This is a genomic window from Pantoea sp. X-Soil-ISGK-421, from assembly GCF_059730785.1.
Genome location: NZ_AP035979.1, coordinates 2,181,417 through 2,411,559, shown reverse-complemented (window position 1 = coordinate 2,411,559; position 230,143 = coordinate 2,181,417). Strand labels below are relative to the sequence as shown.

Annotated in this window: 221 protein-coding genes, 3 tRNA genes, 2 other RNA genes, 1 pseudogene and 1 other annotated feature (2 of these 228 only partly in view); of the genes and pseudogenes, 116 read left to right on the top strand and 111 right to left on the bottom strand. The window is 54.0% G+C overall.

Going from position 1 to position 230,143, the window contains the following annotated elements; genetic code table 11:
• Positions 1-526 carry the 3' portion of a Gfo/Idh/MocA family protein gene (locus AC6I8K_RS11270; RefSeq protein WP_497826734.1) on the top strand. Its footprint begins 626 nt before the window's first position, so the window shows 526 of its 1,152 coding nt (coding positions 627-1,152); the start codon falls outside the window, past its left edge; it ends in the stop codon at positions 524-526.
• A 295-nt stretch (positions 527-821) separates the two neighbouring features.
• Here AC6I8K_RS11270 and AC6I8K_RS11265 read toward each other — a convergent pair.
• A non-coding RNA gene (locus AC6I8K_RS11265) (RtT sRNA) lies at positions 822-949 on the bottom strand.
• A gap of 45 nt (positions 950-994) precedes the next feature.
• Positions 995-1,082, bottom strand: a tRNA-Ser gene (locus AC6I8K_RS11260).
• A gap of 244 nt (positions 1,083-1,326) precedes the next feature.
• Between AC6I8K_RS11260 and phoA the strand changes: the two genes are divergently transcribed.
• Positions 1,327-2,733, top strand: a complete 1,407-nt coding sequence (phoA, locus tag AC6I8K_RS11255) for an alkaline phosphatase (protein WP_483817620.1) — start codon at positions 1,327-1,329, stop codon at positions 2,731-2,733.
• A 47-nt stretch (positions 2,734-2,780) separates the two neighbouring features.
• On the opposite strand, the gene gap is transcribed toward phoA, so the two are convergent.
• The 3 genes from gap to AC6I8K_RS11240 all read right to left on the bottom strand — a co-directional run bounded on the left by gap (position 2,781) and on the right by AC6I8K_RS11240 (position 6,203).
• Positions 2,781-3,791 carry a type I glyceraldehyde-3-phosphate dehydrogenase gene (gap, locus tag AC6I8K_RS11250; protein WP_497826733.1) on the bottom strand — a complete coding sequence of 337 codons (1,011 nt, stop codon included), beginning with the start codon at positions 3,789-3,791 and terminating at the stop codon, positions 2,781-2,783.
• 78 nt (positions 3,792-3,869) lie between these two features.
• Entirely contained in the window at positions 3,870-4,850 is a 981-nt protein-coding gene (locus tag AC6I8K_RS11245; RefSeq protein WP_497826732.1) for a GlxA family transcriptional regulator, read from the bottom strand.
• A gap of 117 nt (positions 4,851-4,967) precedes the next feature.
• On the bottom strand, positions 4,968-6,203 hold the full coding sequence (locus tag AC6I8K_RS11240) for an acyl-CoA dehydrogenase family protein (protein ID WP_483817617.1): 1,236 nt from the start codon (positions 6,201-6,203) through the stop codon (positions 4,968-4,970).
• A gap of 302 nt (positions 6,204-6,505) precedes the next feature.
• Here AC6I8K_RS11240 and AC6I8K_RS11235 point away from each other — a divergent pair, with 302 nt between their 5' ends.
• From AC6I8K_RS11235 to AC6I8K_RS11210, 6 genes are all read left to right on the top strand, one after another.
• Complete coding sequence (locus AC6I8K_RS11235; protein ID WP_497826731.1) at positions 6,506-8,116, top strand: ABC transporter substrate-binding protein; 1,611 nt, start codon at positions 6,506-6,508, stop codon at positions 8,114-8,116.
• The gene (locus tag AC6I8K_RS11230) at positions 8,113-9,132 is read left to right on the top strand and encodes an ABC transporter permease (RefSeq protein ID WP_497826730.1); all 1,020 of its coding nucleotides are present in this window, start codon (positions 8,113-8,115) and stop codon (positions 9,130-9,132) included. The genes AC6I8K_RS11235 and AC6I8K_RS11230 overlap by 4 nt, the downstream gene beginning before the upstream one ends.
• Complete coding sequence (locus tag AC6I8K_RS11225) at positions 9,129-9,986, top strand: ABC transporter permease (protein ID WP_497826729.1); 858 nt, start codon at positions 9,129-9,131, stop codon at positions 9,984-9,986. The genes AC6I8K_RS11230 and AC6I8K_RS11225 overlap by 4 nt, the downstream gene beginning before the upstream one ends.
• Positions 9,986-11,608 (top strand): dipeptide ABC transporter ATP-binding protein, encoded by a 1,623-nt coding sequence (locus AC6I8K_RS11220; protein ID WP_497826728.1) that lies wholly within the window; start codon positions 9,986-9,988, stop codon positions 11,606-11,608. The genes AC6I8K_RS11225 and AC6I8K_RS11220 overlap by 1 nt, the downstream gene beginning before the upstream one ends.
• A gap of 19 nt (positions 11,609-11,627) precedes the next feature.
• Positions 11,628-13,010 carry an NtaA/DmoA family FMN-dependent monooxygenase gene (locus tag AC6I8K_RS11215; RefSeq protein ID WP_483817612.1) on the top strand — a complete coding sequence of 461 codons (1,383 nt, stop codon included), beginning with the start codon at positions 11,628-11,630 and terminating at the stop codon, positions 13,008-13,010.
• A gap of 170 nt (positions 13,011-13,180) precedes the next feature.
• Complete coding sequence (locus AC6I8K_RS11210; RefSeq protein WP_483817611.1) at positions 13,181-14,392, top strand: multidrug effflux MFS transporter; 1,212 nt, start codon at positions 13,181-13,183, stop codon at positions 14,390-14,392.
• Here AC6I8K_RS11210 and AC6I8K_RS11205 read toward each other — a convergent pair.
• Positions 14,389-15,432, bottom strand: coding sequence for an alpha/beta hydrolase (locus AC6I8K_RS11205; protein WP_483817610.1), 1,044 nt, complete (start codon positions 15,430-15,432; stop codon positions 14,389-14,391). The two genes, AC6I8K_RS11210 and AC6I8K_RS11205, sit on opposite strands and share 4 nt — an antisense overlap.
• 223 nt (positions 15,433-15,655) lie before the next feature.
• Here AC6I8K_RS11205 and AC6I8K_RS11200 point away from each other — a divergent pair, with 223 nt between their 5' ends.
• The 9 genes from AC6I8K_RS11200 to AC6I8K_RS11160 all read left to right on the top strand — a co-directional run bounded on the left by AC6I8K_RS11200 (position 15,656) and on the right by AC6I8K_RS11160 (position 23,360).
• The gene (locus AC6I8K_RS11200; RefSeq protein ID WP_064738993.1) at positions 15,656-16,345 is read left to right on the top strand and encodes a heavy metal response regulator transcription factor; all 690 of its coding nucleotides are present in this window, start codon (positions 15,656-15,658) and stop codon (positions 16,343-16,345) included.
• Positions 16,338-17,792 (top strand): heavy metal sensor histidine kinase, encoded by a 1,455-nt coding sequence (locus AC6I8K_RS11195; RefSeq protein ID WP_497826727.1) that lies wholly within the window; start codon positions 16,338-16,340, stop codon positions 17,790-17,792. Before AC6I8K_RS11200 ends, AC6I8K_RS11195 begins: the two co-directional genes overlap by 8 nt.
• 68 nt (positions 17,793-17,860) lie before the next feature.
• Complete coding sequence (locus tag AC6I8K_RS11190; protein ID WP_497826726.1) at positions 17,861-18,331, top strand: (R)-mandelonitrile lyase; 471 nt, start codon at positions 17,861-17,863, stop codon at positions 18,329-18,331.
• Entirely contained in the window at positions 18,309-19,070 is a 762-nt protein-coding gene (locus AC6I8K_RS11185; protein ID WP_497826725.1) for a carboxymuconolactone decarboxylase family protein, read from the top strand. The genes AC6I8K_RS11190 and AC6I8K_RS11185 overlap by 23 nt, the downstream gene beginning before the upstream one ends.
• 24 nt (positions 19,071-19,094) lie before the next feature.
• The gene (locus AC6I8K_RS11180) at positions 19,095-19,685 is read left to right on the top strand and encodes a flavodoxin (protein WP_497826724.1); all 591 of its coding nucleotides are present in this window, start codon (positions 19,095-19,097) and stop codon (positions 19,683-19,685) included.
• 45 nt (positions 19,686-19,730) lie between these two features.
• Positions 19,731-20,774, top strand: coding sequence for an alpha/beta hydrolase (locus AC6I8K_RS11175; protein ID WP_497827243.1), 1,044 nt, complete (start codon positions 19,731-19,733; stop codon positions 20,772-20,774).
• A gap of 118 nt (positions 20,775-20,892) precedes the next feature.
• Positions 20,893-21,744: an aldo/keto reductase gene (locus AC6I8K_RS11170; protein ID WP_483817605.1), complete on the top strand. Its 852-nt coding sequence runs from the start codon at positions 20,893-20,895 to the stop codon at positions 21,742-21,744.
• Between the two features lie 32 nt (positions 21,745-21,776).
• A complete protein-coding gene (locus tag AC6I8K_RS11165; protein WP_497826723.1) occupies positions 21,777-22,766 on the top strand; it encodes an aldo/keto reductase in 990 nt (329 codons plus the stop codon).
• Between the two features lie 315 nt (positions 22,767-23,081).
• Positions 23,082-23,360, top strand: coding sequence for a hypothetical protein (locus AC6I8K_RS11160; RefSeq protein WP_483817603.1), 279 nt, complete (start codon positions 23,082-23,084; stop codon positions 23,358-23,360).
• 42 nt (positions 23,361-23,402) lie between these two features.
• On the opposite strand, the gene AC6I8K_RS11155 is transcribed toward AC6I8K_RS11160, so the two are convergent.
• Entirely contained in the window at positions 23,403-23,612 is a 210-nt protein-coding gene (locus AC6I8K_RS11155) for a CsbD family protein (RefSeq protein WP_064738984.1), read from the bottom strand.
• A 302-nt stretch (positions 23,613-23,914) separates the two neighbouring features.
• Here AC6I8K_RS11155 and AC6I8K_RS11150 point away from each other — a divergent pair, with 302 nt between their 5' ends.
• Together AC6I8K_RS11150 and AC6I8K_RS11145 are read left to right on the top strand one after the other, a co-directional pair.
• Positions 23,915-24,532, top strand: coding sequence for a TetR/AcrR family transcriptional regulator (locus AC6I8K_RS11150; protein ID WP_483817602.1), 618 nt, complete (start codon positions 23,915-23,917; stop codon positions 24,530-24,532).
• A 61-nt stretch (positions 24,533-24,593) separates the two neighbouring features.
• Positions 24,594-24,797, top strand: a complete 204-nt coding sequence (locus AC6I8K_RS11145) for a hypothetical protein (protein WP_064738982.1) — start codon at positions 24,594-24,596, stop codon at positions 24,795-24,797.
• Between the two features lie 80 nt (positions 24,798-24,877).
• Here AC6I8K_RS11145 and AC6I8K_RS11140 read toward each other — a convergent pair whose 3' ends face one another.
• Genes AC6I8K_RS11140 through AC6I8K_RS11125 form a run of 4 tightly spaced genes read right to left on the bottom strand, consistent with a single transcriptional unit; the run spans position 24,878 to position 28,854 of the window.
• Positions 24,878-26,191: an MFS transporter gene (locus AC6I8K_RS11140; protein WP_064738981.1), complete on the bottom strand. Its 1,314-nt coding sequence runs from the start codon at positions 26,189-26,191 to the stop codon at positions 24,878-24,880.
• On the bottom strand, positions 26,184-26,819 hold the full coding sequence (locus AC6I8K_RS11135) for a hypothetical protein (protein WP_497826722.1): 636 nt from the start codon (positions 26,817-26,819) through the stop codon (positions 26,184-26,186). Before AC6I8K_RS11135 ends, AC6I8K_RS11140 begins: the two co-directional genes overlap by 8 nt.
• A 2-nt stretch (positions 26,820-26,821) precedes the next feature.
• Positions 26,822-28,165: an amidase gene (locus AC6I8K_RS11130; RefSeq protein WP_497826721.1), complete on the bottom strand. Its 1,344-nt coding sequence runs from the start codon at positions 28,163-28,165 to the stop codon at positions 26,822-26,824.
• An 8-nt stretch (positions 28,166-28,173) separates the two neighbouring features.
• Entirely contained in the window at positions 28,174-28,854 is a 681-nt protein-coding gene (locus AC6I8K_RS11125) for a DUF2848 domain-containing protein (protein ID WP_497826720.1), read from the bottom strand.
• A gap of 115 nt (positions 28,855-28,969) precedes the next feature.
• Between AC6I8K_RS11125 and AC6I8K_RS11120 the strand changes: the two genes are divergently transcribed.
• On the top strand, positions 28,970-29,644 hold the full coding sequence (locus AC6I8K_RS11120; RefSeq protein ID WP_064738977.1) for a GntR family transcriptional regulator: 675 nt from the start codon (positions 28,970-28,972) through the stop codon (positions 29,642-29,644).
• A gap of 210 nt (positions 29,645-29,854) precedes the next feature.
• Positions 29,855-30,835 carry a LacI family DNA-binding transcriptional regulator gene (locus AC6I8K_RS11115; RefSeq protein WP_483817599.1) on the top strand — a complete coding sequence of 327 codons (981 nt, stop codon included), beginning with the start codon at positions 29,855-29,857 and terminating at the stop codon, positions 30,833-30,835.
• A 13-nt stretch (positions 30,836-30,848) separates the two neighbouring features.
• Here AC6I8K_RS11115 and AC6I8K_RS11110 read toward each other — a convergent pair whose 3' ends face one another.
• From AC6I8K_RS11110 to AC6I8K_RS11100, 3 genes are all read right to left on the bottom strand, one after another.
• Positions 30,849-31,697: a sugar phosphate isomerase/epimerase family protein gene (locus tag AC6I8K_RS11110; protein WP_497826719.1), complete on the bottom strand. Its 849-nt coding sequence runs from the start codon at positions 31,695-31,697 to the stop codon at positions 30,849-30,851.
• A 219-nt stretch (positions 31,698-31,916) separates the two neighbouring features.
• Positions 31,917-32,849 (bottom strand): ribokinase, encoded by a 933-nt coding sequence (locus AC6I8K_RS11105; RefSeq protein ID WP_483817898.1) that lies wholly within the window; start codon positions 32,847-32,849, stop codon positions 31,917-31,919.
• 11 nt (positions 32,850-32,860) lie between these two features.
• A complete protein-coding gene (locus AC6I8K_RS11100) occupies positions 32,861-33,742 on the bottom strand; it encodes an SIS domain-containing protein (protein ID WP_483817597.1) in 882 nt (293 codons plus the stop codon).
• A gap of 320 nt (positions 33,743-34,062) precedes the next feature.
• Between AC6I8K_RS11100 and AC6I8K_RS11095 the strand changes: the two genes are divergently transcribed.
• Entirely contained in the window at positions 34,063-35,016 is a 954-nt protein-coding gene (locus tag AC6I8K_RS11095; protein ID WP_497826718.1) for a sugar phosphate isomerase/epimerase family protein, read from the top strand.
• Positions 35,017-35,079: 63 nt separating this feature from the next.
• The gene (locus tag AC6I8K_RS11090; protein WP_064738971.1) at positions 35,080-36,315 is read left to right on the top strand and encodes an MFS transporter; all 1,236 of its coding nucleotides are present in this window, start codon (positions 35,080-35,082) and stop codon (positions 36,313-36,315) included.
• A gap of 68 nt (positions 36,316-36,383) precedes the next feature.
• Here the strand turns inward: AC6I8K_RS11090 and ychF are convergent, their stop codons facing one another.
• Positions 36,384-37,475 carry a redox-regulated ATPase YchF gene (gene ychF, locus AC6I8K_RS11085; RefSeq protein ID WP_061718538.1) on the bottom strand — a complete coding sequence of 364 codons (1,092 nt, stop codon included), beginning with the start codon at positions 37,473-37,475 and terminating at the stop codon, positions 36,384-36,386.
• A gap of 111 nt (positions 37,476-37,586) precedes the next feature.
• Positions 37,587-38,174, bottom strand: coding sequence for an aminoacyl-tRNA hydrolase (gene pth, locus AC6I8K_RS11080; RefSeq protein ID WP_064738970.1), 588 nt, complete (start codon positions 38,172-38,174; stop codon positions 37,587-37,589).
• Between the two features lie 259 nt (positions 38,175-38,433).
• On the opposite strand from pth, the gene ychH reads away from it, so the two are divergent.
• Positions 38,434-38,709 (top strand): stress-induced protein YchH, encoded by a 276-nt coding sequence (gene ychH, locus AC6I8K_RS11075; protein WP_064738969.1) that lies wholly within the window; start codon positions 38,434-38,436, stop codon positions 38,707-38,709.
• Here ychH and AC6I8K_RS11070 read toward each other — a convergent pair.
• The 4 genes from AC6I8K_RS11070 to lolB form a co-directional block, all read right to left on the bottom strand.
• Positions 38,706-39,881: a GGDEF domain-containing protein gene (locus tag AC6I8K_RS11070; protein WP_497826717.1), complete on the bottom strand. Its 1,176-nt coding sequence runs from the start codon at positions 39,879-39,881 to the stop codon at positions 38,706-38,708. The two genes, ychH and AC6I8K_RS11070, sit on opposite strands and share 4 nt — an antisense overlap.
• Before the next feature lie 227 nt (positions 39,882-40,108).
• Entirely contained in the window at positions 40,109-41,056 is a 948-nt protein-coding gene (prs, locus tag AC6I8K_RS11065; RefSeq protein ID WP_006118899.1) for a ribose-phosphate diphosphokinase, read from the bottom strand.
• 136 nt (positions 41,057-41,192) lie between these two features.
• The gene (gene ispE / locus AC6I8K_RS11060) at positions 41,193-42,050 is read right to left on the bottom strand and encodes a 4-(cytidine 5'-diphospho)-2-C-methyl-D-erythritol kinase (RefSeq protein ID WP_497826716.1); all 858 of its coding nucleotides are present in this window, start codon (positions 42,048-42,050) and stop codon (positions 41,193-41,195) included.
• On the bottom strand, positions 42,047-42,670 hold the full coding sequence (gene lolB, locus AC6I8K_RS11055; protein ID WP_064738966.1) for a lipoprotein insertase outer membrane protein LolB: 624 nt from the start codon (positions 42,668-42,670) through the stop codon (positions 42,047-42,049). Before lolB ends, ispE begins: the two co-directional genes overlap by 4 nt.
• 216 nt (positions 42,671-42,886) lie before the next feature.
• Here lolB and hemA point away from each other — a divergent pair, with 216 nt between their 5' ends.
• From hemA to kdsA, 6 genes are read left to right on the top strand one after another with little or no spacing between them, the layout of a single operon-like run.
• Entirely contained in the window at positions 42,887-44,143 is a 1,257-nt protein-coding gene (hemA, locus tag AC6I8K_RS11050; protein ID WP_064738965.1) for a glutamyl-tRNA reductase, read from the top strand.
• A gap of 41 nt (positions 44,144-44,184) precedes the next feature.
• Complete coding sequence (prfA, locus tag AC6I8K_RS11045; RefSeq protein ID WP_064738964.1) at positions 44,185-45,267, top strand: peptide chain release factor 1; 1,083 nt, start codon at positions 44,185-44,187, stop codon at positions 45,265-45,267.
• A complete protein-coding gene (gene prmC, locus AC6I8K_RS11040; protein ID WP_497826715.1) occupies positions 45,267-46,106 on the top strand; it encodes a peptide chain release factor N(5)-glutamine methyltransferase in 840 nt (279 codons plus the stop codon). Before prfA ends, prmC begins: the two co-directional genes overlap by 1 nt.
• Before the next feature lie 2 nt (positions 46,107-46,108).
• The gene (locus AC6I8K_RS11035) at positions 46,109-46,507 is read left to right on the top strand and encodes a SirB2 family protein (RefSeq protein WP_064738962.1); all 399 of its coding nucleotides are present in this window, start codon (positions 46,109-46,111) and stop codon (positions 46,505-46,507) included.
• Positions 46,504-47,313: an invasion regulator SirB1 gene (gene sirB1 / locus AC6I8K_RS11030; protein WP_064738961.1), complete on the top strand. Its 810-nt coding sequence runs from the start codon at positions 46,504-46,506 to the stop codon at positions 47,311-47,313. Before AC6I8K_RS11035 ends, sirB1 begins: the two co-directional genes overlap by 4 nt.
• Positions 47,314-47,338: 25 nt before the next feature.
• The gene (kdsA, locus tag AC6I8K_RS11025; protein ID WP_497826714.1) at positions 47,339-48,193 is read left to right on the top strand and encodes a 3-deoxy-8-phosphooctulonate synthase; all 855 of its coding nucleotides are present in this window, start codon (positions 47,339-47,341) and stop codon (positions 48,191-48,193) included.
• Positions 48,194-48,331: 138 nt separating this feature from the next.
• On the opposite strand, the gene chaA is transcribed toward kdsA, so the two are convergent.
• Positions 48,332-49,417: a sodium-potassium/proton antiporter ChaA gene (gene chaA / locus AC6I8K_RS11020; RefSeq protein WP_497826713.1), complete on the bottom strand. Its 1,086-nt coding sequence runs from the start codon at positions 49,415-49,417 to the stop codon at positions 48,332-48,334.
• Between the two features lie 367 nt (positions 49,418-49,784).
• Here chaA and chaB point away from each other — a divergent pair, with 367 nt between their 5' ends.
• Positions 49,785-50,015 carry a putative cation transport regulator ChaB gene (chaB, locus tag AC6I8K_RS11015; RefSeq protein WP_064738958.1) on the top strand — a complete coding sequence of 77 codons (231 nt, stop codon included), beginning with the start codon at positions 49,785-49,787 and terminating at the stop codon, positions 50,013-50,015.
• A 237-nt stretch (positions 50,016-50,252) separates the two neighbouring features.
• Positions 50,253-50,924: a gamma-glutamylcyclotransferase gene (locus tag AC6I8K_RS11010; RefSeq protein ID WP_196762331.1), complete on the top strand. Its 672-nt coding sequence runs from the start codon at positions 50,253-50,255 to the stop codon at positions 50,922-50,924.
• Positions 50,925-50,930: 6 nt separating this feature from the next.
• On the opposite strand, the gene AC6I8K_RS11005 is transcribed toward AC6I8K_RS11010, so the two are convergent.
• The 9 genes from AC6I8K_RS11005 to AC6I8K_RS10965 form a co-directional block, all read right to left on the bottom strand.
• On the bottom strand, positions 50,931-52,346 hold the full coding sequence (locus tag AC6I8K_RS11005) for a serine/threonine protein kinase (RefSeq protein ID WP_497826712.1): 1,416 nt from the start codon (positions 52,344-52,346) through the stop codon (positions 50,931-50,933).
• Between the two features lie 66 nt (positions 52,347-52,412).
• Positions 52,413-53,363 (bottom strand): hypothetical protein, encoded by a 951-nt coding sequence (locus tag AC6I8K_RS11000; protein WP_483817588.1) that lies wholly within the window; start codon positions 53,361-53,363, stop codon positions 52,413-52,415.
• A gap of 13 nt (positions 53,364-53,376) precedes the next feature.
• Positions 53,377-54,153, bottom strand: a complete 777-nt coding sequence (locus tag AC6I8K_RS10995) for a PP2C family protein-serine/threonine phosphatase (protein ID WP_497826711.1) — start codon at positions 54,151-54,153, stop codon at positions 53,377-53,379.
• Entirely contained in the window at positions 54,150-55,262 is a 1,113-nt protein-coding gene (gene tagH / locus AC6I8K_RS10990; protein WP_497826710.1) for a type VI secretion system-associated FHA domain protein TagH, read from the bottom strand. Before tagH ends, AC6I8K_RS10995 begins: the two co-directional genes overlap by 4 nt.
• A 33-nt stretch (positions 55,263-55,295) precedes the next feature.
• Complete coding sequence (tagF, locus tag AC6I8K_RS10985; protein ID WP_064738952.1) at positions 55,296-55,994, bottom strand: type VI secretion system-associated protein TagF; 699 nt, start codon at positions 55,992-55,994, stop codon at positions 55,296-55,298.
• 13 nt (positions 55,995-56,007) lie between these two features.
• Positions 56,008-58,122 carry a type VI secretion system membrane subunit TssM gene (tssM, locus tag AC6I8K_RS10980; RefSeq protein WP_497827242.1) on the bottom strand — a complete coding sequence of 705 codons (2,115 nt, stop codon included), beginning with the start codon at positions 58,120-58,122 and terminating at the stop codon, positions 56,008-56,010.
• Positions 58,122-59,336: a type IVB secretion system protein IcmH/DotU gene (gene icmH / locus AC6I8K_RS10975; RefSeq protein ID WP_064738951.1), complete on the bottom strand. Its 1,215-nt coding sequence runs from the start codon at positions 59,334-59,336 to the stop codon at positions 58,122-58,124. Before icmH ends, tssM begins: the two co-directional genes overlap by 1 nt.
• Positions 59,337-59,420: 84 nt before the next feature.
• On the bottom strand, positions 59,421-59,915 hold the full coding sequence (locus tag AC6I8K_RS10970) for an SH3 domain-containing protein (RefSeq protein WP_196762330.1): 495 nt from the start codon (positions 59,913-59,915) through the stop codon (positions 59,421-59,423).
• On the bottom strand, positions 59,905-60,081 hold the full coding sequence (locus AC6I8K_RS10965; RefSeq protein WP_196762329.1) for a hypothetical protein: 177 nt from the start codon (positions 60,079-60,081) through the stop codon (positions 59,905-59,907). The genes AC6I8K_RS10970 and AC6I8K_RS10965 overlap by 11 nt, the downstream gene beginning before the upstream one ends.
• Positions 60,082-60,399: 318 nt before the next feature.
• On the opposite strand from AC6I8K_RS10965, the gene AC6I8K_RS10960 reads away from it, so the two are divergent.
• The 10 genes from AC6I8K_RS10960 to flhE all read left to right on the top strand — a co-directional run bounded on the left by AC6I8K_RS10960 (position 60,400) and on the right by flhE (position 76,068).
• Positions 60,400-61,620 carry a nitrate- and nitrite sensing domain-containing protein gene (locus AC6I8K_RS10960; RefSeq protein ID WP_483817585.1) on the top strand — a complete coding sequence of 407 codons (1,221 nt, stop codon included), beginning with the start codon at positions 60,400-60,402 and terminating at the stop codon, positions 61,618-61,620.
• A gap of 260 nt (positions 61,621-61,880) precedes the next feature.
• Positions 61,881-63,137 carry a CmpA/NrtA family ABC transporter substrate-binding protein gene (locus AC6I8K_RS10955; protein WP_483817584.1) on the top strand — a complete coding sequence of 419 codons (1,257 nt, stop codon included), beginning with the start codon at positions 61,881-61,883 and terminating at the stop codon, positions 63,135-63,137.
• An 11-nt stretch (positions 63,138-63,148) separates the two neighbouring features.
• The gene (ntrB, locus tag AC6I8K_RS10950; protein WP_064738948.1) at positions 63,149-64,021 is read left to right on the top strand and encodes a nitrate ABC transporter permease; all 873 of its coding nucleotides are present in this window, start codon (positions 63,149-63,151) and stop codon (positions 64,019-64,021) included.
• A 10-nt stretch (positions 64,022-64,031) separates the two neighbouring features.
• Positions 64,032-64,820, top strand: a complete 789-nt coding sequence (locus AC6I8K_RS10945; protein WP_064738947.1) for an ABC transporter ATP-binding protein — start codon at positions 64,032-64,034, stop codon at positions 64,818-64,820.
• A gap of 9 nt (positions 64,821-64,829) precedes the next feature.
• The gene (nirB, locus tag AC6I8K_RS10940) at positions 64,830-68,897 is read left to right on the top strand and encodes a nitrite reductase large subunit NirB (RefSeq protein WP_483817582.1); all 4,068 of its coding nucleotides are present in this window, start codon (positions 64,830-64,832) and stop codon (positions 68,895-68,897) included.
• Complete coding sequence (locus tag AC6I8K_RS10935) at positions 68,894-71,497, top strand: nitrate reductase (RefSeq protein WP_497826709.1); 2,604 nt, start codon at positions 68,894-68,896, stop codon at positions 71,495-71,497. Before nirB ends, AC6I8K_RS10935 begins: the two co-directional genes overlap by 4 nt.
• A gap of 11 nt (positions 71,498-71,508) precedes the next feature.
• The gene (gene cobA, locus AC6I8K_RS10930) at positions 71,509-72,342 is read left to right on the top strand and encodes a uroporphyrinogen-III C-methyltransferase (RefSeq protein WP_064738945.1); all 834 of its coding nucleotides are present in this window, start codon (positions 71,509-71,511) and stop codon (positions 72,340-72,342) included.
• A gap of 87 nt (positions 72,343-72,429) precedes the next feature.
• Complete coding sequence (flhB, locus tag AC6I8K_RS10925; RefSeq protein ID WP_064738944.1) at positions 72,430-73,581, top strand: flagellar biosynthesis protein FlhB; 1,152 nt, start codon at positions 72,430-72,432, stop codon at positions 73,579-73,581.
• Complete coding sequence (flhA, locus tag AC6I8K_RS10920; protein ID WP_064738943.1) at positions 73,574-75,661, top strand: flagellar biosynthesis protein FlhA; 2,088 nt, start codon at positions 73,574-73,576, stop codon at positions 75,659-75,661. The genes flhB and flhA overlap by 8 nt, the downstream gene beginning before the upstream one ends.
• Entirely contained in the window at positions 75,661-76,068 is a 408-nt protein-coding gene (flhE, locus tag AC6I8K_RS10915) for a flagellar protein FlhE (RefSeq protein ID WP_064738942.1), read from the top strand. Before flhA ends, flhE begins: the two co-directional genes overlap by 1 nt.
• Before the next feature lie 45 nt (positions 76,069-76,113).
• Here the strand turns inward: flhE and AC6I8K_RS10910 are convergent, their stop codons facing one another.
• The 8 genes from AC6I8K_RS10910 to galB form a co-directional block, all read right to left on the bottom strand.
• Positions 76,114-77,427, bottom strand: a complete 1,314-nt coding sequence (locus AC6I8K_RS10910; RefSeq protein WP_497826708.1) for a c-type cytochrome — start codon at positions 77,425-77,427, stop codon at positions 76,114-76,116.
• Between the two features lie 9 nt (positions 77,428-77,436).
• On the bottom strand, positions 77,437-79,038 hold the full coding sequence (locus AC6I8K_RS10905; protein ID WP_483817580.1) for a GMC family oxidoreductase: 1,602 nt from the start codon (positions 79,036-79,038) through the stop codon (positions 77,437-77,439).
• Positions 79,031-79,558, bottom strand: a complete 528-nt coding sequence (locus tag AC6I8K_RS10900; RefSeq protein ID WP_497826707.1) for a sugar dehydrogenase complex small subunit — start codon at positions 79,556-79,558, stop codon at positions 79,031-79,033. Before AC6I8K_RS10900 ends, AC6I8K_RS10905 begins: the two co-directional genes overlap by 8 nt.
• Positions 79,559-79,573: 15 nt before the next feature.
• Positions 79,574-80,029: a GlcG/HbpS family heme-binding protein gene (locus AC6I8K_RS10895; protein WP_483817578.1), complete on the bottom strand. Its 456-nt coding sequence runs from the start codon at positions 80,027-80,029 to the stop codon at positions 79,574-79,576.
• Positions 80,030-80,145: 116 nt separating this feature from the next.
• Complete coding sequence (locus AC6I8K_RS10890; protein ID WP_497826706.1) at positions 80,146-81,030, bottom strand: NAD(P)-dependent oxidoreductase; 885 nt, start codon at positions 81,028-81,030, stop codon at positions 80,146-80,148.
• Between the two features lie 3 nt (positions 81,031-81,033).
• Entirely contained in the window at positions 81,034-82,122 is a 1,089-nt protein-coding gene (locus AC6I8K_RS10885; RefSeq protein WP_497826705.1) for a 4-oxalomesaconate tautomerase, read from the bottom strand.
• Positions 82,123-82,125: 3 nt separating this feature from the next.
• Positions 82,126-82,839: a 4-carboxy-4-hydroxy-2-oxoadipate aldolase/oxaloacetate decarboxylase gene (locus AC6I8K_RS10880; protein ID WP_497826704.1), complete on the bottom strand. Its 714-nt coding sequence runs from the start codon at positions 82,837-82,839 to the stop codon at positions 82,126-82,128.
• Entirely contained in the window at positions 82,836-83,576 is a 741-nt protein-coding gene (galB, locus tag AC6I8K_RS10875; protein WP_497826703.1) for a 4-oxalmesaconate hydratase, read from the bottom strand. Before galB ends, AC6I8K_RS10880 begins: the two co-directional genes overlap by 4 nt.
• Before the next feature lie 129 nt (positions 83,577-83,705).
• On the opposite strand from galB, the gene AC6I8K_RS10870 reads away from it, so the two are divergent.
• Positions 83,706-84,932: a LysR family transcriptional regulator gene (locus AC6I8K_RS10870; RefSeq protein ID WP_483817895.1), complete on the top strand. Its 1,227-nt coding sequence runs from the start codon at positions 83,706-83,708 to the stop codon at positions 84,930-84,932.
• Here the strand turns inward: AC6I8K_RS10870 and aroQ are convergent, their stop codons facing one another.
• From aroQ to AC6I8K_RS10840, 6 genes are all read right to left on the bottom strand, one after another.
• Entirely contained in the window at positions 84,933-85,364 is a 432-nt protein-coding gene (gene aroQ / locus AC6I8K_RS10865; protein ID WP_483817573.1) for a type II 3-dehydroquinate dehydratase, read from the bottom strand.
• Positions 85,361-86,200, bottom strand: coding sequence for an amidohydrolase family protein (locus tag AC6I8K_RS10860; protein ID WP_483817572.1), 840 nt, complete (start codon positions 86,198-86,200; stop codon positions 85,361-85,363). Before AC6I8K_RS10860 ends, aroQ begins: the two co-directional genes overlap by 4 nt.
• Positions 86,200-87,459: a gallate dioxygenase gene (locus AC6I8K_RS10855; RefSeq protein ID WP_483817571.1), complete on the bottom strand. Its 1,260-nt coding sequence runs from the start codon at positions 87,457-87,459 to the stop codon at positions 86,200-86,202. The genes AC6I8K_RS10860 and AC6I8K_RS10855 overlap by 1 nt, the downstream gene beginning before the upstream one ends.
• Positions 87,460-87,477: 18 nt before the next feature.
• Positions 87,478-88,857: an MFS transporter gene (locus AC6I8K_RS10850; RefSeq protein ID WP_064738931.1), complete on the bottom strand. Its 1,380-nt coding sequence runs from the start codon at positions 88,855-88,857 to the stop codon at positions 87,478-87,480.
• Between the two features lie 410 nt (positions 88,858-89,267).
• Entirely contained in the window at positions 89,268-90,998 is a 1,731-nt protein-coding gene (gene argS, locus AC6I8K_RS10845) for an arginine--tRNA ligase (RefSeq protein ID WP_497826702.1), read from the bottom strand.
• 170 nt (positions 90,999-91,168) lie between these two features.
• A complete protein-coding gene (locus AC6I8K_RS10840; RefSeq protein WP_007889544.1) occupies positions 91,169-91,291 on the bottom strand; it encodes a hypothetical protein in 123 nt (40 codons plus the stop codon).
• 311 nt (positions 91,292-91,602) lie between these two features.
• Here AC6I8K_RS10840 and AC6I8K_RS10835 point away from each other — a divergent pair, with 311 nt between their 5' ends.
• Positions 91,603-92,163, top strand: coding sequence for a VOC family protein (locus AC6I8K_RS10835; protein ID WP_483817568.1), 561 nt, complete (start codon positions 91,603-91,605; stop codon positions 92,161-92,163).
• Here the strand turns inward: AC6I8K_RS10835 and AC6I8K_RS10830 are convergent.
• The gene (locus AC6I8K_RS10830) at positions 92,160-93,299 is read right to left on the bottom strand and encodes a MalY/PatB family protein (RefSeq protein ID WP_497826701.1); all 1,140 of its coding nucleotides are present in this window, start codon (positions 93,297-93,299) and stop codon (positions 92,160-92,162) included. The two genes, AC6I8K_RS10835 and AC6I8K_RS10830, sit on opposite strands and share 4 nt — an antisense overlap.
• A gap of 85 nt (positions 93,300-93,384) precedes the next feature.
• Between AC6I8K_RS10830 and cutC the strand changes: the two genes are divergently transcribed.
• The 3 genes from cutC (at position 93,385) to AC6I8K_RS10815 (ending at position 95,929) form a co-directional block, all read left to right on the top strand.
• Positions 93,385-94,137, top strand: a complete 753-nt coding sequence (gene cutC, locus AC6I8K_RS10825; protein ID WP_064738927.1) for a copper homeostasis protein CutC — start codon at positions 93,385-93,387, stop codon at positions 94,135-94,137.
• Positions 94,138-94,307: 170 nt separating this feature from the next.
• On the top strand, positions 94,308-95,162 hold the full coding sequence (locus AC6I8K_RS10820; RefSeq protein ID WP_497826700.1) for a hypothetical protein: 855 nt from the start codon (positions 94,308-94,310) through the stop codon (positions 95,160-95,162).
• Positions 95,163-95,308: 146 nt separating this feature from the next.
• A complete protein-coding gene (locus AC6I8K_RS10815) occupies positions 95,309-95,929 on the top strand; it encodes a LysE family translocator (RefSeq protein ID WP_497826699.1) in 621 nt (206 codons plus the stop codon).
• 3 nt (positions 95,930-95,932) lie between these two features.
• Here the strand turns inward: AC6I8K_RS10815 and cmoB are convergent, their stop codons facing one another.
• The 3 genes from cmoB to AC6I8K_RS10800 form a co-directional block, all read right to left on the bottom strand.
• The gene (gene cmoB, locus AC6I8K_RS10810; RefSeq protein ID WP_497826698.1) at positions 95,933-96,901 is read right to left on the bottom strand and encodes a tRNA 5-methoxyuridine(34)/uridine 5-oxyacetic acid(34) synthase CmoB; all 969 of its coding nucleotides are present in this window, start codon (positions 96,899-96,901) and stop codon (positions 95,933-95,935) included.
• Positions 96,898-97,626, bottom strand: coding sequence for a carboxy-S-adenosyl-L-methionine synthase CmoA (gene cmoA, locus AC6I8K_RS10805; protein ID WP_497826697.1), 729 nt, complete (start codon positions 97,624-97,626; stop codon positions 96,898-96,900). Before cmoA ends, cmoB begins: the two co-directional genes overlap by 4 nt.
• 79 nt (positions 97,627-97,705) lie before the next feature.
• A complete protein-coding gene (locus AC6I8K_RS10800) occupies positions 97,706-98,527 on the bottom strand; it encodes a DUF72 domain-containing protein (RefSeq protein ID WP_483817561.1) in 822 nt (273 codons plus the stop codon).
• Between the two features lie 233 nt (positions 98,528-98,760).
• Here AC6I8K_RS10800 and aspS point away from each other — a divergent pair, with 233 nt between their 5' ends.
• The 6 genes from aspS (at position 98,761) to ruvB (ending at position 104,274) form a co-directional block, all read left to right on the top strand.
• Complete coding sequence (aspS, locus tag AC6I8K_RS10795; protein ID WP_483817560.1) at positions 98,761-100,542, top strand: aspartate--tRNA ligase; 1,782 nt, start codon at positions 98,761-98,763, stop codon at positions 100,540-100,542.
• The gene (gene nudB, locus AC6I8K_RS10790) at positions 100,542-100,973 is read left to right on the top strand and encodes a dihydroneopterin triphosphate diphosphatase (protein WP_483817559.1); all 432 of its coding nucleotides are present in this window, start codon (positions 100,542-100,544) and stop codon (positions 100,971-100,973) included. Before aspS ends, nudB begins: the two co-directional genes overlap by 1 nt.
• Before the next feature lie 272 nt (positions 100,974-101,245).
• Positions 101,246-101,989, top strand: a complete 744-nt coding sequence (locus AC6I8K_RS10785) for a YebC/PmpR family DNA-binding transcriptional regulator (RefSeq protein ID WP_483817558.1) — start codon at positions 101,246-101,248, stop codon at positions 101,987-101,989.
• 37 nt (positions 101,990-102,026) lie between these two features.
• Positions 102,027-102,554, top strand: a complete 528-nt coding sequence (ruvC, locus tag AC6I8K_RS10780; RefSeq protein ID WP_497826696.1) for a crossover junction endodeoxyribonuclease RuvC — start codon at positions 102,027-102,029, stop codon at positions 102,552-102,554.
• Between the two features lie 92 nt (positions 102,555-102,646).
• Positions 102,647-103,261, top strand: coding sequence for a Holliday junction branch migration protein RuvA (gene ruvA / locus AC6I8K_RS10775; RefSeq protein ID WP_007889559.1), 615 nt, complete (start codon positions 102,647-102,649; stop codon positions 103,259-103,261).
• A gap of 8 nt (positions 103,262-103,269) precedes the next feature.
• Positions 103,270-104,274 carry a Holliday junction branch migration DNA helicase RuvB gene (gene ruvB / locus AC6I8K_RS10770; RefSeq protein WP_007889560.1) on the top strand — a complete coding sequence of 335 codons (1,005 nt, stop codon included), beginning with the start codon at positions 103,270-103,272 and terminating at the stop codon, positions 104,272-104,274.
• 7 nt (positions 104,275-104,281) lie between these two features.
• Here the strand turns inward: ruvB and znuB are convergent, their stop codons facing one another.
• Positions 104,282-105,067 carry a zinc ABC transporter permease subunit ZnuB gene (gene znuB, locus AC6I8K_RS10765; RefSeq protein ID WP_064738919.1) on the bottom strand — a complete coding sequence of 262 codons (786 nt, stop codon included), beginning with the start codon at positions 105,065-105,067 and terminating at the stop codon, positions 104,282-104,284.
• Positions 105,064-105,819 (bottom strand): zinc ABC transporter ATP-binding protein ZnuC, encoded by a 756-nt coding sequence (znuC, locus tag AC6I8K_RS10760; protein WP_483817557.1) that lies wholly within the window; start codon positions 105,817-105,819, stop codon positions 105,064-105,066. The genes znuB and znuC overlap by 4 nt, the downstream gene beginning before the upstream one ends.
• Before the next feature lie 77 nt (positions 105,820-105,896).
• Between znuC and znuA the strand changes: the two genes are divergently transcribed.
• The 3 genes from znuA to lpxM all read left to right on the top strand — a co-directional run bounded on the left by znuA (position 105,897) and on the right by lpxM (position 109,314).
• A complete protein-coding gene (znuA, locus tag AC6I8K_RS10755; RefSeq protein ID WP_064738918.1) occupies positions 105,897-106,868 on the top strand; it encodes a zinc ABC transporter substrate-binding protein ZnuA in 972 nt (323 codons plus the stop codon).
• Positions 106,869-106,881: 13 nt separating this feature from the next.
• Positions 106,882-108,210 carry a murein DD-endopeptidase MepM gene (gene mepM / locus AC6I8K_RS10750; RefSeq protein WP_064738917.1) on the top strand — a complete coding sequence of 443 codons (1,329 nt, stop codon included), beginning with the start codon at positions 106,882-106,884 and terminating at the stop codon, positions 108,208-108,210.
• Positions 108,211-108,336: 126 nt separating this feature from the next.
• A complete protein-coding gene (gene lpxM / locus AC6I8K_RS10745) occupies positions 108,337-109,314 on the top strand; it encodes a lauroyl-Kdo(2)-lipid IV(A) myristoyltransferase (protein ID WP_064738916.1) in 978 nt (325 codons plus the stop codon).
• 24 nt (positions 109,315-109,338) lie between these two features.
• Here the strand turns inward: lpxM and AC6I8K_RS10740 are convergent, their stop codons facing one another.
• The 3 genes from AC6I8K_RS10740 to AC6I8K_RS10730 all read right to left on the bottom strand — a co-directional run bounded on the left by AC6I8K_RS10740 (position 109,339) and on the right by AC6I8K_RS10730 (position 113,065).
• The gene (locus AC6I8K_RS10740) at positions 109,339-110,574 is read right to left on the bottom strand and encodes an MFS transporter (RefSeq protein ID WP_064738915.1); all 1,236 of its coding nucleotides are present in this window, start codon (positions 110,572-110,574) and stop codon (positions 109,339-109,341) included.
• A gap of 86 nt (positions 110,575-110,660) precedes the next feature.
• Positions 110,661-112,103 carry a pyruvate kinase gene (pyk, locus tag AC6I8K_RS10735; RefSeq protein ID WP_497826695.1) on the bottom strand — a complete coding sequence of 481 codons (1,443 nt, stop codon included), beginning with the start codon at positions 112,101-112,103 and terminating at the stop codon, positions 110,661-110,663.
• A gap of 107 nt (positions 112,104-112,210) precedes the next feature.
• Positions 112,211-113,065 carry a MurR/RpiR family transcriptional regulator gene (locus tag AC6I8K_RS10730; RefSeq protein WP_483817556.1) on the bottom strand — a complete coding sequence of 285 codons (855 nt, stop codon included), beginning with the start codon at positions 113,063-113,065 and terminating at the stop codon, positions 112,211-112,213.
• 371 nt (positions 113,066-113,436) lie between these two features.
• On the opposite strand from AC6I8K_RS10730, the gene zwf reads away from it, so the two are divergent.
• Together zwf and AC6I8K_RS10720 are read left to right on the top strand one after the other, a co-directional pair.
• On the top strand, positions 113,437-114,912 hold the full coding sequence (gene zwf, locus AC6I8K_RS10725; RefSeq protein WP_036650196.1) for a glucose-6-phosphate dehydrogenase: 1,476 nt from the start codon (positions 113,437-113,439) through the stop codon (positions 114,910-114,912).
• A 188-nt stretch (positions 114,913-115,100) separates the two neighbouring features.
• Positions 115,101-115,742 carry a bifunctional 4-hydroxy-2-oxoglutarate aldolase/2-dehydro-3-deoxy-phosphogluconate aldolase gene (locus tag AC6I8K_RS10720; RefSeq protein ID WP_007889572.1) on the top strand — a complete coding sequence of 214 codons (642 nt, stop codon included), beginning with the start codon at positions 115,101-115,103 and terminating at the stop codon, positions 115,740-115,742.
• A 78-nt stretch (positions 115,743-115,820) separates the two neighbouring features.
• Here the strand turns inward: AC6I8K_RS10720 and purT are convergent, their stop codons facing one another.
• Entirely contained in the window at positions 115,821-116,999 is a 1,179-nt protein-coding gene (purT, locus tag AC6I8K_RS10715) for a formate-dependent phosphoribosylglycinamide formyltransferase (RefSeq protein ID WP_497826694.1), read from the bottom strand.
• Positions 117,000-117,160: 161 nt separating this feature from the next.
• Here purT and AC6I8K_RS10710 point away from each other — a divergent pair, with 161 nt between their 5' ends.
• Both AC6I8K_RS10710 and AC6I8K_RS10705 read left to right on the top strand, forming a co-directional pair.
• Entirely contained in the window at positions 117,161-117,802 is a 642-nt protein-coding gene (locus AC6I8K_RS10710) for a tellurite resistance TerB family protein (protein ID WP_483817554.1), read from the top strand.
• Positions 117,803-117,941: 139 nt separating this feature from the next.
• Positions 117,942-120,005, top strand: coding sequence for a prolyl oligopeptidase family serine peptidase (locus AC6I8K_RS10705; protein ID WP_483817553.1), 2,064 nt, complete (start codon positions 117,942-117,944; stop codon positions 120,003-120,005).
• Here the strand turns inward: AC6I8K_RS10705 and exoX are convergent.
• Both exoX and AC6I8K_RS10695 read right to left on the bottom strand, forming a co-directional pair.
• Positions 119,999-120,667: an exodeoxyribonuclease X gene (exoX, locus tag AC6I8K_RS10700; RefSeq protein ID WP_497826693.1), complete on the bottom strand. Its 669-nt coding sequence runs from the start codon at positions 120,665-120,667 to the stop codon at positions 119,999-120,001. The two genes, AC6I8K_RS10705 and exoX, sit on opposite strands and share 7 nt — an antisense overlap.
• Positions 120,668-120,670: 3 nt before the next feature.
• A complete protein-coding gene (locus AC6I8K_RS10695) occupies positions 120,671-120,901 on the bottom strand; it encodes a DNA polymerase III subunit theta (RefSeq protein ID WP_008110458.1) in 231 nt (76 codons plus the stop codon).
• A 153-nt stretch (positions 120,902-121,054) separates the two neighbouring features.
• On the opposite strand from AC6I8K_RS10695, the gene copC reads away from it, so the two are divergent.
• The 7 genes from copC (at position 121,055) to AC6I8K_RS10660 (ending at position 125,178) form a co-directional block, all read left to right on the top strand.
• Complete coding sequence (gene copC / locus AC6I8K_RS10690) at positions 121,055-121,432, top strand: copper homeostasis periplasmic binding protein CopC (protein ID WP_483817552.1); 378 nt, start codon at positions 121,055-121,057, stop codon at positions 121,430-121,432.
• A gap of 3 nt (positions 121,433-121,435) precedes the next feature.
• Positions 121,436-122,317, top strand: a complete 882-nt coding sequence (gene copD, locus AC6I8K_RS10685; RefSeq protein ID WP_483817551.1) for a copper homeostasis membrane protein CopD — start codon at positions 121,436-121,438, stop codon at positions 122,315-122,317.
• A gap of 33 nt (positions 122,318-122,350) precedes the next feature.
• Complete coding sequence (locus AC6I8K_RS10680; RefSeq protein ID WP_497827241.1) at positions 122,351-122,698, top strand: YebY family protein; 348 nt, start codon at positions 122,351-122,353, stop codon at positions 122,696-122,698.
• Positions 122,699-124,005: 1,307 nt separating this feature from the next.
• The gene (gene cspE, locus AC6I8K_RS10675) at positions 124,006-124,218 is read left to right on the top strand and encodes a transcription antiterminator/RNA stability regulator CspE (RefSeq protein WP_007889586.1); all 213 of its coding nucleotides are present in this window, start codon (positions 124,006-124,008) and stop codon (positions 124,216-124,218) included.
• Between the two features lie 2 nt (positions 124,219-124,220).
• On the top strand, positions 124,221-124,364 hold the full coding sequence (gene ymcF, locus AC6I8K_RS10670; RefSeq protein WP_101764610.1) for a cold shock small protein YmcF: 144 nt from the start codon (positions 124,221-124,223) through the stop codon (positions 124,362-124,364).
• Between the two features lie 202 nt (positions 124,365-124,566).
• A complete protein-coding gene (locus AC6I8K_RS10665) occupies positions 124,567-124,893 on the top strand; it encodes a hypothetical protein (RefSeq protein ID WP_483817550.1) in 327 nt (108 codons plus the stop codon).
• A 117-nt stretch (positions 124,894-125,010) separates the two neighbouring features.
• Positions 125,011-125,178, top strand: a complete 168-nt coding sequence (locus tag AC6I8K_RS10660) for a hypothetical protein (protein WP_196762328.1) — start codon at positions 125,011-125,013, stop codon at positions 125,176-125,178.
• Positions 125,179-125,214: 36 nt separating this feature from the next.
• On the opposite strand, the gene AC6I8K_RS10655 is transcribed toward AC6I8K_RS10660, so the two are convergent.
• Both AC6I8K_RS10655 and AC6I8K_RS10650 read right to left on the bottom strand, forming a co-directional pair.
• A complete protein-coding gene (locus AC6I8K_RS10655; protein ID WP_483817549.1) occupies positions 125,215-125,409 on the bottom strand; it encodes a hypothetical protein in 195 nt (64 codons plus the stop codon).
• A 539-nt stretch (positions 125,410-125,948) separates the two neighbouring features.
• Positions 125,949-126,680, bottom strand: a complete 732-nt coding sequence (locus tag AC6I8K_RS10650) for a class I SAM-dependent methyltransferase (protein WP_497826692.1) — start codon at positions 126,678-126,680, stop codon at positions 125,949-125,951.
• 255 nt (positions 126,681-126,935) lie between these two features.
• Between AC6I8K_RS10650 and AC6I8K_RS10645 the strand changes: the two genes are divergently transcribed.
• Positions 126,936-127,583 carry a metallophosphoesterase gene (locus AC6I8K_RS10645; protein WP_497826691.1) on the top strand — a complete coding sequence of 216 codons (648 nt, stop codon included), beginning with the start codon at positions 126,936-126,938 and terminating at the stop codon, positions 127,581-127,583.
• Positions 127,584-127,586: 3 nt separating this feature from the next.
• Here AC6I8K_RS10645 and rsmF read toward each other — a convergent pair whose 3' ends face one another.
• The 3 genes from rsmF to yebS all read right to left on the bottom strand — a co-directional run bounded on the left by rsmF (position 127,587) and on the right by yebS (position 132,936).
• A complete protein-coding gene (rsmF, locus tag AC6I8K_RS10640) occupies positions 127,587-129,011 on the bottom strand; it encodes a 16S rRNA (cytosine(1407)-C(5))-methyltransferase RsmF (RefSeq protein WP_497826690.1) in 1,425 nt (474 codons plus the stop codon).
• Positions 129,012-129,083: 72 nt separating this feature from the next.
• Positions 129,084-131,723, bottom strand: a complete 2,640-nt coding sequence (locus AC6I8K_RS10635; protein ID WP_497826689.1) for a PqiB family protein — start codon at positions 131,721-131,723, stop codon at positions 129,084-129,086.
• Positions 131,692-132,936 (bottom strand): membrane integrity lipid transport subunit YebS, encoded by a 1,245-nt coding sequence (gene yebS, locus AC6I8K_RS10630; RefSeq protein WP_497826688.1) that lies wholly within the window; start codon positions 132,934-132,936, stop codon positions 131,692-131,694. Before yebS ends, AC6I8K_RS10635 begins: the two co-directional genes overlap by 32 nt.
• A gap of 217 nt (positions 132,937-133,153) precedes the next feature.
• On the opposite strand from yebS, the gene AC6I8K_RS10625 reads away from it, so the two are divergent.
• The 4 genes from AC6I8K_RS10625 (at position 133,154) to htpX (ending at position 137,593) form a co-directional block, all read left to right on the top strand.
• Positions 133,154-133,654 carry a GAF domain-containing protein gene (locus AC6I8K_RS10625; protein WP_064738899.1) on the top strand — a complete coding sequence of 167 codons (501 nt, stop codon included), beginning with the start codon at positions 133,154-133,156 and terminating at the stop codon, positions 133,652-133,654.
• A 96-nt stretch (positions 133,655-133,750) separates the two neighbouring features.
• The gene (proQ, locus tag AC6I8K_RS10620) at positions 133,751-134,431 is read left to right on the top strand and encodes an RNA chaperone ProQ (protein WP_483817543.1); all 681 of its coding nucleotides are present in this window, start codon (positions 133,751-133,753) and stop codon (positions 134,429-134,431) included.
• A 19-nt stretch (positions 134,432-134,450) separates the two neighbouring features.
• Positions 134,451-136,490 (top strand): carboxy terminal-processing peptidase, encoded by a 2,040-nt coding sequence (gene prc / locus AC6I8K_RS10615; protein WP_064738897.1) that lies wholly within the window; start codon positions 134,451-134,453, stop codon positions 136,488-136,490.
• A 221-nt stretch (positions 136,491-136,711) separates the two neighbouring features.
• Complete coding sequence (gene htpX, locus AC6I8K_RS10610) at positions 136,712-137,593, top strand: protease HtpX (protein WP_483817542.1); 882 nt, start codon at positions 136,712-136,714, stop codon at positions 137,591-137,593.
• Positions 137,594-137,647: 54 nt separating this feature from the next.
• Here htpX and AC6I8K_RS10605 read toward each other — a convergent pair whose 3' ends face one another.
• Positions 137,648-139,030 carry an MFS transporter gene (locus tag AC6I8K_RS10605; protein ID WP_483817541.1) on the bottom strand — a complete coding sequence of 461 codons (1,383 nt, stop codon included), beginning with the start codon at positions 139,028-139,030 and terminating at the stop codon, positions 137,648-137,650.
• A gap of 193 nt (positions 139,031-139,223) precedes the next feature.
• Between AC6I8K_RS10605 and kdgR the strand changes: the two genes are divergently transcribed.
• Entirely contained in the window at positions 139,224-140,015 is a 792-nt protein-coding gene (kdgR, locus tag AC6I8K_RS10600) for a DNA-binding transcriptional regulator KdgR (RefSeq protein WP_064738894.1), read from the top strand.
• A 37-nt stretch (positions 140,016-140,052) separates the two neighbouring features.
• On the opposite strand, the gene AC6I8K_RS10595 is transcribed toward kdgR, so the two are convergent.
• A complete protein-coding gene (locus AC6I8K_RS10595) occupies positions 140,053-140,289 on the bottom strand; it encodes a YobH family protein (protein WP_064738893.1) in 237 nt (78 codons plus the stop codon).
• 215 nt (positions 140,290-140,504) lie between these two features.
• Here AC6I8K_RS10595 and AC6I8K_RS10590 point away from each other — a divergent pair, with 215 nt between their 5' ends.
• The 4 genes from AC6I8K_RS10590 (at position 140,505) to rlmA (ending at position 142,780) form a co-directional block, all read left to right on the top strand.
• The gene (locus AC6I8K_RS10590; protein WP_064738892.1) at positions 140,505-140,780 is read left to right on the top strand and encodes a YebO family protein; all 276 of its coding nucleotides are present in this window, start codon (positions 140,505-140,507) and stop codon (positions 140,778-140,780) included.
• Between the two features lie 684 nt (positions 140,781-141,464).
• Positions 141,465-141,539, top strand: coding sequence for a DUF2627 domain-containing protein (locus tag AC6I8K_RS10585; protein WP_110866451.1), 75 nt, complete (start codon positions 141,465-141,467; stop codon positions 141,537-141,539).
• Positions 141,540-141,622: 83 nt separating this feature from the next.
• On the top strand, positions 141,623-141,832 hold the full coding sequence (gene cspE, locus AC6I8K_RS10580; RefSeq protein WP_008110414.1) for a transcription antiterminator/RNA stability regulator CspE: 210 nt from the start codon (positions 141,623-141,625) through the stop codon (positions 141,830-141,832).
• Positions 141,833-141,973: 141 nt separating this feature from the next.
• Entirely contained in the window at positions 141,974-142,780 is an 807-nt protein-coding gene (gene rlmA, locus AC6I8K_RS10575; protein WP_497826687.1) for a 23S rRNA (guanine(745)-N(1))-methyltransferase, read from the top strand.
• Here rlmA and AC6I8K_RS10570 read toward each other — a convergent pair.
• The 4 genes from AC6I8K_RS10570 to manX form a co-directional block, all read right to left on the bottom strand.
• Positions 142,777-143,235 carry a DUF986 family protein gene (locus tag AC6I8K_RS10570; RefSeq protein WP_497826686.1) on the bottom strand — a complete coding sequence of 153 codons (459 nt, stop codon included), beginning with the start codon at positions 143,233-143,235 and terminating at the stop codon, positions 142,777-142,779. The two genes, rlmA and AC6I8K_RS10570, sit on opposite strands and share 4 nt — an antisense overlap.
• Positions 143,236-143,327: 92 nt before the next feature.
• Positions 143,328-144,173, bottom strand: a complete 846-nt coding sequence (locus AC6I8K_RS10565) for a PTS mannose transporter subunit IID (RefSeq protein ID WP_008110411.1) — start codon at positions 144,171-144,173, stop codon at positions 143,328-143,330.
• Positions 144,174-144,187: 14 nt separating this feature from the next.
• Positions 144,188-144,988: a PTS mannose/fructose/sorbose transporter subunit IIC gene (locus AC6I8K_RS10560; RefSeq protein ID WP_064738889.1), complete on the bottom strand. Its 801-nt coding sequence runs from the start codon at positions 144,986-144,988 to the stop codon at positions 144,188-144,190.
• A 58-nt stretch (positions 144,989-145,046) separates the two neighbouring features.
• Positions 145,047-146,018, bottom strand: coding sequence for a PTS mannose transporter subunit IIAB (gene manX, locus AC6I8K_RS10555; protein WP_483817539.1), 972 nt, complete (start codon positions 146,016-146,018; stop codon positions 145,047-145,049).
• Positions 146,019-146,528: 510 nt separating this feature from the next.
• Between manX and AC6I8K_RS10550 the strand changes: the two genes are divergently transcribed.
• Positions 146,529-148,094, top strand: a complete 1,566-nt coding sequence (locus AC6I8K_RS10550) for a TerC family protein (RefSeq protein ID WP_064738887.1) — start codon at positions 146,529-146,531, stop codon at positions 148,092-148,094.
• 54 nt (positions 148,095-148,148) lie between these two features.
• Here the strand turns inward: AC6I8K_RS10550 and pdeD are convergent, their stop codons facing one another.
• From pdeD to pabB, 4 genes are all read right to left on the bottom strand, one after another.
• Positions 148,149-149,711, bottom strand: coding sequence for a cyclic di-3',5'-guanosine monophosphate phosphodiesterase PdeD (pdeD, locus tag AC6I8K_RS10545; RefSeq protein WP_064738886.1), 1,563 nt, complete (start codon positions 149,709-149,711; stop codon positions 148,149-148,151).
• Positions 149,712-149,940: 229 nt separating this feature from the next.
• On the bottom strand, positions 149,941-151,305 hold the full coding sequence (locus tag AC6I8K_RS10540; protein WP_483817538.1) for an L-serine ammonia-lyase: 1,365 nt from the start codon (positions 151,303-151,305) through the stop codon (positions 149,941-149,943).
• A 192-nt stretch (positions 151,306-151,497) separates the two neighbouring features.
• Positions 151,498-152,067 carry a CoA pyrophosphatase gene (locus AC6I8K_RS10535; RefSeq protein WP_497826685.1) on the bottom strand — a complete coding sequence of 190 codons (570 nt, stop codon included), beginning with the start codon at positions 152,065-152,067 and terminating at the stop codon, positions 151,498-151,500.
• Position 152,068: 1 nt separating this feature from the next.
• Complete coding sequence (pabB, locus tag AC6I8K_RS10530) at positions 152,069-153,427, bottom strand: aminodeoxychorismate synthase component 1 (protein ID WP_497826684.1); 1,359 nt, start codon at positions 153,425-153,427, stop codon at positions 152,069-152,071.
• Positions 153,428-153,537: 110 nt separating this feature from the next.
• Between pabB and AC6I8K_RS10525 the strand changes: the two genes are divergently transcribed.
• Positions 153,538-153,735 carry a YoaH family protein gene (locus tag AC6I8K_RS10525; protein ID WP_064738882.1) on the top strand — a complete coding sequence of 66 codons (198 nt, stop codon included), beginning with the start codon at positions 153,538-153,540 and terminating at the stop codon, positions 153,733-153,735.
• 13 nt (positions 153,736-153,748) lie between these two features.
• Here the strand turns inward: AC6I8K_RS10525 and AC6I8K_RS10520 are convergent, their stop codons facing one another.
• Complete coding sequence (locus tag AC6I8K_RS10520; protein ID WP_064738881.1) at positions 153,749-154,093, bottom strand: RidA family protein; 345 nt, start codon at positions 154,091-154,093, stop codon at positions 153,749-153,751.
• Positions 154,094-154,217: 124 nt separating this feature from the next.
• On the opposite strand from AC6I8K_RS10520, the gene yoaA reads away from it, so the two are divergent.
• The 5 genes from yoaA to rnd all read left to right on the top strand — a co-directional run bounded on the left by yoaA (position 154,218) and on the right by rnd (position 160,641).
• Positions 154,218-156,128: a DNA repair helicase YoaA gene (gene yoaA / locus AC6I8K_RS10515; protein ID WP_483817535.1), complete on the top strand. Its 1,911-nt coding sequence runs from the start codon at positions 154,218-154,220 to the stop codon at positions 156,126-156,128.
• Between the two features lie 54 nt (positions 156,129-156,182).
• Positions 156,183-156,881, top strand: a complete 699-nt coding sequence (gene tsaB / locus AC6I8K_RS10510; protein ID WP_064738879.1) for a tRNA (adenosine(37)-N6)-threonylcarbamoyltransferase complex dimerization subunit type 1 TsaB — start codon at positions 156,183-156,185, stop codon at positions 156,879-156,881.
• Positions 156,882-156,941: 60 nt separating this feature from the next.
• Positions 156,942-157,535 (top strand): Slp family lipoprotein, encoded by a 594-nt coding sequence (locus tag AC6I8K_RS10505; protein WP_064738878.1) that lies wholly within the window; start codon positions 156,942-156,944, stop codon positions 157,533-157,535.
• A gap of 209 nt (positions 157,536-157,744) precedes the next feature.
• Entirely contained in the window at positions 157,745-159,421 is a 1,677-nt protein-coding gene (gene fadD, locus AC6I8K_RS10500) for a long-chain-fatty-acid--CoA ligase FadD (RefSeq protein WP_497826683.1), read from the top strand.
• 98 nt (positions 159,422-159,519) lie between these two features.
• The gene (rnd, locus tag AC6I8K_RS10495; protein WP_064738876.1) at positions 159,520-160,641 is read left to right on the top strand and encodes a ribonuclease D; all 1,122 of its coding nucleotides are present in this window, start codon (positions 159,520-159,522) and stop codon (positions 160,639-160,641) included.
• 55 nt (positions 160,642-160,696) lie between these two features.
• On the opposite strand, the gene minE is transcribed toward rnd, so the two are convergent.
• The 3 genes from minE to minC are packed head-to-tail and all read right to left on the bottom strand — an operon-like array spanning position 160,697 to position 162,526.
• Complete coding sequence (minE, locus tag AC6I8K_RS10490) at positions 160,697-160,966, bottom strand: cell division topological specificity factor MinE (RefSeq protein WP_007889661.1); 270 nt, start codon at positions 160,964-160,966, stop codon at positions 160,697-160,699.
• 3 nt (positions 160,967-160,969) lie between these two features.
• Complete coding sequence (gene minD, locus AC6I8K_RS10485) at positions 160,970-161,782, bottom strand: septum site-determining protein MinD (protein WP_007889662.1); 813 nt, start codon at positions 161,780-161,782, stop codon at positions 160,970-160,972.
• A gap of 33 nt (positions 161,783-161,815) precedes the next feature.
• On the bottom strand, positions 161,816-162,526 hold the full coding sequence (gene minC / locus AC6I8K_RS10480; protein ID WP_483817533.1) for a septum site-determining protein MinC: 711 nt from the start codon (positions 162,524-162,526) through the stop codon (positions 161,816-161,818).
• 153 nt (positions 162,527-162,679) lie between these two features.
• Between minC and AC6I8K_RS10475 the strand changes: the two genes are divergently transcribed.
• The 3 genes from AC6I8K_RS10475 to ycgN all read left to right on the top strand — a co-directional run bounded on the left by AC6I8K_RS10475 (position 162,680) and on the right by ycgN (position 164,404).
• Entirely contained in the window at positions 162,680-162,955 is a 276-nt protein-coding gene (locus AC6I8K_RS10475) for a YcgL domain-containing protein (protein WP_007889664.1), read from the top strand.
• Positions 162,956-163,233: 278 nt separating this feature from the next.
• Positions 163,234-163,893 carry a fumarylacetoacetate hydrolase family protein gene (locus tag AC6I8K_RS10470; RefSeq protein WP_064738874.1) on the top strand — a complete coding sequence of 220 codons (660 nt, stop codon included), beginning with the start codon at positions 163,234-163,236 and terminating at the stop codon, positions 163,891-163,893.
• Between the two features lie 64 nt (positions 163,894-163,957).
• A complete protein-coding gene (ycgN, locus tag AC6I8K_RS10465; RefSeq protein WP_064738873.1) occupies positions 163,958-164,404 on the top strand; it encodes a cysteine cluster protein YcgN in 447 nt (148 codons plus the stop codon).
• A gap of 40 nt (positions 164,405-164,444) precedes the next feature.
• On the opposite strand, the gene dsbB is transcribed toward ycgN, so the two are convergent.
• Complete coding sequence (gene dsbB, locus AC6I8K_RS10460; RefSeq protein ID WP_497826682.1) at positions 164,445-164,975, bottom strand: disulfide bond formation protein DsbB; 531 nt, start codon at positions 164,973-164,975, stop codon at positions 164,445-164,447.
• Positions 164,976-165,295: 320 nt separating this feature from the next.
• On the opposite strand from dsbB, the gene fadR reads away from it, so the two are divergent.
• A complete protein-coding gene (gene fadR / locus AC6I8K_RS10455; protein WP_008110376.1) occupies positions 165,296-166,015 on the top strand; it encodes a fatty acid metabolism transcriptional regulator FadR in 720 nt (239 codons plus the stop codon).
• 39 nt (positions 166,016-166,054) lie between these two features.
• Here the strand turns inward: fadR and AC6I8K_RS10450 are convergent, their stop codons facing one another.
• Positions 166,055-167,590 (bottom strand): SpoVR family protein, encoded by a 1,536-nt coding sequence (locus AC6I8K_RS10450; RefSeq protein ID WP_483817532.1) that lies wholly within the window; start codon positions 167,588-167,590, stop codon positions 166,055-166,057.
• Positions 167,591-168,084: 494 nt separating this feature from the next.
• Here AC6I8K_RS10450 and AC6I8K_RS10445 point away from each other — a divergent pair, with 494 nt between their 5' ends.
• Both AC6I8K_RS10445 and dadX read left to right on the top strand, forming a co-directional pair.
• On the top strand, positions 168,085-169,386 hold the full coding sequence (locus AC6I8K_RS10445) for a D-amino acid dehydrogenase (protein WP_497826681.1): 1,302 nt from the start codon (positions 168,085-168,087) through the stop codon (positions 169,384-169,386).
• Positions 169,387-169,407: 21 nt separating this feature from the next.
• Positions 169,408-170,478 carry a catabolic alanine racemase DadX gene (gene dadX, locus AC6I8K_RS10440; RefSeq protein ID WP_064738869.1) on the top strand — a complete coding sequence of 357 codons (1,071 nt, stop codon included), beginning with the start codon at positions 169,408-169,410 and terminating at the stop codon, positions 170,476-170,478.
• On the opposite strand, the gene AC6I8K_RS10435 is transcribed toward dadX, so the two are convergent.
• The 6 genes from AC6I8K_RS10435 to yeaG all read right to left on the bottom strand — a co-directional run bounded on the left by AC6I8K_RS10435 (position 170,471) and on the right by yeaG (position 179,195).
• Positions 170,471-171,664 carry a multidrug effflux MFS transporter gene (locus tag AC6I8K_RS10435; RefSeq protein ID WP_497826680.1) on the bottom strand — a complete coding sequence of 398 codons (1,194 nt, stop codon included), beginning with the start codon at positions 171,662-171,664 and terminating at the stop codon, positions 170,471-170,473. The two genes, dadX and AC6I8K_RS10435, sit on opposite strands and share 8 nt — an antisense overlap.
• A 114-nt stretch (positions 171,665-171,778) precedes the next feature.
• Entirely contained in the window at positions 171,779-173,245 is a 1,467-nt protein-coding gene (gene wbaP, locus AC6I8K_RS10430; RefSeq protein WP_064738867.1) for an undecaprenyl-phosphate galactose phosphotransferase WbaP, read from the bottom strand.
• Positions 173,246-173,622: 377 nt separating this feature from the next.
• On the bottom strand, positions 173,623-173,856 hold the full coding sequence (locus tag AC6I8K_RS10425; protein WP_007889678.1) for a DUF1480 family protein: 234 nt from the start codon (positions 173,854-173,856) through the stop codon (positions 173,623-173,625).
• 77 nt (positions 173,857-173,933) lie between these two features.
• Positions 173,934-175,661, bottom strand: a complete 1,728-nt coding sequence (locus AC6I8K_RS10420) for a potassium/proton antiporter (RefSeq protein WP_497826679.1) — start codon at positions 175,659-175,661, stop codon at positions 173,934-173,936.
• A 230-nt stretch (positions 175,662-175,891) separates the two neighbouring features.
• A complete protein-coding gene (locus tag AC6I8K_RS10415) occupies positions 175,892-177,169 on the bottom strand; it encodes a YeaH/YhbH family protein (RefSeq protein ID WP_064738864.1) in 1,278 nt (425 codons plus the stop codon).
• 91 nt (positions 177,170-177,260) lie between these two features.
• Positions 177,261-179,195, bottom strand: a complete 1,935-nt coding sequence (gene yeaG / locus AC6I8K_RS10410; RefSeq protein WP_008110364.1) for a protein kinase YeaG — start codon at positions 179,193-179,195, stop codon at positions 177,261-177,263.
• 407 nt (positions 179,196-179,602) lie between these two features.
• On the opposite strand from yeaG, the gene AC6I8K_RS10405 reads away from it, so the two are divergent.
• Both AC6I8K_RS10405 and AC6I8K_RS10400 read left to right on the top strand, forming a co-directional pair.
• Positions 179,603-180,352: a MipA/OmpV family protein gene (locus AC6I8K_RS10405; protein ID WP_497826678.1), complete on the top strand. Its 750-nt coding sequence runs from the start codon at positions 179,603-179,605 to the stop codon at positions 180,350-180,352.
• An 83-nt stretch (positions 180,353-180,435) separates the two neighbouring features.
• Entirely contained in the window at positions 180,436-181,284 is an 849-nt protein-coding gene (locus AC6I8K_RS10400) for an aldo/keto reductase (RefSeq protein WP_483817526.1), read from the top strand.
• Between the two features lie 23 nt (positions 181,285-181,307).
• On the opposite strand, the gene AC6I8K_RS10395 is transcribed toward AC6I8K_RS10400, so the two are convergent.
• Complete coding sequence (locus AC6I8K_RS10395; RefSeq protein WP_497826677.1) at positions 181,308-182,180, bottom strand: D-hexose-6-phosphate mutarotase; 873 nt, start codon at positions 182,178-182,180, stop codon at positions 181,308-181,310.
• Between the two features lie 74 nt (positions 182,181-182,254).
• Positions 182,255-183,253: a glyceraldehyde-3-phosphate dehydrogenase gene (gene gapA, locus AC6I8K_RS10390; protein ID WP_007889697.1), complete on the bottom strand. Its 999-nt coding sequence runs from the start codon at positions 183,251-183,253 to the stop codon at positions 182,255-182,257.
• Between the two features lie 338 nt (positions 183,254-183,591).
• On the opposite strand from gapA, the gene msrB reads away from it, so the two are divergent.
• A complete protein-coding gene (msrB, locus tag AC6I8K_RS10385) occupies positions 183,592-184,002 on the top strand; it encodes a peptide-methionine (R)-S-oxide reductase MsrB (protein WP_064738860.1) in 411 nt (136 codons plus the stop codon).
• Positions 184,003-184,004: 2 nt separating this feature from the next.
• Entirely contained in the window at positions 184,005-184,286 is a 282-nt protein-coding gene (locus AC6I8K_RS10380) for a YeaC family protein (RefSeq protein ID WP_497826676.1), read from the top strand.
• 36 nt (positions 184,287-184,322) lie between these two features.
• Here the strand turns inward: AC6I8K_RS10380 and pncA are convergent, their stop codons facing one another.
• The 3 genes from pncA to sppA form a co-directional block, all read right to left on the bottom strand.
• Positions 184,323-184,931 carry a bifunctional nicotinamidase/pyrazinamidase gene (gene pncA, locus AC6I8K_RS10375; protein WP_064738857.1) on the bottom strand — a complete coding sequence of 203 codons (609 nt, stop codon included), beginning with the start codon at positions 184,929-184,931 and terminating at the stop codon, positions 184,323-184,325.
• Between the two features lie 15 nt (positions 184,932-184,946).
• Positions 184,947-185,960: an asparaginase gene (ansA, locus tag AC6I8K_RS10370; RefSeq protein ID WP_064738856.1), complete on the bottom strand. Its 1,014-nt coding sequence runs from the start codon at positions 185,958-185,960 to the stop codon at positions 184,947-184,949.
• Between the two features lie 85 nt (positions 185,961-186,045).
• Positions 186,046-187,905, bottom strand: a complete 1,860-nt coding sequence (gene sppA, locus AC6I8K_RS10365; RefSeq protein WP_483817523.1) for a signal peptide peptidase SppA — start codon at positions 187,903-187,905, stop codon at positions 186,046-186,048.
• A 169-nt stretch (positions 187,906-188,074) separates the two neighbouring features.
• On the opposite strand from sppA, the gene AC6I8K_RS10360 reads away from it, so the two are divergent.
• The 4 genes from AC6I8K_RS10360 (at position 188,075) to AC6I8K_RS10345 (ending at position 192,063) form a co-directional block, all read left to right on the top strand.
• Positions 188,075-188,626, top strand: coding sequence for an NAD(P)H nitroreductase (locus AC6I8K_RS10360; RefSeq protein WP_483817522.1), 552 nt, complete (start codon positions 188,075-188,077; stop codon positions 188,624-188,626).
• Positions 188,627-188,779: 153 nt separating this feature from the next.
• Positions 188,780-189,823 (top strand): selenide, water dikinase SelD, encoded by a 1,044-nt coding sequence (gene selD, locus AC6I8K_RS10355; RefSeq protein ID WP_483817521.1) that lies wholly within the window; start codon positions 188,780-188,782, stop codon positions 189,821-189,823.
• 21 nt (positions 189,824-189,844) lie between these two features.
• Positions 189,845-191,767 carry a DNA topoisomerase III gene (locus tag AC6I8K_RS10350; RefSeq protein ID WP_064738852.1) on the top strand — a complete coding sequence of 641 codons (1,923 nt, stop codon included), beginning with the start codon at positions 189,845-189,847 and terminating at the stop codon, positions 191,765-191,767.
• A complete protein-coding gene (locus AC6I8K_RS10345) occupies positions 191,767-192,063 on the top strand; it encodes a YnjH family protein (RefSeq protein WP_064738851.1) in 297 nt (98 codons plus the stop codon). Before AC6I8K_RS10350 ends, AC6I8K_RS10345 begins: the two co-directional genes overlap by 1 nt.
• A 44-nt stretch (positions 192,064-192,107) precedes the next feature.
• Here the strand turns inward: AC6I8K_RS10345 and xthA are convergent, their stop codons facing one another.
• The 6 genes from xthA to AC6I8K_RS10315 form a co-directional block, all read right to left on the bottom strand.
• Positions 192,108-192,914 (bottom strand): exodeoxyribonuclease III, encoded by an 807-nt coding sequence (gene xthA, locus AC6I8K_RS10340; RefSeq protein ID WP_483817520.1) that lies wholly within the window; start codon positions 192,912-192,914, stop codon positions 192,108-192,110.
• Between the two features lie 125 nt (positions 192,915-193,039).
• Positions 193,040-193,168, bottom strand: a non-coding RNA gene (locus AC6I8K_RS10335) — RtT sRNA.
• A 39-nt stretch (positions 193,169-193,207) separates the two neighbouring features.
• A tRNA-Tyr gene (locus tag AC6I8K_RS10330) sits at positions 193,208-193,292 on the bottom strand.
• Between the two features lie 42 nt (positions 193,293-193,334).
• Positions 193,335-193,419: transfer RNA gene (locus AC6I8K_RS10325), tRNA-Tyr, on the bottom strand.
• Positions 193,420-193,563: 144 nt separating this feature from the next.
• Positions 193,564-194,412: a formyltetrahydrofolate deformylase gene (gene purU, locus AC6I8K_RS10320; RefSeq protein WP_064738849.1), complete on the bottom strand. Its 849-nt coding sequence runs from the start codon at positions 194,410-194,412 to the stop codon at positions 193,564-193,566.
• Between the two features lie 57 nt (positions 194,413-194,469).
• Positions 194,470-194,925 (bottom strand): YchJ family protein, encoded by a 456-nt coding sequence (locus AC6I8K_RS10315; RefSeq protein ID WP_064738848.1) that lies wholly within the window; start codon positions 194,923-194,925, stop codon positions 194,470-194,472.
• A gap of 96 nt (positions 194,926-195,021) precedes the next feature.
• On the opposite strand from AC6I8K_RS10315, the gene rssA reads away from it, so the two are divergent.
• The 5 genes from rssA (at position 195,022) to AC6I8K_RS10290 (ending at position 200,532) form a co-directional block, all read left to right on the top strand.
• The gene (rssA, locus tag AC6I8K_RS10310) at positions 195,022-195,927 is read left to right on the top strand and encodes a patatin-like phospholipase RssA (protein WP_064738847.1); all 906 of its coding nucleotides are present in this window, start codon (positions 195,022-195,024) and stop codon (positions 195,925-195,927) included.
• A 102-nt stretch (positions 195,928-196,029) separates the two neighbouring features.
• Positions 196,030-197,046: a two-component system response regulator RssB gene (rssB, locus tag AC6I8K_RS10305; protein ID WP_064738846.1), complete on the top strand. Its 1,017-nt coding sequence runs from the start codon at positions 196,030-196,032 to the stop codon at positions 197,044-197,046.
• 192 nt (positions 197,047-197,238) lie between these two features.
• Positions 197,239-198,147 carry a UTP--glucose-1-phosphate uridylyltransferase GalU gene (gene galU / locus AC6I8K_RS10300; RefSeq protein WP_064738845.1) on the top strand — a complete coding sequence of 303 codons (909 nt, stop codon included), beginning with the start codon at positions 197,239-197,241 and terminating at the stop codon, positions 198,145-198,147.
• 23 nt (positions 198,148-198,170) lie between these two features.
• On the top strand, positions 198,171-199,514 hold the full coding sequence (locus tag AC6I8K_RS10295) for a UDP-glucose dehydrogenase family protein (RefSeq protein ID WP_455843672.1): 1,344 nt from the start codon (positions 198,171-198,173) through the stop codon (positions 199,512-199,514).
• Between the two features lie 10 nt (positions 199,515-199,524).
• Positions 199,525-200,532 (top strand): NAD-dependent epimerase, encoded by a 1,008-nt coding sequence (locus AC6I8K_RS10290; RefSeq protein WP_497826675.1) that lies wholly within the window; start codon positions 199,525-199,527, stop codon positions 200,530-200,532.
• 95 nt (positions 200,533-200,627) lie between these two features.
• Here AC6I8K_RS10290 and hns read toward each other — a convergent pair whose 3' ends face one another.
• On the bottom strand, positions 200,628-201,035 hold the full coding sequence (gene hns / locus AC6I8K_RS10285; RefSeq protein ID WP_064738842.1) for a histone-like nucleoid-structuring protein H-NS: 408 nt from the start codon (positions 201,033-201,035) through the stop codon (positions 200,628-200,630).
• 415 nt (positions 201,036-201,450) lie between these two features.
• Here hns and tdk point away from each other — a divergent pair, with 415 nt between their 5' ends.
• Positions 201,451-202,071, top strand: coding sequence for a thymidine kinase (gene tdk, locus AC6I8K_RS10280; RefSeq protein ID WP_483817517.1), 621 nt, complete (start codon positions 201,451-201,453; stop codon positions 202,069-202,071).
• A 56-nt stretch (positions 202,072-202,127) separates the two neighbouring features.
• On the opposite strand, the gene adhE is transcribed toward tdk, so the two are convergent.
• Positions 202,128-204,803: a bifunctional acetaldehyde-CoA/alcohol dehydrogenase gene (gene adhE, locus AC6I8K_RS10275; protein WP_497826674.1), complete on the bottom strand. Its 2,676-nt coding sequence runs from the start codon at positions 204,801-204,803 to the stop codon at positions 202,128-202,130.
• A gap of 445 nt (positions 204,804-205,248) precedes the next feature.
• Here adhE and AC6I8K_RS10270 point away from each other — a divergent pair, with 445 nt between their 5' ends.
• The 7 genes from AC6I8K_RS10270 (at position 205,249) to oppF (ending at position 213,861) form a co-directional block, all read left to right on the top strand.
• The gene (locus AC6I8K_RS10270; protein ID WP_064738839.1) at positions 205,249-205,896 is read left to right on the top strand and encodes a YchE family NAAT transporter; all 648 of its coding nucleotides are present in this window, start codon (positions 205,249-205,251) and stop codon (positions 205,894-205,896) included.
• Positions 205,897-206,469: 573 nt separating this feature from the next.
• On the top strand, positions 206,470-208,104 hold the full coding sequence (locus AC6I8K_RS10265; RefSeq protein WP_497826673.1) for an ABC transporter substrate-binding protein: 1,635 nt from the start codon (positions 206,470-206,472) through the stop codon (positions 208,102-208,104).
• Positions 208,105-208,263: 159 nt separating this feature from the next.
• The gene (gene oppA, locus AC6I8K_RS10260; RefSeq protein ID WP_497826672.1) at positions 208,264-209,904 is read left to right on the top strand and encodes an oligopeptide ABC transporter substrate-binding protein OppA; all 1,641 of its coding nucleotides are present in this window, start codon (positions 208,264-208,266) and stop codon (positions 209,902-209,904) included.
• An 80-nt stretch (positions 209,905-209,984) separates the two neighbouring features.
• Positions 209,985-210,905: an oligopeptide ABC transporter permease OppB gene (gene oppB / locus AC6I8K_RS10255; protein WP_064738836.1), complete on the top strand. Its 921-nt coding sequence runs from the start codon at positions 209,985-209,987 to the stop codon at positions 210,903-210,905.
• Between the two features lie 15 nt (positions 210,906-210,920).
• Entirely contained in the window at positions 210,921-211,829 is a 909-nt protein-coding gene (gene oppC, locus AC6I8K_RS10250) for an oligopeptide ABC transporter permease OppC (protein ID WP_064738835.1), read from the top strand.
• A gap of 11 nt (positions 211,830-211,840) precedes the next feature.
• Positions 211,841-212,860, top strand: coding sequence for an ABC transporter ATP-binding protein (locus AC6I8K_RS10245; protein WP_064738834.1), 1,020 nt, complete (start codon positions 211,841-211,843; stop codon positions 212,858-212,860).
• Entirely contained in the window at positions 212,857-213,861 is a 1,005-nt protein-coding gene (oppF, locus tag AC6I8K_RS10240; protein WP_258143413.1) for a murein tripeptide/oligopeptide ABC transporter ATP binding protein OppF, read from the top strand. Before AC6I8K_RS10245 ends, oppF begins: the two co-directional genes overlap by 4 nt.
• 43 nt (positions 213,862-213,904) lie before the next feature.
• Here oppF and AC6I8K_RS10235 read toward each other — a convergent pair whose 3' ends face one another.
• Both AC6I8K_RS10235 and cls read right to left on the bottom strand, forming a co-directional pair.
• Positions 213,905-214,234: an HI1450 family dsDNA-mimic protein gene (locus AC6I8K_RS10235; RefSeq protein WP_196761379.1), complete on the bottom strand. Its 330-nt coding sequence runs from the start codon at positions 214,232-214,234 to the stop codon at positions 213,905-213,907.
• 37 nt (positions 214,235-214,271) lie between these two features.
• Positions 214,272-215,732 carry a cardiolipin synthase gene (gene cls, locus AC6I8K_RS10230; protein WP_483817514.1) on the bottom strand — a complete coding sequence of 487 codons (1,461 nt, stop codon included), beginning with the start codon at positions 215,730-215,732 and terminating at the stop codon, positions 214,272-214,274.
• 162 nt (positions 215,733-215,894) lie between these two features.
• On the opposite strand from cls, the gene AC6I8K_RS10225 reads away from it, so the two are divergent.
• Positions 215,895-216,068: a YciY family protein gene (locus tag AC6I8K_RS10225; RefSeq protein WP_155726381.1), complete on the top strand. Its 174-nt coding sequence runs from the start codon at positions 215,895-215,897 to the stop codon at positions 216,066-216,068.
• A 15-nt stretch (positions 216,069-216,083) separates the two neighbouring features.
• On the opposite strand, the gene AC6I8K_RS10220 is transcribed toward AC6I8K_RS10225, so the two are convergent.
• Together AC6I8K_RS10220 and AC6I8K_RS10215 are read right to left on the bottom strand one after the other, a co-directional pair.
• Complete coding sequence (locus tag AC6I8K_RS10220) at positions 216,084-216,254, bottom strand: hypothetical protein (RefSeq protein ID WP_196762327.1); 171 nt, start codon at positions 216,252-216,254, stop codon at positions 216,084-216,086.
• Between the two features lie 3 nt (positions 216,255-216,257).
• Positions 216,258-216,554, bottom strand: a complete 297-nt coding sequence (locus AC6I8K_RS10215; RefSeq protein WP_007892393.1) for a YciI family protein — start codon at positions 216,552-216,554, stop codon at positions 216,258-216,260.
• A gap of 204 nt (positions 216,555-216,758) precedes the next feature.
• Here AC6I8K_RS10215 and tonB point away from each other — a divergent pair, with 204 nt between their 5' ends.
• Positions 216,759-217,487: a TonB system transport protein TonB gene (tonB, locus tag AC6I8K_RS10210; RefSeq protein WP_497826671.1), complete on the top strand. Its 729-nt coding sequence runs from the start codon at positions 216,759-216,761 to the stop codon at positions 217,485-217,487.
• 50 nt (positions 217,488-217,537) lie between these two features.
• On the opposite strand, the gene yciA is transcribed toward tonB, so the two are convergent.
• From yciA to AC6I8K_RS10190, 4 genes are read right to left on the bottom strand one after another with little or no spacing between them, the layout of a single operon-like run.
• Positions 217,538-217,957 (bottom strand): acyl-CoA thioester hydrolase YciA, encoded by a 420-nt coding sequence (gene yciA / locus AC6I8K_RS10205; protein ID WP_007892397.1) that lies wholly within the window; start codon positions 217,955-217,957, stop codon positions 217,538-217,540.
• A gap of 54 nt (positions 217,958-218,011) precedes the next feature.
• Positions 218,012-218,551 (bottom strand): septation protein A, encoded by a 540-nt coding sequence (locus tag AC6I8K_RS10200; RefSeq protein ID WP_008106564.1) that lies wholly within the window; start codon positions 218,549-218,551, stop codon positions 218,012-218,014.
• A 59-nt stretch (positions 218,552-218,610) separates the two neighbouring features.
• On the bottom strand, positions 218,611-219,345 hold the full coding sequence (locus AC6I8K_RS10195; RefSeq protein ID WP_497826670.1) for a YciC family protein: 735 nt from the start codon (positions 219,343-219,345) through the stop codon (positions 218,611-218,613).
• 27 nt (positions 219,346-219,372) lie between these two features.
• Entirely contained in the window at positions 219,373-219,789 is a 417-nt protein-coding gene (locus tag AC6I8K_RS10190; protein WP_483817512.1) for a YkgJ family cysteine cluster protein, read from the bottom strand.
• Positions 219,790-220,035: 246 nt separating this feature from the next.
• On the opposite strand from AC6I8K_RS10190, the gene ompW reads away from it, so the two are divergent.
• Positions 220,036-220,668: an outer membrane protein OmpW gene (gene ompW / locus AC6I8K_RS10185; RefSeq protein ID WP_497826669.1), complete on the top strand. Its 633-nt coding sequence runs from the start codon at positions 220,036-220,038 to the stop codon at positions 220,666-220,668.
• 46 nt (positions 220,669-220,714) lie between these two features.
• On the opposite strand, the gene AC6I8K_RS10180 is transcribed toward ompW, so the two are convergent.
• From AC6I8K_RS10180 to AC6I8K_RS10155, 6 genes and pseudogenes are all read right to left on the bottom strand, one after another.
• Complete coding sequence (locus AC6I8K_RS10180) at positions 220,715-221,029, bottom strand: BON domain-containing protein (RefSeq protein ID WP_064738827.1); 315 nt, start codon at positions 221,027-221,029, stop codon at positions 220,715-220,717.
• 248 nt (positions 221,030-221,277) lie between these two features.
• A complete protein-coding gene (gene trpA, locus AC6I8K_RS10175) occupies positions 221,278-222,081 on the bottom strand; it encodes a tryptophan synthase subunit alpha (protein ID WP_497826668.1) in 804 nt (267 codons plus the stop codon).
• A complete protein-coding gene (gene trpB, locus AC6I8K_RS10170; protein WP_497826667.1) occupies positions 222,081-223,274 on the bottom strand; it encodes a tryptophan synthase subunit beta in 1,194 nt (397 codons plus the stop codon). Before trpB ends, trpA begins: the two co-directional genes overlap by 1 nt.
• A gap of 46 nt (positions 223,275-223,320) precedes the next feature.
• Positions 223,321-224,682 (bottom strand): bifunctional indole-3-glycerol-phosphate synthase TrpC/phosphoribosylanthranilate isomerase TrpF, encoded by a 1,362-nt coding sequence (gene trpCF / locus AC6I8K_RS10165; RefSeq protein WP_497827240.1) that lies wholly within the window; start codon positions 224,680-224,682, stop codon positions 223,321-223,323.
• A 7-nt stretch (positions 224,683-224,689) separates the two neighbouring features.
• A pseudogene (gene trpD / locus AC6I8K_RS10160) lies at positions 224,690-226,283 on the bottom strand (bifunctional anthranilate synthase glutamate amidotransferase component TrpG/anthranilate phosphoribosyltransferase TrpD).
• Positions 226,283-227,845, bottom strand: a complete 1,563-nt coding sequence (locus tag AC6I8K_RS10155) for an anthranilate synthase component 1 (protein WP_483817509.1) — start codon at positions 227,843-227,845, stop codon at positions 226,283-226,285. The pseudogene trpD and the gene AC6I8K_RS10155 overlap by 1 nt, the downstream one beginning before the upstream one ends.
• A gap of 23 nt (positions 227,846-227,868) precedes the next feature.
• Positions 227,869-227,977, bottom strand: a sequence feature (Trp leader region).
• A 154-nt stretch (positions 227,978-228,131) separates the two neighbouring features.
• Between AC6I8K_RS10155 and rnm the strand changes: the two genes are divergently transcribed.
• Both rnm and AC6I8K_RS10145 read left to right on the top strand, forming a co-directional pair.
• A complete protein-coding gene (gene rnm / locus AC6I8K_RS10150) occupies positions 228,132-229,016 on the top strand; it encodes an RNase RNM (protein ID WP_497826666.1) in 885 nt (294 codons plus the stop codon).
• Positions 229,017-229,028: 12 nt separating this feature from the next.
• Entirely contained in the window at positions 229,029-229,649 is a 621-nt protein-coding gene (locus tag AC6I8K_RS10145; RefSeq protein ID WP_007892417.1) for an L-threonylcarbamoyladenylate synthase, read from the top strand.
• Here AC6I8K_RS10145 and AC6I8K_RS10140 read toward each other — a convergent pair whose 3' ends face one another.
• A protein-coding gene (locus AC6I8K_RS10140; protein ID WP_196762325.1) for a serine protease crosses the window boundary here: on the bottom strand, positions 229,650-230,143 show its 3' portion. The gene runs 163 nt beyond the window's last position; the window shows 494 of its 657 coding nt (coding positions 164-657); its start codon lies beyond the right edge, outside the window — the gene reads right to left on this strand; its stop codon occupies positions 229,650-229,652.

Below are 230,143 nucleotides of genomic sequence, written 5' to 3'. Positions count from 1 at the left end.
GCGCAAGGCCAGCCTTGCTGGTGCTGCCACCTTCGGCGCGCAGGAAGACGAAACGCAATATGAATCGCGCACGGTGACAACCGAGGACATGGGCTTTGTGCTGTTCCGTTTTGACGACGGCAGCAAAGGCAGTTTCAGCGTGTCGCAGGTGTCCGCCGGGCGTAAAAATCGCCTCAGTCTGGAAGTCAACGGTAGCCTCGGTGCGCTAGCGTGGGATCAGGAAACGCCGCAGCAACTATGGCTAGGGCATCGGCACAAGGCAAATCAGCTATTGTCGGACGATCCCTCGCTGATGAATCCGGATGTAGCAGGCCGTGCGCGTTTTCCCGGTGGGCACATTGAAGGCTGGCCGGATGCGTTCCGCGCGATGATGCAGCAGTTTTATCAGGCGGTAGAGCAGGGCAAACCGCCCGTTCCGCAGGCGGCTGGGTTTGCCACTTTCCACGATGGCGCGCAGGTGATGGCGATTGTTGATGCCATTGTACAAAGCCATCAGCAGCAGCGCTGGGTGCGCGTCAACGCCTGAGGCAGAGCCCGAACCGCTTCGTGCGGGTCGGGCTAAGGTAGGGTTCACGCAGATTCATGACAGCCTGCGTGTCATCTGATTTCGTATGCGTGGCTGCCTTATCCACGCAACGTCCGGCTTAATGTGGCGGTGAGAGGGGATTGATTCGCTGCGCTCACCCTGCGGGCAGCGTCGCAGGCTCCGCTGTCCAACGGGCTGCGCCAGTTGTCGAACCCCGTCGGGGTTTCTCACCCCTCTCTTTGCAGAATATGCAAAAAAAAAGTCTGAACTTGCGTTCAGACTCTTCTTTAGAATGTGGCGGTGAGAGGGGGATTGATTCGCTGCGCTCACCCTGCGGGCAGCGTCGCAGGCTCCGCTGTCCAACTGGCTGCGCCAGTTGTCGAACCCCGTCGGGGCTTCTCACCCCCTCTCTCTGCAGAATATGCAAAAAAAAAGTCTGAACTTGCGTTCAGACTCTTCTTTAGAATGTGGCGGTGAGAGGGGGATTCGAACCCCCGATACGTTGCCGTATACACACTTTCCAGGCGTGCTCCTTCAGCCACTCGGACACCTCACCACATTTTTTTGTTAACCGCGCTGGGTCAACGGGGCGCTACTATAGGGAGATCGCTGAAAAGGGTCAAGTGCTATTTTCTCCTTTTGTTCTATCCGCTTAAGCTCTGAGCGTAATGCCGCAAGCCTGCTCAATATGCCTGTTCTGTCATCAAATCATTCCCATTCCGTCACAAAACTGTCACCGCACTGTCGCAGACTTGTCCACGGAAATATTTGGTTATATCTATGGCTAAGGATGCTTATAAATGAAACAGATACCTCTCTTTACGGTTACGCTGCTGGCTTCTCTGATCGCGACTTCAGCCGTGGCAGAAGACGCAAATTATTCACGCGCAGCCACTGGCGACGTGACCGAACACGGCGGGGCGCGTCGCCTCAGCGGGGACCAAACTGAAGCGCTTAAAGCTTCATTAATCAATAGCACCGCAAAAAACGTGATTCTGCTGATTGGTGACGGCATGGGCGATTCGGAAATCACCGCTGCGCGTAACCAGGCGCGCGGTGCCGGCGGTTTCTTCCCTGGCCTTGATGCGTTGCCGCTTACCGGCCAATACACCCACTATTCGCTCGACAAGAAAACCCATAAGCCGAATTACGTGACGGATTCCGCCGCGTCGGCCACCGCGTGGGCGACCGGCACCAAATCCTATAACGGCGCGATTGGTGTTGATGTGAACGGCAAAGATCAGGTGACGATTCTTGAGCTGGCGAAAGCCGCCGGGAAAGCCACCGGTAACGTTTCGACCGCTGAGCTGCAGGATGCCACGCCAGCCGCGTTAATGGCGCACGTGACCTCGCGTAAATGCTATGGCCCGGAGAAAACCAGTGAGCTGTGCCCGGGCAACGCGCTGGAGCAGGGTGGAAAAGGATCGATTACTGAACAGATGCTGAAAACCCGCGCGGACGTCACGTTGGGCGGCGGCGCGAAATCCTTTGGCGAAACCGCCAAAGCCGGCGAGTATCAGGGCAAAACCCTGCGTGAACAGGCGCAGGCGCTGGGCTATCAGTGGATTGATAATCTGGATGGCTTGAACGCCATTCAACAGGCCGATCAGCGCAAACCGGTATTGGGTCTGTTCGCCGATGGCAATATGCCGGTACGCTGGCAGGGACCAAAAGCCAGCTATCACGGCAACATCGATAAACCGGTGGTGACCTGTGAAGTGAACAAAGATCGTCCGGCTTCCGTGCCGACGCTGGCGCAGATGACTAAAAAAGCCATCAATCTGCTGAGCACCAACGACAAAGGTTTCTTCCTGCAGGTGGAAGGCGCGTCGATTGATAAACAGGACCATGCGGCTAATCCGTGCGGTCAGATTGGTGAAACCGTCGATCTGGATGAAGCGGTGCAGGAAGCGCTGGCGTTTGCCCGCGAGCACGGCGATACGCTGGTGGTGGTGACCGCCGATCACGCACACAGCAGCCAGATTGTGGAAAACGGCACCAAAGCACCGGGCCTGACGCAAGCGGTGAATACCAAAGATGGCGCGGTGATGACCATCAGCTACGGCAATTCAGAAGAGGATTCGCAGGAGCATACCGGCACACAAGTCCGCATTGCGGCGTACGGTCCGCATGCGGCGAATGTGGTGGGTTTGACCGATCAGACCGATCTGTTCTTTACCCTGAAGGATGCGATGGGACTCAAATAAGGTGTTAAAACGGTCGCCATAAATGGCGACCCTACTGATAGCTGATGTTACAACCCGCGTTTCGCCATCAAGCGTGCTAAATCCACTAAACGATTCGAGAAGCCCCATTCGTTATCATACCAGGCAAGGATCTTCACCAGATTGCCGCCAATCACCAGCGTGGAAAGCCCATCAATAATCGATGAACGGGCATCGCCCTGATAATCGCTGGATACCAGCGGCTCGTCACTGTAACCAAGAATCCCTTTCAGTGGACCTTCTGCCGCGGCAGTTTTAAACGCGTCATTCACTTCTTCAGCCGTCACATCGCGTTTCAGCGTTACGGTCAGATCGACAATCGATACTACCGGCACCGGCACGCGCAGAGAATAACCGGTCAAACGACCATCCAGCTCCGGAATCACCCGACCCAGCGCCTTCGCGGCACCGCTTGAGTAAGGCACAATCGACAGCGCCGCCGCTCGCGCACCGCGCAGATCTTTTTCCGGCTGATCGTGCAGTACCTGGCTATTGGTATAAGCATGCGTGGTGTTCATTAAACCGTGCTCGATACCAAATGCCTGATGCAGTACCGCAGCAGCAGGTGCTAAGCCGTTGGTGGTGCAGCTGCCGTTACTCACCACTAAATGCTGCTGCGGATCGTAACGCTGATCGTTGACGCCCAACACTATCGTCAGATCATCGTTCTTGCCTGGCGCGGAGATAATCACGCGTTTAGCGCCGCCGCTGGTGATGTGTACGGCGGCTTTGTCGCGTTCGGTGAAGAAGCCGGTGGCCTCAATCACGATATCCACGCCAACGTCGCGCCAGCGGATATTGGCCGGATCGCGTTCGCTGAATACGCGCACCGCTTTGCCATCAATGCGTAATTCGCCTTCCCCGGCTTCCACTTCCGCCGGTAGCCTGCCAAGCAGGGAATCGTGTTTAAGGAGATGAGCCAGCGTTTTACTGTCGGTGAGGTCATTGATGGCAACGATTTCAATATCGTCGCTGCCGAGCGCTGCACGAAAAACGTTACGCCCGATACGGCCAAAGCCGTTGATGCCGATCTTAGTCATGATTGACTCCTTTTCCGAAGATGCTGGAGTCACTGTAGGCCGATGGCGCTGTGGCGTAAACGCCAAAAAAGGATCACTTTACGCCAACTTCTTGCAGTGGAAGCGTTGGCGATATTCGCCCGGCGTAAGATGCAGCTGGCGCTCAAAGCAGCGACGTAAATTGATGCTACTGCCAAAGCCGGTATGCTGCGCGATGCGATCCAGCGTGTCGTTGCTTTGCTCTAACTGCTCACGCGCCGCGGCGAGGCGCGCTTCGGCGACATAACGTGCGGGCGGCGCACCGGTTTCGCGGGTGAACACGCGGGTGAAATTGCGCGGGCTCATGGCGACGCGCGCTGCCAGCTTCTCCACCGACAGATCGCCGGCAAGATTGGCGCGGATCCAGCGTTGTAACTCGCTAATCGGGCCAACGCCGCTCGGCGCTTGCAGATTGAAACGGCTGAACTGCATCTGCCCACCGGGACGGCGCAGATACATCACCATGTCCTGCGCAATATCGCGCGCCACGCTGAAGCCGAAATCCTCTTCCACCAGCGCCAGCGTCAGATCAAAACCCGAGCTGACGCCGCCGGAAGTCCAGATCGGGCCATCCTGAATAAACAGCGGGCCACCTGCCACCTGAATCTGCGGATAGCGCGTTTGCAGGGTATCGAGCAAGCGCCAGTGCGTGGTGGCGCGGCGGCCATCCAGCAGGCCGGCTTCGGCCAGCAACAGCGCGCCGCCACACACCGAAACTACGCGGCGCGCTTGGGGTGCCGCCAGCTTGATGAAATCGACCACCATATTGCCTTCATCGGCGCTGTCGCCACGGCCGGTAATCATAATGGTGTCCCAGGCGGTGCGCGGATCGAGGTCTGCCAGTTTGATATCGGCCAACAAGTTAAGGCCGGATTGGCCGTGGATCACCTGATGCGATTGGGTGGTGGCGAGGCTAACGCGATAGCGTTGCTGTTCTGTGCCAACCGGCAGATGCTGATTGGCGCGCATCAGAATATCGGCGATACCCGCTGATTCAAACAGCATGCCGCCGTCGGGCACAATAATAAGAAAGTTTTTCATGGCGTAAAAAAGACACTTTAGCGAAATAAGCCAAAGTGTCGCATGCGTGAGCAGCATGTACAACCTGTAGGGTGCGCATTAATGCGCACCAGGTCGCCATAAATGGCGACCTTACGCTTAGGTAGCCGATTTATCCGCCACACCAATGCGCCACTGCTCGGGCGGCAAGGTGCCGTTCACCGCGAAATCGCCAACGATGCGATCTTTGTAGATGCGCGGATTATGCGAAGAAAGGGTGCGCACGTTACGCCAGAAGCGATCCAGCGCCAATGGCTTCAGCGTGGCCGATGCACCTAACGCATCAAACAGCGTTGAGCTGGCATTGAGCAGCAGATCGCTCACCACATTCAGCGACTGCGACACCTCCAGCTCGGCCATCGCCACCGCCTGATGTTCCTGTTCCTGATTGCCGCTCAGGTGCGCATCAAACGCGCGTTGCACCGCGCTGGCGGCGTGCAGCACTATAGCGCCGCTGCTGTAGGCTGCACCGCGCAGGCGTCCCACCACCTGTAAAATCTGCGCGTCCTGCGCGGCACGCGGCGCATTACCGTTGCTGTAAGTACGCGTACGTGCGGCGACCTGCTGTGCCACTTCACCGCTTTGCGCGCGGCCAATGCCGGCCAGCGTCGCCAGATGAATCAGCTGATAAAACGCGGGTGAATATCTGAAATGAATCTCTTCATTGATGTCATCGGCGGCGATCGCCACGTTGGCAAACATCGCCGTGCCGCTGGCGGTCAGGATTTGGCCAAAGCCGTTCCAGTCATCCAGCACCGTCACGCCCTCCGCGGTGCGCGAAACCGTTACTGAGACGCCTTTGCCATTTTCATCGGAGATGCCGATATCAATCCAGTCGGAATAGAGCGAACCGGTGGTATAAAACTTGCGGCCATTGAGCCGCCAGGATTCGCCGCTGCGCTCAATGCGCGTGGAGAATTCAGACTGGCGCGCATCACCGGTCTCACTCCATGCGGGGCCCACGATGTCACCGCGTCCAAGCCGCGTCAGCCACTGATCACGAAAATGGCTGCTGCCGCTGTTGAGTACGTTTTCCACAAAGCCGAGATGGCCGCGAATCGACTGCACCAGATTGGAATCCGCCTCACCGAGCTCAATCAGCAGCGCAAACAATTCAGGCAGCGTTGCCCCCAGGCCGCCATGGCTCTCCGGCACGCGCAGCGCGGTAAAACCGCTCTGTTTTAACCACGCAATTTGCTCCAGCGGCAGTTGACGCTGCAGCTCACGCGCAATCGCACCTGTACGTATTTTCTGGAACACAGGGCGGAAACGCTCCGCCAGCTGTTCATAACGGGATGAGGGGCCAGCGCCCCAGCCTGATTCGATGTGCGACATGACGCGTCTCTCCAGCATAGTAATTTGTTCATTACTATGTCATCGCCATTGGGCGCGATTTAATGCTTTTTCTGCGTAAGCTATTTCGTCAAATAACTAATCAGCGGTTATTTCACTATATGGAACAAATAATTCAGTTCTGCATATTGACTGCCACAATTGTTATTTGCCGCGCTTTATATCTGTGCTCTATTCAAACGCTACTCCGAAAATTACCCATTAATTTCCAGAAAATATAATTTCAAGCGGAATAGATTCACGCGAAATCTGTTATTGGCCTTTAGCCGGGGAAATGTAGCGAAATGAAATATCAGCCTCTTCAGCGGTTATTTATACCGATATTGGCGACAATAGGTTGTGCGTTGCCCTTAAGCGTCAGCGCGCAAACCGCGTCGCCCCGTTATAGCGACGGCACACTGGTTTATCTGCATGAACAGGAACCGCCGTGCTTGTGGGGCGGCTGGGTGCAGCAAGCCTATTTATCGCGTCAGGTTTTTGATTATCTGGTGAGTTATGACAACGGACAGATTCGTCCGTGGCTGGCTGCCAGCTGGCGTGAATCCGCCGATCGTAAAACCATTACTTTTCATTTACGTCACGACGTTAAATTTACCGATGGCGATATGTTTAATGCCGATGCGGTTATTGCTAATTATCCGGCGTGGCAAAAAGGCATAGGCTGGCACGGTTTTACTTATATGACGGGATTTACCAAGGTCGATGAATATACCGTGGCGCTGCATTTATCGGAGCCGAATCCTGAAATCTATAACGTGCTGGCAAATGGTCATTACGGATTTCAGTCACCCGATTCGCTGGCGCATAACAGCAGCGAGCAGAAGTGCTTACGCCCGGTCGGCACCGGACCGTGGAAAGTGGCGCGTTGGGTACGCGGCGATGGCATCAGCTTTGTGCGCAACGACGATTATCGCTGGGCACCGCCAAACGCGCACCACAACGGCCCGGCGTATATTAAGCATCTGGAGTGGAAGTTCGTACCGGATGCTACCACGCGCTGGGGCGCGCTGGTCAGCGGCGGTGCGGATGTCATTTATCAACCGCCGTCGGCGCAGTGGCAGGCGCTGCAACAGCACTATCAAACGCTTTCTTATGTCGCCACCGGGCGGCCGCAGGCGTTCTCCTTTAACGTGCAGCGCGGGCCGTTTACCGACCAGCGAGTACGCCAGGCGTTTGCTTACGCGCTGGATCGCAAGCAGATCGTCAAAACCGTGTTCAAAGGCGCGGTGCCGTATGAGGGCAACGGTTCGCTGAGTAAAAGTACGCCGCTTTATCTCAATGTTGATGACCGCTATTCACTCAATATCGCCAAAGCCAATCAGTTGCTGGATGACGCGGGCTGGACCGGGCGTGATGCGCAAGGCTATCGCACTAAAGACGGCAAAACGCTGGATGCGCGCTTGCCGTTTATCCAGGCGATTATCGACCAGGAAGGCGCGCTGATGCTGCAGGCGGTGCAGGATCAGGTCAAACGCGTCGGCATCAAGCTGGAACTGATCCCGCTGACGCAAACCGAAGGTTTTGCCGGGGCGCGTTCGCGTCCGGCGGACAAAGAAATCAGCTTTGGTTACTGGGTGTGGCCGTCGCCCAACATCCTCGACATCGTCTACAACCACGCGCTGAACGGCGCCTTCAACGGCAACAACACCAGCTTTTTCAATCATCCCGAAGTGGAAGCGCAAATCCTTGATGCACAGCGCGAGCCCGATCCCCAGCGGCGCCAGCAGAAGTTCGACGTGCTGCAAAAGTGGTTTGACGATCAGGCGATTGCCATCGGCGGCTACAACTTCACCTACAACATCGCCATCGCCCATAACATCCGCGGGCTTTGGCAGGATCAGGGCAATGGATTGCTGAACTTTAACGATGCGTACTTCGTGCAGGAGAAGCCATGAGTGAATTAACGTCCGCGCCGCAGAGCCGCGCCAGCCGGGTTGAGGCGCGGGCCGCACCGCGCAGCCGCAGCGTGACGCTGTTACGCTGCGGCTGCGTCCGCCTCGCCTCCGCGCTGTTTGTATTGTGGGGCAGCATCACCGTGACCTTTTTGGTGTTGTCGGTGCTGCCCGGCGATCGCGCCACCATCCTGCTGAACATCACGTCGGGGCAGGTGATTGAACGCACGCCGGCAGAACTGGCGCCCATCAATGCGCAATACGGTTTCGATAAGCCGATCGCCGAACAGTATCTGCACTACCTCTGGCAGCTGCTGCACGCTGATTTTGGCTTCTCATTTGAGTTGCAGCGCCCGGTGGTGCACATCATCGCCGAGCAGCTGCTGCCGACCTTTACGCTGGCGATAGCCGCTCTGCTGCTGGCGTGGATCATCGCCATTCCCTGGACGCTGCTTACCGCCGGGCGCAATCGTCGTCTGGCGGCGTTTGGCTCGGCGGTGGAAACCATCATGGCCGGATTGCCGCAGTACTGGATTGGCATTCTGCTGTTGATCGTTTTCGCCATCGGCCTGCGCTGGTTCCCGGTGGTCGGCGGCACCAGCGTACTCGGCACTGTGCTGCCCGCCATCACGCTGGCGATTCCGCTGGCCGGCTTTCTTGGTCACGCGATTCGCGGAGAATTCGAACGCAGTATGCAGCAGCCGTTTGTGCTGTCGGCGCGGGCGCGCGGCATGAGTTTAGCCGGTGTGCGACTGCGCCATGTGTTACGCCATGCCTTGATTCCCGCCATCACGCTGAGCGGCTGGGCGATGGGCAATTTGCTGTCCGGCGCGGTGTTGGTAGAAGCGGTGTTCGCCCGACCGGGGCTCGGCAATGTGCTGGTCAATGCCGTGAGCAACAAGGACTTTGCCTTGGTTTCCGGCATCGTGATTCTGATTAGTTTCCTCTACATCGTTATTAACCTGGTGGTTGACCTGATTTATCTGATCGTCGATCCCCGCCTGCGAGGTCGCGCATGACAACTCATCTCACGGAGTACGCCGGTCCGCAAGCAACGCGCGCCCGCTGGCAATGGCCACTTTCGGTGCTGCTCTCCGGCATTGTGGCGCTGTTCTTTATTATCGCGGCGATCGCGCCTGGCGTACTGGCGACCCACGATCCCTTCAGCACCGATCTCTATCGCGCCCTGCAAGCGCCATCGTGGACCAACTGGCTCGGCACCGATGACATCGGACGCGATCTGTACAGCCGCATTATCTGGGGCACGCGTCAGTCGTTGCTGATTGGTATCGGTGCGATGGCGATCGCGCTGTTGGGTGCGATTGTACTCGGCTTTAGCGCCGCGCTCGGGCCGCGCTGGCTGGCGGAACCGGTCAATCGCCTGCTGGAAATCCTGCTGGCGTTTCCCACCTTGCTGCTAGCGCTGCTGTTTGTTGCCTTACTCGGGCCGTCCGCCAGCAGTTTGCTGATCTCGGTCGGCATTGGTACCGCGCCGGGCTATGCGCGGCTGGTGCGCGCGCAGGCGTTGCAGGTGAAGCAATCCGGTTATGTCGAAGCGGCGCGCGCGCTGGGTCATCCGTGGCAGCGGCTGTTTACCCAGCACATCGCGCCCAACGTGTTCCGGCCGCTGTTCTCGCTGGTGGCGTTAGGTATCGGGCAATCGGTGGTGTGGGCGTCGGGTCTGTCGTTTCTTGGATTAGGCGTGGTGCCGCCGTCGCCGGAGTGGGGCGCGCTGCTTGAAGCGGGAAAAATTAACGTCACCGTTGCATGGTGGCTGGAAGTGCTGCCGGGTATTGCAATTGTGTTGGTGGCGCTGTCGTTTACGCAAATTGGCCGCTACCTCCAGCAGCGAGCAGAAGGAGAGAAGCGCTAATGAGCAGCAATGTAATTGATGTGTGCGGCCTGAATATCTGGGCCAGCAGCGAAAGTGGGCAACCACGCCATATTGTGAAAAATGTCAGCTTTACGCTGCCTCGCGGCCAATGTCTGGCGCTGGTGGGCGAATCGGGATCGGGAAAAAGCGTGACCGCCCGTTCGCTGGTGGGATTAGCCGGTGACGGATTACACGTACAGGCTGAAACGCTGAGCCTGCACGGCGAGACGCTGCTCGGGCGCAGCGACGGCTGGTGGCGACGCGTACGCGGCAGCAAAGTGGGGTTCATTTTGCAGGATGCGCTGGTGTCGCTCGATCCACTGCGTCCGGTAGGAAAAGAGATCGCTGAAGCGCTGGCGCTGCATGGCTGGGGTAACGCGGCCAGCCGCCAGCAGAAAGTGCATGCGCTGCTAGAAGAAGTCGGCGTGCCACAGGCGGCCTATCGCGCCCGCCAGCGACCGGGCGAGTTATCTGGCGGCCTGCGCCAGCGCGCATTGATTGCCTCGGCAATTGCGCTGCATCCGGATGTGCTGATCGCCGATGAGCCGACCACCGCGCTGGATGTGACGGTACAGGCGCAGGTGCTGGAGGTGTTGCGGCAGATGCTGGATCGCGGCACCAGCGTGATTCTGATTAGCCACGATCTGGCGGTGGTGGCGAAAATTGCCGATCAGATTCTGGTAATGCAGGGTGGCGTAATTGTAGAAGCGGGCACGGCACAACAGGTGCTGCAGCAACCGAAACATCCTTACACCCAAGGATTGATCAACGCGATTCCCAGCGAGCACACCAAAGGACAACGGCTTTCCGGGAACGCGTCCGGTGAACCTGCGCCAGCGGCGGCGAAATCAACGGAAGTGCTGCTGGAAGCGCGGCATATTGTGAAGCGTTTTCGTGGGCACAGCGCCGTTGATGACGTTTCCTTTACCTTGAAACGCGGCGAAACGCTGGGGATTGTCGGCGAGTCCGGTTCGGGTAAAACCACCTTGTCACGTATCGCGCTGGCGCTGGAATCACCGGACAGTGGCGAGGTGCTATTTGCTGGTCAGCCGTGGAGCCGGGCGTCCGCTGCCCATCAACGCGCGATCCGCCGCCAGATTGCCGTGGTGTATCAGGATCCGCTTTCCTCGTTCGATCCACGCTGGCGGGTGGCCGATCTCCTGCTGGATGCGATTGCGCTGGATCGGCATGCGCCTACGCAGACACCGCGAGAGCGCGCCATTAGCCTGCTGCAATCGGTCGGACTTGGCGCGGAACATCTCAATCAATGGCCGGCGCGCATGTCGGGCGGCCAGCGCCAGCGCGTGGCGATTGCCCGCGCCATCGCCACCCATCCGCAAATAATTGTGCTTGATGAAGCCGTCTCGGCGCTGGATGTCACTATTCAGGCGCAAATTCTTGATCTGCTTAGCGATCTGCAGGCGCAGCTTGGCGTCAGCTACCTGTTTATCTCGCACGACCTTGGCGTTATCCATCACATGAGCGATCGCGTGCTGGTGATGCAAAACGGCCAGGCGGTTGAGCAGGGCACCGCCGATGAGGTGTTCTACCGCCCGCGCCACCCCTATACCCAAACGTTACTTGCCGCGTTGCCACGCCTGGCCGCGCTGGAAACTGCCTAACTTTGCTATTGGAGCGAACATGTCACGCGAACTGATTTATAACGGATTTTTGCATCTCACCCCCAATCATCACAGCCACGGTTACTGGCGCACGCCGGAAGGTCAGGTGCAGTACAACTACAACCAGCTTGATGCCTATGTGAAAACGGTGAAAACCCTCGAAAAAGGGCTGTTTGATACTTTGTTCATCGCCGATGTGGTGGGCGTGTATGACATTGAATATGGCGATGGCAAAACCACCATCAGCGCCGGTACGCAGTTCCCTGAGCCCGATCCGATCACCATTCTCTCGGCGCTGGGACTGGCCACGGAGAATCTGGGACTGGTGGTGACCAGCAACGTGATTCAGGCGCATCCGTTCTCGTTTGCGCGCCAGATCTCCTCGTTGGATGAGTTCACCCGCGGCCGCATTGGCTGGAACATCGTCACCTCGTATCTCTCCAACGGTTTCCGCAATTACGGTTATCAGGACATTGTGCCGCACGACGAGCGCTACGAATGGGCGCAGGAGTACCTCGATGTGGCGTACAAACTGTGGGAACTGTCATGGGAAGAGGGCGCGGTGCTGCACGATCCCGCCACCAATCGCTTCTTTGATGCCGATAAAATCCACAAGATTAATCACGTCGGTAAGCGCTATCGGGTAGAAGGGCCGCACATTGTAGAGCCGTCGCCGCAGCGCAGCCCGGTATTCTTCCAGGCGGGGAACTCGGATGCCGGCCGCCGCTTTGCCGCCCGCAATGCCGAGGTCACTTTCCTGCCGTCACAAACGCCGGACACCGCGCGTAAAGATATCGCCATTCTCAATCAGGATGTGGTGGATTTTGGGCGCCAGCCGGAGGATTTGAAGAAGCTGGTGATGCTCTCCACCGTAATCGGGTCGACGGAAGAGGAGGCGAAACGTAAGCAGCAATATCTGTTCGACAATATCGATATCAACGCGCTGCAAGGGTTCTACAGCGGCGGTTCCGGCATCGATCTGGCCAATATCGATCCCGACACGCCGCTGACTGAGCTCAGCCGTCGCGAGGAGTTCAGCCAGCATATGCGCTCCAAATTCCGTATTGCGGTAGATGCGGATTACGGCCAGGGCCGCGTGCTGACGTGGCGTGAATACCTGATCCAGCACGCGTTGCTGCCGGGCCGTTTTGCCGGTACACCCGAGCAGATTGCCGATCGCGTGCAGCAATTTGCAGATGCCGGTGTTGATGGCTTTAACGTGGTGCCGGTCACCACGCTCGGCTGGTGGGATGAATGGGTCGAGCACGTGGTGCCGGTGTTGCAGAAGCGCGGTCTGGCGCAAAAGGCCTATAAAGACGGCACGCTGCGCGAGAAGATTTTCGGCAAAGAGAGCCGGTTGCCCGCGTCGCATCCGCAAAGGAAGTTGACGTTGGGTTCCTGATACGATTCACCCAGGTGCGCATGAATGCGCACCCTACAACATCGTAGGGTCGCCATTCATGGCGACCGCTAATTAATGAATCCTATTCATAGAGCCAATCCTCTTTCAGGCCATTATCTTCACCATCCCTTCCGCTACTATGACCGTATTCGATCTCTCTGGAATTCAACATGGATCACGCCTCAACGCGTTCTCAATCCTTCACCGTCAAATCGAGCGGTTTGCCGTTTATCCTCATTCTCAGTGCGTTGATGGCGATCACCTCGTTATCCACCGATATCTATCTGCCCGCCATGCCGATTATGGCGCGCGAGCTGCACGGCGATGCGGAACTCACCATTACCGGATTTCTCATCGGCTTCTGTATTGCCCAGCTCATCTGGGGACCGATCAGCGACCATTTTGGCCGCAAAGTGCCGCTGTTTATCGGATTGGTGCTGTTTGTGATCGGCTCTGTCGGCTGTGCCCTTTCCAGCGATATCACGCAGATTGTGTTCTGGCGGGTGTTTCAGGCGCTGGGTGCCTGTACTGGGCCGATGCTGGCGCGCGCGATGATCCGCGATCTCTTTGCCCGCACCCGCGCTGCGCAGATGCTCTCCACGCTGATGGTGGTTATGGCGATTGCACCGATTGCCGGGCCGCTGCTGGGCGGTCAGATGATCCGCGTGACATCCTGGCACGCCGTCTTCTGGCTGCTGGCGGTTATCGGCGGCGTGATGCTTATTTTGATGTGCTGGTTGCCCGAAACCTTACCGGCAGACAAGCGGATAAAAGCGTCGCTAGCCGGTGCGTTTAGCAACTATCTTGCTCTGCTGAAAAATCGCCATTTCATGCGCTTTACGCTGTGCGTGGCGTTCTACTACGTGGCGGCTTACGCCTTCATTACCGGCTCGCCTTTCGTCTATATCTCTTATTTCGGCATCGATGCGCAACATTATGGCTGGCTGTTTGCGGTGAACGTGGTGGGTTTGATGGCGGTCAGCATGGTGAACCGACGTTTGGTGCACCGCTATCCGCTGGAATCCCTGCTCAAAGTAGCGGTGATCACGGCCACCTTCGCCGCGTTAATAGTGGCGCTGAGCGCCAAACTGGCCTTCGGTGGCATCCTGATGATTATTCTACCGGTGTTTGTGTTCTTCTCGATGAACGGCATTATCGCCGCAACCTCCACGGCCGCCGCCATGGATACCGTGCCCAATATGGCGGGTTCCGCCTCAGCGCTCATCGGCTCGCTGCAATATGGCAGCGGCATTATTTCATCGTTGTTGCTGGCGCTACTCAGCGATGGCACGCCCTGGACCATGGCGTGGATTATCGCGCTGTTTACCGTGGCAAGCGCGGTGATGGCGCTCAGCGCCGCCACGGTAAAATCTCACGGTTAAATGTTTTGGTCGAAGAACGGATCGAGCTGGCCCATCGCCTGATCGACATAACGCGGTACCCAGTACGTCTCGATATGCGTTGCGCCTTCAATCAGATACAGCTTTTTGTTGGTGGTGCCGGTGGCTTTACTAAACGCACTTTGCGTCATGTAGAGCGAATCCGCTTTGCTGCCCGCCATCATCAGCACCGGCTGATTAATCAGGTCCATGTTGCTTTGAGCGTCAAAGCGCATCAAATCCAGCAGGCTGCTGGTGGTGTAGCGGAAGGTTGAATTTGGATGTGCATGGGTTTTCCAATAGTACTCGTAGCCCTGGCGATAGAGATCGAACGGCAGTTTAGCAATCTGCTCATCTGTCAGATTGGCATCGCCGGAATAGGTGACTTCACCGGTGGTGGCTTCTTTACTGCGTGCCTCGGTTGCTGCCCGCAGGCGATCCTGAATCGTCGCGAGCTGTGAATCCTGATAGCCGTTACGTCGCACCAGGCCGGAATCAAACATGCTCAGTGTGGCCAACGCTTTAAAACGTTTATCGGTCTGCGCGGCTTTGAGGGCATAACCGCCGCCACCGCAGATACCCAGTAAACCGATGCGTTTCGCATCAACGCCGGGATAGCGACTAAGGTAATCCGCCATGCCGTGAATATCTTCGATACGGTTAGCCGGTTTATCTACGCTGCGCGGCATGCCGCCACTGGCACCTTGATAGGCGGCATCGGCAGTGATGGTGATGTAACCGTGCTCGGCAAGACGCTGCGCGTAGAGGCCGGCAACTTGCTCTTTCACACCGCCGTTAGGATGAGCGACCACGATGGCCGGATAGTGCTTCGCCGGGTCGTAATTGGCGGGCGTATAGACGTTGGCGGCAATTTGTAGCCCGTGCAAATCATACTTCACCGGATGGATGTTGACTTTGCCCGCTACGTTTTGCGTGATGGCGCCGTGATAAACCAGCGTGAAAGGGTTCTGCTGGTGGTTAGCGGCCTGAACGCTTACGGACATTGCCGCGATCAGCAGGGCATGGATAGCAGTGAGTTTCATCTTCGCTCCCGGAGAAAAGTCGCGGCCTGCAAAGTGGGCTCGCGAGAGTGATATCGTCGGGTGAGCTTAAGGCGCCCGGGCTGTCAGCATCATGACCACAAGATAACAACCCTGTCAGTTTCACCGGGGCGTTGGCTGACAGCGCTGTCAGCAAATTGTCAGCTTACTGTTGGTGAGCTGCCGGCAAAATACCGTTTAAAGGTTGACATAAGGAAGCCCCGCGATGCGCTTATTGTTGGTTGAAGACGAAGAGAAGACCTCCACTTACCTGAGCCGGGCGTTGGGTGAATCGGGTTTTACCGTTGATGTCTCAGCTGACGGCGCAGAAGGCCTGCACTTTGCGCTGGAGTTCGATTATGACGCGGTGATTCTTGATGTGATGCTGCCAGGCATTGACGGTTACCGCGTGCTTGAAGGGATTCGTAGCAGTAAACAGACGCCGGTGCTGATGCTCTCGGCGCGCGGCTCGGTGGATGAGCGGGTAAAAGGGCTGCGCCTGGGGGCGGATGATTATCTGCCCAAACCCTTTTCGCTAATTGAGCTGGTGGCGCGCATTCAGGCGCTGGTGCGCCGTCGCATCAGCGATGGTGCCGACATCACGCAACTGCAAATCCATGATTTGCATCTCGATCTGCTGGCCCGTCGGGTGTTTCGCCACGGTATTCGGCTTGAGCTGACGGCTAAAGAGTTCGCACTGCTCAGCCTGCTGGCGCGGCATCAGGGGGAAATATTGTCGAAGATGATGATCGCCGAGCAGGTGTGGGACATGAATTTCGACAGCGATGCTAACGTGGTTGAGGTGGCCATCAAACGGTTACGCGCCAAGATTGATGCACCTTTTACGATTAAGCTGCTGCACACTGTGCGCGGCATGGGTTACGTGCTGGAAGTGCGGGAGCCTCACCATGATTAAACGTTCCATTTCCATACGTCTCGCACTGATGTTCGTGCTGAGTATTGTGCTGATCGTTTCGACCATCGGCTTGCTTCTGCGCGCTTCACTGCATGACTCGTTGCAAAAGCAGATGCATAACGAACTGCTGTTTCGGGAATCCTTAATGAGTCCGTGGATCACGGCGCGCACCTCAGACGATGGCTGGGCGACGTTGGCCCGTAAATTTACCGATTTAACCAGCGCCGAAGGCGAACGCGTGCGTTACTGGATTTTGAGCGATGATGCGCGTTTTAGCCTCGGTGGCGCGCCGCCGTTGGGCGTGAATTGGGCTTCCTTGCAGGAAGGGTTTAATAAAGTGCCAGGCGCAACGGATGCCGCCTGCTCACTGTTCTTGCTGGTCAAAACCCTTGCGGCTCGCGGTGAGCGACCCGCGTTGCGCTACGTGGTGGCCATCGACTCAACGCCCTATATGGGTACGCTTGATGCTTTCACGCGTACCTTACTGATCGTTTCGTCCATCGGCGTATTTATCGTGGCGCTACTGGGCTATGCCGTATCCCGTATTGGTTTGCGTCCGGTTGGTGCACTGAGCCAGCAGGCGCATCAGCTGGCACCGGGCGATCATACTCAGCGACTGGACACCTGCAGGTTACCGGATGAGCTGCAGCCGCTGGCTGCTGCCTTTAATGGTGTGCTAGAGCGGCAGGCGATTGCCTGGCGGCAGCTGGAGAGTTTCAATGCTGATGTCGCACATGAATTGCGCACGCCGCTCACCAATTTGATTGGTCAGACGCAGCTCGGGCTGGCGCGCCGCCGCTCGCCGGCGGAGTTGGAGGATCTACTCGGTTCCAACCTCGAAGAGCTGGAACGCATGACCTCTATCGTCAACGACATGCTCTTCCTGTCGCATGCGCATGCCGGGGAACATGCTTCACAGCTGACGCGCGTTTCCCTGCGCGCCGAGACAGTGAAAACCGCCGAATATGTTGAACCCTCATTCGCCGAAAAACAGTTGAAATTGCAGATCGACGGCGACGTGTGGGTGCATATCGACCGTCGCTTATTCCACCGTTCGCTGGCGAATCTGCTGGAGAACAGTGCGCGACATGCGGCACCGCACAGCACCATTAGCGTTAACTTCAGTGAAAACGCCGGTCAGGCAGTGGTTGCGGTCACAAATCCCGGCGCCGCCATCGCGCCCGAACATCTGCATCGACTGTTTGAACGTTTTTACCGGGTTGATTCTGCGCGCGCCAAAAGTACCACCCATCACGGGCTGGGGTTATCGATTGTGCGCGCGGTCGCCATCATGCATCGCGGTGATGTGTTCGCGCGCAGTGAAGGTGGAATGAATACCTTTGGGCTGACCTTTGCCTTAACGCCTGAACGTAAATCGCTGTCAGCTGCCGCTCGCGATGTCGCAGCGATCAAAACTGACAACATTGTCAGCAACCCGTCAGCATGACGACATCTGCGCCTCGTTAGAATCGATGCCTCGCAGCATCCACGTTCAATAAATAAAGGACGCATTGCATGACAGCAAAATCGGGCTTTCTGGGGCTATTGCTGCCCCTTGCTTTCTCATCTTTTGCTGCCGAGCCGGTAGTAAAGATTACACCGGCCGGCAGCCAACCGGCACTTTCGGGTCCGGCGCAAAATTTTACCGGCCAGGTACGCGTTGATCCGCTGTTTGTGGCGGATGAACAGATCAATGCTTCGGCTGCTTATGTCACCTTCGAACCGGGTGCGCGATCGGCCTGGCACACCCATCCCGCCGGACAGCGCCTGATTGTCACCTCCGGCGTAGGGTTAACCCAGCAGGAGGGGCAGCCGGTGCGCACTATTCGCGTTGGCGATGTGGTGTCGTGCCCGCCGGGCGTCAAGCACTGGCACGGCGCGAGTGCCAACAGTGCCATGACGCACCTTGCGGTGACCGGCAGAGTGGATGGCAAAAGTGTGACCTGGCTGGAGAAAGTGACTGATGAACAATACCGTGCCGATTAAGTCCTTCACCTTCGCCCTACTCATGCTTTTTGCCGGTAACCTGACTACCTATGCTGCAACTCACCAGGGAGTAACACCTGCAATGAACGAGTCATCGAATCAGTCCGAAACCCTCTCCGCACGACAACAAGCCATTCCTCTGATGGCGGTATTTATGGCAACCAGCAATATGGAAAAACTGGATGCCGCGCTGAATCAGGGGCTGGATGCTGGCTTGACGGTCAGTGAAGCCAAAGAAATTCTGGTGCAGCTGTATGCCTATACCGGATTTCCGCGCAGTCTCAATGCGCTGAGCGCGTTGATGAAAGTGACAGAAGCGCGTAAGCAGCGCGGCATTAAGGATCAACCGGGCAAAGAGCCTGTGCAGCCCATTCCGGTGGGGGATGCGCTGCGTCAGCTCGGCACCGCTAACCAAACCAAAATTTCTGGCGCGCCAGTACAAGGACCGCTGTTTGATTTTGCGCCGGTGATCAACCAGTTCCTGCAAAGCCACCTGTTTGGCGATATTTTTGCCCGTGACAACCTTGACTGGCAAAGCCGCGAACTGGCGACGGTAGGTGCCTTAGCCGCCACGCCGGGTATTGAAGCGCAGCTGCTATCGCATACCCGTGCCAGTTTGCGGGTAGGGTTGACGCGCGGGCAGCTGCAGCATCTGGTGCAAATTTTACGTGCCAGCGGGGAAGAGCAGGCCGCTGCGCGCGCGGAAGCCGCACTGCACGCGGCGCAAGATACGCCATAGATTTCATGTCAGAGGAGCGAAGTCATGTCAGATGCGCATGATGCTAACCGCAGAGTACTACTCAGCGCGCTGGCGGGCGCGGCGTTTTCCGCTGCCGTGCTTAAGCCGGCGTTGGCTAACACCGTGCCTGGGCAAAATAACCGCGCGACGCTGGTGGTGTATTTCTCCCGCAGTGGCAATACGCGGGTACTGGCAGGTGTTATTCATCGTCAACTCAACAGCGATATTTTTGCAATTGAACCGGCAGTGGCCTATCCCGATGACTATTTTCAAACGGTTGAGCTGGCGAAAAATCAGCGCGATCGGCAGGTGAAACCGGCGTTAAAAAACAGCGTTGCGGACTTTGAACGCTACCAGACGATTTATCTGGGCTTTCCGGTTTGGGGCACCACGGTGCCGCCGGTGGTGCAATCGTTTCTCAGCAGCCATGATTGCCGTAATAAACGCATCATTCCGTTTATTACCCACGGTGGTTACGGCATCGGCGACAGTGAAGCGATTCTCGCTACGCTGGCCGCGGCGGCGCAACGAGAAAAACCGCTGGTGCTGGAGTGCGATCAGGAGAGAAGAACCACCGAGACCGTCACCCAATGGTTAGCGACGGTTGACAGCTAATACACAAACATAAAAGAGGGAAAGCGTGTGAAGAGATCGGTAAAAATCTGGGGTGTAGGTTTGCTGGTGGCGGGGTTTATCGCTACCAGCCACGCCGAACCGTTAGTGATTCAGGCACAAGGCAGCTTCGCTGCGGGCGGTACGGTGGTGACAGCGCCGGGACAATTTGATGCCAAAAAACCGCTGGATGCAGCGGGCCAAACCTATCATGGCGACCACGCGGCGGTGTTTTATCAGATTCCGCAACATCCGCATAAATATCCCATCGTGATGCTGCATGGTGCCGGACAGTTCTCGCGCACCTGGGAAAGTACCCCGGATGGGCGCGAAGGTTTTCAAAATATTTTCCTGCGTCGCGGATTTGCCACCTATCTGGTTGATCAACCGCGCCGGGGTGCGGCTGGTCGTAGCACGGTAGCAACCACTGTCACGCCGAAACCGGATGAACAGATGTGGTTTAACCAATTCCGCCTTGGCGTATGGCCCACCTTCTTTAAAGGCGTACAGTTCTCTCAGGATAAAGACGCGCTGAACCAATATTTCCGCCAAATGACGCCCAATACCGGGCCGTTTGACGTCAACGTCATCTCCGATGCGATGTCCGCCGTTATCGACAAAAGCGGTCCCGCCATTCTGTTTACCCATTCACAGGGCGGCGGGCCTGGCTGGTATACCGCGATGAAAAACAGCAAGGTTAAAGCCATTGTCGCCTTTGAACCGGGCAGCGGCTTTGTGTTTCCCGAAAACGAATTGCCGGCACCGATGCCCAGCGCGTTCGATACGCTAAAAGGCGAGCCGGTGGCGCTGGACAAGTTCATGGCGCTGACCAAAATTCCGATTCTGATTTTCTATGGCGACAACATTCCGGATAAAGCGAGCAGCATGCCAGCGCAGGACAGTTGGCGGGTAAGGCTGGCGATGGCGCGCCAGTGGCGAGATGTGGTCAATAAACACGGTGGCGATGTGCAAGTGATCCATCTGCCGGAGATTGGCATTAAAGGAAATACGCACTTCCCATTCTCCGATCTGAATAATGTGCAAATCGCCGACCAGGTTAGCGCATTTTTCCAACAGAAGAATCTGCAGTAGCCGGCCAGCAGGGGGGATTAATTCATGAATTGAGTTAATAAACCCTAGCTAATTACCGGGTCTAATCAAAACAATCCTCAGGCGTTATGCTTTCGGAAACTAACGAAAGGATAACGCCATGCAAACTGTAAAACTGAATAACGGTCTCGAGATGCCGCTGCTGGGCTTTGGTGTGTTTCAGATGACCGATGCCGCTGAGTGTGAGCGCGCAGTGATTGATGCCATCGAAACCGGCTATCGGCTGATTGATACCGCCGCCTCATATCAAAATGAAACTCAGGTTGGTAATGCCATTAAGCAGAGTGGGGTGGCACGTGACGCGCTGTTTGTCACCACCAAGCTGTGGCTGCAGGACACCAGCTACGAGGGCGCTAAAGCGCAGTTTGAGCGTTCGCTTAATCGCCTGCAGATGGACTATGTCGATCTCTACTTGATTCACCAACCTTACGGCGATGTGCATGGCGCCTGGCGTGCCATGGAAGAGCTGCAGGCAACAGGCAAAATCAAAGCCATTGGCGTCAGTAACTTCCAGCCCGATCGTCTGGCCGATCTCATCGCGTTTAATAAAGTGGTGCCGGCGGTGAATCAGGTTGAAGTTAACCCCTTCAATCAGCAACTGCATGCGGTGCCGTGGATGAAGAGCCGCAACATTCAACCTGAAGCCTGGGCACCGTTTGCTGAAGGCAGAAACGGCTTGTTCCAGCATCCTGTCCTGACGGCGATTGGCGAGAAATATGGCAAAAGCGTCGGTCAGGTAGTGCTGCGCTGGATCTTCCAGCGCGGCATTGTTTCGCTGGCCAAATCGGTACGCAAAGCGCGTATGGCAGAAAACATCAATGTGCTGGACTTTGAATTGAGCGATGCAGAAATGCTGCAAATCACCGCGCTGGATAGCGCGACCAGCGCCTTCTTCTCGCACCGCGATCCGGCGATGGTGGAGTGGCTGACAGGCCGTAAACTCGACGTTTAATCATGACCGACGCAAATCTGAGGGACAAATCAATGCAAAAACGTTATCTGGGAAATGCCGGATTAGAAGTTTCAGCGCTTGGTCTGGGATGCATGGGGCTAAGTCATGGCTACGGTCCGGCAACTGATACCCAGCAGGCCATGACGTTAATTCACGCAGCGGTAGAGCGCGGAGTCACTTTTTTCGACACCGCTGAAGTGTATGGGCCGTATCTGAATGAAGAAGTGGTCGGCGCGGCTTTGCAGCCTTACCGTGACAAAGTGGTTATCGCCACCAAATTTGGCTTTACCTTTGGCGATGACAATAAGCAGCAGATCCTCAATAGCCGACCGGAGCATATTCGTGCAGCCGTTGAAGGCTCGCTGCGTCGGCTGAAAACCGATGTGATTGATCTGTTGTATCAGCATCGCGTCGATCCGAATGTGCCAATTGAAGAGGTTGCCGGCACGGTTAAGGATCTGATTAATGAAGGCAAGGTCAAACATTTCGGTTTATCGGAAGCGGGCGCTAACACCATTCGGCGTGCGCATGCCGTGCAACCGGTCACGGCGCTGCAAAGCGAATACTCAATGTGGTGGCGTGAACCGGAACAGGAAATTCTGCCGCTGCTAAACGAATTGGGTATTGGTTTCGTGCCGTTTAGCCCGTTAGGTAAAGGCTTTTTAACCGGTGCAATTAAATCGGGAGCGACCTTTGGCGAGGATGATTTCCGCAGCAAAGTGCCACGCTTTGCCGCCGAAGCGCTGGCCGCCAATGAACAACTGGTAACCTTAGTGGCGCAGCTAGCGGCGGAGAAAGGCGTGACGTCGGCGCAAATCGCGCTGGCCTGGCTGCTGGCGCAGGCGCCGTGGATTGTGCCGATTCCAGGCACCACCAAGCTGCATCGTCTGGAAGAAAATCTCGGCGCCGCTGACCTCGCGCTCTCCTCTGCCGAGTTACTCAAACTGACGCAGGCATTGGAAACCATCAAGGTGATCGGTGAACGCTATCCCGCAGCATTACAGGCGCGGGTAGGCGGTTAATCACAAGCACCTTTAGCGTAATGCTTGTCAGTAAGAGATGAAAACCCAAATTACTGAACGCTCGCAGTGTAGCGGCGCAATCCAATGCGCGATAAATCGCGTCGCTACGGAATGTGCGGTGATTGGATGCGGTGTTTACCTGTGCTGTATTACAACCACTTTGCGGCGTGTTCCTCGCGCCGCAAGCCATTCCTTATGATGTATTTTTCGATTGTATCGACGCTTTTTTATATTTGACGTTTTTTACTCATTGGGTATGCTCTGCGCAATCAGGATCCTCCGGCCAGGGTTGGTTTAGACGGTGACAGAGAGCCCATGAAAAACAGTAATGACAAACAGTTATGCGACATCATGATTGGTGATGCAGTGATTGAATTATTTGATGCAGACGCGGCCATTTCGCACACCACCTTGATTGCGCAATTAGAGAAGATGATTTATGCGGGTGGCTCGGCGGACGACATTCGGGTCGCCAGAGTGGCATTAGAGGTGGTGAAGCGTGACAGCACAGCCGGTAACGTTGAGGCCTCAGAAGAGAACATGATGAGCTTTATGGCTAAAAACAGCGGGGCGGATGATTCCACTCAGCATTAATCAGTGAATGCCGGACAAAGGGTGTCCGGCAGAACTGCAGGGTTACCAGTGGTACTTATTCGAATCTTCCCACTCTTTCACTTCTTTCTCCGCACGGTCTTTTTCATAACCGTAGCGCTCCTGAATTTTACCGACGAGTTGATCGCGTTTGCCTTCAACCACGGTCATATCATCATCAGTCAGGTCGCCCCATTTTTCCTTCACTTTTCCCTTGAACTGCTTCCAGTTGCCGCTAATACGATCTTCGTTCATGTCGATCTCCCTATTTAGTCGTTACCGGTTACTGAAGGATCATTAGGGTTGGCCGAATGCCAACCGCTGCATTAATCCTGGCACAGGATTTGCGCTTTGCTTCGCTGGCGTGTGAGCTAACTCATAAATTTGCTATCAGGTTAAATTTGCAGGTTAAATGTGCAGCTAACAGCATTAAAAACTATACAATTTAAGGGGTTATCCGAGGAAGGCTATACAGGCTCTCACCAGTTAGGCTATAGTGACCAACGAAATATTTTTTAGTCAACTTCTGGAAACCTGCATTAATCGATGTGTCAGCCATGAGCAAACCGCCAACCGCAGAATCGAAAAACAGAGATCGAGGCCGCCCGAGAGAGTTCGATATCGAACAGGCTCTGGACAAAGCCATGATTGTTTTTCGCCAAAAGGGTTTTCATGCTGCTTCATTGAACGATTTGGGCGAAGCGATGGGGCTGACAGCGGGCAGCATTTACAAAGCATTCAAAGATAAGCGCAACCTGTTTCTGCTGGTGTTTGAACGCTATCTTTCGGTGCGCAATGCCGACTTGCGCCAGCGTCTGGCGCAGTTCACTACCGGCCGCGAGAAGCTCAGCGAGCTGCTGCAGTTTTACCTCGATTCGGCGCGGGCAGTGGAAGGCCGCACCGGCTGTTTGGTGGTGGGCAGCGCAGTAGAGTTGCAGGTGCTGGATGACGATCTATCGCAGTTGGTGAGTGAAGCGGTAATCCGCAATAAAAACTTTCTCGCCTCGTTGCTGCGACTTGGCCAGGAAGATGGATCGGTGACGCAGAGTCTGGATACCGAAACAGCGGCGGGGTTGATTCTGTGCATCGCCTTTGGCATGCGCGTTGTGGGCAAGATCACGGATGTAGCAGACGAACCCGAGACCATCAAGTTAGTAATGAAGCTGCTGGACTAAAATTTGGCTAATTAGGAGGTGGATACTTCCTAAATAAGCGAAGCGTAAAGCCGGAGGGCGAGTGAAAGACGAAGATTCAGACATTACGGAAGATATTCGCGCATTGGTGGGAAGGGTGGTGACACGCATTCTTCGTCCTGATGAGGCGCTTACCGTTCAGGAACTTATTGGCGCGTTGTATCGCCTGAGTTTGCGTTCCACCGACAGCAAGACGAAAGTCGCCTGCGAGAAAGCCATTCGTATTCTGGCTAAAAAACTGCACTAACTGGGTCGCGCGTGCCGCGCCTTGTTGTTCTCCTCTGCTAAAGTCTGGCAATCCCTCGCCAAACACCAACATCATGCTGATTAAAGCGGGTGGTGCGCGGTCTCTTTCGCTTTCCACAGCGCAAACAGCGTGATCAGTAACGCCAGGCTGACATACCCCGACACCCACAGCGTGCTGCCCATCTCTTTATACAGTGATGTAATAATCAATGGCGCAAAGCCACCGCCGATAATGCCCGCCAGCGTGTAAGCCAGCGACGATCCAGCGTAGCGCACGTGGCTGGGGAACTGCTCGGTGACAAATGCCGCCTGCGGTCCGTACATCACCGCATGAATCAACAGCCCGCCAATCACTGCCAGTACGATCAGGGTCGGCTGTGAGCTATCCAGCAGCACAAAGAACACAAACGACCAGACGATGGCCAGCAGCGCACCGGCGATGTAGACCGGGCGACGACCGAGCTTATCGGAGAGCGCGCCAAACATCGGAACCGTAATCGCATTGCCGATGGCACCCAGCATGGTAGCCATCAACGCCAGCGGACGCGGTAACTGCAGCACCGTGGTGACATAGGTGAGGGTGAAAACCACCACCAGCGCATACAACACGTCTGAGCCGATACGTGAACCGCCGGCAATCAGCAGCTCACGCGGATAACGCACAAACACTTCTTTCAGCGGGGTATGCGTGGTTTTCTCCGCCTGTTGCATCGCTACAAACGTTGGTGTCTCTTCCACGCCGCGACGCAGCCATAAACCAAACATCACCAGCAGCAGACTCAGCAGGAACGGAATGCGCCATCCCCACGCCTGGAACTGCTCACCGCTTAATGCCACCGTCACCAGCGTGATAAATCCGGTGCCAATCAACGTGCCGCATGATGGACCCACTTGGGCAAACGAGGCGTTACGGCCGCGTTTGTTCGCATCGCCGTGCTCCATTGACAGCAATACCGCACCGGCCCATTCACCGCCGAGCGCAATGCCCTGAATAAAGCGCAAGGCCACCAATAATACCGGGCTCCAGATGCCCCACGCCGCATAGCCCGGCAGCAAGCCCATCAACGCGGTGGTGACACCCATAATCACCAGCGTGGTGATAAGCACGGCTTTACGCCCGGCGACATCGCCCAGATGACCAAAAATAAAGCCGCCGACCGGACGGGAAATGTAACCCACCGCATAGGTGGAAAATGCCAGAATGGTACCGACCAGCGGATCAAAGCTGGGGAAAAATACGTGGTTGAATACCAGCGCCGCCATGATGTTATAGACCGTGAAGTCATACCATTCCAACGCGGTGCCGATCGAGCTGGCCGCCGCGAGGCGACCGGTTTTGGTGTGGCTGGCGCGCGCGCCTGAAGCGTGCGGCAACGTTGAATCGGTATTAGCCATGAGCCATCTCCTGTTTGGTTAACTGCCAGCTGAGGGAGTAAAGCTGAACGTCCGCGTTGAGTGCCTGCGCGGCATCCGCGGCGAGGGTTTTACACACCTGCGCATCACGGCAGAACAGCAGCAGCATCGGATGCATCGGTCGCGTCGCGCGGGTTTCCCGTGGCAGCGGCGAACTCAGCGTGGTGTCAGGCGTCAGCAAACGTGAGGCGATATAGCCCGGTTTTTGCTGCACGCGGCTTTGCCAGTCGCCCAGCGATGCAACATCTGTACCGGTTTTTAAGGTCAGTACCGCCAGCTGGCTGCCGGTTCCCTGGCCATGCTGATGGGAGATGGCGCAGACGCGGCGCATCGGGTTGACCATTTTGTTGAGATTTTTCACCGACCATTCTGTCTGGCGTGTGAAGGCGGCGTGATAATCCGCACTGGTGAAGGCTTCCAGCGATGCGGTTTCATACAGGCCGAGGTATTTGCGTTCAGCATCCACCGCTTGATAACGCGTGCCGCTGAGAAATCCGCTGATCGCCACGCGCTCTTCTACGTGCTCGTGGTCATACCATTGGTTGAAATCCGCTTCATCTGCAGCATCGATATTGGTGGCGACAAACAGCATGCCGTGGGATTGAGTCATGTTCAGCTACTCCGTTTCAGGGTGGTTTCAATCGCGGCAGCCCAGCTGAGTAATGCAGCATCGTTGCCATGGGTGGAAGAGAGCATCAGGCCAACCGGCGCAGCGCCAGGCTGATGACAAGGCAGAGAAATTGCACAGCCATCCAGCATGTTGATCACGCTGGTGTTGCGCAGCATCAACAGGTTGACCTGCATATAGCGCGCAGGATCCTCAAGCTCGGCGAGCGTGGGGGCAATCAGCGGCACTGTTGGCATCAATATGCCGTCGAAAGGCGCCACTGCTGCTTCCACTCGCGTTTTCCAGTCGGCGCGCAGCTGATACAGCGCGGCGGCATCGTCGGCATTCAGCAGGCTGCCGCGTTTAATGCGCGTCAAAACCTGCGGATCGTAGGCTTCAGGCTGGGATTGGGCGTAATGCTGATGCCATTGCCAGGCTTCCCACGCGGTAATACCGCCGCGCGCGTTGAGGGTTTCAAGTTCGGCCAGCTCCTGCAGCGGCAGCTCGGTGATTTTCACGCCCTGCGCGCGCAGCAGTTCGAGCGCGCGCTCCCATGCGGCGCTGACGTGTGCGTCAAGCCCATCCAGCACCCGCGTTTGTGGGAAAACGAAATGTGCATCAGACAAATTGCGCGCATCCCTCTCCAGCGGCCGATCGGCAATCACACTGTCGAGCAGCCAGCAGCTCTGTACGTCGTGAGCAATCACGCCGATGCTGTCGAGCGAGGCCGCCAGCGGTAACGTTCCGCGTTGGTTGATACGGCTGGCGCTCGGTTTAAAACCGGTTAAGCCGCACAATGCCGCTGGAATGCGCACCGAGCCACCGGTATCGGTGCCCACCGCCGCCAGGCACATGCCATCACTCACCGCGACCGCCGCACCCGAGGACGATCCGCCGGGAATGCGCTGCTGCGCCCGCTGCCAGGGATTGGCGGGCGTGCCGTAATGCGGATTGATGCCGAGGCCAGTGAAAGCGAACTCTGTCATATTGGTTTTGCCCACGATGGTGGCACCGGCCTGCAGCAGCCGATCAACCATACTGGCATTCGCCGTGGCTTCGCTGGCGTTGCTGAGTAAACGCGAACCGGCCAGTGTCACTTCTCCAGCGACATCAAACAGATCTTTGATGCTAATGGGCAGGCCATCAATCGCGCTACGCGGCTGTTGCTGTTGCCAGCGCATGTTGGCTTGTGCAGCCTGCTGCTGGGCACCCGCGGCGTACACGCGAGTGAATACGCGCTTGCCTTCACCGGCTTCCGCCGCAATAGCGCTCAGCGCATCCTGCGTCAGCGTTTCAGGGCTGATTTGCCCGGCGAGCAGTTGCTGGCTCGCTTGCCATAACGTTGTCATAGGGATCCTCAGGCGATAACCGGCAGCGAGCCAGTGATGTAGGTGTGTTCCAGCGTGCGGTTCAGCACGGGATCGTGCAGGGCCATGCGAAATTCACTCGCAGGACGAATACCGCCGATGGCGCTAAGCGTGCCGCACGACATGGCGAAGCCTTCCTCGACCTGTCCGCCAGCGAAATAACGGCTTAACAGGTCGAGCGGCGTCAACAGCGAGGAGAGGGCGCCTTGTTGATAGGTGACCCAGTCGCCGTTCACTTTAATCCAGGCGCTGAGCTCCAGCTGATCCCAATGCGCGTTGAGTTCCGCCATGCGCCATGCGTGACCCGCAACCGGTTTGATGCACGCCTGTTTCGATAGCGCAACGCTAAAGGTTTCCAGATGACGATCGGTATGATCGGAAATCAGCGAAACCCAGTATTCGCCGCGATGGAAAAATACAAAGGGTTCGGCTTCACCGGATGTTTGATCGCCAACCACTTCCAGCTGCATCTGCTGACTTAATTGATTGGTCGCGACGCGGTAAAACAGCGGCACTGCACCAGGAGCGGGCACGCCAAGCGCTTCCAGCTCCCTGATATGGTGCAACACCGCTTGCTGGTCACGTCCGACCCAGCCCGCGATAACCAGCTGATTAACCTCAACATTAAGTACTGCCGCATCTGCATAATCTGTCGTAAACCGTAATTTCATGGGATAGATCTCCATCTGAGAAATGCGTGTGAAATTTCACTGTGATTTCAATCTAGCCATTTTCATGCCAGGTTTTTGTGTAATATGTCTCAGTTACCTAATAAGGATTTGCGCGATGAGTAATCTGATGGCTGAAAATGTGAGCTCGCCAACTACCCCGAAGAGCATTTCGCTTAACGAGCGAGCCTATCTGGCGTTTAAGCACCGGCTGATCACGCTGCGCTATAAACCGGGCGAATATCTCAATATCGCGCAGGTGATGGATGACCTTGAGATGGGCAGGACGCCGGTGAATCAGGCGGTGCATCGGCTGGAAACAGAAGGGTTGCTACAAATCATTCCACGTAAAGGCGTGATGGTGTCGCCGCTGTCGATTGATGATGCGCTGGAGTTAATTGAGGTGCGTCTGGTGAATGAGGCGCTGTGTTTACGTTTGGCGACGCAGCGCGTCAATGCGGCGCAGATTGTCTATTTGCGCGAAATGAATCAGCGCATTGCCACCGCCAGCGCGTCACGCGATCGTGAACAGATGATGCTGCTGGACCGAGAATTTCATCAGGTGCTGGCGGATATCGCCGCCAATGGTCGTCTTGCCGATATTCTCAGCATCATCCATGCGCAAGCACAGCGCTTTTGGGCAACCACGTTATCGAGCGCGGCGCATATGAACGAAGTGATCGCCGAACACGAAGCGATCATTGCGGCACTGGAGCAGGGGAATGCTGAGCTGGCGGAAGAGGCGGCGCGGGTGCATATCTATTCGTTTAAACAGGCACTGTTGAATAATTGATCAGTTATTGATATGCGGCTTCTTCCCCGGGCAGTGGAATACAGCGATCCATGCTCGCTATCAGAATCGTGCAGTTACTCTATGGCAACCGCGTTGGGTGCGAAGCAAAAATAACGCATAACAGAGTGCGCTAGCTGAAGCCGGCAAACTTATTGTTGGTCCGGATTTATGGTAGCCTGCGTAGTATCTGACTGAGCAAGAGTTGCAAGCATGTCCATCCAAAAAATCGCCCGCTTAGCGGGCGTTTCTGTGGCAACGGTTTCACGGGTTCTGAATAACAGCGATACGGTTAAAGACAAGAATCGTGAGAAGGTCCTGCAAGCCATTAAAGTGAGTAATTACCAGCCAAATTTGTTAGCGCGTCAGTTGCGTACTGCGCGTAGCTCAATGATTCTCGTCATGGTGTCGGATATCTCCAATCCTTTTTGTGCCGAGTTGGTGAAAGGCATTGAGGAACAGGCGGAGAAGAACAGCTATCGTATTTTGCTGTGTAACTCTGGCTCGGACATTGAGCGGTCTCGATCGAGTTTGCAATTACTGGCCGGGAAGATGGTTGACGGTATTATCACCATGGATGCGTTCAGTAAATTGCCAGAACTGGCACAGCTGATTGGCGAAACCCCGTGGGTTCAATGTGCGGAATACGCCGATGCCGGTGATATCTCCTGCGTTGGCATAGATGATGTGCAGGCGGCGGCACATGTGGTCGCTTATCTGGCGGGCATGGGGCGGCAGCGTATTGCGCTAATCAATCACGATCTCAGCTATAAATATGCGCAGTTGCGTCAGGCTGGCTATCAGCAGCAACTTAAGCAGGAAAAATGCAGTTGGCAGGCCATCACTTACGCCACCGAGTTGAGTTTCACTGCCGGCAAGCAGGCGATGGAAACCTTGCTGGCGGCACCCGAGCGTCCTGACGCCGTGTTTGCCGTGTCGGATACCTTAGCGGCGGGGGCGCTCTCGGCCATTCACGCCGCCGGACTGCGCGTGCCGCAGGATATTGCGGTGACCGGATTTGATGGCACCGACCTCGCCGAAATGGTCACGCCGCCGCTGAGTACGCTGGCACAGCCTTCGCGCGAAATGGGACGTCGGGCGTTCGGCTTACTGCTGAAAAAGATCGATCAACCTGATTCGCCCGCTGAACGCATTATGATGGACTGGCACTTTGTGGAGCGTGCCAGTACTTAACAGGCACTTATGGCTATTGTGCTGATAGCGTTAATTGCTGACGAAGATTACGGTATGACGTCGTAATGATGCTCCACGGATCTTTAGGGGCGTCATGTTCAACGATAAACCATCGAACGCCACTCGCTTTAGCTGCGGGCACGATATGCTGCCAATCCAGTAAGCCTTCTCCCAGTGGCGCGAAATTCATCTCATCATCGCGAACGCCAATCGCGGCGTTATCTTTGGCGTGGATGGCGTACACCCTTTTCGGATAGGTTTGCAAAATCTGCACCGGATCCTGACCGCCGCGTGATACCCATGCCGCATCCATTTCCAGTTTTAAATTCTGCGGCTGAGTGTGATTAAGGATGATCTCCAGTGCGGTCACACCGTCATATTTCTTCATCTCAAAATTATGATTGTGATAACCAAGCTGCAGCCCGTCTTTATGTAGTTTTGCGCCCAGTTTGTCCAGGCGCTGAGCGTAGTCAATCCAACCTTGGGTTGAGTCAGGACGGTCGGCAGGTTCAATCCATGGCACGATCACCACCGGGTTGCCGATGGCTTTATTGAAGGCAACGGTTTTTTGATAATTGTTCTCTAACTCATGCAATTGAATGTGCGCCGACGTAACCTGAAGATGGTTTTTGCTCAGTAGCGTTTTCATCTGCGCGCTATCCAGCCCTTGATTCCCGACTAACTCCACATTCTGAAACCCCGCGCTTTGTGCCATCGCAAATTGCTGCGCAACGGTACCTGCATTCCGTAATGTGTACATTTGCAGTGCGATTTCATTATTGAAATTCTCTGCTTGCGCCGACACAGCAGACAGCGCCATTACGGTGATTAATCCAGCCTGAAAAAGGGTTCTTACCGCCATTACTGATCTCCTGTTAAAAGTAATCGATTACAATATTCACTATAAAAGTAATCGATTACAAAAAACATTAAGGATTAGTGCGGCATCTCACAAAACAGGGAATTTCCGGCTGGCGACCTGACAAGGCTACACCCTTAACGCGGCTGTTTTGAGCAAGCGGCTATAACGGTAGCAGCTTGCTCAAATAGCTGAATTGTTCACGCACTGAGGCGCGCAGATTTAACCAAACAGCCGTTGGCGATTTTGCGTCAGCGCATGCGCAACATCAGGCAGCATCGGGAAAGAACTTTGACCGCCATATTTCTGGATAGAGCAGGAACTGATTTCAGCAGCGAAAGGAATCGCTTCTTCCAGGGCGATGTTATTCACGAGGCAATAGGCGATGCCACCAATAAATGAGTCGCCCGCGCCAGTGGTATCAACCACATCCGGACAGAACACGGCGGGGTAGTGTCTGGCACCTTGATCACTGGATAACACCGCGCCTTTCTCTCCCAGCGTAATAATCACCCGGCCATTAACCTTTTGCTGTAAGTCAGCCGCACAGGCTAGCGCCTCTTTCACTGTGGTAACGGAGGTGTTGCTCATAAAACTGGCCTCGGTCTCATTCACCACCAGCAGATCAACCTGGCTGAGCGCTTGCGAGGAAATTTCGCGTGCCGGCGCGTTGTTCAGTAAAATCTGGCAATCGTGACGTCGTGCGCTACTGATAGCACGTTCCACCACATGGTCGGGAATCTCTGACTGAAGGATCAAAAGTGGCCGATCGCTGAATAACGTATCGTTAATGTCTGACTCGGTAATCAGGTAATTGGCGCCTTTAATAATGGTGCTGCAGTAATCGCCAGATTCCAGAATCTGAACGATGCCAATGCCTGAGGTTTTTCCGCGTTGGGTAATGTTATCTACCGCTACACCGTTTTCATTCAGTGATTTAATCAGCTCGGTGCCATAAATATCATTTCCTACGCAGCCCACCATATTAACGTTCAGCCCCAGCTTAGCGCACTGAACCGCCTGATTTGCCCCTTTTCCCCCTGGCATCAGCATTAATTCGTTACCGGTAAACGTCTCCCCAATTTCCGGCAAGCGATCCTGCTGGACAAGAATGTCGTAGTTAAGACTGCCAATAACAACAATATTATGTTTCATCATTTCGGCCCTTAATTGGCGGTGCGTTTAGACGCAACCGCATTTCTGGTGTTGTGTAAACTGGTCTGACTTTCTTCGCTGGTCTTGCTGGCAATAATGGTAAAAATGGCATCGAGAATATTCAGATGCACAATGCGTGTGGTGGCGTTTTCCCCGGTAATCGGGTTGTTTTTAACCGAAGAGATGATCGAATGTCGGGCAATCAAACTCAGTGGGCTGTTGGGATAGTTGGTCAGGCAGATGGTTTCTGCGCCATTCTCATTGGCCGCTTTTACCATTTGGATGATGTCTGTGGTTTGGCCGGAATGGGAAATCGCCAGCAGGATATCGCCAGGTTGCATTAACGAGGCGGTCATCAACTGTTTGTGGCTGTCACTGAATACTGAAGAGAAGATGCCAATCTTTAGCAACTTATGATTGAAGTCATCACAGATGGAACCTGATCCACCGCAACCGGCGATAAAGATGCGCGCACTTTCCGGCTTATTAATAAACAGATAGGCCACAGCCTTGATGACCGCACTGTTAATCACACTCAGTGAATCCTGCAGTGCCAGTACCGAATTCAAAAAGGTACTCTCGATAACCTGTTCAACGTATTTTTCAGAATCCGGAATGACAGGAATATCGATAATATCTTCCTGGGTGCTGACCTGCTGGGCGATATTAATTTTCAGATCATGAAAACCGGTAAAACCGAGTTTCTTTGAAACTTTTGTAATGCTCGACACGCTGACATTAAGATAATTCGCAATATCCGTGATGCACATTTTAGATAATGACTGTGGATTGTCGTCAATAAAACGCGCAATAGAGCGTTCCTTTTTTCCCAGTTCAGGTGCAAGCGTGCGAGCCAGCAGGAATATCTCATTGCCTTTAAGTCGGTTATGCATTTTGAGTGCTCATTAAAAACGTTATGGTTAAGCTAGCATGGCGATTAGGTGAAAAGTGTTAAGTCGATCACATGCTGTAAAACGTTTTACTGATGCATTTTACTGATAGTAAAATAAAACAGGCTTAATCGAGGTTTTTATTTTACTAACACGAAAATGAATATTTAACGCCTTGTATTTTAATGATTTTACTCATAGTAAAATTTTACTATTATAAAGCGCGCGTTGATTTTATTAGCAGTAGTATTTGTCCATTTGCATTTACGTGATGAGAAAACTCATTTATAAAAAAATGGAAATCACATCAAAGGTAATTAAAAATGAAATTCTCATCACGTATAAATTCATTTCGATCCAGAACCGATCTGTTTACGGCCAGGAACAACATGGATACTTGCGATCTAATTACGCGAATGGGTACCGTTGACGGCTTGACGCATATTGAACTGAATTATCCAGAACATTTTATTGGCCAGGATAAAGAGCTGATCAAGCAGACTATCGCGAAGAACAATCTGCAGGTCGGCGGTATCGCACTGCGCTATAACAAAGAGTTTATTGATGGCGAATTCACCAATCCTGACGCAGCACTGCGTAATAAAGCGATTGAAATCACCCTCGAGGCCGCAGAAATGTGTAAATACCTCGGCGGAAATACTGTCACGCTGTGGTTTGGCTACGACGGCTACGATTATCCGTTCCAGCAGGATTACTTCCGCGCCTATGAGTGGCTGGTCAGTGCGCTACAGACCGTGACGCAGGCGCATGCGGATATGCAATTCAGTTTTGAATACAAGCCCTATGAACCGCGCACTTTCTCCTTTATTGGTGACGTCTCATCAACGTTAATGCTGATTGATGATGTTGGCTCCGACAATCTAGGTATTACTCTCGATTTCTGCCACATGATCATGAAAAAAGAGAATCCCGCATTTTCATTATTCCAGTCCGCACGCAAAAACCGTTTGATTGGCTTCCACCTGAATGATGGGTATGGGCATTTTGATGATGGTTTGATGCTGGGTTCCGTGCATTTGATGCAGACGCTCGAATACATCTATTACGCAAAACGCGTGAACTTCAGCGGCCTGATCTATTTCGATACCTTCCCAAGCCGTGAAGATCCGGTTGCCGAGTGCGCACAGAACATCCGCATGTATAAAGCACTTTCCAGCTTTATTGATCGCCTGAGCATTGACGAAATCGATCAGCTGATCAAAAGCCAGGATGCACTTAAAGTGCAGGGCATGCTGATGAAAATGATCGCTGAATAAAAACAAAATCAAAACTTACCTCTATTAACTACGACCAGTCAGTGTCTGGCACTGGGGAAAACTATGTTCGATAAAATAGGTTTGCCAAAAAACTTGCTTTGGGGCTATATCGGTCTCGCGATATTCATGATCGGCGATGGCGTAGAACAAGCGTGGATCGCCCTCTGGCTGGTGGATAAAGGGCTGTCCGTCGCGCAAGCCTCTTATCTGATCACCGCCTACGGTGTCACGGTAACGCTGGCAGCCTGGGTGACCGGCGTATTGGTGCAAACCCTCGGCCCGCGCAAAGTGATGGTGTATGGCCTGATTACCTTCGTCATCGGCAGCATCGGGTTTATTGGCATAGGGTTGAAGACCATGCACATGGCCTGGATGCTGCCGTTTTATGCGATTCGCGGCATCGGTTATCCGCTGTTTGCCTACTCGTTTTTAATCTGGATTAACTACAGTACCCCGGTGGAACGGCGTTCTACCGCGGTGGGCTGGTTCTGGTTCACCTTCTCGCTGGGATTAAGCGTCATTGGTCCGTTCTTCTCCTCGCTGGCACTGCCGGTTATGGGCGAAATTCATGTGCTGTGGGTCGGAATGGCATTTGTGGTGGTGGGCTCAGTGTTAGGCATTTGGGTGAACCGCGACGTGGTGCCTGCTTCTGAAATTCATCCCTTTAGCGCGGCAGAGTTGATCAAAGGCATCACCATTTTGCAGCGGCCGGTGATTGCCATGGGATTGGTGGTGAAGTCGGTGAATGGCATCGCCCAATATGGCTTAGCGACCTTCCTGCCGCTGTACCTGATCAGTTTTGGCTACAGCAAAACCGAGTGGCTGCATATGTGGTCGGCGGTCTTCCTGGTGGCCATTTTCGCCAACCTGTTTTTTGGCTTCTTCGGCGATAAGTTTGGCTGGCGTACCACCATCATGTGGGTCGGCGGCTTTGGCTATGCCGCTGTGTTGATTCTGGTATGGGCTGTACCGCAGGTGTTGGGCCACAACTTCTATGTGATGGCGTTCGTGCTGTGCCTGTGTGGTATCACCATGGCGGGATATGTTCCGCTGTCGGCATTGTTCCCGTTACTGGCTCCAGACAGCAAGGGTGCGGCCATGTCGGTGCTGAATCTCGGGGCAGGTCTGGGCGCATTTATTGCACCCGCAATCACCGCATTGTTCTACTCATCGCTCGGGGCGGGCGGCGTATTAGGGATTTATGCCGGGCTGTACGTTCTGAGCGGCGTGCTGACGCCATTCCTGAAAACACCAGAAGAACTGGATGAAAGGGTCGCGATGACGGATAAAACGGCCTGACAGACGTGAGAATTTGGTTATAAAAAAAGCCCAGTTAATAAACTGGGCTTTTTATTGGTGTTTACAGGTTAGACGTTGAACAGGAAGTTCATCACGTCGCCATCTTTAACGATGTACTCTTTACCTTCTGAACGCATTTTGCCGGCTTCTTTCGCACCTTGTTCACCTTTAAACGCCACGAAATCATCAAACGCGATGGTCTGTGCACGGATAAAGCCTTTCTCGAAGTCGGTGTGAATTTTGCCCGCCGCCTGTGGCGCTGTTGCACCGACAGGGATGGTCCAGGCGCGCACTTCTTTCACGCCAGCGGTGAAGTAGGTTTGCAAGTTCAGCAGTGCATAACCGGCGCGGATCACGCGGTTTAGGCCCGGCTCTTCCAGACCCAGTTCAGCCATAAACTCGTCGCGCTCGTCATCTTCCAGCTCAGCGATATCAGACTCAACGGCAGCACACACCGGCACCACGACTGAACCTTCGGCTTCAGCAATCGCTCGCACCTGATCAAGATACGGATTGTTTTCGAAACCGTCTTCGTTGACGTTAGCGATGTACATGGTTGGCTTCAGCGTCAGGAAGCTGAGGTAGCGGATGGCCGCTTTCTCGTCCGCATCCAGATTGAGTGCGCGCAACATACCCGCTTCTGACAGGTGTGGCAGGCATTTCTCCAGCGCAGCCAGTTCGGCTTTGGCATCTTTGTCGCCGCCTTTGGCTTTCTTCTGGCAACGCTGAATGGCACGTTCACAGGTGTCGAGATCTGACAGCGCCAGCTCGGTGTTGATCACGTCAATATCTTCCGCCGGGTTAACTTTACCCGCAACGTGGATGATGTTGTCGTTCTCGAAGCAGCGCACTACGTGGCCAATGGCTTCAGTTTCACGGATGTTGGTCAGGAACTGGTTGCCCAGGCCTTCACCTTTGGATGCGCCTTTCACCAGACCGGCGATATCCACGAATTCCATGGTGGTTGGCACCACACGCTGTGGCTTAACAATTTCGCTCAGCTGATCGAGGCGCAGATCGGGCATTGGCACCACACCGGTGTTTGGCTCGATGGTGCAGAACGGAAAGTTGGCTGCTTCGATACCCGCTTTGGTCAGCGCGTTGAACAGGGTGGATTTACCGACGTTCGGCAGGCCCACAATACCGCATTTAAATCCCATGGTCTGATTACCTTTCTCACTGAGTGCGCAGTGCTGTTGAACAGCACCGACAGATTCAAAAAATTTCGCGCATTATACACAGAATTGCCTTCTGCGGCGCGGGAATTGGCCTTAGCCAGCCTTGAACGCGTGCAGACGGTTCATTGCCTTAATTTTGTCTTCTTTCAGCCACAATTCGGTGCAGCGGACCGCTTCGTCTACGGCATCGTCTATCAGTTTTTGTTCGCTGGCTGGCGGTTTGCCCAGCACGAAACCGGTGACTTTATTGCGGTCACCGGGATGGCCGATACCGACGCGTAAACGGTGAAAATTATTGTTGTTGCCCAGTTTGCTGATGATGTCTTTCAGCCCGTTATGGCCGCCATGGCCGCCACCTTGCTTGAACTTCGCCACGCCTGGCGGCAAATCCAGCTCATCGTGCGCCACTAAAATCTCTTCCGGCGTAATCCGGTAGAAGGTCGCCATCGCCGCCACTGCTTTTCCGCTCAGGTTCATAAAAGTGGTGGGTACCAGCAGGCGCACATCCTCTCCCGCCAGCGACAGGCGCGCGGTGTAGCCATAAAATTTTGGCTCGTCTTTTAACGACTGATTGTTGCGGCTCGCCAGTAAATCGACATACCAGGCGCCAGCGTTATGGCGCGTTGCGGCGTATTCAGCGCCGGGATTAGCCAGCCCCACAATCAGTTTAATGCTGCTCACGATGTTTATCCTGTCTTGCTGCGGAAAGGGCGATAGTTTACTGCCTGGCGCCACGGATGACAAAGGTCGTTAACGGCAGATAATATCTCTTCGTGACTAATCATTTTCTATCGAAATCAAGGTGCTGGCGGTAAAGATTTGTCAAAGGTTGTGAAGGAACTGTGATCCTGTACGCAACTTAAGCGGCAGGTATTGCCTAAGCTTATGGCTAGTTAACCATACGTGCTGTTTTGCTTTTTTATAAGGATGGAGGTGGATCATGAAACGTCAAAAATGCCGCGTTGTAGGTAATAGTTTGATGTGTCTGGGTTTACTGACGATGGTACTGGGCGTCGGGTATTCTATTATTAATCAGCTTCCTTCACTCAATCTGCCACAGTTTCTCGCGCACGGTGCAATGTTCAGCATCTTTGTTGGCGCTTTACTGTGGCTGGTAGGTGCGCGCGTCAGTGGACGTGAGCGCGTTGAAGATCGTTATTACTGGTTGCGTCATTACGGCGACAAGCGTTGCCGCCGCAACCACTCATCACATTAAGTCAACACCGCTTTCTGCACCGGCTGTAACGGCGTGAAATAACGTTCAATGCGGTTACGGCCGCTGGCTTTAGCGCGATATAAGGCTTCATCGGCCAGCGCCAGCAGCGGCGGAAAAGGTTGACCGGCTTGCAGGGCGGTGGCAAAGCCAATACTCACGGTATAGCGTACGTCGTTGGGTTGCGACACCTGTGTCGCCAAACGAATACGTTCACACACTACTTGCGCCTGCTCAGCATCGCCCGGGATAATCGCCGCAAACTCTTCGCCGCCCAAACGGGCAAAGTGCGCTTCTTCAGGCAATAACCCCTGCACCACCTGACAAAAATCCACCAAAACCTGGTCACCTTGCTGATGACCAAAGCGATCATTGATGCTTTTAAAATGGTCCAAATCGAACAGAACCGCACTGTAGACAAAAGTCTGCGTCTGGCGCGCGCTGCGCTGCGCTATTTTTTCCGCCTGCTCGAACAGCGCACGGCGATTCCACACGCTGGTGAGCGGATCGTGCATGGAGGCCAGCTTATGAGCGATTTGCGTGCGTTCATTGACCATTGCCAGAATCGTGAAGGTTAGGCCGATGACAAACAGAATCGATTCGAGAATGACATACACCGAGAAGCTGGAACCGCCAATCGATCCACGTACCGGTGACGCCACTGCATCATCCAGAAAGAGGCGCGCCACGTGAAACAACAAATGAATCCACAGCAGGATTTGCGCTGGCCAGAAGGTCACGGTCAAAGAGGCATGCACACGCCACAACAGGCGAATTAGCGCACCGGTAAAAATGATGCACAGCAGGCAAATCACCAGCACACGCTTCGGCTGGCTGTAGTAAAACTCGGGGAACAGACACAGGATTGCCCACAGCAAACCACCTGCTAACCAACTGAATCCAATGGGTTTACCACAAAAAATCCGGAAAGCATTGAGCAGATTGCCATAGGCCAAAAGCAACATCACATTGCCGACCGCGACGGGTAAAAAATGGAATCCCGCGCTGCGCAAGCTACTGAGGAAGACGGCGCCTAAGGTCAACACCAGCGCCAGTGTGGTGCAGCCCAACACGCGGTCATATTGCGCGCCGACCCAGGCAAACACCAAAATGATGCTTAAAAACCCCAACACATAGAGCTCGCAAACAAACAGCGTGTAAATGTCGAGAGTCATAGTGGTCGGAGCTCTTAGCAAAAGTGTGGAGAAAAATACCATTAATCATTGGAACGCTAAAGGACGGCAATGCGAGTTGGCATAAAAGAGTGAATGGCAGCGAGAATAGCGGGTTTTAACGGAATTTATCGCGGAAATATCAGTGGTGAAAGTGGCTTAATCGGTGAGTAAGGTTTAAAGCAGAGGCAAAGAAAAACCGGGCACGGGGCCCGGTTTCACGCGATGAATTAATGCTCAAACATCGCGGAGATAGATTCTTCGTTGCTGATACGACGAATCGCTTCGGCCAACATGCCAGACAGCGTTAAAGTACGCACGTTTGGCAGAGATTTCATCTCTTCAGACAGCGGAATGGTATCGCAGACAATCACCTGGTCGATCACCGACTTACGCAGGTTTTCCACCGCGTTGCCAGAGAAGATAGGGTGAGTGGCGTAGGCGAAGACACGTTTCGCGCCGCGCTCTTTCAACGCTTCAGCCGCTTTGCACAGCGTACCGCCGGTGTCGATCATATCGTCGACCAGTACACAGTCACGACCCGCAACGTCACCAATAATGTGCATCACCTGAGAAACGTTCGCGCGCGGGCGACGTTTGTCGATGATAGCCATATCGGTATCGTTGAGCAGTTTGGCGATAGCGCGAGCGCGCACCACGCCACCGATGTCTGGGGAAACCACAATCGGGTTTTCCAGTCCAATTTGCAGCATATCTTCCAGCAGAATTGGGCTGCCAAAGACGTTATCCACCGGGACATCAAAGAAGCCCTGGATCTGTTCAGCATGCAGGTCAACGGTGAGAACACGGTCAACACCCACGCTGGAAAGGAAATCGGCAACTACCTTGGCGGTGATGGGGACACGAGCAGAACGCACACGGCGGTCCTGACGCGCATAGCCAAAGTAAGGAATAACAGCAGTAATACGACCAGCAGAAGCCCGACGCAAGGCGTCGACCATCACAACCAGCTCCATCAGATTATCGTTGGTGGGGGCACAGGTGGACTGGATGATGAAAATATCACCACCGCGTACATTTTCGTTGATCTGTACACTTACTTCACCATCACTGAAACGGCCAACAGCGGCGTCTCCGAGGCTAGTGTAAAGGCGGTTGGCAATACGTTGTGCTAGTTCCGGGGTGGCGTTACCAGCAAATAGCTTCATATCAGGCACGAGAAGAACCTCAGGCTTGGCGTCCAGAGAATGAACGGCTCTAGAGTAACCGGCGAATACCAAAGAGCATGTTCATACGGGTGTGTTAATGCGCAACGTGCAGTGTCTGGAACGGGTGACACTGTCACGTAAACGCTTATAGCCCAGAAACTGTGCGCTGCAACGGCGAGAGATTAAGCCCGCGCGCCACAAATCCGCAAATCCATTTCGGGGCAAGCTCCAGCACCTGACGTGCGTCGGATTCGGTGTCAAATTCAGCAAACACACAAGCTCCGGTCCCAGTCAGGCGCGACGGCGCGTATTCTAGCAGCCAGGAAAGCAGCTCATCAACCTTACGAAAACGTTTTCTTGCCACAGCCTCGCAATCATTGTGAAAAGGACGCTGTAACAGTTCATCTAATGTGCGGATTGGCGAATCACGCGTCAACTCGGGATCGCGGAACAGAACGGGCGTGGCGATGCTCACGCCAGGATGCGCAACCAAATACCACTTTTCCGCAGGATTGGCTGGCTGCAACTGCTCGCCAACGCCTTCAGCAAAAGCCGCATGACCACGAATAAACACCGGCACATCGGCGCCCAGTTGGATGCCAATCTCAGCCAGGTCATCCACGCTTAGCCCGGTTTGCCACAGATGGTTGAGTGCCACTAACACTGTAGCCGCATCCGATGAACCGCCTCCCAATCCTCCGCCCATCGGCAAAACCTTCTCCAGCGCAATGGTTGCACCGGCCTGCGCGGGCAAGGTGCCACGTGCGGCGGCGAACGCTTTTAATGCCTGCGCGGCACGCACAATCAGGTTCTCGTCATCCGGCACGCCCGCCAGCGGCGTTAGCAGCGTAATCTCGCCGCTACTATTCGGGGTGATCTCCAGCGTGTCACCGTAATCAAGAAACTGAAACAGGGTTTGCAGATTGTGGTAGCCGTCAGGACGACGGCCCGTGATATACAGAAAAAGATTCAGTTTAGCTGGCGCGGGCCACGTGGTGATCATTGGGTGGTCCAGCTATCCATGCGTAATTTGATGCGTTGACCGCCTTCAGACAACTCCAGATTGGCCGGCAGCGGCGGATTCACTTTGCTGTCGTAATCAGAAATATTTACCTTCCACTGCTGACCGTCACGGCTGTAGTTCAGGCTCTGCAGCTGGTAATTGTTGTTCAGCTGATAATCGCTGGCATCGCCCGGCAAGCCCATCATCCACTGACGCAGATTGGCGAGCGGGATATCCATACCGGTAAGCTGTGAAATCATCTTCTCAGCATCGTTGCTGACGTAGCGCTTGCCTTTGTTATCCACGATCTGCACCACAGAACCTTGCGCATCCAGCTGCAGTTCAGTGCTGCCCAGCGGATTGGTTAACAGCAGGCGATAACGATCGGCAGCGGTTTGCTGCCAGTTAAAGCGCGCATACACTTTTTGCTTATCCGACAGGTAAGCGAACGCGCCGCGCGTCTGATACTGGCTGATTTTCGCCACGGCTTGCTGATGCTGCTGCCATTGCGGTGATGTGGTGCTTGGGCCCGGACCTTGTGGTTTGTTAACGCTACATGCAGCCAGTAACACGCTGGCAAGGGGTAAAAGGCGCAGTAACTTGCGCGGGGGCAATTGCATCACGTGGTCATCTCCTCAGACACGTTTTTACTTCGTAACCGGTAACGCTAACCATCCGCATGTAAGCCGTCAATGCTGTAATGGCAATAATTGCGCACGATCAGTTTAATCTTATTACTGTCATAGGCTTTGTATGGCTTTTCTTGACCTGTGGCATCTTGTAGAATGCGCTGCACAAAACCCTGACAACTATTGGGATATCCCAACCCGAATCACATGACGCTGCTTGCACTCGGAATCAACCACAAAACTGCACCTGTTGCGCTACGCGAACGCGTTGCGTTTACACCAGACACGCTGGAACTGGCGCTGAATAGCCTGCTGTCCCAGCCGATGGTGCAGAGCGGCGTGGTCCTCTCGACCTGCAACCGTACGGAACTCTACCTCAGTGTAGAGCAGCAAGCCGACCTGCAGGAGAAGCTGGTGCGTTGGCTGTGTGACTATCACGATCTGCGTGAAGAGGATGTGCGTAACAGCCTCTACTGGCATCAGGATAACGCGGCAGTCAGCCATCTGATGCGTGTCGCCAGTGGGCTGGATTCACTGGTGTTGGGTGAACCACAAATTTTAGGTCAGGTTAAAAAAGCGTTTGTTGATTCGTCACGCGACCACGCGCTGAGCAGTGAACTGGAGCGCATGTTCCAGAAAACCTTCTCGGTGGCTAAACGCGTGCGTACCGAAACCGAAATTGGCGCCAGCGCGGTGTCGGTCGCCTTCGCCGCCTGTTCACTGGCGCGTCAAATCTTTGAATCGCTCAGTACTGTTAACGTGTTGCTGGTGGGCGCGGGTGAAACTATCGAGCTGGTAGCGCGTCATCTGCGCGAACACAACGTTAAAAAGTTGATGATCGCCAACCGCACCCGCGAACGCGCGCAGCTGCTGGCCGACGAAGTCGGGGCAGAAGTGATTGGTTTAGGCGATATCGAAACCCGTCTGGCCGATGCTGACATTATTATCTCTTCCACCGCCAGCCCGCTGCCGATTATCGGGAAAGGGATGGTGGAGCGCGCGCTGAAAGCGCGTCGCAATCAGCCCATGCTGCTGGTCGATATCGCCGTACCGCGCGATGTTGAGCCAGAGGTGGGCAAACTGGCGAACGCCTACCTCTACAGCGTTGATGACCTGCAAGCGATCATTGAGCAGAACATGGCGCAGCGTAAAGCCGCTGCCGTGCAGGCTGAAAGCATTGTGGTGCAGGAAAGCGGTGAATTTATGTCCTGGCTGCGCGCGCAAAGCGCCGTCGAGACCATCCGCGAATACCGCTCGCAGGCCGATCAGGTGCGCGCCGAACTGCATGAACGTGCTGTCATGGCGTTGCGTCAGGGCGCTGACGCCGAGAAAGTACTGCAGGAACTGGCCCACAAGCTGACCAATCGTTTAATTCATGCACCAACCAAATCACTGCAGCAGGCCGCGCGCGACGGCGACAGCGAACGCCTGCAGATCTTACGTGACAGCCTCGGTTTAGAGTAATCTGGTCAGTCACGATCTATCACTGGGATACCCGCTATTACATGAAGAGCTCTATTGTTGCCAAGCTGGAAGCGCTCCAGGAACGCCACGAGGAAGTGGAAGCGTTGCTGGGCGATGCCGGCGTGATTGCCGATCAGGATCGTTTCCGTGCGTTATCACGCGAATATGCCCAGCTTAGCGACGTCACCCGTTGTTTCCGCGAGTGGCAGCAGGTGCAGGAAGATGTTGAAACTGCCGAAATGATGCTGGAAGACCCGGAAATGCGCGAGATGGCGCAGGAAGAATTAAAACTGTCACGCGAGAAGCGTGAAGTGCTGGAACAACAGCTGCAAGTGCTGCTGCTGCCGAAAGATCCCGATGATGAACGTTCGTGCTTTGTCGAAGTGCGTGCCGGTACCGGCGGTGACGAAGCCGCGATTTTTGCTGGCGATCTGTTCCGCATGTACAGCCGTTACGCCGAAGCGCGTCGCTGGCAGGTCGAGATCATCAGCGCTAACGAAGGCGAGCACGGCGGCTATAAAGAAGTGATCGCCCGCATCAGCGGCGACGGTGCTTATGGGCGCTTTAAGTTTGAATCGGGCGGTCATCGCGTACAGCGCGTGCCAGAAACCGAATCACAAGGGCGTATTCACACCTCAGCCTGCACCGTTGCGGTGATGCCGGAACTGCCAGAAGCAGAAATGCCGGAAATCAACGCGGGCGATTTGAAAATCGACACCTTCCGTTCCTCCGGTGCGGGTGGCCAGCACGTTAACACCACCGATTCCGCCATTCGTATCACCCACTTGCCAACCGGCATTGTCGTGGAGTGTCAGGATGAACGTTCACAGCACAAAAACAAAGCTAAAGCCTTAGCGGTGCTGGGTGCGCGTATTCACGCTGCGGAAACCGCCAAGCGTAATGCCGCTGAAGCCTCAACGCGTCGTAACCTGCTCGGCAGCGGCGACCGTTCGGATCGTAACCGCACCTATAACTTCCCACAGGGTCGCGTGACCGATCACCGCATCAACCTTACCGTCTACCGTCTTGATGAGGTGATGGAAGGCAAGCTGGATGCGCTGATTGAGCCGATTGTGCAGGAGTATCAAGCCGATCAGCTGGCCGCACTGGCTGGACAGGATTAATGCTCATCCGTCGCTGGCTTCAACAGGCTGTCGTCGCGCTCTGTGGCGGCGACAGCCCGAAGCGTGACGCGGAAATTTTGCTGGGTTTTGTGACGGGCAAACCTCGCAGTTGGCTGATTGCGTTTGACGACGCGGAACTGGACGCGCAGCAACTGGAACAGCTGAATGCGCTGCTGGCACGCCGCGTCAAGGGTGAGCCAATTGCGCATCTGGTTGGCGAGCGAGAATTCTGGTCGCTGCCGTTGCGCGTGAGCGATGCCACGCTGATTCCGCGTCCAGATACCGAAGTGCTGGTGGAGCAAGCGCTGGCACATTTGCCGGCAACGGCAACCTCACTGTTGGATTTGGGCACCGGCACTGGCGCGATTGCATTGGCACTCGCCAGCGAACGGCCTGGCTGTCAGGTTGTCGGCTGCGATCGCATTGCGGCGGCGGTAGAACTGGCGCAGGACAACGCACAACGTCTCCACATTGATAACGCCCGTTTTATCCTCAGCAACTGGTTTCACGATCTTCCCGCCCAACGTTTTGATCTCATTGTGAGTAATCCGCCCTATATTGATGCCGCCGATGAACATCTGCAGCAGGGTGACGTGCGCTTTGAGCCGCTCAGTGCGCTGGTGGCGGACGATCAGGGTTTGGCCGATTTACGTTTCATCATTCACACCGCACCGCACTGGTTGCAGTCTGGCGGCTGGTTGCTGCTGGAACATGGCTGGCAGCAGGGCGAAGCCGTGCGCGCCATCATGACGCAGCACGGTTATCAGGCGGTAAGCACCGTTGACGATTACGGCGGTAATCCGCGCGTCACACTAGGACAATTTTTTAATAAGGAATAACGATGGCGAGCTGGTATCCCCTGATCAAACATTTTCACTTGCTGACTGTCGCCCTGACCATCAGTCTGTTTTTGCTGCGTTTCTACTGGCAGAGCACTGGCTCAGCCATGCTACAGCGCCGCTGGGTGCGCATTGCGCCGCACATCAACGACACCTTTTTGCTGTTAAGCGGTGCGCTGTTAGTGATGATCACGCACTTTTATCCGTTCACACCGCAAGGAAGCTGGCTGACGGAGAAGCTGTTAGGGGTTATTATCTACATCGCCTTAGGTTCCGTGGCATTGAGCCGTCGCCCACGTAAAATGGGGACACGTTGGATCGCCTTCCTGATTGCAATCGTAGCTTTACTGTTTGTGATTAAGCTGGCGATGACCAAAATGCCGTTATTGGGGATTGTATGACCTCGCCAGAGCAACTCGATTACAGTGATACACCGTTGAGTGAAGCGGTGATTGGCGCCACATGCGCCATACGCAATGATTTCTCCGCGCCGTCTGTGCAACAACAGCTGGCGGCACTGGTAGATGAAGCCCGTGAGTTCGTAAGCAGTGAACAGGACGCCGATTTGCAGCTGGGTAAGCTGCTGGAGCTGTTCTATCGTCAGTGGGGATTTGGCGGCGCCAGTGGCGTTTACAATCTTTCTGACGCGCTGTGGATCGACAAAGTGTTAAAGAGTCGTCAGGGTACCGCGGTGTCGCTGGGGGTGATTCTGCTGCACATCGCCGATGAGCTGGAATTGCCGCTGATGCCGGTGATTTTCCCGACGCAGCTGATTTTGCGTGCCGACTGGCTGGATGGCGAAATGTGGCTGATCAACCCGTTCAACGGCGAGACGCTGGACACGCACACGCTGGAAGTGTGGCTCAAAGGCAATATCAGCCCAACCGCCAAGCTGTATAACGACGATCTCGACGAAGCCAAGACCATCAATGTGATGCGCAAGATGCTCGACACCTTGAAATCCGCGCTGATGGAAGAGAAGCAGATGGAGCTAGCGCTGAACGTGAGCAAGGTGTTGCTGCAGATCGATCCGGACGATCCTTATGAAATTCGCGATCGCGGTTTGATCTACGCGCAATTAGAGTGCGAACACATCGCGCTGACTGATTTGACCTATTTCGTTGAACAGTGTCCTGAAGATCCGGTCAGCGAAATGATTAAAGTGCAGATTCACGCAATTGAACAGAAACAGGTGACGCTGCACTAAGCGTACCGAAATAAAAGGAAAGGGCATGACACAGAAAGTAGTGAGTATTGGCGATATTAAGGTCGCAAACGATCTGCCATTCGTTCTCTTCGGCGGCATGAACGTGCTGGAATCGCGCGATCTCGCCATGCGCATCTGCGAACACTACGTTAAGGTCACCGACAAACTCGGCATCCCTTACGTATTTAAAGCCTCTTTTGATAAAGCGAACCGTTCTTCGATCAAATCCTATCGTGGTCCAGGTCTGGAAGCGGGCATGAAGATTTTCCAGGAGCTGAAGCAAGCTTTCGGCGTGAAAATCATCACTGACGTGCATGAGGCGTCGCAGGCGCAGCCGGTGGCGGATGTGGTGGATGTGATCCAGTTGCCGGCATTCCTCGCACGTCAGACCGATCTGGTGGAAGCGATGGCAAAAACCGGCGCAGTTATCAACGTGAAGAAGCCTCAGTTTGTTAGCCCAGGCCAAATGGGTAACATCTATGACAAATTCGTCGAAGGCGGCAACGACCAGGTTATCCTGTGCGATCGCGGTAGCAATTTCGGTTATGACAACCTGGTTGTCGATATGCTCGGTTTCAACGTGATGAAGAATGTCACCCAAAATAGCCCAGTGATCTTCGACGTAACCCACGCGCTGCAAACCCGCGATCCGTTCGGCGCGGCGTCTGGTGGCCGTCGTGCGCAGGTCGCTGAACTGGCGCGTGCCGGTATGGCGGTTGGCATTGCTGGTCTGTTCATCGAAGCCCACCCAGAGCCAAACAGCGCCAAGTGTGATGGTCCATCCGCGCTGCCGCTGGATAAGCTTGAGCCATTCCTGGCGCAGATGAAAGCGATTGACGATCTGGTGAAGAGTTTCCCAGAGCTGGATACCAGCAACTGATGATTTTCAGATGTGAAAAAGGCGCCGATGGCGCCTTTTTTATGTTTGTAATGCGCAAATTATAAATATGCTAACGGCGCAATGTATTGCGCGATAAATCACGCCGCTACAGAGTGTGTGCTCATGCTGACCTGCAACTCACAGCATAATCGTCAACAAATATCCCGCAAACAGCGCCAGATGCGCGGCACCGTTCAACACGTTGGTACGACCGGTTGAGAACGAGATATGACACAGAATGAGTGCGGCGCTCATCATCACCATTTGCGGTGGCTCAAGGCCGAACACCAATTGCTGGTCGGTTAAGGTCGCAATGATTGTCACCGCAGGCACGGTGAGTGAAATGGTTGCCAGCACTGAACCGAAGAACAAATTCATCGCGCGCTGCACCTGATTCATCAGCACCGCTCTAATTGCCCCCAAACCTTCCGGCGATAAAATCAACAGCGCTACCAGGAAGCCCGTGAACTGCGCTGGGGCGTTCAACTCCGTCAGCAAACTTTCCAGCGGGTTAGCATTCATCTTGGTCACGGTGATGACAGCAATCAGATGCACAATCAGCCACGCGGTGTGCCACAACGAACTGTGCGCCGAGGGTTTACCGTGATGGGGATCATCGCCATCATCTTCATGTTCATAAACGAACAAGCTTTGGTGCGTCTTGGTTTGAATCAGCAGGAATACGCCATACATCGCCGCGGAAATTGCCGCAATTATCAGTGCCTGGGTGGTAGTGAAGTTGCCGCCGGGTAATGCATTGGGAAATACCAGCACCAGAATCGCCAACGGAAAGATGGCGATCATGTATTGCTTAACGCCCGCCAGATTGACGTACTGTGTCGCAAATTTGCGTCCGCCTAGCAGCAGGGCAAAACCCACCAAACCGGCGGTCACGATCATGATGATGGAGTAGAGCGTATCGCGCATCAGCGCGGGCGCGGCATCGCCGGTGGCCATTAGCGCGGAGATCAGGCTCACCTCGAGAATCACCACCGAAAGGCTCAGAATCAATGAGCCATAAGGTTCGCCTAAACGGTGTGCCAGAACGTCGGCGTGACGCACCACGCTGAAAGCGCTAAAGAGAATGGCGACTAAGGCGAGCAAGTTGATGCCGATAACCGGCAGAAGCGCTGTCTGGTTGCCGAAGAAACTCAGCACCGCCAGCGCAGCAACGGGGAAAATCAGTGAGTACTCGGTATGGCGGGTTTTCTCTTGTCCAGGCATTTACCATCCTCTCCGGAAAAAGTACAAAGCAGGCAATCATTGCCTGATAAATATAATGAGTTTTCTGACGCAACGCAGTGTAACTTTTCATCAGCTATGCTGCTGTGACTTTACGCGATTTTACCAAAGGCCGTTATTATATATAACACGGTAAAAGAGCGTGTTATCGCTGGATTAGCGCCTATATTCATTATGTTGCAATAGATGACTAACAGATTAAAGGTGGAATTGTTCGCAATAATCTCCCTTTATACTATGATTTATGCTCGTTTAACCCTGCTTTCATCGTTCTGTCACTGAAAGTGAGGGTTTGCATTTTAACGCAGATGATCCAGGCTTAAGACCGGTGCATGAAACAGGAGGAAATATGCCGTATTCATCTCATAAAGAACTGCCAGATAGCGTGCGTCATGTGTTACCCAGTCACGCACAAACTATTTATCAAAAGGCGTTTAACAGTGCCTGGGATCAGTACAAAGATCCGGACGACAGACGCGGCGACGAATCGCGAGAAGAGGTCGCGCACAAGGTCGCCTGGTCAGCCGTCAAGCAAGAGTATGCTAAAGGCGATGACGACAAGTGGCATCCTAAACACTAGCTTGTCATGCGGGCCATTGCGGCCCGCTTCGCACTTTTTCCATCGCTATTCAAGTTCCCCGCCAGGCAGCCGATGCTATTTACACAGAATTTCCCTTTTGTGATCGGGGTCAATCTTGAAATTTTTGTTAAAAATGAATTAATGTCTTCTCTTAAGACGATGCCATGAGCGTCGCCTGTAGACATCAGTTTTAAGGAACCACACCGGCAAGATGTCAGCGCAGTAGAGGAGACAACAGTGTTAACGCGGGAATTTTTATTAAAAGCAGATTGTAAAACATCGTTTGGCGACATTGATGAAGCGCTGTTCTGGAGCTGTGAAAAGCGCGCGGCATCACTGTCAGCGACGCTTGCCTGCCGCCCTGATCAAAGTCCTGTATGGATCTTTGGCTATGGTTCGCTGATGTGGAATCCGATTTTTGAAGCGGCCGAAGTGGCACCAGGCCGATTAGAAGGCTGGCACCGCGCCTTTTGCCTGCGTCTGATCGCGGGTCGCGGCACCGTTACCGCACCTGGCCGTATGCTGGCGCTGAAAGAGGGCGGCTCAACCAGCGGACTGGCGTTCCGGTTACCGGAATCGCGCTTGCATGATGAGCTGGAGCTGCTGTGGAAGCGTGAGATGATCACCGGTTGCTATCTGCCGACCTGGTGTGAACTGGCGCTGGAGGATGGGCGCAAAGTGACCGCGCTGGTGTTCATCATGGATCCGCGTCATCCGCTGTATGAAACTGACTCCTGCCGTAGCACCATCGCGCCATTGATTGCTCAGGCCAGCGGTCCGCTCGGCACCAACGCACAGTATCTGTATGCGCTGGAGCAAGAACTGGGTAAACGAGGGATGCAGGAAGCGGCGCTCACGCGCCTCGCGGCAGAAGTCAGAGCGCTGCAGAGTCATGCGGCAGCGCGCTAAAGTGGATTACTGACCCGGGTTAATCAGCCAGGTTCCCGGCTTATCAATGGTCAGCGATTGGCTATGCACCTGGTTGCCGTTACGCACTTCAATGCGATAATTACCGGCCGCCAGATTCAGCGAGGCAAACCCGCTGGTGGAAGGCTTCACATCCCGGGCTTCCCCATTCAGCATCACATTCTCACCCGCCTGCAAACGCAGATAAACTGTCGCTACCGTGGGTGCGCTGCTCACGGCATTACTACTTTGCGCAGCCGGCGCGGCTGGCGTGGTGCTCGCAGCCACCGGCGGCACTTCGCTGTGACGATTCGCCTTCCATACCACCACCACAACCGCCAAAACGGCAATCGCGGCGGCTGCCACTAAACCTGGCGACAAGCGACGCACGTTGCGCGGCGTTAAGGGTTCAACCGCGGCGGCGCCATGGTTCACCGCTAAAATCTGCGGTTCCGGCGCGGTGGTGATCGGTTCCGCCGCTAAAGCAGGTTCCGCCACCACCGGAAGGGTGGTTGAGAGTGCTTCAACATCGCTCACCGGCAGATCAATCAAGCTGGCGAAAGCATCAATGCTTTGCGGACGATCGGCGGGCTTCATCGCTAACGCGCAGTCAATGGCGCTCAGCAGCGGCAGCGAATAGCCTTCCGGCTTGCGCTCCACCAGCGGCTGATAGTTATCTTCGATACAGCGCACCACGCTCACCGGCGGTGCATGGCCGGTGATCAGGTTGTGCAGCACCGCACCCAGCGCATAGATATCGGTCCACGGACCTTGCTCGATTTCACCCTCTTCGCTGTATTGCTCAATCGGCGCAAAGCCGGGTTTAAGCATGATCTCGGTTTCATCAGAGAGGTTACCGATCTCTTTGCGCGCGGAACCAAAATCGAGCAGCACCGGCAGCTGGTTTTCCTGAATCTGAATGTTATCCAGCGAGATATCACGATGCAGATAACCGGCGGCGTGAATGGTATCAATGGCACCAAACAGCGGCGGCAGCAGACGTCGAATCCAGCTTTCATCAATGCTGTTCGGACTGGTGATCTGCCACTCTTTCAACGTCATGCCGCTGTAATAGAGCGTCCCCATGTAGGCGGTGCCGTTCTCTTCCCAGAAGCGCAAGACGTGCAGCAGGCCGGGATGATTAAAGCGTGCCAGCAGGCGCGCCTCCTGAATAAAGCTGTTGCGACCGGCGGTGAACAGCTTATGGAAACGCTCACCGCGCAATTCCAGCGACATATCTGCCGCACGCACCGCCAGCGAAACCGGCATGTACTCTTTGATGGCGATGGTGCGTTCCAGCTGATGATCCCAGGCACGATAAACAATGCCGAAGCCGCCGCCGCCAATCACTTCCTTGATTTCAAATTCATTAAACCGGTAGCCCGCAGGGAGGGCGTTAGGTGTATGGTTTTCGTTTGCCGACATAGTGAACTCTCTGAACACGTCCTGTAGCGCCCCGTCATCACGATGACGGCAGGCAACGACCGCTAATTAATTAATGTTACGCCAGGCACCAATCGCCGGATCGGCGAGATCCGCATGCAGGGTGTCAATCAGTAACACAGTCACTTTTTGCTGTGGCATAAATTGCGGCGACCAAACGCCGCGTAACGTTTCAACCCGCTTTTTCAGAGCATCGCTGTCCTGATCGGCGGTTTTGTCCATCTTCATCAGGAGTGTGCCGCTGAAGCGCCACACATGCTGTTGTGCATCAAAGGGCAGCACTAACCAGCTATCATCGGCATCCGGACGCGTAACAATCATGCGTTGGTTATTGACCGAGACCACTTCAAGCGGCGGACCGCTGAGTTTCAAATCTGCAATCGGGTAGCCTTGATAAAAGTTCAGCGCCACATTGCGCGTGTTACCCTGGCTCATCAGCGTCATTTCGCTTGGGCCTTCCAGCCAACCTTCGGTGGAGCAGTGCTGCTTCGGATTATCCGGGATAAACAGCGATTCGCCTTTGTCGTCCCACCAGGTGCGGAAATGACAGCCGCCGGGCAGCGCAAAATGTTGCAGCGGCGTGTTATCCGCCGGGCGCGACAGATCGAGCGGCGCCGCATTGCTGCTGGTGGCGCTGGCGGTCGCATCATTGATGACGATCGGGCGCCAGTTTTGTAATTTGGCTGCGCTGCCGTTAGCCAACACGCTGCCGTCTTTATTCGTCATCTGCCACGGCAACTCATCCAGCAAGCCACACTGATTTGCCAGCAATGTACCGACGCGCGGCAGAAAGCTGGTCAGAATGCTGGAATCGGTGCTTTTGCCCGAAACGATACGCAGCGGCAGCGTCTCTTTACACCAGTCGTTGGGCGCCTTACTGGCCACGTCATCAATGTAGACTTCCAATGACAGGCTCGGTGAATACACCACACGATAATCTTCAGCCTGCGCATTTAAGGCCAGCAACAGCGTTGCAAAGCCCGTCAACCACACTTTCATAAGAATCCTTGGATCAATAACGTGACGGCAGAAAACGTGCCGCATCAGCCTGGGAGTAAAGCAGCGTCGCTTCCTGTGGTTCGCCAATCCAGACTGCCAAAGCACTGAGATTGTCGCTTTTCACACTGCGGTTAACGGCTTGTTCCATCAAAGTTAGCCACTCTTCGCAGGCATTCACCATACGCAGGGCAAGTTCCATTTCGTGGGTGGTGAGATTGAGCCAGAATCCATCGCTGCAAACCAAAAAGGCATCGCCATCGGCCAGCGAAATCACCTCGCTAAAGGTCGCCGGACGTGCAGGCTCAACACCGAGCGCATTATAGAGTAAATTACTGTTAATGCCGGTATTTTCATAGCCCGCCTCACGCAACTGCTGGGCCAAACTGTGGTCACGCGTGACCTGATTTAGCACCCCATGACGGAAGTGATAAACCCGGCTGTCACCTGCGTGCGCCCACCATGCGAGCTGTTTTTCACGGTCAATAAACAGCGCGGCAAGGGTGGTGCTCATACGTGAAAAATTCGGATTGTTTCCCTGTGCCTCGATCAGCACTTGCTGGCAGTGTTCGATGGCGGCGCGCGTGCTTTCCGGGGTAAAAATATCGCTATGCTGCAACTGCGTCAGGAGCGTATCGCGCACCAGCTGCGCTGCGATATCCCCGCCAGGCAAACCCGCCACGCCATCACACACCAGAAAACAGGCTTTACGCTCGTCCAGTTCGGCCCCGGTGCGATCCTGATTTTCGTCGCGCATGCCTTGCTGGCAGCGACTGGCAAACATCATCTTCATGCGTCTTCGGTCCGCGTCTGGGAGTCTTTGTACTGATTCACTTCCATATCATAGGCATGCAGGAAGGCTTCACCGAACAGCGTATGAAAGTCATCTTCAATTTCGCCCGCGGTGCGCTGATAGTGGCGCGAGAAGTAGTCCCACAGCGCCGCTTTGCGTCCGGTACTGAACCCCATTTTTGGCAGCACGCCATCTTTGCGGGCTTCTTCTTCCAGGCGCAGTGGGCTAAACGATTGCAGCATGGCGGCGATAATGGCGCGGATGCCGGCAATCATGCCAAGCTGATGCGCTTGTAAATCCACCAGCGCATCGCGCACCGCCGGTTCCGGCGGCATAAAGCCGGGCATCTGGCTTTGATACATCTGCATTAGCACGGTTTTACCGGACGGCAGGATTTTGAACGGGTTATTCGCCTCATTGAGGATCATCGTCATATCGGCTTTCACGCCGCGCTTGAGGATCGAGCGCGAGGAGAGCAGGGCGACGGTGCCTTGCGAAAACAGACTCAGCATACGTCCGGTCACGCGCATCTGTTCTTCCGTGATGGTGGTTTGATGGCCGTTATTCAGCCCCATGCCTTCCAGCAACGCGGCGATCAGTTTGTCCTGATCGGCACCGGGCAACAAGGCAGGCCGCGTCGGCACGTCGCTTTGCGGGTCAATGGCCAGACGCGGATCGTTGCGGCGTTCCTGACGTGCGATTGGTTCGGGAATAATTTCGGGTTCCTGCAGCATGCCGAGCGGATCGTCACTGCTGTCGGCAAAGAACGCCAGCGGGTCGTCCTGCTGAGTTTTGAGGGTATTAGGATCGCGCACTTCGAGCCCGTACTCACCAATTTGTAACGTGTCGCCATCCTGCAACGCCACTTGAGAACCGCGTTGCAACGCTACGCCGTTCAGTACCACCGACGTCACGCTGCCCTGATTGGTCAGGCGGCACTCGCCTTCTGGCGAAAGGTGCACCAGCGCCTGCAGACGCGATATGGCGCGCGATTCGTCGGGCAGCACCAGATCGTTATCCTGACTGCGGCCGATGGTGCCGCCGGGCGGTTTGAAGGCTACCGTCTTGGCGGGCACATCCGTATTGCACTGCACAATGGTAAATTGCATGAGTCATCCCGTTAACAAGGCAATCGCCACGGCCTATTCAAACATCGGTGGATAGAGGCCGTTGCGGCCCGGCTGTGCACCTGACGCCGGGTTAAACAATAATGAAAAAAGTTGCGCAGTCAGCGGGCCACTGTGTTTATGGGTGGCATGGCTAAAACCGTCACTGCGATTACTCCACCAGTAGCTCATGTGCTGCTGCGGATCGAACTTGTCGGCCACTTCACGCCAGCTCAGCGTGCAGGGCAAATCATCAAAACCAATGACATCCATGATGTCACTGCGCTGCGTGTCCGGCACCAGCAACGGCGACAAGCGCTGCATCTGCTGCTCCAGCGCATCGGGACTGAGCCGATCGCGTACCGCGTGCAGCAACAGCGCGCCGAGCTCCTGGAACCAATCGCCGGACATCGCCAGCTGTGCGCTGTGCCAGTTGCTCAGCGGAAAGCTGCGCAGCGCCAGCAGCGGCCAGGTGCGTCCAACGCGATCGCTGGACGGCAGCAGGCAGCCCATCTGCACCTGCTGACGCAGCGGCGAAAGCGGCAACACAAAATTCCACACGGGCGCGCGCAGAAACTGTGCGGTGCTGGCATCCGGCTGCTGATGCCAGTGCATCAATCCTTGTTGAAACCAGTGGCTCCAGGGCGTCACGGTATTCTCGCTTAGACGCTGGCGCAAAAAATCGCCGGTGGCCGGTAACTTTCCGTACCAGCCTGGCGCAGTGTGTGTCGGCATCGTTACCTCACCATTACTCACTGTGTCTGGTCAATCGCTGCGAAACGACATGCGGCGTAATCGCCAGCGTGTTGCTGCTGTCACCGGCATTTTTCAGATTCTCCGCCAGCTTGCGCATCATTAACGCGTTGTCACGCGCATACGGTGAAGATTGAATTTGCTGATCCAGCAGCTGGCTCAGATGCCAGTCGAGCTGCTGCAAATCGCGCGCGCTGACATCACTTGGCAGCGTGCGCTGCAGGTTTTGCATCAGCCAGCCACGCAGAAACTCGCCGTCATAATTGCGCGGCTGATACAGCATCTGATAGGCACGCAGCGCATTGCGGCTGTAGTCGTTATCGGTGCCCGGATCGTCACGCAGCAAGTTAGTGATCTGCTGAGCCACCCGCGGTAACAGTAAAGACTTAAGCGCATTTTGATAAAGCGCCCACGCCGCATCGCTGACCTGGGTGCCGCGATACAAGCCAACGCGCATGGTAAGCGGAGGATTGTCGAGGGAAAAACGCTCGGAGAGCGGCAGTTTCACCAGGTTATTTAAGAAGGGTAGCAGATCAAAAATATTATCGGCGGGCTGATGGGTCACCTGCTGGCTTTGCGTGGTGATCGGCCCGATGCGCTCTGCAACCTGGTCCAGATAACGCTGGTTCTGAATATAGCTGGTGAGCCACAAACAGGAGAGCAGCAGCAGCGCACCGGTCAGCACGCCATAACCAATCCAGTGGAACAGACGGTTGCGATATTCCCAATGGCGATTGCTGCCCGCCAGGCCGCTTTCGCGGAACACCAGATCGCTCAGCAAATCACGGATAAAGTAGCTCTGCCCTTTGTTGCCAGGGATTGGGCTGCTGCGATTGACGCTATCCCAGGCCGCCAGGCTGCTCTCGCCGGTATGCGGCAGCTGCAATTTGCGGTTCAGCTCACCCATGATGCGGTCAAACGGTAACCCTTCCTGGGTGCCGCTGGTGAAGAACAGACCGCGCGCCGACCAGGCAATCGGATCCTGATGACTCGAGAACACCACGTCGAGATACTCATTCAACAACGGACGCAGCGAGCTGAACTCTTGCGGGAACAGGAAACAATCGGCGCGCTGGGTAAGATCGCGCTCGCCTGCCATCACGTCGGCCAACTGCTGCTGCAACCGCTGCTCTAAGTGCTGATACTGCTGACTGAAGCTGCGATGCCAGTCATCTTTATGCGGTTTGCCCGGTTCCCACGGGAAGGTGAAGCCCCAAATCGCATCGCGCTGCTGCTTGCTTAGGGTACCGTAGAAACTCATAAAACCTTTCAGCAGATCGGTTTTTGTCACCATCACATAAACAGGGAAGTGAATGCCGGTGTGCTGATGCAGCTCCGCCATGCGCTCACGCAGGGCGCTAGCCTGCGCATGGCGCGCCTCTGCCGAATCAGTCAACAGATCGGAGACGCTGATGGTCATGATCACGCCGTTAATCGGTTGGCGGGTGCGATAGCGCTTCAGCAGATTGATAAAACTCTGCCACTCAGCGCCATCGCGTGCGCGCTGACTCTCCTGCAAGGCGTAACGCCCGGCCGTATCAATCAGTACCGCGCTGTCGGTGAACCACCAGTCGCAATGCCGCGTGCCGCCAACGCCGCGAATCGCCGCTTTGCCGAGACTGTCGGTCAGCGGGAATTCCAGACCAGCATTGAGTAACGCGGTGGTTTTGCCGGCCCCCGGCGCGCCAATCATGACGTACCAGGGTAATTGATAAAGGTAATGGCTTTGAAAACGTGCCAGCCAGCTCTGCTGATGACGGCGGCCAAACTGGGTGCGCTTCAGGCGCAGCGCCGCTTCACTGAAGCGCTGGGCCAGCAGGGTTTCGGTGGCCTGACGATCGGACAACTCTTCCTGGCTCATCTGCTGCAGGCGGTTGAGCAGTTTGCTGTTAAACCAACCGCGCCACAGTGCCGGAATAAACTGGAACAGTAGCCAGAGGAAATAGAGCAGGCCGACTGCGATCTGGCGCGGGAATACGGGCTCAAGCGGGCGCGTATCGCCCCAGCTCCACAAGGGGCCGAGCATCCACAGCACGCAGCTCAACGCCGTGACGCCAATCAGGCTCCACAGCAAGCGGTGGGTTAACAGATGTTGCAGTGATGCGCGCATCATTGGCCTCCCTGATGATTGCCGAGGGTTTCCGGTGTCACAAACAGGGTGATTTCCACCCGACGGTTGCGGGCGCGGTTTTCATTACTGTCATTCGGCAGCAGCGGATTGCTGTCGCCGCGACCTTCCGCTTTCACGCTGTGGCCTTCGGCGAGCTGCGGATTAAGCAGCTGCGTGATGGCGCGTGCGCGGGCAAAGGAGAATTCATAGCTGGAGGCGAAACGGCCATCGACCGGGCTGTTATCGGTATACACCGACACCAGCACCGTGCCTTTGACGGTTTTCATCGCGCTGGCCACATGCGTCAGCAGCGCGCGGCCCACCTGATTGACGACGGTACCGTCGCTGGAAAACAGTTTATCAGCGGGGATGATCACTTTACTGCCGAACGCGCCGTCGCTCACTTCCAGCTGTCCGGCGGCAATCACATCATTCAGGCGTTGATGTAAATCGAGCAGCGCCTGGGGTGAGGTGGGACGACGTCCGGGGGTGATCTGTGGCAATGGCGTTTGGTAAATGGTGCGTAACAGTGGTTCAGCAGCGTTGCCGAGCCGCCAGTTCAGGCCGCTGTAAATCAGGCTCGCCACCAGCGTCGCTAAGGTGACGCAGGCCCACAGCGGCACCATCGGACGCGTTAAGGTGCTGACCAGCGGATGCACTTCCACCAGTGGCACCGCCGGGTGGGCGCTCGGCGAGCGATGCTCGGCAATCAGTTGCGCCAGACGTTTACGAATGGCTTCACACTGCGCGCGACCGCTGTCACTGCCGCGATAGCGACCTTCGTAACCGAGCAACAGGCAATAGTGGATCAGTTCCAGCAGCCAAAGATGCTGCTGCGGGCTTTGCGATACGCGTGATAACAGCTGGAAGACCTTTTCGCCGCCCCAGCTCTCATTATGAAACGTGACCAACATACCGTTACCGGACCACACACCGCGCGTGCCCCACGGCGTTTGCGCTGCAGCTTCATCCAGTACGCTGCACAGGCAGTAACGCGCACCAATAATCATCTCAAAGGCTAAACCCGCTTGTTTACAGCGTTGTTCGAAATGGCGGATCTCTTCGATGAGTAACTGGCGCAATCCGGCTGGATCGTCATGCGTCGCGGCCTGCCGTATACGTACCACGGCATTCAGGATCGGTGCTGCGGCATTAAGCAAAAGGTTATCATTGCCCACGACAATGCCATCGTGAGCAAGGGAATCCTGAGTCATTAAATCTTGGTTATCCAGGCAAGGGCGAAAATCACAGCCCGCAGAACGAAACTCTCTGCGGGCACGGTGCGCCGGATTGCATTATCAGTCTAAAATCCAGGTCGCGGTATCGTTAGTGCGACAAGCTTTACTGGCGCCTCCAACGGCCACGCAGACCTGTTTGCTATTGCGGCGGGGGCGCGGACGATCGCTACGAAGGGTAGCGTCATAACGGCTGCTCTCCACACCGGCTTTTGGCGGAATGTAGCCAATTAATGGGCCGTTAGGCTCATCGGCTATCGCCAGCCAGCTGTGTTCAACACGGCCGAGCACTTCAAACGGTTTAGCGTTATCAAGATAGCGTACCACCTTGCCGCCATAATCAGGCGTGGTCATCACAGAGGCTGCATACAGCGCGCGATAACTCTCATTGACCGGCGTGAATTCGCCAGGTGCTGCCACCGCATGACGATGAACCAGTTGGACGCCATTCACTTCACTGGTTACCAGCGTGTCATCAGTAACGGGTGGCGGTGGCGCTTTACAAGCAGCCAAACTTAGTACCGCCAGCAACACAAGCACGAGACTCTTATTCACCATGATCCTCAAATTTCATCAGATTAGCTGCAGAGTAATCTGCGGCACGAGCCTTTAAGGCAGGCAGATTAGGCAGCGAGAAAGCCATCAAAAAAACAGACAGATTACAGAAAGATAGTGCTGAACTAAGTCTACCTAAGACTTTTGAGAATTCAAACCATTGCGCCATGAGAAATCCCGTGCTAGCGGGCGAAAAAGCAGCGCAGGCCGATGATATAAAACACATAGTCACGGTGATAGATAAGCTTATTTTATTTATTTGTTGCCGTTAGCAAAGCGCGGGTGCGTAGAGGCATTTAATCACTGTTAGTTCCAAACAAAAATGGTAAATAAGATTAATCTATTTATGTGAAACAAAAAAGATTGCCCAGCGAAACAATTTTATTAATTTCGGAATTTCCGGGCCACATTCTGACCATTTCAGGCCCAGCACGGCATGGCTTTTGCTTAATTTATTGTTTACGTCGGTAATCAGCAGGAGAAAGCAATGAATCGGGCTTTGAAGTACCTGCGTGCCAGCCGAGCCAGCGAGATTGCCAGTTTGCAGCGGCTGCTAAGCACCGGCGAGCAAATCACTGCCATTAGTGAATTGATCCATGTGCTGCAGCGTGAACGTGGTGCCAGCAATATCTGGCTGTGCTCCGCAGGTCGGCTTTTTGGTGAAGAACTCGCGCAGCGCGCGGTGGAGGTGGCTCTGCAGGAGCGTCGTGCCATGGCTGCGCTGCCTGAAGCGGTGGCACAGCCAGGTTACAGCCGTTTCTGCATGCTCATTGCCACCGCGCTGCAGGCTCTGGACGGTCTTCCGGTGTTGCGTCAGCAAGTACAAAGCCGCAGCGTGACCCAGGCGCAGGCGATGGATGGCTTTAATCACATCATCTGCACGTTACTTAACCTGGTATTCGAAGCGGCGGATACCGCCAGTGAGCCGGACATTTCACGCGCCTTGATTGCGTTGTTCAGTTTTATGCAGGGCAAAGAGTTGGCGGGGCAGGAGCGCGCCACAGGTTCGGCCGGCTATGCCGCCGGTGCATTTACTGAGGCGCAGCGTCAGCGGATCCAGGTGCTGATTGATGCGCAGGAGCAGAGTTTTGCCACCTTCAGTCAATTTGCTGATGCAGAGAATCTGCAGCGCTGGCGCGCGATGGCCGATGCCGGCAGCCAAATTGAGCGGCTGCGACGCATCGCCTGCACCGGAGCGCAGTGTGGCGAAAATGGCGTGTTGCAATGGTTTACGCTGCTTAGCACGCGGCTCGATCAGATGAAGCAAATCGAAGATGCGCTCTGTGCCGCACTGATGCGCTGTTGCCATCGCGCGCTTGCCGCCACCCAGCACAGCGATCATCCACCGGTTGCCATCGCTGAAGAGGCCAGTTTCTCGCTCTATATTGCGGGAGCCAGCTGGCTGTCAGGCGCTGAGACCACTCTAGACAGCAATGGTCTTGCACCTCAGCTTGGTCGCTCAGTATTAACGCTGATTGGCGAACAGTCGCAGCGTTTACAGCTACAGGCCGATGAATTGGCCAGCATGCGTGCTTCATTGGATGAGCGCAAAATCATCGATCAGGCCAAAAGCTGGCTAATGCAGCAGCATGGATTCAGTGAACAAGATGCCTGGCAAGCTCTGCGTAAAAGCGCCATGAATCAAAATAAACGCGTGCTGGAAATTGCCCAAGCGGTGCTGGCGGTTGCCGCGACCCTGAAGGCGTAACCCGAACGGGGTAGCTGCACAAAGCCTGTGCATATTGTGCGTCAGCACAGTGCAATATGGGCGCGCTCACTGCGCAAATTTGCCGCCGGGCTTGATAGAACCGCATCCTGTTTTTTGGCACAGGCTTTGCAATACCCTATAGACATTGCGCATTTGTTTCGCCAACGGCGGTGAAGCGAGTGCTTTGGATAAAGGCGTCCGGCCCTCTGTTTTTACAGGTGGGAGGGCGCCTTTTTTTATTCCTTTTTTTCAGGATGCGCATGATGAGCAAAACACGGTTCACGGTGTCACGACGTCAGTTTCTCTTAGGTAGCGCGGTGGTAGGTGGCAGCTATTTACTGCCAGGTTTACGCAATGCGGTGTGGGCCGTCGGTTCCGATGCGCCTGAGAAAAGTAGCATTCGCGTCGGCTTTATACCGCTCACCGACTGTGCGCCGGTGGTCATGGCGTCTGTAAAAGGCTTCGATAAAAAATACGGTCTGACGCTGCAACCAAGTAAAGAAGCCAGCTGGGCGGCTGTACGCGACAAGCTCACCGCAGGCGAGTTAGATGCCGCGCACGCGTTGTACGGCATGATTTATGGTTTGCAGTTGGGCATTGCCGGGCCACAGCATGAGATGGCCAACCTGATGACGCTCAACAACAACGGGCAGGCCATCACGTTGGCGAATCAGCTGAAAAAACAGAAGGTCACCGATGCGGCCAGTCTGCAAAAACTGATCGCCAGTGAGGCTAAAGGCACTTACACCTTCGCCCACACCTTTCCAACCAGTACGCACGCCATGTGGCTCTATTACTGGCTGGCCAACGCCGGGATTGACCCCTTTGAAGATGTACGCACCGTGGTGGTCCCGCCGCCGCAGATGGTGATGAATATGAAGATGGGCAACATGAGCGGCTTCTGCGTTGGCGAGCCGTGGAATCAGCGCGCCATCAGCGACAACATCGGCTTTACCGCCACGACCACGCAGCAAATCTGGCCGGATCATCCGGAAAAAATTCTCGCCACGCGCGCCGCCTGGGTGCAAGAAAATCCGAACACAGCGCGTGCGCTCACCGCCGCCGTGCTGGAAGCTGCACGCTGGATCGATGCGTCCGACGACAATCGCAAAGAGACCGCGCAGGTGCTGGCAGGTCGTGCGTGGATCAACACCAAAGTGGAAACGCTGGAAGGACGCATGCTCGGTCACTATGAAAACGGCCTTGGTCAACGCTGGCAGGACGCTCACGGTATGCGCTTCTTCCGCGACGGGGAAGTGAGTTTCCCTTGGATCTCTGACGGTATGTGGTTTCTGACGCAAATGAAGCGCTGGGGCATGGTGAAAACTGCCCCGGATTACGCGGCAGTAGCGCGCCAGATCAACCGTATTGACGTTTACAAACAGGCTGCCAGCGTGGTGGGTGGCATCACCGTGCCCGCCAGCGAGATGCGCAGCAGCACGCTATTCGACGGCAAAGTGTGGGACGGCAGTCATCCCGCAGCCTATGCCGACAGTTTTGCCATCAAACGCAGTTAAGCGAGGTCATCATGAAATCAGAAGCACGCACGCTCAATGCTGCGCCGATTGCCGCACCACCCGCGCAGGTGATTGCGCTAAAGGTGGCACCCGCAACGCGCCGGCGTCAACGTAGGTTACGTCCGTTGCTGCAGCGGCTGATTCCGGCCAGTTGCGGCATCATTCTGCTGTTGTTTATCTGGCAGCTGGCGTCAATGTCGAGCCAGGGTTTTCCCACGCCTTATGCCACCTGGCAAGCTGCCGTCACGTTGTTCGCCGATCCGTTCTACAACAACGGTCCCAACGATCAGGGCATTGGCTGGAACGTGGTGGCCTCTCTACAGCGGGTGGCGATTGGCTTTGGTCTGGCGGCGCTGGTGGGGATTCCCGCCGGGTTTCTGATTGGTCGCTTCAGCTTCGTCGCACACATGCTCAATCCAATCATCGCGCTGCTGCGCCCGGTCAGCCCGCTGGCGTGGCTGCCGATTGGCTTGCTGCTGTTCCAGCGTGCCGAACCGGCCTCAAGCTGGACCATTTTTATCTGCTCAATTTGGCCGATGGTGATTAACACCGCTGAAGGGGTGCAGCGCATTCCACAGGATTACCTCAACGTGGCGCGCGTGCTGCGGCTCAATGAGTGGACGGTGATGCGCCGCATTCTGTTCCCGGCAGTATTACCGGCGGTGCTAACCGGCATGCGTTTATCGATGGGCATCGCGTGGCTGGTGATTGTCGCCGCCGAAATGCTTACCGGTGGCCTTGGTATTGGTTTCTGGATCTGGAACGAGTGGAACAACCTCAACGTGGAAAACATTCTGATCGCCATTGTGGTGATTGGCGTGGTTGGGCTGCTACTCGAACAAGCGCTGATGCTGCTGGCGCGCCGTTTTAGCTGGGATAAATAAGGAAACGATAATGAATCCAATTATTCGCGTACAGCAGGTCAGCCAGCGCTTCAATACTGCCGGCGGTGAGTTCCTCGCACTCGATAATGTCAGTTTTGATATCCACGAAGGTGAAACGCTCAGTTTGATCGGTCACTCCGGCTGCGGAAAATCCACGCTGCTGAATCTGGTCGCCGGGCTGACGCAGCCGAGCAGCGGTGTATTGCTGTGTGAAAACCGAGAAATAAGCGGCCCCGGACCGGAGCGCGCCGTGGTGTTTCAGAACCATTCGCTGCTGCCGTGGCTGACGGCTTATCAAAACGTTGAGCTGGCGGTGCAGCAAGTATTCAAAGGCCAAATGAGTAAAGGCGAGATGCGTGAGTGGATTGAACACAACCTCAATCGTGTGCAGATGGGGCATGCGCTACACAAACGTCCATCAGAGATATCCGGCGGCATGAAACAACGCGTGGGCATTGCGCGGGCGCTGGCAATGAAGCCGCGCGTGCTACTGCTTGATGAGCCATTCGGTGCGCTGGACGCGCTAACGCGAGCGCATCTGCAGGACAGCGTGATGCGTATTCAGCAGGAGCTCAATACCACCATTGTGCTGATCACGCACGATGTAGATGAAGCTGTATTGCTATCCGATCGCGTGTTGATGATGACCAACGGACCGGCCGCGCAGGTGGGAGACATCCTTGCCATCAATCTGCCGCGTCCGCGTTCACGCGTGGCGCTCGCCGACGAACCACGCTATCACCAATTGCGCCAGCAGATCCTGCACTTTCTGTATGAAAAACAAACGGCTGTAGCGTAAGGAGCAACTATGGTGCAGCGACTGGTGGTGATCGGGAACGGTATGGCGGCGATGCGCATGGTAGAGACCCTGCTGCAACGTGCAGCAGATCGTTACACTGTCACGGTAATTGGCCGTGAACACCACGGTAACTATAACCGTGTCCAGCTGTCGCCGGTGCTGGCGGGTGAACAAGCCTTTAACGAGACGCTGATTCATACACCCGAGTGGTACGCCGCACATCAGGTTCTGCTCTTGATGGGAGAAGAGGCGCTGCAGGTGAATATTGACGCCCGCACGGTGCAGACGGATCGGCGCACGTTGTATTGGGACAAGCTGGTATTTGCCTGCGGATCGCAGCCGCGTATGCCCGATTTACCTGGTATTCATCGCCCTCATGTACAGGGTTTTCGTACCGTGCGCGATGTGGAAACGTTGCTGGCCTCTCTCGGTCCGGTGGTGGTGCTCGGCGGCGGATTTGTCGGCGTCGAAGCGGCGGCGGCGCTGCGTCAGCGTGGGCGTGACGTTACGCTATTGCATCACCGCCCATGGCTGCTCGATCGCCAACTGGATGCCAAAGCAGGTGCGCTGTTGCAGCAGCATCTCACGCAGCGCGGTATTACCTGTCGGCTCGGCGTGTCATTGCAGTCGATTGGCGCTGATAGCGTCACGCTGAGCGAGGGTGATGATATTGCCGCGCAACAGGTGGTGATCGCCATTGGTGTGCTGCCGGAGATTGCGCTGGCACAGGCGGCAGGCGTGCCCTGTCAGCGCGGCATTATCGTCAATCGCCAATTGCAAAGCGCGCTGCCGGATGTCTATGCCCTCGGCGAATGCTGCGAAATCAGCGGTGAAACCTTCGGCTTAATTGCACCTTGCCTGGCGCAAGCGACGGTACTGGCGGCGCATCTTGCCGGTGAACCGCTGGCTGACTTTTATTACCAGGAAAACGGCACACGACTGAAAGTCAGCGGCATTGAGATGTTCAGTGCGGGTGACATCGGCGAAGGCGAATCCATTAGCAGTTTTGATTCTGTTAACCGGCACTATCGCCGGCTGTTTTTGCGCGATGGCGCACTGCGCGGCGTGCTGCTGTTTGGCGACAGCCAGGCGTCCGGTACGTTGCTGCCCTCACTTCAGCAGGCCGCACGCGTGGGAATCAACGCGCTGTTCGGTCTTGACGACAACATAACGCAGCCGAGCGCTGCAGGAAGCCCGATGATGAGCAAACCACTTCTCGCCGTGATTGGTCACGGTATGGTCAGCCACCATTTTCTCGAGCACATGGTGAGTCGCGAACTGCATCAGCACTATCACATTGTGGTATACGGCGATGAGCCGCAAATGGCCTACGACCGCGTGCATCTGACCGACTATTTCAACGGGAAAAGCGCCGACGATTTGTCACTGGTGAGCGATAACTTCTTTCAGCAACACGGCATCGAACTGCGCAGCGGTTGTGAAGTGGTGGCGATTGATACGGAAAAACGCAGTTTGCGTGATGCCAGTGGTGCGGAACTGGCGTGGGACAAGCTGGTGCTGGCAACCGGTTCAGTGCCGTTTGTGCCACCGGTGCCGGGTCATGATGATGCGCGCTGCTTTGTCTATCGCACGCTGGCCGATCTGGATGCGATTGCCGACTGCGCCAAACGAGCGACGCGTGGCGTGGTGATTGGCGGTGGGCTGCTGGGTCTTGAAGCCGCCAATGCGCTAAAGCAACTCGGGCTGGAAACGCATGTGGTGGAGTTTGCTCCGCGCCTGATGGCGGTCCAGCTGGATGAGGGCGGTGCGCAGATGCTGCGCGGCAAAATCAGTGCGCTTGGCGTACAGGTGCATACCAGCAAACAAACCGAAGCGATTGAGCGTTTGCCGGATGGTAGCCTACAGCTGCGCTTTGCCGATGGCAGCGTGCTGGAAACCGATTTACTGGTGTTCTCAGCCGGTATTCGCCCGCGTGATGCGCTGGCGCGGGCGGCGGGCATCCAACTGGGCGAGCGTGGCGGCATTCAGATTGATGACGCGTGCACCACCAGCGCTGCAGGAGTGTATGCAATTGGTGAATGTGCGCTGTGGCAAGGGCAGATTTTTGGCTTGGTTGCGCCCGGCTATCAGATGGCGCGCGTGCTGGCGGCGCAGCTGGCGCAGGAAGATCTGGTGTTCGGCGGCGCCGACATGAGCACCAAACTCAAGTTGCTAGGCGTGGAAGTGGCGTCGTTTGGCGATGCGCATGGCCGCACCGCCGACAGCCAAAGTTATCAATGGATCGACAATCCCAAAGGCATCTACAAAAAACTAGTGGTGTGCAAAGATCGTAAAACCCTGCTCGGCGGTGTGCTGGTGGGTGACAGTGGTGATTACGCCAGCCTGCTGCAAATGATGCTCAATCAGCTGCCGTTGCCGGAAGCACCTGAAAGCCTGATTCTGCCAGCGCTCGACGGTGCGCCAGCCAAAGCGCTGGGTGTTGCGGCCCTGCCGGACAGCGCGCAAATCTGTTCATGCCATAACGTCAGCAAGGCAGACATTTGCAGCGCGGTGCAGAGCGGCTGCCGTGATATGACAGCGATCAAAAGCTGCACCAAAGCGGCAACGGGCTGCGGCGGTTGTAGCGCGTTGGTGAAACAGGTGATGGAGTGCCAGCTCGCCAGCCAGGGCGTGGAAGTGAAGAAGGACATTTGCGAGCATTTTGCTTACTCACGCCAGCAGTTGTATCACCTGATCCGTGTGGGCAACATCACCACCTTTGAGCAACTGTTGCAGCTCCACGGACGTGGGCACGGCTGTGAAGTGTGCAAACCGCTGGTCGGATCGTTGCTGGCGTCGTGCTGGAACGATTACCTGCTGAAGCCGGAGCATCTGCCACTGCAGGATACCAACGATCGCTACTTCGCCAATATTCAGAAAGATGGCACCTATTCGGTGGTACCGCGGGTGCCAGCGGGTGAGATCACGCCACAAGGATTGATTGCTATTGGTGAAGTGGCGGCGCGTTATGATCTTTACACCAAAATTACCGGTGGTCAGCGCATCGATCTGTTTGGTGCGCGACTTGATCAACTGCCGGATATCTGGGAACAGCTAATTGCGGCGGGATTCGAAACCGGCCACGCCTACGGTAAATCACTGCGCACGGTAAAATCCTGCGTCGGATCCACCTGGTGTCGCTATGGCGTGCAAGATTCCACCGCTTTCGCCATCGCGTTGGAGAATCGCTATAAAGGATTGCGCGCACCGCACAAAATCAAAATGGCGGTTTCCGGCTGCACGCGTGAATGCGCCGAAGCACAGAGCAAAGATATTGGCGTGATTGCTACGGATAAAGGCTGGAACCTGTACGTGTGTGGCAACGGTGGGATGAAGCCGCGCCATGCCGATCTGTTCGCCAGCGATCTGGATGACGAAACCTTGCTGCGCTATGTTGACCGCATTTTGATGTTCTATGTGCGCACCGCGGATCGTCTGCAACGAACCAGCGTGTGGATGGATAACATGGCGGGCGGGCTGGCGTATCTGCGGCAGGTGGTGATCGAGGATTCGCTCGGTATTGCTGGGCTACTGGAGCTGGAGATGCAGCGAGTGGTCGATCGTTACCAATGCGAGTGGCACTGCACGCTACAGGATCCCTCGCGTCGCGCGCTGTTTACCACCACCATCAACAGCGAACAGCCGGACGAAACCCTCAATTATGTGCAGGCACGCGGCCAGCGCCAGCCGGCGTCGTTGGAGACCATCCCCATCACCACCTTGCCCGCTGAACCCTGGAGCGCAATTTGTGATGCCGATGCGATTCCACCTTCTGCCGGGATTGGCGCGCGACTCGGCAGTCAGCGCGTCGCGTTGTTCCGCTTCGGCGAGGCGATTTACGCGCTGGAAGATATTGAACCCGGCACCTCAGCCAGCGTGCTGTCACGCGGTATTCTCGGTGATGTAGCGGGTGAGCCGGTGGTGATTTCTCCGCTCTACAAACAGCGTGTGCGACTGCGCGACGGGCAAAGCCTTGATAATGCTGAGCATCAGCTGCGCTGCTGGCCGGTACGCGTGGAGGGCGGCAAAGTATGGCTCGGTCATCAGCCCATTCTCGCGCTGGCGGCGGCATCATGAAAACCACCTGTCCCTACTGTGGCGTGGGCTGCGGCGTGGAGGTTAACGCGTTGGATGCGCCGGTCAGCGGCGATCGCCAGCATCCGGCTAATTTTGGTCGACTGTGTGTGAAAGGTTCGGCGCTGGGCGACACCCTGACGCACGAAGGGCGTTTGCTGTGGCCGCAGATCAACGGTCAACGCGTCAGCATGGATGCCGCGCTGGATCATGTGGCGGCAGGATTTCGGCGCATCATCAATCAGTACGGCCCGCAGGCAGTGGCCTTTTACGGCTCGGGTCAGTTGCTGACGGAAGATTATTACACGGCCAATAAGCTGATGAAGGGCTTTATTGGCGCGGCCAATATTGATACCAATTCGCGGCTCTGTATGGCCTCAGCGGTGGTCGGCTATAAACGTGCTTTTGGCGCCGATGCCGTGCCGTGCTGCTATGACGATTTCGAACAGGCCGATCTGGTGGTGCTGGTGGGCTCTAACGCGGCGTGGGCGCATCCGGTGGCGTGGCAGCGCCTGGTGCAGGCAAAAGCCGATCGCCCGGAAATGCAGCTGATCGTGATCGATCCACGTCGCACCGCCAGTTGTGATATTGCCGACCTGCATTTGGCGCTGCAACCGGGATCCGATAGCGCGCTATTTGCCGGGTTGCTGAACTGGCTGGCGCATCATGACGGCGTGGATGCCAGCATGTTGCCGCATCTGACGAATGTGGAAAGCACCTTAGCCGCCTGTGAAGCCTGGGATGTGGCAACGGTGGCAGAAGCTTGCCAGCTGAGCGAGCGCGACATCCTCGCTTTTTGGCAGCAGTTCACCTTTCAGTCGCGCGTCCTGACGCTGTGGTGCATGGGTATCAATCAGTCGCAAACCGGCAGCGATAACAACAATGCCATCATCAATGCGCATTTGCTGACGGGCAAAATGGGTCGGGCAGGCTGCGGTCCGTTTTCGCTGACCGGACAGCCGAACGCCATGGGCGGACGTGAGGTGGGCGGCTTAGCCAATCAGCTGGCGGCGCATATGGGTTTTGGTGAGGAAGACGTTGATCGGCTAGAGCGTTTCTGGGGGACCAAACGCGTTGCGCGCCAGCCCGGATTCTCTGCGGTCAATCTGTTCAATGCCATCGAACGTGGCGACGTCAAAGCGGTATGGATCATGGGCACCAATCCCGCGGTTTCCATGCCAGAAGGCAATCGCGTGGCACAGGCGTTGGCGAAATGCGATCTGGTGGTGGTATCAGAAGTCAGTGCCCACAGCGATACCGCGCAGTTTGCCGACGTGCTATTGCCAGCGCAGGCGTGGGGCGAGAAAAACGGTACGGTGAGCAACTCCGAACGGCGTATTTCACGCCAGCGCAGTGTTATCGCGCCGGCAGGTGAGGCCAAAGCCGATTGGTGGCTGCTAACGCAGGTAGCAAAACGACTCGGCTTTGGCGCGGCGTTTACGTGGCAGCATCCCGCTGAAATTTTCGCCGAGCACGCCGCGCTATCGGGCTTTGAGAATCACGGCACACGCGCCTTCGATATCAGCGGGCTGGCACAGATGACACGCGAAGAGTATGACCAGCTAGCGCCGGTGCAGTGGCCGCTCAACGCCCGGGCACCCAGCGGTACCGCGCGGTTATTTGCCGATCGCCGTTTCTTTTATGCCGACAGCAAAGCACGTCTGCTGCCGCCAGCCATCCCTATCAAAACTCACACGGATACCCATTATCCCCTGCTAATGAATACCGGGCGCATTCGCGATCAGTGGCATACCATGACGCGCACTGGCAACGTGCCGCGTCTGATGCAGCATTACGATGAGCCCTTTGTCGCGTTGCATCCGCTGGACGCGGCAGCGAAGGGATTGAGTCAGGGCGATGTGACGCGCGTGCAGTCAAAGCTGGGCTGGTGGAGCGGACGCGTACTGATTGATAACGGACTTCAGCGTGGACACGTATTTATACCGATGCACTGGACGCGGCAGTTTAGCGGGCAGGCCAATGTGGATGGATTAGTTGCCGCCAACTGTTGTCCTGCTTCGGGTCAGCCAGCATTAAAGCAAACCGCGGTGCGCCTGCAGCCGCTGCGACCGAGCTGGCAGGGCTGGTTGTGGCTGCCGCAGATCATCGCGCCGCCGCATCTGCTGTATTGGTCGCGTGCGCCACAGCCCGGGGTGCAGCGCTACGTGCTGGCGGGTGATACCCAAGCTAGCGCGTGGCTGATGCAGATCCCGGGCATGTCTGAATTGCAATGGCAACAGGCGCAGGCAGGGCAGCAGTTGCATTGGCTCGGCTGGCGGGACGGCAAGCTGGCATGTGCTTTTTATGCTGGGCCGTGGTTACCGGAGATTGACCATGCCTATGTCGCCCAGGCTTTCAGCCAGACGCCAGCGTCACCGCAGCAGAGACACGTGTTGCTGGGCGGCCGCCCGGCGCAGGGTGCCAGCCAGGGGCGCACGCTTTGCAGCTGCTTTGGCGTGGGAGAAGTGGCGATCCGCCGGGCTATTGAACAGGGCTGCGGCTCTCCGGCAGCGCTCGGCGCCGTACTGAAGTGCGGCACCAACTGTGGCTCCTGCATCCCGGAGCTAAAACAACTGCTCTCATCTCTGCGCGTGGCGCAGTAACGGAGAACCTCATGACGCAAGCCAGTGACTCCCTTGATAAGCTGTTTAATCCATCAGGCCGTGAGCATCCTCCAGGCACTGTCTGGTTGGTTGGTGCAGGCCCGGGTGATGTGGAACTGCTCACGCTAAAAGCCTGGCGGCTCATCAACAGCGCCGATGTTGTGGTGTATGACCGGTTAGTGAGCGAGGCGATTATGGCCGAAGTGCCACCTGCGACGCTGGCGATAGATGTCGGCAAAAAGCCCGGCAGCCACGGCTTAAAGCAGGCGCAGATCAATCAACTGCTGGTGGATTTAGCCCGCAGCGGGCGGCAAGTGGTACGGCTGAAAGGCGGCGATCCCTTTATCTTCGGACGCGGTGGCGAAGAGATGGTGTTTCTTCAGCAGGCGGGGATTACGTGTCAGGTGGTGCCGGGCATTACCGCCGCCGCCGGATGTGCAGCAGCCAGCGGAATTCCCTTGACGCACCGCGATTGCGCACAGTCGCTGCGGTTAATCACCGGTCACGGCAAAAGCGGTGAACCGCATCTGGCCGATGCCAGCCTTTCCACAGACAACCAGACGCTGGTGTTTTATATGGGGCTGAAGTGGAGCGCTAGCATCAGCGCCCAGCTACTGGCGCAGGGACGCAGCGCCGAGACGCCCGTTGGCATTATCGAAAACGGGACCCGCGTGGATCAGCGAGTGATAATCACCACCCTTGCTGAACTGCCGCAGACGGTGGCGCGTGAACAGCCGCAGTCGCCCGCGCTGTTACTGGTGGGCGAGGTGGTGCGCTTTTATCGCCTGCCGCACACCCAGCAAACAGCGCCGCAGCAGAACACAATTTCACTTATGGCTAAATAAACTCACATTTCCCCCCTCTAATCCTCGCTTTAGCCTGACAGGGTTTTGGCATTCTATGCTCAGAATTCCTGCCAGCTGAGGTGCGTTGTGGCTGAAGAGAGTAACGAGGACAAAACAGAATCGCCCACACCCCACCGACTTGAGAAAGCGCGTGAGGAAGGGCAGATTCCGCGTTCGCGCGAGCTGACTTCAGTGATGATGCTGTTGATTGGATTGCTGATCTTGTGGGTCGGCGGTAACAGCATGGCGGAGCGTCTGGCCAGCATGGTCGCGACCGGTTTTCGTTTTGATCACGGCATGGTGAACGACGACAAAGTCATTATTGGTCACATCGGCAGCCTGATTAAGCAGGCGGTCATCGCACTGCTGCCGCTCATGGGCGGCTTAGTGGTGGTGGCGATTGCCGGACCGATGGCGCTGGGCGGCCTCAACTTCAGCGGTAAATCCATCAAATTCGACCTCAAAAAGCTCAACCCACTCACGGGCATCGGCCGTATGTTCTCCGGGCAAACCGCGGCTGAGTTGGTGAAATCCATTATGAAAGCGGTGCTGGTGGGGGTGGTGGCCGGTTGGTACATCTGGAGCCACTGGGAAGAGATGCTACGCCTGATGAGCGAATCGCCGGTCAATGCGCTGCATCACGGGTTGTCGATGATTGCCGCCTGCTGCGGGCTGGTCATGCTGGGATTGTTCCCGATGGTGGGCTTTGACGTGTTCTGGCAGCTCTACAGTTACTTCAAAAAGCTGAAGATGACGCGCCAGGAAATCCGCGACGAACATAAGCAGAACGAAGGCGATCCCCATGTTAAAGGGCGTATTCGTCAGGCGATGCGCGCCGCCGCGCGCCGCCGCATGATGGCCGATGTGCCGAAAGCCGATGTCATCGTCACCAACCCGACGCACTACTCGGTGGCGCTGAAGTATCAGGAAGGCAAGATGAGCGCGCCGAAAGTGGTGGCCAAAGGTGCAGGCGATATCGCCTTGAAAATTCGTGAATTAGCCAAAGAGCACCGTATCCCGATTCTTGAAGCACCGCCGCTCGCGCGTGCCTTGTATCGACACACAGAAATTGGTCAGTTCATCCCCGGCGCGCTGTATGGCGCGGTGGCCGAAGTACTGGCGTGGGTTTGGCAGCTGCGACGCTGGAAGCGTGAAGGCGGCCTGATTCCAAACAAACCAAAAAACCTGCCGGTTCCGGCAGATATGGACTTTGCAGGAGAGAACAGAAACGATGGCTAATTTAGCCGAGAAGCTGCGTTTACCGGGCAACTTTAAAGACACGCAATGGCAGGTGCTGGCTGGCCCGGTACTGATCATGTTGATCCTGTCGATGATGGTGCTGCCGTTACCCGCATTCATTCTTGACCTGCTGTTCACCTTTAACATTGCGCTGTCAATCATGGTGCTGCTGGTGGCGATGTTCACCCAGCGCACGCTGGAGTTCGCCGCGTTCCCGACCATTCTGCTGTTCTCGACGCTGCTGCGTCTGGCGCTGAACGTCGCCTCCACCCGTATCATTTTGCTGGAAGGCCATACCGGCGCCGACGCCGCCGGACGCGTGGTGGAAGCCTTTGGTCACTTCCTGGTGGGGGGCAACTTCGCCATCGGTATCGTGGTGTTCATCATCCTCGTTATCATCAACTTCATGGTCATCACCAAAGGTGCCGGACGTATCGCCGAAGTCGGTGCACGTTTCGTACTGGATGGAATGCCCGGCAAACAGATGGCGATCGATGCCGACCTCAACGCCGGCTTAATTGGTGAGCAAGAAGCCAAGCAACGCCGTACCGAAGTGACGCAGGAAGCTGATTTCTACGGCTCAATGGACGGTGCGAGTAAGTTCGTTCGCGGTGATGCCATCGCCGGTATCCTGATCATGGTGATTAACATCATCGGCGGCCTGTTGGTCGGCGTGGTGCAGCACGGTATGGATCTCGGTCACGCTGGCGAAACCTACACGCTGTTAACCATCGGTGATGGCCTGGTGGCGCAGATCCCGGCGCTGGTGATCTCCACTGCCGCCGGTGTCATCGTTACCCGCGTGGGCACCGATCAGGATGTCGGCGAGCAGATGGTGACCCAGCTGTTCAAGAATCCGCGTGTGCTGATGCTGAGTGGCGGCGTGATTGGTTTGCTGGGCCTGGTGCCGGGCATGCCCAATCTGGTCTTCCTGCTGTTTACCGCCGCGCTGTTGGGCCTGGCCTGGTGGCTGCGCGGCCGCGAAATGCAGCCGAAGAAACCCGCAGAAGCCTCAGGTTTGGTGAAACCTCAGGAAACGCCCGCCACCGTGGAAGCGTCATGGACCGATGTGCAGCTGGAGGATTCGCTCGGCATGGAAGTGGGTTATCGCCTGATTCCGATGGTCGATCACCTGCAAAACGGCGAACTGCTGGGACGCATCCGCAGTATTCGTAAGAAGGTCGCGCAGGAGGTGGGCTTCCTGCCGCCGGTGGTTCATATCCGTGACAACATGGAACTGCCGCCCGCACGTTACCGCATCCTGATGAAAGGCGTGGAGATTGGCAGCGGTGATGCCTATCCGGGCCGCTGGATGGCGATCAATCCTGGCACCGCCGCCGGTTCGCTGCCGGGTGAGCCGACCGTCGATCCGGCCTTTGGTCTGGCGGCGATCTGGATCGACAGCGCCCTGAAAGAGCAGGCGCAGATTCAGGGCTTTACCGTGGTAGAAGCCAGCACCGTGGTGGCAACGCATCTCAATCACCTGATTGGACAATACGCCAGCGAGCTGTTTGGCCGTCAGGAAGCGCAGCAGCTGTTAGATCGCGTCACGCAGGAGATGCCAAAGCTGACCGAAGATCTGGTGCCGGGCGTCATTACCCTGACCACGCTGCACAAAGTACTGCAAAACCTGCTGACCGAGCGGGTGTCAATTCGCGATATGCGCACCATTATCGAAACGCTGGCGGAACATGCGCCAGTGCAAAACGATCCGCAAGAGCTGACCAGCGTGGTACGCGTGGCGCTGGGACGTGCAATCACCCAACAGTGGTTCCCAGGCAACGGCGAAGTGCAGGTGATTGGCCTCGACGCCACCCTGGAACGTTTGCTGCTGCAAGCACTGCAGGGCGGCGGCGGACTCGAACCCGGTCTGGCGGATCGCTTACTGGTGCAGGCGCAAGGCGCACTGCAGCAGCAAGAGATGGTGGGCGCGCCACCGGTGCTGCTGGTGAATCATCCGCTGCGTGCGCTGCTGGCGCGCTTCCTGCGCCGCAATCTGCCGCAGCTGATTGTGTTGTCGAATATGGAGCTGACCGATAACCGTCAGATCCGCATGACCGCTACCATTGGAGGCAAGTAATGCGTCGCTGGTGCTGGGCATTAATGATGTTGCCGATGATGGCGTTGCCGCTCGCTGCCAACGCGGCCAGCGGTGCCTGGACCGCCAACGCCAGCGGCCCCAGCCTCGGCGTGCGCGGTAACTGGCTGATAACACCCGCGCTGCGTGCGCCGTCAAGCGCGCCGGGCACTATTTCGGTGGTGAACTGGCGTTATCAGCTTAGCCGTCCTGCGCCGTCGGGATTGGTGGTGCGTTTGTGTGCGGCCGATCGCTGTGTCGAAATCGAAGGGGCCAGCGGCAGTACGCGCGGCTTAGCCAATGTGGCAGCGGAAGAGACGCTGCATCTGGCGTTTGGATTTCAGGGGAAGGGCGCATTGCCGCCGGGCTTGCGCGTGGTGAGCAGTGAAGTGACGGTGAATTATCAGTAACCGTTAATACATCGGCGACGCGCCATGCGCCGCCGATAGCGTTGATTAAGGCTTATCCCCCTGACTGAAGGTGGGTGGTGAAGCCAATTTTGCATCCTGCCTTAACGCTTTCACCTGCTTCGCACTGACGTTGGCTGCAGCCGGATTACCAAACTGCTGAGTGACAAAGTTACTGACGTCCGCCACCTGCTGGTCGCTGAGCTCTGGCGCAAAGGCCGGCATAAAGACTTCGCCTTCGGTCATGTGGCGATGTACGCCGTTGAGGATTACCGACACCACATTGAGCGCATCTGCCGCGCCGGTGCTGGTGTGATGATATAACGACGGATAAGCATGGAAACCGCTACCCGATCCCGCACCTTCCGCCCCGTGGCAGCTGGCACAGTTACCGGCAAACAGCACGGCACCGGGCTGGGCGTTGCGCGTCGCGTCATCGGTGCCACGCAGTGCAATCAGCGCAGTGGAAGGTTGTCCCCAGCAGTCGCGTGGATGGGTTTGCTGCTGGTCCGGCTGGGGCTTGACGCTGCGCAGATAAGTGGCGATATCCTGCAAGTCACTGTCCGGCAGATGCTGCAGACTGTGCTCAATCGCTTCGGCCATCGGGCCGGAGGCGCTGGCTTTATGGGCAACAAATCCGGTTTTCAGGTAGGTCACCAACTGCTGCTGACTCCAGTCACCGATGCCAGCCTGTTTATCCGGCGTGATGTTGTACGCCATCCAGCCGCCGAGATCGCCGCCGGCCAGCGCTTTATCGTTGTCCATGCCCATGGTCAGATTACGCGGCGTATGACAGGTGCCGCAGTGTGCAAGCGCTTCGACCAGATAGCGACCGTTATTCCACTGCGCGCTCTGCTGCGCATCGTTCTGTAATTCGCCCTTATCAAAGTTAAACCACTTCCAGAAGCGCATCCCCCAACGTTGGTTGAACGGGAACGGCAGGTCGGTTTGCGGTGAGGCCTGATGTACCGGCGGCATCGACAGCAAATAGGCTTTGATCGCCAGCACATCGTCGCGCTTCATTTTGGTGAAGGAGTCATACGGCATCGCCGGATAGAGCTGCTCGCCGTTTTTGCCAATGCCGTCGCGCACCGCAGCAACGAACTGATCGTCGCTCCAGTTGCCGATACCGTACTGCTTATCGGACGAGATATTGCTGCCCCAAATCTGGCCGAAAGGCGTACTCACCGCAAAGCCGCCGCCAAACAGCGGGCCGTTGGTCGCGGTATGGCAAGCGGTACAGTCACCGGCACGCGCCAGATATTCGCCGCGCTTAATCTGGGCGGCATTGTCAGCCGCTTGCGCCACGGCGCACTGCATCAGGACCACCGCGATAGCGGCCTGAATAAATACAGGTTTCATCGGGGCTCCTTATAAGCTTGCCAGAACGCTGTCGGCCATACGCAGCGCCAGCGCGGTTCCGGTCAGCGTTGAATTGACCGTTGAGGCCGACGGCATAATGCCGGTACCGGCGATAAACAGGTTCGGGTGATCGTGGGTACGGCAGTGACCGTCCACTACCGAATCCTGCGGATTACTGCCCATGATCATGGTGCCGGTAATGTGCTGGTTGTTGTCATAAACGCCGCGCTTGCTGTAGACCGCCTCCGTTCCACCCATCTGTTTCACCATGCGCTGGAAGTCGATCATCGACTGGTCATAGCCGCGATGCACATATTCCGGGAAGCTGTAATACACCTCGAGTCGTGGTATGCCCCAGGCATCCTTCTCGGTTTTGCTCAGCGTGACGCGGTTCTGCGGCTCTGGAAGCATCTCCAGCAGGCACTTCAGCTGGACAAAACGCTCGGCCTGGAAGGCCAGCTTGTCGTTAAGCGCCTTGCCATAATAGCCCTGACGTACCAAACGCTCGGTGAGATAACGCACCGGCGACGTGTTCGCGAGGTCGATACGCAGCGCAGAACGCTCACCACGAAATTCGCCGTCGCGCAGATTATTGATGCTACCGGGCCGCATCGGGCCACGGCCAAACCACACCGGCTCATCGGCGTAGAACTCAACTGACGATCCGGGATGATCCATGAGGTTACGGCCCACCATGCCGGAACGGTTGGCGATGCCGTTCGGGTAGCGATCGCTGGTTGAAAGCAGCAGGATTTTCGGGCTTTCGATGCCGTTGGCCGTCAGGACAAACTGTTTGCCGGTGACGCGATGACGCGCTTTATTCTGATCGAGATAATGCACTGCCTGAATCGTGCCTTTATCGTCGGCCTCAATGCGAAACACCACCGCATTGGTAACGATTTTTACGCCAGCATCCAGCGCCTTACGTGCGGCGATGCCGCCGTGGTACTGCGCATCAATCGGACACACCGGCATGCAGTTATTGTTGCCGCAGCAGGCCGGGCGTCCGTCATAGGCGATGCTGTTGCGCGCCTGTGGACCAATGCCAACCTCATAACCCAGCGGACCGAGACGCTGCTTCAGGCGATCGAAGCCGTAGGGCAGCGGAATACCCGGCAGCGGGTAAGGGCGTGAACGCGGCGAAGCCAGATCGCTGTCACCGGAAACGCCCATCTGGTATTCGGCGTCACAGTAATAGGGTTCCAGTTCGGCATAGCTGATCGGCCAGTCGCGGCCAATGCCGTACAGCGACTGAATACGCATATCGTTCGGCAACAAGCGGAACGCTTGTCCAGCCCAGTGCCATGTGGTGCCGCCGGTGCCGCGCAGATATTGGGCGCGATAGGGATCCGGGCCTTTCTGGATCAGGTAATTGTTATCGCTGGGGATGAACTTCGGCTGCGGCGCCCACGGCTGCGGTGGGTAAGGTTCGGTGAAGTCGCCCTTAAACGGCGAGTTGCGGAAATACTCCACCGCCTGATCGCGTTTAATCTCCGGTCCGGACTCCAGCATCAGTACCGACGCGCCAGCGTTGGCCATCTTTAGTGCCGCCAGTGAACCGGCAATCCCGGCACCAATCACCACCACATCGGCGCTTAATGAATCAGACATGTGCTCTCCTTGCAGGCGGCTGCGTCCAAAAGTTAGGTTGCCCCGGCGCGTAGCTCGGTGGTAACAGGGAATCGCGTACCAGCTGATAGCTGACAATATTTTCGAAGGCGATGCACTGCGGGTGCGGCAGCGGACCGACAATGCCCAGATACCAGCCGGAAACCAACGTTTGATAAAGATCGTTCAGGGCTTTGGGCTGCGTACTCAACAGCGTCAGCAGGCTACTGCCGTTGGCGGCGGGCTGCTGCTGCAGCAGCGCACTGAGCGTATCGAGTTGGCTATCCAGCTGCGGAACATGGTCGTGCAGCCAGCTGTACAGGCGCTGCGCCAGCATGGCATCCGGCTGGTCCAGCCCGGTCAGGCTGACGGAAATCGCGCGAAAACTGGCGGAGGGCGCGACGGCTGCGGCCAGGGGTGGCGAGGCGAAAGCCAGGCTCGCGGGTAGCACCTGCGTCAGGACGCCAGCCACCAACAGGCCCGCCGTGCCGGTCAGCAACCGGCGGCGTGAAAGAGTCATCATGGAAATCCCCGAACGTTATTTCAGCGCCTGAGCGGCAGCCTCTGAAGCCTGGTTATCCAGCTCCTGTTTTGGCGTGCTGACACCAACGGCGCCAACCACTTCGTTTTGCAGAGACAGCGGAAAACCGCCGCCGAGAGCCACGGCATGTGGGATGGCCAGTACCGTGGTTTCGCCACTCTGCAGACGCTGCATAAATTTCAGGGAAGGGGCGTGATAGAGCGCAGAAGTCCGTGCTTTGCCAATCGCGGCATCGACGCAGCCCGGTGAGGCACCGTCAAGGCGCTGGAAGGCCAGCAGCGTGCCGCTGGCATCAACTACCGCCACACAGCCGGTGCTGTGCTGGGCACTGATGCTGTTTTTCACACGGGTCATAACCTGGTTGGTGTGAGAGGCGTCCAGCGTGGCTGCGCTGGCCTGGCCAATACCCGCTGCCAGCAGCAGGGAAAGGGTGACAGATGCTCTAATCTTCATGTTTTGCTTCCGATATTTATTGTTTTAAAACGCGTTTCTCGTCTCGCTTACGCTACGCTGTTGCAAAAATGTAAACAATCGCCGATAAACAAAACGCATACCTCTATCCGCATAACTCATTGAGATGAATAAATTTTATCCAGCGTCGCTTGCCAGATGAACGGTGTCAGTTGTTGATAGCGCAGGGAACGGGCGTTTAACGCATCAATCAGGCCTTGCTGCGTGGCAACAATGGCTGCGCTCATGGCGGCCGGCACCTTGACGTCTTGCAGCGTTTTCACGACTTCCTGCATCTCTTCGGCGCGTCGCTGACCGTGCTCCGCCACGCGGCTAATCAGGTAGTGCGGCAGCTGATCGTTCCAGCCCAGTGAAGGGAAACTGGCGTGCAGCGAGTCGAGCACCGCTTGCTCAACGCCGTACTGCCGCGCTGCGCTCAGGCATTCGGTGGTGAGCGCCTCCAGGCCTTTAATCATCACGCTGCGGCACATCTTAATTGCCGAGGCTTCACCTACTTCGCATCCCAACATGCGGCTGTTGAGGCCCAGCTGTTGCAGCAGCGGCTGCACCTGCTCAGCCTGAGCACCGCCAAACAGCAGCGGCGTCGCCAGCCGCTTGGGCGGCACCGGCGCCATCACCGCCACGTCGATATAGCTGGCACCCGCGGCGTTAATCACTTCTGCCGCGGCGCGTTTGGTGTGCGGCGCCACCGAATTGAGATCGAGAAAATGCTGCCCAGCCTGTAACAGCGCTGCCGTCTGCTGTGCCACGTTAAGTGCCTGTGAAGCGGTAACGGTGGAGAACACCAGCGTGGAGTCCTGCAGCGCATCCGCCAGCGAAGCGGCCAGCCGCACGCCACTTTGTTGTGCTTTGAGCTGCAGCGTGGGCAGAGTTTCTGCCGCAAGGGCTTTGCGATCCCATACCGTCACCGCATTGCCCTGTGCCTGAAGGTCATGGGCGAGAATGCCGCCTGCTTCGCCAAAACCGATAAAGGTGATGTTCATCAATTACTCCTTGCTGAATGGCCAGACCGCCGCCGGAATCATTACCTCACCGGTAAAAATGGCACGCGCGCTGCGCAGCAGACCGCAGCCCGCCAGCGGGTTATCGCCCACGCGCTGCAGCAGCACGCTGAATTCGCCGCTGAGGTGTTCCACACTCAGGCGCTGTTGGGGTTGCTGGCTGGTGCGCGCCAGTCCGTCGGCGACGCTGCCGGGGATCAGGCAGGCGCTGGCGACGCTCACCGCACCAAGCACGCCAATCGAGGCGTGGCAGCGGTGCGGAATAAAGGTGCGAGAGCTGATTGCGCCGCCGTGGCGCGCTTCGGCCAACAGCGTGACTTTGGGCACCGTACGCTGGCTGACATCACCCAGATTCATACGCGGCCCGGCCTGCAGGCGAATCGACTCCAGCCGCTGCTTGAGCTCACTGTCGTTATCTAACTCGTCGCGGCTTTCATAGCCGCTGCGATTGACATCCGCCGCACGCACCAGGATGACCGGCATGCCGTTGTCGATGCAGGTGACGTCGATGCCATCAAAACGATCGCGCGACTGACCGGTCGGCAGCAGCGCGCCGCAGCTCGAGCCGGCAATATCTTTGAAGGTGAGGGTGATCTCGCTTGCGCTGCCTGGCACGCCGTCAATGCGTAGATCGCCGTCATAGTCGACTTCACCGTCAAGGGTGGCGAACGCCGCCTCGGCAATCTGCCCGGTGTTTTGCATAAAAATGCGCACCCTGGTGCGTTCACGGCCCGCCGCGACCAAGCCGCGCTCAACGGCAAAAGGCCCCACCGCGGCGAGAATGTTGCCGCAGTTTTGCCCGTAATCGACGCTGGGACGGTCAACGTTAACCTGGGCAAACAGATAATCGACATCGGCATCGTCGCGGCTGGACGCGCTGACGATCGCCACTTTGCTGGTGAGCGGATCGGCGCCACCTAAGCCATCGATCTGACGAATATCGGGCGATCCCATCACCGCCAACAGCACTTGGTCACGCGCCGTGGGATCGGCTGGCAGATCCTGGGCCAGAAAGCAGGCGGCTTTTGAAGTGCCGCCGCGCATCAACAAGCAGGGAATGCGACGCTGGCGCATGGTTTACTCCTCCAGTTGCTCAAGCGTGTCGAGATAGCGCAGGCCTTTCTCCGCCAGGCGCGGGCGCATCTGGTAAATATCCAGCCCCAGTTCACCGTCTGCCAGGCGGGCACGTTTGCTCTCTTCCAGCGCTTCACGCTGACGCGCTTTTTCTGCCACGCTGGCGGCGTCACTGCGCGGCACCACTACCACGCCGTCGTCATCGGCCACGATAACGTCACCAGGCCAGACCAGCTGTCCAGCGCACACGAGCGGGACATTGACCGAACCGAGCGTCTCTTTTACGGTGCCCTGCGCATATACCGCACGCGACCAGACGGCGAACCCCATTGCGCGCAATGTGCGGCTATCGCGCACCCCCACATCCGCCACTAGCCCGCGTACACCGCGCGACTGCAGTGAGGTCGCTAGCAGGTCGCCGAAGAATCCATCGCTGCACGGCGACGTCGGCGCGACCACCAGCACATCGCCCGGCTGACACATTTCTACCGCCACGTGGAACATCCAGTTATCGCCTGGCGCCACCAGCACGGTGATCGCGCTGCCCGCAATGCCACAATCTTGCTGAATCGGGCGAATGGCGGGATCCAGCAAGCCTGTGCGCCCCTGCGCTTCATGCACGGTGGCGACACCTGAACGGGCCAGCGCATCGATATCCGCGCGATCCGCGCGGGCAATATGTCGCACCGCGACACCTTTTTTAGCGATGAGGCTCATGCCAGATCCTCCGTTACGCGCGGGAAGATGCTTTGATAGCCTTCGCCATAAACGATATCGCGCTGGCTGGTGATCCCGACGTTACGCTTGGCCTGCACGCCGCGCTGCTGTGCCACGCGCGTGTAGTATTCCCAAAGATGTTCCTGCCCGGCCATGCACTGAATTGCCTGATATTTCTTGTCCCACACCGAGGTGATATCCAGCAGCACATCCGGCTTCCAGTTGCACTGCTCAGGCTGGTGCGGTTCGAAGCAGTAAACCGGCGGCGCAGCGACGATTTTTTCGCCCGGACGGTAGCCCTCAGCCTGGGCGATAATGCGCGCTTCCTCCGCCAGATGGGTGGCCATAGGGTGATCGTAGTTATAGGGATCCTGTAGCGAGTGGGTCAGAACAAAGTGCGGCTGCACCCGGCGATAGACGTCGGCGAGGCGGAACAGGGTTTCTTTATCGGCACGCAGCGGATAATCGCCGAGATCAAAAAATTCGATGCTGGCACCGAGGATCTCGGCGGCCGCCTGCGCCTCGCTGCGGCGGGCGGCTTTCACTTTCGCCTCGCTCATCTCCCCTTTACGCCACAGTTTGGCTGATTCACCGCGCTCGCCAAATGAGAGACACACGACGTGGACGTCATAGCCCTGCGCATGATGAAGAGCGATGGCGCCGCCGGCGCGCCAGACGAAATCCGCTGAGTGAGCGCTGACCACCAGCGCGGTTTTTTTGGGGGTGTTGTTAGTCATGGCATACTCCTCCGCTGTTTTTTCCATGCTGTCATTGCCAACGCAGTGGCGATAATTCATTTAATTGCAGTGGGTATGCGTTTTATTTATATTGCGACATCGATCGCTGGCGAAAATGGACAGGTAAAGATGGCGGAAAAGGGCACGCAGGAGCTAACAAATCTGATGCAAATCAGAGCATTTAGTCAGGTGGTTGCACAAGGCAGTGTCTCACGTGCGGCAGATGAATTATTTCGCACCCAGTCAGCCATCACCCGCGCCATTCGCGATCTGGAACTCACGTTAGGTGTCACGCTGTTTGAACGTCACGCGGGTGGCATGATGCTGACAGACTTCGGTAAATGTGTGCTGCCGCGCGCGCTGCGGGCGATTGAGGAGTTGCATCAGGTGCCGCAGCGGCTGGCAAAATTGCAGGGACGCGGTGCGCAGCGCAGCGATGCGGAACCGCTGTGGCTGTTTAACGTGCGTCGGCTGCAAATTTTTATCACCCTGTGTCAGACACGGCATATGCAGACGGTGGCGGCGCGTCTCGGACTTAGCCAGCCGGCGGTGAGCGCGGCGCTGCGCGTGCTGGAAAACGGCGCGGGCATCGCGCTACTGGAGCGTACGCCGCACGGCATGATGCCTTCGCTGGCCGGACGTGAAATTGAAGCAAACGTGCGGCGTGCACTGAATGAACTGCGCCATATTCCGGCCGATATTGCCGCCCGCAGCGGGATACTTGAGGGAACCGTACGCGTTGGCGCGCTGCCGCTGGGACGCACGCGCATTTTGCCGCAGGCGATCGTGATGCTGACAGCGCGTTATCCGGGCGTACGTGTGGTGACCAGTGAAAGCGCCTTTGGCGTGCTGGCCTCGGAAATGCGCTCGGGTGATATCGATTTTATCTTTGGCGCGCTGCGCCGCGATGAAGACGCACTGGACGTCACGCGCGAAATGCTGTTCTCCGAACGTATGGTGTTGTTGGCGCGTCACGATCATCCGCTGGTAGGACGTGATCTTTCCACTGATGATTTGCGTGCTGCGCGTTGGGTGCTGCCGCGTTCGGCCACGCCGGCGCGCTATCTGCTGAATAATAGCTTTCAGGCGATGGGCATCCCAGCACCTGACCCAGTGGTGGAAACCGGCGATTTGGCGTTGGTGCGCGGCTTGCTGATGCAGTCGGATATGCTGGCGGCGGTCTCTGCCCATCAGTTGGAAGTGGAACTGGCGTCCGGCGCGCTGGTGGCGCTGCCGGTGCCGTTACCGGATACCGATCGCGCCATCGGGTTGACGGTGCGTGCGGGCTGTCTGCACTCACCGGCAGCGGATGCGCTGATCCGCTGCCTGCGTGAAGTGTGCGGCCAGGATGAATAATCAGCCGACGCGCGCCGCTTCCATCAACGCATAGCGGTATCCGCGAATACCGTAGCCGCAAATAACCCCTTGTGCGACGTCGGAAAGATAGGAGTGGTGACGAAAGGGCTCACGTTTATGCACATTAGTGATGTGCACTTCCCAGAGCGGCAGCGCCACACCGGTGACAGCGTCACGTATCGCGACGGAGGTGTGCGTCCACGCCGCCGGGTTGATCACCAGCGCCAGCGCCTCTAGCCGTGCCTGCTGAATCCACTCGATCATTTCCCCTTCGTGGTTGGTCTGACGAAACTCAATTGCCACGCCCAGCTCTTCCGCCGTTGCGCGACACAGCGCTTCGACGCTTTGCAGCGTGTCGGCACCGTAGGTTTCGGGTTCGCGGGTGCCCAGCAAATTGAGGTTCGGGCCGTTCAGTACATAGATGGTTCTCATGGTGACTCCTGTAATTCAGTAAAACCAAACAGCCGCTTAGGGGTGTGCCAAAGCACCTGACGGCGGCTTTTTTCATCGGGGATCAGCTGTTCTATCAGCAGCAGTTGCGTGCCCATATCCATGCGTTCAGTGGCGCGCAGGAACGGCCAATCCGATCCCCATAGGCAGTTTTCCGCGCCGAAAGCGTCCAGCAATGCCAGCAGGTAAGGATGACCATCGCTGAAGGGATAGGGCTGCCGGGAGAATTTCGCCAGCCCGGAAAGCTTCACGCTGGTGCGCTGCTGGCCGGCCAGCGACAGCAGCGCCTGAAAGGCCGGTTGCGCTACGCCCGCGCTGACGTCTGGCCGACCGGAGTGATCGATCAGCAAACGCGTGCGGGTGCGTGACAGCAGCGGCATCAGCGCCAGCAGCTGGTTGTTCTGCACCTGAATTTGAGCAAACAGATCCAATTCCGCCAACCTGCCCATCAGGGCATCCAGCTGCATAAACGGCTCGGTGCCCAGCATCGCCACGTTCAGCGCAATCCCGACGATGCCCTGATCCTTCAGGCTGGCGAGGGTGTCGCTATCGACATCACGCGGCGTGACGGCAATCCCCTTAAAACGTCCCTCACCGCGCTTAATGGTATCCAGCAGGCAGCGGTTGTCGGTGTTATATCCCGATGTTGGCCCAACAATCAGCGAGTGGCGGATGTTGTACGCTTGCATCACAGCGCGGTAGTAATCGGGCGTCGCCAGTTCGTGTCCGTCCGGGTTATAGGCGCTCTCGGGCGCCCAGGGGAATCTTTGGGGATCGAAAACGTGGTGATGGCAGTCGATAACCGGTTGCGTAATCATCAGTCAGCTTTCCCTGCAACAGAGTAGAGCACCTGCTGATTGCGCGTCTGCTGGAACTGTTCCAGCGTTTCACCACGCATCGCCGAGTAAATATGCAGGTTAGACACCCCCACCACCGCACCCAGCTTTTCCAGCAGGAAGAAACTGACGCCATAGTGGATCATGCCGCGCCAATCGAGCTGGGTAATCAGCGTTTGCTCCTCAGCGGTCAGCCCGGCTTCCTGATACAGCGCCTGCGGGGCTTCACGGAATCGCTTACGCCACTCTGGCTGTATCATGCGGTGCAGGAAGCGGTTGATGCGCAGGGCTTTCAAGCTGCGAGCCTGGGTGAACGGATAGGTGCCGGGCAGCTTTTCCACACCGCTGAGTTGCAGGTTGATCTTATCGCGCTGGCGCTGATGTACATCAACCGGTGCTTCGCGTGACTGATTTTCGAGGATCAGCGTGGCGATACCGGTCATTGAAGGCAGGTAGTAATCCTGATGCAGCTTCTCAACGTTTGCCGACAGCGCCCCGCGCATGATCAACCACATAATCACTTCCGCGCCTTCAAGGCCGCCCAGCGTGGCGTATTCAGCCAGCGTCATTTCGGTCAGGCGTTCAGGATCGTTGATCAGCAAATCGATAAACTGCGCATCCCATTCCGGATTGTTGAAGCCGCAACGCTCGCCGTGCACCTGATGTGAGACGCCACCGGTTGCCACTACGGCAACCTTCAAATCTTCCGGGAAACTTTCCACCGCGCGTTTCAGCGCCTGGCCCAGCTTATAGCAGCGACGCGCCGTCGGGATCGGGAACTGCAAAACGCCTACCGCCAGCGGAACGACCTGCATCGGCCAGCCGCCTTGCCACGGCGCCAGCGCCGACAGCGGTGAAAACAGGCCGTGATCCAGCGCTTTGTCCTGGAAGAATGACATATCGAACTCATCCGCCATCAGGCTGGCACCAATATGTTGTGACAGCGCCGCATGACCTTTTACTGGCGGCAGATCGCGTGGGCCGCCGCCTTCATCCGCCACGGCATATTCGTCATCAATGCCCAGCACAAACGCCGAGTAGTGATCAAAAAAGAAGGAGGTGACGTGATCGTTAAACACATACAGCAGCACGTCCGGTTTCTTCTCCTCAAGCCAGCGCTGCATTGGCGCAAAGCCATCGAAAATCGGTGCCCAGGCACCTTCCTGCTGCTTGTTGTGATCAACCGCAAAGCCAATAGTGGGTGTATGGGAAACCGCCAAACCGCCTATGATTTTAGCCATAATTTTTTGACCTCTACTTCATCGATTATTGAGGGTACGCGACAGGGACGGCAGGTCATTAAGGTCGATGCCTTTAACCTGACGGGCCACCTGTGCAGGGTGATGTCGGGTGATGGAAAGTGCCGCCAAAACGGCCGGAAGCGACAAAACGATAAAAATGGCTGTTTGCCCGGGGAAAACGCCGAGCAGCACGCCGCCCAGTGAAGAGCTGATAATGGCGCCGCTGCGACCAATGCCGTGCATCCAGCACACGCCCGTGGCGCGCATTTCGGTGGGATAAAAGGCCGGGGAAAAGGCCTGCAAGCCGGTTTGCGCACCGTTAATGCAGACACCTGCGAGGAACACTAACAGTGCCAGCACCGTCGGGCCAAAGCTCCAGATGCCCTGAGAAACCAGGCAGAAGCTGCCGAGCAGATAGAACAGGGCGATGACGTATTTCGCCTTAAAACGGTCCATTAGCCCACCGACCATCAGGCCACCAAAGGTGCCGCCCAACTGGAATAAACCGGCAACAATTGCCGCACGCTCCAGCGTCACGCCGCCAGAACGCAGGATGGTCGGCAGCCAGCCGTTAAGCAGGTAGATGACGAACAGCCCCATGAAGTAAGTCAGCCACAACACCAGCGTACCGCCGGCATAGCCGCGGCTAAACAGCTGCAGCACCTGCGCTTTTTTCGGGATGATCGGCGCATTGAGCACAAAGGCGGTGCCGGCGGAGAACTCGCCGCCGAGACGTTTGAGCACCGCGGCAATCTTGTCACGACTGACCTTGCGTACCACCATATACATTGCCGACTCCGGCAGTAGCCACAGCAGCAGCGGTAACATGAGCAACGGCAGCAGACCACCCAAACCCAGCACTGATTGCCAGCCAAAGTGCGGCAGCATGCCAGCGGCAATAAATCCGCCCAGCCCGGAACCAATATTAAAACCGCTGTACATTACGGTGATCATCAGGCTGCGGCGGCGCTCTGGCATATATTCTGACACCAGCGTGACGCAGTTGGGCATGACCGCACCAAGACCAAGACCGGTGAGAAAACGTAACGCGCCCATTTCCAGCGGCGTGCGGGCGAAGGCGCTCATCAGGCTGAAGCAGGCAAACACGGCAATCGACAGCAGCAGCACGCGCTTACGGCCAAATTTGTCGGACCACGGACCGGCGATCAACGCACCAATCGCCACGCCGAACATGGCCGCTCCGAGAATCGGGCCCATTTCCGCGTGGCTAATGCCCCAGTCCTCAATCAGCGCGGGCGCAATAAAGCCCATGGCTGCCGCGTCGTAGCCATCAAACATGATGATGATGAAACACAGGCCGAGGGTCAGCCACTGGTATCCGGTGATCGGGCGGGCGTCGATCCAGCCTTTTACATCGATAATGTCGTGATTGCTCATAGGATACGCTCTGATTTTTTTATTAATGACGTTATCGGGTTGAGATTCTTTTTATGCCCTAACGCATGCCGGGGCATCACTTTAACCCGATTGCAGGGGTGAATTTTATAGTTTTTAGCTGTTAAAACAGCTTGTTGCATGTTTTTTTGATCTCGCTTCCATAACCAAATTAGGGATGGCGTGCGACTTTGTCTGCCATAAAATGGTTATGAAGGTATGAGTTTTGTTTATTTGGTGAGCTGTGTCGGAAAATTGAGAAAGCGTGTGGAGGTAGAGGAATAACGCGTGTTGGGCAGGGCAGTAGTTGTAGTTAGAGCAGGTTGGAGGGCAGAAAAAAGGGGATTTTTAACCGAGAGGACGAAGGGGGGGAAAGCAGCGGAGAGCAGGTGCGTCGCTCTCCGCCAATGGTTTTACATGCGTTCGACGGTTTTAATGCCCAGCGTGTCCAGACCTTGCTTCAGCGTTTTCGCGGTTAACGCGGCAAGCTGCAGGCGGCTCTGACGGATGGTTTCGTCCTCGGCGGAGAGAATTGGGCAGTGTTCGTAGAAGCCAGAGAACTGACCAGCCAGCTCGTACAGGTAAGCACACATCACATGTGGCGTACCGTCGCGCGCGACCTGGGTAATCACTTCTTCGAACTGCAGCAGACGCGTTGCCAGCTGCGCTTCGCGCTCTTCGGTCAGCACGATGTCGCCGCTCAGGCTATCGGCATCAATGCCGGCTTTGCGGAATACGGACAGCACACGCGTGTAGGCGTATTGCATGTAAGGCGCAGTGTTGCCCTCGAATGCCAGCATGTTGTCCCAGTCGAAGATGTAATCGGTGGTGCGGCTTTTTGACAGATCAGCGTATTTCACCGCGCCGATACCCACCACTTCAGACAGATCTTTCAGCTCTTGCGCTGACATCTCTGGATTCTTTTCGCTCACCAGGGTATGCGCACGTTCAACCGCTTCGTCCAGCAAATCGGCGAGGCGAATGGTGCCGCCGCTACGGGTTTTAAACGGACGACCATCTTTGCCCAGCATCATGCCAAACGCGTGATGCTCAAGCGGGACAGATTCTGGCACGTATCCGGCTTTACGTACGATGGTCCACGCCTGTTGCAAATGCTGATACTGACGTGAATCGATGTAATAGAGCACGCGATCGGCATGCAGGGTCTCGAAACGGTATTTAGCGCAGGCGATGTCGGTGGTGGTGTAGAGATAGCCGCCATCTTTCTTCTGAATGATCACGCCCATTGGTTCACCTTCCTTGTTTTTAAACTCATCAAGGAAAACGACCGTGGCGCCCTCGCTGGTCACCGCCAACCCTTTTTCGCGCAGATCGGCCACGATGCCCGGCAGCATGTCGTTGTACAGACTCTCGCCCATCACATCTTTGCGCGTCAGCGTCACATTCAGGCGGTCATACACCAGCTGGTTCTGGCTCATGGTGATATCGACCAGCTTCTTCCACATGCTGCGGCAATATTCATCGCCACCTTGCAGCTTAACCACGTAATTACGCGCGCGCTCGGCAAAGGCTTCGTCGGCATCGTAGGTCACTTTGGCTTCGCGGTAGAAGGCTTCCAGGTCAGCCAATGCAATCTCTTCGTGATGTTCGTTCTGCTGCTTTTCCAGATACGCGATCAGCATGCCGAACTGCGTGCCCCAGTCGCCGACGTGGTTAGCGCGGATGACGTTATGGCCGAGGAACTCCAGCGTGCGCACCGCGGCATCACCAATGATGGTGGAGCGGACGTGGCCCACGTGCATCTGCTTCGCCACATTTGGCGCGGAGTAATCCACCACGATGGTTTGTGGGGCGACAGCGTTCACACCGAGACGCGGCAGTTGCAGCGCCTGTGCGGTTTGCACCGCCAGCCATTCGCGATCGAGGAAGATATTGATAAAACCGGGGCCGGCGATTTCAACTTTGCTGGCGATACCGGTGAGATCCAGATGCTGAATCACCTGCTCAGCCAGTTGTCGCGGCGCCTGACCCAGTTTTTTCGCCACGGCCATCATACCGTTTGCCTGGTAATCACCGAACTGTACCTTCGCAGACTGACGAACCTGAGGTTCGCAATCGGCAGGCGCGCCCGCCGCAATCATTGCCTGACTGACTTTGTCGGAAAGAAGAGCCTGAATATTCACCGCGTTACCTTCATATGCTGAAAAGGCCCGCCTGTAGGCGGCGAGCCGATGTCGTCATCCCGCAACTGCGCGGCGGGACGGAAAAATAAGAGGGGAAGTATACGTGAAATGTTAAAGTGAGTCAGCTATTCGGTATGCCGTGAAGGGCAACATCGGGCCCTTAGCGCCGATTAACGGCGCCGTGGGTGACGACGAGGATTTTTAACGCTTTTGTCTTCACGCACCTTCCAATGGCGGGAAATGGCAAATCCCATAAGTGCAATCAGGACCGCGACAACAATGAGCATAGACATAAGGCCGTTCCTTGTGGTTGTGAAACCCAAATTTATAAGAAAGGGTATCAGGCTGCAATTGTTTGCAACTTAAATAAGAGTTATCTCATTGTATTAACTATTGTCATTAATAACAGTAGCTTAAGTCACTTTCATAAAGTAACTGCTGGATCTGATTTGACGATAAATCCGAAATGAATGGTCTATTTATGCGGTTTTTGAGCTTTTTGATGCTTAAATCGGATGAATCCGACAAATTTGTCAAGCGGAATCAATGGCTAGCAAATTTCATATTGATTAGTAAACCTGAACTGAATTTGAGGTAAGACGTGATGCAGACCCACTTTCCTGTGGAATTGGATGATTTAAAACAAGACCTGACGCGTTTTGAGCACTCTTTAGGGGAATTTGCTGCACGTTTAGGCATTAATTTGGCTGAACATGAAGCCGATCATGTGGCGGTGCGCTGCCACCAGTTTGCCACGGCAGAACGTTGGAAAGCCGGATTGCTGCAGATCGGCACTCAGTTTTCCGAGGCAATGATCAATGGGCGTCCCATCTGCCTGTTCAAACTGCATCAGCCATTGAATCTGGCGGGCTGGCACATTGATGTGATTGAATTGCCGTGGCCGGGCGAGAAACTGTATCGCCATGAAGGCTGGGAGCACGTGGAGATTGTGCTGCGCGGAGAACCTGAAACGCTTGGTATGCGCGCCATGGCGCTGCTCTCCGATGATGCGCTGACGCAGCCAGGCATCTCGTTCAAAACCAGTGCGCCAAAAGGTGACAACGAGCGCTTGCCCAATCCGACGTTGGCGGTGACGGACGGGCAAACCACCCTCAAATTTCATCCGTGGCGACTGGAAGAGATTGTCGCCAGTGAGCAGGCTTAACGGCGTGCAGCTACCGCCTTCTGTAAACGCGCGACAGCCTGTTCCAGCGTGGCACGTGTACAGCCAAAGTTGAAACGCACGAAATTTTCGTCGCCAAAATCGTGGCCTGGTGAAAAACCGAGGCCGTGCTGCTCGAAGTAGGCGGTTGGGCTGGCGACATCCAGTTTGCTGGCGTCGATCCAACCCAGATAGGTCGCTTCCGGTGTGGCCATTTGCAGTTCAGGCAACGTATTCACCTGCGCGATCAGCCAGTCGCGATTGGCGCGCAGATAATCCAACTGCGCCGCCAGCCACTCGTCGCCATCGCGCCACGCCGCTTCGGCCGCCACCAGCGCCAGAATATCGACACCCGGCACAATCCCTTCGCGTACCCGTTTAAAGCGCGCTCTCAATTCCGGGTTAGGAATGATCGCCATCGACGCACCCAATCCGGCAATGTTGAAGGTTTTGGACGGTGATAGCAGCGTGATGCTGCGCTGAGCGGCATCCTCACTTAATGCCGCAAACGGAATGTGTTGCGCACCGGGTGACAACAATAAATCACAGTGGATTTCATCGGAGCAGACGATTAAATCATGCTGTTGCGCAAACGCCAGCTGCGCTTCCAACTCGTCACGACGATAGACCGTGCCGCCGGGATTCTGCGGGTTACACAGCATCAGCAGGCGTTCGTTGCCTTGCATGACGCCGGCGTCAATAGCCAGCACCCAGCGACCATCCTGTAAACGCAGCGGTAAGTTAACCTGCGCGCGGTCAGCTAATTTTGCGGCGCCACGAAACGGTGGATAAATGGGCGTGGGCGCGACTGTGGACTCGCCAGATTCCGTAAATGCGCGGACCGAAAGATTCAAGCCACACACCACGCCGGGCAGTAACACAATCCAGTCCGGTTCAATATGCCAGTTGTAGCGCTGCGCTAAACGGGAAAGGGTGATATCAATCAATCCCGTTGGCGTCGCGCCATAGCCAAACACACCGTGTTCAGCGCGCTGCTTAATGGCCTCAATCACGCTCGGCGGCGAACGGAAATCGCTGTCTGCCACCCAGAGCGGCAGCACATCGCGATCACCATATTTGTGCCATTTCAAACTATCGCTGTGACGACGGTCTATCCATTGATTAAAATCGAATGCCATAGTGCGAGTTCCACGTAAACTGTCCAATTAAGTAGACTAACTGAAGCATTCATCCCGAGCCAGAAGTCATGAGAAGGAGCATGGTATGACGAAACTGGAAATTTGTTGCTACGGCATCGACTGCGCAATGACTGCGCAGCTGTCCGGTGCCGATCGCGTGGAGCTGTGCAGCGCACCGCGCGAAGGTGGGTTGACGCCTTCAGCCGGCGTGCTGGAAGTGGCACGACGTGAAATTTCGATCCCGGTACATCCTATCGTCCGTCCACGCGGCGGCGATTTTTGTTACACCGACTATGAATTTGAGTCGATGAAATCCGACGTTGCGCTCATGCGTGAACTCGGCTTTCCTGGCTTGGTGATTGGCATGTTGGATGAAGATGCGCATGTCGATATCGTTCGTATGCAGCAGATTATGAAGCTGTGTGACGGCATGGACGTTACCTTCCATCGCGCCTTCGATTTATGCCACAGTCCAAAACGCTCACTTGAGGTGCTGGCTGATTTAGGTATCGCGCGTATCCTCACGTCTGGCCAGCAACAGAGCGCCGAAGCAGGAATTGCATTATTACGGGAACTAAATGAACACAGCACAGGTCCGATTATTATGGCCGGTGCGGGCGTGCGTTTGAGCAACATTCAGAAGTTCATCGACAGTGGATTGCAGGAAGTCCACAGCTCCGCCAGCCGTTTAGTCGCTTCGCCGATGCGCTACCGTAAAGCCGGTGTTTCAATGTGCTCCGAAGCGGAAACCGATGAATTCAGTCGCTATTGCGTTGATGGTGATGTCGTTGAAGCCATGAAAAGCATGACGCAGCTAAGCGCCGTCCGGGTAGCCTGAATTCACCCCCGATTTTGCCGCGCAGCACGCCAGCTCAAATGACGTGATGTTTGCAAGTACCAACCCCAGTTAATCTAGCTGGGGTTCTTTTTATGTGTAATCTCCGTGGAGATAGCGTGATCGCGTAAATGATGCTTTGATTACGGTATGGCTTCATATGGATAACCTTCATGAAATCCTTCCCTTGTACCGTTTTAGTGCTGCTTCTGCCTTACTGCGGCGTCGCGCTGGCGGTCAGCAGCGCGTGTCCACCGCTGAGCCAAAATATCACCAGCAGTAATAACTGGATCATGCTGGGTGGCGATGCCAAAGGCGCGGTACGTCAGGTGGTGGCGGGCGAGTTCGGCAAAGATGTGAACTCGCAAAAGCGCGTTCTCGGCCAGTTTGATCAATGCGGCGATTTGATGGTGGCCGATATTTCCTACGACAAAAATGAAGGCAATGTCTTGCTGACAATGGAGCAGCATATTGCCCGCGTTCAGCGCGGCTGGGTGGCGGAATATGCTTACATGGTCAAAGTCATTAAAGCGGGTCAGGAACAAGTGGTCGATAACCGTCAGGGCACCATCAGCTGGCAAATCGGCCAGCATGGCAACATTGTCAGTTCATCCGATAAATTCACCAGTATGGGTAACGAAGGCTTTACCGATACCACTTACCGCTATGACAAACAGTTCAGAGTGGAAAAAAGTGTGGCGCGCGGCAGCGATAGCATGACCAACGGTGAAAGCAGCTGGCGCTGGAATCCGCAAGGATTGGTAACCTCATCCACCAGCGCGCGCAGCAAAGACACTTACAGCTACGATAACCAATGGCGGGAACTGCGCTTGAATGGCACCTCGACCACGCCCGTCAGCACGCTGCGCTCGGTGGATGAATGCCAGCTGTGGGATGATGTGGGCAACTGTACGCTTAGCTATCTGCATGAAACCGAAGTGTTCGCCAAAGGCACCATTGAACGCCATCTCAGCTCGGCATATAAATACCAATACTGGGCGCCAGGCGAAACAGCCGGCCAGGATTAACGGTAAACGCAGCAACCTAACACTAAGGCAATGAACAAGGGCCGCGTAGTAAAGCTTCCAGCGCATGGATGTGCTGGCAGAGTCCACAATACGACGCCTTTACGCAGCGGCCCTTGTTCTTTGCCTGAAACGCACTGGACAAACATATGACACTTATCCTTTCATTCCTCTTCGCCATCACCATTCTTACGCTTACACCCGGCTTTGATACGGCATTAGTGCTGCGTTCCGCCGCTGCGCAAGGCTGGAGACGCGCCTCGGTAACGGCGCTTGGCGTCACGCTGGGTTGTCTGGTGTGGGGCGTTGCGGTGGGACTGGGTTTGGGCGCGCTGCTGCTGGCTTCGGAATTGGCTTATAACCTGCTCAAATGGGTCGGCGCGGCTTATTTGCTCTATCTCGGCGTCAAGCTGTTGATCAATCCGCGCACGCAGGCGGAAGAAGGCCAGCGCGCGCAGAGTAAAGAACAACGCTATTTCGCCTGTTTCACACGTGGGCTATTCGGCAACCTTTTAAATCCCAAAGTCGGCGTGTTCTACGTCACTTTCCTGCCGCAGTTCATTCCGGCAGGCGCGTCGGTGCCGCTGTGGTGTACGCTGATGGCGCTCACGCATATGGTGATTGGCTTAATGTGGAATGCAGTGCTGATTGGTGGCAGCCAGTACTTTGCGGCGCATTTACGTCGTCCAGCGGTACTGAAAGTGATGGATCGCCTGACCGGCTGTGTCTTTATTGGCTTTGCCGCGAAGCTGGCGCTGTCGCGGCGGTAAACATTACGGCTTGCGGGCTACCAGCACCGCGCGCAGCGGGGCAGGATACCCTTCAACGGTCTTACTGCTGTCATTCGGATCAAGGAACTCCGCCAACGATTCGCTGGTCATCCAACTGGTGCGACGCTGCTCCTCCACCGACGTCACCGCGTAATCAGCGATGCGCACATCGACAAATCCGCACTTCTCCAGCCAGCTCTTCAGCGCTGCGGCAGAAGGGATAAAGTACACATTACGCATCTGCGCATAACGCTCACCCGGCACTAACACGGCGTTCTCATCGCCTTCAATCACCAGCGTCTCCAGCACCAGCTCACCGTCACTCACTAACTGATTTTTCAGCTGCATCAGATGATCGAGCGGCGAACGGCGATGATAAAGCACACCCATCGAAAACACGGTATCGAACGCTTGTAACGCTGGCAGTTGCTCAATGCCCAGCGGCAGCAAATGTGCACGACGATCGTCGCCTAACAGCTTACGCACCGCTTCGAACTGGCATAAAAACAGCTGCATCGGATCGATACCGACCACCAGCTTCGCGCCCGCGCCAATCATGCGCCACATGTGATAGCCGCTGCCACAACCGACATCCAGCACCGTGCGATGCTGCAACGGCGAAATGTGCGGCAACACGCGATCCCATTTCCAGTCAGAACGCCATTCGGTATCGATCTCGGTACCGTACAGCGAATAAGGGCCTTTGCGCCACGGCATCAAATTACGCAGCAAATTCTCAATGCCAAGGCGCTGACGATCGGTCAGATCCTCAACATCGGCGCTGACGCTGTGTACCAAATCCATCTTCTGCGGCGTAAGCAGCGGCAGATAATCAACGGACTTCTCCCAATCGCGGAACTTGCCGTGCAGGTTCTCGCGCTGCCATGCGGCAACCTGCGCCGGTAACACTTCCAGCCAACTGGCGAGCGGGCCGGTGGCAATTTGCTGATAAAAACGGCCAAACTCAATCATTTCAACGCCACCAACGAACCAAAATTAAAGCACTGGAACCACAACTCCGCATGTTTGAAACCGGCGGTTTTCAAGCGCGCTTTATGCGCTTCAACGCTATCGGTCAACATCACGTTCTCCAGCATGCTACGTTTCTGGCTGATCTCCAGCTCGCTGTAACCGTTAGCGCGTTTGAAATCGTGATGCATGTTAAACAGCAACTCTCCCACTTCAGCATCTTCAAAACTAAACTTCTCCGACAACACCAGTGCGCCGCCGGGATTCAATCCGTTAACAATCTTATTCAGCAGTTCCAGACGCGCCGGCGGCTCAAGGAATTGCAGGGTAAAATTCAGCACCACCATAGAGGCGTTCTCAATATGGATATCCTGAATATCCGCTTCGATCACCTGCACCGGCGTGTCCGCGCGGAAGGCATCGATGTGACGACGGCAACGTTCCACCATCGCCGGGGAATTATCCACGGCAATAATCTGGCAGCCAGGCACATGAATATTGCGGCGCACCGACAGCGTAGCGGCACCGAGCGAACAGCCGAGATCGTAAACCTGGCTGTTGGGTTGCACAAAGCGTTCTGCCAGCATGCCAATCATCGAAATGATGTTGGAATAGCCCGGCACCGAGCGCTGAATCATATCGGGAAAAACTTCAGCTACGCGCTCGTCAAAGGTCCAGTCGCCCAGCTTATCGATGGGCGCGGAAAATAGCGTATCGCGATCAGACATAATGAAAGGTCCGGAGAGAAAATCGGAAAGGGCGCTATTTTGGCAGAAACGCGGGCAGGCTGCACCCTTTGCGTTGCGTCTAGAACAGGCTTGATTGCTGCGGCCAGTCGGGCAGATCGCGTAATGACGGCTCCAGCTGTTGCAACTGCGGCCACAACGCCTGAATCAGCGGAAACACCTCGCCCATATCCGGCGTATGAATAAACAGCAGCGGATCGCTATCCAGCTGCCACGCCTGCAGCTTGCTGTGCCACGGTTGGAACAGCGGCACGCTCTCCGCCACGCTATCGTTGCCAATGAAACGCACCATCGGTTGCGAACCGGTGCGCACCGCATGCGGCGGCACGCGTGGCTTTTTCGCGCGCGCATCCACGGCAGCGGCGGTTTGCGAGGTGGAGGCATGTACCGGCCGGCTATCAAGAATGACCCGATTAACGCCGCGATCGCTTAGACCCCGATTCAGCGCGCGTTCAGCATCACCTTTGGCAAAAAACGCCTGATGCCGCACCTCAACGCCGTAGCGAAAATTGCGCGGCAAACTATCAAGAAAAGACCAGAGATCGCCAAGCTGGGCCGGTGAAAACGCCGCGGGAAGCTGTAGCCAATATTGACCGATGCGCGTGCTCAGCGGATCGAGCAGACGAAAAAACGCCGTCAGCAACTCATCGCAGTTCCGCAGGGCCGCCTTATGGCTGATGCTATCGGGAAACTTAAAGCAGAAACGGAAATCGTCGTGCGTCATATCACGCCAGCGCAGCACCACTTCCGGCTTCGGCAGCGCATACAAAGTGGTGTTGCCTTCAACACAACCAAACAGCTGCGCATAATCGGCCAGGGTCTCCAAACCGAACTGTTTCCATTGTGCATGCTGCCATTGCGGTAATCCTATGCGAAGTGTCAAACGCGAACTCCTGAATCCTTTAGGGGCGGGAAAGGGCGGCTTAATGTACCCTGTTTTGATGTCGGCAGGAAAAACAGCGCGATAAAGCATAATGTTTTGTCCGCTTTGATCTGGCTCCACTTATCCTGCCTGGGTTTTTCCATTATAATAGCCGCCTTTTTTGCGACAGCATCTCAGAAGGTTTCGCGGCCTGATGTTGTCTGGCAGCAGCGGCGAAGTTAAAAGGATACGTTATGCGTACAGAATATTGCGGACAGCTCAATCTGTCTCACGTGGGTCAGCAAGTCACTCTCTGCGGCTGGGTAAATCGCCGTCGCGATCTCGGCAGCCTGATTTTTATCGATATGCGTGACCGTGAAGGTATCGCCCAGGTGTTCTTCGATGCCGATCGTCAGGACGCTTTCCAGCTGGCATCTGAGCTGCGTAACGAATTCTGTATCCAGATCACCGGCACCGTGCGTGCACGTGACGAAAAGAACAAAAACAGCGAGATGGCGACCGGCGAAGTAGAAGTGTTCGCCCATGAGCTGAACATCATCAACCGCGCTGAACCGCTGCCGCTGGACTCTAACCAGGTGAACAGCGAAGAAGCGCGTCTGACTTATCGCTATCTGGACCTGCGTCGTCCGGAAATGGCTCAGCGTTTAAAAACCCGCGCTAAAATTACCAGCTTCGTGCGTCGCTTTATGGACGACCAGGGTTTCCTTGATATCGAAACGCCAATGTTGACCAAAGCCACGCCAGAAGGTGCGCGTGACTATCTGGTGCCAAGCCGCGTGCACAAAGGTAAATTTTACGCCTTGCCGCAGTCGCCACAGTTGTTCAAACAGCTGCTGATGATGTCGGGTTTTGACCGCTACTACCAGATCGTTAAGTGTTTCCGTGACGAAGACCTGCGTGCCGATCGTCAGCCAGAATTCACCCAGATCGATGTGGAAACCTCTTTCATGACCGCCGAGCAGGTGCGTGAAAAGATGGAACGTCTGATTCGTGAACTGTGGATCAACATCAAAGGTGTGGATCTCGGTGACTTCCCGCAGATGACCTTTGCGGAAGCAATGAACCGTTACGGTTCTGATAAGCCAGACCTGCGTAACCCAATGGAGCTGGTGGACGTTGCCGATCTGCTGAAAAACGTTGAGTTCCAGGTGTTTGCCGGTCCAGCCAATGACGCCAAAGGCCGCGTGGCGGCGCTGCGTGTACCGGGCGGTGCGGCGCTGACGCGTAAGCAAATTGACGAATACGGCAAATTTGTTGAAATCTACGGCGCGAAAGGCCTGGCGTGGATGAAGATCAACGAACGTGCCAAAGGTTTCGAAGGCGTACAGAGCCCGGTGGCCAAGTTCCTCAGCGCGGAAATCGTTGAAGACATTCTCAACCGCACTGGCGCACAAGATGGCGATCTGATCTTCTTCGGCGCTGATCGTGCCAAAGTGGTGGCCGATGCGCTGGGTGCGCTGCGTCTGAAAGTCGGCCGCGATCTGCAGATCACCGATGATAAAGCCTGGGCACCGCTGTGGGTGATTGACTTCCCGATGTTTGAAGAAGATGAAGAGGGCGGTCTGGCAGCGATGCACCATCCGTTCACCTCACCGAAAAACCTGAGTGCTGAAGAGCTGGCAACCGATCCGGTGCAAGCGGTGGCAAATGCTTACGATATGGTGATTAACGGCTACGAAGTCGGTGGCGGTTCAGTGCGTATTCACAGCGGCAAAATGCAGCAGACGGTGTTCAGCATCCTCGGTATAACCGAAGAAGAGCAGCGTGAGAAGTTTGGCTTCCTGCTCGACGCGCTGAAATACGGCACGCCGCCGCATGCGGGCCTGGCGTTTGGTCTGGATCGTCTGACCATGCTGTTGACCGGTACCGATAACATCCGTGATGTGATTGCGTTCCCGAAAACCACCGCCGCGGCGTGCATGATGACCGAAGCACCAAGCGAAGCCAATCCAGCCGCGCTGCTGGACCTTGGGATTCTGGTGGCACCGAAGAAAGAAAAGTCAGAGAACAAGTAATGGGCTTTAAACATCCGGTCTCGGTGCTGGTGGTGATTTTTGCGCGAGATACCGGCCGGGTGTTAATGCTGCAGCGACGTGATGACGACAGCTTCTGGCAATCGGTCACGGGCAGCCTGGAAGCGGGCGAAACCCCGCGCCAGGCGGCTCAGCGCGAAGTGTTAGAAGAACTCGCCATCGATATTGCGAACGAAAAGTTAATGCTGGATGATTGCCACAAACAAATCGAGTTTGAGATCTTCCCGCACTATCGCCATCGTTACGCACCGGGTATCACGCACAACCGCGAGCACTGGTTCAGGTTGGCCTTACCTGCCGAGCGCGACCTGCTGCTCACCGAGCATCTTGCCGCGCGCTGGCTCGATCCCGCCGCTGCCGCAGCCCTCACCAAGTCCTGGAGTAACCGCCAGGCAATTGAAGAATTTATCTGAATGCTCGTCGCCACGCGTTATTTCTGCGGCGGTTCAGCTAAATTCGATGAATCCGACGAAGCGATTCCTTCGTCCTTTAAACCTGGTGCAGGATAGTGAATCCTGCACCGCTAAAATTGAACAGTCGGGCGTAATCGTCGCAGCGAGGTCGGTTACCGCCAGCGCACAGCAACCGGAGCGTACTTTGGTACGTGAGGATTGCGAGCACTGCCGGGAGCCGAGATCGCAAGTAAGATAGCCCGTGCGATTGATAAGATCGGAGAGTATGCAAGATGGCTGGACACAGTAAATGGGCAAACACCAAGCACCGCAAGGCTGCTCAGGACGCTAAGCGCGGTAAAATCTTCACCAAAATCATTCGTGAGCTGGTCACCGCCGCGAAACTGGGTGGCGGCGATGCCGGTTCTAACCCGCGTCTGCGCGCCGCGATGGACAAAGCGCTGTCCAACAATATGACGCGTGACACCATGAACCGTGCGATTGCACGTGGCGTGGGCGGTGAAGATGACTCCAACATGGAAACCATCATTTATGAAGGTTACGGTCCGGGCGGCTCGGCGGTTATGATTGAGTGCCTGAGCGACAACCGTAATCGCACCGTGGGCGAAGTGCGTCATGCCTTCACCAAAACCGGCGGCAACCTCGGTACTGACGGTTCGGTTTCTTACCTGTTCAGCAAGAAGGGCGTTATCTCCTTCGCGCCCGGTCAGGACGAAGATGCGGTAATGGAAGCAGCGCTGGAAGCCGGTGCCGAAGACGTTGTGGCCTATGACGACGGCGCGATTGATGTCTTCACCGCATGGGAAGAAATGGGTGCGGTGCGTGATGCGCTGGAAGCGGGCGGTCTGAAGGCGGACACTGCTGAAGTCTCGATGATCCCTTCAACCAAAGCCGAAATGGATGCCGAAACCGCACCTAAATTGTTGCGCCTGATCGACATGCTGGAAGATTGCGACGACGTGCAGGAAGTTTACCATAACGGTGAAATCTCTGATGAGATCGCAGAAACGCTGTAATGGCGTTGCTTAAAACCCCACTCACCGGAGACGCGCTGTGGCGATAATTCTCGGGATCGATCCCGGCTCACGCGTCACCGGTTATGGTGTCATCCGCCAAACCGGCCGCCAGCTCACCTATCTGGGCAGCGGCTGTATCCGCACCAGCGTTACCGATCTGCCGACACGCCTCAAACTGATTTACGCGGGTGTCAGTGAAATCATCACGCAATTCTCACCCGACTACTTCGCTATCGAACAGGTATTTATGGCGAAAAATGCTGACTCAGCACTTAAGCTGGGCCAGGCGCGCGGGGCGGCGATTGTCTCGGCGGTGAATCATGATTTGCCAGTGTTTGAATACGCGGCGCGACAGGTGAAGCAAACCGTCACTGGCACCGGCGGTGCAGAGAAAAGTCAGGTTCAGCATATGGTACGCACCTTGCTCAAACTGCCAGCTAATCCGCAAGCCGATGCCGCCGATGCGCTGGCCATTGCCATCACGCATTGTCATATGAGCCAGAATGCGGCGCGTATTAGCGATACAAAATTGGTGATGACGCGCGGTCGTATGCGATCGGGTTAGCGGAAACGAAAGGCGACATGAGGCTGGATATTCATCCAGCCTTTTTTATGGTATATAAACAGGCTTACTTATCAGATTAAGGAATTGCTCAGGTGATTGGTCGTTTACGAGGCAACATTCTGGAAAAACAGCCGCCACTGGTGTTGATTGAGGCGCACGGTGTCGGTTATGAAGTGCATATGCCAATGACCTGCTTTTACGAGCTGCCAGAAATCAATCAGGAAGCGATCATCTTCACCCAGTTTGTGGTGCGTGAAGATGCGCAGTTACTGTTCGGCTTTAATAACAAGCAGGAACGCACGCTGTTCCGCGAACTGGTAAAAGTGAATGGCGTGGGACCGAAACTGGCGCTGGCGATTCTGTCCGGTATGTCGGCACAGCAGTTTGTGACCGCTGTTGAGCGACAAGAGATTGCCTCCCTGATCAAACTGCCGGGCGTGGGTAAAAAAACCGCCGAGCGTTTAATTGTGGAAATGAAAGACCGCTTCATCGGCATGCACGGCGATCTGTTTGGTGGTGATTCAACCTTTACGTTGACCACGCCTTCCGCTGCGCAGGACAATAACGATGCCGAAGCCGAAGCGGTTTCAGCGCTGGTGGCTCTCGGCTATAAACCGCAGGAAGCCAGCCGTATGATCAGCAAAGTCGGCAAACCGGATGCGGATTGCGAAACCCTGATTCGTGAAGCCCTGCGTGCAGCTATTTGAGGTAAAGCATGATTGAAGCCGATCGCCTGGTCTCGGGCAGTTCCTTTAATGAAGAAGAAACGCTCGACCGTGCCATTCGACCAAAGCTGCTAACGGAATATGTTGGCCAGCCGCAGGTGCGTGAGCAAATGGAGATTTTCATCCAGGCCGCGAAACTGCGTGGCGATGCACTCGATCATCTGCTGATTTTTGGCCCACCGGGATTAGGTAAAACCACCCTGGCCAACATCGTCGCGAATGAAATGGGCGTTAATCTGCGTACGACATCGGGGCCGGTGCTGGAAAAAGCGGGCGATCTGGCGGCGATGCTCACCAATCTTGAACCTCACGATGTGCTGTTTATCGATGAGATCCACCGCCTGTCGCCAGTGGTGGAAGAAGTGTTGTATCCGGCGATGGAAGATTATCAGCTGGATATCATGATCGGTGAAGGCCCTGCTGCGCGTTCGATTAAACTCGATCTGCCGCCGTTTACCCTGATTGGGGCCACAACGCGCGCCGGTTCGTTAACTTCGCCGCTGCGCGACCGCTTCGGCATCGTGCAGCGCCTTGAATTCTATAACGTGCCCGATCTGCAGCATATCGTTGGCCGCAGCGCGGCTTGTCTTGGCCTGGCGCTGAGTGAAGAGGGCGCGTTAGAAATAGCGCGTCGTGCGCGCGGTACGCCGCGTATCGCTAACCGCCTGCTGCGTCGCGTACGTGACTTTGCTGAAGTGCGCGCCAATGGCAACCTGAGCGGCGAAGTGTCAGCCAGCGCGCTCGATATGCTGAATGTCGACAGCCAGGGTTTTGATTATATGGACCGTAAGCTGCTGCTGGCGATCATCGATAAATTTTCGGGTGGTCCGGTGGGTTTGGATAACCTGGCTGCGGCGATTGGCGAAGAGCGGGAAACGATCGAGGATGTGATTGAACCCTTCCTGATTCAGCAAGGATTCATTCAACGTACACCGCGCGGCCGAATGGCAACGCAGCATGCTTACAAACACTTCGGCATAAGTCGCGAAGAGTAAACCGGCGTTATGCCGCCGGTTTTTTTGCCATGCTGATGATGAACAGCACCGCGGCGCATAACACCACCGAAGGACCGGCAGGCGTATCATAGGTGGCCGAGAAGGTGAGTCCCCCGGTCACCGCGATCACACCTGCAATCACCGCTATCCCCGCCATTTGCTCCGGTGAGCGCGAGAAACGACGCGCAGTCGCCGCCGGAATAATCAGCAGTGACGTAATAATCAATGCGCCGACGAACTTCATCGCTACGCCGATAGTTAATGCGGTCACCAGCATCAGCATCAAACGGGTACGTTGAATGTTGACGCCATCCACCTGCGCCAGTTCCGGACTGATGGTCATCGACAACAATGAATTCCATTGCCACGCCATCACGGCCAGCACAATCGCCACGCCGCCGCCCATCATCCATAAGTCATCGGGCGTCACCGCCAGCAGATCGCCAAACAGGTAAGCCATCAGATCGACGCGCACGCCTTGCATCAGACTGACGACCACCAAACCCAGCGACAGCGCGCTGTGCGCCATAATGCCGAGCAGCGTATCGATGGCCAGATGCGGACGACGCTCAAGCCATACTAATCCCAACGCCAGACACACGGTCACCAGAATCACCGCGTAATAGGGATTCACGTTGAGCAGTAACCCAAATGCCACACCCAGCAATGATGCATGGGCAAGGGTATCGCCGAAATAGGACATGCGGCGCCAAACTACAAATGAGCCGAGCGGGCCGGCTGCCAGCGCCAGCAAGACGCCGCCTAGCCAGCCAGGTAATAACAGTTCAATCATGACGGGCCATTTCCTTTGCGCAGAACAATGCGTCCCTGTAAATCGTGACGGTGATTATGATGGTGACGATAAATTGCCAACTGTTGCGCGCCACGCGGGCCAAACATCGCAATGAACTCTGGATGTTGTGACACCGCTTCCGGCGTGCCGGAACAGCAAATATGATGGTTGAGGCACAGCACTTCGTCGGTTTTCGCCATCACCAGATGCAGGTCATGCGAAACCATCAGCACGCCGCAGTTCAATTCACGCCGTAATTGGTCGATCAAATCATACAATGCGACCTGGCCATTGACGTCAACACCCTGCGTCGGTTCGTCCAGCACCAGCAGCTGCGGCTGATTAAGCAACGCTCGCGCCAGTAAAACACGTTGTGTTTCCCCGCCCGAAAGTTTTTGCAGTGTTGCGTTGAGCAAATGTCCGGCCTGAACGCGTTTTAACGCTGGCAAAATGCCATCGCGTTGGGTGCCGCGCGACAGTCGCATAAAGCGCTCAACGGTGATCGGCAAAGTTGGGTCGATGTGCAGCTTTTGCGGCACATAACCGATACGTAAATCAGCGGCTCGTTTGACACTGCCGCTGGTGGGTTTGAGCAGCCCCAGCACTGCGCGAACCAGCGTGGATTTGCCAGCGCCATTCGGGCCGAGCAGCGTGAGAATTTTTCCCGGTTCTAGCGAGAGGCTAATGCCTGCAAGCACCGGACGCTGGGAGAATTTCACAGAAACGTTTTCAAGAGTAACAAGTGGCGACATGATATTTACGGGTTGCATAGAATTTCGAATGTTATAATATCACATTCCATCAACGGGTCACGATGGAATGACGTATTATGTTACACAATAAAAAGCGCCTTATTTTTACCCTTACTGCTGCGGCAATGGCCGCTACCAGCGCATTACCCGCGCACTCTGCGGTAGTCGCGTCAATCAAACCTCTCGGATTTATCGCAGCGGCTATCGCTGATGGCATTACACCGGTTGAAGTATTACTTCCAGACGGCGCATCAGAACATGATTATGCCTTACGCCCTTCTGATGTAAAACGTATTAAAAACGCAGACTTAGTGGTGTGGACCGGACCAGAAATGGAAGCCTTTCTCACCAAGTCCGCAGCGGAGTTACCCGCTAACAAAAACCTCGAAATTGCTGCATTGCCAGGCATAAAACCGCTTTTGATTAATGGCGATGATGACGACGAAGAACATGAGCACGGTCACGATCATGAACATGACTCAGAAAATTCCGAAGACCAGGACGCGTCTCATGCGCACCATCACCACGGACAGTTTAATATGCACCTGTGGATGTCCCCTGACATGGCCTTACAATCTGCGGTTGCAATCCATGGAAAATTATTGGAACTTATGCCGCAAAGCAAAGCCAAACTTGACGCTAATCTGCAGGAATTTAAAGCAGAATTAGCCGATGCAGACAAACACATCGGCGCGCAACTCGCGCCTGTGCGGAACAAGGGTTATTTCGTTTTTCACGACGCTTACAGCTACTTTGAAAAACATTACGGTTTGTCACCATTAGGTCATTTCACCGTCAATCCTGAGATCCAACCAGGCGCCCAGCGTTTACATCAAATACGAACACAGTTGGTTGAGCAGAAAGCCGTATGCGTTTTCGCTGAACCACAATTCAGACCGGCCGTCATCGATGCCGTGTCCCGTGGAACCACCGTGCGCAAAGGCACGTTAGATCCGTTGGGTATGGACATCAGCTTATCCAAAGATAGCTACGTGAAATTTCTTTCACAGCTGTCGAGCCAGTATGCGAGCTGCCTGAATGGAGCATGAGGAATAAGTAAAAGTGCAGCAGATAGCCCGCTCTGTCGCCCTCGCATTTAATAATTTGCCGCGTCCCCACCGCGTTATGCTGGGTTCATTAACCGTTGTCACATTGGCCGTCGCAGTCTGGCGGCCTTACGTCTATCATCCCCGTGATGTAGCGCCCATCGTGAAAACTATCGCGTTGGACAAAGACGAACTGCGCACGCTGTTGCCAGAGGCCAGCGAGCCAATTGACCAGACTACTGAAGAACCGGCAGATGATATTCCTGCTGACGACATCGATAAAGACGTCCCAGACAATCCAAACATACACGATTACACCGTCTCTTCCGGCGATACGCTGAGCAGCGCGTTAAATCAGTACGGCATTGAGATGGGCGATATCAACGCGCTGGTCAGCAGTGATAAAGATCTGCGTAATATGCGCGTCGGCCAGCAACTCAGCTGGACGCTAGATGCGGATGGTCAACTACAGACTTTCAGCTGGGAAATTGATCGCCGTGAAACCCGTACTTATCAGCGCGCTGATAACGGCAGCTTTAAGATGCAGCAAGAGTTGCAAAAGGGTGAATGGCAGAACAGCGTGCTGAAAGGCGAAGTACGTGGCAGCTTTGCCGCCAGCGCTCAGCGTGCCGGCCTCAATAGCGCCGAAACCAGCAACGTGATTAAAGCGATGCAGTGGCAGATGGACTTCCGCAAACTGCGCGCCGGCGATGATTTTAGTGTGCTGATGTCACGTGAAATGCTCGACGGTAAAAGTGCCCAAAGCCAACTGCTGGGTGTACGTCTGCGCACCGGCGGCAAAGATTATTACGCTTTCCGTGCGGAAGACGGCAAATTCTACGATCGCAATGCGTCAGGATTAGCGCGTGGTTTCATGCGCTTCCCAACGGTTAAGCAGTATCGCGTCTCCTCTAACTTTAATCCGCGCCGTCTCAACCCGGTGACCGGGCGCATTGCACCGCATAAAGGTGTCGACTTCGCGCTGCCGATTGGAACGCCGGTGTTGGCGGTTGGCGATGGCGAAGTGGTCATGGCGAAGAACGGCGGCGCTGCCGGTAACTATGTGGCAATTCGTCACGGTCGTCAGTATATGACGCGCTACATGCACCTGAGTAAAGCACTGGTGAAACCAGGACAAAAAGTGAAACGCGGCGATCGCATCGCGTTGTCGGGCAACACCGGACGTTCAACCGGTCCGCATCTGCATTATGAAGTGTGGATCAACAACCAGGCGGTGAATCCATTGACGGCGAAACTGCCGCGTATGGAAGGGCTGACCGGTAAAGATCGCAGCACTTACATGGCGCAAGTAAAAACATGGTTACCGCAGTTGACGTTGAAATAACGCATTATTGCGCGTAACACTTAAAAACCGACGGATTCTTCGTCGGTTTTTTGCTATCTGGCGCATGAAGATTGCAAAATTAACCACCGTCACTATTATTGACCGGTCATTGTCAGAGGCGAGTGCATGGAAACCCGAAAGAAAAATAACAGTGAGTTTATTCCCGTTTTTCAACGTTCTTTTTTAAAGCCGAAATACTGGGGCAGTTGGCTGGCGGTTGGCGCGCTGGCTGGCATGGCGTTGCTCCCTGCCAAAGTGCGCGATCCGATTCTAGGCGGATTGGGCAAATTCGCCGGTAAACTGGCAAAAAGTGCGCGCCGCCGTGCGCTGATCAATCTCTATTATTGCCTGCCTGAATTGAGTGAAGCGCAGCGCGAAGAGATTGCTGATCGTATGTTTGCCACTGCTCCACAGGCGATGGCAATGATGGCCGAGTTAGGCATGCGCAACCCCGCGCATGTGCGTAAGCGTGTTGACTGGCATGGCCGGGAAATCATTGAGCAGCTGCAGGCGAATAAAGAAAACGTCATTTTCTTAGTGCCGCACGGTTGGGGTGTTGATATTCCGGCCATGCTGCTGGCGTCTGAAGGTCAGATGATGGCGGCGATGTTTCACAACCAAAGCGATCCGCTGATGGATTACCTGTGGAATACCGTGCGACGCCGTTTCGGCGGCCGTATGCATGCGCGTAACGACGGCATCAAGCCGTTTATCGCGTCGGTGCGTCAGGGATATTACGGCTATTATCTGCCGGATCAGGATCATGGCCCGGAGCACAGTGAGTTTGTCGATTTCTTTGCCACTTACAAAGCGACATTGCCCGCGGTAGGGCGTCTAATGAAGGTGTGCCGTGCGCGTGTAGTGCCGCTATTCCCGGTGTATAACAGCGAAACGCATCGGCTGGAAATCTATGTGCGTCCACCGATGGACGACCTGCTGGATGCCGATGACAACACGCTGGCGCGTCGCATGAATGAAGAAGTTGAAGTGTTTGTGCGTCCGCATCCCGAGCAGTACACCTGGATTTTAAAGCTGTTAAAAACGCGCAAGGAAGGGGATATCGAACCTTATGCGCGTAAAGATCTTTATCCACGCAAAAAATAAAAAAGGGGCCAGTTGGCCCCTTTGTCATTCTATGGCTTCGACTTTGCTACGACGCTTGCGTTCGCGCAGGAACAGCGTGACCAGGCCAAACCACAATACGCCAGCGATAAAGTTGATGCCGCTAAACCAAGGTGTGCCGCCACTGAAATAACCGCTTTTTGCCAGTTCGATGCCAATCGCTAAGGTCAGAATACTGATCATGCCGAGCATCGCCGCGACGCTGCCTTTGCCTTCATTGCTGGAGTAAAGCGTCAGACGATACAGTCCAGCATTCACCATGCCTGCGCCGAAGGCGTAAAGGCTTAAACCGGCAGTCAGCAGCAGATAAGTGTGGCTATCGAGCAGGTTAGCCAGCAGCGAAATACTCAAACCAATCAGAATAGGCCATGCGGCAAATTTCACCGGTTGTTCAATCGGTACGCGACCCGCTAACTTGCCAAGCGTGATATTGCCAGCAATCATTGCCAGAAACACCGGTAGCTGCAGCAGCGCATACTGCATCCGCGAAAGCCCTTCATCGTGCATCAGGATCACTGGCGACAGCGCCACCCATGTCAGGATCGGGATAAACACCAAACCAATCGCAAACGATCCATACATCACCTGGCGATCGCGCGCTAAACGCGCATAGCCTCGCGCCAACGTTGGCAGGGCGATGGAGTGGCTGCGGTCACCCGCGGTTTCCGGCATCACGCGCCACAGCAGGGCAAAAGCAATCACGCTGCAAATCGCAAACAGCCAGAACATGCTGCGCCACTCGCCAACGGTCAACCATGCTGCACCCGCCAGCGGGCCGGCTAACGGTGCCAGTAGCGCAACGTTGGCCATCAGTGCCATCATGCGCACCGCCAACGCTTCATCAAAGGCTTCCTGCACTGCGGCATAGCTGACGGCGCCAATAAAGCACAGGCTAATGCCTTGAACAAAGCGCAGCGCGACGAACTCTTCAATGCTGCTGACCCACGTAGTCAGGATACAGGCGGCGGCAAAGAACAGGATGCCAAACAACAGCACCGGGCGGCGGCCATACTTGTCAGACAGCGGACCTAGCAGCCATTGCAGCACCACGCCGCCCATCAAATAGGCAGTCAGCGAGGTTGATACCCATTCCGGGCCGACGCTGAATTCAGAGGTCACCAACAGCATGCCGGGTTGAATCATGTCATGCGCGATATAGGTGGCGAACTCAAACAACACCAGCGCGAGCGGAAACAACAGCACGCGCCCGGTGAGTTGGGAAATAGGTTGATAGCGGGCCATCTGGCCTCCTTGTCAAAAAAATAAAAACGCGACTGCCAGGCAGTCGCGTTTGTCCATGTTGTTACAGCCGCTGTCGGGGGTGCGTATTAATCTACGCGCAGCACGCGGCTGGTATTGGTGGTACCGGTGGTCGACATGACGTCGCCTTGGGTAACAATCACCAGATCACCTGAAACGAGGAAACCTTTTTCGCGCAGCAGGTTCACTGCATCGTGCGCGGCAGCAACACCATCATTATTGCTGTCGAAAAATACCGGTGTGACGCCTCGGTAGAGCGCGGTCAGGTTTAGCGTGCGTTCATGGCGAGACATAGCGAAAATCGGCAAACCGGATGTGATACGTGAAGTCATTAGCGCGGTGCGACCAGATTCGGTCATGGTGATGATGGCCGAAACACCTTGCAGATGGTTGGCTGCATACATAGCGGACATGGCAATCGCTTCTTCCACGTTATCGAACTGCACTTCCAGGCGGTGTTTAGAAACGTTAACGCTCGGGATTTTTTCTGCGCCGAGACACACTTTCGCCATCGCTGATACGGTTTCTGCCGGATATTGGCCTGCCGCCGTTTCTGCCGACAACATCACCGCATCAGTACCATCCAGCACGGCGTTCGCCACATCCATAACTTCCGCACGCGTTGGCATCGGATTGGTGATCATTGATTCCATCATCTGTGTGGCGGTGATGATGGTACGGTTCAACTGGCGCGCACGACGGATCAAGGCTTTCTGGATACCCACCAGCTCAGGATCGCCAATCTCTACACCCAAATCGCCACGCGCAACCATCACCACGTCAGAAGCGAGGATGATGTCATCCATCGCTTCCTGTGAGGCAACGGCTTCAGCACGTTCAACTTTTGCCACCAGTTTCGCATCGCAACCGGCGTCGCGCGCCAGACGGCGGGCATAATTCATATCTTCGCCATTACGCGGGAAGGATACGGCCAGATAATCCACGCCGATTTTCGCGGCGGTAAGGATATCGACTTTATCTTTCTCTGTCAGCGCATCTGCAGACAAGCCGCCGCCGAGTTTGTTGATGCCTTTATTGTTAGAGAGAGGGCCGCCGACGGTGACTTCGGTAAACACTTTCACACCCTGAACTTCGAGTACTTTCAGCTGTACGCGACCGTCGTCCAACAGCAGGATATCGCCTGGCACCACATCTTCTGGCAGGCCTTTATAGTCGATACCGACTTTCTCTTTGTCGCCTTCACCTTTACTTAAATCGGCATCCAGCAGGAAACGATCGCCGACGTTCAGGAACACTTTGCCTTCTTTGAAGGTTGATACACGAATTTTTGGACCCTGCAGGTCGCCAAGGATCGCGACGTGACGACCCAGCTTGGCGGCAATTTCACGCACTTTATTGGCGCGCTGCTGATGATCTTCGGGTGTGCCGTGGGAGAAGTTGAGTCGTACAACGTTAGCGCCCGCCGCGATGATTTTTTCGAGGTTGTTGTCGCGATCGGTGGCTGGACCGAGGGTTGTAACGATTTTGGTTCTTCTGAGACGTCTGGACATGAAGGACTCCGTTAGCAAAGTATCGTGTCGCTCTCAAGCGACACGTAGTGTTCATCTATTCTATATGATTGATGGGCTGTGATTCGACTCACATTGTGAATGTGATGTTAATTATTTTCTTGTGCCTGTTTCTCCAGGCGTGAATCTTTCAGCGCTTCTTTCACTCGTTTCAAATTTTCCCGGAAAGCAGCGCCGCGCTCAAGGGTAAACCCTGTCGCCAGAACATCAACCACGGTTAATTGTGCAAGGCGGGAAACCATTGGCAGGTAGATATCGGTATCTTCGGGCACGTCAAGCGTCAAAGCCAGCGTCGCTTCCGCCGCCAGCGGGGAACCCGGAGAGGTGATAGCCAGCACAGTGGAAGCGTTTACACGCGCCAGGCGAGCCAGTTCTATCATATTTTTGGTGCGACCAGTATGCGAGATGAGAACAAACACATCATTTGGACCACTATTTATGCAACTCATGCGCTGGATCACAATATCTTCTGACCAGATGACCGGCAGATTAAACCGCAAAAATTTATTGGTGGCATCGTGTGCAACGACGGCAGAAGCGCCCAAGCCAAAAAAGGCAATTTTATGCGCTTTTGACAGAGCCTGAACGGCCTGGCGGATGACGTGAGAGTCGAGTTGCTGACGAACGCGGCTAAGGCCCGCTAACGCGGAGTCGAAAATTTTGTGGCTATAGCTTTCCACACTGTCATTTTCTTCCACATCGCGGCTTACCCAACTTGGGCTTTTAACCAGACTTTGCGCGAGCTGCAATTTAAAGTCGGGGAAACCGCGCGTGCCCATGCGATGACAGAAGCGGTTCACTGTCGGTTCGCTGACGTCAGCCGCACGTGCCAGCGTGGCAATACTGGAGTGCATTGCCTGTTGTGGAGCAGTCAGAATCTGCTCTGCGACTTTACGTTCTGATTTGCTCAGCGTATCTAATTGCGCCTGAATCTGTTCCAGCATGGGTAACCTAATGACCGTCAATTACTTTTCCGCGCTCATCAATGGATGAAATCGCTGCCAATTCTCAAGAATATACCGTGTAATAGCCCCTCGCACGCAGCGGAGGACAAATGTAAACGCGATTTTTTTGCGATACTTTGATCGCTGACGTGTTTTGCCTCGACAAATATCGAAACAGAAAATGTGCTCAAATGGCACGCTACAACACACTTAACACCTTTATAACGTTCACAGTTAACGCCAGCAAAACACTGCGTTCGGGTTGTCCCGGACCTGCGAAAAACGTACATTGTGCTGTAACAAAATTACAATAAGGACCCGGCGTGATGAGAACGCTCAAGCCGGGTATATCCTGCAACGAGGAGAGGAAAATGGCGGTTACACAAACAGCCCAGGCATGCGATCTGGTGATTTTCGGTGCCAAAGGCGATCTTGCGCGCCGTAAACTGTTGCCATCACTGTATCAGCTGGAAAAAGCCGGTCAGATTCATGAAACCACTCGCATTATTGGCGTGGGTCGCGCGGATTGGGATAAAGCGGCGTATACCAAAGTGGTTCGTGAAGCGCTGGAAACCTTCATGAAAGAGAAGATCGATGAAGCGCTGTGGGACACACTCAGCAGCCGTCTCGACTTCTGTAACCTCGACGTAAATGACACCTCACATTTCACCAAACTGGGCAAAATGCTTGACCAGAAAAACCGTGTCACCATTAACTACTTCGCTATGCCACCAAGCACCTTTGGCGCGATTTGTGACGGTTTGGGCGCGGCCAAGCTGAACGCCAAACCGGCGCGCGTGGTTATGGAAAAGCCGCTCGGCACGTCACTGGAAACCTCACAAGAAATCAATGACAGCGTCGGCAAATATTTCGAAGAAGGTCAGGTTTTCCGTATTGACCATTATCTCGGTAAAGAGACGGTGCTCAATCTGCTGGCGCTGCGTTTTGCCAACTCCATCTTCGTCAATAACTGGGATAACCGCACCATCGATCACGTGCAGATCACCGTGGCGGAAGAGGTGGGCATCGAAGGCCGTTGGGGTTACTTCGACAAAGCCGGCCAGATGCGTGACATGATCCAGAACCACCTGTTGCAAATCCTCACCATGATTGCCATGTCGCCGCCGTCTGATTTAAGCGCGGATGCGATTCGTGATGAGAAGGTGAAAGTGCTGCGCTCACTGCGCCGTATTGATCAGACTAACGTGCGCGAGAAGACGGTACGTGGTCAGTACACTGCGGGTTTTGTGCAGGGTAAAAAAGTGCCGGGCTATCTGGAAGAAGAGGGCGCCAACAAGCAGAGCGCCACGGAGAGCTTCGTCGCCATCCGCGTGGATATCGACAACTGGCGCTGGGCAGGCGTGCCGTTCTATCTGCGTACTGGCAAGCGCTTGCCAACCAAATGCTCCGAAGTGGTAGTTTACTTCAAGAACCCGGAGATGAACTTGTTCAAGGATTCGTATGCCGAACTGCCGCAGAACAAGCTGACCATCCGTCTGCAGCCGGACGAAGGTGTGGATATCGAAATTCTGAATAAAGTGCCGGGACTCGATCACAAGCACAAACTGCAGACGACTAAATTGGATCTAAGCTACTCGGAAACCTTTAATCAGTCGCATCTGGCGGATGCCTACGAGCGTCTGCTGCTGGAAACCATGCGCGGTATTCAGGCGCTGTTTGTGCGTCGTGATGAAGTTGAAGCCGCATGGGGCTGGGTGGATTCCATCATTGATGCGTGGAACGCCGATGCCGAAGCGCCGAAGCCCTATCAGGCGGGGACATGGGGACCGGTTGCCTCTGTCGCGATGATTACGCGTGATGGCCGTTCCTGGAACGAGTTCGAATAAAGACGCAATCCTAAGCCCGCCAACTGTGCGGGCTTTTTTTTGTCCAAAATCCCTTTTTTCTAAAAACTGAACCCCAGTTTCAAAAAAGTTTGATATCCCATGGACGCCGCTTAAGCCGATCTTGTATGGTAGAGCCCAATTATTGACAGCGTGGCCATATGCCGGGCTGATGCAACTAAGGAAACGTGATGAAGAACTGGAAAACAAGTGCAGAACAGATCCTGAAAACTGGCCCGGTCGTGCCGGTCATCGTGGTTAACAAGCTTGAACATGCGGTACCGATGGCGAAAGCGCTGGTCGCAGGCGGCGTGCGTGTGCTGGAGGTGACGCTGCGTACGCCGGTGGCGATGGACGCATTGCGCGCAATGATTAAAGAAGTACCGGAAGCGATTGTCGGGGCGGGCACGGTTATTAACACGCAACAGCTAAAAGAAGTGACGGACGCGGGTGCGCAATTTGTCATCAGCCCCGGATTGACCGAGTCGCTGCTGAAAGCGGCGGTTGAAGGTCCGGTGCCATTAATCCCAGGTATCAGCACGGTTTCAGAACTGATGACCGGCATGGATTATGGCCTGCGTGAGTTCAAATTCTTCCCGGCGGAAGCCAATGGTGGCGTGAAAGCGCTGTCGGCGATTGGCGGTCCGTTCCCGCAGGTGCGTTTCTGCCCGACGGGCGGCATCTCACCAGCCAATTACCGTGATTATCTGGCGCTGAAAAGCGTGCTTTGCATTGGCGGTTCGTGGCTGGTACCCAATGATGCGCTTGAAACCGGCGACTGGGACCGTATCACACGTCTGGCGCGTGAAGCGGTTGAAGGAGCACGCGCTTAACGGCGTTTTGGAAAGTGCGCAGGAATGCGCACCTGAGGATTGTAGGTCGCCAATGATGGCGACCTTTTCGTTTTTAACCTAGCCTGCCACTTTCACCGCTGCCGCACTGGCAACGGCGCGTGCGATAGCGTCATCGGTGTTTTCACCGGTTGCTAAAGCCACACCCAAACGGCGCTGACCGGCGATTTCCGGCTTACCAAATAGACGCAGTTGCAATCCGGCCCCCAGCGCGGCTTCGATATTCCCGAACACGACGTTCTGGCTGTTCAGCTCTGGCAAAATCACTGCCGATGCCGCGGGTCCGTATTGACGGATGCCGCCAATTGGCAAGCCGAGGAAGGCGCGCACATGCAGCGCAAATTCTGACAGATCCTGCGAGATCAACGTTACCATGCCGGTATCATGCGGACGCGGCGAGACTTCGCTGAACACCACTTCATCACCACACACAAACAGCTCAACGCCAAACAGGCCGTAACCGCCAAGCGCTTTCACCACGTTCGCGGCGATATCCTGCGCGCGTTGCAGTGCCAGTTCACTCATCTGCTGCGGCTGCCAGGATTCACGGTAATCACCCTCTTCCTGACGATGACCAATCGGCGCGCAGAAATGGATACCATCTACTGCACTGATGGTGAGCAGAGTGATTTCAAAATCAAACTTCACCACCCCTTCAACGATGACGCGGCCGGCACCGGCACGTCCGCCTTGCTGTGCATAATCCCAGGCTTTATCCAGCTGGCTGGCTTCACGCATAAAGCTCTGACCTTTACCGGATGAACTCATCACTGGCTTAACGATGCACGGGAATCCAATGGCATGCGCCGCTGCAACAAAATTCTCTTTGCTATCAGCAAACTGATAAGTTGAGGTCGGCAAGGACAACTCTTCCGCCGCCAGACGGCGAATGCCTTCACGGTTCATGGTCAGACGTGCGGCGCGTGCGGTCGGCACTACTTTCTGGCCTTGTGCTTCCAGTTCCAGCAGTTTTTCGGTGGCGATAGCTTCAATTTCCGGTACCACAAAGTGCGGCTTTTCCTGCGCAATCAGTGTAGCGAGCGCGTCGCCGTCCAGCATGTTGATCACATAGCTGCGATGCGCCACATGCATGGCAGGTGCATCGGCGTAACGGTCCACCGCGATCACCTCCACACCAAGACGTTGGCATTCAAGTGCCACTTCTTTGCCTAATTCGCCTGAACCTAACAGCATGACACGCGTTGCGGCAGGGCGCAGCGCGGTTCCGAGAGTCGTCATAATTTCACCTTAGCAGTCAAAATGCGGGCGCAGTATAAACGAAAACGTTTGCGTACTCACGCTTTCGCCAACATCAGGTTTGCCATACTTTTCCCGCTCTGACGTTAACTGACACAGCCTGCGGCAGCATGGAGGACGGAAAATTCAACAGGAGTCAAACGATGAGCAATTGGCTACAGCAAATTCAATCCGTGCTGGCGAAAAAGGGCGGTGATGGAAAATCTGGCGGATTAAGCGACATGCTGGCACCCGGCGCATTAGGCGGGCTGGCAGGATTGCTGGTCGGCAGTAAATCCACGCGTAAGCTTCTGACCCAATACGGCGGCAAAGCATTGCTGTTAGGCGGCGGCGCGGCGGCTGGCGCGTTGCTGTGGAATAAATACAAACAGCGTATACGTGAAACGCATCAGAATGAAGCGGGTTTCGGCCAGCTGCAAACGCCCATGGATCAACGTGCCGCACGTTTAGTCACGGCGCTGGTGTTCGCGGCGAAAAGTGATGGTCATATCGACGATCAAGAGCGCGCAGCGATTGAAAAAAACATCCAGCAAGCGGGTTACGGCGCACAAGCCGAAACGTTAATTCAGCAGGCGATGAATCGTCCGCTCGATCCCAACTGGCTGGCCGCCGACGTCAAAAACGAAGAAGAGGCCCTGGAGCTCTATTTCCTCAGCTGTGCAGCCATCGATGTCGATCACTTTATGGAGCGCAGCTATCTCTCTGCGCTCGGCGATGCGTTGAAAATCCCTCAAGATGTACGCGACGGCATTCAGCGTGATATCGACGCTGAGAAAGCCGCGTAACGCTGTGCGAAGGTTGCGTCCGTAACCTTCGCTTCTCATGCTTGGCTTACCCTGCGCAGTGTGATGATGCGCGCAGCTTGGCATCGCGCGCGATTAGTGCCACGCTTGCAGAATGTTGTCCTTCAGGGAGAAGAGCCTAATGAATCAGCCACACGCGAAAAAAATCCCCCATGCAATGAATCTGCACGGTGAAACGCGCATCGATAATTATCACTGGTTGCGTGATGACGACCGCGAGAATCCTGAGGTGCTGGCCCATCTGCATGCCGAAAATGATTACGGTCGCGCCATGATGTCGTCACAAAATCCATTACAGGAAAGGGTGCTGAAAGAGATCGTCGACCGTATTCCACCGCAGGATCATTCGGTGCCGTATGTGAAAAACGGTTATCGCTATCAAAGCCGCTATGAAGTCGGCAATGAATATCCCGCTTATTTCCGACAACCGATCGATGTGTCAGCCGATGAGCCCTGGCAACTGCTGCTCGATGGCAACCAGCGGGCATCACACAGCGACTTTTACACCATGGGCGCGTTGGCGATCACGCCGGATAATCAGGTGATGGCCTTAGCTGAAGATTTTCTGTCGCGCCGCCAATATGGCATTCGTTTCCGTAATTTGCAGAGCGGTAGCTGGTATCCAGAAGTGTTAACCAATGCTTCATCCAGCGTTGCCTGGGCCAACGATTCCCGCACGCTCTATTACGTGCGTAAGCATCCGAAAACGCTGCTGGCGTATCAGGTCTGGCGCCATGAACTCGGTCATCCACAATCTGACGATCAGCTGGTGTATGAGGAAAAGGATGATGCCTTCCACCTCAGTGTGCACAAAACCACCTCTGAGCACTTCATTCTGATCGCGTTGTTCAGCACTACCACCAGCGAGATTCTGCTGATCGATGCCGAATATCCGGATGCGCAGCCGCAAACGTTTTGCCCGCGTCGCCGTGACCACGAATACAGCATTGATCACTACAACCACCAGTTCTACATTCGCTCGAATCGCGACGGCAAAAACTTCGGCCTCTATCGCAGCGCGTGGCTAGCGGAAGCGCGCTGGCAATCGCTGATCCCGGCGCGTGACAACGTGGTGCTGGAAGACTTCCAGCTGTTCCGCCATTGGCTGGTGGTCGAAGAGCGGCAGCACGGTGTGAATACGTTACGGCAGATTAACTGGGAGAGCGGTGAAAGCTTTGGTATCGCTTTTGACGATCCGGCCTATGTGACCTGGCTGGCTTACAATCCTTCGCCGGAAAGCGACACGTTGCGCTACGGCTATTCCTCAATGACCACGCCGACAACCTTGTTTGAACTGAACATGGAAACCGGCGATCGCCGTGTCCTGAAGCGTACGCCGGTACCGGGCTTTAAATCTGAGGATTATAAAAGCGAGCATCTGTGGATCACGGTGCGTGATGGAACCGAGGTTCCGGTGTCACTGGTTTACCACCGCAAGCATTTCCAGCGCGGCAAAAATCCGTTGCTGGCGTATGGCTACGGTGCCTATGGCAGCAGCATGGACGCCAGCTTCGGCACCAGCCGCATCAGCTTGCTGGAGCGCGGCTTCGTCTACGCCATCATACATGTGCGTGGCGGCGGCGAACTCGGACAGCAATGGTATGACGGCGGGCGCCTGAAGAATAAAATCAACAGCTTCACCGATTTTATTGATGTCACCGAAGCGCTGGTGGCGAAAGGATATGGCAATCGCCAGCAGCTCTACGCGATGGGCGGTAGCGCTGGCGGATTACTGATGGGCGGTGTGGTCAACATGGCGCCAGATCTGTTCCACGGTGTGGTGGCACAGGTGCCGTTTGTTGATGTGGTCACCACCATGCTCGATCCGTCGATTCCGCTCACCACCGGCGAATACGATGAGTGGGGAAATCCCGAGCAGGCTGAGTTCTATCACACCATTCGTGAATACAGCCCGTATGACAACATTGAGGCTAAAGCCTATCCGCATTTGCTGGTGACCACCGGCCTGCACGATTCGCAGGTGCAGTATTGGGAACCGGCCAAGTGGGTAGCGAAACTGCGCGAGCTGAAGACCAACGATTCGCTATTGTTACTCTGCACCGAGATGGATTCCGGTCACGGCGGTAAATCGGGGCGTTTCAAAGCTTATGAAGGGGTAGCGCAGGAGTTCACTTTTCTGATCGGCCTGGCGCAGGGTAGTTTGCCAGACCGCGTCGATTACTGATCGCTCTTCACATACTTGCGCAGCGCCTGCCGTAACGGTGGGCGCAAATCGCGCACATTTTCCAGTACCCAGCGCAGATAGCCTGGATCCTTACGCGCGATGCTGCCAATACTCTGACCGCGATATTTACCGAACGGGAACACATCGCCGCTCATAGGTGCGGGTTGGCACAAGTTCGCCATCTGCTCTGCGTTCCAGCCTGATGTTTCCATAATGCGGATCAGCAAGGCCGCGGTGACGTAACAGTCATACAAAGCGCGGTGCGCATGCAGTTCGGCCGGGGGCGTGACTTCCAGCTTAAGGCTATGACGCAGCGCCTGATTACCGTATTTAATCCCGGGCCACAGCTGGCGCGCCAGCGTCATGGTACAAATCCACTCGCCCGGCATGGTGGGCAACATGCGGCGATCAAAACTGGCATTGTGCGCCACGTAATGTGGGCTGCCGTGATAGCGGCCAATCGCTTCTTCAATGGTGGGTTTGCCGATCACCATCGCTTCAGTAATGCGATGTACCGCCATCGCCTGACGACTGATCGGGCGATCCGGGCAGATTAAGTCGCTCATCGGATTGACGATCTGACCATCAATGACATCCACCGATGCCACTTCAACCACGCCGCCTTGCAGGCCGCAGGTTTCGGTATCAATAACACGTAACATAGATTACTTCTGCTTAGGTTCGTAGGGCAGGCGCGACAGGCTGAGCGAAGCCTGACGATAGTTCATTAAACGCTGACGAAACCAGTCACGCAGCGCTTCGGGTTGCTCACGTTCCACCATTTCGGCAATCACCGGCATATTGTAGCGCTCTTTAAAGGCAACACCCGCGGCGGCCAGATCGACATTCACTTTGTCTTTCTCTTCCTGCGAGAGCAGGGCAAGGTTTTGGCTCATGCTTTTCTCCTGATAAACAGGGGCAAAAGTAATGGTTTCAGACCCAGGGATCAAGGGGATTGGATCGCACCGCAAGTCTCGACACCCGCAGATCGGCGGCGTATCCTGCTGCCACGTTTGCGGTGGTTTGCCGTATATATAAGGGAAGAAGTGATGAAGAAAACTGCGTTTAACCCGGTTGTGGCGCTGTTGTTGGCGTTATCCACGCTCGCCTTTAGCCAGTTTGCGCTGGCTCATGCTCACCTGAAAAGCCCGGTTCCCGCTGACAAAGCCGTGGTTGAGCATTCACCGCAGCAATTGACGTTAACCTTTACTGAAGACGTTGAACCGGCGTTTAGCGGTGTGGAAGTGCTCAATGCGCAACACCAGCCGGTGGCGGTCGAGAAGGCCAAACTGAACAATAAGCAGCATGACCAGCTGATTGTCCCGATTGCCCAACCGCTGCCGTCGGGCAGTTATCAGGTGAACTGGCATGTGCTATCCGTGGATGGTCATAAAACCAAAGGCAGCTACGTATTCAGCGTGAAGTGATTGATGAGCCTGAGCACGCTGTGGATTAGCCTGCGCGCGCTGCACTTTATGTCGGTTTTGTTGCTTGCGGGCAGCGCCTTTTATACTGCATTGCTGGCACCGCGCCGCTATCGTGCTCAGTTGGCGCAGCGTTTACTCCTCATCCTGGGCACCAGCGCAATGCTGAGTTTGTTGAGTGCCGTGTTAATGCTGGCGACGCAAACCGGCTTAATGAGCGGCGAATGGCGTAATGTCAGTGATAGCGCAACCTGGCAAGCCGTGCTCAGCACGCGTTTCGGCCAGGTTTGGCGCTGGGAAATCGCTTTTGCACTGCTGAGTACGCTGGCACTGCTGCTGCGTGGCACGCTGCGCCAAAATCTGCTGCTGTGTAGCGGCCTAATGCAACTCATCGCCTTAGCGGGCGTGGGGCATGCCGCGATGCATGATGGCTGGCCCGGCGTGCTGCAACAAGGCAATCACGCGCTGCATTTAATAGCGGCTTCATTCTGGGCGGGCGGATTATTGCCGCTGTTATTGTTGATGCAGGAAGCGCGCCAGATTGCCGTTCGCACCGATGCGATCCGCTGCATGATGCGCTTCTCGCGCTACGGACACCTGGCCGTGGCGTTAGCGCTGTTAACGGGCATCATTAATAGCTTGTTGATTGCCGGTTCACCGCTGAATTGGCAACCCACGCTGTGGAGCAAGCTGCTGGTAGTGAAAGTGCTACTCGTCATGCTGATGATCGCTATCGCGTTGACCAATCGCTACTTGCTGGTGCCGCGCTTTCGCCTGGCGGCCAGTAATGCATCGCAACTGTTTATTCGCCTGACGCAGCTTGAGCTGCTGCTGGCCATTATTGTTATTGGGTTGGTCAGCGTGTTTGCCACGCTGTCACCGGCCTGAATGTGTCATTAAAGAAGATGAAATGAGGTCGATATTTTGCTGAAGAAACTGATTCCAGCTTGCGTATTGATGGCGCTATGCAGCCAGGCGATGGCGGCACAGATTATTACCGTCAGCCGTTTTGAGATTGGAAAAGACAAATGGCCCTTCACCCGCGAAGAGGTGATGTTGACCTGCGAGAAAGACGGCGCGCTGTTCGCGATTAATCCGGGCACATTGCTGCAGTATCCGCTCAACGATAAAGCCTATGCGCGCAAAACCGCCGGGCAGGGCACGCTACAATCGATTGACACCATCGTAGCCGAAGATAAAGCGCATCCAGGCCAGAAAATGAGCCTGCAGCCGATCATCGAACGCGCCCAGCAACTTTGCGGTAAGTAACCTTCGTTTTTCAGGCGTAGCGCACATTTTAGCCGCTACGCTTGTTTTCCTCTTCTGTCTGCGCGATCACAGAGTTGTCACCTTTCGGTACCAAATATGATGATTGGCTGGAAAAGCAGCAATCCTCAACTACCTTTAAATGGCAAGGCGTCCTCGCCTGCAAAAATGCCAACTTTTAGCGCACGGCTCTCAAAGAGCCATTTCCCTGGACCGAATATAGGAATCGTATTCGGTCTTTTTTTATGTCGTTGATTTGCAAAAAAATGAAATGTCCGAAATTTTCCCGAAATCGTCATATCCGGTCTAAACCATCACTTATTCCTGACCACCCAAATTCCAGTCCGTTCAAATCATCGATATGTTTTTATCTTAGACATCCATGTCTTAGCATATTCAGGCTTAAGCTTTCCCTTTAAGCATGTCTTAACAACTGTTCGCTCATCACGAGTAAATAGCGGCAAGAATTTCGAGTCTGAGTGATGGGATTACTTTCATGCAGGGTAATTGATTTGACGCGCTAGGCTTACTTTCCTCCAGCCTCCTACACTTAATGTTCTAAGCAACCGAGGGGGATTTATGCCTGATAGACCGATTGAAGCTGATGAGCTTGAAGACGATGCGAAGGCTAAGCCAGATGAGCACGATAAAGATGATGAAAGTCTGGCACCAGAGTCAGGGGACAAGCAGCCTGATTGATAACTAAGCCCACTTCGGTGGGTTTTTTTGCCGCGATTAGGCTTGCGGTTGACCAACCGGTCCCTTACTCATTGGCCCAATTGGCGCTGGCTGTTCAGTTTGCACATTGGGACGTCCGTCAGGCCCTATAGGTCGCTCAGCGTGATAGCAGCCAGACAACATTATCACGTTAATTATGACGAACAATCCGCTTAGACATCTGTTCATACATTCGAATCCTCTAAAATAGAAACCCTTTGCACTGTAATGATAGGTCAGGCATCCGCGTACGTTCTGCTTTCGCAATGCAACTTGTGATGGTTAGCAATTAAATTTTCGCTATTCATCCAGAAAAATAAGGGTAATTGAACTTTTGCTTAACCTTCTATAGGCGCTAATTCATATATTTTCATGTAAAAAATAAAAAATCTTTTTGCTTGCGTGTGATGCTGAGAAATGCGTTAATGCTTCGTCGGTCTGAATAGCAGACAGTTAGAAGGTTAGTTCCCATTGTATTTCTCATCCCAGTTAGTGCCGCTTCAAGCCCTTTCTCTTTGAGTCTTATCCTAAGTTCTGATTCGTATCTGCAACTCGGCCCTTACGCCAATAGGCTCATTTAAAAGGTAAAAATTATGTCTAACAAAATTCTTGGAACGGTAAAATGGTTCAACTCAGAAAAAGGCTTCGGCTTTATTTCTCCTGAAAATGGCAGCAAGGACGTATTCGTCCACTTCTCAGCCATCCAGGGCACTGATTATCGCTCACTTGATGAAGGTCAGCGCGTTGAGTTTTCAGTTGAAGATGGCCCTAAAGGTCCGTCTGCAACAAATGTATTAGGTCTGTAATTATTCGCATTTATAATCGTTTAAGATGTCCGCACTGCCAGAGTTCACAATATCGCACCTCTGCGTTCGATATTACGAAAATGAACCCACATGGTGCTAAATGTATTTTCTGCAAATCATCAATGATTGTGTTGAAAACTGCATAATAGCGGATGCTCTGCCCTGATAATTATTAGGGCTTATCAGGCAATTGCTTGATTCAAGTATTACTAGCACTGCTCCGGCAGTGCTTTTTTTATGCATAACCCTCCCTTTTTGCTTGCTTATTCCTCTAATCGAGCGTGATGTCACGTGCTATATTTTCCGCTGATAAATAAAATCATCGTAATAACGTGAGAAGTCAACGTGATGCATAAGCCTATTGTTCTCCTGATTTTGCTGCTGTTAAGCGGCTGTGCCCTTAAACAGTACCCACAATCCACCAGCGTGAGCGATGCCGAAGCGCAATCTTATGACTGTACTGCGCTGAATCTGGAAATTGCGAAGACGCTTAGCGTTAAGCAACAGATTGATAAAACCGGAGAATTTGATGCACTGACGGTGATGGGTTTCGTTGGCGATTTTGGTATCGGTAACGGCATCGCAAAAGCAAATGCCAACAGCAAAGCCACAGCGCGTCTGACGCAGTTGCAGGCACTGCAATCCGTGCGTTGCGCACGCAATGTAACTCGATAATCTGCTTACCAAGCCATTATCGGTCGAAAAATGCAGTCAAATAGCTGCAGCCACCATGCGTGAAAAATGGTATAAGATTGGCCCATCTGTTTTATTGCCGGTTAATAAGGATCCCTCATGGCAAACACACAATATCTTCTCTGGGTAATGATTGGCACGTTAACTCTGCTTTGTATCTTTATTGGTGTGGTCGTTGGGCGGGCCAAAAACCCGCGTATTGGGACAATGACATTCGCAGGTTTATTAGCCTTCTTCTTAGTGGCGATATTTTTAATTACTCGCTGATGCAATGAAAGCAGCAATGCGCCATTTCTGCTGGGATCAATTGTGTACAGCATCCCAGCCGCTGCCATTTTGGATATGATCCCAGTAGGGGGTAATTTCCTGTTCACGTTGATAATCGGCGAGAGCAGTAAACAGATTGATAATTTTGTCTGGCTGGTGATCGCGTCGTATAGCGTTCGACACGAGCTTATTTAATAGCGTGATAGCAGCGGGCGTAATCGTACCCATCATCGCTTTACCCACTTTAGGCTACATTGAGGCAGTATAATCCCCGATATAAAACTGCGGCACGGCAGTAATAATATTTTTAATATTACGTTTAATGCCGAAATATCGCACCTCGCTTCCTCCTTTAGAGGTGCCAGGTATTGAGACGTTTGAGGGTGCCGTCAGCTCAACTATCGAGCGAATCAACGTGCTCACCCACGTGTTCAATATCAACATTCATATTGTTGCAAAGATAGTAAGCGGGTAAACCGTTGAAATCATCTTTTATCCACAACACCGCCGATTGAGTATCTTGCAACCTAGTGAAATCATAGAACGTGGGATCGGGATGATTAAAACCGGACATAACAATGAATAAATGCTGATTATCTCCATAAGCCGGTTTGTCACGATAGTGGATATCGAGAGCAGAGCGAAAATTAAAATGTAGTTAGCGGCTTAGAAAAGCGTTCGCCCAGTATAGGCGACCATTTTGGCGCACAATTAATCCTGGCACCCAAAGTGGTATTTAATGTGGCTGTTTCCTGCAGCCACATAAATACTTAGCGAGGTTTACGCGCGGCCAGTAAAAACATCATCGGACGATCGCGCTCTTCTGCCAATGCGGGATTCAGCGCGACCATCTCTTCGCCTGGTCCCCATTCATCGAGATGCACGATTTCAAATCCTGCGCCGATTACTGCATTGATCCACGTTGCCAGCTTGCGATGCTGCTTCTTAACACCGTCGGCAAACCAGTTACTGATGCGTTCACCCTCCTGCTGATAATTATTCACCGGCCAACTGCGGTGCTGTTGCTCATCAACAATCCATTGCTGCTGCGTGGGTGCGGTGTAAATCGGATGCTCGCAGGAAAACACCAGCGCTCCGCCCGGCGTCAGCGCGTCAAACACGGTTGCGAAAAGCCCATCAATATTGGTGAGGTAATGCAGCGCCAGCGAACTGTAGGCAAGGTCGAAGGATGCGTTGAGCTGCAGCGTTTCCAGGTCGGCACGCTGATAGCGAATCTCCGTTCCCTGCGACATCGTTGCGGCTTGCGCCAGCATCTTCTCGGAAACGTCCAGTCCCAGCACGTCATGTGCGCCTTGCTGCTGTGCATAGCGGCAAAACCAGCCGTAGCCGCAGCCTAGATCCAGAATGCGTCTGCCCTGTAATTCGGGCAGCAAAGCACGCAGCGCAGGCCACTCAGGCGCGCCGTCTAATCCTTTAACGGAACGTGGCAAGGTGGCGTAACCGGCAAAAAAATCGGGGTTGTCGTAAATATTCTGGCTCATACAGGCTCCTTTATATGATGCGCAAAGGAGTTTAGGCGTTTAGTGCGAAATGTAAAGTCGCGTAATTATCCCACAAATAACAGATGCACCAGGCGAGCGAGTGATTCCAGCAGCAGCAAGCTGCCAATGAAAATAACGATTAATACACCAATGAATTGTTTCCGTCCGCTCATGCTGTTCCCTCCGCTGGCTAAACCTTACCGACTATACTTTATGCCGGGCTCACTAAACTTCCAGTCAACCGGGGAAGATTACATGCTTTACCAAAAGGTAAACGCGCATATGTGGCGAAACATTTGGGTGGTCGGCGATCTGCATGGTTGCCGCGCCCAACTTGATGCGCAACTGTTCAAACGGGATTTCGATAAACAGCAGGATTTATTGCTGTCGGTTGGCGATTTAATCGATCGCGGGCCGGACAGTCCTGGCTGTTTAGCGCTAATAGTGGAACCCTGGTTTCGTTGCGTGCGTGGCAATCATGAACAGATGGCGCTCGCCGCGCTGGAAGGTCGAGATCAAACCCTGTGGATGATGAACGGCGGCGAATGGTTTTGGCAGTTGAAAGGCGCAAAATTAATCGCTGCGCGCCATGCGTTGAAGCGCTGCGCCGAGTTACCGTTGATCTTGCATCTGGATTTTGGCGATCGCGTAGTGGTGATTGCACACGCCGATTATCCTGCCAGCCACTATGCGATGGGGCAGGATGTTGATTGGCAACAAGTGGTGTGGAGTCGCGATCGACTCGGACGCCATCAACGCGGCAGTTCGGCCCGCATTGATGGCGCCAGTGAGTTTTATTTCGGTCACACGCCGTTAGAACAGCCGCTCAATGTGGCGAATCAGCACTACATCGATACTGGCGCGGTATTCGGCAATCGTCTTACCCTGGTGCAGTTGCAGTAACGCTTAACGAAACAGGCGTCCGTCGCGCACCAGTTCGCGCGGATAACTGTTTTTAATCCGATTGCCGACTTTCTTAGCCAATCCCAGCGGCTGCTGCTGGTAGGTGACGATCACTTCATCACGATCTGGCAACGTTTCTGGATGGATATCCTGGCCGCGATACCAGGTTTCTGCTTCCGCAGCGGTGAGTTCGAAATCCAGCGCGCTGCCTGGCTGCGTCAACGCAACGACCGCTTCATGCTGCCAGCGATAGCCTTTCGGGAAAGTCTCTGCCAGTTTGAGGCCGATGCGCGAGAAGCGCACTTTGCCCAGCCAACTCTCCAGCGCCGCCGGGAACAACCACAGCTCTTTATCGCGCTGCCACAGCGTGTGGTTCTCATCCCATCGCAAGCCTACTTTAGCCGCTGCCTGCTGCACTTCAGCGCTCAGCTTACGGCTGGCCGGAGAGAAGGGCAGTTTGCCAACTTTGTACGTTGGCGTTGGCAGCGGGGGTGAGCTGGCGGTTTTACGCAGGCGAGCGACGAAGAAACCTTCGCTATCGAAAATCTGTGGGAATACGTGCAAAAAACCTTCCGTGGTTAACGCCTGCTCGGCTCCCGGGAACAGATCGTTCAGTGGCACAATTTCAACCGCATCCGGATAACGCTGTTGCAGCCAATGAATAACCTGCTGGTTTTCGATCTGGTTCAGGGTGCAGGTAGAGTAAATCAGCGTGCCGCCGGGTTGTAGCGCATGAAAGGCGCTTTCCAGCAGGTCACGTTGTGTCTCGGCGATTGCTTCAGTACTGGCCAGCGTCCAGTTACGCAGTGCGTCGGCGTCTTTACGCACCACACCTTCACCGGAGCAGGGCGCATCAAGCAGAATCGCATCGAAACGTTCTGGCAGTGCCGCGCCAAATACGCGCCCATCAAAATGGGTTAGCGCGACATTACTGACACCGCACCGGCTAATGTTAGCGTGCAACACCTTGACGCGGCTGGCGGAGTATTCGTTAGCCAGAATCGCACCTTCATTACGCATCAGCGCGGCCATTTGTGTGGTTTTGGAGCCTGGCGCGGCAGCCACATCCATGACCTGACGTGCATCGGGCGCGGCGTCAAACAGTGCGGTGACCGGCAGCATCGAGCTGGCTTCCTGAATGTAGAACAGTCCGCTAAGGTGCTCCGCCACGCTTCCAAGAGGCAGGGATTCATCATCGCGCGCTATCCAGAAACCTTCAGCGCACCACGGAATCGGCGACAAACGCCAGCCGTAATTGGCTGTACGAGTAAGGAAATCGGCCACGCTAATTTTTAAGGTATTAACACGTAAGCTGCGGCGCAGCGGTTGCTGGCTAATGGCGAGAAAGCGTTGCAGTTCGGCGTCGTCAGTCAAGCTGGCACGCATCAGCGCGAGGAAATCTTCGGGAAAGCGATCGGACACGGGCATCTACCGGGAAAAAAAATGAACGCGAAGTGTAACATGTGAAAAAGAATCGGGCAGCCTGGCTGCCCGATTTGCTTAAGGTTGATTAGGGTCCGGAATCGCCGTGCCCCAATTACGCCACTCTTTCGGTGCTTCATCCTGAAGCAGGAAGTGTTTGTTGGCGCCGGCCTGCGGTGCTAACGGCACCGTTGACGGGGTCGCGAATTGTACGCCACCGCGGATGAACTGCTGGAAGGTGCCGGTTTTCAATACGCCGCCAATCAGGCCGAAATCGAAGTTATAGCCGGAAGCCAGCCAGAACACCGAGTTGTTACGCACCAGATGTTGATATTTCTTGCTGATGCGCAGCGCAATTTGCACGCGGTCCGCCATATTACCCAACGAGGTTCCGGTCACGGTACCCACTTCAACGCCACGGAACAGCACGGGCGTGCCCACCGACAACGATCCGGCTTCAGCGGCATCAACATAAATGGTCAAGCCGTTAAGGTAGCGTGAATCGGTGATCGTGGTTTCCTGCAATTCAAAGGTGCGCGCCGGTGAACCTTTGCCCGGATCAACGTTGATATAAGGCTGCAGCAGCGTTTCGATATGGTTAACACCCGCCGCGGAAATCTCTGGCGACACCACCGAGAAGCGGCTGCCGATACGCGCGAAGTCCTGCACGTATTCTGGGTAAAGCACCGCTTTGGCGTGAACCTGATTGTTATCAGAACTTAGCGCCAATGATTCAACCTGACCAATATTGATGCCGAGATAGCGAATCGGCATACCGGCGGCGAGCTTGCTGGCATCAAAGGTGTGCAGCGTAATCTGGCTGCCAACCGCACGCGCCGCGGTTTCTGAAGAGTACAGCACACGTTTCACGCCTTTCGCCGCCTGCACACCGGTCAGATTATCGAAACTGATCGCGCCTTTGAGCGCACGATTAAGCGGGGACGCTTGCACGGTTAAACCGCTGCCATTGAGCTGCACTTTGGCACCGCCTTCTGCCCAGAACACGCTCTCGTTGGTGAGCAGCTTGCGATATTGCGGCTGGATGTGAATCGAGATTTCAAAGGCATCTGCGCGCGGTACCACATCAACCACTTCGCCGACCTGGAATTTGCGGTAAAGCAGCACCGAACCGGCCTGCACATCCGGCAAGCTGTTGGCGGTGAGTTTCAGCGTAGTCGGCGGCTGTTCGCCGACGATACCTTCTTCCGCACGTTCCGCATCGGCATATAATGGATAACGGTTGGACGGATTACCTTTCGCACCGGGGATCAGGCGAACGCCACCATCTACCCATTCGCGCGCGCTGGCTCCCAGCACCTGCATACCGTCGAGGCCAAACTTCACGTCGAGGCGGCTGTTCACCACAAACTTGCTGTCGGCGTGCACCAGATTACGGTGTTCAGGATTAATCGCCGCTACAAAGCTGATGCCATTTTCATCCAGCGTACGCGAAATTACCTGGCCGATTTTCATGCCATATAGCATTACCGGCTGGCCGGCATCAATACCGTACGTTTCCGGCGCGCTGAGTTTCACCGTCAGCACATCGGGTTTCTGTAGCAGGGTTTCGCTGGCAGGTAACACGGTGAAATGATCCTGCGGTTCGCCTTCACCGGGTACCAGCTCGAAAGTATTACCGGTCAACAGGCTGCTGAGATTGGTGTCGGTCAGGCTGATCTTCGGTGTGCGCATCTCAATGCGAGTCCCGCTGCGCATTAGCCCGGTTACCGAAGGATCCACGGTCAGCTCACCTGTCACTTTACCGCCATCCAGCAGGTTCAGTTTGGTTAAGGTGCCGACTTCCAATCCCTGATACATCAGCGGTGTGCTATCGGCTTTCAGGTTATCGCCGCTCGGCAGATCCAGTTTCACTTGTACGCCGCGCTGACTGCGCGCCAGATCGGGATAAAGCTGGTAGTTGGCATCGACCTCGGCCTGCTGGCCATCATTGGGGGAATCGAAGGCAATCGCGCCGTTAACTAAGGCGGCAAGGCTCTCTAGCTTCACTTTGGCACCGCTCAAGCTGACATCCGCATCAACGCCGGAGACATTCCAGAAGCGACTCTGTTTTTTCACCAGATTGATAAAGCGGCGCTCGATCAGTACATCAATGGTGACGCCATCGGTACTGTTGTTCAGGCTGTAGTCGTAGACGCGACCGACCGGGATTTTACGGTAATAGACCAGCGAACCGGTGTTAAGCGAGCCGAGGTCTGGCGCACGCAGGTGAATAAGGAGTTCGCCCGTATTCACGCGATATTTCGGTTGCGTATCCAGTGCGGTGAAGTGATCGCTCTCTTTACCTTTGCCCGGCATCATGCCGATGTAGTTACCACCAACCAGGGCGTCAAGTCCGGATACGCCCGCCAGCGATGCTTTCGGCGTTACCAGCCAGAACTGGGTGTCTTCACGCAGGGCATCGCGCATGTCACTTTTGATGCTGGCCTTAATCTGGATGCTTCGATAGTCATCGCTCAGCACAATGCCTTGCACCGTGCCCACTTCCACGCCCTGATAGCGGATCGGTGTGCGCCCCGGCACAATCCCGTCGGCGGTCTGGAAGTTAATGGTGATCGTCGTACCGCGCTCCTGATAATTGGTCCACAGCAGCCAGCCAGCGATCAGCAGGGCGATAATGGGCAATAACCAGAACGGCGAAATCTTGCGCTTGTTGCGCAGATTGGCGCTAGTCGGTGTAGTCGGCGTTTCCTGTTGCATGTGCATCCCAGATCAGGCGGCTATCAAGCCACTCTACAGCCATAATGGTCAGAACAACGGCGGCGCCAAAGTAGAAGGCGGCCGGTCCCATGGTAAAAGCCAGTAGCTGATCACGATTGACCAGCGACATGGTTACAGCAATCACAAACAGATCCAGCATCGACCAGCGGCCCACCCAGGTTACGGCGCGCAGCAGGCGAATACGGGTTTTTAAACCCTGTTCGCATTTGAAATGAATACTGAGCAGCAAGGTCAGCATCACTAACACTTTGGTAAAGGGCACCAGAATACTGGCGATAAACACCACGGCGGCCACCGGTATATTGCCTGATGCCAGCCCCAGAATGCCGGAGAAAATGGTGTCTTCGCGGCGTGCGCCATTGACGTACACCACCGAAATCGGCAGCAAATTGGCGGGGATCAGCAGCACAATCGAGGCAATAAGTGCTGACCATGACTTCTGCAAACTGTGGCGACGGCGATAGTCGAGCGGCGTATGGCAACGTGTGCAGCGACCACGTTCATCTGGCACACCGGTTTGATGGCAGTTCAGACACACTTGCCACTCTTCCGGCGGGGAAGTGGGCAACGCTTGCGGATAATAGTGTTCCCAGAGCTGCTCAACGTTAAGGTGAATCAGCGTCAGCAGGCTTAGCACCGTCAGCGCAATATAGGCCACTAAGCCGTAGCCCACTTCCAGCGAGGCGTAATCCTGCACTTTTATAGAGGCCACCGCCACGCCGACCAGATAGATATCCAGCATCACCCACTCTTTGAGCTTATCCATCATCAGCAGGACCGGGCGCAGATTCATACCGAGCGCGTTGCCCACCCACAGATAGAGGATGCCTGCCACAAGCGTCACTGGCGCGCCAATGGTGCAGAATGCCACCATCGATGCTGTTAACGTATCGCCCTGTTGCGCCATTTGAATCACGCCTTCCAGCAGACTGGCGTTAATGCGCATGCCAAGCAGGCGGATATCGACCAACGGCAAGCTAAAGGCGAACGGCATTAACACGATCATCACTACTGCCATGGCGGTGAGTCGCGTCATCGACCAGTCACGACCGCTCTGAACTTGTGCATGACAGCGAGGGCAATAGGCTGTCTGATGTGATTTCACATCCGGTAAGGAAAAAAGGGTATCGCATTGCGGACAACGCTGATAACGTGCGTGGGGCAACGTCTGGCTGATAGCGTGAATTTTCATAGGTGACGCAAGTGCCCATCGTTCGTTACTTTTATCGGCATGCTGAGCAGTGCAAATTTGCCTGCAATATTCGGTGGTACCAGAATTCTCTTATCCACCGCCTGCTAAGGGTATAGTAACTAATAGAATGATTCACCTTATGCGCCTGGATTATTAGTGCTTATTTTAACAACTGAGTGACATCAAGGTCACCACAGTGACGAGTTATGGTTGAACAATGAACAAAAAAGCTTTTTACGAGGATTTGAATCGCGATGTCCGCGCCCTATTGGCGGGTGAAACCTCGTTCCTGGCCGCGCTCGGCAACTGCAGTGCGCTGCTTTTTGAACGTCTGGAAGGCGTTAACTGGGCAGGATTCTATTTACTGACTGAACCGAACACGCTGGTATTGGGTCCGTTCCAGGGCAAAATCGCCTGCGTGCGTATTCCGGTTGGTAAAGGTGTCTGCGGTACTGCGGTGGCTGAGGATAAAGTGCAATTGGTGGAAGACGTGCACGCGTTCCCAGGCCATATTGCGTGCGACGCAGCCAGTAACGCTGAAATCGTGATTCCTCTGAAAGTAAATGGCACCCTCGTAGGTGTTTTAGACATTGATAGTACGGTTTATTCTCGCTTCGACAACGAGGATAAATCGGGGCTGATGGCCCTTACCGACGGGCTTTGTGAAGTGCTGGCGGGCAGCGACATCGTAAAATTTATTCAGCTGACGCACAGCTAATCGACTGGATCACATAGCATTTGGCGATGTTGTCATTATAATGTCGCCTGTTCATGCCTGCTCTGGTCGGCAAATCCGTTGTAATCAGGAAATTTCATGGAAAATCAACCTAAGTTGAATAGCAGTAAAGAAGTCATCGCCTTTTTGGCGGAACGTTTTCCGCAATGCTTTAGCGCCGAAGGCGAGGCGCGTCCGCTCAAAATCGGCATTTTTCAAGATCTGGTCGAGCGTGTTCAAGGCGAACTGAGCCTGAGCAAGACGCAACTGCGTTCTGCCTTACGTCTTTATACCTCTAGCTGGCGTTATCTGTATGGCATCAAAGCGGGTGCTATTCGTGTCGATCTCGATGGCAACGCCTGTGGCGTGCTGGATGAGCAACACGTAGAACATGCGCGCAAGCAACTGGAAGAAGCTAAAGCACGCGTTCAGGCGCAGCGCGATCAGCAGAAAGCGAAAAAGCGTGAAGCCGGTGCAGAAACCGCTGAACGTCGTCCACGCAAACCTGCTCCGCGTAAAGCTGCCGAAGGTGATGCACCGCGTAAGCCGCGTCCACAGGCGCCGCGTGCGGCCGCTACTGAACGTGCAGACGCACCGCAGCCACCGCGTGCTAAACCTGTCACTGATACCTCAACGTTGCAGCCCGGCCAGAACATCAAAGTGACTGCAGGCAAAGGTGCAATGGACGCTACCATTCTTGAAATTACTAAAGATGGCGTTCGGGTTCAGCTCGCTTCCGGCATGGCTATGATTGTGCGCGCAGAACATTTGCAGTTCTGAAACGGAGGCTGACCCTGGCATGAACAACATTTTAAAGATCGGTATGATCGCGGGCCTGCTTTTAGCAGGCCCCACCTTTGGTGCAGATAATATTACCCGCGCCGACCAGATTCCCCAGTTACACGAAGATCCCCAGCATCCCACCGTCAGCGAACGCGTTACTTCACGCTTCACCCGCTCTCACTATCGCCAGTTCGATTTAAATCAGGACTTTTCAGCGAAAATCTTTGATCGCTACCTGAATTTACTCGACTACAGCCACAACGTGATGCTGGCCTCAGATATTGCGCAATACGCCGACAAAAAAAGTACCGTTGGTGATGAGTTCCGCAGCGGTAAGCTGGATGTGTTTTACGATCTCTACAATCTGGCGCAAAAACGCCGCTTTGAGCGCTATCAATATGCGCTGAGCGTGCTGAACCGCCCTATGAATTTCACCGGCAATGACACTATTGACATTGACCGGGCAAAGTCGCCTTGGCCAAAGAGCGTTGATGAGCTCAACGCGCTTTGGGATGCCAAAGTTAAATATGACGAACTGAGCCTGAAATTGGCCGGTAAAGATGAGAAAGAGATCCGCGAAACGCTGACCAAGCGTTACAACTTTGCCATCCGTCGCCTGGCACAAAGCAACAGTGAAGATGTGTTCCAGCTTGCGATGACCGCGTTTGCGCATGAAATCGACCCGCATACCAACTATCTTTCACCGCGCAATACTGAGCAGTTCAACACCGAAATGAGCCTGTCGCTGGAAGGTATTGGCGCAGTGCTGCAGATGGATGACGATTACACGGTGATTAACTCGATGGTCGCGGGCGGTCCGGCTGCGAAGAGTAAATCGATCAGCGTGGGCGATCGCATCGTCGGTGTCGGTCAGCCTGGCAAGCCGATGGAAGATGTGATTGGCTGGCGTTTAGATGATGTGGTTTCAAAAATCAAAGGGCCAAAGGGCAGTAAAGTACGCCTGGAAGTCTTGCCAGCGGGTAAGGGCGCCAAAACCCGTACCGTTACGCTGACGCGTGAGAAGATCCGCCTCGAAGATCGGGCAGTGAAAGGCACCGTGCATAATGTGGGCAAAGAGAAAGTCGGCGTGCTCGACATTCCTGGCTTCTACGTTGGCTTAACTGACGATGTGAAAGTGCAGCTGCAGAAACTACAAAAGCAGAATGTCGACAGCGTGGTGATCGATCTGCGTACTAACGGTGGCGGCGCATTAACTGAAGCGGTTTCGTTGTCGGGGCTATTCATTCCGAGTGGTCCGGTGGTGCAGGTGCGTGATAACAATGGCCGCGTTCGTGAAGACAGCGATAACGACGGCATTGTTTATTACAAAGGACCGCTGGTAGTGCTCGTCGATCGCTTTAGTGCCTCGGCTTCTGAGATCTTCGCTGCTGCAATGCAGGATTATGGTCGTGCGCTAATCGTTGGTGAACCGACCTTTGGTAAAGGTACCGTGCAGCAATATCGCTCGCTGAATCGCATCTACGATCAGATGCTGCGTCCGGAGTGGCCAGCGCTGGGTTCGGTGCAGTACACCATTCAGAAGTTTTATCGCATCAACGGTGGCAGCACCCAGCGTAAAGGCGTCACGCCTGATCTGCTGATGCCAACCGGCGTAGAAGCAGCAGAAACCGGTGAGAAATTCGAGGACAACGCGTTGCCTTGGGACAGCGTGAATGCGGCAAGCTACACCAAAACCGGCGATATCGCGCCGCTGGTACCGCAGCTCACCAAAGAACACGCCGACCGCATCGCGAAAGATCGTGAGTTCCAGTACATCATGAAAGATATTGCGCGTTTCGATGCGATGAAAGAAAAACGTAATATCGTCTCTCTCAATCTTGCCCAGCGTGAGAAAGAGAATCGTGAAGATGATGCACTGCGTCTGGAGCGTATCAACGCACGCTATCAGGCAGAAGGCAAAGCACCGCTGAAGAGCATTGAAGATCTGCCGAAAGATTATAAAGAGCCGGATCCGTATCTGGATGAAACGGTGAAAATCGCTAACGATATGGCCCAGCTGGAGAAATCTCAGCCGGCCACGGTAGGCGCGAAATAACCCATCGGCCTCTCAAATAGCACCGCTTAGGCGGTGCTTTTTTTTTACACTAAAATCGTTATTAAAAGGTGCGAATGCACCGAATTGCGCACTTTGCAGCTTAATGTAAAGTTATGTCTTTTTAGGCACTTAAAGATTAAGGTTGCTTGAAATGCGCGGCAATGACCATAGGATAGATATCCGCGCATTTGCGCGTGCACAACTGAGGAAGATTAACGTTTATGATGCGTATTGCTCTTTTCCTGCTCACCAACCTGGCGGTGATGTTGGTATTCGGACTGATCTTGAGTCTGACAGGAATCCAGTCAAGCAGTGTTCAAGGTCTGATGATAATGGCAGGTCTGTTTGGCTTTGGCGGTGCGTTTGTTTCACTGCTGATGTCCAAATGGATGGCGTTACGATCCGTTGGCGGTGAGGTTATTGAACAACCGCGTAATGAGACGGAACGCTGGCTGATGCAAACTGTCGGCCACCAGGCACAACAGGCTGGCATTGCGATGCCGCAGGTGGCGATTTATCACGCGCCTGACATTAACGCTTTTGCGACAGGCGCACGCCGTGACGCGTCGCTGGTCGCCGTTTCTACCGGCTTGTTGCAAAATATGAGCCGTGATGAAGCGGAAGCGGTGCTGGCGCACGAAATCGCGCATATCGCCAACGGTGACATGATCACCATGACGCTGATTCAGGGGGTGGTGAACACCTTTGTTATCTTCATCTCGCGCATCCTGGCGCAGATTGCTTCCGGTTTCCTGTCGGGTAATCGCGATGGCGAAGAGAGCAGCAACGGTAATCCGATGGTTTACTTTGCGGTCTCAATGGTATTGGAGCTGTTGTTCGGTTTCCTCGCCAGCATCATCACCATGTGGTTCTCGCGTCACCGTGAATTCCACGCTGATGCGGGTTCCGCTAAGCTGGTTGGTCGCGAGAAGATGATTGCCGCATTGCAACGTCTGAAAACCAGCTACGAGCCGCAGGAGCCAAGCAGCATGATGGCTTTCTGCATCAACGGTAAAAACAAATCGTTGAGTGAGCTGTTCATGTCGCATCCGCCGCTCGATAAACGTATCGAAGCGTTGCGCAGCGGTGAATACCTGAAGTAGTCAGTGGTCCGATATACCAGAAATAAAGGGCGCCAGATGGCGCCCTTGCTGTTTTCAGGATTCGGCAGCCTGGCGTGATTGCGTCATGCGCGCCAGGCTCACCACGGCGGCGACAGTGGCAAAGCCACCCGCCAGCAGCAGTGAAGCGTGTGTACCGCTGTCGTTGAACAGATTAAACATCAGCGCGACCAGAGCCGCGCCGCTGCTCTGTCCCACCAGACGCGCGGTGCCCAACATGCCGCTGGCACCGCCGCTACGATGACGCGGTGCTGAGGTGATGATGGTGTGATTATTGGGCGACTGGAAAAGGCCAAAACCAGCACCACACAGCATCATGCGCCAGATGATATCCACATCGGTTGGTTGATCAGGCAACAGCGCCAACAAGAACAGGCCAGCTGCGAACAGGGCTAAGCCTAATCCGCCCAATAATCCCGCATGGTATTTTTCGATCAGGCGGCCCGCAATTGGTGCCATTACCATGGTTGCCAGTGGCCAGGGCGTTAACAGCAATCCGGTTGCCACTTCATTACGGCCCAGCACGTTTTGCAGGAAGAACGGCAACGCCACCATCGCCAGCATCTGCGCGCAGAACGAGCAAATTGAGGTGCCAATCGACAGTGAAAAGAGAGGAATGCGCAGTAAATCCACCGGGAGAAGCGGCACCGGCATGGCAAGTTGACGACGAATAAACACCACCCCGACCACGATGAGTACCACAAGCTCAGTCAGAATCAGCCAGCCATTTTGGCCTTGTGAAAAGCCGGTTAGCGCGGAAATCAGCAGACCGAAGAACAGCGCATTCATAATGGCGCTGGGCACGTCAAATTTCTGCTGCTTCGCTTTCTGGGTGTTATCCGGCAGGAAACGCAACGCCAGCCACAACGCAACGATGCCAAGTGGAATGTTTATCAGGAACAACCATTTCCAGCTGGCGACAGAAAGGATTGCCGCCGCCACAGTTGGGCCGGCCGCGCTGGAGACCGCAACGATCAGCGAATTGATTGCCATACCGCGTCCGAGGAAGCGCTGTGGATAGATGATGCGGATCAGTGCGGTGTTCACGCTCATCAGTGCTGCGCCACCAAAACCTTGCAGCACACGCGCCACGGTCAGCATATTCAGCGATGAGGAGAGCGCGCAAAACAGTGAGGTCGCGATAAACAACGCAAGTCCAACTTGATAAACGCGGCGGTAACCCAGCATATCGCCGAGAAACGATAGCGACAGCAGCGAGATGACGATAGCGATTTGATAGGCGTTAACAATCCAGATCGATTCGGCTGGGCTAGCGTTGAGTTCACGCGCGATGGTCGGCAAGGCAACGTTGGCAATTGCACCATCCAACACCGCCATCATAATCCCAAGGGCAATGGTTAAGATCGCGCCATAGCGCTGGGGAACGGGCAATCCATCCTGAGCAACAGTAGAGGACATAAGTTAGGTAAGTAAAGGAAGTGAATATCATCATGCTAATCAATTCGCTGCCGAAAAGCATCGCATTCATTGACATAAAATTACGTGGGGATGTGTCACTTTGCGTCAGTCGTTGCCGCCATCAGGCTGAAACGCATATACTGGCGCTTCTGTTCCGTTTTTTTTGAAACACTGTCAAAAAAGGATACGCGCCATGGCGAGCAGCGATAATGATAAACAGCCAGACTCCGTTTCATCAGTGATGAAAGTGTTTGGCATACTGCAGGCGCTGGGCGAAGAGCGCGATCACGGCATTACCGAATTGTCCCAACGCGTGATGATGTCGAAAAGCACTGTCTATCGCTTTCTCCAGACCATGAAATCACTCGGCTATGTGGCGCAGGAAGGGGAAAGTGAGAAATACTCGCTGACGCTCAAGCTGTTTGAACTTGGTGCTAAAGCGTTACAGAACGTCGATCTGATTCGTAGCGCCGATATTGAGATGCGCGAGCTTTCGCGTCTCACCAAAGAAACCATTCACCTCGGCGCGTTGGAAGAAGACAGTATTGTCTACATTCATAAAATTGATTCGCTGTATAACCTGCGCATGTATTCACGCATTGGCCGTCGCAATCCACTGCACACTACCGCAATTGGTAAAGTGCTGCTGGCATGGCGCGACCGCGGTGAAGTGCAGGAGATTCTGAGGGAAGTTGAATTCCGGCGCAGCACCGCCAAAACGATTGTGACGGCAGAAGCGCTGCTGGCGGTATTGGATCAGGTGAAAGTGCAGGGATTTGGCGAAGACAATGAAGAGCAGGAAGAGGGCTTACGCTGCATAGCGGTGCCGGTATTTGACCGCTTTGGCGTAGTTATCGCTGGACTGAGTATCTCGTTTCCGACTATTCGTTTTTCTGAAGAGGCGAAAAATGATTATGTGGCGATGCTGCATCGTGCGGCGCGCAATCTGTCTGAGCAAATGGGCTACCACAACTATCCTTTCTAATATGAAAAACGGGCTGTTGCCAGCCCGTTTTTCAAACTTAATTGTCGACCACTTCGCCACTTTTCTTCAGCAGCGGACAATCCGTTACGCCGACAATCCCGCTGTCTGTGTGCAGATACTGTGCCGTGATCATGCCGCGTGCAGTGAGATAGCTGCATTGCAGGCCCAATCCCGCTGCATTCTTGTTGCTGCCGGTGAGTACGCCATAGCCGGTGAGCAGCATCGCTAACCAAATTAATGCCAACAGCATAATCGTCCGAATGAGTAGTTTCATCGTTTCTCCTTGTGATACACAACGCAGCGCTTCCGACGTTGCTGCGAATCTACTGTAACAGCATGCCTCTCTTTAGCTACCGAATCGATCAGAGATAACTGAAAGAGGGTCTCACGGGATAATCTGCTTTCAGCGGCTACCCATTATCTTTTGCGCCGGCAACGAGTAGAATCAGCGGCGGAGTAGATGTTTGATTTTTGACTACAGAGGCAGTTATGAACGAATTAGCCGCAAACACCAGCCCGTTGTTTAACTACGGTGTGCTGACCATCATTATTCTTGTGGCCTTTATTGTCTGGTTTTTCGTCAACCGCGCTAGCGTGCGCGCCAGTGAGCAGATTCGTTTGCTGGAAGCCGTTATCGAAGAGCAAAAGAAACAGAACGCGCTACTGCGCCGTCTTGTTGATGCACAGCCATCCACAGCAAAACCACAAGCGGATGAAGACGCGGATGAAGAACGCGATTTTATTCGGATGATCCCGGAACGTTAAGTTATTGGGATTTATGATGTAAGCGATGTAATGAATACCTGCTACGCACTGAAATGGTGCGTAGCAGGGTAGTGTTGAGTCGTAGAGAAATAATCGAGAACTGCACAAATAGCGACGAAACTGTGCACAATGAATATCAACTAAGATTAATCCTAAGGTGGATTTGTTAAATCAAGCTATTCAATGTTTTTTTCAACATTTAATTGTTGGGTGGATAGTTAAAATTGAGATAAATGCCACCTAATGTTAATGCGTTTATATGGGGCGTTTATTAATTTACTCTCCTGCTTTTGGTGCAAAACAATTAATAACTTATACTTGATAAAACTATTTGTACAAGATTTGAGCAGTGCGCAGATGTTGTGTGGCTGCTGAAATTTTTGGTGGAATATTTTATTGATGCCATATTAGTGCAATATTTTTGTCGTACTTTTAACACCTTAAATTGCACGCCTATAGACATTGCCGCTGCGCTTGACTAAGCGATTATTTGGCGCTAACTACATTGACTGGTAACTCTTTTTTGCGTAGCTAATGCGTCGGGTGTCAATATGTTGCTTGATGAAGTGTATCGCCAAATAACTAATTATGTGCGTCATGTCGATCAGCGTTTAAAAATGGCTTGCCATTAATTTGCGGATATGTGATAACAAATCGTGGGTCAAACGAGGTACAATTCTGTTTATGTATGGCATCTTCAGTAAAGAAGTTACGAGTAAAGACGTTGACGTTGAATACCGCTTCCTTGCCGAACCTTAAATTAGTGCCTCATTCAGTAATGTCTCTGGTTTATCTGTAAGTCTGCCTGCGGGCAATATAATCATTGAAAGGAAATTTGCGAAATGGCAAAGATTAAAGGTCAGGTTAAGTGGTTCAACGAGTCTAAAGGTTTTGGTTTTATTACTCCTGCTGACGGCAGCAAAGATGTGTTCGTACACTTCTCTGCAATCCAGGGCAATGGTTTTAAAACTCTGGCCGAAGGCCAAAGCGTTGAGTTCGAAATCCAGGACGGCCAGAAAGGTCCTGCGGCGGTCAACGTTACCCCAATCTGATTTCGCCCTCAGGCTCGGTGCCATGCACCACTGAAACGAATCTTAAAGCCCTGTTCTGTGAACGGGGCTTTTTCTTTTATCCTTTCTGTCGTCTGGTGACCAGGGTAAACTGCGCCGCGAATCGCTAACCCGGAGTTATCTATGTCTTTGATTTGCCCACTTTGTCATCAGCCTTTACTGCAGCAGGCCACTAGCTTCCGCTGTGATGCGGGGCATCAGTTTGATCAGGCGAAAGAAGGGTACGTCAATTTGCTGCCGGTGCAGCACAAAGGCTCGCGCGAGCCGGGCGATAGCGCAGAGATGCTGCAGGCACGCCGCGCATTCCTTGATGCCGGACACTATCAGCCGCTGCGCGATGGCGTTGCCGGGATCCTCGGTGATCATTTGAAGGGGCAAGCGTCACAGGTATTAGATATCGGATGTGGGGAAGGCTATTACACCGCAGCGATGGCCGATGCGTTACCGCAGGCGCAACTCTTTGGTCTTGATGTGGCGAAAGCAGCGATCCGCATGGCCGCTAAACGTTATCACGCGGTGAAATTCTGCGTGGCGTCCAGCCAGCGTTTACCTTTTGCCGACGCATCTCTGGATGGCGTGGTGCGCATCTATGCTCCCTGTAATGAAGACGAGTTGAGCCGCGTGATTAGATCGGGTGGCTATCTGTTAACGGTGACGCCGGGGCCCCATCATTTGCAGCAATTTAAAGCGCTGATTTACCGCGAGGTGCAGCTGCACGCGGCGGAGGAGAAGGTGTATGCTGGTTTTAAGCAGGTCGATCAACAAAACCTGAATTACAGCATGACGTTGAGCGGAAGTGAGGCAGTGAGCCTATTGCAGATGACGCCCTTTGCCTGGCGTGCGCGCGAAGAGGTGTGGCAAAATCTTGCGGCATCGAGCGTGTTTACCTGCGATGCCGATTTCATGCTGACACTATGGCAGCGTGGTTAACGCGCTTCCACCAGCGTATTGTAGATTCGTTCCAGGTCATCAAGCTGTTTGACGGCAATCAGCAGACGACGCTGCTCCAGCTGCATCACTAAAATGCCATCTTCCGACAGGTTCATACTTTGAATGCGGCGATAGTCGATCCACACGCTGCCAAAAAACAGCCCATTCTCCTTCATCAGCAGCTTCGGGCTGCGAACCCAAAATAGCCAAATCGCCATAAAGCACAGCACCATCAGCAAATTGGTGGTGAGTTGCGTGGCATGTTTATCAATATTGTTCCACAACAGAATCAGCAGCAGCACCACGAAAATAGCGCTGTCGATTTTGTGTCGACGGCGCAGAGCGACGCGAAGTTTGGTAGGACCCTTTCGGCGCGGCAGGATCGCTTCATCATAAATGGCGAACAGTACGAAGCCTGCAATCAGCAGAGCGATCAGGGCGTCAGTCAGTGACATAAGATGTTCTTCCTCAATCGAAATTACCTCAACGTTGGCGCTCAGGTAATGCCGCTCTAAAATAGCCGGGAGCCAGGCTCCCGGCGGGGTGATTACAGACCGAGCAGGCCGATCCAGTAACCGAAGATACCGAGGGCGAAGAAGCCCACGATAATCCACAACGCATTCACCTTACGACGCAGTAGCCACATACAGCCAAAGGTCAGTAACAGTGGAATCAAGCCTGGCATCAGCTGATCGAGGATTGACTGGACGGTGGTGACGGTGGTTTTACCGGTCTGGTCGGTGATACGCGATACAACCAGCGGCACGTTCACATGCGTCCACTTGTTAACCAAGGCCCCCATCACAAAGAGGCCGAGAATCGACGCGCCCTCCGTCAGTTTCTGCAGGAAACCGCCGCCCATATCGCTGACGATATCCACACCTTTACGGTAGCCGTACGCCACACCGTAATAACGCGTTAACAAGCGAACCGCATTAAACAGAATGAAGAACAGCAACGGACCCAGCAAGCTGCCGCTCATCGCGATACCGGCACCCAGCGCAGCAAACACCGGACGTACGGTGCCCCAGAAGATCGGGTCACCGACGCCCGCCAGCGGCCCCATCAAACCCACTTTAATACCGTTAATCGCCGCATCATCAATCGGCGCACCGTTGGCGCGTTGCTCTTCCATCGCCATGGTAACGCCAAGCACCGGTGCCGCCACGTAAGGATGAGTGTTGAAGAACTCAAGATGACGTTTAATCGCCTGTTTACGTTCGTCGTTATTTTCTGGGTAGAGGCGACGAATCACCGGCACCATTGAGTAGCAAAAGCCCAGCGCCTGCATACGTTCAAAGTTCCACGAACCCTGAAACAGGTTAGAGCGCAGGAACACACCGCGGACATCTCCGGGGGTGAGTTTCTTTGGAGTGTTAGTTGTATCAACCATGATTTCACCTGTTCCTAGTCGAGTTCGTTATCGAGGTCATTGTTTGCAGGACCGCTAGTTGCCGCACCTGCAACACGGTTATATTTCGGTGCCAGCTGGATATACAGCACCGCCATCACCACACCAATCACGCCAAGCGCAACCAGGTTGAAGTTGGTGAAGGCTGCAGTAACGAAGCCAAGGTAGAAGAACGGCATCAGATAACCCGCGCGCATCATGTTGATGACCATCGCGTAACCGACTACCACGATCATGCCACCGGCGATGTTCAGGCCGTTGGTGACCACGTCTGGGATGGAGTTCAGCAGTTCCTGAACCACATGGGTGCCGACAGAAATCGCCACGATCAGTGCTGGAATCGCAATACGCATTGCCTGCAATACCAGTGCGGAGACGTGGATCCAGCTAATTGCAGTAAGGTTGCCTTTTTCGGCGGCCTTATCGGCGGCGTGCTGGAAGGCCACGGTGATAGTACGCACGATGATGGTCAGAACCTGACCGGCGGCTGCCAGTGGAATCGCCAACGCGATACCGGCACCGACGCTTTGACCACCGGCAATAACCAGGATGGTCGAGATAATGGAAGCCAGCGCCGCATCCGGGGCAACAGCGGCACCGATGTTCATCCAGCCCAGAGCAATCATCTCCAGCGTACCGCCGATGATGATACCGGTTTTCATATCACCGAGGACCGCACCAATTAAGGTACAAGCCACCAGTGGACGGTGGAACTGGAACTCATCAAGAATCGATCCCATCCCGGCAATACAGGCCACAATAAATATCAAAATGATTTGTAGCGTGGTTATCTCCATTGCATTTCTCCTCTGCAAGGTCTCTAAAATTCGCCCACATTTGCAGGCAAAGGGCGAACTACGGATTGACCTTGGCGATCAGGTCCATCATTTTCAGTCGCTGATCGCTGGACACTTTACGCACTTCCAGTTCGATACCGCGCTCGTTAAGTTTGCGGAACGCCGCGATATCCTTTTCATCGACCGATACCGCATTGTTCACCTGCGTTTTGCCCTGACGGAACGCCATGCCACCGATATTGACTGACTTGATGTCCACGCCTTGCTCAACAATCCTCACCACATCTGTGGGATTGGTGAACAGCAGCATCACCTTGTCATTGCCATATTTCGGGTTGTTCCACACGCGCACCATCTTATCGACATCCACCACGTGCGCGGTTACGCCGGGCGGGGCGACCTGCGTCAGTAGCGTTTTACGCACGTGATCGTTCGCCACTTCATCAGAAACAACGATGATGCGGGTAACGTTGGTCTCTTTCGTCCAGCGCGTGGCCACTTGCCCGTGAATTAAGCGGTCATCAATACGCGCCAGGCCGATTTTCATGTGATCGCCTGGTGCCATCGGCTTTTGTGGCTGAGCAGGCGCTTGCGCCACAACCGGAGCAGGCGCTGCTGCGGCTGAAGCAGGGGTTTCCGTCTTGAGGGCTTTAACGCCTTCACGACCGGCTTCAACCGCGATATGAATCAGTTCTTCCAGTGAGGGATTGTCATCACGTCCCATCAGGGTTTCTACCAGCATCGGGATGTTAACGCCGGCGATGACATCATACCCCTCCTTATCCACCACAATGCGGCTGGCCGCGTTGAAGGGACTGCCACCCCAGGTATCGACCAGGAACAACACGCCCTTTGACGTGTCGAGATCTGCCAGCCGTGCCTGATACTTTTCGATTAGCGTTTCTGCATTTTCGCCGGGAACGAAATCAATCCATCCGACATTTTCCTGCTCACCTAACAGCATCTCTGCTGTTTTAAGCAACTGTTCTGCCGCCCAGCCATGTGTACCAATTACAATAGCAATGGTCACTTGCTACCTCCGTTCGCGTGAGAGATTCTCTGGCATTGCCGGGAATCATTGAAAATTACCGTTAGTGTTTCAGGTGGATCGTTAGTTGTGAGATAAAGAAAAGCATCAATAAATAAAACGAAACAATCCGCTACACAGCGATAAGGTCGCGATTTATTTTAGTGATCGAAAAAATAAAATATGTGATGTTTGTCAGCTATTTCGCGCGTAAGGGCGTTAATATGCGCTTTTGTACGATATTCATGCGTTTGCGTAGATATTTGTAAATGTAATAAATTTTTTTGACGCCGTTGATGTAACTGATACATTAGCCATCTGTTTATTACTCAGGAGTACCGGGCTTCAGCTCACCTTTATGGACCGTCACCGACGTCGCTCAACATGTTCTCAGCGCTTTCCTGCGCCTGCTTCCACGCTCTCCAGCGTTATCACCGCCTGTAACGATCTCTCGTCTCGCCCTCTGGTGCAGACTCAATTTCGTGCGCCCTCACGTTCAGTAAGGAGTCATTGATGGAATTTCTCTTCGACCCCTCAATTTGGGCGGGTTTGCTCACGCTGATCGTGCTGGAAATCGTTCTCGGCATTGATAACCTGGTATTTATCGCCATCCTCGCGGACAAATTGCCGCCGAAGCAGCGCGATAAAGCCCGTCTGATTGGTTTGTCGCTCGCCCTGATCATGCGTCTCGGCTTGCTGTCGCTGATTTCCTGGATAGTGACGTTGACGCGACCCCTATTCAGCGTAGGCGATTTCAGCTTTTCCGGACGAGATTTAATTCTGTTGTTCGGTGGTTTGTTCCTGTTATTCAAGGGAACCATGGAACTGCATGAGCGGCTCGAGAGCCGCGGACTCGAACATCAGGGTAATAAGAGCTACGCCAGTTTCTGGGCGGTGGTGATTCAGATTGTGGTGCTGGATGCGGTGTTCTCTCTCGATGCGGTGATTACCGCCGTGGGTATGGTGAACCATCTGCCGGTGATGATGACCGCTGTGGTGATCGCCATGGGCGTGATGCTGCTGGCCTCGAAGCCGCTGACGCGATTTGTTAATGAACATCCCACGGTGGTGGTGCTGTGCCTGAGCTTCCTGCTGATGATTGGTCTGTCACTGGTGGCTGAAGGCTTTGGTTTCCACATTCCAAAAGGTTACCTGTACGCCGCGATTGGCTTCTCCATCATCATTGAGCTGTTCAACCAGATTGCGCGCCGTAACTTTATTAAGCATCAGGAACATCGCCCGATGCGTGAACGCACCGCAGAAGCGATTTTGCGTCTGATGGGTGGACGCCAGCGTAAGCAGTCCGCTACCACAGAAGAGACTTCGTTAACCGAAGCCATGCCGCAGGAAGCGTTTAAAGACGAAGAGCGCTACATGATTAACGGCGTATTGACGTTATCGCAGCGTTCAATTCGTAGCATTATGACGCCACGCGGCAACATCTCGTGGGTGGATGTTTCGCGTCCGCTGGATGAAATCCGTATTCAGTTGCTGGATACGCCACACAGCTTGTTCCCGGTGTGTCGCGGTGAGCTGGATGAAATTATCGGCGTGGTGCGCGCCAAAGAGCTGCTGGTGGCGTTGGAGCACGGTATGGATGTGGCGACCTTTGCCGCTAACACGCCGGCGATTGTGGTGCCGGAAACGCTGGACCCCATCAATCTTCTGGGCGTGCTGCGCCGTGCAAAAGGTAGCTTCGTGATTGTCACCAACGAATTTGGTGTGGTACAGGGCTTAATCACGCCGCTGGACGTGCTGGAGGCGATTGCCGGTGAGTTCCCGGATGAAGATGAAACGCCAGACATCATTGCTGATGGCGACGGTTGGTTAGTGAAGGGCGGCACCGATTTGCACTCGCTGCAACAGCTGCTGGATCATCACGAATTAGTGAAGGCCGATGAAGATCACGCTTCATTAGCCGGTTTGTTGATTGCCCAGAAAGGTCAGCTGCCGCTGCCGGGCGAAGTGATTGACTTGCCACCACTGCACTTCCAGGTGATTGAGGCGACCGATTACCGTATCGATCTGGTACGCGTCACCAAAGATAAGCCATTCGATCATGAAGAACAGGCAGAGTAAGTGATCTGACAGACGTGAACAAAACGGCCATCCCGCAAGGAGTGGCCGTTTTTTTTATGCGCTTAATTGCGCCTGATGCTGAGCCAGCCACAGCGGGAAGTCTTCGATGGGCATCGGACGCGCATAGAAATAACCTTGCAGATGGTCGACGCCACGCTCACGCAGATAATGCGCTTGCTCCGCAGTTTCAACGCCTTCCGCCACCAGCGCAATATTGAGGCGCTGCGCCAGTGAAATCACCATATCCGTGACGGTAGCGTTTATCGCATCAGTACCAATCGCGGCGGTGAAAATCTTATCGATCTTCAGTACATCCGGTTTCAGGTCTTTCAGATAAGCCAGCGAACTGTGGCCGGTGCCAAAATCGTCAATCGCCAGTCGCACACCAATCTCATGCAACTGCGACACCACAGATTGATCGATTATCGGTAAGGCATCACGTTCTGTCAGCTCGACCACCAGTTTCGGCATCGGATTGGCGGGCCACCAGATATTCTGCAGATCTTCCACAATCGCGCGATCGTGGAAATGGCTAGCGGCAACGTTAATGGCAATATGGAAAGAGGGACATTGTGGCAGAGTCGGCAGCGCATCCACCACCTTCGCCAGCACAAAACGGGTTAACGGCGCGATCAGATTTTGTCGCTCGGCCAGGGGAATAAACACGTCCGGCGCAATCCAGCCTTGTCGCTGATTATGCCAGCGCAGCAGCAACTCCATGCCATCGCATTCACCGCTTTTTGCGTTAATCAGCGGTTGGCAATACACCATAAATTCATTGGCTGTAATGCCATAGCTGATTTGCCAGCTAAGACTCATGCGATTAGCGGTCGCCAACCAGACGATGTAACCAATCAACAGGCTCAACATCAGCGCCAGCGGCAGTTGCGAAGGCAGGGTGTTGAGCGCCAGCCGGGCGGGAGAGGGGCCATACAACGTAATGCTGAATGGATAACGTAGCGACGCCTGATCGTAAGCCACTTCATCTTCTGAGGGCTCGGTTTGCTCGATCAGCGGATTACCGTACTCAAGGCTTTGTCCGCCGACGTTGAAGATCGCACGCTCCACCCACGGCAACTGCGGCTCCAGCAGGTAATCGGTCATCAACTCGATATTGATGACCTGTAGCATCCCTTCTCGATTATCCAACGATTTAGGCGTCCAGAGCAGCAGCACCGGCGATCCTTTCAACAGATCATCATCCGTGGCTAACATCATGCGCTGATTATTGATGGCTAATTCTGGATAGGTTTGGCTGAAGGAGAGATTTTGCGGGCCAAAAATGCTTGAGCAATAGAGTGTGTCATTTTGCACCAACAGCACGGTGCGCACGGTTTGCAGCGCGGCGATTTTCTCAATCAGCGGATAGCGCACTTGTGCGCAGGGGACGCCAACCAGGCCGAGGGTGTTGTTGGCGGAAACCTCCAGCGGCGAGAACATCCGATCAAACCGTTCAATCGCGCGGGTGGCGAAATTCAGTGACTGTTGCTCAATACGCGATTTCTCTTCGATATAACGAAAAGTCAGCGTCAGGACCAGAACCAGCGAGGCGATCACTAACGCAATAAGCAGTCGCTTACGGCGAAATTGGCCCACAAATTGCTGGGGAACGAGCATCAGTAACCACCTTGCAAAACAAAGATTGAAGCCAAATTAACGTGTAGGTTATCGGCATTGAGGCGGCCAGGTTTAGCGCGGTTGAATAAAAAATACGGCACTAAAAAAAGCGCGGCCACTCAGGGCCGCGCTCAAAATCAATGTATCTGGTTTACTCAGTTGCGGGTAGCAACAGATGCAGAAAAAAATTAACTGTTGCTTTAATCGTCAGCGAAGCAAGTGAAAATGCTTAGTCGCACTGGACCTTAATCGCCAATCCACCGCGTGAGGTTTCACGGTATTTGGCGTTCATGTCTTTGCCGGTTTCGTACATGGTTTCAATCACCTTATCCAGGGACACGCGAGGTTCACTGGTGCGGCGCAGCGCCATGCGCGCGGAGTTGATGGCCTTGACTGAAGCGATGGCGTTACGCTCAATGCACGGTACCTGAACCTGGCCAGCGACCGGATCGCAGGTTAAACCCAGATTGTGTTCCATCCCAATTTCTGCTGCGACGCACACTTGTTCTGGGCTGCCGCCGAGCAGTTCCGCCAGACCGGCCGCCGCCATTGAGCAGGCCACACCAACTTCGCCCTGGCAACCCACTTCGGCACCGGAAATCGACGCGTTCATTTTATACAGCACGCCAATGGCGCCAGAAGAGAGGAAGTAGCGGATAAAGATGTCCGGCGTAACAGGTTCGATAAAGTGATCGTAATAGGCCAGCACCGCCGGCACGATACCGCAGGCACCGTTAGTGGGTGCCGTCACCACACGCCCGCCAGCCGCATTCTCTTCATTAACTGCCAGCGCAAACATATTCACCCAGTCGATCACATCCATCGGATCTTTCGAGTGCTTGGTTGATGAAACCAGCAGGCGGCGCAGCGAAGCCGCGCGGCGTGGTACGCGCAATGGACCTGGCAGCACGCCTTCCGTGTTCAGACCGCGATCGATACAGGCCTGCATGGTTTGCCAGACATGGCCAAAATAAGCATAAATCTCTTCGCGACTGTGCAGCGCCAGTTCGTTCTTCATCACTAAACCTGACAGCGACAAACCGCTTTCACGGCAGTGGCTGAGCAGTTCGGTGGCGGAATGAAACGCCCACGGCACGGAAACCTCGTCCAGGACAGGCTGGCCGAATTGCTCCTCATCAACGATAAAACCGCCGCCGATGGAATAGTAAGTTTTACTCAGAATCATCACATCGCCCGCGAAAGCGAACACGGTCATGCCGTTCTCATGCAGCGAGAGGTTTTCACTGCGGAACACCATGCCGCCTTCACGTGGGAAATCCACTTCGCGCGCGCCGTTGGCCAACAGCAGACGTTCGCGCTGCTCAACATCTTTGATGAACGCTGGAATGCCGTCGATATCGACGGTGGCCGGTTCGAAACCCGCCAGACCCATAATAATCGCGATATCGGTGTGGTGACCTTTGCCGGTGAGCGACAGCGAACCATAAACGTCGACCGCGACGCGCGTCACGTCCTGTAATTTGCCTTGTTCGGCCAGCAGATCGACAAACAGTTTGCCCGCTTTCATCGGGCCAACAGTATGTGAACTGGATGGGCCGATGCCCACTTTAAACATGTCAAAAACACTAATCACCGGTGACACTCCTCACAAATCTTATTCTGCACGGCACAAGCCGTTTATGCGGCTAATAGTAATCGTCCATGCCGTATAACGAGCAGCTTTTCGCATGAAATAAACTAATTATAAACCACAGAAATAGTTATCCGTTTGTACCGTTGTGAGGCAGATCGACTTTCGCTCTGAAAGCCTAACCAAGCGGGAGATTTAGGGCAGGGCGATTTGCTGACTCAGCGCGCGGATAATACCGGCGGTCATGCCCCAGATAAAGTAATCCTCATACCACGACAGCCAGACCTGATGTTGGCGATGACCGCGGCGCAAGGTGAGATCGCTATAGCGGCTAAGACGCAGAGCTTCCGCCAGCGGCATGGCAAATGCGCTTTCTACTTCGTCAGGATTGAGCAGCAAAGCAAGATCAGCCGGAATAATGCCAACCACAGGCGTCACGGCAAAACCGGTGCTGCTGGTCACCGGTGGCAGAACGCCGATAATCTGCACCTGTTCCGGCTGAATACCCACTTCTTCCTGCGCTTCACGCAGCGCGGTATGGATGAGCGAAGCGTCAGTGGCATCCTGCATGCCGCCGGGAAACGCCACTTGTCCCGCGTGTTTACGCAGATGCGAGGAGCGGCGTGTGAGCAGCAAGCCAGGTTCCGCGCCGTCAATAACCGGCACCAGCACCGCTGCACGTCGTCCGCTGATGGCGCTTTTCGGAGCATGCAGTGGGGATTGCAGCACAAAGCGGCTCAGGAACTGCTCAAGCGTTAAATTCATCTCAGGTCTCGTCGCGCAGGCTGGGCAAAATACGGTTCACCTTATGGAAGGTTTCCTGATATTCGGCATTAAGGTCGCTGTCGGCAACTAATCCGCCACCGGCGGCGCAGTAAAGCTGGTGGTTTTCCGCAATCAGCGTCCGAATGGTGATGCTGGTATCCATGCGGCCACACAGGCTGATGTAGCCGATGCTGCCACACCACGCATTGCGCCGATGCGGCTCTAACTCTTCAATAATCTCCATCGCGCGGATCTTGGGTGCGCCGGTAATGGAACCGCCGGGGAAACAGGCACGCAGCAGATCGGTTGCGCTCAGCGTTTCAGGTAAACGCGCACGCACGGTACTCACCAGATGATGCACCGCCGGGAACGGCTCAACTACGAAGAGTTCCGGTACGCTGACGCTGCCGGGCACGGCCACCCGACCAATGTCATTGCGCAGCAGATCGACAATCATCAGATTCTCTGCGCGATCTTTCTCCGAATTAGCGAGCTTCTCTGCCTGTAAACGATCGGCTTCGGCATCAGCAAGGCGCGGCAAGGTGCCTTTAATCGGACGCGTTTCAATGTCCTGCTGCTGTAAAGAGAGAAAGCGCTCTGGCGACAAACTCAGCAGCGCACTGTCTGGCAAACGCAGGAAGGCGCTGAACGGTGCGCGATTTGCCTGCGTCAGGCGCAAAAATGCCTGCCATTCATCACCGCGATAGCTGGCCTGAAAACGCTGCGCCAGATTCACCTGATAGCAATCACCCGCTTGAATATAGGCCTGTACCGCGTGGAATCGCTGGGCATACTCCTCAAAACTGAGGTTCGATTGCCACTCGCTGGTCAGGGCGAAGGGGGCGATTTGCGGCGCATGCTGCGCATTTAACCACTGCCAGCGCTGTTCGGCATCGGTTAGCGAAACCAGCGTCAGTTTCTGCAGGTGATGATCGGCAATCAACGCCCAGTCATAAATCCCCACCGCCATATCTGGCGTGTTGAGATCCTGCTGGGCGCGCTGCGGCAGAGTTTCAAAGCGCCGTCCCAAATCGTAGCCAAACAGCCCGAGGGCGCCGCCCTGAAACGGTAAATCAGCAGCAAAAGCGGGCGTGACACCCAGCGCGTCACATTGCTGTTGTACCAGCAGCAGCGGATCAGCGGAGGAATGAACGACCTCATCACCGCAGACAATTTCGGTGCTGGCGCCACGTGTGGTCAGCGTCGCGCGCGGATCGGCGGTCAGGATATCAAAGCGGTTATCTGCGTGGTCGGCCTGACCAGACGTCAGCAACATCGCCCAGCATTGGTGGGCAAGTGGCGCAAAAAGGTGTAACAGCGTTTCGGGCGTATACTTCAGAACGAGGCTTTTTACCATCATGGGACAAATCACTTCAGCAAGCAGGTCGTTAGCCTGGCATATTTTTTTGTTGCTGGCACCCGTTTGTTCCACGTGGTAATAATGCGTCCCCCATGCACCAGGAGTGAATTATGTTTACAGGTCTTCCAGCGTTATCCCATGAACAACAACAGCAAGCGGTTGAACGCATCCAGGAATTGATGGCGGGCGGTATGTCGAGCGGACAGGCGATTGCGCAAGTGGCGCAGGAAATTCGTCAAACTTACAAAGGTGAAGGCATTCGGGCGATGTTCGAAGACGATGAGGATGAAGAAGACGACAACGAATAACGCCCGAACGGATTTACAGCGCGGCGATAATTTTGATTTCAACTTTATACTTCGGGTTCATCAAACCGGCCTGCACGGTGCAACGCACCGGCGCATTGCCCGGTGAAACCCACGCATCCCAGGCGCGATTCATCGCCGGGAAGTCGCTTTTCTCCACCAGAAAAATGGTGGCGTCGAGAATCTTACTCTTATCCGATCCGACGCGCGTCAGCATGGCGTCAATCACCGCCAACGCATTGGCGGTTTGCGCTTCTGCATCATCATCCAGATTTTCCGGTACGCTGGTGTAATAGACGGTTTGGTTATGTACCACGGCTTCTGACATGCGGTGCTCTGGATCAATACGCGTAATGGTCATGCTGTTCTCCTTTAATTTTGCTGCGCTAGCCTGCCATATCACGGGGGCGCATGTCATCTGTTGTGGTTGCCCGCCTGGAATCCTGACATAATTACAGTGGTTTTTATTTTTGATGTGAGGAAGTGTGGCAGACGATTTTGCAGCTGATGGCGCACTGGCGCAGGCAATTCCGGGCTTTAAACCGCGTGAAGCACAGCGCCAAATGGCCAAAGCGGTGACCGAAGCGGTTAAAACAGGCGGCGAGCTGGTAGTTGAAGCGGGCACCGGAACCGGTAAAACCTATGCCTATCTGGCGCCAGCGTTGCGGGCGAAGAAAAAAGTCATTGTCTCCACCGGATCCAAAGCGTTGCAGGATCAGCTTTATAACCGCGATCTTCCCACCATCGCGCGGGCCTTGAAGTTCAGCGGCAAAACCGCGCTGTTGAAAGGGCGCTCCAACTATTTATGCCTCGAACGTCTTGAGCAACAAAATCAAACCGGCGGCGATCTCAGCGTACAGGCGCTGGGCGATTTAACTAGCGTGCGCGGCTGGTCGTCAGAAACCACCGATGGCGACGTCAGTAACTGCAACGGTGTGGCAGAAGACAGCCCGATCTGGCCGTTTGTCACCAGCACCAATGATAACTGCCTCGGCAGCGATTGCCCGCTGTATAAAGATTGCTTCGTGGTCAAAGCGCGTAAAAAAGCCATGGACGCAGATGTGGTGGTGGTGAACCATCATCTGTTTCTCGCCGATTTAGTGGTGAAAGAGGGCGGCTTTGGCGAACTGATCCCAGAAGCCGATGTGATGATCTTTGATGAAGCGCATCAGCTCCCCGATATCGCCAGCCAATATTTCGGTCAACAGTTGTCGAGCCGTCAACTGCAGGACCTCGCCAAAGACATCATCATCGCCTACCGCACCGAAGTGCGTGACGTGCAGCAGCTGCAAAAATCCGCCGATCGTCTGGCGCAGTGTGCGCAGGATTTTCGGCTGACGCTTGGCGAACCGGGCTTCCGCGGCAACCTGCGCGACCTGCTGAGCGACAACAACATCATGCGCATGTTTACCTTATTAGATGATGCGCTCGAACTTTGTTACGACGTGATCAAATTGTCGCTTGGCCGTTCCGCGCTGCTGGATGCCGCCTTTGAGCGCGCGGCACTGTATCGCACGCGGCTGAAACGTCTGCGCGCCATTGATGAGCCGGGCTTCAGCTATTGGTATGAGTGCAACAGCCGCCATTTCACGCTGGCGCTTACGCCGCTGTCGGTGGCAGAACGCTTCCGTGAAGTGATGGACAACCGTAAAGCCGCGTGGATTTTCACCTCCGCTACGCTGGCGGTGAATGAGCAGATGAGCCATTTCTCCAGCCGCCTTGGTGTGGATAACGCCACCACCATGATCCTCGATAGCCCGTTCGACTACACTCAGCAGGCGCTGCTGTGCGTGCCGCGCAATATGCCGGAACCGAATCATCCGGGCGGCGCGCGTCAGCTGGCGCGCATGATGAAGCCGCTGATTGATGCCAACAAAGGCCGCTGCTTCTTTCTCTGCACCTCGCACAAGATGATGCGGGAATTAGCCATTGAGTTTCGTGCTTCTATGACCTTGCCGGTGCTGCTGCAGGGTGAAACCAGTAAAGGACAATTGCTGAAGCAGTTCCTTGAGGCCGGTAACGCTTTGCTGGTGGCAACCAGCAGCTTCTGGGAAGGTGTCGACGTGCGCGGTGATGCACTGTCGTTGGTGATCATCGACAAGCTGCCGTTCACTTCGCCAGAAGATCCGCTGCTGAAAGCACGCATGGAAGATTGCCGCCTGCGCGGTGGCGATCCGTTTAATGATGTGCAGCTGCCCGATGCGGTGATCACCCTTAAGCAGGGCGTGGGGCGTTTAATTCGTGATACTGAAGATCGCGGCGTGTTGGTGATTTGCGATCAGCGTCTGGTCTCACGCCCTTACGGCGGCTTGTTCCTTAACAGTTTGCCGCCGACGCCGCGCACCCGCGATATTGCTCGCGCTATCGAATTTGTCCGTCAGCCTGTGGATCACTAATTTGTGCCAGGTTGTGTTAAGATGCGCGCCATTTTTTGACTCTCTGAGGTTGTTATGTCCGCCCGAATTTTAGCCCTGGACACGGCGACAGAAGCCTGTTCTGCCGCGCTGCAAAATCTGCAGCAGATTGATGCCCGCTTCGAAATCGCTCCGCGCGATCACACCCAGCGTATTCTGCCGCTGATTCAGGAACTGTTGCAGGTGCAGCAACTGGAGCTGACCGCGCTTGATGTGCTGGCGTTTGGTCGTGGTCCGGGCAGTTTTACCGGTGTGCGTATCGGCATTGGTATTGCTCAAGGGCTGGCGCTTGGCGCGAATCTGCCGATGATCGGCGTCTCCTCCCTGGCGACTATGGCGCAGGGCGCGTGGCGTTTAACCGGCGCGACGCGCGTGTTGGCCGCGATCGACGCGCGTATGGGCGAACTCTATTGGGCTGAATATCAACGCGACGCAAACGGCGAATGGCAAGGTTCGGAAACCGAAGCTGTGATCAAACCCGAAGTGGCGATGGAACGTATTGCCGCATTGACCGGTGAATGGACGACGGTGGGTACAGGTTGGCAGGCCTATCCACATTTGTTGACCTCACCAGGCGCACCGCTTATCGCCTCAGAGGTGGTGTTACCGGCGGCGGAAGATATGTTGCCGCTGGCACTCAGCGCCTGGCAGCGTGATGAAGCGGTTGCGGTGGAGCATGCCGAGCCGGTTTATCTGCGCAATGAAGTGGCATGGAAAAAGTTACCGGGACGCTAAGTCGCGCGCAACTTATCTGCGCGTGCTCAGTCTAATCAGAGAAATAACAGGAGAAGTGCTATGCCAATAAGTCGTAAAGGGATGTCTGGCGCTCTGTTAGCCTGCGCGATGCTGCTCAGCGGCTGTGTTTCGGTGCCAGATTCAATTAAAGGAAGTTCTGAGCTTCCACAGCAAGATTTACTGCGCGTGATGAATGCGCCGCAACTGTTTGTTGGCCAGGAATCACGTTTCGGCGGTAAAGTGGTTAAGGTAACCAATCTCAACGGCTTAACCCGCGTGGAAATTGCCACACAACCGCTGGATGAGAGCGCGCGTCCGCGTTTAGGGTCAGCCTCGATTGGCCGCATTTATGCCGACATTCGTGGTTTTGTTGATCCGGTCGATTTGAATAATCAATACATCACTGTACTCGGCAATATTAAAGGCACTGAAAAAGGTGATATCGGTAAGGCCAGCTACAACTTTGTGGTGATCGATGTGCGCGGTTATCAGCGTTGGCATCTGACGCAACAGGTGATGACGCCGCCGGAACCGATCGATCCTTATATTTGGTATGGTCCAACGCGGCATCGTCCGGGATATTGGGGACCCAATCCTTATTGGGGTATGAATCTCGGCCAGCCCGCGCAGGTGCAAACCATCCTCACCGAATAAGATGTTCATTGCGTTATTTACGGCCCGGTCGCGGTGCTTGCGAACGGGCCTTTTTATTGGGCGCGCAACCGATGCGCGAAATTTAGTGATGCGCTTCGCAACCTGAAAATGCCGAAACAGGCAAACTGGTACAATCAGTTAAAATATTGTTAACAACATTGATTGTCGAGGCGGCGATGGCTACGCAACAAGATTATCGGGGTAATTCTTTGAATAAAGTTTGGCTCAAACGCTATCCAGCAGATGTTCCTGCGGAAATTAATGCGGATCGTTACGCTTCATTGATCGACCTCTTTGAGCATGCAACCGAGCAATACGCCGAACAGGTGGCTTTCATTAATATGGGGCAGCCGATGACGTATCGACAGCTGGAAAAGCAGAGCCGCGCTTTTGCTGCCTGGCTGCAGCAAGGTCTTGGGCTGAAGCAGGGCGATCGCGTGGCGCTAATGATGCCAAACCTGCTGCAATATCCCGTCGCACTGTTTGGTGTGCTGCGCGCTGGCATGGTGGTGGTCAACGTCAACCCTCTCTACACGCCGCGCGAACTCAAACATCAACTGATTGACAGTGGCGCCAGCGCCATTGTCATTGTCTCGAACTTTGCTCATACGCTGGAAAAAGTGGTGGCTGAAACGCCCATCAAGCATGTGATGCTGACGCGCATGGGCGATCAGCTGGCGCCGGTGAAAGCCACGCTGGTGAATTTTGTCGTTAAATACGTGAAAAAACTGGTACCAAAATACCATTTACCGGGTGCGGTGCCGTTCCGCAGCGCCTTGTCGCAGGGCGAGCAGATGAGTTATCAACGTCCCACCGTCACCAATGACGATCTCGCTTTCCTGCAATACACCGGTGGCACCACTGGCGTCGCCAAAGGCGCGATGCTGACGCACCGTAATATGCAGGCCAATCTGGAACAGACCAAAGCCACTTACGGCAAGCTGCTGCGCCCAGGTAAAGAGCAAGTGGTCACCGCGCTACCGCTTTATCATATCTTTGCGCTGACGGTTAACGGTTTGCTGTTCCTTGACCTTGGCGGTACTAACCTGCTGATTACCAATCCGCGCGATATTCCCGGCTTTGTCAAAGAGATGAGCAAGTTTCCGTTTACCGCCATCACCGGCGTAAATACCTTGTTCAATGCGCTGCTCAATGATGCCAACTTCAATAAGCTCGATTTCTCTACCCTGCGCCTGTCAGCCGGCGGTGGGATGGCGGTGCAGAAAGCCGTTGCTGAGCGCTGGGAGAAACTTACCGGGCACTATCTGCTGGAAGGTTATGGCCTGACCGAGTGTTCACCGCTGGTATCGGTGAATCCGTATGACATCACCTGTCATACCGGCAGCATTGGATTGCCCGTGCCATCCACCGATGTGCGCATCGTCGATGATGAAGACCATGAGGTTGCGCCGGGTGAACCGGGCGAGCTGTGCATTCGTGGCCCCCAGGTGATGACCGGCTACTGGCAGCGGGCAGAAGCCACCGATGAGGTGCTAAAAAATGGCTGGCTGCATACCGGTGATATTGTTACCGTTGATAGCGAAGGCTTTATTCGCATTGTCGATCGTAAGAAAGACATGATTCTGGTGTCAGGCTTTAACGTGTATCCTAACGAGATCGAAGATGTGCTAATGCAGCACGAGAAAGTGCGTGAAGCCGCAGCGATTGGCGTTCCCAGCGATCTATCGGGTGAAGCGGTCAAAGTCTGCATTGTGAAGAAAGATCCTTCACTGACGAAAGAAGAGGTACTGGATCATTGCCGTCGCCAGCTTACCGGCTACAAAGTGCCGAAGATTATCGAGTTTCGTGACGAGTTGCCGAAGACCAACGTGGGCAAAATCTTGCGCCGCGAATTGCGTGATGAGGCGAAGCGAGAAGGGCAGTAACGCGCCATTCTCCTCAGGTTAACGCCGGCACAGTCCGGCGTTTTTATTGCTTTTAACAAGGAGCGCTGCGCGTAGTTTGCCGCAGCGAGAAAGACAACGTGAATTACACCCTGATCGACCAAAATGACCAACTGGCCGCCGTGTGCGAGAAAGCACGCCAGCACGCCGCCGTGGCGCTGGATACCGAATTTGTGCGCACCCGCACCTACTATCCGCAGCTCGGCCTGATTCAGCTGTTTGATGGCGACCAGCTGATCCTAATCGATCCGCTTAACATCAGTGACTGGACGCCGTTTGTGGCGTTGCTGCAGGATAAACAGGTCACCAAATTCCTGCATGCCGGTGGCGAAGATCTCGAAGTGTTCCTGCATCGCTTTAAATGCCTGCCCGATCCGATGATAGACACGCAAATTCTGGCGGCTTTTACCGGCCAGGCACTGTCGTGGGGTTTTGCCTCGATGGTGATGCATTTCAACCAAATCGAGTTGGATAAAAGCGAATCCCGTACCGATTGGTTGGCACGTCCGCTGACCGAGCGTCAATGTGAATATGCTGCAGCGGATGTCGCCTATCTGCTGCCCATTGCTCACCAGCTGGTGGCGCAAACCGAAGAGGCCGGCAACATGGCGGCGGCCTTAAGCGAATGCAATATGCTGTGCCAGCGTCGGCTGGATGTGCTGCAACCGGAAGAAGCCTGGCGCGACATCACCAATGCATGGCAACTGCGTCCACGTCAGCTGGCTGCGTTACAGCGTCTGGCAGCATGGCGCCTCAATATCGCGCGTCAGAAAGATATGGCGGTGAATTTTGTGGTGCGTGAAGAGAATCTGTGGAAAGTGGCGCGCTTTATGCCGGGCAGCCTCGGCGAACTCGACCATTTAGGGCTAAATGGCCATGAGATTCGCTTCCACGGTAAAGCAATGGTGGCACTGGTGGCGGAAGCACAGGCGCAGGATGAAGCCACTTTACCGCCGCCGCTGCCGAATTTGATCGACCATCCGCACTACAAGCAGGCGTTTAAAGCCATCAAAGCGCTGGTGCAAAAGGTAAGTGAAGAGAGTGGTTTCAGTCAGGAACTGCTGGCCTCACGTCGCCAGATCAATCAGGTGCTGAGTGTGTACTGGGGATTGAAAAACGCTTCGCGCACACCGGAGTTAATGACTGGCTGGCGCGGTGATTTACTGAAAGCGGGTATCGACGAGATCCTGCAGGCGCTCTAAGCGCAGCATTTTCCCCTGCGCAATACCGCAGGGGAAAATCAGGAAACCGCTTTAATCATTTAGGAACGTCTTCCGGCTCCGGCAGCGTCACGTTGAGCTCAAGGATAGAAATATCATCCCCTTTTTGATCCAGCTGAACGGTCACCATATCCGGGTCAATTTTTACGTATTTACAGATCACTTCCAAAATATCGCGCTTCAGCTGCGGCAGATAATGGGGCTCACTGTCGCCCCTTCTGCGTTCGGCTACGATAATCTGCAGCCTTTCCTTGGCTATATTGGCTGTGTTCTTCTTACGGGATAAAAAGAAATCAAGTAATGCCATTGGTTATCCCCCGAACAGGCGTTTAAGGAAACCCTTCTTCTCTTCTTCAATAAAGCGGAAGGGGCGTTCTTCGCCAAGCAGGCGATCTACGGTATCAGCATAGGCTTTACCGGCGTCAGCGTTTGCGTCGAGGATCACCGGCTCACCCTGGTTAGAGGCGCGCAGGACAGATTGATCTTCCGGGATGACGCCAACCAGTGGAATGCGCAGAATTTCCAGCACGTCTTCCATGCTCAGCATATCGCCGCGGGTAACGCGACCTGGATTGTAACGGGTCAGCAGCAGATGCTCTTTCACGGGATCCTGACTGTTCTCAGCACGACGAGATTTCGAAGAGATGATGCCGAGAATACGGTCCGAGTCACGTACTGAAGAGACTTCTGGGTTGGTGGTGATGATCGCTTCATCGGCGAAGTACAATGCCATCAGCGCACCGGTTTCGATACCTGCTGGTGAGTCGCAGACGATAAAGTCGAACTCCATCGCCGCCAAATCGTTCAGCACTTTCTCAACGCCTTCACGCGTCAGCGCATCTTTATCACGCGTTTGTGAAGCCGGCAGAATGTAGAGTTGCTCAGTGCGCTTGTCACGAATCAGCGCCTGGTTCAGCGTCGCATCACCCTGAATAACGTTTACAAAGTCATAAACCACGCGGCGTTCACAGCCCATGATCAAATCGAGGTTACGCAGGCCGATATCGAAATCGATTACGACGGTTTTTTTGCCTTTCTGCGCTAACCCAGTGGCGATGGCCGCGCTTGACGTGGTCTTGCCAACGCCCCCTTTACCCGATGTAACTACAATAATGCGTGCCATAAATGTTGATTTCCTTAACGAAAGAAAAGGGGCTTAATTAAGTGTCTGAATGGTAAGCGCGCCTTCTATCAGGCTGAGGCGCGCCGCTTTACCAAAGAATTCCGCCGGAATTTGATCCATCATCCAATATTCCCCGGCAATTGAGACCAACTCTGCGGCGAGGTTGGTGCAAAAAATCTGGCTGTCGCTTTGTCCGCCGACGCCGGCTAACGCACGGCCGCGCATCATGCCGTAAATATGAATGTTGCCGTCGGCGACCAGTTCGGCACCGGCGCTCACGCTGCTGGTGACGATGAGATCGGCGTTGCGCGCATAAATCTGCTGGCCCGAACGCACCGGCGTATTGACGATGCGGGTTTTACTGGCGGCATCTGCCACCGCTGTAGGGACAATCGGTGCGGCTTCAACTACCGGTTCACTCGCTTGCTTGCGGCTCTCTTTACCTTCGGAAAGAACCGGCAAACCGGCGCGGGCAATCATTTTTTTCAGGGCTTCATCTTTGCAACCGCTGACACCGACGATGCGCAGACCGGTCGCCATCACCGCTTGTTGCATCTGTTTCCAGTTAATGTCGCCGGTGAGCGCTGACACATTCAGTACCACCGGCGCATTCAGCAAAAAGGCAGGTGCCTGATCGATTTTGTCCTGTAGCGCCTGACGAATCACCTCGGGTTGCGAATGATGCAGATGAACGACTGACAGGGTAAAACTGCTTCCCTTGAATTCGATTGGCGTTTGCGACATCTGTGCTGACTCAGTCCTGTTTTACGACCCTTAAATGTACGTCGATAAAATCGGCAATAACATCAAACGGTCAATATTCGAAGTTCTGCAAGCATGTTATAGTTACTGCTATATTCAGGCAAGTGACGCCACCGGTTAATTCGAGTAAAAAATATGTTTTGTGTGATCTACAGAAGCCCACAACGTGAACAGACTTATCTGTATGTTGAAAAAAAAGACGATTTCTCACGGGTACCCGAAGAACTGCTGCGTGGCTTCGGCAAACCCCAGTTGGCAATGGTGCTGTCACTGGATAAGCGTGACAAGCTGGCTAACGCGGATATCAATAAAGTTAAGCAAGGTTTAAGCGAACACGGCTATTATTTGCAAATTCCACCGCCGGTTGAAAGTCTGCTCAACATTCATCTCGATCAGGGTAAAAAAGATTAATTCAGATTCATCTGTAAATATATCCTGTAGAAATAATCAGTGCTATTTACGTTAATTAATCGCCCGCTTTAACCCTTTATTGCGGGCAATTATCCAGGCGTTTAGCTGATTTTGTTGTATACGATTAACGACTTTTGACAATTTACGCCACGACGGCCGCCCTAAACCCGCTAATATATTCTTCCTCAGCCTGTCGCGTTCCGGCACTGAGCCAGACTTAATCGCCAGAAGCGCTGGCGGCAAACACATCCCAAACACAACCAAAGTAGGGGAATAGCATGTATCAGCATCGTAACTGGCAGGGCGCTCTGTTGGATTACCCGGTCAGTAAAGTGGTATGCGTTGGCAGCAACTATGCGAAGCACATCAAGGAAATGGGCAGTGCCACGCCAACCGAACCGGTTGTGTTTATCAAACCGGAAACCGCCGTGTGCGATCTGCGCCAGCCGCTGTCGATTCCGGCAAATTTTGGTGAAGTGCATCATGAAGTGGAACTGGCGGTGCTGATTGGCTCGACGCTAAAGCAGGCGAGTGAAGAACACGTGGCGAAGGCGATTGCGGGATATGGCGTGGCATTGGATTTGACCTTGCGCGATGTGCAGGCCGGTCTGAAGAAAGCCGGCCAACCGTGGGAGAAATCCAAAGGTTTCGATAATTCCTGTCCGCTGTCGGGTTTTATCCCTGTTTCTGAGTTTAGCGGCGATCCACAAAACACCGAGCTGAAGCTGGTGGTTAACGGCGAGGTGCGTCAGCACGGGACTACCGCCGATATGATCCACAAAATTTTGCCGCTGATTGCCTATATGAGCCAGTATTTCACCCTGCGCGCGGGCGATGTGGTATTGACTGGTACGCCTGAAGGCGTTGGCCCGATGCGATCTGGCGATAAGCTGGAAGTATCGCTGGCCGGCCACGGTATTTCTACTCGCGTACTGTAAAACTTGCATCACCGCACCTGAACCTTTATAAGGTGCGGTTTCATTGCTAACCCGGACCGCCATCATGACTGAACAACCTTTCTGGCAGACTAAACGCCTTGACCAAATGAACGACGCAGAGTGGGAATCCCTGTGCGACGGCTGCGGCCAATGTTGCCTGAATAAGTTGCAGGATGCGGACACTGATGAAATCTACTTCACCAACGTTGCCTGTAATCAACTGAACATCAAAACCTGCCAGTGTCGGAGCTATGAGCGTCGTTTTGAGTTAGAAGAGAATTGCATCAAGCTGACGCGTGAAAACCTTACCAGTTTTGAATGGTTGCCGCGGACTTGCGCGTATCGCGTGTTAGGCGAAGGTAAATCCTTGCCGGCCTGGCATCCGCTGATCGCGGGTTCTAAAAAGGCGATGCATGCGCAGCGCATTTCAGTGCGATTTATTGCGGTGCGTGAGAGTGAAGTGCGGGATTGGGAAGAGCATATAATTGATCGACCTGATCGCAACGGGTAATCATGCAACAGGCAGCTAAGGCTGCCTGTTTTGTTTGTGCTTAACGACCGAACAGATCACGGCGTTTAGGTTTGAACGGTTGTGCAATCAACACCAGCAGCGCCACCAATAGATAAGCGGCAAAAATCACGATCATCCACTGCGGCATGCTCCAGGTCAGGAAAGTCCATCCACGTTCGGCGCAGTCACCGCTGGCCACGAACACTGAAGGCAACCATTTATCCAGCGGTAACCAGCTTGGGAAGCGTGCGGCAAAGTCGCAGGTGACAAACGGATTAGGATGCAGCTGAATCATGGTGTGATCGTAAGAAAGGCGCGTACCTTCAATGGCGCTATAAATCCAGATGAGGATTGCCGCCCAGCGCAGCGGAGTTTTCGGCGCTAGCGCCCCAACAATGCCCGCACCCATCACGCCAAATAGCGCACAACGCTCATAAATACACATTACGCAGGGTTGCAGCCCCATTACGTGCTGAAAATACAAGGCTGTTAATTCAAATGCTAACGCCGTCAGGGCCAGCAAAAGCCAGGCACTCCGTCCACGCGAGCATTGATTCAAATATCGCAACATATTGCTTTTCCTGTAACCGTTAATGTTTCGCAGTGTAAACCAAAAGCGCAACCGTGCCAGCCAGGTAACGGGAAAAAATCATGTACAAAAATGACTTAAGTCGCGTTGAGACCTAAAAAAATTCTAGCTGGCACCTTATCCGATACGTGCAAGCCGCAGATGCAGCGCAAACGTGTGCTTGTGCAGGCAAATTCCTCTGAATTCAAGGCTGAATTTTGCGCCAGCGCGCGCTTTTAATCGGTTGGCAGGCTATTTCCGCTATAGCCGCTCTGGTATGATGAGTCGCATTACGATAAAGAAAGCAACGAGAAATAAATGCTATGGTGATTAAGGCGCAGAGCCCCGCGGGATTTGCTGAAGAGTATATTATTGAAAGCATCTGGAACAGTCGTTTTCCGCCGGGATCTATTCTACCTGCCGAACGTGAGCTTTCTGAACTGATTGGCGTGACGCGTACCACGCTGCGTGAAGTATTGCAGCGTCTGGCGCGCGATGGCTGGTTGACGATTCAACATGGCAAGCCGACACGCGTTAACGACTTCTGGGAAACCTCCGGTTTAAATATTCTCGAAACTCTGGCCCGACTCGATCATGACAGCGTCCCGCAGTTGATTGATAATCTGCTGTCGGTGCGCACGAATATCTCTTCGATTTTTATCAGCCGTGCGCTGCGTCATCATCCAGAAAAAGCGCGCGAAGTGCTGGAGAATGCGCTGATCGAGGAAGACAAAGCAGAAGCTTATACCGAGCTGGATTACCGCGTATTCCGTGGCTTGGCTTTTGCTTCAGGCAACCCGATTTATGGTCTGATTTTGAACGGCCTGAAAGGATTGTATACCCGTGTCGGTCGTCACTACTTCTCAAGTCTCGAAGCGCGTGAACTGGCGCGTAACTTCTATCGCCAACTGGCTGACCTGTGCGTGGCGAACCCGTCGCAGGAGCAGATTGTCGATAGCGTGCGCGAATATGGTCGCCGCAGTGGTGAGATTTGGCACAAGATGCAGAAGAGCATGCCGGATGACCTGGCCAGCAAGCGATAAAAGAAAAACCGGACTTTTAAAGTCCGGTTTTTTTTGGCCTCATAAGGCTGGGCCGCGCGTTGGCGAGCGATCCAACAACTCCACGCTGCCATCTTCATTCTGCTGTTCCAGAATCACATCAAAACCCCACAAGCGATGCACATGCTTCAACACTTCTTTGCGGCTCTTATCGAGCGGCGCACGTTGTTGCGGCACATAACGCAGCGTCAGCGAACGGTCACCGCGTAAATCGACGTTATAGACTTGAATGTTAGGTTCCAGATTGCTCAGATTGTACTGGGCAGACAGTTGCTGACGGATAGCGCGATAACCCGCTTCATCATGGATTGCGGCAATTTCGAGGAAGTTGTTACGATCGTCATCCATCACCGTGAACAGGCGGAAATCACGCATCACTTTAGGCGACAGGAACTGGCTGATAAAGCTTTCGTCCTTAAATTCGCGCATGGCAAAATGCATGGTCTTCAGCCAATCGGAACCGGCCACGTCCGGGAACCAGTAGCGATCTTCTTCGGTTGGTGTCTGACAGATACGTTTGATGTCCTGGAACATCGCGAAGCCGAGCGCATAAGGGTTGATGCCGTTATACCACTGACTGTTATAGGGCGGTTGGTATACCACGTTAGTGTGACTGTGCAGGAACTCCATCATAAAACGTTCCGACACTTTGCCTTCGTCATACAGATGATTAAGGATGGTGTAGTGCCAGAAGGTGGCCCAGCCTTCGTTCATCACCTGCGTTTGTTTTTGCGGATAAAAATACTGGCTGACTTTGCGCACAATGCGCAACACTTCACGTTGCCAGGATTCCAACAGTGGCGCATTTTTTTCCATGAAATAGAGCAGGTTTTCTTGCGGTTCAGATGGGTAGCGCGATGCCTCAACGTGGACCGACTCTTTCTCTTTACGCGGCAGCGTGCGCCACAGGGTATTCACCTGGCTCTGCAAATACTCTTCACGACTTTGCTGACGTGCTTTCTCTTCCTGCAGCGAAATTTTCTGAGGGCGTTTATAGCGATCCACGCCGTAATTCATCAGCGCATGGCAGGAATCGAGCAGCCGCTCCACTTCCTCCACGCCATAGCGCTCTTCGCAGTCGGTAATATAGTTCCGCGCAAACAGCAGATAATCCACAATGGAACTGGCATCGGTCCAGCTGCGGAACAGGTAATTGTTTTTGAAGAACGAGTTGTGACCGTAACAGGCGTGCGCCATCACCAGCGCCTGCATGGTCATGGTGTTCTCTTCCATCAAATAAGCGATGCACGGATTGGAGTTGATGACGATTTCATAAGCCAGCCCTTGCTGACCGTGCTTATAGCGTTGTTCGGTTTCGATGAATTTCTTGCCAAATGACCAGTGTGCATAATTGATCGGCATACCTACACTTGAGTAAGCATCCATCATCTGCTCGGAGGTAATCACTTCGATTTGGTGCGGATAAGTTTCCAGTCCGTAGCTTTTGGCTACGCGGTCAATTTCAGCCAGATAGTCATCCAGCAGTTCGAAGGTCCAGTCGGGTCCATCACTGAGTCGTTTACTGTTGCGGGTTGGCTCGTCAAAGATTGTCGTCATAGCGCACCTCTGTTTTGCAAGCGGCAGGAATAACCTGTCACGATCGTTTAAGGCCTCATCCTGAGTAAAGATGGCCCAATAAAACTGAGCGAACACTTCAATGATAGTCCACTGTCGCCTATCCGAAACTGAATCTCAATCGAATTCTTTTGGCAGAAAATCATTCAAAAAGCGCTAGTTAAGTTGATACTTGTTTCAAATGTTGGTTTTAATTTAATTTGCAGAATAATGCTCTATTTATAAGAGCATTGTATGACTGCGGCGCTTTCTCCTGAAAAAAGTCAAAACCGCTGCCTTCCGCATAATAAATTGCTGATTAAGGGATTTAAGGCATAAAAAATCCTGATTTTTGATGAGTTGCATGATTTTAGTGTGCAGTCAGGTAAAAAACATGTGAAATAAGTCAGTCGAATGTAAGATTTGAGTGGCGGTCGGGTTATGCTGTGGTGGGCTGGGTTAATAGTTAATTATTCTTTTGCTGCGACGAGGGGCTTATGCGCGTAGTGATTCTTGGTAGTGGTGTTGTCGGGGTAGCGAGCGCCTGGTATCTGGCGCAGGCCGGACATCAGGTCACGGTTATTGATCGCCAACCGGCCGCCGCGCTGGAAACCAGCGCCGGTAATGCGGGACAGATCTCACCGGGCTATGCCGCGCCTTGGGCGGCGCCGGGTGTTCCGCTTAAAGCGGTCAAATGGATGTTCCAGCGTCACGCGCCGCTGGCGGTTCGTCTTGATGGCAGCAAATTCCAGCTGGAGTGGATGTGGAATATGTTGCGAAACTGCGACATGCAGCATTATCAGGAAAATAAAAGCCGCATGGTGCGTATCGCGGAGTACAGCCGCGACTGCCTTAAAACGTTGCGCGCGAGCACGGGCATCGCCTATGAAGGTCGTCAGGGCGGCACGCTGCAACTGTTCCGTACTCAACAACAGTTCGAAAGCGCCAGTAAAGATATTGCCGTGCTGCGAGATGCGGGCGTTCCCTACCAACTCCTGGAAGCGCATCAACTAAAAAATGTTGAACCCGCGCTGGCGGCGACGGCGCACAAACTCACCGGCGGTTTACGTCTGCCCAATGACGAAACCGGCGACTGCCAACTGTTTACCCAACGTTTGGCGGAGATGGCTATGGCGGCGGGTGTGACTTTTCGCTTCAACACTTCTGTGGATCAGTTATTGCGTGAGGGCAACCGTATTTATGGTGTGAAGTGTGGCGATGAGGTGATCAAAGCCGATGCTTACGTCGTGGCGTTTGGTTCCTATTCAACGTCGCTGTTAAAAGACATCCTTCCCATCCCGGTTTATCCGCTGAAAGGCTATTCGTTGACCATTCCGATCAAGAACGCCGATGCCGCGCCGGCTTCCACTGTTCTCGATGAAACCTACAAAGTGGCGGTGACGCGCTTTGATAATCGTATTCGCGTGGGTGGTATGGCAGAAATTGTTGGTTTTAACACCAAACTGTTGCCGGCAAGACGCGAAACGCTGGAGATGGTGGTCCGCGACCTCTATCCTGAAGGCGGATTTGTCGAACAAGCCACGTTCTGGAGCGGATTGCGTCCGATGACGCCAGACGGTACACCGATTGTTGGGCGTACACCGCTCTCCAATCTCTATCTCAACACCGGTCACGGTACGCTGGGATGGACCATGGCTTGTGGTTCCGGTCAGCTTTTAGCTGATTTAATTTCCGGTCAGAAACCGGCGATTGCTGCAGATGATTTGTCTGTGCTGCGCTACCTGCCAGGTTTTGAGCCACATTCTTCGCCGTTGCGTAACGCTAGCGCGGCGCGTTGAGACCTCAGGGAGAGTAAAAGCATGTCACGTCCAACCGGTGCCACCCTGAATCAACAGGCACTGCGTCATAATCTGGCTGTTGTACGCCAGGCGGCACCGCATTCACGCGTCTGGTCGGTGGTGAAAGCCAATGCCTATGGGCACGGTGTGGCCCGCGTCTGGCAAAGTCTGGCAGAGACTGACGGCTTTGCGCTGCTGAATATGGAAGAGGCAATCTTACTGCGTGAGCAGGGCTGGAAAAAGCCGATCCTATTGCTGGAGGGTTTCTTTCACGCCGACGATTTAGCGCTGATTGATCGTTATCGACTCACTACCAGCGTACACAGTAACTGGCAGATACAGGCGCTGGCTAAAGCGCAACTGTCGGCGCCGGTGGATGTTTATCTGAAAATTAATAGCGGTATGAATCGACTGGGTTTTCGTCCTGAGCAGGCACAGGCGGCGTGGCAGAAACTGCGCGCTTTGGCGAATGTCGGTGAAATGACGCTAATGGCGCACTTCGCTGATGCTGAGAATCCACAAGGATTGGTTGAGCCGATGAAGCGCGTCGAATTGGCGGCGGAAGGGCTTAATTGCTCGCGTTCCCTGTCTAACTCGGCTGCCACGCTGTGGCATCCTGAAGCGCACTTTGACTGGGTGCGCCCCGGCATTATCCTCTATGGCGCGTCACCGAGCGGCGACTGGCAAGATATCGCCAGCACTGGATTGCAGCCGGTCATGACGCTCAGCAGCGAAATCATTGGCGTGCAGCAGCTGAATGCGGGTGATGGCGTGGGTTACGGCTATCGTTATCACGCCAGCGGCGCACAGCGCATTGGCATCGTCGCCTGTGGTTATGCCGATGGCTATCCGCGTCACGCGCCTACCGGCACGCCAGTTAGCGTTGATGGCATACGCACACAAACGCTAGGCGCCATCTCGATGGACATGATGATGATCGATTTAGACCCTTGTCCGCAGGCTGGTATTGGCTCGAAGGTTGAGTTGTGGGGTAATCAGGTGAAAATCGATGAGGTGGCGAAAGCCGCCGGAACGGTGGGATACGAGCTGATGTGCGCGCTCGCCCCCCGCGTTCCGGTTGAGGTTATTTAAGTGCGGTAACGCGACCGTGCATCTTCTTGCTGCAGCGCCAGGCGGTTATCGCCAGCGCTGCGCCGATCAACATCATCAATGCCAGTGACGATTTCTCCGCGACGGGCAATGCCACGATTGCCATACTTCCCCCCGCACCACATGCCATCTGAATAAATCCTTGCAGTGCCGAGGCAACGCCCGCTTGCTGTTGATAGGGCTCCAGCGCGTAGCTGGTGGCGGGGCCGACCGTAAACGCCAATCCGGCGACGGAAACTGCCACTGGAATCATGTACAGCGACCAATGGTTTTGCCACGCCGCGGGTAACAGCGTAGTGCCCATGATTAACAGAATCGCGCCCATTAACATGGTGGCGAAGCCCATCGCCAGGCAGAATGGGCGTCCCGCTTTGCGAATGGTTTTGTTCACGAAGGCGCTAACCAGCATGATCCAAAAACCATTGGCACCAAAAGCGAAGGAGAATTGCAGCGGCGTCAGGCCGCCTTCGGTCATCAGCACGTGTGGCGCTAGCGACACATAGGTGAGCACCATGCCCAGCGCACCAGCGTTAGCGAACGCAAAGGCGAGGAAGCGCGGTTCACGAGCGATGGCAGCATATTGCGCCAGCGGTAGACCTTTTACGCGCAGCGTGTCCGCAGGACGCGTTTCTGGGAGCCACAGCAGCACGACCAATCCGATTACCACAGCATAGCCGCACAGGAACCAGAACGGCATACGCCAACCGTAGGCTTCGGCCAGAATCCCACCCAGCAGGGGCGCCAGCGCTGGAACGATATTCAGTGCACCGTTAAGGAAGCCGTAAGCGCGTGCAGCATCTTCACCGCTGAGACGGTCGCGCACGCCACTAAACGCCACCACTGCGGTGCAGCACACGGCGCAACCCTGAATGATACGGGCGAGGAAGAACACCGGCCACAGCGTGCTTGTCGCGGCAATCGCGCTGCCAATGATATAAAGCGCGAGACCGATCAACGCGAGGGGCTTACGACCAAAATTATCCACCAGCGGACCGGTAATCAGTTGGCCGATGCCCATCACTAATAAAAACAGTGGAATAGTGATTTGGATCAGGCTCACCGGGCTGTTAAGACCTTCGGCGATTTGCGGCAATGTAGGGAGGTAGAGATCAATACCCAGCGGCGCCAGCAGCACCAGGCTGAGAAGTATTAAGGTGAATTTTTGCATGACGAACCAAAACGACCTGTTAAACAAGCCGGAAGGGTAATGACTCTGTGGGGAAAAAGAAAGGGATAAAAAAAGCGATGCCTGCCAAAGCGCACAGGCATCGCCTCGAGGGTATTAGTAAGCGCCGTCGCGACGGACTACTACGCCAGCAGTTTTAAACAGGATCGCGATATCAGTCCACAGTGCCCAGTTCTTCACGTACCAGGAATCAAAGTAAACGCGCGTGTCGTAGTCAATGTCGTTACGACCACTGACCTGCCACAGACCGGTCATGCCGGGTTTGGCCATCAGGTAGTAATCGACGTCACCGGCATAACGCTCCAGTTCAGCTTCAATCACCGGACGCGGGCCCACCAGACTCATTTCGCCGCGAATCACGTTCCACAACTGTGGTAATTCATCAAGGCTGGTTTTGCGCAAGAAGTTACCAATTTTGGTCACGCGCGGATCGTTTTTCAGTTTGAAGTCACGATCCCACTCGGCACGCGCTTCCTCGCTGGTCGCCAGCAGATTTTGCAGCACTTCCTGCGAGTTGGTCACCATGGAGCGGAACTTCAGGCACTTAAACTTCACGCCATCTTGCCCAACGCGTTCATGACCATAGATTGCATTGCCACCGTCACGCTTCACCATCGCACACAGCAGACCAAATACCGGTCCCAGGAACAGCAGCAGCATTGACGCCACGACAATATCGAAGGTGCGTTTCAGGAAACGAGAAGAGCGTTTTGCCAGGTTATTACTGACGCGCAGGATCATCACTTCATGGCTGAAGATAAATGACATGTCGGTGCCATACAGCGGCACGCCGCGCAGCGTTGGGATCACGGAAATCGAACGGCACTTCATTTTAGACAGGAACTTCAGCCATTTATCGCGCACCACTTGCTGCTCAAATTCGGTGGCGACGATAAATTGCGTGTTGTCACGGTCCATGGTTTGCCAGTTGATGTCTTTCCAGGTGATCACCGGAACGCCGTTAACTTTCTCGTGCTGTTGGTCATCATCCAGCGAGATAAACGCCTGCACGTTATAACCGAGGATCTCTTCGCTTTGCAGCGCCGCGTAGGCTTCCATGGCGTTTTTACCGGAACCAATAATGATAGTTTCCTTTTGCCACTGACCAGCACGGTTGATCGCACGTTTAACGACGGCACGCATCAGCGGCAGAAGCAGCAGGGCATAGGTCCAGCTGAACACCCAAACCATGCGCGAGAAGTCCCATTTTGAAAAGGCAATTAACGCCAAATCAAGCAGAGAGAAAACAAACAGCGTTTTAATCACTTCTTTTAATTCAAACCAAAATGGCTTGCGATAGGTGTAGTGACGCATACGTACCCAGAACCAGGCGGTGCAAAGTACGGAAAGGCTAAATTGAGCAATAAATCGGTATTCAATCTGCTGAGGCGGAATAAAGGTATCCAGTTCGCCCCAAATACCTTGAACAGTGGCGGCAGATAAAAACAATGCCAGATTTAACGCAATTAAATCTGAGAAACTAAGGGCGACTTTTGCGATGAGATTTTTGCGCAGTCCGCTCCACGAGCGGGTTGCATTATTCATTATCAAAGTACTTGCCATAAAACCTGCTCTCTTTTCTTAAGTAAAAGATGGCCTGACCAGAATCAAGTACACGCTCAGGAGTGGTCCGCTGAAAAGTAGAAAGAATAATTCTTTCAGCGAGATATAAGTCAGTGCTGCCATAAACGCTGCAAGGAAAGGACCGTTTGAGACGTGATGCACGTCACGAAAAGCTGCAGCAACGTTTAAGAGTATGCAGGAGTTATTTGACAGAGTTAATATGGAAATAGTCTGAAAAGGAAATAAATGACTAAAGAAATAATTGGCTATTCGATTGAAATGTAAGGTTAAAAGTTAATTAATCGCGAATATAGCGCTTCATTTTAAGACAACTTTTCGGAATGACCGCCATTTCCATCAATGGCGGCACCAGCCAGTCAGGCGGGTTTTTTTAGTACCCACAGGTCCTGTTGCTTGTCATAGTGTCCGATTTGCAGATCGACAGCTTCGCCATCAATCCATGCCGGTACACTGGTTTCAACATCCCAGCCGTCGAGTTGGTCACTCAGGCCGGGATTGGTGTGGCAGGGAATACTCACCGTATCAACGTTGTCAGTATTGAACTCTGCATCAACAATTTCATAACGACCAATCTTCACCACGTGTCCCATTACTTTCTCCCGTATTAACTGGGTTGAATAGTGAGCATAGTCGTTCACACGCAGTTTACGAGCGATAACGCCTCGGATTATTCTTTGTCTTCACTGACGCGCACACCTATTTTCACGATCTGATTGTCTTCTTTTTCCGCTACTGTCCAGGTTAATTGCTTCCACTCCACCTGATCACCGACGACTGGCGTACTGCCCAGCAAACTCATCACCAGCTGACCTAACGACTGCTGATCGTTGGTTTGTTCGTCCAGCTCAAGCCCGTAGATTTGCGCCACGTCGCGCAGGCGCGCTTCGGCATCCAGAATAAAGTCGCCAAAGAAGCGCTGGTCGAGCGATACCGGGGGGGTTTGGCTGAACATTTTCCCTAATGCCGGTAAATCGCGTTCCCGGCCAATCACACAGATAACATCGCCTTCTTTCAGGCGCGTATTACCATTGGGATGCATTAACGCGTTATCACGAAACAGGGCGGCGATGCGGGTTTCGCGCGGCATCTGCAAATCACGCAGCGCTGCACCGACGCACCACTTGTCTGCGCTCAGCTGATAAATGAACTGCTCCCACGGATTCTCGGGATGGATATCCAGACCCACCCGACTGATTGGCGAGGCCGTTGGCGGGACCACCACTTTGGCACGTTTGGCGGCATAGCCCAGCGACGTACCTTGCAGCATCAGTGACACCAGCACCACAAAGAAGGCAATATTGAAGTAAAGCTTGGCGTTCTCCAGGCCAGCCATCATCGGGAACACCGCAAGGATAATCGGCACTGCGCCACGTAGGCCAACCCAACTGATGAAGATACGTTCACGTCCGGTGAAGCCCTTGAAGGGCAACAGGCCAACCAGAATCGACAGCGGGCGCGCCACCAGAATCAACCACAGCGACAGAATCATCGCCGGTACCGCGATATGCCATAAATCGGACGGCGTCACCAGCAAACCCAGCACAATGAACATGCCGATTTGGCTCAGCCATGCCATGCCGTCAAACGTTTGCAATATACCGTGGCGGTTACGGATGGGGCTGTTACCCAGCAGGAAGCCGCAGAGATACACGGCCAGAATGCCGCTGCCTTCCATTACGGTGGTCAGCGCAAACACGATGATGCCGCCACTCACGGCCAGCAGCGGATATAAACCTTGCGCCAGATTGATTCGGTTAATCAACTGCTGCAGCGCCCAGCCGCCGCCCAGACCTAACACGATGCCGAGACCAAATTGCTGCACCAGATGCACCACGAACATCCAGCTCAAGCCCGACTGGCCTTGTTGAATCATGTCGATCAAGGTGATGGTCAGAAACACCGCCATCGGATCGTTGCTGCCGGATTCAATTTCCAGCGTTGAACTGACGCGTTCGTTGAGCCCTTTATCACCCAGCAGCGAAAACACCGCGGCGGCATCGGTTGAACCAATAATCGCGCCGATCAGGAAGCCTTGCATAAGATCGAGCTTAAACAGCCAGGCGGCAGCCACACCGGTTAAGCTAGCCGTGATCATTACGCCGACTGTCGCCAGTGAGAGCGCTGGACCGAGCGCTACCTTGAGGGAAGACGCTTTGGTGCGCATACCGCCATCCAGCAGGATAATGGCCAACGCAAGGTTAGAGACCAGATAGGCGACTGGATAGTTATCAAACGCAATGCCGCCAATGCCATCAATACCGGCCAACATGCCTAACGCGAGAAAGATGACCAAAATCGGAATGCCGAGGCGCGAGGAAAAGGAACTGAGCAAAATACTTGCTGCTACCAGCACGGACCCAATAATAAACACACTGTAAATCATGCTGGTATTCAACGGCGTTCTCCTGCGGCGGGGCAAAAAAGACAAACTGCGGGGGATTCACACAGACAAGGTGGAAAGATAATGCCTTATCAATAGCTTGTCAGCGCTTAATTGCACATTTTTTCATTCTATGGGGTCGCATCCCATATACAGCTAAATTTGTGTGAAAAATCATCAGTAAATGGCAGGAAGTGAGCGGGGCTGCTGTAAAGAAAAAGCCGGTCACTGACCGGCTTATAGATTTAGGCTTCTGCTGCTTGTTTATGGAAAAGTTCTCTAAATACTGGATAGATGTCTTCTGGCTCGCGAATATGTTGGATTGCGAAGTTATCAAATGTCGCTTGCAGATGTTCATACTCGCGCCACAAGGTCTGATGCGCGCGGCGCGTAATCTCGATGTAGCTGTAATAACGTACAACCGGCAGAATATGTTTGGCTAAAATCTCGTGACAAAGCGGCGAATCGTCCGCCCAGTTATCACCATCTGACGCTTGCGCAGCATAGATATTCCACTGCGAAGGGTCATAACGCTCTTTAACCACTTCATCCATCAGTTTCAACGCACTGGAGACAATGGTGCCGCCCGTTTCCTGCGAGTAGAAAAACTCCTGTTCGTCGACCTCTTTCGCCTGAGTGTGATGGCGAATGTAGACTACGTCGACGTTCTTATACGTACGGCTCAGGAACAGATACAGCAGGATGTAGAAGCGCTTCGCCATATCTTTGGTCGCCTGATCCATCGAACCTGAAACGTCCATCAAACAGAACATCACGGCCTGGCTGGAAGGTTCTGGCCGCTTCTCGAAGTTTTTGTAGCGTAAGTCAAAGGTATCGATAAACGGCACACGATCAATGCGCGCGCGCAATTCAGCAATCTCTTTACGTAAACGTTCCTCTTCCAGTAACTGCGCCGGTTCGCTGTTTTCCACTTCCGCTAGCGTCACTTCCAACTCGTTGAGCATGCGGCGTTTACCTGCCGTCATCGCTGTGCGGCGTGCCAGCGAGTTCTGTAATGAACGCACCACGCTAATGTTAGCCGGCGTACCGTTTGAGGTGAAGCCAGCACGGTGGGTCTTATACTCATTCAACTGACGATGCTGATTTTTACGCAGGTTAGGCAGCGCTAAATCTTCAAACAGCAGATCGAGATATTCATCTTTAGAAATCTGGAAGACGAATTCGTCCTGGCCTTCACCGTCCTGACTGGCATTACCCTGACCGCTGCCGCCACCGCCGCCGCCACCTTGCGGACGCTCAATACGATCGTTTTGCACGAAATGATCGTTCCCCGGATGAACGCGATGGCGATTACCGCCGCGACCCTGATGGAAACTTGGCTCGTTGATATCGTCAATTGGAATCGAGACCGATTCGCCGCTCTCGACATCGGTCACCGAACGCTTATTGATGGCCTCGGAGATCGATTGCTTGATTTGCGACTTATAACGGCGCAGAAAACGCTGCCGATTGACGGCGCTTTTATTCTTACCGTTTAGACGCCGATCGATAAAATAGGCCATAAAAATCCCCCAAACTGCATTGCAAGCTAAGGCCGGGAGAACCCGGCCTCCTGTGGCAGCACCGCAGCGCCGCGACGCTTACAGATAACGATTATGAAGACTTACGCACGCGAAGATACCATTCACACAGCAAACGTACTTGCTTGCGGGTATAGCCTTTTTCCATCATGCGATCGACAAAATCATCGTGTTTTTTCTGCTCGTCCGTTGAGGTTTTGGTATTGAACGAAATCACTGGCAGCAACTCTTCGGTGTTCGAGAACATTTTCTTCTCGATAACCGTGCGCAGTTTTTCGTAACTGGTCCAGTTCGGATTGCGTCCGCTGTTTTGCGCGCGGGCACGCAGCACAAAATTCACAATCTCGTTACGGAAGTCTTTCGGGTTACTGATTCCTGCAGGTTTCTCGATCTTTTCCAGCTCGGCGTTTAGCGATTCGCGGTCAAATAGCTGTCCGGTGTCAGGATCGCGATATTCTTGATCCTGGATCCAGAAATCAGCGTAAGTGACATAGCGATCAAAGATGTTCTGACCGTATTCAGAGTAGGACTCCAGATAGGCAGTTTGAATCTCTTTGCCGATGAACTCTGCGTATTTTGGAATCAGGTAGCCTTTCAGGTGCTCCAGATACTTCTCAGCTTGATCCTGAGGGAACTGCTCACGTTCGATTTGCTGCTCCAGCACGTAGAACAGGTGAACCGGGTTGGCCGCCACTTCGGCATGGTCGAAGTTGAACACGCGCGACAGGATTTTAAACGCGAAGCGGGTTGAAAGGCCGTTCATGCCCTCATCAACGCCCGCATAATCGTGATACTCCTGCCAGGATTTGGCTTTTGGATCGGTATCTTTCAGGCTCTCGCCATCATAAACGCGCATTTTTGAGTAGATACTGGAGTTTTCCGGCTCTTTCAAACGCGACAGAATTGAGAAGCGAGCCAGCGTTTCCAGCGTTCCCGGCGCGCATGGCGCAGTGGTCAGCTCACTGTGATCCAACAACTTGTTGTAAATCTTAATCTCTTCGGAAACGCGTAAGCAGTAAGGCACTTTGACGATGTAAACACGGTCAAGGAAGGCCTCATTGTTTTTGTTGTTACGGAAAGTGACCCATTCTGATTCGTTCGAGTGCGCCAGAATGATGCCGTTGAACGGCAGAGCAGAGATCCCTTCAGTACCGTTATAGTTACCTTCCTGGGTGGCGGTCAGCAGGGGATGCAGCACTTTAATCGGTGCTTTAAACATCTCAACGAATTCCATCACACCTTGGTTCGCGCGGCAAAGAGCACCTGAATAACCGTAAGCATCCGGGTCGTTCTGCGCGTGGTTTTCCAGTTTGCGGATATCCACTTTACCCACTAACGCCGAGATATCCTGGTTGTTCTCATCGCCAGGTTCGGTTTTAGCGATAGCAACTTGCTCCAGAATGGATGGCCACACTTTCACTACTTTGAAACGGGTAATATCGCCGCCAAATTCATGCAAACGCTTCGCTGCCCAAGGCGACATAATGGTGCCAAGGTAACGCCGCGGCACGCCATACTCTTTTTCCAGAATATTGGCGTCTTCCTGAGGATTAAACAGGCAAAGAGGATGGTCATTTACCGGGCTGCGTTCACCGTCGGCGCTCAGAACATAAATAGGCACACGCTGCATCAGCGCTTTCAGGCGTTCAGCCAGCGAGGACTTACCGCCACCCACCGGGCCCAGTAAGTAAAGGATCTGTTTCTTCTCCTCCAAACCCTGCGCGGCGTGTTTCAGGTAGGAGACAATTTGCTCAATCGCTTCCTCCATACCATAAAACTCTTCAAAGGCAGGATAGCGCCCCATAACGCGGTTGGAGAAGATTCTGGAAAGGCGTGGCTCTTGCGCAGTGTCAACCATCACCGGCTCACCGATGGCCATTAATAGTCGCTCGGCAGCGTTGGCGTATGCACTGCGATCCTGTTTACAGATGGCGAGGAATTCCTGCAATGAGAACTCTTCATCCTTGGCAGCTTCATAACGCTGACGATAGTGATCGAATATATTCATAGCGATGCCCGTCCTTTCGTTTTTAGCACAGGTAAAGGAGCGTAATAAAAGTTTGTAGCAGCTCCCGGAAGATATTCTTTATGGAGTACAGCAACCCTTATGCCAACCTGACATTTTTTTATCGGGATACACAGTTCTTATGGTTACTCTGCTCGTACAAAAAAGTCTCGTCTTACATTTAACTGTAGAAGGCATTCAGAAAACCTGCAGCCACTTTTCTCCTTATTCAAAGGTATATCAATAACAAAGTCTCATAAGCACCGAGGCAATTAAACTAAGCAGGCTGGGCGTGAAGGCATCTCAGATAATTCCCTTCGCTGCGGCCAGAGCATCATTAAACGTTAACCGATCGCAAAAATTTGGTTAGACTCTGCGTGTGATTGTTATATTAATGGACTGAATAAATTGTGAACCAATTCAAACTTAAAGCGCTTGCTCTTGTTGTTCCTTGTTATTTTGCGGCGTTCGGCACTCATGCAGAACCGTTATCTCTTGGCGCTTCGGTCATTTATGCGCAGTCACCTTATCGGGGTGGACAAGACCGCTACCTGCCCATTCCGGTGATTAATTATGAAGGTGAGAACTTCTGGTTCCGTAGCCTGCAAGGTGGCTATTACCTGTGGAAAGATCCCCAAAATCAGCTGTCGCTGACGGTGCTGGGATCGCCGCAGCAGTACGATCCGAAAGACAATGATTTGGGCGATATGAAAGACCTGGATAAGCGACGCATGACGCTGATGGCCGGCGCCAGCTATCGTCATGTTGCCGATTGGGGCATCGTGCGCACGACATTGCTGGGCGATGTGCTCAACAACAGCAACGGCATGATTTGGGATCTCACCTATTTATATCGCTTCGAATTCGGCGCCTTCAGCCTGACTCCAGGCATTGGTGCCATGTGGAATAGCGCCAATCAGAACCGCTATTACTATGGTGTCTCATCACACGAAAGCGCCCGCACTGGCATCTCTGAATATCATCCAGATGATAGCTGGTCACCGTATGTCGAAATGAATGCGAGTTACAAAATCACTGAAAACTGGAATGCCAGCTTGTCGGGCCGCTATACGCGCTTCGACAGTGAAATCAAAGACAGCCCGATGGTCGATAAGAGTGGCCAGTACACACTCTGGACCGGCATCAGTTATAGCTTCTAATGTTGAATTGAACGCCTCTTAATGAGGCGTTTTTCTTACATTGCACCAATTAGGATCCCCGGAATGGCGCAACAGGAGGAGTTATGAAGACTATTCAATTTCACAATCAATCGATATTACCCGCGATAGGCCAGGGTACCTGGTATATGGGCGAGAACGCTGCGCTACGCAGTCAGGAAGTGGCGGCACTGCAGGCCGGTTTAGATCTTGGATTAAAGGTGATTGATACGGCTGAAATGTATGCGGAAGGCGCCGCCGAGGAAGTGGTCGGTGAAGCGCTACGTGGACGTCGCGAACAGGCTTGGCTGGTGTCGAAAGTTTATCCATGGAATGCCGGTGAAATCGATGCCATTGATGCCTGCGAGCGTAGCCTGCGCCGTCTGCAAACCGATCACCTCGATCTTTATCTGCTCCACTGGCGCGGCAATGTGCCGTTAGAAGAAACCATTCGCGCGATGGAATCCTTACAACAGCAGGGCAAAATCCGTCATTGGGGCGTATCGAACTTTGATCATGACGATATGCTTGAGTTATGGCATGAGCCCGGCGGCAATGCCTGTTTAACCAACCAGGTGCTTTACCACTTAGCTTCGCGCGGGATTGAGTATGATTTACTGCCTGAATGCCAGCAGCGCCACATGCCGATTATGGCCTATTGTCCTTTAGCGCAGGCTGGTCGACTGCGACAGGCGCTCTTTGAAGACCCGCATCTTCAACAGATTGCACAACAGAAGGGCATTAGCGTGGCGCAAGTGATGCTGGCCTGGGTCATACGCCAGCAAGGTGTTTTGGCCATCCCTAAAGCGAGCAGCGTTTCACATGTCGAGCAAAATGCCGCCGTGCTTAACATCACGCTATCTCATGAAGAACTCGCCATCATTGATCGGGCGTTTCCCGCTCCGCAGGCTAAAACAGCCTTGGATGTGGTTTAGCGGCGCAAAAGCGCCGCTTCGTCTTACTTATTAACGATGCGAATCGTCGTTCCCATACGAGAGGGTGATTCACCCGCGCTTTTTAACGGCTTACTAATGCGCGCCGTTTCGACGCAAACCATAGTTTTGTAGCCTTCATTCGGCATGTCGCCCATGCTGCAGGATAACTCTGGGCCTGGATTCCAGGTGACAACGTCACTTTGATAATGGTGATATACCTCAATCTGGCGTTTGCCACCTTTATCGTGAATCACACTGCAATCATCGGCAGCGGTATGAATACGGTCTACCCTGTTAGGATAGGTCTGTTTACCGTCTGATGCGCCAACCGCATTATCGTTAACTTTATCGATAAAACTGTTACCTAATCCACTCACTTCGACCTGCGTAATATCCGTAATATGGAAGTAGCTGTGCAGCGCCGCCGTGGCTTCATAATCACCGTAGGCTTCCAGTTCAATTTCACAATGTTCAGCTATACGGAAACGAGCGAGTAGGGTGAAATCGTGCGGCCACAGCTTTTTAGTTTGTGCATTGCTTTCCAGCGTAAAGGTCAGTAACACCGCATCTTCATTTTCGTCATGTGCGGTCAGCGTCCACGGCATATTGCGCGCAAAACCATGCGCTGGCTCACCAGCCGGACCAAACCACGGCCAGCAAATCGGCACGCCGCCACGGATCGCTTTACCCGTCGTAAACGGGGTCTTTTCGCTGAGCCAAATGACCGGTTGCTGACCGCTAGGCTGCCACGAGAGCAAATGCGCACCTTGCAACGCTATAGCCGCACGCACTTTGGGATGGCTGATCACCACAATCGGCAAATCACCTAGCTGGCGCTGTGACAGATAAGGGGTGATTTGATTCACTACCGGAAGGGTATAAAGCGTATCTTGCATAGTCAGACCTTCTCTTTATCCAGTCGAAAAAAAGGGGCGACCGAAGTCACCCCTTGTCTGTTTAGCTGGTTAGCTTACTTAGAAGCAACCAGTGCAATCAGATCCAGAACTTTGTGTGAGTAACCGGTTTCGTTATCGTACCAGGAAACCAGTTTCACGAAGTTGTCGTTCAGCGCGATACCGGCTTTAGCATCGAATACTGAAGTCAGCGTTTCGCCATTGAAGTCAGTAGAAACGACGTCGTCTTCGATGTAGCCCAGAACGCCTTTCATTTTGCCTTCTGACTCAGCTTTGATCACTGCACAAATTTCTTTGTAGGTCGCTGGTTTTTCCAGGCGAACAGTCAGGTCAACAACAGAGACGTTTGGCGTTGGAACGCGGAAAGCCATACCAGTCAGTTTACCGTTCAGCTCTGGCAGAACAACGCCAACTGCTTTAGCTGCACCGGTAGAAGATGGGATGATGTTCTGCGCTGCGCCACGACCGCCGCGCCAGTCTTTGTGAGACGGGCCATCAACGGTTTTCTGAGTAGCGGTTGTTGCGTGAACGGTAGTCATCAGACCTTCAACGATACCGAAGTTGTCATTGATAACTTTAGCCAGTGGTGCCAGGCAGTTGGTGGTGCAAGACGCGTTAGAAACGATGTCCTGGCCAGCATATTTGTCAAAGTTAGCGCCACGTACGAACATTGGGGTGCTGTCTTTAGATGGACCAGTCAGAACCACTTTCTTCGCGCCAGCAGTGATGTGTTTACGCGCAGTTTCGTCGGTCAGGAAGATACCGGTCGCTTCAGCAACAACGTCAACACCCACTTCGTCCCACTTCAGGTTAGCCGGGTCTTTCTCAGCGGTAACACGGATTTTCTTACCGTTAACAATCAGTGCACCGTCTTTCACTTCTACAGTGCCGTCAAAACGACCGTGAGTAGAGTCATACTTCAGCATGTAAGCCATGTAATCGGCGTCGAGCAGATCGTTGATCGCGACGATTTCGATGTCAGAACGCTGCTGCGCAGCACGGAAAACGATGCGACCGATACGGCCAAAACCGTTAATACCTACTTTGATAGTCATATATTCCACCAGCTATTTGTTAGTGAATAAAAGGTTGGCTGTAAAATTACAAAAACCTTACCAGGCGTCAAGCGGAATCGTGTCAATTGTTGCGACAGGTCAATTCCAACACCAGGAATAATTGGTTGCGCAATCGCTTACGCAGCACCCTTATTGCGCGCCTATGTTACGCCGAATGCGGGCTGAAAAGGGATGACTTTTGCAAAGGGTGATCGCCATCACAAAATCGCGCTGTAGAAGAGAGGTTGGAAGCGTTAGCACGAAAAAAGACCCGATAGATGTTGTACGTTTGTTAGAATACTAGTCGATTTTTTCAGAATGACACTCCGGAACTCAAAATGGCTAAAGACACCGCACCCGACGCAAAAATCGCGCAGCTTTCCGAAATGCAGCGCTATGTGACTCAGCATCGTGGAACGGAGCCCCCTTTCTCGGGCGCCTTACTGCATAACAAGCAGGAAGGGATCTACCACTGCTTAGTTTGTAACTCGCCGCTGTTTCTCTCCGAGACCAAATATGATTCAGGCTGTGGCTGGCCAAGTTTCTATCAGCCTTTCAGTGACGAAGCCATTCGCTACCTGGAAGATGATTCACACGGTATGCATCGCGTTGAGATTCGTTGTGGCAATTGTGATGCGCATTTGGGGCATGTGTTCCCGGATGGCCCGCAGCCGGGCGGCGAGCGCTATTGTGTGAACTCCGCTTCGCTAAACTTCACTGATGAGCAGGGCAATCAGCAAGAGGGCTAAGCATGAAACAGGAATTAGAAGTGATGCTGGAGGCGATGACGCCTGAAGTATATGAGCGACTCTCCACGGCGGTAGAAATCGGCAAATGGCCTGATGGTGTAGCGCTAACGCAAGAGCAAAAGGATAATTGCCTGCAGCTGGTCATGCTATGGCAAGCTCGCCACAATGACGAGCCGCAACATATGACCATCGGTAAAGGTGGGGATATGGTGACGAAATCAAAGAAACAGCTGAAAGAAGAGTTCGGCATTGAGCCTGATGTCACGCGCATCAATCTGCACTAAAAAGCAAAAGGGCTGGTTCGCACCAGCCGCTCATTTTCAGATTAATGCCGCACCTTGTGCTTCCATCTGAGCGAAAGCAATTTCGCTGTCATCGGGATTCAGATTCACGCCGCGGCAACCCTCTTTGACCACTTCAACGTTGTAACCCAACTCCAGCGCGTCCAGTACGCTGTATTTGACGCAGTAATCGGTCGCAATGCCCAACATCACTAAATCGCTAATCCCGCGCTCGCGCAGCCAGCTGTCAAGTTCTGTCTTGCGGCGATGGCCGTTATCGAAGAAGGCGCTGTAACTATCGACCTCAACATCGCCCCCTTTATGGAACACTGCGTCAATCAGAGTGCGATCGAGATCGGGATGGAAATCTGCCCCAACTGAGTTTTCGATGCCATGATCGGGCCACCAAATTTGCGCTAAACCGTTTAATTCACCCAGCGTGTAAACCGGCTCGCCGGAGATCGAGGCGAAACTACCATGATTTGCTGGATGCCAGTCTTGCAATGCCACAACACATTCACCCCGAGCGCGAAACTCACGTGCAAACCGATTTGCAACGGCAACCGTTTGGTCACCTTCACGCACCGCCATTGGGCCGCCGGGGCAAAAATCGTTCTGAATATCGATGATTATCAATGCCCGTTTCATTCGTTTCGCTCCGTATCAATCTTCGGTCAGTTCGCCGCGTAAATTCTGCTGCATTTTGGCACGAATTTCTGCGCTGGTAAGGTTCTGACTCAACAAAAAGTGCAGTTTGGTCAACGTAGCCTCAACGGTGAGATCAAAGCCGCTGATAACACCCGCATGTTCAAGAGCATTACCGGTGGCATAGCCGCCCATATTCACTTTACCGGACATACACTGAGTGAGGTTGACCACCACAATGCCGCGATCGCTGGCTTGCTGCAGCTCCGAGAGGAAGGCGGCATTTTGCGGTGCGTTACCCACACCGTATGAGCGAAGGATCAACGCTTTCACCGGCTGACGCAGGAAATTACCCACCACGTCAGCGGAGATACCCGGATAAATCGTCACCACACCAATGGGTTGAGGTGTTATGGGGTGCACAATCAGCTCACCATGACCCCGCGGCGCGGGCGGAGTGTTCAACCGACGAATATGAATTCCCGCTTCCAGTAAGGGTGCAAGGTTTGGCGAAGCGAAAGCATTAAAGCCATCAGCATGCGCTTTGGTGGTGCGGTTGCCGCGGAACAGCGTGTTGTTGAAAAACAGCGCAACTTCGTTGATCGGATAATTCGCCGCCACGTACAGGGAGTTCAACAGGTTTTGTTGACCATCGGAGCGCAATTCCGCCAATGGAATTTGCGATCCCGTAACAATGACCGGCTTAGCGAGATTCTCGAGCATAAACGAGAGCGCCGAAGCGGTGAACGCCATGGTATCGGTACCATGCAGAATCACAAAGCCATCGTAGCGATCGTAGTTTTGTTTAATATCATTCGCAATCGATTGCCAATCCTGCGGCGTCATATCCGAGGAATCCATTAGCGGCTGATATTCATGGATAGTGAAATCGGGCATTTCAGGCCGATGGAATTCGGGCATATTGGCCAGTTGCTGCTGTAAATGGCCGGATACCGGAATGTAGCCCTGCGCAGAGCGCTGCATTCCGATGGTGCCGCCGGTGTAGGCTACGTAGATATTTTTCTTTTGCATGAAGGAACTCAGACTTGCCGTAAAACGCGCAGTATAAAGGGATTACCAACGGAAAGCAGCCCGACCAGCGGCCGGGCTGTAAAGATTAGCGTACGTTGCCGCAGTTCAGGCAGAAAGCGTAGCGATTTTGCGGATCGTTAAGGTTATTAAGCAAACCAGGTTGCTGTTTCATTGCGCTCATCACGTCCAGCATGGGTGCTGGCAACCAGATTTTCAGTGCTGCCGGCAACACAGCCTGAGCAGACGCGTTCAGCTGATTCAGCAGCAGATCGATCATGCCCGGATCATCTTGATACCAGCTTAACTCCGGCTTGGCGACCTTCGCCAGCTCAGCAGCTTTCGCTACGGCGTCATCAAAATCACCCAACGCATCCACCAAGCCATTGGCTTTGGCATCGCTACCCGTCCAAACGTGGCCCTGAGCAATCGCATTGATTTCATCAGGCGTTTTATGGCGCGAGGTCGCCACCAAACCGACAAAGTTACGATAGCCATTCTCGATGGTCAGTTGCATCAACTGCTGCACTTCGGTCGGTAGCGCTTTGGTGGTTGCCACATCCGCGAGTGGCGATGTGGCAACGCCGTCGGTATGCACACCCACTGAACTCAGACTGTTTTCAACGGTGTTGATCACACCAAAGATACCGATGGAACCGGTCAGCGTGCTGGGTGCGGCCACGATGTAATCGGCAGGTGTGGAAATCCAGTAACCGCCCGAAGCGGCCATGCCACCCATTGATACCACCACCGGTTTACCGGCATCATGCGCTGCCGCTAGCTCTTCACGAATCGCTTCCGACGCGGTTACGCTGCCGCCGGGGCTGTTGACACGCAACACGATGGCTTTAATTTTCGGGTCAAGACGCGCATCGCGAATTTGCGACGCGGTGGTATCACCACCGACGTTCCCGGCGCTCTCTTCACCGTCCATAATCGCACCGCTGGCGAGAATCACCGCGATATTGCCATCCTGACTTTGCGGCGGCTGTTTAACGTTATAGTCGTAGATACTGACGCTACGGTAATCGTTGTTCGCCTTGTCCCAGCCAAAGGTTTTAACCAGTTCCTGATCGGCCGCGGCACGCGTATCGAGCACATCCACTAATTTATTGTTCAGTGCATATTTTGCTGTATCGCCCTGAACAGCCTGCAGACCGCTAATGATGCCAGCTGCGCCTGGGAACAGTTGTTCTGGCGTAATCTGACGATTAGCCGCCACGGTGTTCAGATAATTCTGCCACAGCTGGCCAATCCAGCGTCCGTCAGCGTCACGCGCTTCAGGTGACATATCGTCACGCAGGAACGGCTCAACCGCAGATTTGTAAGTCCCAACGCGGAAGACATGTGAGTTAACTTTCAGCTTCTCCAACAGGGTTTTGTAATACAGGCCGTTGGTGGCGAAACCGTGCAGATCCACCGTGCCTTGCGGTGACAGGTAAACCTTGTTGGCGTAGCTGGCAATGTAGTATTGCGCCTGGCTGTAGCTGTCGCCGACGGCATAAATGGGTTTGCCAGCATCGCGGAATTCGCGCAGTGCTTTACCAACATATTGCAGCGAAGGTTGATCGCCGCCGGCAAAGTCTCGTAGGTCCAGTACAATACCCGTAATGTTCTTATCGGTTTTGGCCTGGCGAATCGCATCGACCACGTCGAACAGGGAGTTCTCCTGCAGGCGATCGCTGTTCGCGCCTAGCAGTTGACGACTGATACGACTTAGACGATTGCTGACGGAAGGTTTATCAACCAGCATACCGCTCAGATCGATTTTCAGTGCGCCTTGCTGTACGGGTTCACTGCTGTTGGAACTGGACACTTGCAGCCAAATCCCGACGCCCGCCAGGATCAAAACAATAAGAAATACATTAAGAATAAATTCCCGAATAAAATTCAGTACCCGCCAGGTCCAGCGGAACAGACCGGAAATAATTCGCCACAATGTGCGCATAAACTCTCCATATTCACGTAGCAGGGCAGCCAGCACGCGGTCTACCCCGATGTCGGGTTCATCCTAAAGAGCGGCGTGCGAAAAGTCAGCAGGAAATCGCGCCAGACTGTTACAAAAGATCGTGCTGTGCCAGGATTAGCCCACGCTTTTTATTCATGGGAGAAGAATAATGGATGCATTGGATTTATTAGTTAACCGCCGCTCGGCGTCTCGTCTGGCAGAACCTGCTCCGGCAGGCGAAGCGCTGCAAAACATTCTGCATGCCGCGCTGCGCGCACCCGATCACGGCACGCTGCAGCCATGGCGATTCATTATTGTCGAAAATGAAGGACGCGAGCGCTTTGGAAAACTGTTAGAACAAGCCGCACGCGACAGCAATCTTGAGCAGAAGGCCATCGACAAAGCCGCTTCTGCGCCATTTCGCGCACCCATGATCATCACTGTGGTGGCACATTGTGAAGAAAATGCCAAAGTACCGCATTGGGAACAGTTGGCATCGGCCAGTTGTGCCGTCATGGCAATGCAGATGGCAGCCGTCGCCCAGGGCTTTAACGGTATCTGGCGTAGCGGTCCGTGGACCGATCATCCATCAGTGCGCGAAGCCTTTGGCTGCCGTGAACAGGATGCGATCGTAGGATTCCTCTATCTTGGTACGCCCCAGTTGAAAGCCAACACCACCGTGGTGGCGCCGGACACCGCGCAGTTTGTCAGTTATTTCTGACAGACAGCGGCCAAATTTTGCGGCAGGTTATGCGCCGTTGCAGATATTGCACAGAGCCTGTGCGAAAGATCGAGGTTAGGTCGTGCAACACTTACCACCACTTGACAGCCAGGCTACCATAGCGGCTTCTGTTCATTGCATAAGGAAGTCGCCATGAGTGAACCTCTTCGATTAACGCAATACAGCCACGGTGCTGGTTGCGGCTGCAAAATTTCGCCGCAAGTTTTGGAAACCATTCTTCAGAGTGAGCTTAGCCCATTTCACGATCCGCAACTGCTGGTTGGAAATGAAACGCGTGACGATGCCGCGGTGTACGATCTCGGTAACGGTACCGCTGTTGTCAGCACCACTGATTTCTTTATGCCGATCGTCGACGATCCTTTTACCTTTGGTCGCATCGCTGCTACTAACGCCATCAGCGATATCTACGCTATGGGTGGGAAACCCATCATGGCGATCGCCATTTTAGGCTGGCCAGTAAATGTACTGAGTCCGGACGTGGCGCAGCAGGTCGTCGAAGGTGGGCGTGCGACTTGTCAGGCGGCGGGAATTGCATTGGCGGGGGGGCATTCTATTGATGCGCCAGAGCCAATCTTCGGTCTGGCCGTGACCGGTATCGTTGATGTGGCGCGGGTAAAAAAGAACAGCGCGGCGCAGGCTGGTTGCCAGCTATTTCTCACCAAACCGTTAGGGATTGGCATTCTTACTACAGCCGAGAAAAAAGGCTTGCTGCGACCTGAACACCAGTCGTTAGCAGCAGATGTAATGTGCCAATTGAATTCCGCCGGGGTTGAATTCGCCAAACTCGAAGGCGTCAGTGCTATGACTGATGTCACGGGTTTTGGCCTGCTGGGTCATTTAAGTGAAATCTGCCACGCTTCAGGACTGCGTGCCGAAGTGATTGCTGCGCATGTCCCCCGTCTGGCTGGCGTCGATGACTACATTGCTGCCGGTGCAGTACCGGGTGGGACCAGCCGCAACTTCGCCAGTTATGGCAAGCACGTTTCTTCGATTGATGATGCCACGCGTGCGCTGCTGTGCGATCCGCAAACGTCTGGTGGGCTACTGGTGGCGGTGCAACCCAGCGCCATCGAGACCTTCCTGCGCTGTGCTGCTGCAACAGGCGTGCAAGTCGCGTCGATTGGTGAGCTGTTTGCTGCCCAATCTGATCATCCTTTGATTACCGTAGTTACCTGACGTTAAGGAACGACGCCATCCATGCGTTTGTTTATTGCCGAAAAACCCAGCTTAGCGCGTGCGATTGCCGACGTGTTGCCGAAACCGCATCGACGCGGCGACGGCTATATTGCCTGCGGGAATGACCAGGTTGTGACCTGGTGTGTTGGCCACCTGCTGGAGCAGGCGCAGCCCGACAGTTACGATAGCCGCTATGCGCGCTGGAATCTCGCTGATTTGCCGATTATTCCGGAGAAGTGGCGTTTACAGCCGCGTCCATCCGTGGCGAAGCAGTTAAAAGTGATTGAAGGATTGCTGCAGCAAGCCAGCACCGTTGTTCACGCGGGCGACCCCGATCGTGAAGGGCAACTGTTGGTAGATGAGGTGCTGGATTACCTGCAACTGTCACCAGAAAAACGCAAAACGGTACAACGCTGCCTGATTAACGATCTCAATCCTTCCGCGGTTGAACGTGCGGTCGGGCGCTTACGCGAAAACCGCGAATTCATTCCGCTGTGCGTGTCAGCGCTGGCGCGCGCGCGCGCTGATTGGCTATACGGCATCAATATGACGCGCGCATGGACGTTGCTTGGTCGTAACGCCGGTTATGACGGCGTGCTGTCTGTCGGCCGTGTGCAGACGCCGGTACTTGGCTTGGTGGTGCGTCGCGACGAAGAGATCGAGAATTTTATCCCGAAAGACTATTTCGAAGTTAAAGCGCACATCGTTACGCCGAAAGAGGAACGCTTTGTCGCCAGCTGGGTGCCGAGCGATGCCTGTGAGCCCTGGCAGGATGAAGAGGGGCGCTTGCTGCATCGTCCGCTGGCGGATCACGTTCTGGAGCGTATTAACGGTAAACCTGCTCGGGTCACGGGCTATAACGATAAACGCGAATCCGATACCGCGCCGCTGCCATTTTCGCTTTCCGGTTTGCAGATTGAGGCCGGTAAGCGCTTTGGCCTCAGCGCGCAGAACGTGCTGGATTGCTGTCAACGCCTGTATGAAACTCACAAATTGATTACCTATCCGCGTTCCGATAGCCGTTATCTGCCCGATGAGCACTTTGCCGGCCGCCACGCGGTGTTAAACGCCATTCAGGCGCATCAGCCTAATTTGACACCGCCAACAGATTTTAATCCCGATCGGAAAAACCGCTGCTGGGATGATAAAAAAGTCGATGCACACCACGCTATTATTCCTACCGCACGTGCCAGTAAAGTGAGTCTGACTGAGAATGAATCCAACATCTATGGATTGATTGCTCGCCAGTATTTGATGCAATTTTGTCCGGATGCGGTTTTCCGCAAATGCGTTATTGATCTCGATATCGGCGGCGGAAAATTTATCGCCAAGGCGCGTTTTCTGGCCGAAGCTGGCTGGCGTGCGCTATTAGGCAGTAAAGAGCGTGACGAGGAGAACGATGGCACGCCGCTGCCCGTCGTGAGCAAAGACGATGAGCTGCTGTGTGAACGCGGCGAAGTGCTGGCTAAGCAAACACAACCGCCGCGTCCGTTCACCGATGCCACTTTATTATCTGCGATGACGGGCATCGCCCGCTTTGTACAAGATAAAGAATTAAAGAAAGTGCTGCGTGCAACCGATGGTTTAGGAACGGAAGCGACGCGTGCAGGCATTATTGAATTGTTGTTCCGCCGCACTTTCCTGGTGAAAAAAGGCCGCTATATTCATTCGACGGATGCGGGCAGGGCGTTGATCCATGCGCTGCCAGAAATGGCGGCCCGGCCAGATATGACGGCGCAATGGGAATCGACGCTGACCCGCATTAGTGAGAAGGCCTGTCGCTATGATGAGTTTATGCAGCCGCTGGTCAGCACCTTAATTGGGTTGATTGGAGAAGCGCGCCAGCGACCGTCGTTACAGGCCTTTCGCGGATTAACTGCGCCTGGACCAAAAAAGAAAACCAAACCTAAAACGGCTCGTCGCAAAACCAAGGAGACAGAGTGATGCGTTATGCAATGATGTTACTCAGTGGACTGCTGTTATGTAGCACCTCTGCGCTGGCCAACCGCCAGCCGGAAAATAATCGTATGGGTAATACCGATGTGGTGGTGGATATGCCATCAGAAGTGTGGACGCAGGGGCAAAATAATCGTCAGAGTAACTGCATGCAGTGCTGTACTTATGAGAACCGGAGTTATTCCGAAGGCGCGGTGGTTAAGGCGGAAGGCGTGCTGCTACAGTGCGGACGAGATGAGAAGGTGTTAGGAACTAACCCGCTGATCTGGAAGATTATTAAATAAACACGCGTGGCGTATAACGCCACGCTGCTTCTGCTTCTGCTTCATCACAGCTTAAACGTCGACCAAACCGGTGCGTGATCTGACGGTTTTTCCATGCTGCGAATATCGTAATCGATACCGCTTTCAACACACCGCGAGGCGAGTGGTTGGCTCGCCAGCAGCAGGTCAATACGCAGACCACGATTGTCGTCAAAGCCTTTCGAACGGTAATCAAACCACGAGAATCGATCGTTGGTTTCCGGGAACTTATCTCGCCAGGTATCCACCAAACCCCACTGCAGTAAGCGATCCATCCATTCACGCTCTTCAGGCAGGAACGAACATTTCCCCGTGCGCAGCCAGCGCTTGCGATTGTCTTCACCAATGCCGATGTCGAAATCAGTGCTGCTGATGTTCATATCACCCATGATCAACACCGGCTTATCAACGGCTAACTGCTGCTCAAGATAGCTTTGCAGGTCACGATAAAACTTCTCTTTCGCCGGGAACTTAGTGGGATGGTCGCGACTTTCACCCTGTGGGAAATAACCGTTAATCACGGTGATATCGCCAATCGGACTCGGGATTTCCGCCATGATCAAACGACGCTGTGCATCTTCATCATCGCCAGGGAAACCGCGACTGACGTTGATCGGCTCAGCTTTGGTCAGCAGTGCGACGCCATAGTGGCCTTTCTGTCCGTGGTAAAACACGTGATAACCCAGTTTACTGACGTCTTCGAGCGGGAACATATCGTCATGCACTTTGGTTTCCTGCAAGCCGATGACATCGGGTTGATGCTGTTCAACCAGCGCTGCTAATTGGTGAGGACGTGCACGCAAGCCGTTGATGTTGAAAGAGACAAATTTCATTTCGCTGCCATTTCTATCCGCAAAAGTATGGCGCGATGGTAACGAGTTTTTTGGGAAAAGTCATGGTGTGAAGCGGGAGAAAACAGCGATTAAAGCAAAAGGGGAGAGTGTAGGAGAGCATGTGATGGTGGTGGGAGAAGGATGATTTGACGCGTTGCGTCTCACCCTTCGGGCCGCGCTAAAGCGCGTTGTCTCACGTCGTTCGACTCGAACCTTCTGTCGAAGCTTCTCATCCTTCTCTAAGTGATGAATATAAGTTTAAGGGATTTAAATAAGAGAGGGAGAGCATGTGATGGTGGTGGGAGAAGGATTCGAACCTTCGAAGTCTGTGACGGCAGATTTACAGTCTGCTCCCTTTGGCCGCTCGGGAATCCCACCGGGGATATTAGATATTGTGGCTTCAAGCAGAGACGATTCAGATGGTGGTGGGAGAAGGATTCGAACCTTCGAAGTCTGTGACGGCAGATTTACAGTCTGCTCCCTTTGGCCGCTCGGGAATCCCACCACTGGCCTGAATCATTGCGTCTTAAAGCGGGGCGCATCATAACAAATGCGCTCAGCCTGTAAAGCGCCGTCACTGATAATACAAACTGTTTGCCCACTTTTTATGCGCAGCGCTGAAGAGTTGTGCAGTTCAGCGCCGAACTGGTTAAAGAATGATCGTCCGGTTGCCATATACAAACACGCGTTGACCTAACACTTTATACAGTGCACGGCTCAACACATTCTTCTCAACGTCACGTCCAGCACGCATCATCTCTTCTGCGGTGTAGCTGTGATCGACGTTGATCACGTCCTGCATGATGATTGGTCCTTCATCAAGGTTATCGTTCACATAGTGTGCGGTGGCGCCGATGATTTTCACACCGCGCTCATACGCCTGGTGATACGGACGCGCGCCGATAAACGCCGGCAAGAAGGAGTGATGGATGTTAATGATCTGGTTTGGATAGCGTTGCACAAAAGCAGGCGTTAACACGCGCATGTATTTAGCCAGCACGACGTAATCCGGCTGATAGCGGTCAATTTCATCCGCCATGCGGTTGTCATGCTCTTCACGCGTATGGCCTTCGTGGCTCACCATTACAAACGGAATATCGAAACGTTCAACCAATGAGCGCAGCGTTTCATGATTACCGATGACTGCAGCAATCTCCATATCGAGACCGCCAAACGCACTTTTCATCAACAGATCGCCAAGGCAATGCGCCTCTTTGGTCACCAGAATGACGACACGGCGACGGCCCGCACTTTGCAGTTCACGCACCGATCCCGTTGGCAGCGCGCTATCGAGATCGGCCAATAGCGTATTGTCGTTGAAAATGCCTTCCAGCTCTGTGCGCATGAAAAAGCGCCCGGTACGGTGATCGACAAACTCATTGTTCTGCACAATGTTAAGTTCGTGCTTGTAGCAAATGTTGGTGATCTTGGCGATCAAACCTTTCGCATCAGGGCAAATGGTTCGTAAAACTTTTCGTTGGATGGTGTGCGCTTGCATCTCGATCAGAGTCCTGTCAAAGCGATGAATGGTAAAGCCGTTGTGTATCTGTCCAGATTAACCACAACATTTTTTGTATTTTTTATCGGCGCCACAAGGACAGCGATCGTTACGTCCCAACTCAGGCGTTGTTCCGTCAACATAGTACCAGCGTTGATCCTCGCGAAGAAAGCGCGAACATTCGTAGATGGCTGAAGTCCGACCTTTTTCGAGGTAACGCGCAAAAAACGTTACGAAGGCTTCATTCTCATGGCTTCCATGATTACAACGAGTTACATTCAAGCCCAGCCATTCAGTACCGGAAAAACTTTCAGATAATAACGTCTCAAGGTCGCCCGCGCGTTTACTGGGGTGCCAGGTTGCCGCCAACCACGCGGCATCGTTAACAACATAGGCGGTATAGCGTGAACGCATTAATTGTTCCGCGCTGGACGGGTTCGCTTGGCCATTCAGAAAGGGTTGGCAACATAAGCTATACTCCTTTCCGCTGCAGCAAGGGCACTTTTCAGACACGTCATCTCCTGGAAGTGATTAAAGTAAATTAAAGCGTGCGCTATGGTAGCCGACTGTCAAGCGTGATGCTACGTAACAAGCCAATCACGAGGTGAGATGAGAAAAGTCAGGATTGGGCTGGCACTAGGTTCAGGTGCTGCCAAAGGATGGTCACACATCGGCGTTATCACTGCGCTAGAACGTGCGGGAGTAGAGATCGATGTGGTGGCAGGTTGTTCAGTTGGCGCATTAGTCGGCTCGGCTTACGTGAATGGTCGGCTGGGCGTGATGGAAAAATGGGTGAGCGCATTTCGTTACTGGGACGTCATCCGACTGATGGACCTCTCCTGGCAGCGCGGAGGTTTATTGCGCGGCGATCGGGTGTTTAGCCACATTCGGCAGCTCATTCCCAACGATCTGATCGATCAGTGTGACAAGCCTTTTGGCGTCGTGGCCACCAATTTAAGTACCGGGCGTGAAGTGTGGTTAACCGAGGGCGATTTGCATCAAGCTGTGCGTGCGTCCTGTAGTATGCCAGGCTTATTGCCACCCATCGCTTACAATGGGTATTGGTTAGTGGATGGTGCAGTGGTTAATCCCGTGCCAATTTCGCTGACGCGCGCTTTGGGTGCCGACATTGTCATCGCCGTTGATTTACAACATGACGCACATCTGATGCAGCAAGATTTATTATCTGTTACGCCGCAAAGCGGTGAAGAAGCGGCGGCCGTTGAAGCGCTGAGTTGGGGTAAAAAATTGCGCCAACGTATTCTTGGTTTGACGCATCGCCGAGCTAATCAAACGCCGGGTGCGATGGAGATCATGTCTACATCAATCCAGGTTCTGGAAAATCGTCTGAAACGTAACCGCATGGCGGGCGACCCGCCGGATGTGCTGATTCAGCCGTTTTGTCCGCAAATTTCCACACTGGACTTCCACCGTGCAGAAGAAGCCATCGCGGCAGGCAAGGCCGCCGTTGAGAAAAAAATGGATGAACTATTACCGCTGGTCCGTGGCAGATAGTCAGGTTGTTCATTCACACGGGTTGTTACTTCAGTTAATTCTGAAAGGCGCAACTGCATTTTATGAACCACTATTGAATAATCTGGTACGCAGGGGGAGAGAATGGAAAAACCGCTAATCGGCAAAAAGATACTCATTGTCGAAGATGAGGTCGTTTTCCGTTCATTGATGGAAAATTTACTCACCAGTCTGGGCGCTAGCACGCTGGAAGCCGGTGATGGACTGGATGGCCTGACTTTACTGTCTGCACAGTCAGTCGATCTGGTTATTTGCGATCTTGAAATGCCGCGTATGGGTGGCATTCCTTTCGTCGAGCGACTTCGCACACGTGGCAACAATGTGCCGATTCTGATTATATCCGCCACCCAAAATATGGCGGATATCGCCCATGTGTTGCGTTTGGGCGTTCAGGATGTGCTGTTAAAACCGCTGAAAAATCTTGAGCGTTTCCGCGAAGCCGTATTTGAGTGCCTCTATCCCTCCATGTTTACCTCCAAGGTGGAGGAGGACGAACAACTCTTTCAGGATTGGGATGCGCTAGTTAGCGATCCGTTGGCAGCGTCAAAATTACTCAAACAACTTCAGCCCCCGGTGCAGCAAACCATCGCCAATTGCCGTATTAACTACCGTCAGCTCACCATGGCGGAGCAGCCGGGTTTAGTACTGGATATTGCCGCGCTATCTGAGAATGATCTGGCATTCTATTGCCTTGATGTGACGCGCGCTGGCGATAATGGCGTGTTAGCTGCGCTGTTACTGCGCGCACTGTTTAATGGTTTGTTGCAAGAGCAACTTTCCGGCCAAAAGCAGCGATTGCCAGAGCTGAATGGCCTGCTGCGTCAGGTTAATATGCTGTTGCGGCAGGCTAATCTTAGCGGTCAGTTTCCACTGCTGGTGGGTTATTACCATCGCCAGTTGAAAAATCTGATTCTGGTCTCTGCTGGGCTTAACGCCACATTGCATATCAACACTCATCAAATTCAACTCAGTAATGGTGTGCCACTTGGTACTATGGGCAGCACTCATCTCAATCAAATCAGTCAACGCGCCGACGCCTGGCAGTGCCATATTTGGGGCGCCGGTGGCAGGCTACGCTTAATGCTATCGGCCGAAGAATAATCAGACGAATTAAATTTTTCCGCGGGATAAAGACAGGACCAGGGGCAAGCTTTACACTTGGGTAATAGTCTTAATTTCCGCGGATTAGCTCCATCCAGGATAAATCCGTTCAATAGTAACGGTATACTCATTTCGTTTTTAAACCGACATATCAAGTATTAACTTGAACGGCCTATTAAGAGAGGTATTTAGATGTCTGCCTATAAGACTAAAGTAAAAAAAGCGGTAATCCCTGTTGCAGGCCTCGGCACGCGTATGCTGCCTGCGACCAAAGCTATTCCAAAAGAAATGTTACCGCTGGTCGATAAGCCGTTGATCCAGTATGTCGTGAATGAGTGCATTGCAGCAGGCATTAATGAGATTGTGCTGGTCACCCACTCTTCTAAAAACGCTATCGAAAACCACTTTGATACCAGTTTTGAATTGGAATCTATGCTGGAAAAACGCGTTAAGCGTCAGCTGTTGGATGAAATCCAGTCTATCTGCCCACCGCACGTTACCATCATGCAAGTTCGCCAGGGTATCGCTAAAGGCCTGGGCCACGCGGTGATGTGTGCGCACCCGCTGATTGGTGATGAGCCATTCGCCGTAATTCTGCCAGATGTGATCATCGACGAATACGAATCTGATCCGACCAAAGATAACCTGGCAGAGATGCTGACTCGTTATGAAGAAAGCGGTCGTAGCCAGATCATGGTTGAACCCGTTGCTGATGTCACCGCCTACGGTGTAGTTGATTGCCAGGGTGCTGAGCTCTCAGCAGGTCAGAGCGCACCAATGGTTGGCGTGGTCGAGAAGCCTAAAGCTTCTGAAGCCCCATCAAACCTGGCGGTTGTGGGTCGTTACGTGTTGTCTGCTGAAATCTGGCCACTGCTGGCGAAAACGCCTCCAGGTGCAGGCGGCGAAGTTCAGCTGACTGACTCCATTGCAATGCTGATGGAAAAAGAGACCGTTGAAGCTTATCACCTGAACGGTGTAAGCCATGACTGCGGCAACAAACTGGGTTACATGCAAGCCTTTGTTGAATACGGCGTTCGCCATCCAGTATTGGGTAAAGATTTCACCCAATGGCTTGAAGGCGCGGTAGGCAACAAAAAGTAACTCAATAAACACAGGATAATTCAATGAAAGTCACTGTATTTGGTATCGGCTATGTCGGTCTGGTTCAGGCTGCGGTGTTAGCCGAAGTCGGACATGACGTTCTCTGTATTGATGTCGACGAAAAGAAAGTCGAGAACTTAAAGAAAGGCAACATTCCGATTTTTGAACCGGGCCTGACGCCACTCGTTATGTCTAATTATGAGTCGGGTCGCTTGAAGTTCAGCACGAATGCGGAAGAAGGCGTTAATCATGGTGTGATGCAGTTTATCGCTGTGGGTACGCCGCCCGATGAAGACGGTTCTGCCGATCTGAAATATGTGACTGCAGTTGCGCGTACGATTGCGCAGCACATGAACGATCATAAAGTTGTTATCGACAAATCGACCGTGCCCGTAGGTACTGCAGATCGCGTTCGTGCGGTAATGACTGAAACGCTGCAAAAGCGCGATGTGAACATCGCCTTTGACGTAGTTTCAAACCCGGAATTCCTTAAGGAAGGTGCGGCAGTTAACGACTGTATGCGTCCTGAGCGTATTGTTGTCGGTACGGACAACGATGAAGTGGTTGAGCTGTTACGCGAGCTTTATGAGCCGTTCAACCGTAATCATGATCGTATGATTTTAATGGATATCCGCAGTGCAGAGCTGACTAAATATGCGGCTAACTGCATGCTGGCAACCAAAATCAGCTTCATGAACGAGATCTCTAACCTGGCAGAACGTCTGGGAGCCGACGTTGAGAAAGTTCGCCAGGGGATCGGTTCAGATTCTCGTATTGGTTATCACTTCATCTATCCAGGCTGCGGTTACGGCGGTTCTTGTTTCCCGAAAGACGTGCAGGCGCTGATTCGCACTGCTGAGTCAATCGGTTACACGCCGCGTTTGCTGCAGGCGGTAGAAGACGTTAACGATTCGCAAAAGAATAAGCTTCCGACCTTTATCAAGCGTCATTTTGGCGACGATCTGCGCGGCAAAACTTTCGCTCTGTGGGGACTGGCGTTCAAACCGAACACTGACGATATGCGTGAAGCCTCTAGCCGCGTGCTGATGGAAACGCTGTGGGAAGCGGGAGCAACCGTGCAGGCGTTTGACCCAGAAGCAATGGACGAAGCGCAACGCGTCTATGGTCATCGTAATGATCTGAAATTGATGGGTACCAAGGAAGCGGCGCTGCAGGGTGCGGATGGCTTAGTCATCTGTACTGAATGGCAAAACTTCCGTGCGCCAGATTTCGATGTCATTAAAAATGCGTTGAAAGAACCCGTGATTTTTGATGGGCGTAACCTGTATGATCCAGAGCGTATCAGCAAACGCGGTTTCACGTACTATGCAATCGGCCGCGGAGCGTCAATTAAAATTGTAGAATAATGAGGGATGTATGAAGTTTCTGGTTACCGGCGCGGCAGGTTTTATTGGATTTCACGTCAGTCAGCGTTTGCTGGCCGCTGGTCACCAGGTTGTCGGTATCGATAACCTGAATGACTATTATGATGTCAGCCTTAAACAGGCCCGTTTAGATCAGAACACTCAACATGCTGATTTTATTTTCGTAAAAATGGACCTGGCGGATCGCCAGGCCATTTCTTCCTTATTCGCTGAACATGAATTTGAACGTGTCATTCATTTAGGCGCGCAAGCGGGCGTACGTTATTCGATTGAAAACCCACACGCTTATGCTGATTCTAATTTAATCGGTCATCTGAATATTCTTGAAGGCTGCCGTCATAATAAAGTTGGCCACCTTCTGTATGCCTCATCCAGTTCAGTATATGGCCTGAACCGCAAAATGCCTTTTTCAACGGATGACTCCGTTGACCATCCTGTTTCACTTTATGCGGCTACTAAAAAAGCCAACGAATTGATGTCGCATACTTATTCACATCTTTATCAATTGCCCACTACCGGCTTACGCTTCTTCACTGTCTATGGTCCTTGGGGCCGTCCGGATATGGCGCTGTTCAAATTCACACGCGCGATGTTAGCCGGTGAGCAAATAGACGTTTATAACAACGGACAAATGACGCGCGACTTCACCTATATTGATGATATTGCCGAAGCCATCGTGCGACTGCAGGATGTCATTCCGCAAGCTGATGACAACTGGACCGTTGAAACGGGTTCAGCAGCAAGCAGCTCGGCACCGTACCGCGTTTATAATATTGGCAATAGCCAGCCGACAAGTTTAATGACTTACATTGGATCGCTGGAAAAAGCTTTGGGTATTGAAGCGAAGAAAAATATGCTGCCAATGCAGCCCGGCGATGTATTAGGTACCAGTGCTGATACGCAACCCCTTTACAATGCGATTAACTTCCGCCCACAAACTGGCGTAGAGCAGGGCGTCAAGCATTTCGTTGAATGGTATCGTCGCTTCTACCAACAATAGTCAAGCATAAAAAAAGGAAGCCTAAGGCTTCCTTTTTCTTACCTGGTATAAAGTGAGTTAGCGAGTGCTATTCACAACTCGAAGCACTGGAAGGATTACAGCAGGAAATCGTCCAGTTGTTTACCTTGTTCTTCAATTGCTTTTTTAATCACTGCAGGTGTGCGGCCCTGGCCTGTCCAGGTACGGTTTTCACCGTTTTCATCGACATAAGAATATTTGGCTGGACGTGCTGCACGCTTGGTTTTACCCGGAACTTTTGTTTCAGATAATGCCTGTAAAAGATCATTTGGATCAATACCATCAGCAATCAGCATTTCACGATATTGTTCAAGTTTGCGTGTGCGTTCTGCGTTTTCCGCTTGAGCATGCGTATCTTCTTCGCGACGCTCATTGACCACAACTTCGAGTTTTTCCAGCATCTCTTCCAATGTTTCCAGAGAGCATTCCCGAGCTTGCGCGCGCAATGTACGGATATTATTAAGAATTTTAAGTGCTTCGCTCATTGTCCTAATCTCAAAATATAATAAATGGGAGTTGTTCTGCCGTCTCATAATAGAGGTGCAAAAAAATAACTGCAATAGCCAGATTTAAAAGCAAAACGTAAAATTTTAAAAAATAAGCTTATTGAGAGAGCCAGTTACAGAATATATTTACCCATTTGGGGATCTTTTCTAACTGAGTTTACTCAGGAGTTAGTTTAGCCAATGCTGACTCAGACGTTCTGTCAGTAATAGTGATGAATAAATATCAACTTAAGTGCTATTTTGACAAAACGTGCTCAACTCTCAAATGATGAAAAAATATCCTTTTTACGAGTGTTGTTAATTTGAGCAAGTGATAAAAATAATGCATCGCTACTGTTATTCAGGTTTATGATAGACTGCGGCCCATCAGATACAGGCGCGATGAGATTTCCTAATGGCTCAACTCTATTTTTATTACTCTGCGATGAATGCGGGTAAATCAACGGCTTTGCTACAATCATCTTATAATTATCATGAGCGCGGCATGCGTTCTCTGGTTTATACCGCTGAAATCGACAACCGCTTCGGTGCGGGCAAAGTCAGCTCTCGTATCGGCCTTTCGTCTCCTGCATTTTTATATAACGCTGAGACTAAACTCGATCAGGAAATAGCAGACGAGCATGCGAAGAATCCGGTGCATTGTGTATTGGTTGATGAGAGCCAGTTTCTGACGCGCGAGCAGGTTAAAGCATTATCTGATGTCGTCGACAACCTGGATATTCCCGTGTTGTGTTACGGTTTACGCACTGATTTCCGCGGTGAGTTGTTTGTAGGCAGCCAATATCTACTCGCATGGGCCGATAAATTGGTTGAACTTAAAACCATCTGCCATTGTGGCCGTAAAGCCAGCATGGTTTTACGTCTGGATGCAAACGGTAAGCCTTTCAGTGAGGGAGAGCAGGTGGTGATTGGCGGTAACGAGCGCTATATTTCGGTATGTCGGAAACACTATAAGCAAGCGATTAATGAAGGTTCGCTGAAAGCCATTTATGGGTCGCATTCGGCACCAGCTTAACGAGCAATTCCCCCATTAAAAAACCCGCCGAAGCGGGTTTTTTTAGTTAAAGCGCTTTAGGCTTTTTTAGTTTTCTTCTCAATTTTCACTTCTACTTTAGGCACTTCAGCTTTCTCGTTGAATGACTCTGAGAATTCACGACCGTAGAAGGTATCCAACATGATTTGTTTAAGCTCAGCAATCAGCGGATAGCGTGGGTTTGCACCAGTACATTGGTCATCAAATGCATCCTCAGCTAATTTGTCCACTTTTGCCAGGAAGTCCGCCTCTTGCACACCCGCTTCGCGAATGGAGGTTGGGATACCCAACTGTGTTTTCATCTCTTCAAGCCACGCCAGCAGTTTTTCAATTTTCTGCGCGGTACGGTCGCCAGCGGCGGACAGTCCTAAATGGTCTGCAATCTCAGCATAACGACGGCGCGCTTGTGGGCGATCGTATTGGCTGAAAGCCGTTTGCTTGGTCGGATTGTCATTCGCGTTATAACGAATCACGTTCGAAATCAGCAGGGCGTTTGCCAAACCATGTGGAATGTGGAACTCAGAACCCAGTTTATGCGCCATTGAGTGACAGACACCCAGGAAGGCGTTAGCGAACGCAATACCCGCGATAGTCGCTGCATTGTGAACATGCTCACGCGCCACCGGATTTTTTGCTCCATCGCGGTAGCTGGCTGGCAAATTTTCTTTCAGCAGTTTGAGAGCTTGCAGCGCTTGACCGTCAGAATACTCATTCGCTAATACTGAAACATAAGCTTCAAGTGAGTGTGTAACCGCATCCAGACCGCCGAAGGCACAAAGTGAACGTGGCATATCCATCACCAGATTGGCGTCAACAATTGCCATGTCCGGAGTCAATGCATAATCCGCTAATGGGTATTTCTGGCCGGTGGCATCGTCAGTCACCACGGCAAACGGTGTGACTTCAGAACCGGTACCGGAAGTGGTGGTGATGGCAATCATACGTGCCTTGACGCCCATTTTCGGGAATTTATAGATGCGTTTACGGATGTCCATAAAGCGCAGTGCCAGCTCTTCAAAATGGGTTTCTGGGTGTTCGTACATCACCCACATGATTTTTGCTGCATCCATCGGTGAACCACCGCCGAGTGCAATAATCACATCAGGTTTAAAGCTGTTCATCTGCTCTGCACCTTTACGTACGATGCTTAGCGTTGGGTCAGCTTCGACTTCAAAGAACACTTCAGTTTCGATACCGTGTGATTTCAGTACGCGGGTAACCTGATCGGCATAACCGTTGTTGAACAGGAAGCGGTCAGTAACGATAAAGGCGCGTTTTGCACCGTCAGTTGCTACTTCTTCCAGGGCAATTGGCAGTGAGCCGCGACGGAAGTAAATAGACTTGGGAAGTTTATGCCACAACATATTCTCAGCTCGCTTGGCCACGGTTTTCTTGTTGATGAGATGTTTAGGTCCCACGTTTTCAGAAATGGAGTTACCGCCCCATGAACCACAGCCCAGCGTCAGTGACGGAGCCAGCTTGAAGTTGTACAGGTCACCGATGCCGCCTTGTGAAGCCGGTGTATTAATCAGAATACGCGCGGTCTTCATTTTGTCGCCGAAATAGTGCACACGCTCTATCTGATTATCTTGATCGGTATAGAGACACGAGGTGTGACCGATACCGCCCATGGTCACCAGTTTCTCTGCTTTATCAACCGCGTCGTGATAATCCTTAGCGCGATACATTGCTAAGGTCGGTGACAATTTTTCATGCGCAAACGGCTCAGATTCATCAACCAATTTCACTTCGCCAATGAGTATCTTGGTATTTGCTGGCACGCTAATTCCGGCTAATTCCGCAATTTTTGTCGCGGGTTGGCCAACAATCGCCGCATTCAAAGCACCATTTTTCAGGATGATATTCTGAATGGCTTTCAGCTCATCGCCTTGCAGCATGTAGCCGCCATGGCTGGCGAAACGTTCGCGGACTGCGTCATAAGCAGAATCAACCACAATCACCGATTGCTCAGAAGCACAAATCACACCGTTATCGAAGGTTTTCGACATCAGGATCGAGGCTACGGCACGCTTGATATCCGCTGTTTCATCGATGACGACAGGTGTATTACCCGCACCCACGCCAATCGCTGGTTTACCAGAACTGTAAGCGGCTTTCACCATGCCCGGACCGCCGGTTGCAAGGATCAGGTTGATATCAGGGTGATGCATTAACTGATTAGATAGCTCGACTGATGGGGTGTCGATCCAGCCGATGATATCTTTTGGTGCACCTGCCGCAATGGCTGCCTGCAGCACAATGTCCGCAGCTTTGTTAGTCGCATCTTTTGCACGAGGATGCGGAGAGAAGATGATGCCATTGCGAGTTTTCAGGCTAATCAGCGCCTTGAAAATAGCCGTTGAGGTTGGGTTTGTTGTGGGTACGATACCGCAGATCAAGCCAATCGGTTCAGCAATGGTAATGGTGCCGAAGGTATCGTCAGTGGCGAGAATACCGCAGGTTTTCTCATCTTTGTAAGCGTTGTAGATATATTCAGAGGCAAAGTGATTCTTGATCACTTTATCTTCAACAATACCCATACCTGATTCGGCAACGGCCAATTTGGCCAGAGGGATTCGTGCATCTGCAGCGGCGAGGGCGGCAGCGCGGAAGATGGCATCAACTTGTTCCTGACTAAAATTAGCGTACTCACGCTGTGCCTTTTTTACACGCTCAACCAGTGCATTAAGATCGGCAACATTAGTAACGGCCATAGTGCTCTCCTGAAGGAAGTTAAACTCTTTTAGTAAACAAGCCTGAGTCCAGAAGTATAGTCACGTATGCTTATATATTGGTCAGGTTGGCAACTGATTTGCCTTTGCTTACTAAAAGGGTTTCCTGGTGAAGATGCTTAAATGTCAGGAAGTGTTTTCGATGCGGTAAGATTACCCCTGATGGGGTAGGTGAATTTTGATGTAGATCAAATCATGACTAAGCTGACACCTTTCAGCACTAACTTTTGCAAGTAAAGTTAGCGGAATGTGCCACATATTCTGATCTCAATGGCTGCATCGTAATAACCAAAGATTTACAGCAGCCGAATGTACTGACTTGGAGCCAAACAAGTAGCATAAATTTCTCCCTATGCCTCTGGTTTTTCGCCCGTCATATGAACTACATTAGGCGCGCTTTTTTACTCAGACCATACCGGAGCCCACTTTGAACCCCGTGCTACTCGATCTTTCCGGCTACATTAAGTTTTTTGTCGGTTTGTTTGCCCTGGTGAATCCGGTGGGCATCATCCCGGTCTTTATCAGCATGACCAGCTATCAGGCGGTGGTGGAGCGCAATAAAACCAATCTCACCGCCAACCTGGCCGTTGCCATTATCCTATGGACCTCATTGTTCCTTGGTGATGGCATCCTGCATCTGTTTGGCATCTCAATTGATTCGTTCCGTATTGCCGGTGGCATTCTGGTGGTCACTATTGCGATGTCGATGATCAGCGGAAAACTCGGTGAAGATAAGCAGAATAAGCAGGAGAAGTCGGAGAGCGCGATTCGTGAAAGCATCGGCGTAGTGCCATTAGCCTTGCCGTTGATGGCCGGTCCGGGCGCAATCAGTTCGACCATTGTCTGGAGCACGCGTTACCACAGTTGGCAGAATCTGATTGGTTTTAGTCTCGCGATTGCCATTTTTGCCTTTTGTTGTTGGCTGCTGTTTCGTGCTGCACCTCTAATGGTGCGGGTGCTTGGCCAAACCGGGATTAACGTCATTACCCGTATCATGGGCTTATTACTGATGGCATTGGGGATTGAATTTATTGTCACCGGCATGAAATCTATTTTCCCAGGCTTACTGAATTAAAAGAGAGTTATTTTTTATCCGAGATAAATTTTCGATCCAAAATGGTGCATTAATCCGTTTAATTGCACCATTTTGGTTAGTTTATTCATGCGCCTTAACTCCACACGTCCTATATCACTTTTACTACTGGCTCAAGCTTAATCCCGCCAGGTCTCACATCAAACTGTGATAATTATCACAGATAATAACTCTGCCGATGGCCATTGAACTAGCATTAGCGAAAAGTTTGTCACTTGATTGATAATTAATTCTGTGGCAAATGCTTATTTTCATGGTCGAATTCGTAAATATTATATCTACAGAACAATAATGAATAAAACATAGGCAATTATCGCGGAAAATTGAATTTAATCATGGGTTTATGCGATAATTCAGTTAAATAATTAACACTTTTCCTACCCGACCGAACGTGATAAAAGAGAATCTGCTAACATTTTTGGTGTTTAGCTTTGGCGTGCGGGCATCGGTTCTGATAATTTTCGGCACATCACAAATTTTTTATCTGATAGCGACAAATGTGTACGCTTCTTGCTTACAGGCTATCAGGCTTATGATTAAGGTTGATATTTGTTGATGAAATGCATGGTAGCAAAAACGTTCACGCGCTCAGTGCTTGCCTTATGCCTGATGGGAATTATTTCTCAAAGTCAGGCAGCACAAGTGCCTGCCGGAATGCAATTATCCGATTCTCAGCGTATTGTCATTAATAACGGTAGCGAAGTGGCGACGCTGGACCCGCAGAAAGCAGAAGGCGTGCCTGAATCAAATGTCATGCGTAATCTGCTGGAAGGATTGGTTGAAACCGATAATAACGGTCAACTGGTACCCGGCGTTGCCAAACAGTGGCAAAGTGAAGAAGGGCGCATCTGGACGTTTACGCTACGTGACGATGCGCGTTGGAGTAACGGCAAGCCAGTTACCGCACAGGATTTCGTCTACAGTTGGCAACGTCTTGCTGACCCTAAAACCGGATCACCTTACGCCAGCTATTTGCAGGCGGCTCATTTAGAGAACATTGATGCCATTTTGTCGGGCAAAGCCTCGCCCGCTGAACTCGGTGTTAAAGCTCTAGACGATCATCATTTACAAGTCACCCTTTCCGAACCCGTTCCCTATTTTGTTGACATGCTGGCCTACAGCGCGATGAAACCGGTCTATCGTCCGGCGATAGAACAATGGGGCGAGCAGTGGACGCAGCCGCAACACTATGTTGGCAATGGTGCTTTTACGCTGTCCGAATGGGTCGTTAACGAAAAAATCGTTGTTAAACGCAATCCGAACTATTGGGATAATGCGCATACAGTGATTGATGAGGGCGTGTTTTTACCTCTCTCCTCAGAAAACAGCGATATCAATCGCTATCGTAGCGGCGGTACCGATATGACTAACAGTGCGGTGCCGCCGGAGTTGTTTAAAAAGTTACAGCAGGATCTCGGTGATGAGGTGAAAGTCAGTCCGCTGTTGTGCACCTTCTATTACGAGATTAATAACCAAAAAGCACCGTTCAATGACGCACGTGTCCGTAGCGCGCTGAAGTTAACCTTAGATCGCGACATCATTGCGCAAAAGATCATGGGCCAGGGCCAGATTCCTGCCTATGGTTTAACGCCGCCGTTTACCCACGGAATCACGCTTTCTCCACCGGCCTGGGCACAACAAACCCAGTCAGAGCGCAATGCCAGTGCCAAACAGTTATTAGCGGATGCCGGCTTTAATCAACAAAACCCGCTGCGTTTCACGCTGCTTTACAACACCTCTGAGCAAAACAAGCGACAAGCGATTGCTGCCGCCTCCATGTGGCAAAAAAACCTCGGCGCGGTGGTGACATTACAGAATCAGGAGTGGAAAACGCTGCTGGAAACACGTCATCAGGCACAGTACGACGTGGTACGCGCCACCTGGTGCGCGGATTACAACGAACCGTCTACGTTCCTGAATATGCTGTTAAGCGGCTCATCAATTAATACTGCGTTTTACCAAAGTTCGGCGTTTGACCAGTTAATGAAGCAAACATTGACCAGCGCAGATGAAGCAAAGCGCGCCGCTCTTTATCAGCAGGCTGAGGCGCAACTCGATAAAGACTCACCGATTGTGCCCGTCTACTATCGGGTTAGCGTGCGGTTGGTAAAGCCTTGGGTGGGAGGGTTTACCGGTAAGGATCCGCAAGACATGCTGGCGTTGAAATACTATTACATAAAGAAACATTGAGTAATGAGCCGATCCGGCGCTACAGTCGGGCGGCACTTTACCGTGGTAAACCCTGAAGGGTGATTAGGGTCTTCGTTCAGACACGCGGAGATCACCTGGAAACGGGGTACGCCGGGCGATAAGTCGACCCGGTAAAGATAATAAAACTGGAGCGTAATAATGAACAACATCACGAAAAAAAGCCTGATTGCTGCGGGCGTATTCGCCGCAATCGGCGCGCTGGCAGGGAATGCCGCGCTGGCAGCAACAGTACCAGCAGGCGTTGAATTGGCAGCAAAACAGGAACTGGTTCGCGGTAATGGCGATGAAGTACAGTCGTTGGATCCCCACAAAATTGAAGGTGTACCCGAAGACAACATCGCGCGTGACCTGTATGAAGGTCTAATCACCAGTGACAGCGATGGCAAACCGGTGCCGGGCGTGGCGGAAAGCTGGGAAAATAAAGATTTCAAAGTCTGGACTTTCCACCTGCGTAAAAACGCCAAATGGTCCAACGGTGAACCGGTCACCGCACAAGATTTCGTGTATAGCTGGCAACGTCTGGTGGATCCGAAAACCGCATCGCCATACGCCAGCTATCCTCAATATGGTCACATCGTCAATGTTGACGACATCATCGCCGGTAAAAAACCCACTACCGATCTGGGTGTGAAAGCAATCGATGATCACACGTTGGAAGTCACGCTGAGCGAGCCAGTACCGTATTTTTACAAGCTACTGATCAACTCCGTTATGTCCCCGGTGTATAAGCCTGCTATCGAGAAGTTTGGCGATCAGTGGACTCAACCGCAAAATTGGGTCGGTAACGGTGCATTCAAACTTGAATCACACGTGATCAACGAACGCGTGACGCTGGTGCGTAACCCGCAGTATTGGGATAACGAGCACACAGTTCTGAATAAAGTGACTTTTCTGCCAATCAACTCTGAGGTCAGCGACGTAAACCGTTACTTCTCGGAGAACGGCAGTGATATCACCTATAACAACATGCCAATCGAGCTGTTCAAAAAACTGCAGCGTGATAACGGTAAAGAGTTGATGGTGAAGCCGTATCTGTGCACCTATTACTACGAAATCAACAACCAGAAAGCACCGTTTACCGATCCACGCGTGCGTACCGCGCTGAAACTTGGTCTGGATCGCGACATCATGGTGAATAAGGTTCTGGCGCAAGGTCAGCAACCGGCTTATAGCTTCACCCCGCCAGCCACCGATGGCATGGAACTGCTGCCGCCGGATTGGTTCAAATGGGATCAGAACAAGCGTAACGAAGAAGCGAAAAAACTGCTGGCGGAAGCGGGTTATACCGCTGATAAACCGCTGACTTTCAACCTGCTGTATAACACTTCTGACCTACACAAGAAACTGGCGATCGCGGCCTCTTCAATCTGGAAGAAAAACATCGGCGTAACCATCAAGCTGGAAAACCAGGAGTGGAAAACCTTCCTGGATACCCGTCATCAGGGCAACTTTGATGTTTCTCGTGCTGCATGGTGTGCGGATTACAATGAACCTACCTCATTCCTGAACATCATGCTGTCTGACAGCAGCAGTAACACCTCGCACTACAAGAGTGCTGACTTCGATAAAGTTATCCACGATGCGGTCAAGGCCACAGACGATAAAGCGCGCGTAGCGGATTATCAGAAAGCTGAGCAGATTCTGGATAAAGACAGCACCATCGTGCCGGTTTACTACTACGTCAATGCGCGTTTAGTGAAACCTTACGTGGGCGGTTACACCGGCAACGATCCGCTGGATAAAACCGTCGATAAAAATCTGTATATCATTAAACATTAATAGCACTCAGGCTATCGATAGTGGCGGTGCTGCGGCACCGCCTTTTTACTTTGTGAAGCAACAGCCTGGTAGGTACGGCAATGTTAAAATTCATCCTGCGTCGGCTCCTCGAAGCCCTCCCGACGCTCTTTATCCTCATTACCATCTCTTTCTTTATGATGCGACTGGCACCCGGCAGTCCATTTACCGGCGAGCGTGTTCTTTCACCGGAAGTGATGGCGAATATCGAAGCGAAGTACCATCTCAACGATCCAATTGGCAAACAGTACCTGAGCTATCTGGTGCAGTTGGCGCATGGCGATTTTGGCCCCTCGTTTAAATACAAAGATTACTCGGTCAATTATCTGGTCGGCCATGCCTTCCCGGTGTCAGCCAAACTCGGTCTGGCCGCATTCTTCCTCGCCGTGGTGCTGGGCGTGACGGCTGGCGTGATCGCCGCCCTGAAGCAAAACACCCTGTGGGATTATGCCGTGATGGGGGTCGCGATGACCGGCGTGGTGATCCCCAGCTTTGTCGTGGCGCCGTTACTGGTGCTGGTGTTTGCGATTACCTTGCGCTGGCTGCCAGGCGGTGGCTGGAACGGCGGCCAATGGAATTACATGTTGCTGCCGATGGTCGCGCTCTCGCTGGCCTACATCGCCAGCATCGCGCGTATTACGCGCGGTTCGATGATTGAAGTGATGCACTCAAACTTCATCCGTACCGCACGCGCGAAAGGCCTGCCACTGCGCCGTATCGTGCTGCGTCACGCACTGAAGCCCGCCATGCTACCGGTACTTTCCTATATGGGACCGGCGTTTGTCGGCATCATCACCGGTTCAATGGTGATTGAGTCCATCTATGGTTTGCCGGGCATCGGCCAGCTGTTCGTTAACGGGGCTTTAAACCGTGACTACTCGCTGGTAATGAGTCTGACCATTCTGGTTGGCGTGCTGACCATTCTGTTTAACGCGATCGTTGATGTGCTGTACGCCGTGATCGATCCGAAAATCCGTTACTGATTGTGGAGCTCGCCCATGATGTTAAGTAAGAAAAACAGCGAAGCTCTGGATGCCTTCAGTGAAAAACTGGAAGTCGAAGGGCGCAGCCTATGGCAGGATGCGCGTCGCCGCTTCATTCATAACCGAGCCGCCTTCATTAGTTTGCTGGTGCTTCTGGTGATCACGCTGTTCGTCGTGTTCGCACCGATGTTGTCGCAGTTCAAATATGACGACACGGATTGGGGAATGATGTCTGCCGCGCCGGATACCGTTTCCGGTCACTGGTTTGGTACCGATTCCTCGGGACGCGATCTGCTGGTACGCGTTGCTATTGGTGGCCGCATCTCATTGATGGTGGGGATCGCTTCTGCCCTGATCGCGGTGCTGGTGGGCACGCTGTATGGCTCACTGGCGGGTTATCTGGGCGGTAAAATCGACTCGGTGATGATGCGTATTTTGGAGATCCTCAACTCCTTCCCGTTCATGTTCTTCGTTATTCTGCTGGTGACCTTTTTTGGTCGTAACATTCTGCTGATCTTTGTGGCGATCGGCATGGTGTCGTGGCTGGATATGGCGCGTATCGTGCGCGGCCAAACGTTGAGTCTGAAGCGCAAAGAGTTCATTGAAGCGGCGCAGGTCGGCGGTGTAAGTACCTTTAAAATCGTGCTGCGTCATATTGTGCCAAACGTGCTGGGCGTGGTGGTGGTGTATGCCTCGCTGCTGGTACCAAGCATGATTCTTTTTGAATCATTCCTCAGCTTCCTCGGCCTTGGTACGCAGGAACCCTTGAGCAGTTGGGGGGCGTTGTTGAGCGATGGCGCCAACTCAATGGAAGTGTCGCCGTGGTTGCTGATGTTCCCGGCAGGTTTCCTCGTGGTCACGCTGTTCTGTTTTAACTTTATCGGCGATGGCTTGCGTGATGCCCTCGACCCGAAAGATCGTTAAGGAGTTTCCCGATGACCATTCATGAATTTCAGCCAGCAATGGCTGCGCGTGCGGGAAACAGTAACCTGCTGCTTGATGTAAAAGATTTACGCGTCACCTTCAGCACCCACGATGGCGATGTCACTGCTGTGAACGACCTCAACTTTTCACTGCATGCAGGTGAAACGCTGGGCATTGTTGGCGAATCCGGCTCAGGTAAATCGCAAACCGCATTTGCCTTGATGGGGCTACTGGCAAAAAATGGGCGCATTGGCGGTTCAGCAAAATTCAACGGCGAAGAGATCCTCAATCTGCCGGAAAACAAGCTGAACAAACTGCGTGCTGAACAGATTGCGATGATCTTCCAGGACCCGATGACGTCGCTCAATCCTTACATGCGCGTTGGCGAGCAGTTAATGGAAGTGCTGAAGCTGCACAAAGGCATGAACAGCGCCCAGGCTTTTGAAGAGTCGGTGCGGATGCTAGACGCCGTGAAAATGCCGGAAGCGCGTAAGCGCATGAAGATGTTCCCGCATGAGTTCTCCGGCGGTATGCGCCAGCGTGTGATGATTGCGATGGCGCTGCTGTGTCGCCCGAAGCTGCTGATTGCCGATGAGCCGACCACGGCGCTCGACGTCACCGTGCAGGCGCAGATCATGACCTTGCTGAATGAGCTTAAGCGCGAATTCAATACTGCGATTGTGATGATTACCCACGACCTCGGCGTCGTAGCGGGTATCTGTGACAAAGTGCTGGTGATGTACGCCGGCCGGACCATGGAATATGGGCGTGCACGCGATGTATTTTATCATCCTGCACATCCGTACTCGATTGGTCTGCTAAGTGCAGTACCACGTTTGGATGCCGAAGAGGGCGAGTCGCTGACCACCATTCCAGGCAACCCGCCAAACCTGCTGCGCCTGCCGCAAGGCTGTCCGTTCCAGCCTCGCTGCGCCTACGCCATGGACATTTGCGCCAAGGCACCGCCGCTGGAGCCTTTCGCGGAAGGTCGCTTGCGTGCCTGCTTCAAGCCGGTGGAGGAGTTAGTATGAGCACCGTAGTCGAAGAGAAAAAAGTCCTGCTGGAGATCGCCGACCTGAAGGTGCATTTCGAGATTAAGGATGGCAAACAGTGGTTCTGGCAGCCACCGCACACCTTGAAAGCGGTCGACGGCGTCAGTCTGCGACTGTATGAAGGTGAAACGCTGGGTGTAGTGGGTGAATCGGGTTGTGGTAAATCGACGCTGGCCCGCGCCATCATTGGCCTGGTGAAAGCCACGGAAGGACGCGTCGCCTGGTTAGGGCGCGATTTGCTAGGGCAAAGCCAGGAACAGTGGCGACAGGCGCGCAGCGACATTCAGATGATCTTTCAGGATCCGCTGGCATCGCTCAATCCACGTATGACTATTGGCGATATCATTGCTGAACCGCTGCGCACCTATTACCCAAAGATGCCGCGCCAGGAAGTGAAGGATAAGGTGAAAAGCATGATGATGAAGGTAGGTTTATTACCTAACCTCATCAACCGTTATCCACACGAATTCTCGGGCGGCCAGTGTCAGCGTATTGGTATCGCACGCGCGCTGATTCTGGAGCCGAAACTGATCATCTGCGATGAGCCGGTATCGGCGCTAGACGTGTCGATTCAGGCGCAGGTCGTCAACCTGCTGCAGAAGTTACAGCGTGAAATGGGGCTGTCATTGATCTTTATCGCCCACGATTTAGCGGTGGTAAAACACATCTCCGATCGCGTGCTGGTAATGTATCTCGGGCATGCAGTTGAGCTGGGCACTTACGATGCGGTGTATAACAATCCGCAGCATCCGTATACCCGTGCGCTGATGTCAGCGGTACCTATTCCCGATCCGGATCTGGAGAAGAACAAACAAATCCAGCTGCTGGAAGGGGAGCTGCCATCACCCATCAATCCGCCATCGGGATGCGTGTTCCGCACGCGTTGCCCTATTGCCGGACCGGAGTGCGCGAAAACGCGGCCGCTATTGGAAGGCAGCTTCCGTCATGCGGTTTCCTGCCTAAAAGTCGATCCGCTGTAAAAGAAAACGCCGGGCTATTGCCCGGCGTTTTGCTGTCTGCCGCTTACTCGCGCCACAGGATATGGCAGAGCTTATGATCCTTTTCGCGGCAAAGCAGGACGCGTGCGAACACATCAGTAATCGGCTCGCCGTCAGCTTCACCCAATCCAATCACCACTTCAGCGAAGAAGTCTGGGTTGAGATCGAAATCAACGTGTTCCTGCCAGTCTTCTGCAGGATCAAACAGTTCTGCGCCACCGCGCTCTTCAAACTGCAGATTGAACAGAATAATGTCAGCGGGATCGAGATTGTCGCCAGCCAGCTCAAGAAAAATATCGTAAGCCTGCTCCAGCGTTTCATCTTCAGTAAGGCGATTATTTAAATCCATGGTCATTCCTGCTTGCCCTAAGGCGGTAATATTTTCGCTCGTTTTACAGTAAAGGACTAAAGAAGTAAAACAGTCGTTCAACGATGCGTTGCCACCAGGCACGTTTCGCCCAGCGAGCGCCATCCAGTAAGCGTGAGCGGGCGATGTAATCATCCTGCACGGTGGCGAGATCGCTGCCAAAGCCGTCATCATCAACGACTAAAGTGATCTCAAAGTTAAGCCACAAGCTGCGCATATCCAGATTAACCGTGCCGACCAAACTCAGTTGCCCATCGACCAGCACACTTTTGGTATGCAGTAAGCCATCTTCAAACTGATAAATCCTCACGCCGGCTTCCAGCAGTTCGGTAAAGAAGGCGCGACTTGCCCAGCCTACCAACAGCGAATCATTGTGGCGCGGCACAATAATGCTGACTTCCACACCGCGTAACGCCGCGGTACAAATGGCGTGCAGCAGGTCATCACTCGGCACAAAGTAGGGTGTTGTCATAATCAGTTGCTCGCGCGCGGAGTAAACCGCGGTGAGCAACGCCTGGTGGATCATATCCTCAGGGAAACCCGGGCCGGAGGCGATGACCTGAATGGTATGACCGCTCTCTTGTTCGAAGGGCATGACGTTGCCATCCGGCGCGGGCGGCAGAATGCGCTTCCCGGTTTCTATCTCCCAGTCGCAGGCATAGACAATGCCCATTGTCGTCGCCACTGGACCTTCCATACGTGCCATCAAATCAATCCACTGACCAACGCCCGCTTCCTGTTTAAAGAAGCGCGGATCAACCAGGTTCATGCTGCCGGTGTAAGCGATGTAATTATCAATCAGCACCACTTTGCGATGCTGGCGTAAATCCATACGTCGCAGGAACACGCGCAGCAGGCTTACCTGTAACGCTTCAACCACATCGATGCCAGCATTGCGCATCATATTGACCCACGGACTGCGAAAGAAGGTGACGCTACCTGCGGAGTCCAGCATCAAACGGCAATGCACGCCGCGACGCGATGCAGCCATCAACGATTCCGCCACTTCGTCGGCTAGCCCGCCAGGATGCCAGATATAGAACACCATCTCGATGTTGTGACGCGCCAGTTGGATATCGCGTATCAGCGCGTGCATCACATCGTCGGAGTTGGTCAGCAACTGCAGCTGATTACCTTTTACGCCCGCAATGCCTTGACGATGGCGGCACAAATCAAATAAGGAACGCGCCACGTCGCTGTGTTCAGTGGCGAAGATATGCCGGCACTGCTTGAGATCGTTGAGCCATTTGGCAGTGGACGGCCACATGGTGCGCGCGCGCTCGGCACGCCGTTTACCTAAATGCAGTTCACCAAAGGAGAGATAGGCGATTATACCCACCAGCGGCAGAATGTAGATGATCAGCAGCCAGGCCATTGCCGAGGTGACTGCGCGACGTTTCATCAGAATACGTAGCGTGACACCCGCAATCAGCAGCCAATAACCAAACAGCAGCAACCAACTGATTAGGGTATAAAATGTGGTCATTAAGTGGACGTCCTGTTCGCGCTTTGTTGTGCAAAGTTTACGTGCTGATCACAGGTAGTGAAACCTTTAATCCTGAATGATGTTTCGATGAAGCTTTCGATTTGGTATTTCCCAACAGATCTTTATAATCCCTGCCGAGTTTAGCCTGTCTGAGAGGATGTGATGAGACGCAGTAAAAATGAAGTGGCACGCTGGAGAATGTTACGTCAGGTACACCGTCGTCGTTCTCGTTGGCTGGAAGGGCAGTCGCGTCGCTATAAACGCATTCACACTATTCGTCATCAGGTGGCGCAGCAGCATCGACGCTCCATCCTGTTTATCTCGCAAATGATTTAACGGCTTACGCGGTCATTATGCACCGCGCAACACCAGCATTATATTGACCATTTGCACTGCTGCGGCCAGCACAATCATCATCACGATGTGCTGCCGAGCGTGGCGCCAGCCTTGCCGACGCCATACCCAAAGTGCTCTGCCGATGAGGGTTAATGCCATCACCAGCAGTAAAACTGACTGCCACATAAATTAGAAGACGCGTTTGAATGGCTTAACCGCGACTTTTTCATAAACGCCTGCAGCGATATAGGGATCATCCTTGGCCCATGATTCAGCGACTTCCAGTGAAGAGAATTCGGCGATAATCACGGAACCGGTGAAACCAGCCGGGCCTGGATCGTTACTGTCCACCGCTGGCAGCGGACCCGCAGCAATCAGTCGACCTTCATCCTGCAACAGCTTCAAACGAGCAAGATGCGCGGGACGTACCGAATTGCGTTTTTCCAATGAATCAGCGGTATCTTCCGCATAAATGACGTAAAGCACGATGGGATACTCCCGTTAGACTTGCCGAAATTGCGTGACACGTTAAGTGATCGTTAATCAGAGTGCAAACGAAAGATAAATACGCAGTCATTCAGCGCAATCAGGGTTAAAAAAGGCCTTTCTACGGGCGCTTTTACATCCCTTATTGAAACTGATTGCTATTTGCATTTAAAATCTCCCCTTCACTCAATGAATATGAATGATATGACCACGTTGACTATGCCTTTGCCTACACGTACCCCTATTGCTGTAATTTTATCCGTGATACTTCACGGTTCGTTGATCGCTGGCATTCTCTATGCATCGTTTCATCAGGTCATTGAAGTTCCAAAAGCGTCTCAGCCCATTAGCGTGACGATGGTCGCGCCGGAGGTGCAACCGGAACCCGCACCGGCTGAGGTCACACCGCCGCCGCCAGAACCTGAGCCAGAGCCAGAAGTGGCACCAGAGCCGCCAAAGGTTGAGCCCGTGCCGATTCCTAAGCCAGAACCGAAGCCGAAGCCAAAACCGAAACCAAAGCCAAAGGTTGAGAAGAAAGTTGAACCGAAACCGCGTCAGGAAGTGAAGCCGCAGGAAAATCCGTTTAAACAGGAAGCGCCGACCACGCAGACGCGCCCAACGACAGCACCAAAGGCGAATCCGACCGCAACACCGAGCATCTCTGATGGCCCGAAGGCGATGAACGTCAGCAAGCCTGCTTATCCGGCGCGAGCGTTTGCATTGCGCGTTGAGGGACGTGTGCGCGTGCAGTTTGATGTTGATAGCGAAGGTCGTGTGGATAACGTTGAAATCTTGTCGGCTGAACCACGCAATATGTTCGAACGTGAGGTTAAGCAGGCGATGAAGAAATGGCGCTATCAACCGGGTCGTCCAGGCAAGAACCTGACTATGAATATTGTGTTCCGCATCAATGGCGGCGCCAATATTGAGTAAGCACTCTTGGTTGAGAGGAAAAAAAGCGGTCAGTTGACCGCTTTTTTGCGTTACAGATCGCTTAAATTGCTTCTGCCGGGCGGCAGAGGGCGAGATTGCCCGGTGTTGTCAACGGCGACGTAGACAAATACCGCTTCGGTTGCGCAGTAGGTCTGTCCGATAGGCTCGGACGATACTTTTTTAATCCACACTTCAACATTGATGGTCATAGAACTGTTGCCGGTACGGATGCAGCGCGCGTAACAGCTCACCACATCACCAACCGCCACCGGTTTTAAGAACGTCATTCCGTCCACGCGCACGGTGACGACGCGCCCTTCGGCAATCTCTTTGGCCTTGATTGCGCCGCCCATATCCATCTGCGACATCAACCAGCCACCAAAAATATCACCGTTGGCATTGGTATCCGCTGGCATGGCCAGAGTACGCAATACCATCTCGCCTTGCGGCGACTTATGTTTTTCGTCCATTGCTCAGTTCTTCTGCAGGTGAAGAGAAGCCCGACGCTGTCGGGCGGAGTGGCATTATTTTTGTTCTTGTTGCGGCATCTGTCGCCAGATATACACGCCGCTTAACAGGGTAAAGAGCAGGGTCAGGCCGGTTAGACCGAACACTTTAAAGTTAACCCAAAATTCCTGCGATAACCAAAACGCAACATAAATATTCGCTAAGCCACAGGCAAGGAAGAAGATTGCCCAGGCAATGTTGAGGTTGCGCCAAACCCCTGATGGCAGTTGCAACTCTTTACCCAACATGGTTTGGATAAGCGGTTGCTTCATGAACCACTGACTATAGAGTAGCGCGACGGCAAACAGAGAATAGATAACCGTGACTTTCCATTTGATGAATTCATCGTTATGGAACACCAGCGTCAGGGTGCCAAAGACCGCAACCAGCACAAAGGTGAAAATGGTCATTTTTTCCAGCTTGCGGTAAAGCACCCAGCTAACGACCAGCGCCAGACCGGTGGCAACGATCAATGCGCCAGAGGCGACAAAGATGTCGTAGAGCTTGTAGAAAATGAAGAAAACCACCAGGGGAAGAAAATCGAGTAACTGCTTCATAGCGTTTCCAATTAGGGCAGGAGCATTCAGTTATGGCGCTCGGGTGAGCGCCATAACGATTAACGTAACAGCATATACAGCCGGTACAGATAGATAATCAGCACAGCGGAGACCATATTACCCAGCGCGTTCAACACCACGGAGGCGATATTCGCTGGCAGTACGGTCAGTGATGAAAAGAAGAACATCAGCACGATTTTGGCCAGTAGCCACAGAACTATGGCGGGTGCGATAACCTTAATATTCTTCCAGGCGAGACGCATGCTGGCGCGCATTGCGCCAATCACGCCAAGCTTTTCATTGGCAAGAATCACCGGCGCCAGCGAAAACAGGATGGCCAGAATCACACCGGGCACCATCAGCACCATAAAGCCCAGTTGCACCAGCAGGGTGATCAGGAAGGTTTGCAGCAGCAGCTTAGGCAGGATTGGCGCAGAAGCACCAATAGCGCGCAGCGCGCTGACACGTTGTCCGCCCGATACCATCGGGATCAGGAGCAGCATGCCGCCCAGCAGCAGCGTGTTGCCTACCAACGCTGCAAAGGTGCCAGCAGCGGAAGCACGCAACAAAATACGCTGCTGATCCGGAGACATATTTTGTACCAGCTCAAACAGCGACGATGCGCTGTCATCTGACTGGCTCAACAACGAGAGCTGGTCTTCATCTGGCGTTAACGCGTGGCCGACGATCACAGTAATGAACGAGGTCAGCAGCGCCAGCAGTAAAATAGTAACCAGCTGATGGCGCAAAAAATTTCCTGTGTCACGGTATAACGAGCTTGCCGTGATAGACATGTAAACTCCTTGAAAGAACCGGATTAATTAACCCGGCGATTGTACATGTTCTACTGGCGTGCTGGCACCCGCATTGCGATAACTTTCTGTCATCTCAGGTAAAGAAGGGTTAAAAAGCGCAGGAAGACCGTAGCGAGCACGGGCGCGATCGCAGGCTTCGTTCAGTTCACCGTTCTCGCCGGACATCGAAAACTCCCGACAGGGCGAAGGGCGCTGCTGATAAATGCCGCAGGAGACGCAGCCGCCGACCTCGCCCTGCAGCGCAACACAGCGCGGCTGGCGTTGGTTGGTGCCGCGCATATTGCGCATAAACGGGGTTAACGGTTCGGTTAATTCAACCGGAACGGCACCGGCGCCATCATCGGCTTCGGCCCAGTAAAAAGAGACACGGAAGTGCGCGCAGCATGCGCCACAGGTCACGCAAGGATTTAGTGAATCGCTCATCTGATCGCCCGCCACCTCTAAGGCATCGAACCAAAATCACACAGGGAAAAGGTAAAATAATCACGGCGAAAAATTTTCGCAAGCGGACTTTTATTACGCGCTGTAAAGCCAAAATTGATCTGAATCAATTCATTGTTTTTTAAGTGATTAATTTATATTGATGCAGATGATCTTTTACCAAAAAAGGGGTAAATGTTGTGCCGCATTCAACATTGAGACCCATCTTTATTTGGCAAAGGAGTGATTATGAAACTGGCAAAATGCGCACTGCTGATGGCGCTGGCAATTCCGCAACTGGCTCTGGCTCATGAAGCCGGTGATTTCTTTATGCGCGCAGGGAGCGCCACCGTCCGTCCGACCGAAGGCTCTGACAATGTGCTGGGTATGGGCGGCTTTAACGTAAGTAACGATACGCAGTTGGGTTTGACCTTTACCTATATGGCAACGGATAACATCGGCGTTGAGCTGCTGGCTGCAACCCCGTTCCGTCATAAGGTTGGCCTCGGCGCCACCGGAAATCTGGCCACCGTGCGCCAGCTGCCGCCAACGTTAATGGCGCAGTACTATTTCTTTGATAGCAAAAGCAAAGTCCGCCCGTACGTTGGCCTCGGTATCAACTACACCACTTTCTACGATGCCAAATTCAATCAAACGGGTGAGGATGCTGGTTTAAGCGACCTGAGCGTTAAAGATTCCTGGGGCATGGCGGGCCAGGTGGGTCTGGATTATCAAATCAACCGCGACTGGATGCTGAACGCATCGCTGTGGTACATGGACATTGATACCGAAGTGAAATTCAAAGCTGGCGGTGAGCAGCAGAACATCAACACGCGTATTGATCCGTGGGTGTTCTTCTTTGGTGCGGGATATCGATTCTGATCGGCAACCAGAAATGAAGCGGGCGACCAGAAGGTCGCCCGTTGTGTTATTTGATCTGCATATTGTTAACCACAGATTTCACGCCCGCTACACTACGCGTGACAGAAACCGCGCGATTTGCCATCTGCGGTGAGCTAACAAAACCGCTCAGCTGAACTTTGCCCTTAAAGGTTTCCACGTTGATTTCCGTGGATTTCAGCGCTTCGTCATTAAGCAGCTGAGCCTTCACTTTGGTGGTGACTACCGTATCGTCGATGTAACCGCCAGTGCCTTCTTTAGTTGCTGTTGGTGCACATGCGCTAAGAGCCAGCGCCATTACCGCAGCCATCATAAATCCTGCAACGACTTTGAAAAATTTCATTGTTTATCTCCCTGTCTTAGATGATGTTTCGCCGCAACGGGGCGGCGCAGTTAATTGTGGTCTGGCGTTGCGAAATCGGCAAATCGCCGCGTGCAAAAAAGATGAAATTAGCTGATTTATGCCATTTATTGATCTCATTGCGATTATAGCTGGCCGGAAAAGCGAAGACTAAGGGGGAGATGGGCAGAGGGATGTTTGTGAGGGTAGTAAGGCCTTATCCGCGTCGACGAATAAGGCCCTGAATGCTTTTAGTGGGTGGCCGCTTTCAGGTCGCTAACAAAGGCTTTCAGTTCGCTCAGCAGCGTTGTCGGATCGTTCTGATTACGCTCGATGATTTTCACAATCGCCGAACCGGAAATCGCGCCGGCCGCGCCCGCAGCGATCGCTTCTTTCACCTGGCCAGGTTCAGAAATCCCAAAGCCCTGCAGCGGTGGGGCTGCGTTAAACTCACGCAGTTTTTCGATCAGGTGATGCAGCGGTAGACTGGCACGATTTTCCGACCCGGTTACACCCGCACGAGACAGCAGATAGGTATAACCGCGGCCATGCGCGGCAATTTCACGCAGCAGCGCATCGTCGGCATTTGGCGGACAGATAAAGATCGGTGCCACATTGTGGCGCATCGCAGCCTGACGGAATGGCGCAGACTCTTCCAGCGGCACATCCGCAACCAGCACCGAATCCACACCGACCGCCTCGCACTGGGCATAAAAGTTGTCGATACCTTTGCTGAACACCAGATTGGCGTACATCAGTAAGCCAATCGGCAGGTCAGGGTATTTCTGGCGTACGGTGGCCAGCATTTCAAAACACTGCGCCACGGTGGTGCCAGAAGCAAAGGCACGCAGCGTCGCACCCTGAATGGTTGGGCCATCGGCCAGCGGATCCGAAAACGGGATGCCAAGTTCGAGTGCATCTGCGCCGCCTTCCACCAGGGTATCGATGATTTTCAGCGACAGTTCAGGAGAAGGATCGCCGAGGGTAACGAAGGGGACAAATGCGCCTTCTTTCTGCGCCGATAGACGTTGAAACAGCTGATTGTAACGTTCCATCAAATCTCTCCCTTGGCTTTCAAAATATCGTGAACGGTGAAGATGTCTTTATCGCCGCGGCCAGAAAGGTTAACCACCAGCAGCTGCTCTTTTTCTGGATTTTCGCGGATCATTTTCAACGCATGTGCCAGCGCATGTGAAGACTCGAGTGCCGGAATAATACCTTCAGCACGGCACAGCTCTTTGAAGGCGCTGAGGGCTTCATCATCGGTGATCGAAACATATTCAGCGCGGCCGATACTGTTGAGATGCGCATGCTGAGGCCCCACGGACGGGAAGTCCAGACCCGCAGAAATCGAGTAGGACTCTTCAATCTGGCCCTCTTCGGTTTGCATCATCGGGGCTTTCATCCCGAAGTAGATCCCCACGCGACCGTGCTTGAGCGGCGCACCGTGTTCACCGGTTTCAATACCGTGACCAGCGGGCTCAACGCCAATGAGGCCCACACTTTCTTCTTCGATAAAGTCAGCGAACATGCCGATAGCGTTCGAACCACCGCCCACGCAGGCTAACACGGCATCCGGCAGGCGACCTTCACGCTCAAGAATCTGCGCTTTGGTCTCTTCGCCAATCATGCGCTGGAATTCACGTACAATGGTTGGGAACGGGTGCGGGCCTGCAGCGGTGCCGAGCATGTAGTGCGCGGTTTCATAGCTGCCAGACCAGTCGCGCAGTGCCTCGTTACAGGCATCTTTCAGCGTTGCGGATCCGCTATGCACTGGAATCACTTCCGCGCCCATCAAACGCATACGGAACACGTTTGGCGACTGACGTTCAACATCTTTGGCACCCATATAGATGCGGCACTTCATGCCCAGCAAGGCACAGGCTAACGCTGACGCCACACCGTGCTGACCGGCGCCAGTTTCAGCAATGATCTCGTTTTTGCCCATACGCTTGGCCAACAGCGCCTGACCGAGCACCTGGTTAGTTTTGTGCGCGCCGCCGTGCAGCAGGTCTTCACGCTTCAGATACAGGCGGGTTTTGGTGCCTTTCGTCAGGTTGCTGCACAGCGTCAAAGCGGTTGGGCGTCCAGCATAGTTTTTCAGCAGGTCAGTAAACTCGGACTGAAACTCCGGATCGCGCTGGGCCTCAACAAAAGCATTTTCCAGCTGGCGCAACGCGGGCATCAGGATTTGCGGGACATATTGGCCGCCAAACTCGCCAAAATAGGGATTCAATAGCGTGGTCATTTTTTCATCTTCCTTATTCGGCCCGCGCGGTGGCGGGCAAGCGAAATTAATAGGCGCGCAGCGTGCGGAATACCGCTGCGACTTTGCTGGCATCTTTGATGCCGGGCGCAGATTCTACGCCGGAATTGAAATCGAGGCCGGCACAGCCTTGCTGCGCGGCTTCAACGCAGTTATCTGCGCTCAGGCCACCGGCTAGCAGCACGTTGCTCAAATCCTGGCCTTGCAGCAAGGACCAATCGAAACGTTGGCCAGTGCCGCCCTGGCCGTTATCAAACACGTAGCGATCAACATGCGGCCAGTCGCGTGCAGGTAAGTGTTCTTTGATGCTGAGCGCTTTCCAGATTTTTATTTCTGCCGGCAGCGCCTGACGCAGTTCCGCGACGAACGCTTGATCTTCATTACCGTGCAGCTGAACAGCTGCCAGATTCAATGTCGTGGCTTGAGTGACAATGTCACTTGTGCTGTTGTTGCGGAACACGCCAACATACTTCAGCGGGGCGGCTGCCTGTACCACTTGCGCCTGCTCGCGACTGATTTTGCGTGGTGAGCCTTCGGCGAAGATCAATCCACCGTAAATGGCTCCGGCCTCATGCGCGGCAAGCGCATCTTCGGCGCGAGTCAAGCCGCACACTTTGTTATCACCGAGCAATACGCGACGCACGCCAGCAGTCAGGTCGGCTTCTTCCATCAGCGCAGAGCCAATCAGGAAACCGTTAGCAAAGTGGCTCAATTCACGCACTTGCGCATAGCTATGGATGCCTGATTCGCTAATAACGGTCACGCCATGTCCGAGTCGCGGTGCTAACTGGCGCGTGCGGTTCAGGTCGATGGACAGGTCGCGCAGGTCGCGGTTATTGATGCCGACGACTTTGGCCTCCAGCGCAATTGCACGTTCCAGCTCATCTTCATTACTCACTTCAGTCAGCACACCCATTTTCAGGCTGTGCGCCACCGCGGCGAGCTGACGATATTGATCATCATCCAGCACCGACAACATCAACAGGATGGCATCGGCTTGATAATGGCGTGCCAGATAGATCTGGTAAGGATCGATGATGAAGTCTTTGCACAACACCGGTTGAGTAATGGCGGCGCTAACAATCGGCAGAAAATCAAAATCGCCCTGGAAGTATTTTTCATCGGTCAATACCGAAACCGCAGAAGCGTGATGACGATAAACGCCCGCGATGCTCGCGGGATCAAAATCCTCACGAATCAGCCCTTTGGAGGGCGATGCTTTTTTACATTCCAGGATGAATACGGTACGTGAACCACGCAGCGCATCGTAAAAGTGACGTGCCGCAGGCTGCAAATCGTTTTGGAAAGTGGCTAGCGGCTGCTGTGCTTTGCGCGCCTCAACCCAGACGGCTTTATCTTGTACGATTTTCTCTAAAACAGTGCCCTTAATACTCATCTCATCCTCTCGCTGCCAGAGCGACAACACGCTCGTAGGCTTGCCCGCTGCGAATGGCAGCGATGGCGCGCTGTGCGTTGTCGCGCAAATCTTCATTTCCGAACACTTTCAGTAACATTGCGACGTTCACCGCAACCGCCTGCTCATGGGCGGGCTGGCCTTTACCCTGGAGTAAACGGGTCAGAATGTCACGGTTTTCTTCCGGCGTGCCGCCTGCTAAGGCTTCTTTATCATGGAAACCGAAACCGAAGTCTTCTGGCGTCAGCTGATAGCCGGTGATTTCACCATCGCGCAGCTCAGCAACCTGGGTCGGGCTGTGCAGGGCCACTTCATCCATTCCGCCGCCGTGTACGACGGCAGCACGTTGATAACCGAGCACTTTCAGCGTTTGGGCAATCGGCAGCACCAGTTCCGGGCTGTACACACCAATCACCGCCAAAGGTGGCCGCGCTGGGTTAATCAGCGGGCCCAGCACGTTAAAGAGAGTGCGCGTTTTTAACTGCTGACGCACCGGCATCGCGTGACGAAAACCGCTGTGATACTGCGGGGCAAACAGGAAGCAGACGTTAAGATCGTCCAGCGCCTTGCGTGCTTGTTCGGCAGGCATATCCAGATTGATGCCAAAAGCCGCCAGCAAATCGGAAGAACCGGATTTGCTGGAGACGCTGCGGTTACCGTGCTTCGCCACTTTCAAGCCGCAGGTTGCTGCGACAAAAGCGCTGGCGGTAGAGATGTTAATGCTGTTGCTACCGTCACCGCCGGTACCAACGATATCGGCAAAGGTGTAATCCGGACGCGGGAAGGGTTTAGCATCAGCCAGCAGTGCGGAAGCAGCGCCAGCAATTTCTTCAGGACGCTCACCACGAACTTTCATGGCGATGAGCGCAGCGGCTAACTGCGTCGGCTCCAGTTGACCCGTAATAATGGCGCTAAATAGCTGGTGGCTTTCGGCCTGGCTCAGCGTTTCAGACTGATAAAGTTTTTCCAGAATAGTTTGCATCGTAATCTCCCTATTATTTCGCCAGCGCCCAGGCCAACGTCTGTTCTAACAAGCGCGCGCCTTGGGTGGTGAGAATGGATTCGGGGTGGAACTGGAAGCCACACACCCGGTCGGCATCGTGGCGCACGGCCATCACCATGCCGTTGTAGCTGGCATTAACGGTCAATTCGGCTGGCGTATTGCTGCCAACCAGCGAGTGATAGCGCGCCACCGGCAGCGGATTACTCAGGCCTGCAAACATGCCCTCGCCATCATGGGTGATCGAAGAGGCTTTACCGTGCAGGATCTCGCCGGCCTGGCCAACATGCCCGCCGTACGCTTCAACAATCGCCTGATGACCGAGACAGATACCGATAATCGGCAGACGGCCGCGCAGCGCTTGTAGCAGATCCGGCATGCAACCGGCATCTTTCGGCGCACCCGGACCCGGCGACAGCATCAGAATCGGATTTTCCATCTGCTGCAGGCGATCAATCAGTACGTCTGCGGGAACATTGTTACGGAAAATCAACACGTTGTGGCCAAAGGTACGCAGCTGGTCAACGAGGTTGTAAGTAAAGGAGTCGATGTTATCGAGCAGCAGGATATCGGCCATCAGAAAATCTCCTTGCAGTGATGGGCTGTTGCGATGGCACGTAATACCGCACGTGCTTTGTTGCGGCTCTCGTCCGCTTCTGCCTGAGGCTGAGAATCCAGCACCACACCGGCCCCGGCTTGCACGGTGGCCACGCCGTCTTCAACCCACGCAGATCGGATAACGATGCAGGTATCAAGGTCGCCGTTAGCGGTGAAATAGCCGACTGCGCCGCCGTAGCTGCCACGACGTGTGCCTTCTTTCCCGGCAATCAGTTGCATCGCACGCACTTTTGGCGCGCCGCTCAGCGTGCCCATGTTCATGCAGGCGCGGTACGCGTGCAGCACGTCGAGGTCTGCGCGCAGCGTGCCCACCACGCGTGACACCAGATGCATCACGAACGAGTAGCGGTCAACTTTGGTGAGATCGGCAACGTAGCGGCTGCCCGGCACGCAGATACGTGCCAAATCGTTACGCGCTAAATCCACCAGCATCAGGTGCTCGGCCATCTCTTTATGGTCGGTACGCATTTCCAGTTCGATGCGGCTATCGAGATCGCGATCCAGCGAGCCGTCGGCATGACGTCCGCGTGGACGCGTCCCGGCAATCGGGTAAATCTCAATCTGGCGCGAAGTGGCGTCATATTTCAGTGAGCTTTCTGGCGAGGCACCAAACAGGGCGAAATCCTGGTCCTGCATAAAGAACATGTAAGGACTTGGATTGCTGTTTTTCAGTGTGTCGTAGGCGGCCAGTGGAGAAGGGCATGGCAGCGAGAAACGACGTGAAGGCACCACCTGGAAGATTTCGCCGATGCGAATCGCTTCCTGCATTTCACGCACTACGCTGCAATACTCTTCGTCACTCTGACTGGTGCTGAGCGTCATTTGCTCCACGCGCTGTACTGGCAACGCGGGCGCAGCTTGCGTCATCTGGCCGCGCAGTTGTTCAATGCGGCTTTGCAGACGCTGGAACTCGCTGGTAGATGGGCTGAACAAACTCGCCTGCAGGCGTGCGCTACGCTGTTGATGGTCGATCACCAGTAAGGTTTCGGCCAGATAGAAGCAGTAATCCGGGCAACGTTGTTCATTACGCAGTTCAGGCAGGTCTTCAAAACCGGCGACTAAATCATAAGCGAACAATCCACCGAGCAGCATCGCTTCACGCTCTTCTTCTGGGCTGTTAACCAGTTGCGGAATCAGGCGCAGCGCATCGAACACGGAAAGGGCTTTCAGACGGGAATCTTCATCCTGCATACCTTGCGGCTGGGTGAAATGCAATTCGCGGCCGTCGGGGCGCACGTCGATGCGCACTTCTGATGGCAGCGCCTCGTCCAACAGCGGCAAGATGGCGCGACCATTTTCCGACAGCGCTTTGACAGTGACGATGTTGCCCAGCGCACTGATACGCAGTGCGCTATCAACGATAAGCAGGCTTTTCAGGTTCTGTTTGCTGTCGATATCCGCGGATTCAAGCAGCAAAGTTGCTGGACGTGCGCCGCATAATTGATGAAACACTGCGGCCGGATCTTCGCGGTAAGGCGCGGTACCGGTTATCAACTTCAATGTAGGTTTCGCAATAGCCATAATGGATTCTCTGAATTTCGCTCAAAAAAAAGCCCGCTCGGTGGCGGGCTTAGGTATCAATCTGCACTGCGGTTACGCAAGTTGTGCACGACGACGTCGCCCGATAAAGGGATCATCGCGCCACCAACCATTTAAATGCGTACCCAAAATAGCCATGATTAAATACCCGTTACGTGTGAACTTGTGTACTAGTTAACTGGTTCGGGCGAAAAATGTCAATACCCTTTTTCAGCCAGGGGCAAAATCGTTATTATGCTTGCCGGTTTATGCAGTTGCTGGAGTTATCTTGTCAGACATCGCTCGTTTTCCCCTTTACGATTTACACAGCCATACGCTGGCTTCAGACGGCTTATTGACGCCCACTGCGCTGGTGCAGCGTGCCGTTGAAATGAAAGTCGGTGTGCTGGCTATTACCGATCACGACACGGTGGCGGGCGTGGCGGAGGCGCAGGCGGCAGTGGATCAATACGATCTGCCGATCCGCGTGCTGGCCGGTTTAGAAGCGTCGACGTTATGGGAAAATCATGAGATCCACATTGTAGGGCTGAAAGTTGATTGCCATCATCCTGCGCTGATCGAATTCCTCCACCACCAACATCAAACGCGTCAGGATCGGGCACAGCAGATTGCCGAGCGCCTTGAGCGTGCGCGTATCCCAGATGCTCTAGCTGGCGCTCAGCGTCTGGCGCAAGGCGGTTTGATCACCCGTGGTCATTTTGCGCGTTATCTGGTCGAGATTGGCAAAGCCGATAACATGGCGCAGGTGTTCAAGAATTATCTGGCGCGTGGGAAAACAGGCTACGTGCCTCCGCAATGGTGTACAATTAAACAAGCCATTGATGCTATTCATCATTCTGGCGGCTATGCCGTTTTGGCGCATCCGGGTCGTTACGGTTTGTCCGCTAAATGGTTAAAGCGGCTGATTGCGCATTTTGCCGACGTGGGCGGCGATGCGATGGAAGTTGCGCAGTGCCAGCAAGCCCCAAACGAGCGCACGCAGCTGGCAACCTATGCGCGTGACAATCAGTTAGCAGGGTCGCAGGGATCAGATTTCCACCAACCTTGTCCGTGGATAGAACTGGGACGTAAGTTATGGCTACCAGGAGGCGTGGAGCCCGTTTGGGAACGCTTCCCTGAGTTGGCGCCCAGCGTTGCTGTTGCAGACAGGTGATATGAGGTTTTTATGAGTCAATATTTTCACATTCATCCCGACAATCCGCAGCCGCGCCTGGTGAACCAGGCCGTCGATTATCTCAACAAAGGCAGCGTGATTGTTTATCCAACCGATTCTGGCTACGCGCTGGGTTGTCGCCTGGAAGAGAAAAATGCCATGGAGCGCATTTGTCGCATTCGCCAATTGGATGGCAATCACAACTTCACGTTGATGTGCCGCGATTTGTCGGAGCTGTCGACCTATGCGCAGGTGGATAACTCCGCGTTTCGCATCCTGAAAAATAACACGCCGGGCAATTACACCTTCATTTTGAAGGCGACCAAGGAAGTACCGCGTCGTTTAATGAATGACAAACGTAAAACCATTGGGCTGCGCGTACCGTCCAATCCGGTGGCGCTGGCGCTGCTGGAACGCCTCAACGAGCCGATGATGTCGACATCGCTGATGTTGCCAGGCAACGATTTTACGGAATCGGATCCTGAAGAGATTCAATACAGTATTGGCAAGCTGGTGGATCTGATCATCGATGGCGGCACGCTGGGTCAGCAGCCGACCACGGTGATCGATCTCACCAGCGATGCGCCGGTGGTGGTGCGCGAAGGCGTCGGTGACACGCGCCCATTCCAATAATTATGCATGGTCAGGCGTTGCGTTCTGCGTCTGACCAAGATTTGATTCCAGCCATTTTTTAAAATCCCCGTACGGAATATACAGAGAGACATCTTTTAAGATGACTTTCTTACTGCGCACGTTGGATATTTCATGACTGTAACCCACGATGACACCACCAATCGTTTGATCAGCATTATATACCGCACCACCTGACATCCCCTGGACGACGCCAGCATTAGATGCCATGGCCATGCAAGGTTTTTTATTCCATTTATTGGTGATAGCGGTACGCGCTAAATTAACGCCACTTGATTCCACAGGCATGGCGGAAATAAAGCTGTAACCGTACATTTTAATCGGTTCCCCGATGGCGCCGCTGCGGAATTTAGCCAGCGTTTCCGGACTGTTTTTATGGTAAATAATCGCGACGTCGCAATAAGGATGATAAGCCTTAACGCGTTGCACGGCGGTTTTCGCCACGTGAGCAGCCGTGAGGCTGTATTCTGGTGTCA

Bases quoted from the DNA above. Each gene is read 5' to 3' on its own strand.
- AC6I8K_RS10830 (WP_497826701.1), bottom strand. From the start codon at position 93,299: ATGGCATTCGATTTTAATCAATGGATAGACCGTCGTCACAGCGATAGT.
- AC6I8K_RS10695 (WP_008110458.1), bottom strand. From the start codon at position 120,901: ATGAGCCAAAACCTTGCCCTGCTCTCGCAGGAAGAGAAAGACAAAGTG.
- AC6I8K_RS10650 (WP_497826692.1), bottom strand. From the start codon at position 126,680: ATGAGCCAGAATATTTACGACAACCCCGATTTTTTTGCCGGTTACGCC.
- flhE (WP_064738942.1), top strand. From the start codon at position 75,661: ATGCGTCGCTGGTGCTGGGCATTAATGATGTTGCCGATGATGGCGTTG.
- nirB (WP_483817582.1), top strand. From the start codon at position 64,830: ATGGTGCAGCGACTGGTGGTGATCGGGAACGGTATGGCGGCGATGCGC.
- AC6I8K_RS10955 (WP_483817584.1), top strand. From the start codon at position 61,881: ATGATGAGCAAAACACGGTTCACGGTGTCACGACGTCAGTTTCTCTTA.
- AC6I8K_RS10935 (WP_497826709.1), top strand. From the start codon at position 68,894: ATGAAAACCACCTGTCCCTACTGTGGCGTGGGCTGCGGCGTGGAGGTT.
- AC6I8K_RS10960 (WP_483817585.1), top strand. From the start codon at position 60,400: ATGAATCGGGCTTTGAAGTACCTGCGTGCCAGCCGAGCCAGCGAGATT.
- AC6I8K_RS10435 (WP_497826680.1), bottom strand. From the start codon at position 171,664: ATGCAAAAATTCACCTTAATACTTCTCAGCCTGGTGCTGCTGGCGCCG.
- ruvB (WP_007889560.1), top strand. From the start codon at position 103,270: ATGATTGAAGCCGATCGCCTGGTCTCGGGCAGTTCCTTTAATGAAGAA.
- exoX (WP_497826693.1), bottom strand. From the start codon at position 120,667: ATGTTACGTGTTATTGATACCGAAACCTGCGGCCTGCAAGGCGGCGTG.
- AC6I8K_RS10145 (WP_007892417.1), top strand. From the start codon at position 229,029: ATGAGTCAATATTTTCACATTCATCCCGACAATCCGCAGCCGCGCCTG.
- dsbB (WP_497826682.1), bottom strand. From the start codon at position 164,975: ATGTTGCGATATTTGAATCAATGCTCGCGTGGACGGAGTGCCTGGCTT.
- AC6I8K_RS11105 (WP_483817898.1), bottom strand. From the start codon at position 32,849: ATGAAACATAATATTGTTGTTATTGGCAGTCTTAACTACGACATTCTT.
- ompW (WP_497826669.1), top strand. From the start codon at position 220,036: ATGAAACTGGCAAAATGCGCACTGCTGATGGCGCTGGCAATTCCGCAA.
- AC6I8K_RS10360 (WP_483817522.1), top strand. From the start codon at position 188,075: ATGGATGCATTGGATTTATTAGTTAACCGCCGCTCGGCGTCTCGTCTG.
- lolB (WP_064738966.1), bottom strand. From the start codon at position 42,670: ATGCAATTGCCCCCGCGCAAGTTACTGCGCCTTTTACCCCTTGCCAGC.
- dadX (WP_064738869.1), top strand. From the start codon at position 169,408: ATGTCACGTCCAACCGGTGCCACCCTGAATCAACAGGCACTGCGTCAT.
- oppF (WP_258143413.1), top strand. From the start codon at position 212,857: ATGAGCACCGTAGTCGAAGAGAAAAAAGTCCTGCTGGAGATCGCCGAC.
- rsmF (WP_497826690.1), bottom strand. From the start codon at position 129,011: ATGCCCGTGTCCGATCGCTTTCCCGAAGATTTCCTCGCGCTGATGCGT.
- AC6I8K_RS10190 (WP_483817512.1), bottom strand. From the start codon at position 219,789: ATGAGCGATTCACTAAATCCTTGCGTGACCTGTGGCGCATGCTGCGCG.
- cmoA (WP_497826697.1), bottom strand. From the start codon at position 97,626: ATGTCTGATCGCGATACGCTATTTTCCGCGCCCATCGATAAGCTGGGC.
- AC6I8K_RS10660 (WP_196762328.1), top strand. From the start codon at position 125,011: ATGGCAAACACACAATATCTTCTCTGGGTAATGATTGGCACGTTAACT.
- AC6I8K_RS11180 (WP_497826724.1), top strand. From the start codon at position 19,095: ATGTCAGATGCGCATGATGCTAACCGCAGAGTACTACTCAGCGCGCTG.
- ychF (WP_061718538.1), bottom strand. From the start codon at position 37,475: ATGGGATTTAAATGCGGTATTGTGGGCCTGCCGAACGTCGGTAAATCC.
- ycgN (WP_064738873.1), top strand. From the start codon at position 163,958: ATGACTGAACAACCTTTCTGGCAGACTAAACGCCTTGACCAAATGAAC.
- ntrB (WP_064738948.1), top strand. From the start codon at position 63,149: ATGAAATCAGAAGCACGCACGCTCAATGCTGCGCCGATTGCCGCACCA.
- AC6I8K_RS10290 (WP_497826675.1), top strand. From the start codon at position 199,525: ATGAAGTTTCTGGTTACCGGCGCGGCAGGTTTTATTGGATTTCACGTC.
- adhE (WP_497826674.1), bottom strand. From the start codon at position 204,803: ATGGCCGTTACTAATGTTGCCGATCTTAATGCACTGGTTGAGCGTGTA.
- AC6I8K_RS11135 (WP_497826722.1), bottom strand. From the start codon at position 26,819: ATGACTCAATCCCACGGCATGCTGTTTGTCGCCACCAATATCGATGCT.
- AC6I8K_RS10220 (WP_196762327.1), bottom strand. From the start codon at position 216,254: ATGTGGCAGTCAGTTTTACTGCTGGTGATGGCATTAACCCTCATCGGC.
- AC6I8K_RS10425 (WP_007889678.1), bottom strand. From the start codon at position 173,856: ATGGGACACGTGGTGAAGATTGGTCGTTATGAAATTGTTGATGCAGAG.
- prfA (WP_064738964.1), top strand. From the start codon at position 44,185: ATGAAGAGCTCTATTGTTGCCAAGCTGGAAGCGCTCCAGGAACGCCAC.
- cspE (WP_008110414.1), top strand. From the start codon at position 141,623: ATGGCAAAGATTAAAGGTCAGGTTAAGTGGTTCAACGAGTCTAAAGGT.
- AC6I8K_RS10995 (WP_497826711.1), bottom strand. From the start codon at position 54,153: ATGAAGATGATGTTTGCCAGTCGCTGCCAGCAAGGCATGCGCGACGAA.
- AC6I8K_RS10785 (WP_483817558.1), top strand. From the start codon at position 101,246: ATGGCTGGACACAGTAAATGGGCAAACACCAAGCACCGCAAGGCTGCT.
- prmC (WP_497826715.1), top strand. From the start codon at position 45,267: ATGCTCATCCGTCGCTGGCTTCAACAGGCTGTCGTCGCGCTCTGTGGC.
- tsaB (WP_064738879.1), top strand. From the start codon at position 156,183: ATGTCCGCCCGAATTTTAGCCCTGGACACGGCGACAGAAGCCTGTTCT.
- AC6I8K_RS10900 (WP_497826707.1), bottom strand. From the start codon at position 79,558: ATGATGACTCTTTCACGCCGCCGGTTGCTGACCGGCACGGCGGGCCTG.
- sppA (WP_483817523.1), bottom strand. From the start codon at position 187,905: ATGCGCACATTGTGGCGAATTATTTCCGGTCTGTTCCGCTGGACCTGG.
- purT (WP_497826694.1), bottom strand. From the start codon at position 116,999: ATGACGACTCTCGGAACCGCGCTGCGCCCTGCCGCAACGCGTGTCATG.
- tssM (WP_497827242.1), bottom strand. From the start codon at position 58,122: ATGCGCGCATCACTGCAACATCTGTTAACCCACCGCTTGCTGTGGAGC.
- AC6I8K_RS10965 (WP_196762329.1), bottom strand. From the start codon at position 60,081: ATGGCGCAATGGTTTGAATTCTCAAAAGTCTTAGGTAGACTTAGTTCA.
- AC6I8K_RS10535 (WP_497826685.1), bottom strand. From the start codon at position 152,067: ATGAATTTAACGCTTGAGCAGTTCCTGAGCCGCTTTGTGCTGCAATCC.
- cls (WP_483817514.1), bottom strand. From the start codon at position 215,732: ATGACCACATTTTATACCCTAATCAGTTGGTTGCTGCTGTTTGGTTAT.
- oppA (WP_497826672.1), top strand. From the start codon at position 208,264: ATGAACAACATCACGAAAAAAAGCCTGATTGCTGCGGGCGTATTCGCC.
- fadR (WP_008110376.1), top strand. From the start codon at position 165,296: ATGGTGATTAAGGCGCAGAGCCCCGCGGGATTTGCTGAAGAGTATATT.
- AC6I8K_RS11155 (WP_064738984.1), bottom strand. From the start codon at position 23,612: ATGAACGAAGATCGTATTAGCGGCAACTGGAAGCAGTTCAAGGGAAAA.
- AC6I8K_RS10710 (WP_483817554.1), top strand. From the start codon at position 117,161: ATGAGCAATTGGCTACAGCAAATTCAATCCGTGCTGGCGAAAAAGGGC.
- AC6I8K_RS10195 (WP_497826670.1), bottom strand. From the start codon at position 219,345: ATGTCTATCACGGCAAGCTCGTTATACCGTGACACAGGAAATTTTTTG.
- hemA (WP_064738965.1), top strand. From the start codon at position 42,887: ATGACGCTGCTTGCACTCGGAATCAACCACAAAACTGCACCTGTTGCG.
- AC6I8K_RS10415 (WP_064738864.1), bottom strand. From the start codon at position 177,169: ATGGCCTATTTTATCGATCGGCGTCTAAACGGTAAGAATAAAAGCGCC.
- AC6I8K_RS10895 (WP_483817578.1), bottom strand. From the start codon at position 80,029: ATGAAGATTAGAGCATCTGTCACCCTTTCCCTGCTGCTGGCAGCGGGT.
- AC6I8K_RS10475 (WP_007889664.1), top strand. From the start codon at position 162,680: ATGTTTTGTGTGATCTACAGAAGCCCACAACGTGAACAGACTTATCTG.
- chaA (WP_497826713.1), bottom strand. From the start codon at position 49,417: ATGCCTGGACAAGAGAAAACCCGCCATACCGAGTACTCACTGATTTTC.
- kdsA (WP_497826714.1), top strand. From the start codon at position 47,339: ATGACACAGAAAGTAGTGAGTATTGGCGATATTAAGGTCGCAAACGAT.
- AC6I8K_RS11205 (WP_483817610.1), bottom strand. From the start codon at position 15,432: ATGAAACTCACTGCTATCCATGCCCTGCTGATCGCGGCAATGTCCGTA.
- AC6I8K_RS10265 (WP_497826673.1), top strand. From the start codon at position 206,470: ATGAAATGCATGGTAGCAAAAACGTTCACGCGCTCAGTGCTTGCCTTA.
- AC6I8K_RS11160 (WP_483817603.1), top strand. From the start codon at position 23,082: ATGAAAAACAGTAATGACAAACAGTTATGCGACATCATGATTGGTGAT.
- AC6I8K_RS10395 (WP_497826677.1), bottom strand. From the start codon at position 182,180: ATGCAAGATACGCTTTATACCCTTCCGGTAGTGAATCAAATCACCCCT.
- AC6I8K_RS10855 (WP_483817571.1), bottom strand. From the start codon at position 87,459: ATGGCTAAAATCATAGGCGGTTTGGCGGTTTCCCATACACCCACTATT.
- AC6I8K_RS10870 (WP_483817895.1), top strand. From the start codon at position 83,706: ATGGCGGAAAAGGGCACGCAGGAGCTAACAAATCTGATGCAAATCAGA.
- ansA (WP_064738856.1), bottom strand. From the start codon at position 185,960: ATGCAAAAGAAAAATATCTACGTAGCCTACACCGGCGGCACCATCGGA.
- trpB (WP_497826667.1), bottom strand. From the start codon at position 223,274: ATGACCACGCTATTGAATCCCTATTTTGGCGAGTTTGGCGGCCAATAT.
- AC6I8K_RS11230 (WP_497826730.1), top strand. From the start codon at position 8,113: ATGAGTGAATTAACGTCCGCGCCGCAGAGCCGCGCCAGCCGGGTTGAG.
- galU (WP_064738845.1), top strand. From the start codon at position 197,239: ATGTCTGCCTATAAGACTAAAGTAAAAAAAGCGGTAATCCCTGTTGCA.
- AC6I8K_RS11240 (WP_483817617.1), bottom strand. From the start codon at position 6,203: ATGTCGCACATCGAATCAGGCTGGGGCGCTGGCCCCTCATCCCGTTAT.
- AC6I8K_RS11245 (WP_497826732.1), bottom strand. From the start codon at position 4,850: ATGAAAAACTTTCTTATTATTGTGCCCGACGGCGGCATGCTGTTTGAA.
- AC6I8K_RS10885 (WP_497826705.1), bottom strand. From the start codon at position 82,122: ATGCGCCAGCGTCGCATTCCCTGCTTGTTGATGCGCGGCGGCACTTCA.
- AC6I8K_RS10180 (WP_064738827.1), bottom strand. From the start codon at position 221,029: ATGAAATTTTTCAAAGTCGTTGCAGGATTTATGATGGCTGCGGTAATG.
- AC6I8K_RS11170 (WP_483817605.1), top strand. From the start codon at position 20,893: ATGCAAACTGTAAAACTGAATAACGGTCTCGAGATGCCGCTGCTGGGC.
- gapA (WP_007889697.1), bottom strand. From the start codon at position 183,253: ATGACTATCAAAGTAGGTATTAACGGTTTTGGCCGTATCGGTCGCATC.
- AC6I8K_RS10570 (WP_497826686.1), bottom strand. From the start codon at position 143,235: ATGTCACTGACTGACGCCCTGATCGCTCTGCTGATTGCAGGCTTCGTA.
- aspS (WP_483817560.1), top strand. From the start codon at position 98,761: ATGCGTACAGAATATTGCGGACAGCTCAATCTGTCTCACGTGGGTCAG.
- AC6I8K_RS11185 (WP_497826725.1), top strand. From the start codon at position 18,309: ATGAACAATACCGTGCCGATTAAGTCCTTCACCTTCGCCCTACTCATG.
- znuA (WP_064738918.1), top strand. From the start codon at position 105,897: ATGTTACACAATAAAAAGCGCCTTATTTTTACCCTTACTGCTGCGGCA.
- oppC (WP_064738835.1), top strand. From the start codon at position 210,921: ATGATGTTAAGTAAGAAAAACAGCGAAGCTCTGGATGCCTTCAGTGAA.
- AC6I8K_RS10445 (WP_497826681.1), top strand. From the start codon at position 168,085: ATGCGCGTAGTGATTCTTGGTAGTGGTGTTGTCGGGGTAGCGAGCGCC.
- oppB (WP_064738836.1), top strand. From the start codon at position 209,985: ATGTTAAAATTCATCCTGCGTCGGCTCCTCGAAGCCCTCCCGACGCTC.
- xthA (WP_483817520.1), bottom strand. From the start codon at position 192,914: ATGAAATTTGTCTCTTTCAACATCAACGGCTTGCGTGCACGTCCTCAC.
- AC6I8K_RS10550 (WP_064738887.1), top strand. From the start codon at position 146,529: ATGGAATTTCTCTTCGACCCCTCAATTTGGGCGGGTTTGCTCACGCTG.
- AC6I8K_RS11210 (WP_483817611.1), top strand. From the start codon at position 13,181: ATGGATCACGCCTCAACGCGTTCTCAATCCTTCACCGTCAAATCGAGC.
- AC6I8K_RS10605 (WP_483817541.1), bottom strand. From the start codon at position 139,030: ATGTCCTCTACTGTTGCTCAGGATGGATTGCCCGTTCCCCAGCGCTAT.
- AC6I8K_RS11035 (WP_064738962.1), top strand. From the start codon at position 46,109: ATGGCGAGCTGGTATCCCCTGATCAAACATTTTCACTTGCTGACTGTC.
- rlmA (WP_497826687.1), top strand. From the start codon at position 141,974: ATGTCTTTGATTTGCCCACTTTGTCATCAGCCTTTACTGCAGCAGGCC.
- AC6I8K_RS11120 (WP_064738977.1), top strand. From the start codon at position 28,970: ATGAGTAATCTGATGGCTGAAAATGTGAGCTCGCCAACTACCCCGAAG.
- AC6I8K_RS10245 (WP_064738834.1), top strand. From the start codon at position 211,841: ATGACCATTCATGAATTTCAGCCAGCAATGGCTGCGCGTGCGGGAAAC.
- AC6I8K_RS10740 (WP_064738915.1), bottom strand. From the start codon at position 110,574: ATGGCCCGCTATCAACCTATTTCCCAACTCACCGGGCGCGTGCTGTTG.
- hns (WP_064738842.1), bottom strand. From the start codon at position 201,035: ATGAGCGAAGCACTTAAAATTCTTAATAATATCCGTACATTGCGCGCG.
- zwf (WP_036650196.1), top strand. From the start codon at position 113,437: ATGGCGGTTACACAAACAGCCCAGGCATGCGATCTGGTGATTTTCGGT.
- gap (WP_497826733.1), bottom strand. From the start codon at position 3,791: ATGACTAAGATCGGCATCAACGGCTTTGGCCGTATCGGGCGTAACGTT.
- AC6I8K_RS10645 (WP_497826691.1), top strand. From the start codon at position 126,936: ATGCTTTACCAAAAGGTAAACGCGCATATGTGGCGAAACATTTGGGTG.
- proQ (WP_483817543.1), top strand. From the start codon at position 133,751: ATGGAAAATCAACCTAAGTTGAATAGCAGTAAAGAAGTCATCGCCTTT.
- prc (WP_064738897.1), top strand. From the start codon at position 134,451: ATGAACAACATTTTAAAGATCGGTATGATCGCGGGCCTGCTTTTAGCA.
- pdeD (WP_064738886.1), bottom strand. From the start codon at position 149,711: ATGCTCGTTCCCCAGCAATTTGTGGGCCAATTTCGCCGTAAGCGACTG.
- ychH (WP_064738969.1), top strand. From the start codon at position 38,434: ATGAAACGTCAAAAATGCCGCGTTGTAGGTAATAGTTTGATGTGTCTG.
- lpxM (WP_064738916.1), top strand. From the start codon at position 108,337: ATGGAAACCCGAAAGAAAAATAACAGTGAGTTTATTCCCGTTTTTCAA.
- AC6I8K_RS11220 (WP_497826728.1), top strand. From the start codon at position 9,986: ATGAGCAGCAATGTAATTGATGTGTGCGGCCTGAATATCTGGGCCAGC.
- AC6I8K_RS10905 (WP_483817580.1), bottom strand. From the start codon at position 79,038: ATGTCTGATTCATTAAGCGCCGATGTGGTGGTGATTGGTGCCGGGATT.
- AC6I8K_RS10235 (WP_196761379.1), bottom strand. From the start codon at position 214,234: ATGACCATGGATTTAAATAATCGCCTTACTGAAGATGAAACGCTGGAG.
- tonB (WP_497826671.1), top strand. From the start codon at position 216,759: ATGACCACGTTGACTATGCCTTTGCCTACACGTACCCCTATTGCTGTA.
- AC6I8K_RS10380 (WP_497826676.1), top strand. From the start codon at position 184,005: ATGAAACAGGAATTAGAAGTGATGCTGGAGGCGATGACGCCTGAAGTA.
- sirB1 (WP_064738961.1), top strand. From the start codon at position 46,504: ATGACCTCGCCAGAGCAACTCGATTACAGTGATACACCGTTGAGTGAA.
- AC6I8K_RS10820 (WP_497826700.1), top strand. From the start codon at position 94,308: ATGAAATCCTTCCCTTGTACCGTTTTAGTGCTGCTTCTGCCTTACTGC.
- copC (WP_483817552.1), top strand. From the start codon at position 121,055: ATGAAGAAAACTGCGTTTAACCCGGTTGTGGCGCTGTTGTTGGCGTTA.
- flhA (WP_064738943.1), top strand. From the start codon at position 73,574: ATGGCTAATTTAGCCGAGAAGCTGCGTTTACCGGGCAACTTTAAAGAC.
- AC6I8K_RS10595 (WP_064738893.1), bottom strand. From the start codon at position 140,289: ATGAAACTACTCATTCGGACGATTATGCTGTTGGCATTAATTTGGTTA.
- AC6I8K_RS11090 (WP_064738971.1), top strand. From the start codon at position 35,080: ATGTTCGATAAAATAGGTTTGCCAAAAAACTTGCTTTGGGGCTATATC.
- AC6I8K_RS10910 (WP_497826708.1), bottom strand. From the start codon at position 77,427: ATGAAACCTGTATTTATTCAGGCCGCTATCGCGGTGGTCCTGATGCAG.
- AC6I8K_RS10860 (WP_483817572.1), bottom strand. From the start codon at position 86,200: ATGATTACGCAACCGGTTATCGACTGCCATCACCACGTTTTCGATCCC.
- yebS (WP_497826688.1), bottom strand. From the start codon at position 132,936: ATGAAAATTCACGCTATCAGCCAGACGTTGCCCCACGCACGTTATCAG.
- pncA (WP_064738857.1), bottom strand. From the start codon at position 184,931: ATGAAACGGGCATTGATAATCATCGATATTCAGAACGATTTTTGCCCC.
- AC6I8K_RS10835 (WP_483817568.1), top strand. From the start codon at position 91,603: ATGCAGACCCACTTTCCTGTGGAATTGGATGATTTAAAACAAGACCTG.
- AC6I8K_RS10705 (WP_483817553.1), top strand. From the start codon at position 117,942: ATGAATCAGCCACACGCGAAAAAAATCCCCCATGCAATGAATCTGCAC.
- AC6I8K_RS10470 (WP_064738874.1), top strand. From the start codon at position 163,234: ATGTATCAGCATCGTAACTGGCAGGGCGCTCTGTTGGATTACCCGGTC.
- htpX (WP_483817542.1), top strand. From the start codon at position 136,712: ATGATGCGTATTGCTCTTTTCCTGCTCACCAACCTGGCGGTGATGTTG.
- copD (WP_483817551.1), top strand. From the start codon at position 121,436: ATGAGCCTGAGCACGCTGTGGATTAGCCTGCGCGCGCTGCACTTTATG.
- AC6I8K_RS10840 (WP_007889544.1), bottom strand. From the start codon at position 91,291: ATGTCTATGCTCATTGTTGTCGCGGTCCTGATTGCACTTATGGGATTT.
- AC6I8K_RS11115 (WP_483817599.1), top strand. From the start codon at position 29,855: ATGTCCATCCAAAAAATCGCCCGCTTAGCGGGCGTTTCTGTGGCAACG.
- AC6I8K_RS11005 (WP_497826712.1), bottom strand. From the start codon at position 52,346: ATGTCGGCAAACGAAAACCATACACCTAACGCCCTCCCTGCGGGCTAC.
- AC6I8K_RS11150 (WP_483817602.1), top strand. From the start codon at position 23,915: ATGAGCAAACCGCCAACCGCAGAATCGAAAAACAGAGATCGAGGCCGC.
- cobA (WP_064738945.1), top strand. From the start codon at position 71,509: ATGACGCAAGCCAGTGACTCCCTTGATAAGCTGTTTAATCCATCAGGC.
- AC6I8K_RS11000 (WP_483817588.1), bottom strand. From the start codon at position 53,363: ATGAAAGTGTGGTTGACGGGCTTTGCAACGCTGTTGCTGGCCTTAAAT.
- cspE (WP_007889586.1), top strand. From the start codon at position 124,006: ATGTCTAACAAAATTCTTGGAACGGTAAAATGGTTCAACTCAGAAAAA.
- yeaG (WP_008110364.1), bottom strand. From the start codon at position 179,195: ATGAATATATTCGATCACTATCGTCAGCGTTATGAAGCTGCCAAGGAT.
- AC6I8K_RS10890 (WP_497826706.1), bottom strand. From the start codon at position 81,030: ATGAACATCACCTTTATCGGTTTTGGCGAAGCAGGCGGCATTCTCGCC.
- msrB (WP_064738860.1), top strand. From the start codon at position 183,592: ATGGCTAAAGACACCGCACCCGACGCAAAAATCGCGCAGCTTTCCGAA.
- AC6I8K_RS10815 (WP_497826699.1), top strand. From the start codon at position 95,309: ATGACACTTATCCTTTCATTCCTCTTCGCCATCACCATTCTTACGCTT.
- kdgR (WP_064738894.1), top strand. From the start codon at position 139,224: ATGGCGAGCAGCGATAATGATAAACAGCCAGACTCCGTTTCATCAGTG.
- AC6I8K_RS10520 (WP_064738881.1), bottom strand. From the start codon at position 154,093: ATGACCATTACGCGTATTGATCCAGAGCACCGCATGTCAGAAGCCGTG.
- AC6I8K_RS10635 (WP_497826689.1), bottom strand. From the start codon at position 131,723: ATGCAACAGGAAACGCCGACTACACCGACTAGCGCCAATCTGCGCAAC.
- tagF (WP_064738952.1), bottom strand. From the start codon at position 55,994: ATGCCGACACACACTGCGCCAGGCTGGTACGGAAAGTTACCGGCCACC.
- AC6I8K_RS11110 (WP_497826719.1), bottom strand. From the start codon at position 31,697: ATGGCGGTAAGAACCCTTTTTCAGGCTGGATTAATCACCGTAATGGCG.
- AC6I8K_RS10345 (WP_064738851.1), top strand. From the start codon at position 191,767: ATGCGTTATGCAATGATGTTACTCAGTGGACTGCTGTTATGTAGCACC.
- cmoB (WP_497826698.1), bottom strand. From the start codon at position 96,901: ATGATTGAGTTTGGCCGTTTTTATCAGCAAATTGCCACCGGCCCGCTC.
- AC6I8K_RS10200 (WP_008106564.1), bottom strand. From the start codon at position 218,551: ATGAAGCAGTTACTCGATTTTCTTCCCCTGGTGGTTTTCTTCATTTTC.
- AC6I8K_RS10350 (WP_064738852.1), top strand. From the start codon at position 189,845: ATGCGTTTGTTTATTGCCGAAAAACCCAGCTTAGCGCGTGCGATTGCC.
- icmH (WP_064738951.1), bottom strand. From the start codon at position 59,336: ATGACTCAGGATTCCCTTGCTCACGATGGCATTGTCGTGGGCAATGAT.
- selD (WP_483817521.1), top strand. From the start codon at position 188,780: ATGAGTGAACCTCTTCGATTAACGCAATACAGCCACGGTGCTGGTTGC.
- AC6I8K_RS11215 (WP_483817612.1), top strand. From the start codon at position 11,628: ATGTCACGCGAACTGATTTATAACGGATTTTTGCATCTCACCCCCAAT.
- AC6I8K_RS11235 (WP_497826731.1), top strand. From the start codon at position 6,506: ATGAAATATCAGCCTCTTCAGCGGTTATTTATACCGATATTGGCGACA.
- AC6I8K_RS11140 (WP_064738981.1), bottom strand. From the start codon at position 26,191: ATGGCTAATACCGATTCAACGTTGCCGCACGCTTCAGGCGCGCGCGCC.
- pyk (WP_497826695.1), bottom strand. From the start codon at position 112,103: ATGTCCAGACGTCTCAGAAGAACCAAAATCGTTACAACCCTCGGTCCA.
- minE (WP_007889661.1), bottom strand. From the start codon at position 160,966: ATGGCATTACTTGATTTCTTTTTATCCCGTAAGAAGAACACAGCCAAT.
- AC6I8K_RS11190 (WP_497826726.1), top strand. From the start codon at position 17,861: ATGACAGCAAAATCGGGCTTTCTGGGGCTATTGCTGCCCCTTGCTTTC.
- znuC (WP_483817557.1), bottom strand. From the start codon at position 105,819: ATGTCGCCACTTGTTACTCTTGAAAACGTTTCTGTGAAATTCTCCCAG.
- AC6I8K_RS10945 (WP_064738947.1), top strand. From the start codon at position 64,032: ATGAATCCAATTATTCGCGTACAGCAGGTCAGCCAGCGCTTCAATACT.
- AC6I8K_RS10565 (WP_008110411.1), bottom strand. From the start codon at position 144,173: ATGGTTGATACAACTAACACTCCAAAGAAACTCACCCCCGGAGATGTC.
- purU (WP_064738849.1), bottom strand. From the start codon at position 194,412: ATGCAAGCGCACACCATCCAACGAAAAGTTTTACGAACCATTTGCCCT.
- wbaP (WP_064738867.1), bottom strand. From the start codon at position 173,245: ATGGCAAGTACTTTGATAATGAATAATGCAACCCGCTCGTGGAGCGGA.
- AC6I8K_RS10590 (WP_064738892.1), top strand. From the start codon at position 140,505: ATGAACGAATTAGCCGCAAACACCAGCCCGTTGTTTAACTACGGTGTG.
- AC6I8K_RS10720 (WP_007889572.1), top strand. From the start codon at position 115,101: ATGAAGAACTGGAAAACAAGTGCAGAACAGATCCTGAAAACTGGCCCG.
- AC6I8K_RS10225 (WP_155726381.1), top strand. From the start codon at position 215,895: ATGAGACGCAGTAAAAATGAAGTGGCACGCTGGAGAATGTTACGTCAG.
- AC6I8K_RS10400 (WP_483817526.1), top strand. From the start codon at position 180,436: ATGAAGACTATTCAATTTCACAATCAATCGATATTACCCGCGATAGGC.
- AC6I8K_RS11195 (WP_497826727.1), top strand. From the start codon at position 16,338: ATGATTAAACGTTCCATTTCCATACGTCTCGCACTGATGTTCGTGCTG.
- AC6I8K_RS10450 (WP_483817532.1), bottom strand. From the start codon at position 167,590: ATGACGACAATCTTTGACGAGCCAACCCGCAACAGTAAACGACTCAGT.
- AC6I8K_RS11130 (WP_497826721.1), bottom strand. From the start codon at position 28,165: ATGACAACGTTATGGCAAGCGAGCCAGCAACTGCTCGCCGGGCAAATC.
- AC6I8K_RS10730 (WP_483817556.1), bottom strand. From the start codon at position 113,065: ATGCTGGAACAGATTCAGGCGCAATTAGATACGCTGAGCAAATCAGAA.
- nudB (WP_483817559.1), top strand. From the start codon at position 100,542: ATGGGCTTTAAACATCCGGTCTCGGTGCTGGTGGTGATTTTTGCGCGA.
- AC6I8K_RS11095 (WP_497826718.1), top strand. From the start codon at position 34,063: ATGAAATTCTCATCACGTATAAATTCATTTCGATCCAGAACCGATCTG.
- AC6I8K_RS10970 (WP_196762330.1), bottom strand. From the start codon at position 59,915: ATGGTGAATAAGAGTCTCGTGCTTGTGTTGCTGGCGGTACTAAGTTTG.
- aroQ (WP_483817573.1), bottom strand. From the start codon at position 85,364: ATGAGAACCATCTATGTACTGAACGGCCCGAACCTCAATTTGCTGGGC.
- AC6I8K_RS10655 (WP_483817549.1), bottom strand. From the start codon at position 125,409: ATGATGGGTACGATTACGCCCGCTGCTATCACGCTATTAAATAAGCTC.
- AC6I8K_RS10295 (WP_455843672.1), top strand. From the start codon at position 198,171: ATGAAAGTCACTGTATTTGGTATCGGCTATGTCGGTCTGGTTCAGGCT.
- AC6I8K_RS10850 (WP_064738931.1), bottom strand. From the start codon at position 88,857: ATGAGCAATCACGACATTATCGATGTAAAAGGCTGGATCGACGCCCGC.
- ispE (WP_497826716.1), bottom strand. From the start codon at position 42,050: ATGATCACCACGTGGCCCGCGCCAGCTAAACTGAATCTTTTTCTGTAT.
- AC6I8K_RS10525 (WP_064738882.1), top strand. From the start codon at position 153,538: ATGTTTACAGGTCTTCCAGCGTTATCCCATGAACAACAACAGCAAGCG.
- AC6I8K_RS10625 (WP_064738899.1), top strand. From the start codon at position 133,154: ATGAACAAAAAAGCTTTTTACGAGGATTTGAATCGCGATGTCCGCGCC.
- trpA (WP_497826668.1), bottom strand. From the start codon at position 222,081: ATGGAACGTTACAATCAGCTGTTTCAACGTCTATCGGCGCAGAAAGAA.
- rssA (WP_064738847.1), top strand. From the start codon at position 195,022: ATGAGAAAAGTCAGGATTGGGCTGGCACTAGGTTCAGGTGCTGCCAAA.
- AC6I8K_RS10155 (WP_483817509.1), bottom strand. From the start codon at position 227,845: ATGGCTATTGCGAAACCTACATTGAAGTTGATAACCGGTACCGCGCCT.
- minC (WP_483817533.1), bottom strand. From the start codon at position 162,526: ATGTCGCAAACGCCAATCGAATTCAAGGGAAGCAGTTTTACCCTGTCA.
- AC6I8K_RS10880 (WP_497826704.1), bottom strand. From the start codon at position 82,839: ATGAGCCTCATCGCTAAAAAAGGTGTCGCGGTGCGACATATTGCCCGC.
- AC6I8K_RS11200 (WP_064738993.1), top strand. From the start codon at position 15,656: ATGCGCTTATTGTTGGTTGAAGACGAAGAGAAGACCTCCACTTACCTG.
- AC6I8K_RS10665 (WP_483817550.1), top strand. From the start codon at position 124,567: ATGCATAAGCCTATTGTTCTCCTGATTTTGCTGCTGTTAAGCGGCTGT.
- AC6I8K_RS10505 (WP_064738878.1), top strand. From the start codon at position 156,942: ATGCCAATAAGTCGTAAAGGGATGTCTGGCGCTCTGTTAGCCTGCGCG.
- AC6I8K_RS10560 (WP_064738889.1), bottom strand. From the start codon at position 144,988: ATGGAGATAACCACGCTACAAATCATTTTGATATTTATTGTGGCCTGT.
- cutC (WP_064738927.1), top strand. From the start codon at position 93,385: ATGACGAAACTGGAAATTTGTTGCTACGGCATCGACTGCGCAATGACT.
- AC6I8K_RS11070 (WP_497826717.1), bottom strand. From the start codon at position 39,881: ATGACTCTCGACATTTACACGCTGTTTGTTTGCGAGCTCTATGTGTTG.
- AC6I8K_RS11165 (WP_497826723.1), top strand. From the start codon at position 21,777: ATGCAAAAACGTTATCTGGGAAATGCCGGATTAGAAGTTTCAGCGCTT.
- tdk (WP_483817517.1), top strand. From the start codon at position 201,451: ATGGCTCAACTCTATTTTTATTACTCTGCGATGAATGCGGGTAAATCA.
- AC6I8K_RS11225 (WP_497826729.1), top strand. From the start codon at position 9,129: ATGACAACTCATCTCACGGAGTACGCCGGTCCGCAAGCAACGCGCGCC.
- rssB (WP_064738846.1), top strand. From the start codon at position 196,030: ATGGAAAAACCGCTAATCGGCAAAAAGATACTCATTGTCGAAGATGAG.
- pabB (WP_497826684.1), bottom strand. From the start codon at position 153,427: ATGATGGTAAAAAGCCTCGTTCTGAAGTATACGCCCGAAACGCTGTTA.
- yciA (WP_007892397.1), bottom strand. From the start codon at position 217,957: ATGGACGAAAAACATAAGTCGCCGCAAGGCGAGATGGTATTGCGTACT.
- tagH (WP_497826710.1), bottom strand. From the start codon at position 55,262: ATGCAATTTACCATTGTGCAGTGCAATACGGATGTGCCCGCCAAGACG.
- AC6I8K_RS11100 (WP_483817597.1), bottom strand. From the start codon at position 33,742: ATGCATAACCGACTTAAAGGCAATGAGATATTCCTGCTGGCTCGCACG.
- phoA (WP_483817620.1), top strand. From the start codon at position 1,327: ATGAAACAGATACCTCTCTTTACGGTTACGCTGCTGGCTTCTCTGATC.
- AC6I8K_RS11125 (WP_497826720.1), bottom strand. From the start codon at position 28,854: ATGAAATTACGGTTTACGACAGATTATGCAGATGCGGCAGTACTTAAT.
- minD (WP_007889662.1), bottom strand. From the start codon at position 161,782: ATGGCACGCATTATTGTAGTTACATCGGGTAAAGGGGGCGTTGGCAAG.
- galB (WP_497826703.1), bottom strand. From the start codon at position 83,576: ATGACTAACAACACCCCCAAAAAAACCGCGCTGGTGGTCAGCGCTCAC.
- chaB (WP_064738958.1), top strand. From the start codon at position 49,785: ATGCCGTATTCATCTCATAAAGAACTGCCAGATAGCGTGCGTCATGTG.
- znuB (WP_064738919.1), bottom strand. From the start codon at position 105,067: ATGATTGAACTGTTATTACCTGGCTGGCTAGGCGGCGTCTTGCTGGCG.